General features: G+C 70.6%; 202 protein-coding genes, 5 tRNA genes and 3 pseudogenes (2 of these 210 cut by a window edge). 125 read left to right on the top strand and 85 right to left on the bottom strand.

What is annotated here, in order from left to right; translation table 11 throughout:
• Positions 1-799, top strand: the 3' end of a protein-coding gene (locus tag OV090_RS19690) for a hypothetical protein (RefSeq protein WP_267705368.1). The gene continues 1,823 nt to the left of window position 1, outside the view; the window shows 799 of its 2,622 coding nt (coding positions 1,824-2,622); its start codon lies beyond the left edge, outside the window; it ends in the stop codon at positions 797-799.
• Between the two features lie 435 nt (positions 800-1,234).
• Positions 1,235-3,634: an EF-hand domain-containing protein gene (locus OV090_RS19685; protein WP_267705367.1), complete on the top strand. Its 2,400-nt coding sequence runs from the start codon at positions 1,235-1,237 to the stop codon at positions 3,632-3,634.
• A gap of 62 nt (positions 3,635-3,696) precedes the next feature.
• Here OV090_RS19685 and OV090_RS19680 read toward each other — a convergent pair whose 3' ends face one another.
• The 6 genes from OV090_RS19680 to OV090_RS19655 form a co-directional block, all read right to left on the bottom strand.
• Positions 3,697-4,125, bottom strand: a complete 429-nt coding sequence (locus OV090_RS19680; RefSeq protein WP_267705366.1) for a GNAT family N-acetyltransferase — start codon at positions 4,123-4,125, stop codon at positions 3,697-3,699.
• An 88-nt stretch (positions 4,126-4,213) separates the two neighbouring features.
• The gene (locus OV090_RS19675) at positions 4,214-4,660 is read right to left on the bottom strand and encodes an HAD domain-containing protein (protein WP_267705365.1); all 447 of its coding nucleotides are present in this window, start codon (positions 4,658-4,660) and stop codon (positions 4,214-4,216) included.
• Between the two features lie 316 nt (positions 4,661-4,976).
• Positions 4,977-5,546 carry a DUF99 family protein gene (locus OV090_RS19670; protein ID WP_267705364.1) on the bottom strand — a complete coding sequence of 190 codons (570 nt, stop codon included), beginning with the start codon at positions 5,544-5,546 and terminating at the stop codon, positions 4,977-4,979.
• A 196-nt stretch (positions 5,547-5,742) separates the two neighbouring features.
• Positions 5,743-6,603: a class I SAM-dependent methyltransferase gene (locus tag OV090_RS19665; RefSeq protein ID WP_267705363.1), complete on the bottom strand. Its 861-nt coding sequence runs from the start codon at positions 6,601-6,603 to the stop codon at positions 5,743-5,745.
• A complete protein-coding gene (gene pcnB, locus OV090_RS19660; RefSeq protein WP_267705362.1) occupies positions 6,600-7,940 on the bottom strand; it encodes a polynucleotide adenylyltransferase PcnB in 1,341 nt (446 codons plus the stop codon). Before pcnB ends, OV090_RS19665 begins: the two co-directional genes overlap by 4 nt.
• 467 nt (positions 7,941-8,407) lie before the next feature.
• Positions 8,408-9,835 (bottom strand): DHA2 family efflux MFS transporter permease subunit, encoded by a 1,428-nt coding sequence (locus tag OV090_RS19655; RefSeq protein ID WP_267705361.1) that lies wholly within the window; start codon positions 9,833-9,835, stop codon positions 8,408-8,410.
• A 754-nt stretch (positions 9,836-10,589) separates the two neighbouring features.
• Here OV090_RS19655 and OV090_RS19650 point away from each other — a divergent pair.
• Positions 10,590-11,450 (top strand): hypothetical protein, encoded by an 861-nt coding sequence (locus OV090_RS19650; protein ID WP_267705360.1) that lies wholly within the window; start codon positions 10,590-10,592, stop codon positions 11,448-11,450.
• 264 nt (positions 11,451-11,714) lie between these two features.
• On the opposite strand, the gene OV090_RS19645 is transcribed toward OV090_RS19650, so the two are convergent.
• The 4 genes from OV090_RS19645 to OV090_RS19630 form a co-directional block, all read right to left on the bottom strand.
• The gene (locus tag OV090_RS19645) at positions 11,715-11,837 is read right to left on the bottom strand and encodes a hypothetical protein (RefSeq protein WP_267705359.1); all 123 of its coding nucleotides are present in this window, start codon (positions 11,835-11,837) and stop codon (positions 11,715-11,717) included.
• A complete protein-coding gene (locus tag OV090_RS19640; protein ID WP_267705358.1) occupies positions 11,827-13,767 on the bottom strand; it encodes a tetratricopeptide repeat protein in 1,941 nt (646 codons plus the stop codon). Before OV090_RS19640 ends, OV090_RS19645 begins: the two co-directional genes overlap by 11 nt.
• 278 nt (positions 13,768-14,045) lie before the next feature.
• Complete coding sequence (locus OV090_RS19635; RefSeq protein ID WP_267705357.1) at positions 14,046-14,771, bottom strand: hypothetical protein; 726 nt, start codon at positions 14,769-14,771, stop codon at positions 14,046-14,048.
• On the bottom strand, positions 14,768-15,709 hold the full coding sequence (locus tag OV090_RS19630; protein ID WP_267705356.1) for a hypothetical protein: 942 nt from the start codon (positions 15,707-15,709) through the stop codon (positions 14,768-14,770). The genes OV090_RS19635 and OV090_RS19630 overlap by 4 nt, the downstream gene beginning before the upstream one ends.
• A 456-nt stretch (positions 15,710-16,165) precedes the next feature.
• Between OV090_RS19630 and rpsB the strand changes: the two genes are divergently transcribed.
• The 4 genes from rpsB to frr all read left to right on the top strand — a co-directional run bounded on the left by rpsB (position 16,166) and on the right by frr (position 19,106).
• Entirely contained in the window at positions 16,166-17,029 is an 864-nt protein-coding gene (gene rpsB, locus OV090_RS19625; protein WP_267707136.1) for a 30S ribosomal protein S2, read from the top strand.
• 3 nt (positions 17,030-17,032) lie between these two features.
• Positions 17,033-17,686: a translation elongation factor Ts gene (gene tsf, locus OV090_RS19620; RefSeq protein WP_267705355.1), complete on the top strand. Its 654-nt coding sequence runs from the start codon at positions 17,033-17,035 to the stop codon at positions 17,684-17,686.
• 97 nt (positions 17,687-17,783) lie between these two features.
• Positions 17,784-18,506, top strand: a complete 723-nt coding sequence (gene pyrH, locus OV090_RS19615) for a UMP kinase (protein WP_267705354.1) — start codon at positions 17,784-17,786, stop codon at positions 18,504-18,506.
• A gap of 45 nt (positions 18,507-18,551) precedes the next feature.
• Positions 18,552-19,106: a ribosome recycling factor gene (frr, locus tag OV090_RS19610; protein ID WP_267705353.1), complete on the top strand. Its 555-nt coding sequence runs from the start codon at positions 18,552-18,554 to the stop codon at positions 19,104-19,106.
• A gap of 324 nt (positions 19,107-19,430) precedes the next feature.
• Here the strand turns inward: frr and OV090_RS19605 are convergent, their stop codons facing one another.
• Positions 19,431-20,249: a DNA methyltransferase gene (locus OV090_RS19605; protein ID WP_267707135.1), complete on the bottom strand. Its 819-nt coding sequence runs from the start codon at positions 20,247-20,249 to the stop codon at positions 19,431-19,433.
• 270 nt (positions 20,250-20,519) lie between these two features.
• On the opposite strand from OV090_RS19605, the gene OV090_RS19600 reads away from it, so the two are divergent.
• From OV090_RS19600 to OV090_RS19590, 3 genes are read left to right on the top strand one after another with little or no spacing between them, the layout of a single operon-like run.
• Positions 20,520-20,804 (top strand): polyhydroxyalkanoic acid system family protein, encoded by a 285-nt coding sequence (locus OV090_RS19600; RefSeq protein ID WP_267705352.1) that lies wholly within the window; start codon positions 20,520-20,522, stop codon positions 20,802-20,804.
• Positions 20,801-21,607, top strand: a complete 807-nt coding sequence (locus OV090_RS19595; protein ID WP_267705351.1) for a glutathione S-transferase family protein — start codon at positions 20,801-20,803, stop codon at positions 21,605-21,607. The genes OV090_RS19600 and OV090_RS19595 overlap by 4 nt, the downstream gene beginning before the upstream one ends.
• A 53-nt stretch (positions 21,608-21,660) precedes the next feature.
• Positions 21,661-22,515 (top strand): bile acid:sodium symporter, encoded by an 855-nt coding sequence (locus OV090_RS19590; protein ID WP_267705350.1) that lies wholly within the window; start codon positions 21,661-21,663, stop codon positions 22,513-22,515.
• A 3-nt stretch (positions 22,516-22,518) separates the two neighbouring features.
• On the opposite strand, the gene OV090_RS19585 is transcribed toward OV090_RS19590, so the two are convergent.
• The 6 genes from OV090_RS19585 to OV090_RS19560 all read right to left on the bottom strand — a co-directional run bounded on the left by OV090_RS19585 (position 22,519) and on the right by OV090_RS19560 (position 28,901).
• Positions 22,519-23,370 (bottom strand): hypothetical protein, encoded by an 852-nt coding sequence (locus tag OV090_RS19585; RefSeq protein WP_267705349.1) that lies wholly within the window; start codon positions 23,368-23,370, stop codon positions 22,519-22,521.
• 183 nt (positions 23,371-23,553) lie between these two features.
• On the bottom strand, positions 23,554-23,793 hold the full coding sequence (locus OV090_RS19580; protein WP_267705348.1) for a hypothetical protein: 240 nt from the start codon (positions 23,791-23,793) through the stop codon (positions 23,554-23,556).
• 168 nt (positions 23,794-23,961) lie between these two features.
• Complete coding sequence (locus OV090_RS19575; RefSeq protein ID WP_267705347.1) at positions 23,962-24,963, bottom strand: hypothetical protein; 1,002 nt, start codon at positions 24,961-24,963, stop codon at positions 23,962-23,964.
• 284 nt (positions 24,964-25,247) lie between these two features.
• Positions 25,248-25,415, bottom strand: a complete 168-nt coding sequence (locus OV090_RS19570) for a hypothetical protein (protein ID WP_267705346.1) — start codon at positions 25,413-25,415, stop codon at positions 25,248-25,250.
• Positions 25,416-25,602: 187 nt separating this feature from the next.
• Complete coding sequence (locus OV090_RS19565) at positions 25,603-26,592, bottom strand: hypothetical protein (protein WP_267705345.1); 990 nt, start codon at positions 26,590-26,592, stop codon at positions 25,603-25,605.
• 86 nt (positions 26,593-26,678) lie between these two features.
• Positions 26,679-28,901, bottom strand: coding sequence for a hypothetical protein (locus tag OV090_RS19560; protein ID WP_267705344.1), 2,223 nt, complete (start codon positions 28,899-28,901; stop codon positions 26,679-26,681).
• 436 nt (positions 28,902-29,337) lie between these two features.
• Here OV090_RS19560 and OV090_RS19555 point away from each other — a divergent pair, with 436 nt between their 5' ends.
• The 4 genes from OV090_RS19555 to OV090_RS19540 all read left to right on the top strand — a co-directional run bounded on the left by OV090_RS19555 (position 29,338) and on the right by OV090_RS19540 (position 33,689).
• Positions 29,338-30,513 (top strand): FIST N-terminal domain-containing protein, encoded by a 1,176-nt coding sequence (locus tag OV090_RS19555; protein ID WP_267705342.1) that lies wholly within the window; start codon positions 29,338-29,340, stop codon positions 30,511-30,513.
• On the top strand, positions 30,510-31,187 hold the full coding sequence (locus OV090_RS19550) for an STAS domain-containing protein (RefSeq protein WP_267705340.1): 678 nt from the start codon (positions 30,510-30,512) through the stop codon (positions 31,185-31,187). Before OV090_RS19555 ends, OV090_RS19550 begins: the two co-directional genes overlap by 4 nt.
• 197 nt (positions 31,188-31,384) lie before the next feature.
• Complete coding sequence (locus OV090_RS19545) at positions 31,385-32,191, top strand: uracil-DNA glycosylase family protein (protein ID WP_267705338.1); 807 nt, start codon at positions 31,385-31,387, stop codon at positions 32,189-32,191.
• A gap of 58 nt (positions 32,192-32,249) precedes the next feature.
• Positions 32,250-33,689, top strand: a complete 1,440-nt coding sequence (locus tag OV090_RS19540; RefSeq protein WP_267705337.1) for a dihydrolipoyl dehydrogenase — start codon at positions 32,250-32,252, stop codon at positions 33,687-33,689.
• Here OV090_RS19540 and OV090_RS19535 read toward each other — a convergent pair.
• Positions 33,661-34,851 (bottom strand): DUF4215 domain-containing protein, encoded by a 1,191-nt coding sequence (locus tag OV090_RS19535; RefSeq protein ID WP_267705336.1) that lies wholly within the window; start codon positions 34,849-34,851, stop codon positions 33,661-33,663. The two genes, OV090_RS19540 and OV090_RS19535, sit on opposite strands and share 29 nt — an antisense overlap.
• Positions 34,852-35,277: 426 nt before the next feature.
• Here OV090_RS19535 and OV090_RS19530 point away from each other — a divergent pair, with 426 nt between their 5' ends.
• On the top strand, positions 35,278-35,868 hold the full coding sequence (locus OV090_RS19530; protein ID WP_267705335.1) for a hypothetical protein: 591 nt from the start codon (positions 35,278-35,280) through the stop codon (positions 35,866-35,868).
• Between the two features lie 87 nt (positions 35,869-35,955).
• On the opposite strand, the gene OV090_RS19525 is transcribed toward OV090_RS19530, so the two are convergent.
• Both OV090_RS19525 and OV090_RS19520 read right to left on the bottom strand, forming a co-directional pair.
• A complete protein-coding gene (locus OV090_RS19525) occupies positions 35,956-37,347 on the bottom strand; it encodes a cytochrome P450 (protein ID WP_267705334.1) in 1,392 nt (463 codons plus the stop codon).
• Positions 37,348-37,402: 55 nt separating this feature from the next.
• Entirely contained in the window at positions 37,403-37,981 is a 579-nt protein-coding gene (locus OV090_RS19520) for a peptidoglycan recognition family protein (protein ID WP_267705333.1), read from the bottom strand.
• Positions 37,982-38,227: 246 nt separating this feature from the next.
• Between OV090_RS19520 and OV090_RS19515 the strand changes: the two genes are divergently transcribed.
• The 3 genes from OV090_RS19515 (at position 38,228) to OV090_RS19505 (ending at position 42,842) form a co-directional block, all read left to right on the top strand.
• Positions 38,228-39,874, top strand: a complete 1,647-nt coding sequence (locus tag OV090_RS19515; protein ID WP_267705332.1) for a pitrilysin family protein — start codon at positions 38,228-38,230, stop codon at positions 39,872-39,874.
• A 1-nt stretch (position 39,875) separates the two neighbouring features.
• Positions 39,876-41,429: a pitrilysin family protein gene (locus OV090_RS19510; RefSeq protein WP_267705331.1), complete on the top strand. Its 1,554-nt coding sequence runs from the start codon at positions 39,876-39,878 to the stop codon at positions 41,427-41,429.
• A 243-nt stretch (positions 41,430-41,672) separates the two neighbouring features.
• On the top strand, positions 41,673-42,842 hold the full coding sequence (locus tag OV090_RS19505) for an STAS domain-containing protein (RefSeq protein WP_267705330.1): 1,170 nt from the start codon (positions 41,673-41,675) through the stop codon (positions 42,840-42,842).
• Positions 42,843-42,880: 38 nt separating this feature from the next.
• On the opposite strand, the gene OV090_RS19500 is transcribed toward OV090_RS19505, so the two are convergent.
• The gene (locus OV090_RS19500; RefSeq protein ID WP_267705329.1) at positions 42,881-43,798 is read right to left on the bottom strand and encodes a LysR family transcriptional regulator; all 918 of its coding nucleotides are present in this window, start codon (positions 43,796-43,798) and stop codon (positions 42,881-42,883) included.
• A gap of 66 nt (positions 43,799-43,864) precedes the next feature.
• Between OV090_RS19500 and OV090_RS19495 the strand changes: the two genes are divergently transcribed.
• Entirely contained in the window at positions 43,865-44,299 is a 435-nt protein-coding gene (locus OV090_RS19495; protein ID WP_267705328.1) for a DoxX family protein, read from the top strand.
• Positions 44,300-44,408: 109 nt separating this feature from the next.
• On the opposite strand, the gene OV090_RS19490 is transcribed toward OV090_RS19495, so the two are convergent.
• The gene (locus OV090_RS19490) at positions 44,409-46,049 is read right to left on the bottom strand and encodes a 3-(methylthio)propionyl-CoA ligase (protein WP_267705327.1); all 1,641 of its coding nucleotides are present in this window, start codon (positions 46,047-46,049) and stop codon (positions 44,409-44,411) included.
• 54 nt (positions 46,050-46,103) lie between these two features.
• Positions 46,104-46,832, bottom strand: a complete 729-nt coding sequence (gene mddA / locus OV090_RS19485) for a methanethiol S-methyltransferase (protein WP_267705326.1) — start codon at positions 46,830-46,832, stop codon at positions 46,104-46,106.
• Positions 46,833-46,919: 87 nt separating this feature from the next.
• Between mddA and OV090_RS19480 the strand changes: the two genes are divergently transcribed.
• Positions 46,920-48,113, top strand: coding sequence for a 4-vinyl reductase (locus OV090_RS19480; protein WP_267705325.1), 1,194 nt, complete (start codon positions 46,920-46,922; stop codon positions 48,111-48,113).
• A gap of 76 nt (positions 48,114-48,189) precedes the next feature.
• Here OV090_RS19480 and OV090_RS19475 read toward each other — a convergent pair whose 3' ends face one another.
• The gene (locus OV090_RS19475; RefSeq protein ID WP_267705324.1) at positions 48,190-49,086 is read right to left on the bottom strand and encodes a hypothetical protein; all 897 of its coding nucleotides are present in this window, start codon (positions 49,084-49,086) and stop codon (positions 48,190-48,192) included.
• Between the two features lie 175 nt (positions 49,087-49,261).
• Between OV090_RS19475 and OV090_RS19470 the strand changes: the two genes are divergently transcribed.
• The 3 genes from OV090_RS19470 (at position 49,262) to OV090_RS19460 (ending at position 52,955) form a co-directional block, all read left to right on the top strand.
• Entirely contained in the window at positions 49,262-50,371 is a 1,110-nt protein-coding gene (locus OV090_RS19470; protein WP_267705323.1) for an STAS domain-containing protein, read from the top strand.
• A 99-nt stretch (positions 50,372-50,470) separates the two neighbouring features.
• The gene (locus tag OV090_RS50760) at positions 50,471-51,610 is read left to right on the top strand and encodes an STAS domain-containing protein (RefSeq protein ID WP_267705322.1); all 1,140 of its coding nucleotides are present in this window, start codon (positions 50,471-50,473) and stop codon (positions 51,608-51,610) included.
• A 349-nt stretch (positions 51,611-51,959) separates the two neighbouring features.
• The gene (locus OV090_RS19460; RefSeq protein ID WP_267705321.1) at positions 51,960-52,955 is read left to right on the top strand and encodes a hypothetical protein; all 996 of its coding nucleotides are present in this window, start codon (positions 51,960-51,962) and stop codon (positions 52,953-52,955) included.
• 78 nt (positions 52,956-53,033) lie between these two features.
• On the opposite strand, the gene OV090_RS19455 is transcribed toward OV090_RS19460, so the two are convergent.
• Complete coding sequence (locus OV090_RS19455) at positions 53,034-55,850, bottom strand: hypothetical protein (protein ID WP_267705320.1); 2,817 nt, start codon at positions 55,848-55,850, stop codon at positions 53,034-53,036.
• Between the two features lie 115 nt (positions 55,851-55,965).
• On the opposite strand from OV090_RS19455, the gene OV090_RS19450 reads away from it, so the two are divergent.
• Complete coding sequence (locus tag OV090_RS19450; protein WP_267705319.1) at positions 55,966-58,206, top strand: bifunctional salicylyl-CoA 5-hydroxylase/oxidoreductase; 2,241 nt, start codon at positions 55,966-55,968, stop codon at positions 58,204-58,206.
• A gap of 149 nt (positions 58,207-58,355) precedes the next feature.
• On the opposite strand, the gene OV090_RS19445 is transcribed toward OV090_RS19450, so the two are convergent.
• The 3 genes from OV090_RS19445 to OV090_RS19435 form a co-directional block, all read right to left on the bottom strand.
• Entirely contained in the window at positions 58,356-59,456 is a 1,101-nt protein-coding gene (locus OV090_RS19445) for a hypothetical protein (RefSeq protein WP_267705318.1), read from the bottom strand.
• A gap of 73 nt (positions 59,457-59,529) precedes the next feature.
• A complete protein-coding gene (locus tag OV090_RS19440) occupies positions 59,530-60,393 on the bottom strand; it encodes a hypothetical protein (RefSeq protein WP_267705317.1) in 864 nt (287 codons plus the stop codon).
• A gap of 98 nt (positions 60,394-60,491) precedes the next feature.
• Positions 60,492-60,752 carry a hypothetical protein gene (locus OV090_RS19435; RefSeq protein WP_267705316.1) on the bottom strand — a complete coding sequence of 87 codons (261 nt, stop codon included), beginning with the start codon at positions 60,750-60,752 and terminating at the stop codon, positions 60,492-60,494.
• A 366-nt stretch (positions 60,753-61,118) separates the two neighbouring features.
• Between OV090_RS19435 and OV090_RS19430 the strand changes: the two genes are divergently transcribed.
• Positions 61,119-61,562 (top strand): KGG domain-containing protein, encoded by a 444-nt coding sequence (locus tag OV090_RS19430; protein ID WP_267705315.1) that lies wholly within the window; start codon positions 61,119-61,121, stop codon positions 61,560-61,562.
• A 464-nt stretch (positions 61,563-62,026) separates the two neighbouring features.
• A complete protein-coding gene (locus OV090_RS19425) occupies positions 62,027-62,773 on the top strand; it encodes a hypothetical protein (RefSeq protein WP_267705314.1) in 747 nt (248 codons plus the stop codon).
• A 25-nt stretch (positions 62,774-62,798) separates the two neighbouring features.
• On the opposite strand, the gene OV090_RS19420 is transcribed toward OV090_RS19425, so the two are convergent.
• From OV090_RS19420 to OV090_RS19385, 8 genes are all read right to left on the bottom strand, one after another.
• Positions 62,799-63,008, bottom strand: a complete 210-nt coding sequence (locus tag OV090_RS19420; RefSeq protein ID WP_267705313.1) for a hypothetical protein — start codon at positions 63,006-63,008, stop codon at positions 62,799-62,801.
• 7 nt (positions 63,009-63,015) lie between these two features.
• Entirely contained in the window at positions 63,016-64,365 is a 1,350-nt protein-coding gene (locus tag OV090_RS19415; protein WP_267705312.1) for a cytochrome P450, read from the bottom strand.
• 201 nt (positions 64,366-64,566) lie between these two features.
• Positions 64,567-65,262 (bottom strand): DUF3592 domain-containing protein, encoded by a 696-nt coding sequence (locus OV090_RS19410; protein WP_267705311.1) that lies wholly within the window; start codon positions 65,260-65,262, stop codon positions 64,567-64,569.
• Between the two features lie 269 nt (positions 65,263-65,531).
• Positions 65,532-66,833, bottom strand: a complete 1,302-nt coding sequence (locus OV090_RS19405; RefSeq protein ID WP_267705310.1) for a D-arabinono-1,4-lactone oxidase — start codon at positions 66,831-66,833, stop codon at positions 65,532-65,534.
• A gap of 225 nt (positions 66,834-67,058) precedes the next feature.
• Positions 67,059-68,243, bottom strand: coding sequence for an alanine racemase (locus tag OV090_RS19400; RefSeq protein ID WP_267705309.1), 1,185 nt, complete (start codon positions 68,241-68,243; stop codon positions 67,059-67,061).
• 38 nt (positions 68,244-68,281) lie between these two features.
• On the bottom strand, positions 68,282-68,725 hold the full coding sequence (locus tag OV090_RS19395) for a hypothetical protein (RefSeq protein ID WP_267705308.1): 444 nt from the start codon (positions 68,723-68,725) through the stop codon (positions 68,282-68,284).
• Between the two features lie 232 nt (positions 68,726-68,957).
• Complete coding sequence (locus OV090_RS19390; RefSeq protein WP_267705307.1) at positions 68,958-69,386, bottom strand: hypothetical protein; 429 nt, start codon at positions 69,384-69,386, stop codon at positions 68,958-68,960.
• A 5-nt stretch (positions 69,387-69,391) separates the two neighbouring features.
• Positions 69,392-69,814, bottom strand: a complete 423-nt coding sequence (locus tag OV090_RS19385; RefSeq protein ID WP_267705306.1) for a hypothetical protein — start codon at positions 69,812-69,814, stop codon at positions 69,392-69,394.
• Positions 69,815-70,221: 407 nt separating this feature from the next.
• Here OV090_RS19385 and OV090_RS19380 point away from each other — a divergent pair, with 407 nt between their 5' ends.
• Positions 70,222-70,890: a hypothetical protein gene (locus OV090_RS19380; RefSeq protein WP_267705305.1), complete on the top strand. Its 669-nt coding sequence runs from the start codon at positions 70,222-70,224 to the stop codon at positions 70,888-70,890.
• 45 nt (positions 70,891-70,935) lie between these two features.
• Here OV090_RS19380 and OV090_RS19375 read toward each other — a convergent pair whose 3' ends face one another.
• Together OV090_RS19375 and OV090_RS19370 are read right to left on the bottom strand one after the other, a co-directional pair.
• Positions 70,936-73,608, bottom strand: coding sequence for an ATP-binding protein (locus OV090_RS19375; RefSeq protein WP_267705304.1), 2,673 nt, complete (start codon positions 73,606-73,608; stop codon positions 70,936-70,938).
• Positions 73,609-73,921: 313 nt separating this feature from the next.
• The gene (locus OV090_RS19370; RefSeq protein ID WP_267705303.1) at positions 73,922-75,436 is read right to left on the bottom strand and encodes a hypothetical protein; all 1,515 of its coding nucleotides are present in this window, start codon (positions 75,434-75,436) and stop codon (positions 73,922-73,924) included.
• A 153-nt stretch (positions 75,437-75,589) separates the two neighbouring features.
• Between OV090_RS19370 and OV090_RS19365 the strand changes: the two genes are divergently transcribed.
• The gene (locus OV090_RS19365; RefSeq protein ID WP_267705302.1) at positions 75,590-76,735 is read left to right on the top strand and encodes a hypothetical protein; all 1,146 of its coding nucleotides are present in this window, start codon (positions 75,590-75,592) and stop codon (positions 76,733-76,735) included.
• Between the two features lie 118 nt (positions 76,736-76,853).
• On the opposite strand, the gene OV090_RS19360 is transcribed toward OV090_RS19365, so the two are convergent.
• Positions 76,854-78,698 (bottom strand): vWA domain-containing protein, encoded by a 1,845-nt coding sequence (locus tag OV090_RS19360; protein WP_267705301.1) that lies wholly within the window; start codon positions 78,696-78,698, stop codon positions 76,854-76,856.
• Positions 78,699-79,282: 584 nt separating this feature from the next.
• Here OV090_RS19360 and OV090_RS19355 point away from each other — a divergent pair.
• From OV090_RS19355 to OV090_RS19335, 5 genes are all read left to right on the top strand, one after another.
• Entirely contained in the window at positions 79,283-80,404 is a 1,122-nt protein-coding gene (locus tag OV090_RS19355) for a hypothetical protein (RefSeq protein ID WP_267705300.1), read from the top strand.
• Between the two features lie 72 nt (positions 80,405-80,476).
• Complete coding sequence (locus OV090_RS19350; protein WP_267705299.1) at positions 80,477-81,316, top strand: hypothetical protein; 840 nt, start codon at positions 80,477-80,479, stop codon at positions 81,314-81,316.
• Positions 81,317-81,367: 51 nt separating this feature from the next.
• A complete protein-coding gene (locus OV090_RS19345; protein ID WP_267705298.1) occupies positions 81,368-81,589 on the top strand; it encodes a hypothetical protein in 222 nt (73 codons plus the stop codon).
• 258 nt (positions 81,590-81,847) lie between these two features.
• Positions 81,848-83,620: a monovalent cation:proton antiporter-2 (CPA2) family protein gene (locus OV090_RS19340; protein WP_267705297.1), complete on the top strand. Its 1,773-nt coding sequence runs from the start codon at positions 81,848-81,850 to the stop codon at positions 83,618-83,620.
• Positions 83,621-84,067: 447 nt separating this feature from the next.
• Positions 84,068-85,249, top strand: a complete 1,182-nt coding sequence (locus OV090_RS19335; protein ID WP_267705296.1) for a VCBS repeat-containing protein — start codon at positions 84,068-84,070, stop codon at positions 85,247-85,249.
• Positions 85,250-85,291: 42 nt separating this feature from the next.
• Here the strand turns inward: OV090_RS19335 and OV090_RS19330 are convergent, their stop codons facing one another.
• Positions 85,292-85,867, bottom strand: a complete 576-nt coding sequence (locus OV090_RS19330) for a 2OG-Fe(II) oxygenase (RefSeq protein WP_267705295.1) — start codon at positions 85,865-85,867, stop codon at positions 85,292-85,294.
• On the opposite strand from OV090_RS19330, the gene OV090_RS19325 reads away from it, so the two are divergent.
• Complete coding sequence (locus OV090_RS19325; RefSeq protein WP_267705294.1) at positions 85,862-88,510, top strand: helix-turn-helix transcriptional regulator; 2,649 nt, start codon at positions 85,862-85,864, stop codon at positions 88,508-88,510. The two genes, OV090_RS19330 and OV090_RS19325, sit on opposite strands and share 6 nt — an antisense overlap.
• Positions 88,511-88,647: 137 nt before the next feature.
• Here OV090_RS19325 and OV090_RS19320 read toward each other — a convergent pair whose 3' ends face one another.
• Entirely contained in the window at positions 88,648-88,899 is a 252-nt protein-coding gene (locus tag OV090_RS19320; RefSeq protein WP_267705293.1) for a hypothetical protein, read from the bottom strand.
• A gap of 871 nt (positions 88,900-89,770) precedes the next feature.
• Here OV090_RS19320 and OV090_RS19315 point away from each other — a divergent pair.
• Entirely contained in the window at positions 89,771-90,475 is a 705-nt protein-coding gene (locus tag OV090_RS19315) for an SUMF1/EgtB/PvdO family nonheme iron enzyme (protein ID WP_267705292.1), read from the top strand.
• A gap of 16 nt (positions 90,476-90,491) precedes the next feature.
• Here the strand turns inward: OV090_RS19315 and OV090_RS19310 are convergent, their stop codons facing one another.
• Positions 90,492-91,373 carry a CHAT domain-containing protein gene (locus OV090_RS19310; RefSeq protein WP_267705291.1) on the bottom strand — a complete coding sequence of 294 codons (882 nt, stop codon included), beginning with the start codon at positions 91,371-91,373 and terminating at the stop codon, positions 90,492-90,494.
• Positions 91,370-92,239: a hypothetical protein gene (locus OV090_RS19305; protein ID WP_267705290.1), complete on the bottom strand. Its 870-nt coding sequence runs from the start codon at positions 92,237-92,239 to the stop codon at positions 91,370-91,372. Before OV090_RS19305 ends, OV090_RS19310 begins: the two co-directional genes overlap by 4 nt.
• A 15-nt stretch (positions 92,240-92,254) precedes the next feature.
• Between OV090_RS19305 and OV090_RS19300 the strand changes: the two genes are divergently transcribed.
• From OV090_RS19300 to OV090_RS19290, 3 genes are all read left to right on the top strand, one after another.
• On the top strand, positions 92,255-95,959 hold the full coding sequence (locus OV090_RS19300; protein WP_267705289.1) for a serine/threonine-protein kinase: 3,705 nt from the start codon (positions 92,255-92,257) through the stop codon (positions 95,957-95,959).
• An 85-nt stretch (positions 95,960-96,044) separates the two neighbouring features.
• Entirely contained in the window at positions 96,045-96,401 is a 357-nt protein-coding gene (locus tag OV090_RS19295) for a hypothetical protein (protein WP_267705288.1), read from the top strand.
• Positions 96,402-96,500: 99 nt separating this feature from the next.
• Positions 96,501-97,169 carry a sigma-70 family RNA polymerase sigma factor gene (locus tag OV090_RS19290; RefSeq protein ID WP_267705286.1) on the top strand — a complete coding sequence of 223 codons (669 nt, stop codon included), beginning with the start codon at positions 96,501-96,503 and terminating at the stop codon, positions 97,167-97,169.
• A 1-nt stretch (position 97,170) separates the two neighbouring features.
• Here OV090_RS19290 and OV090_RS19285 read toward each other — a convergent pair whose 3' ends face one another.
• Positions 97,171-97,911: a head GIN domain-containing protein gene (locus tag OV090_RS19285; protein WP_267705284.1), complete on the bottom strand. Its 741-nt coding sequence runs from the start codon at positions 97,909-97,911 to the stop codon at positions 97,171-97,173.
• Between the two features lie 242 nt (positions 97,912-98,153).
• Here OV090_RS19285 and OV090_RS19280 point away from each other — a divergent pair, with 242 nt between their 5' ends.
• Entirely contained in the window at positions 98,154-99,734 is a 1,581-nt protein-coding gene (locus OV090_RS19280) for a bifunctional 3-(3-hydroxy-phenyl)propionate/3-hydroxycinnamic acid hydroxylase (protein WP_267705282.1), read from the top strand.
• Between the two features lie 86 nt (positions 99,735-99,820).
• On the opposite strand, the gene OV090_RS19275 is transcribed toward OV090_RS19280, so the two are convergent.
• A complete protein-coding gene (locus OV090_RS19275) occupies positions 99,821-100,672 on the bottom strand; it encodes a universal stress protein (RefSeq protein WP_267705280.1) in 852 nt (283 codons plus the stop codon).
• 162 nt (positions 100,673-100,834) lie between these two features.
• Between OV090_RS19275 and OV090_RS19270 the strand changes: the two genes are divergently transcribed.
• A complete protein-coding gene (locus tag OV090_RS19270) occupies positions 100,835-101,311 on the top strand; it encodes a hypothetical protein (protein WP_267705278.1) in 477 nt (158 codons plus the stop codon).
• A 6-nt stretch (positions 101,312-101,317) separates the two neighbouring features.
• On the opposite strand, the gene OV090_RS19265 is transcribed toward OV090_RS19270, so the two are convergent.
• Positions 101,318-102,985 carry a protoglobin domain-containing protein gene (locus OV090_RS19265; RefSeq protein ID WP_267705275.1) on the bottom strand — a complete coding sequence of 556 codons (1,668 nt, stop codon included), beginning with the start codon at positions 102,983-102,985 and terminating at the stop codon, positions 101,318-101,320.
• A 247-nt stretch (positions 102,986-103,232) separates the two neighbouring features.
• On the opposite strand from OV090_RS19265, the gene OV090_RS19260 reads away from it, so the two are divergent.
• The 5 genes from OV090_RS19260 to OV090_RS19240 all read left to right on the top strand — a co-directional run bounded on the left by OV090_RS19260 (position 103,233) and on the right by OV090_RS19240 (position 107,576).
• Positions 103,233-103,871 carry a DUF47 family protein gene (locus OV090_RS19260; RefSeq protein WP_267705273.1) on the top strand — a complete coding sequence of 213 codons (639 nt, stop codon included), beginning with the start codon at positions 103,233-103,235 and terminating at the stop codon, positions 103,869-103,871.
• Entirely contained in the window at positions 103,864-104,904 is a 1,041-nt protein-coding gene (locus OV090_RS19255; protein WP_346660370.1) for an inorganic phosphate transporter, read from the top strand. The genes OV090_RS19260 and OV090_RS19255 overlap by 8 nt, the downstream gene beginning before the upstream one ends.
• Positions 104,905-105,016: 112 nt before the next feature.
• Entirely contained in the window at positions 105,017-105,826 is an 810-nt protein-coding gene (locus tag OV090_RS19250) for a tRNA(His) guanylyltransferase Thg1 family protein (RefSeq protein WP_267705271.1), read from the top strand.
• 36 nt (positions 105,827-105,862) lie between these two features.
• The gene (locus tag OV090_RS19245) at positions 105,863-106,768 is read left to right on the top strand and encodes an ADP-ribosylglycohydrolase family protein (protein WP_346660369.1); all 906 of its coding nucleotides are present in this window, start codon (positions 105,863-105,865) and stop codon (positions 106,766-106,768) included.
• 415 nt (positions 106,769-107,183) lie between these two features.
• On the top strand, positions 107,184-107,576 hold the full coding sequence (locus tag OV090_RS19240) for a hypothetical protein (protein ID WP_267705269.1): 393 nt from the start codon (positions 107,184-107,186) through the stop codon (positions 107,574-107,576).
• Positions 107,577-107,777: 201 nt separating this feature from the next.
• On the opposite strand, the gene OV090_RS19235 is transcribed toward OV090_RS19240, so the two are convergent.
• The 3 genes from OV090_RS19235 to OV090_RS19225 form a co-directional block, all read right to left on the bottom strand.
• Positions 107,778-111,533, bottom strand: a complete 3,756-nt coding sequence (locus OV090_RS19235) for an RHS repeat-associated core domain-containing protein (RefSeq protein WP_267705268.1) — start codon at positions 111,531-111,533, stop codon at positions 107,778-107,780.
• A gap of 400 nt (positions 111,534-111,933) precedes the next feature.
• A complete protein-coding gene (locus OV090_RS19230) occupies positions 111,934-112,308 on the bottom strand; it encodes a hypothetical protein (RefSeq protein ID WP_267705267.1) in 375 nt (124 codons plus the stop codon).
• Positions 112,309-112,344: 36 nt separating this feature from the next.
• Positions 112,345-113,145, bottom strand: coding sequence for a hypothetical protein (locus OV090_RS19225; RefSeq protein WP_267705266.1), 801 nt, complete (start codon positions 113,143-113,145; stop codon positions 112,345-112,347).
• A 234-nt stretch (positions 113,146-113,379) separates the two neighbouring features.
• Between OV090_RS19225 and OV090_RS19220 the strand changes: the two genes are divergently transcribed.
• Positions 113,380-114,300, top strand: coding sequence for an FHA domain-containing protein (locus OV090_RS19220; protein WP_267707133.1), 921 nt, complete (start codon positions 113,380-113,382; stop codon positions 114,298-114,300).
• Between the two features lie 599 nt (positions 114,301-114,899).
• Here the strand turns inward: OV090_RS19220 and OV090_RS19215 are convergent.
• The 4 genes and pseudogenes from OV090_RS19215 to OV090_RS19200 all read right to left on the bottom strand — a co-directional run.
• On the bottom strand, positions 114,900-116,942 hold the full coding sequence (locus OV090_RS19215; protein WP_267705265.1) for an FG-GAP-like repeat-containing protein: 2,043 nt from the start codon (positions 116,940-116,942) through the stop codon (positions 114,900-114,902).
• A gap of 190 nt (positions 116,943-117,132) precedes the next feature.
• Positions 117,133-120,648 carry a serine/threonine-protein kinase gene (locus OV090_RS19210; RefSeq protein ID WP_267705264.1) on the bottom strand — a complete coding sequence of 1,172 codons (3,516 nt, stop codon included), beginning with the start codon at positions 120,646-120,648 and terminating at the stop codon, positions 117,133-117,135.
• A 176-nt stretch (positions 120,649-120,824) separates the two neighbouring features.
• Positions 120,825-121,298, bottom strand: coding sequence for an MYXO-CTERM sorting domain-containing protein (locus tag OV090_RS19205; protein WP_267707130.1), 474 nt, complete (start codon positions 121,296-121,298; stop codon positions 120,825-120,827).
• A 339-nt stretch (positions 121,299-121,637) separates the two neighbouring features.
• A pseudogene (locus tag OV090_RS19200) lies at positions 121,638-122,147 on the bottom strand (trypsin-like serine protease); the annotation flags it as partial.
• A 422-nt stretch (positions 122,148-122,569) separates the two neighbouring features.
• On the opposite strand from OV090_RS19200, the gene OV090_RS19195 reads away from it, so the two are divergent.
• Positions 122,570-123,397: a PAS domain-containing protein gene (locus OV090_RS19195; RefSeq protein ID WP_267705263.1), complete on the top strand. Its 828-nt coding sequence runs from the start codon at positions 122,570-122,572 to the stop codon at positions 123,395-123,397.
• A gap of 242 nt (positions 123,398-123,639) precedes the next feature.
• Positions 123,640-124,974 carry a carboxypeptidase-like regulatory domain-containing protein gene (locus OV090_RS19190; RefSeq protein ID WP_267705262.1) on the top strand — a complete coding sequence of 445 codons (1,335 nt, stop codon included), beginning with the start codon at positions 123,640-123,642 and terminating at the stop codon, positions 124,972-124,974.
• Between the two features lie 135 nt (positions 124,975-125,109).
• Here OV090_RS19190 and OV090_RS19185 read toward each other — a convergent pair whose 3' ends face one another.
• From OV090_RS19185 to OV090_RS50755, 3 genes are all read right to left on the bottom strand, one after another.
• Positions 125,110-125,490 (bottom strand): VOC family protein, encoded by a 381-nt coding sequence (locus OV090_RS19185; RefSeq protein ID WP_267705261.1) that lies wholly within the window; start codon positions 125,488-125,490, stop codon positions 125,110-125,112.
• Between the two features lie 147 nt (positions 125,491-125,637).
• On the bottom strand, positions 125,638-126,372 hold the full coding sequence (locus tag OV090_RS19180; RefSeq protein ID WP_267705260.1) for a helix-turn-helix transcriptional regulator: 735 nt from the start codon (positions 126,370-126,372) through the stop codon (positions 125,638-125,640).
• A 3-nt stretch (positions 126,373-126,375) separates the two neighbouring features.
• Positions 126,376-126,606 (bottom strand): SlyX family protein, encoded by a 231-nt coding sequence (locus OV090_RS50755; RefSeq protein ID WP_267705259.1) that lies wholly within the window; start codon positions 126,604-126,606, stop codon positions 126,376-126,378.
• A 147-nt stretch (positions 126,607-126,753) separates the two neighbouring features.
• On the opposite strand from OV090_RS50755, the gene OV090_RS19170 reads away from it, so the two are divergent.
• The 7 genes from OV090_RS19170 (at position 126,754) to OV090_RS19140 (ending at position 137,064) form a co-directional block, all read left to right on the top strand.
• Positions 126,754-127,602, top strand: a complete 849-nt coding sequence (locus tag OV090_RS19170; RefSeq protein ID WP_267705258.1) for an alpha/beta hydrolase — start codon at positions 126,754-126,756, stop codon at positions 127,600-127,602.
• A 36-nt stretch (positions 127,603-127,638) separates the two neighbouring features.
• Positions 127,639-128,751 carry a chorismate synthase gene (gene aroC, locus OV090_RS19165; protein ID WP_267705257.1) on the top strand — a complete coding sequence of 371 codons (1,113 nt, stop codon included), beginning with the start codon at positions 127,639-127,641 and terminating at the stop codon, positions 128,749-128,751.
• Positions 128,748-129,440: a hypothetical protein gene (locus OV090_RS19160; protein WP_267705256.1), complete on the top strand. Its 693-nt coding sequence runs from the start codon at positions 128,748-128,750 to the stop codon at positions 129,438-129,440. Before aroC ends, OV090_RS19160 begins: the two co-directional genes overlap by 4 nt.
• Before the next feature lie 97 nt (positions 129,441-129,537).
• A complete protein-coding gene (locus tag OV090_RS19155; protein ID WP_267705255.1) occupies positions 129,538-130,302 on the top strand; it encodes a hypothetical protein in 765 nt (254 codons plus the stop codon).
• 338 nt (positions 130,303-130,640) lie between these two features.
• A complete protein-coding gene (locus tag OV090_RS19150) occupies positions 130,641-132,011 on the top strand; it encodes a hypothetical protein (RefSeq protein WP_267705254.1) in 1,371 nt (456 codons plus the stop codon).
• A 674-nt stretch (positions 132,012-132,685) separates the two neighbouring features.
• Positions 132,686-133,822: a hypothetical protein gene (locus OV090_RS19145; RefSeq protein ID WP_267705253.1), complete on the top strand. Its 1,137-nt coding sequence runs from the start codon at positions 132,686-132,688 to the stop codon at positions 133,820-133,822.
• Positions 133,819-137,064, top strand: a complete 3,246-nt coding sequence (locus OV090_RS19140) for a VCBS repeat-containing protein (protein WP_267705252.1) — start codon at positions 133,819-133,821, stop codon at positions 137,062-137,064. Before OV090_RS19145 ends, OV090_RS19140 begins: the two co-directional genes overlap by 4 nt.
• A 79-nt stretch (positions 137,065-137,143) precedes the next feature.
• Here the strand turns inward: OV090_RS19140 and OV090_RS19135 are convergent, their stop codons facing one another.
• Both OV090_RS19135 and OV090_RS19130 read right to left on the bottom strand, forming a co-directional pair.
• Entirely contained in the window at positions 137,144-137,911 is a 768-nt protein-coding gene (locus OV090_RS19135; RefSeq protein ID WP_267705251.1) for a DUF1963 domain-containing protein, read from the bottom strand.
• Positions 137,912-138,024: 113 nt separating this feature from the next.
• Positions 138,025-139,173 carry a CoA transferase gene (locus tag OV090_RS19130; protein WP_267705250.1) on the bottom strand — a complete coding sequence of 383 codons (1,149 nt, stop codon included), beginning with the start codon at positions 139,171-139,173 and terminating at the stop codon, positions 138,025-138,027.
• Between the two features lie 107 nt (positions 139,174-139,280).
• Here OV090_RS19130 and OV090_RS19125 point away from each other — a divergent pair, with 107 nt between their 5' ends.
• The 3 genes from OV090_RS19125 to OV090_RS19115 all read left to right on the top strand — a co-directional run bounded on the left by OV090_RS19125 (position 139,281) and on the right by OV090_RS19115 (position 141,484).
• Positions 139,281-140,261, top strand: a complete 981-nt coding sequence (locus tag OV090_RS19125) for a hypothetical protein (protein WP_267705248.1) — start codon at positions 139,281-139,283, stop codon at positions 140,259-140,261.
• A 115-nt stretch (positions 140,262-140,376) separates the two neighbouring features.
• A complete protein-coding gene (locus OV090_RS19120; RefSeq protein ID WP_267705246.1) occupies positions 140,377-141,036 on the top strand; it encodes a YceI family protein in 660 nt (219 codons plus the stop codon).
• Positions 141,037-141,112: 76 nt separating this feature from the next.
• Positions 141,113-141,484 (top strand): hypothetical protein, encoded by a 372-nt coding sequence (locus OV090_RS19115; RefSeq protein ID WP_267705245.1) that lies wholly within the window; start codon positions 141,113-141,115, stop codon positions 141,482-141,484.
• Between the two features lie 108 nt (positions 141,485-141,592).
• Here the strand turns inward: OV090_RS19115 and OV090_RS19110 are convergent, their stop codons facing one another.
• Entirely contained in the window at positions 141,593-142,495 is a 903-nt protein-coding gene (locus OV090_RS19110) for a nuclear transport factor 2 family protein (protein ID WP_267705244.1), read from the bottom strand.
• A 71-nt stretch (positions 142,496-142,566) separates the two neighbouring features.
• Between OV090_RS19110 and OV090_RS19105 the strand changes: the two genes are divergently transcribed.
• Positions 142,567-142,848 (top strand): hypothetical protein, encoded by a 282-nt coding sequence (locus OV090_RS19105; protein WP_267705243.1) that lies wholly within the window; start codon positions 142,567-142,569, stop codon positions 142,846-142,848.
• Between the two features lie 81 nt (positions 142,849-142,929).
• Here the strand turns inward: OV090_RS19105 and OV090_RS19100 are convergent, their stop codons facing one another.
• A complete protein-coding gene (locus OV090_RS19100; RefSeq protein WP_267705242.1) occupies positions 142,930-143,769 on the bottom strand; it encodes a transglutaminase-like domain-containing protein in 840 nt (279 codons plus the stop codon).
• A 173-nt stretch (positions 143,770-143,942) separates the two neighbouring features.
• Here OV090_RS19100 and OV090_RS19095 point away from each other — a divergent pair, with 173 nt between their 5' ends.
• From OV090_RS19095 to OV090_RS19085, 3 genes are all read left to right on the top strand, one after another.
• A complete protein-coding gene (locus OV090_RS19095) occupies positions 143,943-144,383 on the top strand; it encodes a thioesterase family protein (RefSeq protein ID WP_267705241.1) in 441 nt (146 codons plus the stop codon).
• 17 nt (positions 144,384-144,400) lie between these two features.
• Entirely contained in the window at positions 144,401-145,297 is an 897-nt protein-coding gene (locus OV090_RS19090; protein ID WP_267705240.1) for an alpha/beta hydrolase, read from the top strand.
• A gap of 561 nt (positions 145,298-145,858) precedes the next feature.
• Positions 145,859-146,443, top strand: a complete 585-nt coding sequence (locus tag OV090_RS19085; RefSeq protein WP_267705239.1) for a hypothetical protein — start codon at positions 145,859-145,861, stop codon at positions 146,441-146,443.
• Between the two features lie 15 nt (positions 146,444-146,458).
• Here OV090_RS19085 and OV090_RS19080 read toward each other — a convergent pair whose 3' ends face one another.
• The 3 genes from OV090_RS19080 to OV090_RS19070 form a co-directional block, all read right to left on the bottom strand.
• Positions 146,459-147,532, bottom strand: a complete 1,074-nt coding sequence (locus OV090_RS19080) for a hypothetical protein (protein WP_267705238.1) — start codon at positions 147,530-147,532, stop codon at positions 146,459-146,461.
• A 309-nt stretch (positions 147,533-147,841) separates the two neighbouring features.
• Entirely contained in the window at positions 147,842-148,279 is a 438-nt protein-coding gene (locus tag OV090_RS19075) for an HNH endonuclease (protein WP_267705237.1), read from the bottom strand.
• A complete protein-coding gene (locus tag OV090_RS19070) occupies positions 148,276-149,112 on the bottom strand; it encodes an inositol monophosphatase family protein (protein WP_267705236.1) in 837 nt (278 codons plus the stop codon). The genes OV090_RS19075 and OV090_RS19070 overlap by 4 nt, the downstream gene beginning before the upstream one ends.
• Before the next feature lie 284 nt (positions 149,113-149,396).
• Between OV090_RS19070 and OV090_RS19065 the strand changes: the two genes are divergently transcribed.
• The gene (locus tag OV090_RS19065) at positions 149,397-151,994 is read left to right on the top strand and encodes a serine/threonine-protein kinase (RefSeq protein WP_267705235.1); all 2,598 of its coding nucleotides are present in this window, start codon (positions 149,397-149,399) and stop codon (positions 151,992-151,994) included.
• Between the two features lie 552 nt (positions 151,995-152,546).
• Here the strand turns inward: OV090_RS19065 and OV090_RS19060 are convergent.
• From OV090_RS19060 to OV090_RS18995, 14 genes and pseudogenes are all read right to left on the bottom strand, one after another.
• Positions 152,547-153,269, bottom strand: coding sequence for a hypothetical protein (locus OV090_RS19060; protein ID WP_267705234.1), 723 nt, complete (start codon positions 153,267-153,269; stop codon positions 152,547-152,549).
• Positions 153,270-153,784: 515 nt separating this feature from the next.
• Entirely contained in the window at positions 153,785-153,979 is a 195-nt protein-coding gene (locus OV090_RS19055) for a DUF3309 family protein (protein WP_267705233.1), read from the bottom strand.
• A gap of 78 nt (positions 153,980-154,057) precedes the next feature.
• Positions 154,058-154,888: an OmpA family protein gene (locus tag OV090_RS50750; protein WP_267705232.1), complete on the bottom strand. Its 831-nt coding sequence runs from the start codon at positions 154,886-154,888 to the stop codon at positions 154,058-154,060.
• 24 nt (positions 154,889-154,912) lie between these two features.
• On the bottom strand, positions 154,913-155,221 hold the full coding sequence (locus OV090_RS19045; RefSeq protein WP_267705231.1) for a DUF4398 domain-containing protein: 309 nt from the start codon (positions 155,219-155,221) through the stop codon (positions 154,913-154,915).
• A 1,111-nt stretch (positions 155,222-156,332) separates the two neighbouring features.
• Positions 156,333-157,199, bottom strand: a complete 867-nt coding sequence (locus tag OV090_RS19040; RefSeq protein ID WP_267705230.1) for a lysophospholipid acyltransferase family protein — start codon at positions 157,197-157,199, stop codon at positions 156,333-156,335.
• An 80-nt stretch (positions 157,200-157,279) separates the two neighbouring features.
• Positions 157,280-158,511 (bottom strand): annotated as a pseudogene (locus tag OV090_RS19035) (beta-ketoacyl-ACP synthase).
• Positions 158,508-159,071 carry a hypothetical protein gene (locus OV090_RS19030; RefSeq protein WP_267705228.1) on the bottom strand — a complete coding sequence of 188 codons (564 nt, stop codon included), beginning with the start codon at positions 159,069-159,071 and terminating at the stop codon, positions 158,508-158,510. The pseudogene OV090_RS19035 and the gene OV090_RS19030 overlap by 4 nt, the downstream one beginning before the upstream one ends.
• Before the next feature lie 7 nt (positions 159,072-159,078).
• Positions 159,079-159,348: an acyl carrier protein gene (locus OV090_RS19025; RefSeq protein ID WP_267705227.1), complete on the bottom strand. Its 270-nt coding sequence runs from the start codon at positions 159,346-159,348 to the stop codon at positions 159,079-159,081.
• A gap of 96 nt (positions 159,349-159,444) precedes the next feature.
• Positions 159,445-161,043: a tryptophan 7-halogenase gene (locus OV090_RS19020; protein WP_267705226.1), complete on the bottom strand. Its 1,599-nt coding sequence runs from the start codon at positions 161,041-161,043 to the stop codon at positions 159,445-159,447.
• A 46-nt stretch (positions 161,044-161,089) separates the two neighbouring features.
• Positions 161,090-161,473 carry a hypothetical protein gene (locus OV090_RS19015; RefSeq protein WP_267705225.1) on the bottom strand — a complete coding sequence of 128 codons (384 nt, stop codon included), beginning with the start codon at positions 161,471-161,473 and terminating at the stop codon, positions 161,090-161,092.
• The gene (gene dapB, locus OV090_RS19010; RefSeq protein WP_267705224.1) at positions 161,473-162,297 is read right to left on the bottom strand and encodes a 4-hydroxy-tetrahydrodipicolinate reductase; all 825 of its coding nucleotides are present in this window, start codon (positions 162,295-162,297) and stop codon (positions 161,473-161,475) included. The genes OV090_RS19015 and dapB overlap by 1 nt, the downstream gene beginning before the upstream one ends.
• A gap of 32 nt (positions 162,298-162,329) precedes the next feature.
• Positions 162,330-163,226: a 4-hydroxy-tetrahydrodipicolinate synthase gene (gene dapA, locus OV090_RS19005; RefSeq protein ID WP_267705223.1), complete on the bottom strand. Its 897-nt coding sequence runs from the start codon at positions 163,224-163,226 to the stop codon at positions 162,330-162,332.
• 132 nt (positions 163,227-163,358) lie between these two features.
• The gene (locus OV090_RS19000) at positions 163,359-163,832 is read right to left on the bottom strand and encodes a hypothetical protein (protein ID WP_267705222.1); all 474 of its coding nucleotides are present in this window, start codon (positions 163,830-163,832) and stop codon (positions 163,359-163,361) included.
• Positions 163,825-164,823: a bifunctional riboflavin kinase/FAD synthetase gene (locus tag OV090_RS18995; protein WP_267705221.1), complete on the bottom strand. Its 999-nt coding sequence runs from the start codon at positions 164,821-164,823 to the stop codon at positions 163,825-163,827. The genes OV090_RS19000 and OV090_RS18995 overlap by 8 nt, the downstream gene beginning before the upstream one ends.
• Before the next feature lie 244 nt (positions 164,824-165,067).
• On the opposite strand from OV090_RS18995, the gene OV090_RS18990 reads away from it, so the two are divergent.
• Positions 165,068-165,427, top strand: a complete 360-nt coding sequence (locus OV090_RS18990; RefSeq protein WP_267705220.1) for a hypothetical protein — start codon at positions 165,068-165,070, stop codon at positions 165,425-165,427.
• 57 nt (positions 165,428-165,484) lie between these two features.
• On the opposite strand, the gene OV090_RS18985 is transcribed toward OV090_RS18990, so the two are convergent.
• The gene (locus tag OV090_RS18985; RefSeq protein ID WP_267705219.1) at positions 165,485-166,402 is read right to left on the bottom strand and encodes a hypothetical protein; all 918 of its coding nucleotides are present in this window, start codon (positions 166,400-166,402) and stop codon (positions 165,485-165,487) included.
• Positions 166,403-166,780: 378 nt separating this feature from the next.
• On the opposite strand from OV090_RS18985, the gene OV090_RS18980 reads away from it, so the two are divergent.
• From OV090_RS18980 to OV090_RS18970, 3 genes are all read left to right on the top strand, one after another.
• On the top strand, positions 166,781-167,269 hold the full coding sequence (locus tag OV090_RS18980; protein WP_267705217.1) for a DUF4398 domain-containing protein: 489 nt from the start codon (positions 166,781-166,783) through the stop codon (positions 167,267-167,269).
• The gene (locus OV090_RS18975) at positions 167,266-168,525 is read left to right on the top strand and encodes an OmpA family protein (protein WP_267705215.1); all 1,260 of its coding nucleotides are present in this window, start codon (positions 167,266-167,268) and stop codon (positions 168,523-168,525) included. Before OV090_RS18980 ends, OV090_RS18975 begins: the two co-directional genes overlap by 4 nt.
• A gap of 79 nt (positions 168,526-168,604) precedes the next feature.
• On the top strand, positions 168,605-170,356 hold the full coding sequence (locus OV090_RS18970; RefSeq protein WP_267705213.1) for a hypothetical protein: 1,752 nt from the start codon (positions 168,605-168,607) through the stop codon (positions 170,354-170,356).
• Between the two features lie 92 nt (positions 170,357-170,448).
• Here the strand turns inward: OV090_RS18970 and OV090_RS18965 are convergent, their stop codons facing one another.
• Entirely contained in the window at positions 170,449-171,609 is a 1,161-nt protein-coding gene (locus OV090_RS18965; protein ID WP_267705211.1) for a type II secretion system F family protein, read from the bottom strand.
• A 14-nt stretch (positions 171,610-171,623) separates the two neighbouring features.
• Positions 171,624-173,312: an ATPase, T2SS/T4P/T4SS family gene (locus OV090_RS18960; protein WP_267705209.1), complete on the bottom strand. Its 1,689-nt coding sequence runs from the start codon at positions 173,310-173,312 to the stop codon at positions 171,624-171,626.
• Positions 173,313-173,540: 228 nt separating this feature from the next.
• Between OV090_RS18960 and OV090_RS18955 the strand changes: the two genes are divergently transcribed.
• Entirely contained in the window at positions 173,541-174,872 is a 1,332-nt protein-coding gene (locus OV090_RS18955; protein WP_267705208.1) for a class I SAM-dependent rRNA methyltransferase, read from the top strand.
• A gap of 174 nt (positions 174,873-175,046) precedes the next feature.
• On the opposite strand, the gene OV090_RS18950 is transcribed toward OV090_RS18955, so the two are convergent.
• Both OV090_RS18950 and OV090_RS18945 read right to left on the bottom strand, forming a co-directional pair.
• A complete protein-coding gene (locus OV090_RS18950) occupies positions 175,047-175,568 on the bottom strand; it encodes a hypothetical protein (RefSeq protein ID WP_267705207.1) in 522 nt (173 codons plus the stop codon).
• Positions 175,569-175,616: 48 nt separating this feature from the next.
• The gene (locus tag OV090_RS18945; protein WP_267705205.1) at positions 175,617-175,823 is read right to left on the bottom strand and encodes a hypothetical protein; all 207 of its coding nucleotides are present in this window, start codon (positions 175,821-175,823) and stop codon (positions 175,617-175,619) included.
• 164 nt (positions 175,824-175,987) lie between these two features.
• Here OV090_RS18945 and alaS point away from each other — a divergent pair, with 164 nt between their 5' ends.
• Entirely contained in the window at positions 175,988-178,666 is a 2,679-nt protein-coding gene (gene alaS, locus OV090_RS18940) for an alanine--tRNA ligase (protein WP_267705203.1), read from the top strand.
• Positions 178,667-178,705: 39 nt separating this feature from the next.
• Positions 178,706-180,673: a hypothetical protein gene (locus OV090_RS18935; protein WP_267705201.1), complete on the top strand. Its 1,968-nt coding sequence runs from the start codon at positions 178,706-178,708 to the stop codon at positions 180,671-180,673.
• Positions 180,674-180,756: 83 nt separating this feature from the next.
• Here the strand turns inward: OV090_RS18935 and OV090_RS18930 are convergent, their stop codons facing one another.
• Positions 180,757-182,163, bottom strand: coding sequence for a glutamate-cysteine ligase family protein (locus OV090_RS18930; protein ID WP_267705199.1), 1,407 nt, complete (start codon positions 182,161-182,163; stop codon positions 180,757-180,759).
• Positions 182,164-182,351: 188 nt separating this feature from the next.
• On the opposite strand from OV090_RS18930, the gene OV090_RS18925 reads away from it, so the two are divergent.
• The 55 genes and pseudogenes from OV090_RS18925 (at position 182,352) to OV090_RS18655 (ending at position 224,015) form a co-directional block, all read left to right on the top strand.
• Positions 182,352-182,726, top strand: a complete 375-nt coding sequence (locus OV090_RS18925; protein ID WP_267705197.1) for a polymer-forming cytoskeletal protein — start codon at positions 182,352-182,354, stop codon at positions 182,724-182,726.
• 26 nt (positions 182,727-182,752) lie between these two features.
• On the top strand, positions 182,753-183,067 hold the full coding sequence (locus OV090_RS18920) for a polymer-forming cytoskeletal protein (protein WP_267705195.1): 315 nt from the start codon (positions 182,753-182,755) through the stop codon (positions 183,065-183,067).
• 2 nt (positions 183,068-183,069) lie between these two features.
• The gene (locus OV090_RS18915) at positions 183,070-183,759 is read left to right on the top strand and encodes a polymer-forming cytoskeletal protein (protein ID WP_267705193.1); all 690 of its coding nucleotides are present in this window, start codon (positions 183,070-183,072) and stop codon (positions 183,757-183,759) included.
• 267 nt (positions 183,760-184,026) lie between these two features.
• Positions 184,027-185,757 (top strand): HEAT repeat domain-containing protein, encoded by a 1,731-nt coding sequence (locus tag OV090_RS18910; RefSeq protein WP_267705191.1) that lies wholly within the window; start codon positions 184,027-184,029, stop codon positions 185,755-185,757.
• A gap of 178 nt (positions 185,758-185,935) precedes the next feature.
• On the top strand, positions 185,936-187,126 hold the full coding sequence (locus OV090_RS18905; protein WP_267705190.1) for a hypothetical protein: 1,191 nt from the start codon (positions 185,936-185,938) through the stop codon (positions 187,124-187,126).
• 234 nt (positions 187,127-187,360) lie between these two features.
• A tRNA-Thr gene (locus tag OV090_RS18900) sits at positions 187,361-187,433 on the top strand.
• A gap of 54 nt (positions 187,434-187,487) precedes the next feature.
• Positions 187,488-187,572 (top strand) — tRNA-Tyr (locus OV090_RS18895).
• Positions 187,573-187,581: 9 nt separating this feature from the next.
• A tRNA-Gly gene (locus tag OV090_RS18890) sits at positions 187,582-187,654 on the top strand.
• Between the two features lie 62 nt (positions 187,655-187,716).
• Positions 187,717-187,792: transfer RNA gene (locus tag OV090_RS18885), tRNA-Thr, on the top strand.
• 49 nt (positions 187,793-187,841) lie between these two features.
• Complete coding sequence (gene tuf, locus OV090_RS18880; protein ID WP_267705169.1) at positions 187,842-189,041, top strand: elongation factor Tu; 1,200 nt, start codon at positions 187,842-187,844, stop codon at positions 189,039-189,041.
• Between the two features lie 151 nt (positions 189,042-189,192).
• Positions 189,193-189,354, top strand: a complete 162-nt coding sequence (gene rpmG / locus OV090_RS18875; RefSeq protein WP_267705188.1) for a 50S ribosomal protein L33 — start codon at positions 189,193-189,195, stop codon at positions 189,352-189,354.
• A 16-nt stretch (positions 189,355-189,370) separates the two neighbouring features.
• Positions 189,371-189,443, top strand: a tRNA-Trp gene (locus tag OV090_RS18870).
• Positions 189,444-189,489: 46 nt separating this feature from the next.
• Complete coding sequence (gene secE / locus OV090_RS18865; protein WP_267705186.1) at positions 189,490-189,918, top strand: preprotein translocase subunit SecE; 429 nt, start codon at positions 189,490-189,492, stop codon at positions 189,916-189,918.
• Between the two features lie 21 nt (positions 189,919-189,939).
• Positions 189,940-190,476, top strand: a complete 537-nt coding sequence (gene nusG, locus OV090_RS18860) for a transcription termination/antitermination protein NusG (RefSeq protein ID WP_224192981.1) — start codon at positions 189,940-189,942, stop codon at positions 190,474-190,476.
• 130 nt (positions 190,477-190,606) lie between these two features.
• Positions 190,607-191,047 (top strand): 50S ribosomal protein L11, encoded by a 441-nt coding sequence (gene rplK / locus OV090_RS18855; RefSeq protein WP_267705184.1) that lies wholly within the window; start codon positions 190,607-190,609, stop codon positions 191,045-191,047.
• 122 nt (positions 191,048-191,169) lie between these two features.
• Positions 191,170-191,871, top strand: a complete 702-nt coding sequence (rplA, locus tag OV090_RS18850; protein ID WP_267705182.1) for a 50S ribosomal protein L1 — start codon at positions 191,170-191,172, stop codon at positions 191,869-191,871.
• A gap of 168 nt (positions 191,872-192,039) precedes the next feature.
• On the top strand, positions 192,040-192,627 hold the full coding sequence (gene rplJ / locus OV090_RS18845; RefSeq protein WP_346660368.1) for a 50S ribosomal protein L10: 588 nt from the start codon (positions 192,040-192,042) through the stop codon (positions 192,625-192,627).
• A 63-nt stretch (positions 192,628-192,690) separates the two neighbouring features.
• Positions 192,691-193,080: a 50S ribosomal protein L7/L12 gene (gene rplL, locus OV090_RS18840; protein ID WP_267705176.1), complete on the top strand. Its 390-nt coding sequence runs from the start codon at positions 192,691-192,693 to the stop codon at positions 193,078-193,080.
• Positions 193,081-193,358: 278 nt separating this feature from the next.
• Positions 193,359-197,471, top strand: a pseudogene (gene rpoB / locus OV090_RS18835) (DNA-directed RNA polymerase subunit beta); the annotation flags it as partial.
• Between the two features lie 96 nt (positions 197,472-197,567).
• A complete protein-coding gene (rpoC, locus tag OV090_RS18830) occupies positions 197,568-201,770 on the top strand; it encodes a DNA-directed RNA polymerase subunit beta' (RefSeq protein WP_267705173.1) in 4,203 nt (1,400 codons plus the stop codon).
• A gap of 364 nt (positions 201,771-202,134) precedes the next feature.
• A complete protein-coding gene (gene rpsL / locus OV090_RS18825) occupies positions 202,135-202,506 on the top strand; it encodes a 30S ribosomal protein S12 (RefSeq protein WP_096328192.1) in 372 nt (123 codons plus the stop codon).
• An 18-nt stretch (positions 202,507-202,524) separates the two neighbouring features.
• Positions 202,525-203,013: a 30S ribosomal protein S7 gene (gene rpsG / locus OV090_RS18820; RefSeq protein ID WP_267682461.1), complete on the top strand. Its 489-nt coding sequence runs from the start codon at positions 202,525-202,527 to the stop codon at positions 203,011-203,013.
• 289 nt (positions 203,014-203,302) lie between these two features.
• Entirely contained in the window at positions 203,303-205,432 is a 2,130-nt protein-coding gene (gene fusA, locus OV090_RS18815; RefSeq protein WP_267705171.1) for an elongation factor G, read from the top strand.
• 105 nt (positions 205,433-205,537) lie between these two features.
• Positions 205,538-206,737 (top strand): elongation factor Tu, encoded by a 1,200-nt coding sequence (gene tuf, locus OV090_RS18810; protein ID WP_267705169.1) that lies wholly within the window; start codon positions 205,538-205,540, stop codon positions 206,735-206,737.
• Positions 206,738-206,778: 41 nt separating this feature from the next.
• Positions 206,779-207,087 carry a 30S ribosomal protein S10 gene (gene rpsJ, locus OV090_RS18805; protein WP_096328188.1) on the top strand — a complete coding sequence of 103 codons (309 nt, stop codon included), beginning with the start codon at positions 206,779-206,781 and terminating at the stop codon, positions 207,085-207,087.
• Between the two features lie 6 nt (positions 207,088-207,093).
• On the top strand, positions 207,094-207,747 hold the full coding sequence (rplD, locus tag OV090_RS18800; RefSeq protein ID WP_267705168.1) for a 50S ribosomal protein L4: 654 nt from the start codon (positions 207,094-207,096) through the stop codon (positions 207,745-207,747).
• Entirely contained in the window at positions 207,744-208,043 is a 300-nt protein-coding gene (gene rplW, locus OV090_RS18795) for a 50S ribosomal protein L23 (protein ID WP_267705167.1), read from the top strand. The genes rplD and rplW overlap by 4 nt, the downstream gene beginning before the upstream one ends.
• An 11-nt stretch (positions 208,044-208,054) precedes the next feature.
• Complete coding sequence (gene rplB / locus OV090_RS18790; RefSeq protein ID WP_267705166.1) at positions 208,055-208,879, top strand: 50S ribosomal protein L2; 825 nt, start codon at positions 208,055-208,057, stop codon at positions 208,877-208,879.
• Between the two features lie 3 nt (positions 208,880-208,882).
• Positions 208,883-209,161, top strand: a complete 279-nt coding sequence (rpsS, locus tag OV090_RS18785) for a 30S ribosomal protein S19 (protein ID WP_267705164.1) — start codon at positions 208,883-208,885, stop codon at positions 209,159-209,161.
• A 14-nt stretch (positions 209,162-209,175) separates the two neighbouring features.
• Positions 209,176-209,511, top strand: coding sequence for a 50S ribosomal protein L22 (rplV, locus tag OV090_RS18780; protein WP_096328183.1), 336 nt, complete (start codon positions 209,176-209,178; stop codon positions 209,509-209,511).
• Positions 209,511-210,185, top strand: coding sequence for a 30S ribosomal protein S3 (gene rpsC, locus OV090_RS18775; protein ID WP_267705161.1), 675 nt, complete (start codon positions 209,511-209,513; stop codon positions 210,183-210,185). Before rplV ends, rpsC begins: the two co-directional genes overlap by 1 nt.
• A gap of 15 nt (positions 210,186-210,200) precedes the next feature.
• Complete coding sequence (rplP, locus tag OV090_RS18770; RefSeq protein WP_267705160.1) at positions 210,201-210,617, top strand: 50S ribosomal protein L16; 417 nt, start codon at positions 210,201-210,203, stop codon at positions 210,615-210,617.
• Positions 210,614-210,820, top strand: coding sequence for a 50S ribosomal protein L29 (gene rpmC, locus OV090_RS18765; protein WP_267705159.1), 207 nt, complete (start codon positions 210,614-210,616; stop codon positions 210,818-210,820). Before rplP ends, rpmC begins: the two co-directional genes overlap by 4 nt.
• 3 nt (positions 210,821-210,823) lie before the next feature.
• A complete protein-coding gene (rpsQ, locus tag OV090_RS18760; RefSeq protein WP_096328179.1) occupies positions 210,824-211,111 on the top strand; it encodes a 30S ribosomal protein S17 in 288 nt (95 codons plus the stop codon).
• Complete coding sequence (rplN, locus tag OV090_RS18755) at positions 211,108-211,476, top strand: 50S ribosomal protein L14 (protein WP_224192998.1); 369 nt, start codon at positions 211,108-211,110, stop codon at positions 211,474-211,476. The genes rpsQ and rplN overlap by 4 nt, the downstream gene beginning before the upstream one ends.
• Positions 211,476-211,793 (top strand): 50S ribosomal protein L24, encoded by a 318-nt coding sequence (gene rplX, locus OV090_RS18750; RefSeq protein ID WP_267705158.1) that lies wholly within the window; start codon positions 211,476-211,478, stop codon positions 211,791-211,793. The genes rplN and rplX overlap by 1 nt, the downstream gene beginning before the upstream one ends.
• Positions 211,794-211,808: 15 nt before the next feature.
• Entirely contained in the window at positions 211,809-212,468 is a 660-nt protein-coding gene (gene rplE / locus OV090_RS18745) for a 50S ribosomal protein L5 (protein WP_267705157.1), read from the top strand.
• Positions 212,469-212,489: 21 nt separating this feature from the next.
• Positions 212,490-212,879: a 30S ribosomal protein S8 gene (gene rpsH / locus OV090_RS18740; RefSeq protein WP_346660367.1), complete on the top strand. Its 390-nt coding sequence runs from the start codon at positions 212,490-212,492 to the stop codon at positions 212,877-212,879.
• Between the two features lie 30 nt (positions 212,880-212,909).
• Positions 212,910-213,455, top strand: a complete 546-nt coding sequence (rplF, locus tag OV090_RS18735; protein WP_267705155.1) for a 50S ribosomal protein L6 — start codon at positions 212,910-212,912, stop codon at positions 213,453-213,455.
• A gap of 21 nt (positions 213,456-213,476) precedes the next feature.
• Complete coding sequence (gene rplR, locus OV090_RS18730) at positions 213,477-213,836, top strand: 50S ribosomal protein L18 (RefSeq protein WP_267705154.1); 360 nt, start codon at positions 213,477-213,479, stop codon at positions 213,834-213,836.
• Positions 213,837-213,845: 9 nt separating this feature from the next.
• Positions 213,846-214,343, top strand: coding sequence for a 30S ribosomal protein S5 (gene rpsE, locus OV090_RS18725; protein WP_096328172.1), 498 nt, complete (start codon positions 213,846-213,848; stop codon positions 214,341-214,343).
• Between the two features lie 11 nt (positions 214,344-214,354).
• Positions 214,355-214,543, top strand: coding sequence for a 50S ribosomal protein L30 (rpmD, locus tag OV090_RS18720; protein WP_267705152.1), 189 nt, complete (start codon positions 214,355-214,357; stop codon positions 214,541-214,543).
• A gap of 28 nt (positions 214,544-214,571) precedes the next feature.
• Entirely contained in the window at positions 214,572-215,036 is a 465-nt protein-coding gene (gene rplO / locus OV090_RS18715) for a 50S ribosomal protein L15 (RefSeq protein WP_267705150.1), read from the top strand.
• A gap of 236 nt (positions 215,037-215,272) precedes the next feature.
• Positions 215,273-216,589, top strand: coding sequence for a preprotein translocase subunit SecY (gene secY, locus OV090_RS18710; protein ID WP_267705148.1), 1,317 nt, complete (start codon positions 215,273-215,275; stop codon positions 216,587-216,589).
• A gap of 445 nt (positions 216,590-217,034) precedes the next feature.
• Entirely contained in the window at positions 217,035-217,148 is a 114-nt protein-coding gene (rpmJ, locus tag OV090_RS18705) for a 50S ribosomal protein L36 (RefSeq protein ID WP_096328167.1), read from the top strand.
• A gap of 10 nt (positions 217,149-217,158) precedes the next feature.
• Positions 217,159-217,533, top strand: a complete 375-nt coding sequence (rpsM, locus tag OV090_RS18700; protein ID WP_267705147.1) for a 30S ribosomal protein S13 — start codon at positions 217,159-217,161, stop codon at positions 217,531-217,533.
• A gap of 3 nt (positions 217,534-217,536) precedes the next feature.
• A complete protein-coding gene (gene rpsK, locus OV090_RS18695) occupies positions 217,537-217,941 on the top strand; it encodes a 30S ribosomal protein S11 (protein ID WP_267705144.1) in 405 nt (134 codons plus the stop codon).
• A 3-nt stretch (positions 217,942-217,944) separates the two neighbouring features.
• A complete protein-coding gene (gene rpsD / locus OV090_RS18690; RefSeq protein ID WP_267705142.1) occupies positions 217,945-218,574 on the top strand; it encodes a 30S ribosomal protein S4 in 630 nt (209 codons plus the stop codon).
• A gap of 16 nt (positions 218,575-218,590) precedes the next feature.
• Complete coding sequence (locus OV090_RS18685; protein WP_267705140.1) at positions 218,591-219,604, top strand: DNA-directed RNA polymerase subunit alpha; 1,014 nt, start codon at positions 218,591-218,593, stop codon at positions 219,602-219,604.
• Positions 219,605-219,610: 6 nt separating this feature from the next.
• Positions 219,611-220,090 carry a 50S ribosomal protein L17 gene (gene rplQ, locus OV090_RS18680; RefSeq protein ID WP_267705138.1) on the top strand — a complete coding sequence of 160 codons (480 nt, stop codon included), beginning with the start codon at positions 219,611-219,613 and terminating at the stop codon, positions 220,088-220,090.
• Between the two features lie 363 nt (positions 220,091-220,453).
• The gene (locus OV090_RS18675) at positions 220,454-220,864 is read left to right on the top strand and encodes a hypothetical protein (protein WP_267705136.1); all 411 of its coding nucleotides are present in this window, start codon (positions 220,454-220,456) and stop codon (positions 220,862-220,864) included.
• On the top strand, positions 220,854-221,441 hold the full coding sequence (locus tag OV090_RS18670; protein WP_267705134.1) for an EscR/YscR/HrcR family type III secretion system export apparatus protein: 588 nt from the start codon (positions 220,854-220,856) through the stop codon (positions 221,439-221,441). Before OV090_RS18675 ends, OV090_RS18670 begins: the two co-directional genes overlap by 11 nt.
• Entirely contained in the window at positions 221,438-221,707 is a 270-nt protein-coding gene (locus tag OV090_RS18665) for a hypothetical protein (protein ID WP_267705132.1), read from the top strand. Before OV090_RS18670 ends, OV090_RS18665 begins: the two co-directional genes overlap by 4 nt.
• A 157-nt stretch (positions 221,708-221,864) precedes the next feature.
• Positions 221,865-222,569, top strand: coding sequence for a hypothetical protein (locus OV090_RS18660; RefSeq protein ID WP_267705131.1), 705 nt, complete (start codon positions 221,865-221,867; stop codon positions 222,567-222,569).
• A gap of 24 nt (positions 222,570-222,593) precedes the next feature.
• On the top strand, positions 222,594-224,015 hold the full coding sequence (locus OV090_RS18655) for a hypothetical protein (protein ID WP_267705129.1): 1,422 nt from the start codon (positions 222,594-222,596) through the stop codon (positions 224,013-224,015).
• 1 nt (position 224,016) lies between these two features.
• Here OV090_RS18655 and OV090_RS18650 read toward each other — a convergent pair whose 3' ends face one another.
• A complete protein-coding gene (locus OV090_RS18650; protein WP_267705127.1) occupies positions 224,017-224,946 on the bottom strand; it encodes a serine/threonine-protein kinase in 930 nt (309 codons plus the stop codon).
• A 244-nt stretch (positions 224,947-225,190) separates the two neighbouring features.
• Positions 225,191-226,968 carry the 3' portion of an endopeptidase La gene (gene lon / locus OV090_RS18645; protein WP_267705125.1) on the bottom strand. The gene runs 607 nt beyond the window's last position, so 1,778 of the gene's 2,385 nt are visible here — the last part of the coding sequence; its start codon lies off the right edge, out of view; the stop codon is at positions 225,191-225,193.

Here is a 226,968-nt window from a genome sequence, read left to right as displayed (position 1 = left end):
CGGGGCCGGGGTTCCTGGGGCGCGGGCGACTGGGGCGGCGCCCTCGGTCGGGTCGTTGTTCGGGCACCTGGGAGCCCCGTCGACGTCGCAGGCTGGGTCGCTTTCCGGGGCAGGGCGCACGTCCGGGCCGTCGCCCGCAGCAGCAGGGGGGAAGCCGCCGGCGTTCTCGGTGCCGCTGCCGAAGCCGGCCGGAGCGGGCGGCTTGCCGGTAGGCGGGGCGTTGCGTCCGCCGCCGGGGCTCCCGTCGCTGGCGGCGAAGAGCCCGGCTCCTGCCGTGCCGGGGACCAGCGCTGCTGCCGATATTCTGAGACCGACAGGGCCGTCGCTGTCCGGGTCGCACGTGGGCGCGCCCGCAGCGGGGCTGGCCGGGACGGCTGGAGGAGCTCCCACGGCGCCCCTGCTGCCGTCGAATCCCGCAGTGGGGGGAGCACCGGTGCCGCCGGTGCTGACGGCGAGTCCCGCTGCCGCTGGGAGCGCTCCGGTCGCGCCGGCGGTGTCGAGGCCGAGCGGGCCGGTCGCGGCTCCGGTCGCGCCCACGATGCCGAGGCCGAGCGGGCCGTTGGCGGCTCCGGTCGTCCCGGTGGTGCCCTTGGTGGCGCCGCCGCGGGTGGGTCAGGGCGCGGGGCTGCTGCCGCCGGTGGCACAGGCGCCGAGCGTCGCTCCACCCGTGATTTCGTCGGCGCCGCCTCCGGTAGCGCCGGTGCCCGGCGGCGAGGCGCCTGCGGCCGCGGCGGACGACGCGGAGTGGGATTCGCTGCTCGACGCGCTCGACGACGCGCCCGGGCCGAAGCCGATGTGAGAGTGATGGCGGACATGTCTTGAGGGACATGTCCGTTGGAGCAGCTGGGGAGACGGACGCGTCGCCGCCAACCCGCGCGATGTTGTCACCGGCCGCTCGGCGGCCCGGCGTGAGCGTGGCCAGTCTCGCATCATGGGTCGCGGGGCCTGCCGGCCGCTCCCGTGTCGTACGCGGCGCCGCGGGCCGTCGGGCCAGGCGCCCCGCCCCCGATCGCATCGAGCTCCCGACCGCGGCCCGCCCCGACGTCGTCGGCCGCGCCCTGGTCTCGCACCCCTAATTCGCGCGGGGCCTGCCCGCCCGCTCCCGTGCCGTAGGTGGCACCGCAGGGCCGACGCCGAGGCGGGCGTGCGGCCCGATCTCGAAGCGTCGTGCGCGTCCCCTCGCGTCCGTTTTTGCTTCAGGGGGAATGGTCGGCGTTCTATAGTCGCGGGCGAGATGACGATGTCAGCCAGCGGTTCATCGGCAGCAGAGCTCACCCTCGACAAGAGCGACGTCGACAGGCTCTGGGAGTCCTTCCGTATCTTCGACACCGACGGCAGCGGCGCGATCTCCCCCGCCGAGCTGGCGGTCGTGATGCGATCGCTGGGGCAGAGTCCCACGGAGGCGCAGGTGCGCGGCCTCATCGAGGAGGTCGACACCGACGGCTCGGGCCACATCGACTTCGGCGAGTTCAAGACGCTGATGCTCGCGCGTTACGGCGACCGTCGGAGCCGGCTCGAGCTCGCGTTCGCGGTGTTCGACCGCGACGGCAGCGGCCGGATCACCGCCGAGGAGATGGGCGGCGTCATGAGCCAGGTCGGGCTGAGCGCGCGCGAGCTCGACGAGATGATCAAGGAGGTCGACGTCGACGGGGACGGCTCGATCGGCTTCGACGAGTTCTGCCAGCTCGCGCAGGCCGTGCCGACGCGGCCCTCGGGCGCGCTCGAGACCGCGGCGCCGCTCGCCAGCGCCGGCGCGACCGCGGCGGCGATCGCCGGCGAGGTCGACGCCCGCGAGCGGACCGAGGCCGAGCCCGCGCCCGCGGCCGACGAACCGCAGGCCACGGTGGAGGTCGAGATCGCCCGCTTGCGCGAGCAGAACGCGCGCAGCTCGGAGGCGGGCAAGGTCCGCGGGACCTCCGTCCTGCAGCTCCAGATCGGTCTGTTTCGCCTGATCCAGGGCGCCGCGTACCGCTGCTTCCGCGAGAGCTTCTCGGCCAACCACGAGACGCACCTGCGCGTGCGCAACCTGCCGTACCGGATCTCCGAGTTCGTGCCGTTCGTGCGCACCGCGATGAGCCTGTACAAGGCGCTCGGCGTGGTCGAGGAGGTGTGCCACCCGACGCTCGACGCGGTGGTCGAGTCGCTCGAGGCCGAGTACGCGCGGCTGCAGCGGCGCATCGCCGACTGGCAGACCGTGCCGAAGACCGCGGAGATGCTGGCCGAGCACGAGGCGATGGTCGCGGCGCGCAGCCGGTCGGAGAACACGCGCGAGAAGTTCGCGGCGGGCGTCGAGTTCGCCATCAGCATGCGCAAGCAGCGGCTCGGTCTGGGGGACGTGGTCGAGGGCGTGCTGGCCCTCAACGAGCTGAGGCGACTGCGCACGGAGGAGTTGGCGCAGGAGCTCGCGCCCGGGCAGGCGCAGGCGGCGGGCGATGCGAAGGCCTACCTCGACCGGTGGCACCGGGTCATCCTCGACAACGCGCTGGAGACGGTCGACGGCGCGATGATGCCGGTCCGGTACTGGTACGAGGACTTCATGCCGAAGCTCCTCAGCGCGTTCTCGGTCAGCAACGCCAGCCACGTCGCCACCTGCGAGGCGCCGACCGACCCGGTGATGGACGGGTGGTTCCAATGGATGCACGACGCGGGCGAGTTCGCGGTTTACGGCAAGGAGCTGATCGCGGCGTTCCCGGGCTGCAGTCCGCCGGAGAAGCTGCGCCTCCTGCAGAGCTGGTGGCTGTCGCGCCATTACTTGAACGGGGTGCAGAAGCGGCGCGAGCGGGCGGAGTTCGGGCGGGACTCGGGCAGCATCTCGCAGTACGTCAGCTTCGTCGACGTGTACGTCGGCCGCAACGACGTGCGCGACGCGCAGATGCGGGTCAGCTTCCCGTACTTCATCGGTCCGGCGGTGTGGCGCTTCCTCCACACGGTGGCGGAGCTCGCGTGTGACAAGCCCGCGGCCGAGCAGCAGCGGCTGGTCCCGGTGTTCAAGCAGTTCTTCAAGCTGTTCGCCACGATGTACCCGTGCCCGTACTGCCGGCACCACCTCAACGCCTACGTGGTGCAGAACCGCGAGGTCGACATGTACCCGGTGGAGTACCTGCTCCTCGGCCACGACCTCGAGGCGACCAGCTTCAACATGTCCATCGACGACAAGCTGAGCTCGGTGAGCGACGGGCCGTCGCTGCGGCTGTTCCTGTGGAAGCTCCACAACACCGTGTCGTCGTCGATCGCCCGCTCCGAGGAGTGGTACCACCGCGACGACGGCGCCTTCTACACGACGCGCTACTGGCCGAGCCTGGCGGCCGAGCTCGCCCGCGCCCGCGCGTTCAATCAGCCGAGCATCCCGGTCGAGCGGGTGGAGAGCAACTTCCGCTTGATGGGCCCCGTCGGCCGGCTCGCGGGCGTGCGCCTGGAGCTGCACCGGCTGCTGGCGCGAGGCGACGCCGCGAGCGCCCTGCAGGCCAAGAAGATCGCCCAGGACTACATCCGCCAGCTGGAATCGCGCGTGATCGAGGAGCGCTTCCTGCAGGACAACTATCACTTCGATGCGAACCTGAGCGACCCGCTGACCGTCAGCTTCTCCGAGGCGGAGGAGAAGCTCGGGCGGAGCGGGCTCTACACCGAGGATTGACGGCGCCGCTGTCTGAATGGACATGTCTTCGAGGACATGTCTATTCGGTCACCTCGATCGGTTCAGGCGCGCGGGAGGCGGAAGATCACCTCGCCGCTGCGCGAGCGGCCGACATCGGCCCAGCCGGCGGCGCGGTAGAACGCGTCGGCGCGGGTGCCGACGGCGGTGGTGAGCTGGATGGCGTCGAGCCCGGGGTGCGACCACAGCCAGGCGACTGCGCGGTCCAGGAGGGCGCGGCCGAGACCGCGGCGCTCGTGGGCGGGGTCGATGAAGAGCGCCCAGATCGAGCCGGGCTGCGGGTGCGCGGAGGAGAAGCCGAGGACGAGGCCGTCCTCCTCGCCGACCCACGACCTGCCGGGGCCGCGGATGTGCTCCTCGTAGTCGGGGACGGTCACGAGGCCGGGGTTCGACAGGACGTTCTCGCGGACGGCGGCGCGGATCACCTGCAGGCGCGGGATGTCGGCCAGCACGGCCTCGCGGTAATTCAACATGCGGCGGAGGATACCGCACGACGCGGACGACGACCAGGCGGGCTGCGTCGACTCGCGGGGCGCGGAGTTCTTCGCCCTGCGCCGCGGCTCAGTCGGCCAGCTGGGCGAGCACTTGCGGGAGCTCGCGGGTGGTGAGGCCGTGGACGCGACAGGTCTTGACCAGGTGTCCCGGCAGCTCGGGCATGTCGAATTGGTCGTCGATGGCGACGTAGCGGGTCGGGGGTTCGGGCTGCGCGTCGAGCCACGCGCGGATCTCCCGGCCGCGCCGCGGACCGTCGACGTCCGGCGTGATGCCGACGACCTGGGCCTCACAGCCGGCCGCAGCGAAGCTGGCCCGCAGCTCGGCGAGCGGCAGCGACAGGCGCCACGACGACGACAGCACCACCACCGCGCCGGTGGCTCGCACGATCTGGTTGAGCACCGCGACGTTGTCGGGATCGAGGCACGCGAGCATGCCAGGACGCTCCGGCTCCGCTCGCGTGCCGATGTTGTTCATGACGCCGTCGATGTCGAGGAAGATGACCTTGGGCGGCACGATTCGAGGCTAGCACCGTGACAGGGCCGATTCGAGCGCCGTGGATCCGCGCGGTCCGACTCGTCGGACATGTCGTCAAGGTCAGGCCGCACGCTCGACTCGGGCACTCGCCGAGCCGCGTCTGGACCACGCATCGGTGTTCGTGGAACATGGGAGCTGCAACGACTCGGGCGGCCTCCGACCTGCGATCGCAACGCCGACAAAAAGCGGCGAATGAAATGCGCGTCCCTTGGAATTTTGCGGCCACGAACTGTCGCCGCGCGCCGCTGGAGTGAATGGTTGCACCTGTCCTTTCAGGCAGGTCCGCAAGGGGTGTTCAGGCCCGGCCCTTGCTGTACCCGCGCCCGAAAGCGCCAGCGATCAGGTGGGCCAGCCGCAGCGGCTCGGGCAAAGCCCCGTGAACCCGCGAGCGCTCGAGCAAGAGGGCGGCCTCGGCGACTGCGAGCCCCTTGCGCTGGACCCATACGCCGCCCAGCGGCTCCATCGCGCCGGCGCGCTGGATCAGCTTCCACTTGCGGGATCCACCGGGGAGGCGCTCCAGGGCGGCGCGGATCTTCACGAGGTCGGGCGGGCGGCGAGCGACGACGAGGACCGGGCGAGCGATCGCCTCGTGCAGCGCGTCGAGGTCGACGACGTTGAAGCCGGCGAGGGCGATGCCCTGCAGGACGACCGCCTGGACCGCCTCTGCGAACGGCGAGCCCAGCAGCATGGCGGCGATCCTGCGGGCCGCGTCGGCGCCGTCGCGGCGGACCTTGCCGCGCAGGACGCCGTCGAGCCGGCCCGAGGTGCAGACAGTGCCGATGATCGCCACGTCCCCCCGGTGCTCGCGCGCGAACGGGGCGTCGTCGACGCCGAGCAAATTCGAGAGGCGACGGATCGCGGGCATCAGCGGCTCACGCCAGGGGCGGGTCGCCCGAGCGGGTCGGGCGGGTCATATGAACATTGTTCTGCGAGGATTTGCGCGGGGTGTGCCCGGCCGCGTTGCGACGGCTGGCCCAAAAGACAGGCGCGACGGATAGCGCGGGCGGCGCCAGGCGGATCGACGAAGCCGAGGACGTGGATGCCCGCAAGGACATGTCGCTTCAGACATGTCCTTGGGGCTTGGTGCAGAGGCCGCACTGCGAGTCGACGCCGGGGGCGAGGCGGGTGCCGCGGAAGTTGCCGCCGAGGCTGTCGAGGGTGAGGCCGGCGGCGGCGACGAGGTGGCGCAGCTCTTCGGGGAAGATCTGGCGGTGGGCGAGGTGGACGACCTGCGCCGGCTCGGGCGGCGGCTTGAAGGCGCGGGGGCGCTTGGGGGCGTCGTCGTAGAAGATCCGCACGTGGCACACCTGCGTGTGCGGGTCGTAGGTGTGATTGGTCGAGTAGACCATGGCCGCGCCGGTGCGCGGGTGGGTGAAGTGGGTGACGCTGTGGCGCTCCTCGGGGTCCCAGGTCAGCCACTCGAGGTCGGGCAGGAGGACGTCGAAGGCGAACCGCCCGCCGGGCACGAGCACGCGCGCGGCCTCGCGGAAGCAGCGCAGCAGGTCCTCCCACGAGTACAGGTGCATGAGGACGTTGAAGGGGGCGAACACGAGGTCGGCGCCGGCGTCGGGCAGCGGCAGCGCGGTGATGTCCCCGAGGACAGGTTCGAGGCGGGCGGCGACGTCGCTGGCGACGCCCTGGGCCTTGCGCCGCAGGTGGTCGAGCATGGTCGGCATGCGGTCGACGGCGACGACGCCGTGGCCGTCGTGGCACAGAGGCAGGCTGATCCGCCCGGTGCCGGCGCCGAGCTCGACGACGCGCTGGCGCGGGCCGCGGTCGCGCGCGAGGCCGCGGTACCAGGCGACGTCGTGGCGGTGGTCGCGGTACTCGAAGTCGTACAGCTCGGGGTCTTCGTAGTGCTCGCTGGTGCCCAGTCGCAGCAGGGCCTCGGGGTCGAGGGGGCCCTTGCCGCGCCGCGTCACGGCGAACCCGACTCGGCGGAGTGACGCCGGCCGTCCGGGCGCGTCCGGCGACGCCGTTTGCGTCGCGGGCCGCTGTCGAAGTCGCCCTCCGACTCGATGCGCATCGGCTGGGTGACGGCGGCGAGGCGCTGCCAGTGCCCGAGCTCGCTGCCGTCGCCGCCGCGGGCTTTGACGGTGAGGCCGAGGAAGACCAGCGCTTCGTGGAAGTACTGGCGCTGGACCAGCGAGGGCCGCCGCTTCTTGCGGGTGAGCGACTCGACCATGCGCCGGTGGGCCATGAGGATCTGCCGCGCCAGCTCGCGGTCGCGGCGGGCGACGCCGAGGCTGACGCAGACCGGGCCCATGAGGTCGTCGATCAGGCGATCGAGGCCCTGGCGGCTGGCGGTGTGCCACTGCTCGTCGAGCAGCGGCGCGAACAGCACCGCGAGGAGGACGCCGTTGCTGGCGACCTGGCTGGTGGCGCTGGTGTACTCGTCGAGCGCCTCCAGCAGGTTCCACATCACCCGCGAGGGCTCGCCGGGCTTCGTCTTGCTGGCCGGACCCGCGAGGCCGCTCGCGCTCAGCTTGCGGTAGAGGTCGACGTAGCTCGGCATGAGCTCCGTCATCAGCCGCGACTCGAGCAACAGCTCGAAGCTGCGCCGCGCCGCGCCGCCGCGCAGGAGCTTGTAGATCTCCTCGAGCACGCGGGCGCGCGAGCACTTGCCGATGTGGCCCACGGTGTCGAGCAGGGCCCGCCAGGTGGCCTCCTCGATCGTGAAGTCGAGCCGCGCGGCGAACTTGACCGCCCGCAGCATGCGCACAGGATCCTCCTGGAAGCGCAGCAGCGGGTCGCCGATCGTACGGATGACGCCGCGCTCGAGGTCGGCCAGGCCGTCGACGAAGTCGACGATGGCGTCGGCGTCGGTGTCGTAGAAGAGGCCGTTGATGGTGAAGTCGCGCCGCCGCGCGTCGTCCTCGACCGAGCCCCACTCGTTGTCGTGGGTGATCAGCGGGTCGTCCTCGGCGGTGATCGGCGTGGTCCGAAAGGTGCTCGTCTCGATGATCTTCGGGCCGAAGAACACGTGCGCGAGCTTGAAGCGGCGGCCGATGATGCGGCAGTTGCGGAACGCCTTGCGGATGGTCTCCGGGGTGGCACTGGTCGCCACGTCGAAGTCCTTCGGCCTCCGCTTGAGGAACAGGTCGCGTACGCAACCGCCCACCAGGTAGGCCTCGTGGCCTCCGGCCACCAGCTTGCGGACGACCTTGAGCGCGTCCGGGTCGACATCCCGGATGGAGATGGCCCCCTGAAGGCGCGGCGGCGTCGGAACAGAGGGGCTGCTTGCCTTCACTTCGGGCATCGCGTGCTGCTGCGCCCCTCTACCACACGGGGGGCCCGAGATGGTGGAAAGCCGATGATGCGCGCTTTTGCGCAAGGTCGCGGACGGGGGCAGGGAGATCGGGCGCCGGGTCGGGGGCGGGGGGCGGTGGGGGGATGGGAAGTGATTGATTTTGTTTTGTTTTGCGGGGTGTCTGGGCCGCAGAGTGGCGGCGAGTGCCCACGGAGGCGACAGCGCAGCCTCTTGCGGGGGTTTTTTGGCGCGCACGCCGCCAGTGGGACCCTCATGCGCGAGGGCGGGTGCGACGCGCCGCATCTCGCTCGTGGGGAGGATTGCGCCAAATGCGCGGAGCTGAGTGAACCCCACGCGAAGGGGCTCGACGCTGTTGGCGGAGGTCGCGCCGGCCGGTCGCGTGGGGTCCTCGAACCGTCGGTAGCTCACCCTCGCGTCCGAGATCGCCGGTGCCGATCTTCGATGGCCTCCAGCTCTCAGGGTCGGAGCTTGCGGACGCCCAGGCTGAGCGGCACGGCGACGAGGGCGACGAGCGTGGCGACCAGGTAGACGTCGTTGATGCCCGCGACCAGCGAGAGCTTTTCGATGGTCGCGCGCTCCGTCACTCCCTGGCGCACGAGCGCCTCCGCCTCGTGGCTCGAGAAGACGGACAGGAGCGCCGTGAAGATGGCAATTGAAAAGGCCCCGAACACGTTGCGCAGCCAGTTGCTGATCGAGGACGCGTGGCCCATCTGCTCGCGTGGGATCTCCTCCATCCCCGCGTTGCTGGCCGGCATGATCGCCAGCGAGATGCCTACGTTGCGCACCAGCATCCACGCCAGCACGTAGGTCTGGGAGATCTCCGGCGTCAAGCGGCTCAGGGCGTAGGTGCCGCCGGCGATCATCAGGACGCCGGCAGTCATGAGCCCGCGCGGCCCGAGCGGGCCGTACAGGCGCCCGACCACGGGCATCAGGAGGGCCATCGCCAGAGACGCGGGGAGCAGGACGAGGCCGGTCTCGAGCGGCGTGACGCCCTGGATCGTCTGCAGGAACACGGGCACGAGGAAGGCGCCGGAGTACAGGCTGATGGTGATGATGATCGCTACGATCAGAGTGACCAGATAGCGGCGATTGACGAGGACGCGCAGGTCGAGCAGCGGATGACGCGTCCTCAGCTCGCGGACGACGAAGGCGAGCAGCGACAGGGTGCCGAGCAAGAGCAGGGAGACGGTGCTGGCGTGCGTCCAGCCCCAGTCCCTGCCCTGGCTCAGGGCGATGAGCAGCGACAGGGTGCCGACGATGACCGTGAGCAGCCCGGGCAGGTCGAACGCCTGCGGGACCTGCAGGCGGTAGTAGGGGATGGTCCGCCCGGCCAGCGCGACTGCGAGGACGCCGAGCGGGACGTTGATGAAGAACAACCACCGCCAGTCGCCGAGAGTGATGAGCCAGCCGGCGAAGGTGGGGCCGAAGGCGGGCGCCAAGCTGGCCGCCAAACTCCAGAGGCTGGCCGCCAGCGCCTGCCGCTCGCGGGGCAGGAGCTGGTAGATGAGGGTCATGGTCACCGGCATGATGGCGCCGCTGAACGCACCCTGAAGGAAGCGAAACGCGACGAGGGAGCGCGCGTCCCAGGCCATGCCGCACAGCACGGAGGCGAGGGTGAAGCCGACGAGGCTGGCGACGTACAGCGACTTGAAGCTGAAGCGGCCGCCGAGATAACCGGTGAGCGGGGCGGTCGTGCCCATGGCGAGCATGAAGCCGGTCAGGGTCCACTGCAGCAGCGAGAGCTCGGCGCCGAAGTACCGCTGCAGCTCGGGGATGGCGAGGGTGATGGTGCTCGAGCTCAGCACCGACATGAACGACCCGACGAAGAGGGCGAACATGAACGGCCAGAAGCGAGTGACTCGCGGCTCTTCGAGCGGATCCATCAGGCGGGCCGTCCCCATACCAGCGGAGCGCCGCGACGTCATCACGCGGGGTGGCGCGCTGCTCGGCTTCGTCGACTACGCGCGGCGCACGGCCGCGCTGCGTGATCACCGGAATGGGTCGAACCAGATGTCGAGGACTCGCGGTCGCGGCGGTCGCCGCACGCCGATGCATCACCGCCGCGAGTGACGGGATCGGCAGGACAAACTCGACGCCCTGAAAGATCGTGGCGAAGACGAGGCCGGCGAGGTCGAGGGGCAGCCATGCGACTCGCTGGCGTGGGCATCGGCCCTGACACAGGGAGTCACTTTCGGTGGTCGCCTGACCGCATGGAGTGCGCCAGCATGTGCGCGGCTGCCTGCTGGACAGTCACGGCGTGATGCAATGCCGCGGTCGGGCTCGCGGATCCTGCCAGTGCGCCGGTGACGGGCTCGTGCGGTCCTCGCGGCGCGCGGATCGGCCCGTTGCCGTGACCGGCGAATCTCGTCGCCTGCGCGAACACGCCCGGGGCGAGCCCGGGCGCCCCTTCCAAGGCGACGCCCCAAGTGCCGCCGACCAGGACGAAGGCGGTCGCCACGGACAGCGAGGTTCAAAATCGCGCCTTGAACGGAAGTGTTTGAAAAGACTGCATAAAATTATCGGTAAAACATGGGCATAGGGCTCGGTGGCGGGGCACTTGATCTGAACCAGATCACGCGCTGCATTGACCCCACTGCTTGCCAGGCGCACTTTACTGAACAGGCGAGCAAGCTGACCATGAGTTCCGGATTCACCACCCTGCAAGTCCTGTCGTCCTGCACCGGCCTGCACGTGATCCTCGGCAGCCGCGCCGGCGCCCCGGTGCCCTCGGCCTCGCCGGAGCTGGCTCTGGCCGGCCTGCTCGGCGAGTTCGAGGCGCGGGGCGAGCGCGTCACGGTGGTGACCCTGCGCCTGGCGCGGCGCGAGGACGCGAGCTGGGCCGAGCCGGCGCTGCGCTGGCTGACTGCCCACGGCCGCCGCGTGATCCTCCGCAGCCCGGCCACCCTGGCCCGCTCCCTGGTCCTGCGGGCCAAGGACTGCCAGGCGTCGGTGGCGTACGAGATCGCGCACCAGAAGGTGGAGATCCAGCGGGCCCTCCTGGGCGCCGAGGCGGAAGCCGCGCCGGCGCTGTTGCTCCAGGCCCAGTACCTGCGCCGCCTCGGAGTGCCGGTCTCGGTCCACCTGGGACCGCTGCTCGCGGGCCTGCACGACCGCCCGTTCGGCCCCGACTTCGAGCCGCTGCTCCGCCACATCGCCGCGGCCGAGCTGCGCGACCTCCACTTCGTGCCCGGCCGCCTCACCCCGGCCCGGATCGGGGCGCTGTCGACGGTGCTCGACGCCGACACGATGACCTCGGTGCTGCGCCGCTACGGCGTGCCCCCGGCCGCCCAGAGCCGCGACGCGGCCCCCACCAGCACCGGCTGGCGCCTGACGGCCCAGGCGACCGGCGCGCTGGTCGAGGGCCTCAAGGGCCTGGCGGAGCGCCACGGGATGCGCCTCGACGCCTGCGGCTGCGCCGCCCACTGCCACCGCGACGAGCAGCGCCGCGAGGTGGTCTCGGTCCAGGGCCCGGGGCTGTTCGCCGCCCACGGGTGGTGAGCCGCGATAGCGCCGTCGCCTAGCAGGCCGGGGAGCTCCGCCAAAACAGGCGGGCCCCGGCCTTCGTCGTTCGCGCCCGCGAAGGAGCATCGCTCGCCACGCGCGTGAGTCTCGTCCTCCGCCGCTCGCGGAGCTTCGGTCGCGTGTGCCGGCCCGTGGTTCGACCGCGCAAGTCGCGGTCCTCGGAGCATTTAAAAACTCGACGCCCGGGAGGTCGCGGAGGCGACCTGTCCCGAGCGCCAGGTGTCGTGACAGTCGGAGCGGCTAGGTCGCGCCGGCGGTCTCGTCTTGCTTGTCGAACTCTTCGACGGTTTGCAGACAGGCCATGCTGCCGGCGGCGATCATGAGGGCCGTGAGGAGCAGGAAGGAGAAGAACTTACGGCTCATGGGCGAAGACTCCGACGGGGTCGGCTGAGAGTATCGTGGAAGGATCGAACAGCCGCAAGGCGTCGCGGTGCCGCGCGACAAGCGCGGTCCGATCGTCAGGATCGGCGGCGAGCCAGGCGGTTTTTTCACGGAGCAGGAGTTCGGTGGCGTCGGCCGGACGTCCGAGGTCGAGGAGGAGCTCGACGTTCGCGAGCAGGGCTTCGGGCCGCTCGGGGGCGAGGTCGAGGGAGCGGCGGTAGTGGACCGCGGCCTGCTCCGGGTCGCCGAGGCGATGGAAGATCCGCCCGGCCGTCGCGTGCAGTTCGGGGCTGTACGGGTAGCTCGCCAGGCCCTCGGCGAGGTGACGGCGGGCCAGGTCCGTGCGCGTCGTCTCGGACGTCGCGGGCAGGTCGAGGCTCACTTCGGCGAGGCCGGCGAAGATCCCCGCGTTGCGGTCGGGGCTCACTGCGAGGGCCGCCTGATAGCGGCGATAGGCCTCGGGCCAGTCCTCGCGGGCCGCGGCCAGGCGAGCGAAGCACAGCTGCGGCAGTTCGTAGCGGGGGTCGTGGCGCTCGGCGTTGCGGCAGTGAGCCTCGGCGCGGGCGAACGCGAGGGCCTTGTCCTCGCGCGGGGCGTCGGCCGGGACGTTGCGGACGATAAGCTCGCCGAGCACCGCGTGGGCGCGGGCCGAGTCGGGGGCGCGCTCGCGGGCCACGCCCCACAGGTGCGAGTTGTCGCGGTAGACCGCGGCCGTGGCCACGCGCACCGAGCCCTGGACGACCACGACGGCGGCCAGCGGGGCGACGCGGGCGATCAGCTTGATGTCCTCGGGGACATGTCCGGAGAGCCAGCGACCGGCGGCCAGCAGGAGCGCGACCAGGCCGAGGCACACCGGGACGCTCGGCAGGTACATGAAGCGGTCGGCCCGCATGTTGGGCATCGGGAACAGGTTGCTGGTCGGCAGGGCGAGGGCGAAGGCGCCGAGGATCGCCAGGGCGATCAGCGGGCGGCGGCGGACGCAGGCGAGGCCGTAGCCGACGAGCGCGAGCAGGGCGGCGCCGGCGAGCACGACGGCGGGATCGCGGAGGCCGGCGCCGTGGTCGGGGTACTCGGGCGAGAGGCCGAACGGGACCAGCATCTGCTGCAGGTAGCCGAGGTGGATCGGCAGGGAGGCGGCGAGCACGGGGCCGAGGCCGACGCGGTGGCTGTAGACGCGCAGGTTGTCGGCGCCGTATGGATCGAGGGCGCCGTAGAGGGCGAAGGTGTAGGCGAGGACCGCGGCGACGCCGAGGCCGAGCGCGAGGACGCCGCGGACCAGGTGCGCGGCAGAGGGGCGCGGGCGCCACGGCGAGAGGCCCTCGGCGAGCAGCCACAGCGCCGGGATCGCGCCGGCGCTGAGCTTCATCGAACATGCCCCGAGGGACAGGAGCGCCGCGCCGACGAGGCGGCCGCGCGAGGCGGCGAGGGCGGCGGCGAGGCCGAGCAGGGCGGCCAGCAGATCTTCGCGGTAGGAGACGACTGCGACGGCCTCGGCGTGGATCGCCAGCAGGCCGAACAGCGCGGCTGTCCCGAGGGCCAGATCGAACGGCGCCCCGAGGGCGCGCAGCCAGCGGACGAGCACGGCGCAGACGCCGAGGTGGAGGCCGATCGACAGGGCGTGGTGCAGGCCGGACGACAGGCCCAGCAGCTGGTAGCCGAGCAGGTCGAACACCACGAGGCCGGGGCGGAACGCGTCGGGGACATGGCGCGCGACGGCCTCGGGCGAGAACAGCAGGCCGAGGTCGGTCGGTACGCGCAGAAAGCCGTTGGCGACCAGAGTCCAGCCGTCGTCGTAGACGAACTGGTAGCCGAGCAGCGGCAGATGGACGAGGGCGATCAGCGCCAGCACTCCGCCCAGCGCGAGCCGCGGCGAGAGGTTCTTTTCAAAAGACTCGAATGTCCCGGAGGACATGTCCGCGGCGACATGGATGCGCGCCTCCGATGCTGGGGGTTCGGGGGGCGGAGGCGAATCATATGTCCCCGAGGACATGTCCGCGGCGGGGCTGCGCGGGTCCGGGGGCGCGGAGCCGGGCGCCTGGGCAGATGTCTCGGAGGACATGTCCGAAGCAGCCGGCCGCGGCGCATCGGGCGCTGTCCCGGAGGACATGTCCGAACGCGCAGCCGGGTCGGCCGCTGGCGGTTCAGACATGTCCTTGGGGCCAGATGGCTCGGGGGACATGGCCGCGGGGGCTAGTTCCCGGGCGCCGCGGGGGCGGGGCCCTCGGCCGCGGGGGACGCCGGGGCGGGGCTCTGGGGGGCGTCGGTGGGCCTCGGGGCGAGGCCGGGGCCGGCGGGCGCGGGCTGGGCGGCCGGGGCGAGCAGCGGCCCGTCGGGGCTCTTGTGATCGGGGTGGAACTCCTCGCAGCGGCCGCGCGGGGCGGTGTCGCGGCGGCGCTTGGGCGCGAGCGGGCCGCAGCGGGACCAGTCGACGCTGTAGGAGATCAGGGCCATCGCCGCGAAGGCGACCGCGGTGAGGCCGAGGCCCCAACTGGCCTTGCTGAGGCGGTTGCCGGTCGCGACCGTGCGGTCGTAGTCGTCGTAGTCGAAGCCGTTCTCGAAGTAGTTGTCGTCGAGCTTGCGGCGCAGACCGTAGGAGGCGAAGCTGGTGGCGATCGTGCCGACGCCGGCGACCACGGCCATCGAGATGCCGAGGTAGAACAGGATCGGCGTGACCGGGCGGCGGCGCTTGCTCGAGCGGTCGTCGGCCGGCGGCGGGGCTGGGTCCTGCGCGGCGTAGAGCGTGCGGATCTCGAAGTTCGAGCGCGTGCCGACGTTGCCGATCGAGGCCAGCCGGTGGTCGGGCTGGGGCAGGTCGGCCGTGGTCGTGGCGCAGGCGGTGCTGAGCGCCAGGGCGGCGACCCAGAGCCGGCGGGGGACGTCGTGGCCCGCGGGGCGGTGGAGCGGTGGGTGAGTCATCCGCTGGTCTCGGTTTCGCTGGTGGGCGCTTCCGTGTCGCTGACGTCGGTGTCGACGCCGTCGGTGGTCGGGAGATCCTCGGGGACGCAGATCGCCAGGTCCTCGTTGCACGTGAAGCCGTCGCGGCAGGTGGTCAGGTCCTCGCCCAGGCAGGTCGGCAGGCACAGGCCCAGGCCCTTGACGCAGACCTCGCCCTTCTCGCAGGTGTTCTCGCCGAGCGGGTCGCACTTGGCGATGCAGGTCGAGAAGCCGCCGAAGGCGTAGCACTCGGCCGTGTCGGCGCACGGGGTGGCGCCGTCGTGGGCGCAGTCGGGCAGGCACATGGCGCCGCTGCAGTACTGTCCCGGAGGACAGGCGCGCGCGTCCTCGGCGTCGCAGCGGATCCCGCACACGCCGGTGCCGATGAGGTCCTCGACGCTGCTGCTGCCACCGCCGCCGCCGCCCGGGAAGCCGCTGCCGCTACCGCTGCCGCTGCCGCCGAGCAGATCCTCGATCAGCGCCAGCTCGATGTCGTCGCCGTACAGCACGCACCGCTGCGGGCTCGAGCAGGTCGCGTCAGGGTCGGGGAAGCGCTCGTCGTCGAAGCCGCAGGCGGTCGCGCAGGTGCCGTTGAAGCAGAGATTATAGCCCTTCTCGGCCGGGCAGACGTCGGTGCTGAGCTCGCACGGGTACTCGCACAGGCCGTCGAGGCAGGCCTGGCGGGCCTCGTAGTACTTGCTCTTGTCGGCCTCGGGCACCTCGTCGCAGTCCTCCGCCAGCACCATGCCGGCGGCCTCAGCGTCGGGGATCAACACCAGGTCGCCGCGGCAGGACAGCACCCGGCAGTCGCTGTCGGCCGAGCAGTTGTAGCGGAACGACGGCGGCGGGTTCGGGGTGAGGAAGCAACCGCCGAGGGCGCCGAGAGCGAACGCGAGGGCGAGGAGCGGGCGACGAGACATCGACAAGGCGCTCATATCACAGGGGTGGCTGCGCGATCAGCGCTGTTGGCCTGGAGAGCAGGGACAGGGCCGTCCGATCGCGTGAGACGCGGACCGCCACGCCTCGCGGGTTGGACCAGGACGGCGACGGCTGCGGAGTCGCGGGGCGAAACGAGCAGGCTCACGCGTCCGGGCGCCAGGCCCGGGGCTGCCCGAGGGCTTTCGTGGACGAAAGCGAGTGCGTTTACGGGTGTGAGACCGCCGGGTAGGCGGGGCCGGCGGCGCCTTGCCCGGTGGCCAGGGTGCGTGCTACACGGCCCGCCGCACCCATCACACATGCCTCGGGAGGGCCCCGTGGCGTCACCGCGGTCGCGGTGTTCGGGGTCCGACGAGCGGGGCAGCGGCCTAACGCCAGGAAAGAACAAGAAGATGAGCAATCAAGATGTCTCCCAGAGCGACCTGCAGCAGTCGCTCGAAATGTCGGACGGCCAGCGGATCATCACCGTGCGCCAGCTCCTCGAGGCGGGCGTCCACTTCGGTCACCGGACCGAGCGCTGGAACCCGCGCATGAAGCCCTACATCTACGGGGCCCGCAACGGCATCCACATCATCGACCTGCAGCAGACCGCGGTCATGTTCCGGCGGGCGTACGCGTTCATCCGCAGCATCGCCGCCGAGGGCAAGCCGGTCCTGTTCGTCGGCACCAAGAAGCAGGCCTCGGACGTGATGAGCCAGGAGGCCGATCGCGCCAACCAGTTCTTCGTGTGCAGCCGCTGGCTCGGCGGCACCCTGACCAACTGGACGACGGTCCGCCAGTCGGTCGACAAGCTGCGCAACATCGAGCGTATGAGCCAGGACGGCACGTACGAGGCGATCACGAAGAAGGAAGCGCTGATGTTCGAGCGCAAGCGCGGCAAGCTCGAGCGCAACCTCGGCGGCATCAAGGACATGCCGAAGCTGCCCGGCGCCGTGTTCGTGATCGACCCGGTCAAGGAGCACATCGCCGTGGTCGAGGCCAACCGCCTCGGCATCCCGGTGGTCGCGGTCGCCGACACCAACGCCGACCCGCGGCTCATCCAGCACGTCATCCCCGGCAACGACGACGCCATCCGCGCGATCAAGCTGTTCTGCAGCAAGATCGCCGACGCCTGCCTCGAGGGCGCGCGCCTCGGCAAGTCGCGCGCGGTCAACGAGCCCGAGGGTCACAACGTCCCCGAGACGATCCGGGTGACCACCGGCGGCGACGGCCCGCGCGTCGAGGTCGTCTCGCGTCGCACCCAGCTGCCGGCCCCCGAGGCCGCTGCCACGCCCGACGAAGAGACCAGCACCAAAGAGGACTGAGCCATGGCCACGATCACCTCCGACATGATCAAAGACCTCCGCGAGCGGACCGGCGCGGGGCTGATGGACTGCAAGAGGGCGCTGACCGAGGTCGACGCCGACATCGAGAAGGCGGTCGAGTACCTGCGCAAGAAGGGCATCGCGGGCGCGGCCAAGAAGGCCGGCCGGATCGCCACCGAGGGCGCGGTCACCTCGTACATCCACATGAACCATCGCGTGGGCGTGCTGCTCGAGGTCAACTGCGAGACCGACTTCGTCGCCAAGACGGCCGACTTCCAGGCCTTCTGCGCCGACGTGGCGATGCAGATCGCCGCCATGAACCCGGTCTGCGTCCGTCGTGAAGAGATGGACACCTCCAAGGTCGAGTCCGAGCGCGCGCTGCTGCGCGAGAAGGCGCTGGCCGAGGGCAAGCCGGAGAAGATCGTCGACAAGATCGTCGACGGCCAGGTCGGCAAGTTCTACTCGGAGCACGTGCTGCTCGAGCAGAAGTTCGTCAAGGACGACAAGAAGACGATCGAGCTGCTGCAGCAGGAGCTGGTGGCGAAGCTCGGCGAGAACATCAAGATCCGCCGCTTCACCCGCTACGAGCTGGGCGAAGGCCTCGAGAAGAAGACCGAAGACTTCGCCGCCGAGGTCGCGGCGCAGATCAAGGCGTAAAGACGCGAGCGAGAGAGCGGGCGACCCCCGCTCTCTCGCTATGTGCGTGGTGACGAATCTTTTGCCGCCGGCCCCGCGGGCCGGAGAGACGGACCGCATGGCAGCCGCCCCCCGCTACAAGAGGATCCTGCTCAAGCTGTCCGGCGAGGCCCTGCAGGGCACGCAGGGCTACGGCGTCGATGCCGAGGTGCTGCGCACGATCTCCGAGGAGGTCAAGGAAGTCGTCGGCCTCGGGGTCGAGGTCGCGCTCGTCATCGGCGGCGGCAACATCTTCCGCGGCCTGTCCGCCGCGGCCTCCGGCATGGACCGCGCCAGCGCCGACTACATGGGCATGCTGGCGACGGTGATGAACTCGCTGGCGCTGCAGGACGCGCTCGAGCAGCGCGGGGTCTACACCCGGGTGATGTCGGCGATCGAGATGAAGGAGGTCGCCGAGCCGTACATCCGTCGGCGCGCGACCCGGCACCTCGAGAAGGGCCGCGTGGTCATCTTCGCGGCGGGGACCGGCAACCCCTACTTCACCACCGACACGGCGGCGGCCCTGCGGGCCATGGAGGTCCACGCCGACGTGCTGCTGAAGGCGACCAAGGTCGACGGGGTCTACGACAAGGACCCGCACAAGCACAGCGACGCGGTCCGCTACTCCCGCCTCACCTACCTCGACGTGCTGGCCCGCGGCCTCAACGTCATGGACAGCACGGCGATCTCCTTGTGCAAGGAGAACAGCCTGCCCATCCTTGTCTTCAACATGCTCGGGCGGGACAATATCCGCCGCGTGGTCTGCGGCGAGGAGCTCGGCACGCTGGTCTGCGCGGAGTAGCCCGCGCCCACTCGAACCACACCATCCAAGCGACGGAGCACGACGATGAACGACGCACTCGAACTGGCCCAAGACGGCATGGACAAGGCGCTCGACCACCTGCGCAAGGCGGTCTCCAAGGTCCGCGCCGGCCGGGCCAACCCCGCCATGCTCGACGAGATCCGCGTCGAGAACTACGGCACCCTGATGCCGCTCAACCAGGTCGCGACGGTCTCCATCGGCGACGCCCGCCTGCTCGTCGTCAAGCCGTGGGACCGCAACATGGTCGGCCCGATCGAGCGCGCCATCAACGCCGCCAACCTCGGGATCAACCCCCAGAGCGACGGCGTCGTGATCCGCCTCGCCATCCCGCCGCTCACCGGCGACCGCCGCAAGGCCCTGGTCAAGCAGGTCAAGGACCTCGGCGAGGAGGCCAAGGTCGCCATCCGCCAGTCGCGCCGCGAGGCCAACGAGTTCCTCAAGGAGGCCGAGAAGGGCCGTGAGATCACCGAGGACGAGCTCAAGAAGGCGCTCGAGAAGGTGCAGGAGATGCACGACAAGTTCGTCAAGCAGGCCGAGGAGATCTTGAGCAAGAAGGAAGCCGAGATCACCGAGGTGTGACGCCTGTCCCCGAGGGGCAGGTCGCGCGTCGCGAGGGCGGCGAGCGGTGGGGCGGCGAGCGATCGTCGCCCCTTTGTTTTTGGTCCGGCGGGCGACCGGAGCGCCGCTCACGGGAAGGGGCAGGCGTACGTCAGGTCGAAGCTCCAGTAGCAACAAGCGTCCCGGCCGCGGGTCCGGACCGCACATCGCGTCCCCGAAGACGCCGACGCACAGCGAGCAGCTCTTGAGCAGGTGCAGGACCGTCTCGGCCGCGGCGTCGGGGCAGTTCTCGGGGTCGACGCATCGTCCTCGAGCGAGACGAGGCTCCCGCGAAGGTCACATGTTTCAGCGCACCACTTGTAGGGCCGGGCGCTCGCGCAGCGACGGGACGGCGTCGAGCAGGCGGGCCTGGGTCAGGTCGATGTATTCCTGCTCGAGGTCGATGCCCATGTAGCTGTGGCCGAGGGTGACCGCGGCGACGCCGGTGGTGCCGGAGCCGTTGAATGGATCGAGCACCTGGGCATTGTCGGGACAGGAGGCGAGGAGCAGGCGCTCGAGCAGGGCCAGCGGCTTCTGCGTCGGGTGGCGGCCGAGCAGCTTCTCTTTCTGGCCGGGCGCGGTGAGGCGCCACACCGTCTTCATCTGCTTGCCGTCGTTCATCTCGCGCATGCGGTCGTAGTTGAAGACGTGGCGGCTCTTGCGGCTCTTGGCCGCCCACAGCAGCGTCTCGGTCGCGTGCGTGAAGTAGCGGCACGACAGGTTCGGCGGCGGGTTCGGCTTCTCCCACACGATCTCGTTGAGCATCTTGAAGCCGAGCTGCTGCATCGCGTAGCCGACCGAGTAGATCACGTGGCCGGTGCCCGAGACCCACATCGTGCCGTTGGGCTTCAGCGCCCGCTGGCACGCGCTCAGCCACCGATGATTGAAGGCGTGGTTCTCCTCGACGCCGTTCGACTTGTCCCACGCGCCCTTGTCGACGCTGGTCCGCTTGCCCGCGCGACAGGTCGAGCCGCCGTTCGACAGGAAGTACGGGGGATCGGCGAAGATCACGTCGACCGACTCCGCCGGGACGCGCTCCAAGATCTCGAGGGAGTCGCCCTTGTAAAGCCGCGCCCGGTTGTCGGCCGAGCGCCAGGTCGGCTCGGGCAGAGGCTTCTGCACCACCGCCGGCGTGGTCGCGCGCGCGCTGGTGGCCCGGGCCGGGCCCGATTGCGGCGTCTGCACGCCCGGGGCCGGGGCCTTCGGGCTCGCGGGGGCCCTCAGGTCCGAAGGAGGCAGTGCGGTCTCGGTGGCGCTGACGCTTTGGAGCACGGCCGCAGCTTCCACGGGGGCGCCCTGCGGGCCAAATTTGTGACGAAAGCCTGCGGCCCCCGTGGCGCCCGCGCCGCCCCCGGTTTGCAGGACCCGCGAGCTTTTTGGTACTAAGACTGGCCGATGCCGAAGATCAACCTGTCCCGCAACCACTCCCTCGAGCCCGCCGTGATCAAGGAACGGATCAGCACCCTGGGCGCGAAGCTCCAGGAGAAGTACCAGGCCAAGACCTCGTGGGCCGACGATCGCACCCTCAACGTCAAGGGGACCGGCGTCGAGGGCAAGCTGGTGATCAGTGACAACAAGGTCGACGTCAACCTCGACCTCGGCTTCATGCTCACCCCGCTCAAGGGCAAGATCGAGGAGACGCTGGGCAAGGAGCTCGAGAAGCTCACCGCCTCGTCGTGAGCCGCTCGCCCGCGCCGCTGCGCCTGATCACGATCGGGTTCAGCCACTTCTGCGAGAAGGCCCGCTGGGCCCTCGACCACGCCGGCCTCGATTACGTCGAGGCCGACCACGTCCCGCTGTTCCACTTCGCTGCCACCCGCGCCGCCGGTGCCAGGCGCACCGTGCCGGCCCTGGTGACGCCCCGGGGCGTGCTGTGCGAGTCGACGGACATCGTCCGCTTCGCCGACGAGTCGCTGCCCGCGGCGCGCAAGCTGTTCCCGGAGGAGCCGGAGCTGCGCGCCGAGGTCGAGCGGCTGATCGCTCGCTTCGACGAGGTCGTCGGGCCCGCAGTGCGTCGCGTCGCTTACGCGTGCATGTTCCGCGACCGCGGCGGGTCGCGAGATCTGCTGACCTGCTCCGGACCCGCCTGGGAGCGCCGGATCGGCCGCCTGCTGACCGTGCCGATGCAGGCGCTGATGGCCCGCGCCCTGAAGCTCTACCCCGGGCCGACGGCCCGTTCGCAGGCCCGGCTCGACGCGATCTTCGACGAGGTCGCGCGGGCCCTGGAGGGCGGCCGGCGCTACCTCGTCGGTGACCGCTTCACCGCCGCCGACCTGACCTTCGCGGCCCTCTGCGGCCCGGCGCTGATGGCCCCGCAGTACGGCTATCCGATGCCGGCGCACGCGCTGACGCCGGCGTTCGTGGAGTGGTCGGCGCGCGTGCGGGCGGCCCCGGCCGGGGCGTTCGCGCTGCGGCTGTTCGCCGAGGAGCGGCCGCCGGTGCGCGCGCAGGGCCGTTCGGACATGTCCTCCGGGACAGGTTAGAACCGCGTTCCGCCAGGTTGTCGCGCGCGGGTTCGCGTGCGAGCATCGGGGGGATGCTGTCCGGCCTCGAACAGGCGCTCCTGGCCCTGCTCCTCGTCGTCTTGATGATGGGGATGGGCGCGTCGCTGACCGTGGCCGACTTCCGCGCGGTGCTGAAGACCCCGCGCGGGCCGCTGATCGGGCTCGCCTCGCAGTACGGGTGGATGCCGCTGATCGCGTTCGCCCTGGCCAGGGCGCTCGGCCTGCCGAACGACCAGGCGATCAGCCTGATCATCGTCGGCTGCACCCCGGGCGGCACGACCTCCAACCTGTTCACCTACTACGCCCGCGCCGACGTGGCGCTCAGCATCAGCATGACCGCGCTGTCGACGATCGTGGCGGTGGTGGTGATGCCGCTGCTCTTGCTGGTGTACGCCAGCTCGTTCACCGACGCGGCGCTCAAGGTCCCGTACGGCAACATCACGACCACTCTGGCGGTGATGCTGGTGCCGCTGGCGCTGGGGATGGTGATCCGGGCCCGCTGGGCCCGCGCTGCGGCGGTGCTCGAGAAGGTCGGCAGCCTGTCCGGGATCGGCGTGCTGGCGCTGCTGATCGTCACCGGGCTCTATCACAACGGGGCGCTGCTGGCCCAGACGACGCCGGCGATGTACGCAGCGGCGATCGGCCTGGGCGCGATCGGCTTCGGGCTCGGCTATCTGCTGGCCGCGCTGCTCAGGGTGCCGCAGGCGGGGCGGCGGGCGATCGCGTTCGAGACGGGCATCCAGAACAGCCCGCTGGCGCTCGGCATCATCCTCGCCAGCTTCCCCGCCGCGCTGCACGAGCGGATGCTGTGGCTGCCGCTGCTGTACGCGCTGTTCGTGCTGCTGTCGGCGTCGCTGCTGACGCTGTGGTGGCGCTTCCGCGGGTGATCGTCACTGGCAGCGCGGGACGTAGTCCGGGTTCTTCTGGGCGCACACGTCCTCGACGCACGGGCACTCGCCGGTGAAGCAATAGCCGCGCCGGTCGGCGACGCCGAGCTTGCGGACGCAGTCGATCATGGCGTTCTCGTCGCCGGCGGCGAGCTGCTTGCAGCTCTCGAGCTGCGGGTCCTGGTTGGTGGCGTGGGTGTCGCCCCACTCGCTGCGCTTCAGCAGGACGTCGGAGCCGTTCACCGTGCGCCAGCGGCCGGTGTCCGGGTCGAGGATGCAGTCCTTGGCGATGTCGACGGCCGTGAACGGGCAGCACTGCGAGCCGCCGCAGATGAGGACGCGATCCTCGAGCGTCCAGTGCGGGTCGCACGGGACCGGGCAGCCGTTGCTCAGCGGGCTGGGGAAGCCGCCGGTCTCGATGCAAAAGCCCCAGTGACTGAGGTCGTTGTTGCCGTCGGAGAACAGCGGAGGGCCGAACTGGTCGTCGATCACGTCGGGATTGAAGTAGTTGGGCAGGTTGCCCAACGCCGCCGGATCGTCCGAACAGCAGGTATGTCCCATCGGACAGGTGTTTCCATCGACCGGCTTGCACGCGCCGGCGTGGACGCCGGGCACGCCGTCGCCGGTGGTCGAGTCGCCGGTGGTCGAGTCGCCGGTGGTCGAATCGCCGGTGGTCGAATCGCCGGTGGTCGGTTGGGCGGTGGTCGGGCCGGCGGTGCTCGGGCCGTCGGGCGCGACTGTGGTGCCGGGGGTCGGCGCGGTCGAGCTGCCGCTGTCGCTGTCGTCCTCGGGCGTCTTGGGGTCGATGCACCCGGTCAGGGCGAGACAGGCGACGAGGCGGAGCAGGCCATGCATCCATGGATCGTCGGCGAGCCGGCGGGATGTAGTCAACTTCGCGGTCGACGGAAGTTTTTGCGGGCCCGCCGGGCGCGACGTCGCGCGCGGGAGGGTCGCTCACTGGCGGGGTGGTGGTGGTGATCTCGACGAAGTCGCCGGCCTTGACCAGGAACTTGTTGACCGGCTAGCCCGGCGTGAAGGTCAGGTCGTGTTGTCCTCGCTGGCGATCGCGGGCACGACCTGAGCCTTGTCGAACCGGTCGTTGGGGACCTGCACCGGCGGCACGACCACGCACTCCTCGGCGAGGGTCTCGATCGGGAACATCGACTCCTCGAGTTGATCGCAGGCCGGGACGTTGGTGCACTCTTGGTCGCCGTATACCTGCACCGGCTTGTCCGCGCTGACGAGCGTGCCGGTGAGGTCGCCGCCGAACATCGACATGACCTGAAGGACAACGTCGGCATTGCCGTCGTTACAGGCCCCGGCTTGGTCGACCTTACGGCCAGAGCAGCGGGTGCGCTGGTGGCTATCGTCGTGGATCGCTCGGTGAAAGTCGTCGAGCTTGCCGGTGTGGCGGTGGCCGAGTAAGCAATCGCGCGCAGTTCCCTATCACGGCTTCGGCGGCGCGACCCACTGCAGTCGAAGATGAAGCTCACCTCGCGGCGCCGACGATTGTGGGAAGAACACGCGCATGGCATGCCGCCCCGATGTAAGGAATCCGAACCCCGTCTGGCCATCGCTCGAAGATATGGTGCTCGAACCGTCAAAGCACCCATCGATCGAGGCGTGGAGTTGGCTCGATTCGGCACCAGGACCGGTGACAGTCATTTCGTAGTATCCAGACTCGCCGACCTCCACCGCGAAGTCCTTCATGAATCCCGGCCAATCACCGACAAAACCACCGCCGAAGAACCCTCCGTCACCACACTCGCCGTACAGCATCGTGTCGACGAGCCCTGGGCTCGCCCACGGCACGACCTCCGGTCCCTCTTTACAGCCCGACAATAGCGGTATTCTGCCCTGCACCGGAGTGGAGCTCATTTTCACGAGTGCAGCCTCAAAATCCTCGCCATACACGACCTTGTACGCCTCAGCGAACTCTTCGAGGCTCGCCCTCCGTGATACCCTGGTGCGAAGTTCCTTGAACTTGCTCACCCCGTCACGTTCGAGGATCGAGCCGACGAAGTGCATGGCCGGGAGGTAGTCGTCTGGAAACTGCTCCGCGGTGATCATGTCCTTCAAACTGGCTGGGAACCCATCGAGTATTCCCTCGCTCGAGTACCAGGACCCTAGATACGTCGCCAGTCCCTCCTCCAGCACTCGATGGCCGTATCCGAGCGCCGGGATGTCAACCGCATGCACCAACTCGTGTAGATGCTCCAGTGTCTTGGTGTGCACAACCCCGCGGCCGTCGTCATTTTGATAATGGTAGCATCCCCGCAGGTCCTTTCGGCAACCCCACTCGCTCCAATCGACGTCGGTCGCTGACTCGACCTGATAGACCGGCAACGCAACCCACACATACTGGATCCTGCCAGTGGGAGGGCTCGTCTGCAGGAATGTTGCAGTCTCTTCAATGACGAGGTCCCACTCCGCAAGCTTGTCGTCCATGCAGATAACGGACGCATCTTCCCAGGTACTATAATCGATATATTTGCTGGAAGCTACAAACGTGGGCAACTGCACAGAAGCCCCTTCCCTTTCGCAGGCCAGTGAAACCATGCAGGCGACAAGGAACGAGCGGACGTTGCTCATGGGCACCCGTGGGCTGGGAGGATACACCCGCAAGCGCCTGAAGGTGGTTACATGCGCCGGCGAGTGAATTTCGGCAAGCTCTGCCGGGCGAAACCGCCATCCGCGCGCAATCGCGCGCGGAAGCGGCCGCGGTTTTCACATCACTCGGGCACGAACTGCGCCTCCACGCTCCAGCCGCCTAGAATGTCCTGGCCCGCATGCTCCAGCGACAGGATCTGACTATCGAGCGTTCCGTACACGTACTCGTTGATGCGGAACACCTTCTCGTGGGTCCCGTTCTCTCCCAACGTGTTCGTGCTTCCGGACACGGTCGCACTAACCGCAGCTCGCCCAAGGTGCTGTGGTCGAATACGGCTCTGATACTTCGGTGAGCGCGCTTCAGTCACGGTGATGTCGTTTGGGGCAGGGAGGGGTCGCAGGCTGCGGCGTTGGAGTCGTCCTGGGTGAACCCGCAGGCGGTACCAGGCACACCGGGTCGCCGGAGCGCGCTTCGCGTCACTGCAGGCCGCAGCGGCCGACGTCTTCGAGGCCGGTGGGGGCCTGGCCCATTTCATAGTAGGGCAGGCAGACCTGGCCGGCGCCGGGGCAGTCGGGGGCGCCTGTGTCGCACAGCGGGGTGCAGCAATTGGTGTCGGGGGCGCACTCGACTGCGGCCTTCTCCGGCTCGCTGCACAGCAGGCCGGCGGCGCAGTCGGTCTTGCCGCACGCCTCGAAGGCGGCGCCGAGCGAGGCGTCGGGGGTGCAGGCGAACAGCTCGGGGGTGAGGGCGCTCGGGTGGCAGTGATGTCCTTCGGGACAGGTCGGCTCGAACGGGTCGCAGGTCGGCAGGCACAGCGGGGCGACATAGGGGTCGTTGTCGTGGGCGAGCACGCAGGCGGTGCCGGGCACGTGCGAGCAATCGTGGGTCTCGGGGGAGCCGTGGCACAGGCTGACGCAGGTGCCGATCAAGGTCTCGGGATCGATGAACCAGCAGGTGGCGCCGAGCTCACAATCATTGCGGCCGCTCAGCGGGCGGCCCTGGGATTTGCAGGCGCCGCCGATCGGCACCGGCTGGCTCGGGAGATCGTCGCAGACGGTCACGGTGAAGACGTCGCAGCCGCCGTCCGTAGGAGCGCACTTCTCGTCGGGGGCGCAATCTTGCGCCCATGGGTCGCAGGGGCTGAAGGCGGCCCTGGGGCAGCCGCCGCCGCCGCCGTCGGGAACTAAGATGAAGTCTCCTCCGGTGTTGCCGGTCGAATCACCGGTGTCGCCGGTGGTCGTAGGATTCGCGGTGGTGGGATTCGGAGCGGTGGAGCCGGCGGTCGAGGGATTGCCGCTGGTCGTCGAGGTGGTCTCGCTCAGGGTGGTGTCGCTGGTCGTGCCGGGGCCGCTGGTGGTGCCCGGCGAATCGGTGGTGTCGGTGGTGTCGGCGGGCGACTTCGGGCCGCAGGCGAGGGCGAGGGCGAGGGCGAACCAGACGACTCGGCGGCAGGACAGGGGAGCCATGCCGCCGAGAATATCACAAAACTTTTGCTTGAAAATATAAAAACTAACGCTCTGCCGCCGTTGGGGCCTCGATCGCGCGAAAGCGCTCATTTCACTGTCGGGACCGGGCCCGTCAGGGCGCTCTCGAAGAAGTCGGCGATGCGGGTCATCTCGGCCGGCTCGAAGGCGACGTAATGGCCGTCCTTGCCGGCGGGCGCGGGCAGCATGCGGGTGACGACGGTGAGCTGGCCGCCGCCGGCGTTGCCGGTGACCGGGAGCGCGACCTCGGGCAACCATTGGCCGGAGGTCCAGCCGCAGGCGACGCGCTCGTTCTCGTCGGTGTAATCATCACAGGGCGGCTGGAACAGATTCTTGCCGGCGATCGGCGCGCCGAGGCCGATGGCGAGGTTGCCGGCGGCGCGCAGCGGGCTGTAGCTGTCGACGTGGCCGATGTAATTCAATACGTGCTTGGCTCCGATGCCGTCGAGCGGGCGGCGGCGAATGAGCTGGGCGGTGTTGTCGGCGTCGGAGCGATTGACGAACGTGTTGAGCAGGACGAGCATCGGGTGCGGCGTGTCGAGCGGGCGGTCGGGGCGCTCCTGGAACGCCAGCTGCAACAACTCGCGCGGGGCCAGGAGGTCGCCGTTGACTGGGTTCTCGACCTTGGGCTCCTCCTTGCCGAGCAGGGTGCGCGGCAGCTTGGCCCCGCCGCCGCTCAGCACCGCGGCGCGCACCAGCGGCTCGAACGGCAGGAACAGCGCGCCCGAATTGGCGCCCTGGCTGTGGCCCATGAAGAACAGCGCGTCGGCGTCGAATCGCAGCACCTGGCCCGCGAGCAAGGTCGAGTCTTGCCACTCCTCCGCCAGGCGGACCGCGGTGAATTGATCGATCGCCCCCTGCACGATCGTGTCGCGCGCCGACTCGGGGTTGTAGACGTTGAACACCAATTGATCGACGTCGAGGCCGCCGACCTCGCCGTCGTCGTCGCTGTCGTTGCGGCGCTCGCCGTGCATCACGCCCTCGAGGGCGATCGTCGCCAGGCCGCGCCCGGCCAGCGCGCGGGCGGTGCCGTCGATCAGCGGGCTGCGGAAGCCGCCGCCGGTGCCGTGGGCGTAGACGACCGCCGGCCAGCCCTCCGCGGGCGGCGTGCCGGCCGGCAGGGTGAGGCTGAAGCAGGCGTCGAAGCTGCTGCGCTGGACCGGCGTGCCGCCCTCGAGGTCGATGCGGCCGCCGATGTCGGTGTACGGCGGGATGCCCTCCTGGAAGATCGGCAGGCGCACGCGGCCCTGCACCTCGAGGTGGTCCGGCGAGGGCGCGCCGCACTCGCGTTCGGCCCGCTCGTCGGCGGTGAGGCCGGCGAACTCGGAGCACGGGCCGGGCCCGGCCGCCTGGCACAGGTGCAGGTCGGAGACGTAGAGCGGGGCGGCCCGCACCGCCGCGCGCGCGCCGACGAGGACGTCGGTGTTGGCGGCGGTGGTGAAGACGCTGCCGCCGATCAGCTCGCCGGCGGCGACGTCGACGTCGGCGCCGTTCTCGGGGCTGGCGAGGAACTGCCGCAGCGGCGCGAAGGTGTCCCACGCGGCCTTGCGCCGGGCGTCGGACGGGGCTGTCCCTTGGAGCATGGCCGAAAAGTCAGCGTCCGGGCTGAACCGGTCGCCGTCGACGGTGCGCAGCTCGTCGGTGATCAGCACCGCGTAGGTGGTGCCGGGCTCGAGCGGGACGCCGTCGATCGTCTCGACGGCGAGCCAGTTGCGGCAGATGTAATTGTTGCCGCTGGTGTCGCCGTTCTTGGCGCTGTACGACAGGCCCTCGAGCTTCTTGCCGTAGCTCGGGTGGCCGGGGTCGATGTTGACGATGAAGATGCCCTGCGGGCTGCCGATGCCGTGGGTGCTGCGAAAGAGGACGGCGCCGTTGACCGCGAAGCCCGGGGCGTCGGACCGCAGATGCGACAACCATCGGCCGACGACGTTGCCGAATGCGGGGTCGAGGTCGGGGGGCGGGCTCGGGAAACCGGTGAGGTCGATGCCGTCGCCGCGCCGGCGGGCGTCGAGCGGGAACGGCAGGCGGAAAAAATCGCGGCCGGTGACCCGGCCGGCGTCGAGGTCGAAATAGATCTTCGGCCCGGACTCCTGCTCCTCGGCGGGCGGCGCGCAGGCGACGCCGGGCCAAAAACCAGGCGGTAGTTCGGCGCCGGTGGTCGGCTCGCCGGTGGTGGTGGTGGTGGTGGTGCCGTCGCCGTTTCCGCCGCCCTGGGAGGCGGTCGAGCCGTCTTCTTCAAAACCACACGCGAACGGAAACAGGAGCACGACGAGGCGGGGGGACCATCGCATGCCAAGAAATATATCAGCGACGTGCGGGACCGCGCAACGCGCTGCAGCCGGTCGATGCACGTACATGGGCTGCTCTCGCTGACTACAGACATGGAGTGCCCCCAATCGCCGTCATTGCTGGTAGTACGGCCGCCCATGATTCGTCGGCTTCGTCGCACGGTCCGTCAGGCGGGCCGCAGCGGGGCAGCAGGAGGCAAGGGGAAATTCTTGCGGGTATCGCCCTGCCGCGAAAAGACTGCGATCGCGCGCGATTACGCGCGAAACGGCATTCCGCGGACATCGCTCCAAACGGCCGCCAGGGGCCCTCTGGGGGCCTCGTAGCCCCGTTACGGTCCACGTTTGCGGGGTATTCCGGTCCGCAACGAAAGCACATAACTTGAGAGGCTGTGCTTCCATCGCTGCGGCCGCGATTTCGAAGGTCCGCGCGGAGGTGTTCATGGCATCGATCGTGATGACGACCGCGCGGAGCCAGGCCACGGACCCTCGGGCGGCCGCCGAAGCGCTGGTCCGTGGGCTCGGGGCGCCGCCCCGCCTGGCGGTGATGTTCGCGTCGAGCGACCGCGACCAGCGGGCGCTCAATGCGGCGGTGCGGGCCCGCTTGCCGGCGACGACGCGGCTCATCGGGGCGACGACGGCGGGGGAGATCGATCACGAGGGGCTGCACACCGGCAGCGTGGTCCTCGCCGGGCTGGCGGGCGACTTCGAGGTCGGCCTCGGGCTCGGCCAGCACCTGAGCGAGGCGCCGGTCGAGGCAGGGGCGGCGGCGATGGCCCAGGCCTGCGCCGAGCTCGGCACGCCGCCGGAAGACCTCGACACCGAGCGCTGCGTCGGCCTCGTGATCGACGACGGCTTTCGCTACAAGAAGGAAGAGCTGCTGATCGGAATGCTGGATCGCAACCCGGACCTGGTCCTGGTCGGCGGCGGTGCCAGCAATACGATCTTCGACCCGTCGGCCGCCCAGACGCACGTCCACGTCGACGGCGAGGTCGCCACCGACGCGGCGCTGGTCGCACTGTTCCGCACCGACGCGCCGTGGGCGGCCCTCCGCTCGCATTGGTACGAGCCGACGGGGCAGACGCTGACAATCACGAAGGTCGACGATTCGTGCACCCGCGCGCTCGAGATCGACGGCCAGCCGGCGGCCCGGCGCTACGCGGAGCTGCTCGGGGTGAGCGTCGACGAGCTCGAATTCGGCCGGCCCCGCGGCTTCTCCGAGCGCCCCACCGGCGTCCGCGTGGGCCGGGAGATCTTCCTCCGCTCGCCGTGGAAGCCGCTGCCCGACGGCTCGATCCTGTTCGCCAACATGCTCGACGAGGGCGCCGAGCTCGAGCTGATGCGCCGCGTCGACATGGTCCAGTCGACCCACGAGTTCTTCACCGTCGAGCTGCCCCGCCGCGTCCGCTCGCCGACGGCGACGCTGCTGTTCCACTGCGGCGGCCGCATGTGGACCGCGCACAGCCACGGGATCGTCGACCGCCTGTCGCAGGCGTTCACCGCGGCGCCGACGCCCGCGGGCATGAACGTCTGCTTCGAGCTGTTCCGCGGCTTCGCCATCAACACGACGCTCACGGCGCTGGCCTTCGGCGACTCCGACCCGCGCGCCTCGTCATGAGCGCGGAACTCCCATACGAGCTCGAGGCCCTGCGCGCCGAGGTCGCGGCGCTGCGGCGAGAGAAGGAGGCGGCCGCGCGCAAGGCGACGCGGGCGCTGGCCAGCTTCCAGCAGCACGCGCTGGCGATGGAGGTCATCCGCCAGAAGAACGAGGAGCTCGACCGCCTCACCGCCGAGCTCGAGCAGGCCCGCGCGGCCGAGGCCGAACGCGCGCGCGCGCTCGAGCTCGGCAACGAGAAGCTGCGCCGCAGCGAGGCGGACAACCACCAGCTGATCGTCCGCCTGCGCGAGCTGGTGACGCAATTGTCGACGCCGATCCTGCGCGTGTGGCCGGGCGTGCTGGCGCTGCCGATCGTCGGCGTGGTCGACGAGGCGCGCGCCGCGGCGATCTCCTCGCGCACCCTCGAGGAGGTCACTGCCACCCGCGCCCGCTTCGTGATCCTCGACGTCACCGGCGTGGCCACCGGTGACGCCCGCACCGCCGCGCACGTGGTCGCGCTGGCCCGTGCGACCCGGCTGCTCGGGGCGCGCTGCATCGTCTGCGGCCTGCAACCTGCGGTGGCGGGGGCGATGGTGACTCTGGGGCTCGAGTCGACGGCGCTGGCGGCGACGCGCGACATGGCGGGGGCGCTGGCGGAGATCTTGCGCGCCCGGGCGGCCTCTCGCGCGCAGTAGAAGCGGCCGAGCGCGTCGGCCGCGAAGCGGCGAGGCATGGCCCGCCGGCGCCGTTTTCGTTGCCTCTGCAAGGAGCGACGCACGCGGACGATTCGCGCGACGTTCGCAGCAGTGAAACTCTTGCGAGCGAGCATACAAAAACGGCGAATGCCCGGGCCTTGCTGCGGCGCGCCGTTTCGGCGTATGGCGGCCCTGTCATGACGACGATCGCCGCCGAGCTGCAGGCTGCAGCCAGACGTCTCGCGGACGAGGTCCGGAGCCTCGCGTTCTCCGAGCCGATCACGCACGTGTATCACCCGCTCGACTACGCGTGGGCGCCCCACGCCGCGTACATCGCCGCTTACGGGCGCGGGCGCAAGGACGTGGTGTTCCTCGGCATGAACCCCGGGCCGTTCGGGATGACGCAGACGGGGGTGCCGTTCGGCGAGGTCAAGGCGGTGCGCGACTTCCTGAAGCTCGAGGCGCCGGTGTCGCGACCGGCGCGCGAGCACCCGGAGCGGCCGGTGCAAGGGTTCGCGTGCACGCGCGCCGAGGTCAGCGGCTCGCGCCTGTGGGGCGCGGTGGCCCAGCGCTGGGGCGCCGCCGAGCGGTTCTTCAACCGCCACTACGTCGCCAACTACTGCCCGCTCACCTTCATCGAGGCCAGCGGCAAGAACTTCACCCCCGACAAGCTGCCCGCCGACCAGCGCGCCCCGCTCGAGGCCGCCTGCGACCGCCACCTGCTGCGCCTGGTCGAGCTGCTCGAGCCTGCGTGGGTGATCGGTATCGGCGCGTGGGCCGAGAAGCGGGCGCAGAAGGTCGTCGGCGCGCGGGCCAAGATCGGCAAGATCCTCCACCCGAGCCCGGCGTCGCCGATCGCCAACAGCGGCTGGGCCGACGCCGCCGCGGCCGACCTGGCGGCGCTCGGGGTCTGCCCGCTCGCGGACCTGCTGCAAGAGACAGGTCCGAAGACGCAGGTCGAAAAGGTCAGGCGCGCCGCCGGCCGCAGGGCGTCCGCGGGCTGACGGCGGGCGCGGATCCGCACAGGCGCGCCGCGCCGCCAGTCTTGGCTATAGTTCCCGCATGCGCGAGCAGACGGTCGATGTCGCGGTGATCGGCGCGGGGACGGCGGGGCTCAACGCCCGGCGGGCGGCCGAGAAGGCCGGGGCGCACGCGGTGGCGATCGATCCGGGGCCGCTCGGGACCACCTGCGCGCGCGTCGGCTGCATGCCCTCGAAGCTGCTGATCGCGGCCGCGGAGGCGGCGCACGCGGTCCGCGAGGCCAGGCACTTCGGCGTCCACGCCGGCGAGCCGCGCGTGGTCCCCGGCGAGGTGATGGGCCGCGTCCGCCGCGAGCGCGACCGCTTCGTCGGCTTCCAGCTGAAGGACGCGAAGGCGCTCAGCGAGCGCGGGCTGCTCATCGACGGTCGAGCTCGCTTCGTCGCGCCGAACGTGCTCGCGGTCGGCGACGACCTGCGGGTGACTGCGCGCCGGGCCGTGGTGGTCGCGGTCGGCTCGGCCGTGCGATTGCCGCCGATCCTGGCGCGGCTCGAGTCGTCGCGGGTGATCGACTCCGACAAGGTGTTCGAGCTCGAGGCGATCCCCGAGCGCCTGCTGGTGGTCGGCGCGGGGCCGATCGGGGTCGAGCTCGGGCAGGCGCTGGCGCGCCTGGGATCGCGCGTGACGCTGCTGTGCGCCGACGGCAAGGTCGCGGCGATCCGCGACCCCGCGGTGCTGGCGGCGGCCAAGTCGGCGCTGGCGCGCGAGATGACGCTGCACACGCGCTCGAACCTCGAGGCGGCCGAGGAGCGCGGGGACGAGGTGTGGGTCAGGTTCCGCGGCGAGGACGGCGAGGTGTCCGAAGGGACATGGCCTTTGGTGCTGGCGGCGACCGGCCGCGCGCCGCGGCTCTCCGGCCTCGAGCTGGAGCGCGCGGGGGTCGAGCTCGACGACAAGGGCCGGCCGCGCGAGTTCGACAAGACCACGCTGCAGTGCGGCGAGGCGCCGGTGTTCATCGCCGGCGACGCCGCGGGGCTGCGGCCGCTGCTGCACGAGGCGATCGACGACGGCCAGATCGCCGGGCGCAACGCGGCGACGTTCCCGGAGGTGCTGCCGGGCGAGCGCCGCGCGCCGCTGTCGATCGTGTTCACGGACCCCCAGGTGGCGTTTGTCGGCCGCCGGTTCGACTCGCTCGACCTGTCGACCTGCTCGATCGGCCAGGTCGACTTCGGCGACCAGGGCCGGGCGCGGGTGATGGCCAAGAACCACGGGCTGCTGCGCGTGTACGGGGCGGACGCCACCGGCGCGCTGCTCGGCGCCGAGCTGGTGGCGCCGGCGGGCGAGCACCTGGCGCACCTCCTGGCGTGGGCGATCCAGAGCGAGCTGACGGTCGACCAGGTGCTGCGCCTGCCGTTCTACCACCCGGTGGTGGAGGAGGGCCTGCGCTCGGCGCTGATCGACCTGCGCAGCAAGATGTCCGCGAAGACAGGTGGCGCTACTTCACGCAAGTCCAGTGGACCGTGACGCAGAGCAGGGGCCCGAGGCCGTCCTGGCCGCAGGCGCCGCCGCCGTCGAACACCTGCTGGCCGTTGGATTGACAGCTGGTGCCGCCCTCGCAGTAGCCGCACACGTTGCCGCAGGTGCCGCCGATCTGGCCGACGCCGGCGTAGCCGAGGTTCTGGCAGATCAGCTCGTGGTGGTAGCTGCCCATGTTGTTGGCGGAGACCCAGGCCCAGTTGGCGTTGGCGTCGCACACGACCCACGGGGCGCCGGTGCCGGGGTCGTTGCCCTGCTGGCACTTCTGCGCGAGCACCTCGATCTTGCACGCGGGTGAGCAGCCGTCGTTGGCGTTGACGTTGCCGTCGTCACAGTCCTCGCCGGCGGCGGGGTTGATCTTGCCGTCGCCGCAGGCCGCGGTGGTGCAGTCGTCGTCGCACTGCGCGGTCTGGCCGCCGGCGTCGCACTGCTCGCCGGCGGTCGGATTGACCTTGCCGTCGCCGCAAGCGGCCGCGGTGCAGTCACCGTTGCACTGCGGGGTCTCGCCGCCGCCGTCGCACACCTCGACGCCGGCTTGCACGACGCTGTCGCCGCACTTGGCGACCGCGCAGGTGTTGAGGCACGCGTCCTCGTTGACGACGTTGCCGTCGTCGCAGGCCTCGCCCATCTGGACCACGCCGTCGCCGCAGGCGCCCGCCTTGCACGTGTTGCTGCAGGCGTCGTCGTCGACCTGGTTGCCGTCGTCGCAGGCCTCTGCGCCCATCTGGACCACGCCGTCGCCGCAGGCCGCGGCGACGCAGCTGTTGCGACAGGCGTCGGTGTCGATCTGGTTGCCGTCGTCGCAGGCCTCGCCCGTCTCGATGACGCCGTTGCCGCACACCGGGTCCGGCTCGCCGGTCGTACCCATCGTCGCGGTGGCAGTGGCGGTGGCGGTCGCGGTGGCAGTGGCGTCAGTGGTGGCGTCGGTCGTGCTCGTGGTCGCTTCGCTGTCGCTGCCGCTCTCACCGGTCGAGGTCGGCAGGCTCTCGGTCGTCGGCGCGCCGGTGCTGGTGTTCCCGTCCGTGCTCGCCATCGACATGGTCGGCGGGGCGGTCGTGAACGCGTTGGTGTTGCCAGTGTCGAGCGCCTCGCCGCCGCTGCATCCCCCGAGCCAGAGCACCGCCAAACCCCCGATGATCGCGCGTATCATGCGCCGATCTTCCCGGCGGCTCCGTGGCCGGTCAAGCCGGCGCACAGGTCCCCGAGTGCCGAGGCGTACGCGGCGCGCCGTTCTTGCGCGCGCGGATGGATCCGCGCGCCCGGTCCAGGTCGCCTCGCTGCCAATGATGACATGGTGTAAAGGTCAGGTGCTGTGATCGATGTACGAGCAACTGCGCCATCGCGGCGCCGCGGCGGGCTCGGCCGCGGGCGGCGAGGCGCACGATCTGCTGTGATTCGCGGGATCGTGGGATAATCGCCGAAAGCGCAATTTGCGCGGTGGCTCTGGTGTGATCATTCAGAGACGCGCGATTCCTCGCCGGCCGCGGGGCTGCAGGCTGCCACGGGTCGACGGCCGCCGCCTCGCACAGGGTTTCAGCACCCCCGTCGATGGACGGCTTGGAAAGGAACAGTCGTCATGAATCACGCCTTCAAAGTCCTCTTCGTCCTCGCGCTCGCCGTCGGCTGCGACCAGCAAGACATGCTCAAGAAGGAGATCGCCGTCGCCTCGGCGGCTCCCAAGGAGCGCTCCGCCACCGGGCCGACCGTGGTCGCGCCGAAGACCGCGCCGGCGGTCGCGTCTGCCAGCGGCGTCGGCACCTTCGCCACCCTGTCGGAGTGTCTGACCTCGTGTGACGACATCCACGCGGCGACCGACCGCAAGACCTGCCGGCTCAACTGTGACACCGCGTACGGCGCCGAGGCCCGCGGCACCGCCGAGCCGACCGAGAACGACGCGATCGCCCGCATCACCTCGTGCCTCGGCAGCTGCAACGGCAGCCAGGACGGCGAGTCCTGCGCCAACTCGTGCAACACCATGGCGGACCAGGCGGACTTCTCGCCGCCGCCCGAGGTGCTCACCAAGCTGTCGTCGTGCGTCAAGCTCTGCCACACCGGCAAGGGCGTGCGCGCGACCGACCAGGCGACCTGCGAGCTCAACTGCGCCCAGGTCGCCCGCGTCGAGGCCACCCCGCCGCCCAAGGCCGTGGCCGCTGCGCCGGCCTCGTGAGCCGCGAATCGATGGACATGGCCTTCGGACCATGTCCATTCGTTGTTCGTGCAAATACGAGATGTCTGAAAGGCCAGCTCGGTGATTTCAAGCCCGCGGCTTGCGGCGGATCCGGCAGCGCAATTCGCGGGTCGGGGACAGGACGCCGAGGCCGGCGCGGGTCTTGTCGAGCGGCGGCAGGCTCGGCTCCAGCAGCTCGATGTCGAGTCGGGTGAGGGCGAGGCCGGCGAACAGCATGACCTCGTTGTTGGCGAGGAAGCGGCCGGGGCACATGCTGACGCCGCCGCCGTAGGGCATCAGCGGGATCGGCACGCGCTGGCCGCCCTTGCTGAACTGCCGCGGGCCGCCGCCCTCGGACAGGAAGCGGTCGAAGCGGAAGCGCTCCGGGTCGGGGAAGATCTCCGGATCGCGGTGCATCAACTGGGGGCACAGCGCGACCCGGTCGCCGGCCCGCAGCGCGACCGTGCGGCCATCGGCCAGGGCGAGCTCGCAGTCGCGGTGGACCAGGCGGATCGTCAGCGATTCGCTGCACAGCCGCAGCGACTCGCAGATGCTGCTGAACAGCCGGGGCAGGCGCTTGAAGTCGCCGAAGCCGCGCTCCTCGACCTCCGCGACGATCGCGGCCCGACCCGGCGGGTCGCACAACAGGTGCGCCAGCGACCAGAAGGCCGCCGGCAGGGTGTTGGCCTGCGAGGCCCACACGATCGCGGCCTGCAGGTGCTGGCGATTGCGCGGGGTGGTCATCTTCGCCAGCAGGAGGTCGCGCGCGCGGATGAAGGCGCTGGCGTCGGGGCGCATGCGGTCGACGCGGGCGAGCAGCCGCTCGCGCGCGCGGAGCAGCCCGGGGAACGCGCCCGCAGGGACGCCCGCGGCGAGCAGCGGGAACCATCGATCGGTGCGCTGGAAGTCGCGCACCGCGGCGTCGTCGGCGATGCCCTCGCCGTACAGGGTCTCCATGCCGGCGGCGAAGATCACCCGGGCGCTGAAGTCGAACAGCCCTTCGTCCTGCCAGTCGTCGCCGGTGAAGCGGTCGAAGGCGACGCGCAGGCGCTCCTCCATGCGCGCCGTCAGCGGCGCGAGCGCGGCGTTCTTGAGGTGGTCGTGATAATAGCGCTCGAGCTCGTCGAGCTCGGGGCCGGCCGGCGGCGAGAAGTAGCCGAACGCGCGCGTGCCGATCTCCTGGCCGATCTCGTGGAAGGTCAGGTTGTCCTGGGCCTTGAGCACCTGCGGGTAGCTGAGCGGGTCGCACACGAAGTGCATGCGCTGGCCGGCCACCAGCAGGGTGAAGACGTCGCCGTGCTCGCGCTGGCACTCGCGCAGCAGGGCGGTCAGGTCGCGCCCCATCTCGAGCGCGTGGCCGAGGAAGGGCAGGCGCGGGCGGACGATCGGCGGCTCCCCGGGCCGCCGCGCCCCGCCGGTCATACGAATGGCGGCGCGATCGGTGGTGCGGGCGATGGTGGTGCGGAGCGACGCGAGCATCGCCGCGGATTGTATCACGCGGCGATCGACGAATGGTCGATACCTGTCCGAAGAGTCATGTCCCCGCGCCGATCCGGCGGAGGTACTCGGCCCGCGGGAAGTGCTTGCCGGGGCACTGCGTGAGCTTGTCGTCGACGACGCGGTGGGTGCTGACGCGCTCTCCGGGGATCGAGCACTCGCGCATGAGGGCGGCCGTGAGGTCGACGAGGGCGTCGAGCATCGCCGCGGGCAGCGGCCGCTCCTCGAAGTCGCCGATCAGGCAGATGGCGATCGAGGCCGGGGCGTTCTCGGGCTTGAAGAGGTGGGCGGCGAGCTCCTGATAGCGCCAGCGCGCGGCCTCGACGAGCCCCGCCGCGCGCTTCTTGCCGTTGTTGATCACGAAGTGATACTCGGCCCCGAGCGGGTCGCCGAAGCGCTTGCGGTGGTAGCGGTCGATGCCCTCGAGCGTGGCCCACTCGGCCGCGGTGTGATGCACGACGATCCACTGCCAGTCCCGCAGCGGCGCGCCGGGAGCGCGAAGGCGCGCGAACAACTCCGCGTTGCTGGCCGCGACGTCGATCTCGGGCGGCCGCGCATGCGAGCGCGCGGGCAGGAGGGCGGTGCAGGCGGCGGCGAGCAGGGAACGACGGCGCATGGCTGGCCGCCACTACGCACGGACCCGCCGCCCGAGTCCGACCCGCCGGCGTAACAACGTACGAATGGCGAACAGGCCGCCCCGGCCGCGAAGCGTGGCCGCGGACTCGGGCCCGCGCCGACGCGGCCTCGCGGTGGTTTCGCAGCCGCGGCGCGAGGGAAGTCGCCGCGGGCGCGCCGCCCATGGGCCGCGTTTGCTCTTGCGGACGGCCGGGCAATGCGCGAAAAGGCTTATCGAGGAGAAACAATGGCCACACGGCACCTGCTCTTGCCACTCGCGCTGCTTCTGAGCGCGGCGGCTCCCGTCCAGGCGGCGCCTGCGAAGCCCGCCGCGGACTCGCCAGGGGTCGACATCCCCTACGAACGCTACGTCCTGCCCAACGGCCTCGAGGTGATCTTGCACCGCGACTCGGCCGCGCCGCTGGTCGTCACGAACCTCTGGTATCACGTCGGCAGCGGCGACGAGACGCCCGGCAAGAGCGGCTTTGCTCACCTGTTCGAACACATGATGTTCCAGGGCGCGAAGCACATCGGCAACGACGTCCACTTCAAGATCCTGCAAGAGATCGGCGGCACCGGAATCAACGGTACCACCAATTCGGATCGCACCAATTACTTCGAGGTGGTGCCCACCCACCAGCTCGAGACGGCGCTGTGGCTCGAGTCGGATCGCATGGGCTACATGCTCGACCTGCTCGACGAGAAGAGCCTCGCCAACCAGCGCGACGTGGTCCGCAACGAGCGGCGCCAGCGCTACGACAACGTGCCCTACGGCCGCGAGCGCTTCGCCGTCGCCGAGGCGCTGTACCCCGAAGGCCACCCGTATCGTTATCTGACGATCGGCCGCCACGAGGACCTCGAGGTCGCCAGCGTCGCCGACGTGCAGGGCTTCTTCCGCAAGTGGTACGTGCCGAGCAACGCGACCCTGACGATCGCCGGCGACTTCGAGCCGGAGCAGGCCAAGGCGCTGGTCCAGAAGTGGTTCGGCAGCTTCCCGACGCTGCCGCAGCCGAGCCACCAGCAGATCGGCGCGCCGGCGCTGACGCAGACGGTCCGCCGCGAGCTCGACGACCCGTTCGCCCGCCTCTACCGCATCCACTACGCCTGGCACAGCCCGCCCCGCCTCGGCGGCGGTGACATCGAGCTCGAGGTGCTGGCCGACGTGCTCGGCTCGACGGGCTGGGGTCGCCTCTACAAGGCGCTGGTGCTCGAGGACAAGAGCGCGCAGTCGGTCTCGGCCTACCAGGGCGGCGCCGGCCACTCGGGCACGTTCCACGTGATCGTCGACCTCAAGCCCGGTCAGGACCCGGTCAAGGCCGAGCTGACGATCCGCCGCGAGCTCGAGAAGATCCTCCGCGAGCCGGTCACTGACGCCGAGCTGCGCCGCGTGGTCGTCGGCACCGAGTCGTCGTTCGTGTGGGGCCTCGAGGACGTGATGGGCCGCGTCGAGCGCCTGCAGTACTTCAACCACTACGCCCGCGACCCCGGCTACGCCAACACGTACCTCCAGCGCCTGCGCGCGGTCACGCCGCAGCGCGTGCGCGAGGTCGCCAACCAGTGGCTGGTCAAGCCGCACGCCGAGATCCTCACCAAGCCGGCGGCCCCCGCCGGCCCGCCCGAAGGGACAGGTCCCAAGGGACCTGGCGCTTCGGCCAAGCCCGAAGGGACAGGCGCGAAGAAGCCCGCCCCCGAGGCCAGCGACGCCGCTGCGGCCAAGAAGAAGCCCGCCGGCGACAAGCCGGCCGACGCCGCCGGGACCGACGCCGCGGCGAAGAAGAAGCCCGCCGGCGACAAGCCGGCCGACGCCGCCGGGACCGAGAAGCCGGCGCCGAAGCCGAAGAAGCCCGCAGCCACGGAAAAGCCGGCGGAAGCCGCCGCCGCGAAGGAGGGCTGACATGAAGACCACGATTACGCTGAGCCTCCTCGCACTGTCGGCCGCAGTCGCCGCGTGCAAGCCCAAGACCGCCACCCAGCAGCCCGTCGAGCAGCCGTCCACGGCGCCGGTCGCGACCGCGCCGAGCGACACCGAGGCCGCGCCGCCGCCGGCCAATTGGCCCGACGAGCCGTTCCGCGCCACCCGCCCGACGCCGGGCCAGGTCGCCGAGCTCAAGCTGCCGCAGGTCGAGACGTTCAAGCTCGACAACGGCCTCGAGGTCTACCTCGTCCGCAACGACAAGCTGCCGACGGTGTACATGAACTTCGAGTTCGACTTCGGCGGCGTCAGCGACCCGAAGAACCAGATCGGCCTCCACTCGATCTGCCTCGACCTGCTCGACGAGGGCACCAAGAACCTCGACAAGGTCGCGTGGGAGGAGAAGCAGGCCGACCACGCCGTCAGCGTCACCGCCGGCGCCGGCTCCGACACGTCGAACCTCAACGTCCGCTCGCTCAAGCGCGAGCTGCCGGCCGCGCTCGACCTGCTGGCCGAGATGCTGCGCGAGCCGGGCCTGCGCGAGATCGACTTCGAGCGCCTCAAGGACCGCCGCAAGGCCTCGATCGCGCAGTCCAAGGGCAACCCCGGCGCGATCGCCGGCCGCGTGATCGGGCCGCTCCTGTGGGGCGCCGACCACCCGTACGGCCGCATCGAGACCGACAAGACGATCGACGCCATCCAGCTCAAGGACTGCACCAAGGTCGTCGGCAAGCTGAAGCCCGGCGGCGCGCGCCTGTGGGTGGTCGGCCAGATCTCCCAGGACGAGATCAAGCAAGAGCTGGCGTCGCGCCTGCCCGAGTGGAAGGGCAAGGCGCCGGCCAAGGTCAACGTCGCGGCCGCCAAGCCGCGGCTCGGCTCGGTGTTCTTCGTCCACGTCAAGGACGCGCCGCAGTCGTCGGTGTACGTCGGCCACGCGGGGCCCAAGCGCAACGCGACCGACTACGAGGCGACCGACCTGATGGCGGAGATCCTCGGCGGCTCGTTCTCCAGCCGGATCAACATGAACCTGCGCGAGGACAAGGGCTACACCTACGGCGGCCGCGCCGGCTTCGGCTACCGCCGCCCCGGCAGCACGTTCGTCGCCAGCAGCCAGGTCCGCACCGACGCGACCGGCCCGTCGCTGCGCGAGATCTCGAAGGAGATCGCGACCATGCGCACCACGGACGCCAAGCCCGACGAGCTGTTCCGCGTGCAGGAAGGCGCCCTCCTGGCCCTGCCCGCGGAGTTCGACACGCCGTCGGCGACCCTGATGGCGTTCCGAGGCCTCAAGTTCTACGGCCTGCCGCTCGACTGGTACGACGGCTATCAGAAGCGCCTGCGCGCGGTCGACATCGCCGCCGTGCGCAAGGCCGCCGAGAAGCACCTGCGCGCCAAGGACTTCGTCGTCCTCGTCGTCGGTGACGCGAGCAAGGTGCTCGGCGACCTCGACGCGATCGCCACCGAGAAGCTGTTCGGCGCCGGCGGGGTCGTCGTCCTCGACGCCGACGCCCAGCCCACCAAGCGCCCGACCGAGTAGGCGAAGCCGACTTCGGTGATGTAGCGAGCGCGCGGTCCCGGACCGCGCGCTCTTTACATTTGGCCGTCAGGCGGCGGGAGATGGGAGAATGTACATAGTCGCGGGCGGGTACGCGCCGGTCCACGCATTCCAGGTCGTATGATTGACCTGACCCCGCGCGCGAGCGCGCCAGGCGGGCGGGACGGCGTCCGCACAGGGTTTTCCGCGTGGACAGCTGGCGCGCGCGCGTGTTTGACTCATGAAATGGCAAGCCCCTCCGATCCCGCCGCCGAGGCGCGGGAGGCCCGACTTCTGCGTGGTGCGCCGTTCATCGCCGTCGAGCTCGACGCCCAGCGGCGAATCACCGTGTGGAACGACGCCGCCGCCCGCGTGTTCGCGGTGCCGGCCGCCGAGGCGCTCGGGGCCGCGATCGAGCAGCTGCTGCCGACCGAGGGCGAGTTCTGGGCCGGCCTGGCCGAGGAAGGCCCGCGGATGGCCGTGCACGCGCGCCAGGACGGGGTCCAGGTCACCTGCGAATGGACCTGCCAGGTCGAGCGCGACGCGGCCGGCGAGGTGGTCTCCGTCGCCTGCTACGGCCAGGACATCAGCGACAGGGTCGACCGCGACACGACGCTCCGCCTCGAGGGCGCGATGCTGCGGGCGATCATCGAGAACATGAACATCATCGTGTGGACGATGCAGCACGACGGCCTATGTACATACCACCGGGGCAAGGGGCTCGGGAGCATCGGCATGCCGCAGCACGCGCTGGTCGGCCAGAACATCCGGGAGCTCTACAAAAACCTCGGGCCGGAGCCGCTCGACGCCGCCCTGGCCGGGACGCTGCAACACACCTCGACCGAGGTGCACGGGGCGAGCTTTGAAAACTGGATGATCCCGGTGCGCGACGACGACGGGGCGATCGAGATGATCGTGGCGCTGTCGCTCAACGTGACGGAGCAGCGCGAGGGCGAGAAGGCGCTGCGCGAGAAGCTGCTGCAGATCGAGCAACAACAGCAGATGATCCGTCAGCTGTCGACGCCGATCATCGAGGTGTGGGACCGGGTGCTGACCGTGCCGATCATCGGCATGATCGACAGCGGCCGCGCGGCCGAGCTGATGGACAGCCTGCTGCAGGCGGTGGCCAAGACCCGCGCCCGCTTCGCCATCCTCGACCTCACCGGCGTCGAGGAGGTCGACACCGGCACCGCCGGCCACCTCCTCGACCTGGTCGGCGCCGTCCGCCTGCTCGGCTCCGAGAGCGTGGTCACCGGCATCCACCCCAACATCGCCCGGACGATCGTGGACCTCGACCTCGAGACGAAGGGGCTGACCGTGCGCGCGAGGCTGCGCGAGGCGCTCGCGCACTGCATCCGCGCGATGGCCGACGCGCGCAAGGGAGGCGCGGCCGGACCTGTCTCGAAGACCCTGTGACAGTCTCGGCGCGGGCCGCAATCATGGCAGTCGGCGCGTCACGACTTCATGTTGCGGTGCGCGCCGAAGGTCGACTTGAGCGACTCGGCCAGGAAGTCGCGCAGCAGCGCCACGCGGGTGGGCACGTGGCGGCCGGACGGCAGGACCAGGGACAGGTCGGCGTGGGTCCAGCAGTGCTCGGGCAGGACCCGCACGAGGCGCTTGGCGGCCACCGGTCGGGCCGCGAGTACGTGCGGCAGGTAGGCCACGCCCGCCCCGGCCTCGGCGGCGTGGACGACGAACGTCAGGTCGTCGGCGTTGATCGAGCCGACCACCTCGACGTGCTCCTCGCCCTTCGGCCCGCGCAGGGTCCAGGTGCTGCGCCCGCCGCGGGCGCGGAACAGCACGCACTCGTGCTCGGCCAGTTCGGCCAGGCTCGTCGGCGTGCCGCGGCGCTTGAGGTAGGCCGGCGCGGCGTACAGGCCGTCGGCGAAGCTGCCGAGCTTCTTCGCGATCAGGCTCGAGTCCTTCAGGCGAGATGCCCGAAGGGCCAGGTCGAAGCCCTCGCGCACCATGTCGACGATCCGCGCGGTCAGCACCAGGTCGACCTGGATCTGCGGGTACTCGCGGACGAACCGCGTCAGCGGCTCGGCCAGGAACTCGCCGAGGTCGACCGGCGCGGTGATGCGCACCGTGCCGCGCGGCTCGTGCCCGTGGTCGGCGGCGGTCAGCGCGGCCTCCTCGAGCGCGGACAGGGCCCCGCGCGCCTTTTGATAGAACGCGCTGCCGGCGTCCGTGAGGTGCAGGCGCCGCGTGGTACGCTGCAGCAGCCGCACGCCGAGGTCCTCCTCGAGGCGCGAGACGCTGCGGCTGACCGAGGACTTGGGCAGGCCCAGCAGCTGGGCCGCGGCGGTGAAGCTCTCTGCCTCGACCACGCGCACGAAGGCGGCGACCTTGACCGGATCGATTGTTGTCATGGGAGCAACGATGAGTTGTGACTATCCCATCTGGTCGGCTCCGCGGCAAGCCCTAAGCTCGGCTCCATGTCCCGCCTGCTCCCCACCGTCGCTCGCTCCCTCCTCGGCCTCCTGTTCCTCGTGTTCGGGCTCAACGGCTTCCTGAACTTCCTGCCGATGCCGCCGCACCCGGGTCGCGCCGGCGAGTTCCTCGGGGCGCTGGCGGCCAGCGGCTACATGTTCCCGCTGATCAAGGGCACCGAGGTGGTCGGCGGCGCGCTGCTGCTGTCGGGCCGCCTGGTGCCGCTGGCGTTGGTCCTCCTGGCGCCGGTGATCGTCAACATCGTCGCCTTCCACCTGGCCCTCGAGCCAGGCGGCTACGGGATGCTGGCGTTTATCGTCGGCCTCGAGGTCTACCTCGCGTGGGCCTACCGCGACAGCTTCGCCGGGGTGCTGAACCCGAACGCGCGCCCGGTCGCCAGCGAGCACGCGGCGCCGCAGCTGGCCCGCGCCCGCGCGTGAGCGCGCCCGCGACCGTGCGTCGCGCGGGCCAGGGCGCGCCGCTCGGCGGGGCATGGGGCTGATGCTCCCGGCGCGGCGCGGCCCGGCCCGCGCGACGCACGATCGAAGGTCAGCGCTGCGCCGCGTCGGCGGCGAGCCGGTAGTCCTTGAACTGCTCGCGTAGCTGCAGCTTGGAGATCTTGCCGGTGGCGGTGTGCGGCAGGGCGTCGACGAATTCGACGGCGTCCGGCAGCCACCACCGCGGGACGCTCTCGGCGAGGTGCGCGAGCACGGCCGCGGGGTCGACGTCGGCGCCGGGCTGCTTGACCAGGACGAGCAGCGGCCGCTCGGCCCAGCGCGGGTGAGCGACGCCGATCACCGCCGCCTCGGCCACGCCCGGCACGCCGACCGCGAGGTTCTCGAGCGCGATCGACGAGATCCACTCGCCGCCGGACTTGATGACGTCCTTCGAGCGGTCGGTGATCTGCATGTAGCCGGCCGGGTCGATGGTGGCGACGTCGCCGGTGCTGAACCAGCCGTCCGCGTGCGCGGTCGACTCGGCCTTGTAGTAGGCGCTGCACACCCAGGGGCCGCGGATCTGCAGGTCGCCCGCGGCCACGCCGTCGTGCGCCAGCGGCCGGCCGTCGTCGCCGACGATCCGCAGCTCGACGCCGAACACCTGCCGGCCCTGCTTGCGCTGCACGGCGATCTGCTGGTCTTTGGGCCAGGTGCGGATCGCGGGGCTCAGGCCGCACGCGGTCCCGAGCGGGCTGGTCTCGGTCATGCCCCACGCGTGCAGGACCTCGACGCCGTAGTCGTCCTGGAAGCTGCGGATCATCGCCTCGGGCGCGGCCGAGCCGCCGATGACGACGCGCTTCAGGGTGGTGAAGCGCTTGCCGTGCTGCTTCATGTGCGCGAGCAGGCCCATCCACACCGTCGGCACGCCGGCGCTCATGGTCACGCCCTCGTCCTCGAACAGGGCGTAGAGGCTCTCGCCGTCGAGCCGCGGGCCGGGCATCACCAGGCGCGTGCCGGTCAGCGCGGCCGCGTAGGGCAGACCCCAGGCGTTGACGTGGAACATCGGCACCACCGGCAGCACCGTCTCGCGCTCGCTCAGGCGGAACACGTCGGGCAGGGAGATGCCGAACGAGTGCAGCACGGTCGACCGGTGGCTGTAGAGCACGCCCTTGGGCTCGCCGGTGGTGCCGCTGGTGTAGCACAGCGACGACGCCGTATCCTCCGGGAACGCGGGCCACTCCAGCGCGCCGGGCTGGGCCGCGAGGATGTCCTCATAGACATGTGCGTTCGGCAATGTCGTTTGGGGCATGTGCTCGCGGTCGGTCATGACGACCACCGCGCGCAGGTTGGGGCAGCGCGGGACCAGCTTCTCCACCAGGGGGACGAAGGTGAGGTCGGTCAGCAGGACGACGTCCTCGGCGTGGCCCAGGATGTAGACCAGCTGGTCGAAGAACAGGCGCGGGTTGAGGGTGTGGCACACCGCGCCGATGCCGGACACCGCGAAGTAGGTCTCGACGTGGCGGAAGCCGTTCCACGCCAGGGTGGCGACGCGGTCGCCGGGGCCGACGCCGAGGCCCTGCAGCGCCTCGGCGAGCCGGCGCGCCCGCTGCTCGAGCTCGCCCCAGGTGGTGCGATGAATCGGGCCCTCGACGGTGCGCGACACCATCGTCTGGTCGGCGTGGACCCGCGCGGCGTGGCGGATGAGGCCGGAGATCAGCAGGGGTGAGTGCATCATCAAGCCGGTGAGGTGCATGCGGGGCTCCAGGCCGGCGAGTTTGGGCCAACGCCGACGCGCGGCGCAAGTGGCTCAGCGGCGCGCGAACGGGTTCAGGCGCGGGATCTGGGCCCTGTAGCCCTCGTAGTGCCCGCCGTGCTGGGCGCGGAGGTCGCGCTCCTCGAGCTCGAGCGCGACGAGGATGTAGAGCGTCATCGCCAGCGCGAACACGAGGTGGCCGACGCTCATCGTCGGCGCGGCCCAGAAGGCGATCAGAAACCCCAACATGAGCGGGTGACGGACCAGGCGATAGGGACCGCGGACGCGGAACTCCGGCTCGTGCACCGGACGACCCAGCCAGTGGTCGACGACCTGGCGCAGGCCGAACAGGTGGAAGTGATCGACGGCGAAAGTGGACACCAACACGAGCCCCCAACCGCTCGCGGCCAGGCAATGCACGATGCCGGCGACGAGGCCGTCGCCGAGCTGCCAGATCGGCGTCGGCAGCGGATGCCAGGCCCACATCGTCAGCGCGAGCTGCAGCGACGCCAGCAGGACGTAGGTCGAGCGCTCGGCGGATTCAGGGACGAACACTGTCCATAGGCGCTTGAACCATGGTCTGGCCATGACGCTGTGCTGCAGGGCGAAGCCGGCGAGCAGCGCCAGGTCGATCACCAGCGCGCGGCCCCACGGACCCACCGGGCCGTCGTCGATGGCTTTCGGCACACACACGCCGGCGACGAAGCCTGCGAAGTAGGTGAACACCGCGAGGACGACGATGTAGGTGACGACGCCGTAACCAAGGATGAAGACGCGGCCCATGCCCGCAATTGTACGAGGGGTCGTGTCGGCGCGACAGCGCAGCGCCGGCGCATACGTGGCACAATGCCGGCCAGGGGACTTATGGTTATGGAGATCTCTTCCCTCGCGGAGCGGCTGGTCCTGCGCTACGACGCGGCGAGCGGTCGGCGGGCGATCGCCGGCAAGGACGTCCTGCTGCACTGCCATCACTACAACGCGCGGCTGCAGCGGACCGTGGAGTCGGCCGACCTCGTCGACGGCAAGCAGCTGATCGTCGGCGCCGCCGAGTGCGTGTTCGCCGAGCACGTCGAGCTGGCCCTGCGCGCCGAGGACAGCGTCGCGGTCCGCTGGGCCGTGGCCGAGCGCCTCTATGCGCACCTCGGGTTCGGCCGGCTCGACCTGTCGCGCGTGGCCGAGGGGGTGGTCACTGCGACCGCGTCGCACTTCGTCGAGGGCTGGTTCGCCGGGCTCGGGCGGCCGGAGCGGAGGGTCTGCAGCTTCGCCGAGGGCTACCTGCAGGGGGCCGTGCACGCGGTCACGGGCGAACAGGTGTACGTGCGCGAGGTCGAGTGCATGGCCCAGGGCGCGCCGGCGTGCCGCTTCACGGTCGAGCGCGGGCGGACGGAGCCGGTGGCGCGCAACACCAAGCAGCCGCTGGTGTTCCGCCCGCGCGAGCGCGGCGAGTGGTTGCGCTCGCCGGCGATCGACGAGCAGGCGATCGTCGACGCGCTGGTGGCGATGCCGGTGGCGGGCGGCGAGGACGGGCTCATCCCGGCGTTCGGGGTGTACCTCGCGTGCATGCCGGCCGATTTTTACAATCGCGTGTGTATCGGGTTCCTGGCGGAGATGCGGCGGGTCGGCCGCGGGGCGACCGCGGAGCGACTATTGGCGGCCGAGGCCGAGTATTGCGCGCTCAACACGTATCGCGGGGTGATGAGCTCGCCCGAGTGGGAGGGGCTGGTGACGCCGATGGTGCGCGGCCCCGACGACCCGCTGTTCGCGGCGATGACTTTCTGTAACGCGCTCGGCTTCGGTCAGTGGCACATCGCCGGGCTCGAGCCGGGTCAGTGGATGATCGTCGAGTCGGTCAACGGCTACGAGGCGCTCGGCGCCCTCGCGTACCTGGGGTCGACGAGCGCGCCGCAATGCCACGGCCACAAGGGCGCGGCCGCGGGGATCTTCGCCCTCATCTACGGCAGCGGGCCGCTGTCCGAGCGGTTCGGCACGTTCCACGCGGTCGAGGAGACGTGCATCGCCTGCGGCGACCCGGTGTGCCGCTTCCGCGTCGAGCGGCTCGGTTGAGCCGGCAGTGCTTTTGGGACATGTCCGAAAGGGAATGCTCGGAGGAGCATGTCCAATGGGACAGCTTATGAAACGCCTAGCGGCGGCGGCGCAGGGCGACGCCGGCCGCGACTGCGACCAGCAGGCACGCGCCGCCGTAGAGCAGCGGCGGCGGCGGCCATGGGGTGGCGGAGATCTCCCCGGCAGGTTTGTCGCTCGCGGGCGCCGGGGTCGGTGACGACGGGGGCGCCGAGGTCGATGTCGGGGCCGGGGGTGACGGCGGGGGTGCCGGTTCGGCCTTCGCCTCCGCCGCGGCGGCCAGGGTCGGCTCGGGCTTCGCCTCGGCCGGTGCCTCGTCGCTCGCGGGGGCCGGCGCCGCGGGGTCCTGCGGCACCAGCCGCCGGATGTCCTCCTCTCGCGGGAGCCGCGGACGACGACCTTTATAAAAGGCGCGGTCGAAGATGTGTCCATTGCCGAGGTCGAAGCGGACGCGGGTGGGGGTGAGCGTCAGGACGCCGCTTTCGATGCCGACGCGGTACACGTCCTCGATGCCCTCGATGTTGACCTCGTACGGCACCCACCATCGCTGTTCGGCCTCGATCTTCTCCACCAACACGCGTGGGTCGCTCGGCGAATCGTCACCGAGCTGGCGCAGCCCGTTCTCGGTCAGGACACCGTCGACGGCGGTGTAGGCGTCGCTCGGGAAGGCGAACAGCCGCTGCGTGTGGCAGCTGCCATAATAGTCGACGAAGTCGGTGCGGCCGTCGTCGTCGTCCGAATTCAGCACGGTGTACGTGGCAAGGTCGTCGGAGTCGACAAGGCAGGCGTCGGGCCACAGGACGAACAGATACCCCGGGTGCGCGTCGAGGTTTTCGATCGTGATCGAAACCTCGACCGCGCTCTTGTCCTCCGGTGGCCTGAACTGGTCGGCGCGGGCGAGCTGCGGCACGAGGAGCGCGAACACGAGCCCGAGCTGCGGTCGAACGCGAGGCATGCCGCACCTTAGAGGATTTGCCGGCCGCGATCGAGGTTGCGCGCGAGTGATCGCACCCGTCGCGGACGCAATGACATGGCTGAAAGGACAGCTTGCCGATCGCGCGCGGGAGCGCGCCGGGGACGGCGAACGCGGGCGCGGACAGCCGACCTCACATTGCGATAAACAGTGTGTCGTGAGCGAAGCCAGCAAGCTGCAGGGCGCACCCCTGATCGTGATCGAGGTCGACCCCCGGCTGGTCGTCACCGCCTGGAACCGCCGCGCCGAGCTGGCCTTCGGGACAGACGCGACGGCGGCCGTCGGCCGGCCGCTGGCCGAGCTGCTGCCGCTGAGCGACGGTGAGTGGAGCGCGCTGCTCGACGAGGGCGACGGCTCGCCGCGGGTGCTGACGATCCGCCGCGCCGACGCGAGCTGGTCGATCGAGGCGTGGTCGCAGGTGCTCCGCGACGGCGACGGCGAGACGCTCGGCGCGCGGCTGTTCGGCCACGACGTCGGCGCGCGCGTGGCGGCCGAGCGAGTGGCGGCGGTCGAGGCGACGATGCTGCAGGCGATCAAGGACAACCTCGACATCGCGGTGTGGGCGATCGACGAGCGCGGGGTGTTCCTGTACCAGGACGGCAAGGCGATCCGCGACATGGGCATCGCGCCGCACCAGTTCGTCGGCCTCAACATGCTCGAGCTCTACAAGGACGTCGGCAACAACCCGCTGATCGAGCGGGCGCTGGCGGGCGAGCCGGCGCGCACGCCCGCGGCGGAGAGCCACGGGAGGTTCCTCGACACGTACTACATCCCGATCGCGGGCAAGCCGGGCGAGCCGCGGCTGGTCGGGGTGACGCTCGACGTCACCGAGGCCAAGCGGATCGAGCACGAGATGCGCAGCAAGCTCGAGCTGATCGAGCGCCAGCAAGAGGTGATCCGCGTGCTCGCCACGCCGATCATCGAGGTGTGGGACGGCGTGCTGACGATGCCGATCGTCGGCCTCATCGACACCGCCCGCACCGCCGAGATCATGGACAGCCTGCTGCAGGCGGTCACGCAGACGCGGGCCCGCTACGCGATCCTCGACCTCACCGGCGTCGAGGTCGTCGACACGGGCACGGCCAGCCACCTGATCAAGGTGATCCAGGCGATCCGTCTGCTCGGGGCGGAAGGGATCTTGACCGGCATCCACCCGACGATCGCCCAGACGATCGTCGCGCTCGGAGTCGACCTGTCCCACGTCGCCGTGTACGCCAAGCTGCGCGACGCCCTCAAACACACGCTTCTCGCCGCTCACAAGGCCTGATCGCCGCGATCGCGCGGGCAGGGCGCCGGGGCGAAGCCGCACGCAAGGTCCGCACAAGTGGATACGGACAGCTGTCCGCGGACACGGTACAACGGAAGCGTGGACGAACGGACCTTGCTGCAGGACGCGCCCCTCGTCGTCATCGATGTCGACCCGGCGCTTCGCGTGTCCGGCTGGAATCGGCGGGCGGAACAGACTTTCAAGACCCCGCAGGCGGCGGCGCTCGGGCGCGGGCTCGACGAGGTGCTGCCGCTGCACGGGACCGCGGACAGGTGGACGTCGCTGTTCGAGAGCGGCGCGGATTCGCGCGTCTGGGAGCTCCGCGGCGCGGCGGATCAGCCGATGCTGTTCGAGTCGTGGTGGCAGGTCGACAGGGGCGGCGACGGCAAGCCGCGCGGCGCGACGCTCTACGGCCACGACGCGACGTCCCGCATCATCGTCGAGCGACGCTCGCTGCTCGAGTCGGCGATGCTGCAGGCGATCAAGGAGTACCTCGACATCGCTTTGTGGGCGATCGATCGCAAGGGCACGTTTCTTTATCAGGACGGCAAGGGCGTGCGCACTGCCGGGATGACGCCGCACCACTTCGTCGGCCAGAACATCTTCGACGTCTACCGCGACGGTGGCGACCTCGCCGGCGTGACGCGGGCCCTGCACGGCGAGCCGATCTCGGCGCTGCCGAGCGAGGTCCACGGGATGCACTGGCAGACCTGGTACATCCCCATGCAAGAGAACGCGGCCGACGCGGCGGTGGTCGGCATCACGCTCGACGTCACGGAGGCGCGCCGCGGGGAGATCGAGCTGCGCACCAAGCTCGAGCTGATCGAGCGCCAGCAAGAGGTGATCCGCGAGCTGTCGACGCCGATCATCGAGGTGTGGGACGGCGTGCTGACGCTGCCGATCGTCGGCCTCGTCGACAGCGTCCGCACCGCCGAGATCATGGACAACCTGCTGACGTCGGTGGCCCGCACGCGGGCCCGCTACGCGATCCTCGACCTCACCGGCGTCGAGGTCGTCGACACCGGCACCGCCGGCCACCTGATCGGCATGATCCAGGCCATCCGCCTGCTCGGCGCCGAGGGCATCCTGACCGGCATCCATCCCACGATCGCGCAGACGATCGTCGCGCTCGGCGTCGACCTCGCCCGCGTGGCGGTGTTCGCCAAGCTCCGCGACGCGCTCAAGTACTGCATCCTGCAGATGAGCCAGCGCAAGCCGTCGACCGTGACTGCCAAGTGACGCGCTCGCTACGATCCCCGATCGGCGCGTCCTCTATCCATTGCGCATGCACCGACCCATTGTGATGACCGCCGCCGCGCAGCCGGCGTCGACGCGGACCCGCCGCCGCGAGCGCGGGTTGCGAGAACTTCCTGCGCCGGGCGCGCATGGCGCGAAAGGGCCTCGGATGCGGCCAAACAAGGCCGAGATCCATTCGGGCGTCCCACGTCGCTCATGCTGCGCGCCGCCCCGCCCCCGGCCCGGCGAACCATCGCTCGCGAAGTTGCCGGTCCAGCGACCCTCGGACAACAAGACCTGAACCCCCATGACGACCCTCTCGCCCGTATCGGACGCGACGAACGAGTTTTTTGTGACCTCTCGACCCGAGCCGCTGGCGCCCGGCGTGCGCACGCAGCTGCTCGGTTTCTCCCCCGACGACTTCGTGACCCTGGCCCCCCGGCGCGAAAATCCGCGCGCGGACGAGATCGAGGCCCGCGCGCTGGCGCTGGCGCAAGGCCTGGGCCTGGTCCACGCCGACAACCGCGGCCGCTTCGACGGCTTCAACACGCTCGGGCGCCACGTCTATCCGTCGGCCAGCGTCGAGCGCGGGGTGCTGTGCGCGACGTGGTGTAACTGGCTGTTCTTCTTCGACGACATGCACGACGAGGAGCTGCGCAGCCGCGAGGACCAGAGCCGGGTGCGGCGGCAGATCGATCACGCGCTGGCGCTGCTGTCCGGCGCGCGCCAGCCGACCGGCGAGGTCGATCCGCTCGACCGCCTGCTGCTCGAGTTCCGCCGCGGCGCGCTCGAGCGGGTCGGCGGCGCGTGGCTCGATCGCCTGTGGTGCGTGACCGCCGATCACATGTCGCTCGGCGTGCTGCCGGCGGTGCGCAACTGGGGCACCTCGCGCACGCCGCCGCTGCGCGAGTACCTGAGCCAGCGCGAGCACGACAGCGGGGTGCTGACGGCGCTCGACCTGATCGAGGTGGCGGCGCAGATCTCCGTGGCCCCGGCGGTGCGCGACAGCCCGGCGGTGCTGCGAGCCCGCCGCGCGGTCAGCCGCACCGTCGGCTACTTCAACGACATCGTGTCGTTCCCCAAAGAGGTGCTGCGCCACAAGAACCCCAACAACCTGGTCCACGTGCTGATGTGCGAGCGCGGCTGCTCGCTCGAGGCGGCCCTGCGCGAGGCGACCGAGCTGGTCAACGCCGAGGCCCGCGAGCTCGAGACGAGCGTGCGCGCGGCGGCGGGGCTGTATCCGCAGGACGCGGCGGTGCAGACGTACCTGCAGGGGCTGCTCGAGTGGCAGCGCGGCAACATCGAGTGGTCGCTGGCGAGCCCGCGCTACGACGCGGCGCGCGGGTGAAGCGGCTGTCCTCGAGGACAGGCGGCGGGTGAGAGGACGTGATGCTCGGCTGTCCCTGGGGACAGCCGGGCGGCGCGCTCACGGCAGGGTGACGCCGGGGAACTTCGCGGTCGCCTCGGCGCGCAGCTGCTGGTAGGCGGCCTGGTCGCCGGCGGCGCGCAGGTGGAGCAGGTAGGCCTCGTAGACGCGCGGCTCGTCGGGCGTGCGGGCCAGCATGCGCGGGAGGAGCTTCGCGGCCAGGGCCTGATTCTTGCGCGCGATCGTGTAGAGGGCGCCGCGGGCGGGCGCGAACGCGGGGTCGGCCTCGTAGGCGCGGACGAAGTGCTCGGCTGTCTCCCAGGACATGCCCGAAAGGTCAGCCGTATCGCCGCGGGCGATCTCGCCGGCCAGGTAGTGGCGGGCCGCGGCGGTGAACGGCGCGCTGGCGGCCGCGAGGGCCTCGGCACCATTGCCGGTCAGCAGGGCGGCCGGGGCCGCGACTGCGCGCCCCAGGATGACGCCGAGGTTGTGGGCGCCGAGGGTGCGGTCGTCGCGGTAGGCCACGCGCGCGGCCTGGAACGCGATCTCGGGCGCCAGGTCGGTGTTGCGCGGGCCGTCGCCGGCCCACGCCGCCAGCTCGCCCGGGCCCATCACGTAGGACGCCAGCAGGTCGCGCGGGTCGACGATGTTCTGCAGCTTGGCGGTGTCGGCCTGCAGGCGCGCGACGTCGAGGTGGAGCTGGCCCGCGGCCGGGTCGGGGGCGCGGCCGACCAGCGCGAGCGCAGGGTTCTGGGCGTTGTAGATGCCGAGGAACGCGTACGACTCGGGGAACTCGTCGAGGAAGGTGCGGACGATCGTGCGCACGTCGGCCTCGTCGAGCTGGTAGAGCGGCAGCCACTGGCACATCAGGCCGCCGGGGCGCAGGTGGTCCCGGGCGGCGGCGAAGTGCTCGCCGGCGAACAGGCTGCTGGCGCCGGCCTGGCCGGGGTGGAACAGGTCGGCGACCACCAGGTCGTAGCTGCCCGGCGCGGCCGCGAGGTAGCGGCGGGCGTCGGCGGCGTGCAGGGTGACCTCGGGCCGCTTGGCCAGGTCGTGGTTGATGTCGGCGAAGTGCGGCAGGAGCTCGACGATCTCCGGCACCAGCTCGACGCCCTCGGCCGCCGCGTGCGGCACCGCCAGCGCGCCGCCCATGGTCGAGCCGGTACCTAGCCCGAGGTACAGGGCCTTCGGGATAGGTCCTTCGGGACCTGACGCATGGGACAGGAGAGAACAGACCTGGCCCATGCGCTGCTCGCCGAAGCCGGCGGCGCCGCCCATGCGGAAGCGCTTGCCGATCTGCAGCCGGCGCAGCGGGGCGCCGCCGGGGCCGGGGCGCTCGCTGACGGCGACGAGGCCGTGCAGGGTCTGGCGCTCCTCGCGGCGGACCCACCCGTCGCTGTCGCTGACGAGGGCGAGGGAGCGCGGGCCGGCGGCGGTCAGGGCGACGCCCACGAGCACGCCGCCGATCAGCTTGACGGGCGAGAAGCGGCGGAACCACCCGAACGCCGCGAACAGCGCCAGGTAGGCGTAGAGCACGGCGTAGAAGGCGTCGGCGTAGCCGAGCCGCGGGATGGCGACGAGGCCGAACACGAACGGGGCGGCGGCGCAGCCGACGGCGTTCCACGCATAGGTGCGGCCGACGCCGCGACCGGTGGCCGCGACCAGGCCGATGACGTGGCTGAGCAGGGCGCCGAGCAGCAGGGCCGAGGGCGCGAACACGAGGGCCGCGACCGCGAGCTCGGCCGCGCCGGCGCGCGCGAGCCCGGCGGCCTCGGGGGCCAGCGCCTGCAGCAGCGCGGGCCCCTGGGCGAGGACGATCGCCGCCGGGACGACGAGCAGGGCGAGCAACCACAGCAGCGCGACTGTGACTGTCCCGGGCCGGCCGGCGACCGCCCGCGCGGCGAAGCGCTGGTAGACGAGCGCGCCGACGCCGGTCGCCAGCAGGTAGGCGGCGAGGATGTGGGCGAAGGTGTAGATGGTGTTCTCGAGGTGCTGGCCGAGCACCCGCACGCCGACGACCTGGAGGCCGATGCCGGTCAGGCCGGCGCCGAACGCCACGAGGTCGAGCAGCCACGGCTCGCGCAGCAGGTCGGGGTCGGGGTCGCGCGAGGCGTCGACCGCGACGGCGGGGGCGGAGGTGTCCCGAGAGACAGGTGATGCGGTCGAGGCCGACAAGGCTCCGGGGACATGTCCTTCGGGACCTGTCGCATCGGGAATGTCCCTGGAGACATGTCCCGAAGTACGAGCACTCCAGGCGCGGGCGGCGAGCGCCGCACCGACGCCGGCGAGGGCGGCGAGGGCGGCGCCGAGGCCGTAACCGAGGGCGGGGAACACCAGGTGGATGCTGACGAGGGCGGCGAGGGCGGCGCCGAGGGTGTTGGCGCCGTAGATCCGCCCGAGGCCGCGGCCGTCCTGGTCGGAAGGACAGGTGCGGCGGCGGGCCTCGACCAGGGCGGCGAGCGAGGCGCCGAGCGGAGCGGCGCCGAGGGCGAGGACGGCGGCGGCGACCGCAGTCGAGGCGGCCAGCGCCGCGGCCCCGCCGGCGGCGGCGACCGGGCCGAGCCAGGCCGGCAACACGCGCGCGAGCAGCTGAAGGAGATGCGGCGAGACGACCGCGAAGCCGGCGGCGACCAGCTCGAGCACGACGAACAGGCGCGCCGGGTCGCGGGCGCGGAGGCTGCGGTCGTGCAGCAGCGCGGCCCCCAGCGCGAGCCCGGCGAAGAAGCCGGCCAGGGCCGCGAGCACGCCGACGGTCTCGCTGCCGAGCGACAGCGCCAACATGCGCGTCCACAGCATCTCGTAGGCGAGGGCCGCCGCGCCCGAGGCGAACGCGGCGACCAGCAGGAGGCCGTCGCGCGGGCCGGTCGTTGCTGACATGCCGCGTGAGCATACACGGCGGCCCCCCAATCGGCGCGGACCCGAAGACGATCGCTCGCAGCACCGCGAGGCTTCTCACTTGGGCGGGCGCCGAGCGGCGGGTTAGCATTGCGCGGTGAAGATCGCGGTCCTCGGCGGCGGCCCTGCGGGCCTGTATTTCAGCGTGCTCATGAAAAAGGCGCGGCCCGACTGCGAGGTCGTGGTCGTCGAGCGCAACCGGCGCAAGGACACGTTCGGCTGGGGCGTGGTGTTCTCCGACGGCACTCTCGGCAACTTCCGCCGCGCCGACCCCGAGACGTACGCGGCGATCACCGATTCGTTCATCCACTGGGACGATATCGACACCTGCTTCAAGGACCAGGTGATTCGTTCGGGGGGCCACGGGTTCTGCGGGATCGCGCGGGTGCGGCTGCTCGAGATCTTGCAAGACCGGGCGCTGGCGCTGGGGGTGCACATCGCGTTCGAGACGGAGCACGACGGGCTGAACTCGCCGGCCGTCGCGGGCGCCGACCTGGTGGTGGCGGCCGACGGGATCAACAGCAAGGTCCGGACGCAGCTGGCCGAGGTGTTCGCGCCGACGATCACCGAGGGCAAGGCGAAGTACATCTGGCTCGGCACGACCAAGCATTTGACGGCGTTCACGTTCTACGTCCGCGAGAACGAGCACGGGCTGTTCGTCGTGCACGCCTACCCGTTCGACCGCGACACCAGCACGTTCATCGTCGAGACCGACGCCGAGACGTGGCGCCGCGCGGGGCTCGAGGCGATGAGCACCGACGAGAGCGTGGCCTATTGCGAGCGCCTGTTCGCCGAGGAACTTGGCGGGCACCGGCTGATGAGCAACAAGTCGAGCTGGCTGTCGTTCCGCGAGGTCAAGTGCGCGCGCTGGTGGTCCGGCAACGTGGTGCTGATCGGCGACGCGGCCCACACCGCGCACTTCTCGATCGGCTCCGGGACCAAGCTGGCGATGGAGGACTCGATCGCGCTGTGCGAGGCGCTGCTGTGCGAGTCGTCGGTGCCCGCGGCGCTGGCCGCCTACCACGAGGCCCGCTGGCTCGAGGTCGCCAAGCTGCAGCGCGCCGCCAAGGTCAGCCAGACGTGGTTCGAGGAGGTCCGCCGCTACAAGGAGCTGCCGCCGCAGCAGTTCGTGCTCAGCATGATGACCCGCTCGAAGCGGGTGACGTACGAGAACCTGCGGGTCCGCGACCGCGAGTACGTCAGCGGGCTCGACCGGTGGTTCGCCGGCGCGCACGGCTGCGATTCGCACGAGCCGGCGCCGCCGCCGATGTTCACGCCGCTGCGCCTGCGCGAGCTGACGCTGCAGAACCGGGTGGTGGTGTCGCCGATGTGCCAGTATTCGGCGGAGGACGGGCTGCCGAACGAATGGCACCTGGTCCACCTCGGCGGCTGCGCCGTCGGCGGGGCCGGCCTGGTGATGACCGAGATGACGAACGTGGCCCCGGAGGGGCGGATCACCCGCGGCTGCACCGGGCTGTGGACGGAGGCGCACGCGACCGCGTGGCGCCGGGTGGTCGACTTCGTGCATTCGCACTCGACGGCCAAGATCGGGGTGCAGCTCGGGCACGCGGGCCGCAAGGGCTCGGCCGAGCACCCGTGGGAGGGCGCGGACAAGGGGCTTCCCGAGGGCTGGGAATTGCTGGGACCGTCGGCGGTGCCCTACGCGCCCGGCTTCGCGGTGCCGAAGGAGATGACGCCGGCCGACATGGCGCTGGTGATCGAGCAATTCCGGCACGCGGCGCAGCTGGCCGAACAGGCAGGTTTCGACCTGGTCGAGGTCCACATGGCCCACGGCTATCTGCTGGCCTCGTTCATCTCGCCGCTGACGAACGTGCGCACCGACGCGTACGGCGGCTCGCTTCACGATCGCATGCGCTTCCCGCTCGAGGTGCTCGACGCGGTGCGGGCGGTCGTGCCGGCGCACAAGCCGGTGTCGGTCCGGATCTCCGCGACCGACTGGATCCCCGACGGCCTCGACGAAGAGGACGCCGTCGAGATCGCCCGCCTCCTCAAGGCCCACGGCTGCGACCTGGTCGACGTGTCGGCCGGGCAGACGACGCCGGAGTCGCGGCCGGACATCTACGGCCGCATGTTCCAGACCCACCTGAGCGACCGGATCCGCCACGAAGCGGGGGTGACGACGATGGCGGTCGGGGCGATCCAGGACTGGGACCAGGTCAACACGATCATCGCCTCGGGCCGCGCCGACCTGTGCGCGCTGGCCCGCCCGCACCTGTTCGACCCGCACTTCACGCTGCGCGCGGCCGCCGAGCAGAACTACCGCGGACCCGGGGTGACCTGGCCGCCGCAGTACCTGGCGGCCCGCCCGCGCGGGTGAGCGAGGTTGCAGCTGCAACCGCCGCAGTGCGATGATTCACGGCGCGTGCTCATGACTGGGCGAGCGTCGTGGTGGCTCGCGGCGCGCCGTCGCTGCCGTGGTTTTGACAGTAGCGACGAGCGCGTCGGTCCGCGTTCACGTAAAAGAATTTACGGGGCGTCGTCGTTGCCGGCGAGGATGTCGGCGTTCTGTTGCAGCTGCGTCTCCGACAGCGCATTGGAATAAATCGCCGCGTAATAGAGGGTGCCCTGGAACGAGCGATCGCCGTCGGCTCCGCGGTTGCCCAGCGCGAAGTACAGCGGGATGTTGGGGTCGGTGGGGATAGCGATCGCTTCGTTCTGGTTGGGATGGGTGAGCCCGAAGTCCATGCCGTCGGCCACCGCAACGCCGTCGATGTAGAGGCGGACGCGGTGGATCGGGTCGGGCTGGCCGGTGTCGAGGACGAGGTGGACGACGACGCGGCCGAGCCCGGACCAGTCGAGCGACCACACGCCGGCGAGGTTGTTGCCCTTCCAGTAGAACTCGAGGCGGTCGAGGGCGCTCGAGCGGAGGGTGAGGTGGCCCATCTCGAAGCTGCGGCCGACGTGCAGCAGGCGTGAGCCGAGGAGGGAGACCGCGTCGACCTCGACGACGAGCTCGAGGGTGGCGGCGGTGCGGTTCTGCAGGGCCGTCTGAACCTTGGTGTCGGCGACGGGGAGCGTCGCCCGGCCGTGGAGGCCCGCCATCGGCCAGCGCAGGCCGCGGTGGTCGTCTTGCTCGGCGTAGACCGGGTTCATGGCGTCCTTGTCGTAGACGAGTGGCAGGTCGAGCGGCTCGGGCGCGGCGTCGAGGGCGTGCTTCGGACCCTGGCCGTCTTTCGCCTCGTCGAGGAAGTAGCGGACCAGAAGGCCCTCGTCGACGAGCGGCGGGAGCGGCTCGCCGGTGGTCTCGTCGCCGGTGGAGGTCGAGGTCGAGAGCTCGGTGGTCGCGTCGGTCGTCGACGTCGTGGTCGTGGTGGTCGCGTCGGTGGTGGTCGCGTCGTCGGTCGGATCGACGGGCGCGGTGGTGCCGGTGGTCGTGAGGTCGGGGCCGCTGGTGGTGAGCGGCGGCGCGGTGGTGTTTGTTGTCGTCGTCGTCGTCGTCTCGTCGGTGGTCGAGGCGGACGAGGTCGACGTCGGCGGGCCGGCGCTCACGAGGCCGCTGCCGTCGTAGCTGCACGCGGCGAGGAGGAGCGCGAGCACGGCGAGGCGGCGGAGTTGCGGACGCGGCATCGGTCCGAGGCTACCGCAGCGGGCTCGGCCGTGGAGGCCGCAAAGCCGCGCGGTCGGGCGGGGGCGCCAGGCGTCACGGGCTGATATAGCTGTAATCGACCTTGTAGGCGAGACAGGCGTCGACGGGGGCGTTTTGCAGGCGGACGTACATCTCCGCGCTCTCGTCGGGACCGTCATTGCAATTGACGACGTACTCCATGGACCCGGCGCCGCAGCAGCCCTTCCGGCCGTCGGGCGAGTTGTTCATCATGGTGCCGTTGGGGCAGGTGATGTTGACCGGGCCCTCGATGTCACAGTCGGCGTACATGCACACTTCGAGCGGCCCGTCGGTGGTGACGACGAGCTTGGCGATCGGGTCGGGGTCGTTGTCGTTGCACTGGTTGCCGCTGAAGTCGCCGAAGAAGTGGAACCAGTCGACGTCGCCGTCGCCGTCGAGCACGCCCTGGAAGCTCTTCGCCATGGCCTTGCAGTACTGATCGCCGAGGTCGTGCGCCTCGGCCTCGGTCTCGTTGGGCTCCATGCCGTCGTTCATGCACACGGGGCCGGTGGTGGTGTCGGGCCCGGTGGTGGTGCTCGTATCGGTGCTGGTGGTGCTGCTCGTGGTGGTGTCCGGACCGGTGGTGGAGGTCGTCGTCGTGTCCGGATCGGTGGTGGTCGTGGTGGTGGTGCCGAGCGTGGTGGTCGAGGTCGAGGTCGGTCCGTCGGTCGGGTCGATCGGCGTGGTGGTGCTCATCGTCGCGCCCTCGCTCGCGGAGCCCTCCGACTCCACGGTGGTCGGCGTAACGGTGGTTCCGGGGCCGGTCGTGGTGGTCGAGTCGCCGGTCGTGCTGCTGGTCGGAGTCGGCGGTCCCGCGCTCACCAGGCCGCTGCCATCGAAGCTGCAGCCGAGGAGCAGAGCGAAGCCGGTCCAGCGGGCGCGAACGAGATAAGGAAGCATCGTCGGAGGGTATCGCAGCCGCGCGCCGGCGAACCAGCGGCGCGGGAGCGTCGGCCGACGCAGGCGCGGCGGCCCGTTCGCGGACCGCCAGATCTCCATTACTTGGAGCCGCAGCCCCACTTGCCGCCGCCGCAGACACACGCGAAGTCGCCGCCGGTGGTGCGATAGACGCAGAACTCGGACTCGCCCCGCGGACATGCAGCGCCGCGCGAGGGCACCGACCGCGGGCACGACGAGGGACCTTCGATCGCCGTGACGGTCCCTGGCGCCTGCGAACCACCACCGCCGCTCTTGCAGGCGAATCCGACCAGGCCGGCGAGGCACGCGGTCACGGCAAACACGAGGAAATTGCGGGTCATCGTGACCCCAGAGTCCCTCCGGCAGAGTGCGGTGTCAACGCGATCGCGGCTGCGGCGCAGTTTCGCGCGCTGCGCTGAGGGAAAATTGCTGTCGTCGCACGCGCATCTGTCTCAGGGTTTCCCGGATCTGTCCAGCGGCCTCAGCGGCGCGGCGCCCGTCGTAGCGGCCCCGGCGGCGGGATCGCCTGAAGAATAGGGGGCCATAAACCCCTAGGCGCGCCGAGCTCCGCCTTGCCGAGGTGACGCAGTCGACCATGGTTCCCACGAAACGTCCCCTGGCCGCGCAACCAGCGCTCAGGCCTCGAGGACATCGATTCCAAGGACCCATCACGACGCGGACCACAGTCCGCGACAGAGGTAGCAACAATGCCGAACAGCACCGGGAATACAGGGGAGCGCCGCGGAGGCCGCGGTTTCGCGGGGATGGACGCGGAGAAGCAGCGGGAGATCGCGCGCAAGGGCGGCCGGGCGGCGCATGAGAAGGGCACGGCCCACGAGTTCGACTCGGAAGAGGCCCGCGCGGCCGGCCGCAAGGGCGGCGAGGTCGTGAGCCAGAACCGCGAGCACATGGCAGAGATCGGGGCGAAGGGCGGCCACGCGTCGCACAGCAACCGCGCCGCTCATGCCACCGTACGCGGCCGCGGCCAGCGCGGCGCGATGGGCATGACCGGGGTGTCGGACGAGCCGAACACGATGGTCGAAGACCGCGAGGCGTCGACGTCGTCGGCCGCCCCGGAGAACCGCTCCGAGATGCCCCGCAGCGAGTCGCTGTCGCCCAGCGGCCGCGACGAGGGCGAGCAGGATCACTGATAATCTCAGTCGCGGGCCCAGGCTCGTGACTCGCGGGCGGTCGTCTCGTGCGGCCGCCCGCACCATTGGTTAACTTTTTCAAAATTTTCCAATGGCGAATCGGCCGACCGACTCAGCGTGGTCGGGTCATTCGCGGTGCATCTCGGGCGATCGCTGACGGAGCGATGCGCTCTCCTCCCGAGATTGCAGCGGTGGAATCGCGGTTCGGGAGCGATCTCCGCGGTCCCTTCGCGCGCTGGCGGAGCGGAAGATTTCGCCCTCCGGTGGTTCTTTGCGCGAGGTGGCTCGAGGCGATCTCCGCGGGCAGGTGCCGGCTCTCACTCGCGCGAATGGCGAGACGAGGCGATCTCCCGGCGGCCGACTCGTGGGAGGCTGACTGCGCGATCACGGCTGCTGGTCGCACGGGCGCGTCTGGAGAAGTCTTCGCAGCTTGCGAGGTCGATGCAGGCCGGGGACGATGCGGCATGACCCAGCGCCGCAGCACGACGACCGAGCTCGAGCCGGGGCCGGGCTGGCAGCTGCTCGTCACGGGCGCGCTGGTGTTCGTCGGCTGCGACGTGCAGGCGACGTCGCCGGCGCATCCGTACGCACCCGCGAGCGTGGGCGACGAGTGGGTGTACGCCATGCCGCAGGCGCACCCGGCAGTGCAGGTGCCGACGACGCAGTCGATCGACCGCATCCTCGCGGCCGAGCAGCGCGGCGACCGACTGGTGGCCCGCGTGCGCAGCGAGTTCTTCGGCGGGACCAGCGAGCGTGACCTGGTGATCTCGCCGCTCGGGGTGACGCCGGAGCTGGGCTCGATGACGAGCGCGGTCGGCGAGGTGAAGGCGCGCGTGGCCGAGGGGGTGTACCTGCCGCGCGAGCTGTCGCCGGGGATGCGCTGGGACTGGCGGCAGGAGCTCGACACGCCGGTGTCGTCGATGTCGGTGGTCGGTCGCTGCGCGGTGGTCGGTCACGATTCGTACCGCGGACAGACCGCAGTGCACGTCCGCTGCGAGACGCACAATCGCATGATCCCTGCGGTCGCGGTGCCGCCGGTCGAGCACGTGCAGACCGAGGACAATTATTATGTCCGCGGGATCGGCCTGGTGCGCAGCGTGACGACCACGCCGCAGGGCTACCGCGCGGAGAAGCTGCTGGTGCGCTGGCAGATCGCCGGGGCGCCGGCGTGGCGGGACGAGCCGCCGGCGATCGCGGTCGGCGAGCCGTGAGCGCGGACGGCGTTCGGCGCGGAGCTCAGATCCCGCGAAACGTGAGACGCAGGCAGTTCTCGGTCTCGCAGTAGACCATGTATGCGCAGCCCTTGTCTTCCATGCCGAGTCTGCCGTTGCAGCGCAGGCACCGACGCTGGGTGAAACCATGCTGGCTCAGCTCTTCCACCGCTTCGTCGGCGTTGGCGAGTTCCGCCTCTCGCAGCTTCTTGTCGCTGTCGGGATGGTCGTTCATGGCCGACTCAGGCGGGCGGGTCGCCGGCGCGGCGCGGGCCGAGGAAGGTGACGCGGACACCGGTCGAGGGGCCGAGGACGACGTTGCGGCGGCCCGGCTTGACCTCGCGCGGCTCTGACAGTCGCAGGCGGTAGTTCCGCAGCAAGGTGGCGAGGACGAGCTTCATCTCGTAGGTGGCGAAGGCGGCGCCGAGGCAGCGGCGATGACCGCCGCCGAACGGGGCGTACTCGAAGGGGCCGTACTTGCGGTCGAGGAAGCGCTCGGGGCGGAAGGCGTGCGGCTCGGGGTAGATCTCGGGGCGGATGTGGACGAGGCCCATGGCGACCGCGACGCCGACGCCGGCGGGCAAGGTGTAGCCGGCCAGCTCGAGCGGGCGCGCGAGCATGCGGGGCGCGTCGGGGGCGATCGGATAGAGGCGCAGGGTCTCGTGCACGACCGCCTCGAGGTACGGCAAGCGGGTGAGGACCTCGGGCTCGGGGCGCTCACCGGCGGCGTCGAGTTCCGCGAGCAATTTTTCCAGGCGCGCGCGGTCGCGGTGGAGCCAGTAGATCGACCACGCGAGGGCGATGCCGGTGGTCTCGTGGCCGGCGAACAGCAGGGTGAGGAGCTCGTCGTAGATCTGCGCGTCGCTCATGCCGCTGCCGTCGTCGTGGCGGGCGGCGAGCATGCTGCTCAGGATGTCGTCGCCGAGCTCCTCGGGCCGGCTGCGGCGGGCGGCGAGCTCGGCGGAGACGAGGAAGTCGAGCCGCTGGCGCGCCCGCTGGAACCGCGCCCACGGGCCCATGCCGAAGAACTCGCGCTGCAGGAACGGGAAGAACACCAGGCTCGGGACGATGGCGGCGACGTACTCGAGGATGGCCTTGCGGACATCCTCGACGCGGGCCGGGTCGACGACGCCGAACACGGCGCGGATGATGACCTCGAGCGAGACCCACTGCGAGCTGTCCTGGAATGCGAACGGCTGGCCTTTAGGCCATGTCGCCGCAGCGGCGTGGGCGGCGGCGCGGATCGTCTCGCCGTAGGCGCGCATGCGTTCGCCGTGGAAGGCGGGCATGAGCAGCTTGCGCTCCTTGCGGTGACGCTCGCCCGAGAGCAAGAGGATCGAGTTTTCGCCCATCAGCGGGCGCGAGACCTCGGGTCCGAACGGGGCGAAGGTGTCGGGGTCGGCGGAGAACACCTGCTGCGCACCGGCAGGGCTGCCGGTGATGACGACGTCGCCGTTGACGACGTGGGCAGTGAACGGGTCGCCGTACTCCTCGACCATGTCGCTGAAGAAGCCGTACGGGTCGCGGGTGTAGCGATAGGTCTGCAGGAGGGTGCGCCGGGAACCAGGCGGGAGCGCGCTGCGGGTCGACACGCCAGGAGGGTGCGCTGGGGCCGGTCGGGCGTCAACGCGGGGCGTTCAGGATGGCCAGGGTGCGGCGTTCCGCCGCACACGAGCGCGATGGCGACGGGGCGCGAACTCAAGCGAGCGAAAGTCGCGGCACCGCGGGCGAGGAGAGCTGCGCTTGTGGTCGGCGAGGTGCGATGCGTGCCGCTCGCGGTCCATGTAAAAAATTCAGCTGGCGCGGGTGAACAGGGCGCGGCGCGGGTCGAGGTCGCCGGTGTCGACGACGTGGCGCTCCGGGGAGCGGGGGTCGTAGCAGACGCTCAAGGTGGGCCGTCGCAGGTGCGGGCCGGGGTCGTACCAGAAGCGACGGCTGACGAAGGTGCGCGCGACCGCTTCGCCCGGCAGGGTGGCCTGGCAATGGATGACCCAGGGGCTCCGGCGATTGACGCGGATCGAGGTGTCCTGGGTGATGGTGGTGACTGTGGCGTCGACGCGCTGGCCCTCGCGCAGCAGCCAGACGATCTCGCGCTTGCGTCGGGCGCGGCGCAGCAGGGCGAACGAGCCGACGCTGAGGTGGACGAAGCCGATCCCGCCGAAGATGCCGGGGAGCAGCCAGCGATTCGTGGGGCTGTCGATCGTGGCGTTTTCGGGCTCGTCGGGGTCGAAGGCGATGATGACGCGATCGCCGAGCCGGTACGACGGCCGCGAGTAGATGTTGGAGCGATGGACGTGGTCGCGGCCGAGGTGGTCGGCCCAGGCGACGTCGGGCGCGCCGCCGCCCTTGCTGGTGAAGCGCAGGTCGATGACCTCGCCCTCGGTCCGGCGCGCGTCGGCGAAGAATTGCAGGTCGACGGCGAAGAGCACGAGACCGACGGCGAAGAACAGGCCGCCGAGGCCGGCGATGAGCGACCAGACGAGCTTCACCCGACCATGGTCGCCGCGCGCGGGTGCGAGATCAAGGCCGGGCTGGCGCCGCGCTCAGGCGAGAGAGCGCGGGAGCGCGCGGGGCTCGGGCCGGACGGCGTCCGAGAATCACATAGCCTGAAGGACAGCAGGATCGATTGTCGATCGATCGGCCTTGGGGCAGGTGATGCGAGGCAGGTCGCGGGGGCGGTAAAACCAACGGAGCGAAATAGATGTCTCTCGGGACAGGTGATACGGGGCGGCGGGGGATCCTCGCCGACGCGCGCGGGTCATGTGCCGAAGATCTTCGTCAGGTGGTCGTTCATGAACACGCCGCGGGGGTCGAGGCGGCGGCGGATGGCGTGGAAGCGGTGCCACTCCGGGTACATGTCCTGAAGTTCATGTGCGGTGAGGTTGTGGATCTTGCCCCAGTGGGGGCGGCCGCGGTGGTTGCGGAAGATCGCCTCGCAGCCGGCGAAGTAGTCGGCGTACGGCATGCCGGCGTACATGTGGACGGAGATCACCGCGCTGTCGCGGCGGTAGAACGGGCTCAGCCAGATGTCGTCGCCGGCGACCACGCGGTACTCGACGGGGAAGTGGACGTGGACGCGGTCGCGCTCGATGTAGGCCTTGAGCTCGCGCAGGCAGTCGGGGCCGCGCTCGACCGGGACGGCGTACTCCATCTCGTTGAAGCGGACGTCGCGGGGGCTGGGGAATACGCGGTGGCTATGGTCGGCGTAGTCGGTCTCGGAGATGGCGCGCGAGGCGAAGCGGGCGACCGGGCGCGAGAGGCCGGGGAACATGCGCACGGCCTCGGAGGCGGCCCAGAACACGCCGGTCTCGAGCAGCTTGTCGGCGAGGACGCGCTTGACCGCGGAGCGCGGCTTCGGCGTGGCGACGATGTCGAGCGCCTTGGTGGCGGCGCGGTCGCTGTAGGGGAACCACCAGAACTCGAAGTGGCGGTGGCGCCGGCAGCTGTCCTCGAAGTCGGCGAGGCACTGATTGAGGTCGACGTTCTTGCGGACGTCGCGGAGCACGTAGCTCGGCACGCATTGCAGGCGGATCCGCGCCAGCACGCCGAGGCTGCCGAGCGCGACCTGGGCGGCCTTGAAGATGTCGGGCTCGTGCGTCGGCGAGCACGACAGCAGCTCGCCGCTGGCCAGCACGAGGGTGAGCGCGCGGACCTGGGTGCTGATGCTGCCGAAGGCGATGCCGGTGCCGTGGGTGCCGGTGCTGACCGCGCCGGCGATCGCCTGGCTGTCGATGTCGCCCTGGTTCTCGAGGGCGAGGCCGTGCTTGCCGAGCAGGCCGCCGAGGTTGCGAAGGGTGGTACCGGCCAGGACTGTGGCGGCCCCGGCCTCGCGGTCGACCTCGGCGAGGCCGGCGATCCGCGCCAGCGAGACGAGGGTGTGCTCGGTGGCGACGACCGGGGTGAACGAGTGGCCGGCGCCGACGACCCGCAGCTTGCCGTTGGCGCTGGCTGTCTCTCGGACCAGGTCGCTGAGGGCGTCGACGGTGCTCGGGACCACGAACTGTCCCGGACGACAGGTGACGCCGCCCGACCAATTGGACCAAGTCTTGCGCGCGAACATCGCCGGGATGGTACCAGGCGACCGGGCGGCGACGAAGCCGCCGACAGGCGCCGACGAAACTGAGACAGTCGCCGGCGGAGGCCGCGGGCCCGGGGCGGAAAAAATCGCGAGGCCGGCAGGCGGTCCTCCAGCGACGCGAGTACGAACGCCGTCACGCCGCTTCAGCGAGTCGGGCGCGCTCCGGTGAATCGTGAACTCCGACGCCGAGGAACGGTCGATGCGAGGTCAGACGAAGCTGCGGCCGTCGCCGCGGTAGGTGGGGACGCGGCCGACCACCGCAGCGCCGGCCAGCAGCACGAGCTCGTTGAAGTGTTCGCACAGCTCGCCGGCCTTGGCGTGGCGGAAGAAGATCGGGTCGCCGAGGGCGAGGATCTCCGGGCCCGCGTAATTGACGGGGGTCTGGACCTCGCCGCAGCCCTCGTTGGCCAGGAGGGTGGCGCCGGCCGGCAAGTACGGGGTCGGTTGCCGATCGCGGCCGGGGCTGCCGGAGGCGATGTAGCCGCCGCCGAAACAGGTGTAGATGTTGGCGATCGGCCGCCGCACGATCGGCAGGGCAAATCCGGCGGCCGGTTGCGGCCGAAAGCTGTCGTAGCCGTCGAACAGGGTCGGGCCGTAGAGGCCGGAGCCAGCCGCGAGCTCGGTGACCGAGGGATCGGTGCGGGTCTGCTCGAGGCTGCCGGTGCCGCCGCCGTTGATGAAGCGCAGCTCGTGGCCGCGAGCCTTGATGGCGGCGACGACCGCGGCCCGGCGGGCGAACACCTCCGGCTGCGAGCGGCGCTTGAGCGCCCGGACGGCGGCGCTCTTGAGCCGCTGGCCAGGCACCAGATCTTGCAAACCGGCGAGCTGCGCCTCGTAGCCCATGAGGCCGTCGAGGCGAAGGTGGGGGGTGCCGGCGATGGCGTCGGCGAGGGCGACGGCGGCCTCGACCCCGGCCACGGGCGAGCGGCGCACGCCGAAGTGGATGCCGGGCAAGGTCGAGGACATGTCGAGGTCGATCGCCACCGGCAAGGTGACGCCGGCCCGCGTCGCCGCCTCGGAAAGGAAGGGCAGCTGCTGCGGGTCATCGACCATCAGGCAGATCTCCGCGCCGCCGGCGATCGCAGTGCAGGCGAGGTCGAGGTCGTGGCGGTCGACCGTGGGGTAGGCGACGACCAGATCTTTAAAAGAATCGGCGGCCAGATGGGCGGCCTCGGCGGCGCTGTAGCAGAGGATGCCCTGAAAGAGGGGGCTCATCGCCTGCACGCGCCGGAGGATGTCGCGGCAGCGGATCGACTTGGAGGCGAGGCGGATCGGCAGACTGCCGGCACGCTCGATCAAGCTGCGGGCGTTGACGGCCAGGAGGTCGAGGTCGCAGTAGGCGAGCGGGAGATGCTCGTGGCGGAGTGCGGCGCGCAGCTCGGCGTAGGTCACAGGCGGGGGTTTTACCACCCCGACGATCGCCGCGACCATCACGAGCCGGTCGGCGCCTCCTCGGCGACGCGCGGCTTGCGACCGCGGCGGGGCGGCAAGCGCAGCGGCTCGCTGTTGCCGGAATCGGCGGCCGCGACTTCGAGCTTGCGGCGGCGCGGCTCAGGCTTGCCGCCGAGGTTGATGTCGGCCAGCCGCGCCTCGAGCTCGGGGTCGTCGGCGGCGAAGACCCGGGCGTAGGCCAGGCCCTGCTCGGCCGCCCGGAGCAGCCGCAGGCGAGCCTCGGTGAGGTGGTTCTGCAAGGCGTCGAGCTGGGCCCGCAACTGGTCGAGTTCGTGCGCGTGATCGCGCACCTGATCGACCAGGCCTCGGAGAATGCCCTGGTCGACCCCGGGGAATTGAACTTCGGCGAGCGGGCCCTCAAAGAGGGCCACGAGGTCGAGGAGCGCAGGAGAGACGGGATCGGCGTGGTCGCTGTCGTGCATGACTGATCTTCCGTTCAGTGGTGTACAATGAGCGACGCCGCGCGTCAAGCAGGACCGCGCACGCGAAGGCGAGGCACCCCCCACGGGCCACGTGCCTCCGCCGACTCCGACTCTTTACTAAAGAAAAGACAAAGAGAGGACGGGCCAGGGGCCGCGTGCCCGTTCAAGGGCATTGGCAGTACATGTCTTGAAGGACATGTGCTCGCGGACCCGCTCCTTGTGAAAAAAAATCTCAGGGGGTGAGCTCGTAGAACTCGCCGCTCTGGGTCAGGCAGGCTTCGCGGGCGGCGACGAGGTCGCGGTGGAGCGGGTTGCCGAATTCTTCGGCGCGCGGCTTGCCGTACTCGAACACGAGAAAATGCTCGGTGATGCAGGCGCTGTGCGCTCCACGGTGCGGGCAGGCGCTGGTGAGCCAGCGAGCGCCGTCGGCCTCGCAGACCTGCTGGCCGTCGGCGACCGAATGAGCGGGGTCGAGGTGCTCGACGCACTGGGCCCCGGTGTCGCAGCCGCCGTGAGCCCGGGCCGAGGCGACCCGCACCGGCTCGGGCAGCGGCTTCTCGCGCGAGTCGACCACGGGGATGCCGTTCTCCTGCGGCGCAGCCGGCGGGACGAGGTGAGCGCAGGCGAGGAGGAGCGCGAGCGGGAGCAGAGGTCGGGGCACGGCGATCACGGGGCGGGCCGGAGGCAGGGAGGGTCGGCGCAGACCTTGCCTTCGGGACAGGTCGCGTCGTTCGAGCAGTCGAGGACGCAGGCGCGGTCGTCCTCGTCAGTCGTGTCGGTAGCGAGTTGGTTTTTGAAAATGCAGAGACGGTCGAGCTCGCGGAGGGCGGCGTTCAGGCCGGCGACGTCGCCCGGGTCGTCGGGGCAATCGTCGTACTCGCTGGCTTCGGCGGGCGTGCGGGCGAGGGTCGGGGAGATCTCGCTGCTCGCGCCGCTAGAACTCGTACCAGCAGTCCCAGCCGCGCTGCTCGGCGCCATGAGACCACTGCGCCTCGGATCGTCGCTGCGGGGCGTGGCGGTCGCGAAGCCCGGCCATCCGCGGATGCTCCCGCGATCGACGGCGAACGCCTGCGGGAGCGGGACGAACATGACCCGATCCTACGCCTCCGACGCTGCGGACACAGCCCCGCGAGAGCGGGCTAAAACCGCGAGTGCGGGCCGTTTCCGGGCGCGGGGCCGCGAAGCCCCGCGAGCGAGTGCGTGTATTGCGCGGAGGCATGAATGCGCGGGCGAGGCCGCGCCGACGGCCCGCAGATCGGCGCAGGCGGCTTCGTCCGTGGGCCCATGAGCGGGCACAGCCGGGTGAGAACATCATTCAGCCACCTGTCTCTCGGGACATGAGCAGGCGGCCGGCCGTGAGGGTGCAGGTGCGACCGGAGGGCGGATTATGGACAGTGCGAAAGTGCGACGACGCCGGGGTCTCGCGCACTGCGCACGTCGATTCGCGTTTACGCCTTGCCGAGGCGGGCTTTAGGCTGCAGACAACAGGAACCCGAATGCCCCGCACTGCCCTGCCCCTCGCCGTCGTCGTCGCCGCGTCGCTCGTCTGTCCCGAGGCCGCGGCCGCGCCTGTCCGTTCGACCCTGGCCTCGTGGTCAGCCGCGACGCAGGACCCCCAGGCCGCGCCCGAGGCCGCGCCGGCCGATGCGTCCGCACCGGCTCCCCAGCCCTACGCCGACCCCAGCGCAGTGGCCCCGCCGCCCGAGGGGCCCGCGCCGGGCACCACCGTGTACGCGCCCCCGCCCCAGCCGGTGAAGCGCCGCAAGGGCCTGATGATCGCCGGCTGGACCATGTTCGGCTCGTCGTACCTGTTCACTGCGCTGATCGCCGGCATCATTCACGACACCTGCAGCATCGCCGAGGCGCCGAACTGCCGGCGCGCCGCCGGCTTCTCGCTGATCCCGCTGATCGGGCCGTTCATGACGATCCCGTATCTGCGCACCGAGGCGATCACCCCGAAGGTGTTCATGGCCCTCCCGGGCCTGGTCCAGATCGCCGGCCTCGCCATGGGCATCGCCGGCACGATCATGTTCGTCAACGACGGCAAGGCCCAGCGCGTCGCCGACGTCGACGGCTTCAAGCTCGGTCGCACGCGCCTGCGCGCCAACATGGCGCCGACGCCGTTCCTCGACGGCGGCACCTTCGTGCTCGGCGGCCGCTTCTAGTTCCAGTTCCAGGCGCTGTGATGATATGTCCTGAGGGACATGTCATCACGCGGCCGTGGTCCGCACGGAGCCGGCGCGGGCCAGCAGCGCGAGCAGGCGATCGGGGTCGGCCGGCTTGGTGAGGTGATGATCGAAGCCGGCCGCCTCGGCGCGCCGGCGGTCCTCGTCCTGCCCCCAGCCGGTCTGGGCGATGATCAGCGGCGCCTTGCCCCACGCCTGGCGGCGGATCCACCGGCACACCTCGTAGCCGTCGCGCCGCGGCATGCCGATGTCGAGGAAGACCACGTCGGGGCGGAACTCGGCGCACGCGCGCACGGCCGCGTCGCCGTCGTAGACGACGTGGACGTCGTTGCCGAGCGCCTCGAGCAGCATCGCCAGGGTGTCGGCGTTGTCGACGTTGTCGTCGGCGACGACGATCCGCCGGCCGCTCGGCGGCTCGGCGACGGCGGAGCTCGTGGGGGCCTGCAGAGCCGCGCCGGCGGCGGCGAGCGGCAGGTCGACCACGAACTCGCTGCCGCGGCCGAGGCCGGCGCTGTGGGCGGCGATCTGGCCGCCGTGCATCTCGACGAGGCCGCGGGCGAGCGCGAGGCCGATGCCGAGGCCGCCTTCGGAGCGGTTCTCGGTCGGGCCGACCTGCGAGAACATCTCGAACACCCGCGGCAGGTGCTCGGCCGCCAGGCCCACGCCGTTGTCGGTGACGCGGATCTGGACGCGGTCGTCGGCGACCGCGGCCGTCACCCGGATGGCGCCGCCGGGCTCGGTGTACTTGGCGGCGTTGGTGAAGAGGTTGGAGAACACCTGCGCGAGCCGCATCGGGTCGGCGTCGAGGACGACCGGCGCGATCGGGATGTCGACGGCGAAGTCGTGCCGTCGCCCGACGATCCACGGGTTCGCGGTCTCGGCGGCGCGGGCCATGACCGAGTCGAGGGTGATCGATTCGCGCCGCAGGGTGAGGCGGCCGCGGGTGATGCGAGACACGTCGAGCAGGTCGTCGAGGAGGTGGGCCATCTGCTCGATCTGCCGCCCGATCACGGCCAGGCTCGCGGCCCGCTCGGGCGTGTCGCGGACGACGCCGAGCAGCGCGAGGGCGTTGCGGATCGGCGCCAGCGGGTTGCGCAGCTCGTGGGCGAGCATGGCGATGAAGGTGTCCTTGCGCTGGTCGGCGTCGCGGAGCGAGGCCTCGATGCGCTTCTGCGCGGTGGTCTCGATGACGGTGACGCCGACCCCGAGCAGCTTGCCGCCGGCGCGGATCGGGTACTGGCTCAGGTTCCAGTGGCGCCGCTCCGGCTGCGCCGCGGTGCGGCCCTCGATCTCGTGGTTGACGCGGTCGCGGCCGGCGCACAGGCCCTCGCGCAGGATCGGCTCGAGCAGCGGCCACAGGTCGGGCACGATCTGAGCGACGGTGCGGCCGATGTGGTCGGCCGCCGGGACGCCGTTGAACTCGGCCAGCTTCTCGTTGACGCGGACGTAGCGGAAGCCGTGGTCGATGAAGGCCATGCCGACCGGGGCCTTGACGACCAGGGCGTCGATGAGGGCGAGCTGCTCGGCGAGCTGCTCGGCGATGACCTTGCGCTCGGTGACGTCGAGGACGATGCCGATGTTGCGCAGCGGTCGCGGCGGGTCGACGTTCGTGTCGAACACGGTGCGGCCCTGACAGCAGAGCCAGTGCACCGTGCCCTCGGGGCGGACGACGCGGAACTCGAGGTTGTCGCTGCCGTCGCCGGCGGGGTCGAGCGAGGCGTTGACGGCGGCCCGCACTGCGGAGACGTCCGCGGGATGGATGCGCGCGAGCAGCTCGGCGACCGTCAGCTCGGTGTCGTCGGGGACGCCGAAGGCGCGCCGGGCCTCGCGGGTCCACTCGAAGCGGACGTCGCGGTCCGGCCCGAACACGGTGGCGGTGACGCCGAGGCCGGTGGCCTCGACTGCGAGGCGCAGGCGCTCCTCGCTGGCCCGCACCAGCGCTTCGGCCTGGCGCTGGGCGGTGACGTCCTTCAAGAAGCCGACGACGCGGACGACGCGACCGTCGAGGTCGACGACCTTCTGGCCGACGTCGTGGAGGGTGATCCACCGGCCGCCGCGGTGACGGACGCGGTACTCGACCTCGAGGCCGTCGCCGGGCCTGCGCGAGAGGCGGTAGCGCGGCAAATCGTCGGGGTGGACGAGGACGCTCCAGTCGACGCTGCTTCCCATGTCCTCCGCGCTGTAGCCGAGGATCGCCTGGCAGGCGCCGCCGAACATGGTGCGCCCGCTGGCGCGGTCGAAGTCGTAGAGGATGTGCCCGCTGGCGCGCACCGCGGCCTCGTAGCGGTCCTTCCACGCCCGCTCGTTGGCCGACATCAGCGACAGCTGGTGGGCGCGGTCTTCCACCAGTCGCCGGGCGGCGTGCAGCGATTCACACAACCAGGCGACGGCGAGCGCGACCAGAGCGAAGATGCCGAGGTCGAGCAGGTCGGTCCAGCGATCGAGGGCGAAGGCGAGGTGCGGGTCGAAGAACCAGAAGTCGAGGACGACCGACAGGGCGATCGTGAGGAGCGCCGGGCCGAGCCCGCCGAACCACGCCGAGACGCCCGCGGCGCCGGTGAAGAGGACGAGGATCGGCGGCTGCGGCTCGAGCGTGACGGCCACGAGCCGCACCCCTGCCGCCAGGGCGGTGACTCCGACGGCGACCAGGTACCGGCGAGCCTTGCTGTAGCGAGCGTGGTCGATGAGACGGGCCATCCGGTGTCCTCGCGGTCGCCATGCCCCCGGCGCTGCCGCCACCGCTCGTCAGGAGACGCGAGCGTTCAGCGAGGTTAGAGGTCGATCTCGGGAGTTCAAGGCGCGGCGTCTGGAATTAATCAAAGCGTCGCACGACCCGGAGATCGTGCATTGAGCAGGGTCGGCGTCACCGCCAAAATGATGGAGCGTTCATTCGGCGCCCGCGGCGGCCGGCGAGGGCGCCGCTCGGGGGGCCGCCGCGGCGGGCGGCGCGTACTACGAATGTCTTTTTGGACATGACCGAAGGAGCATGTCCGAGAGCGCCGACGCGGCCTCAATCCGGATCTTCGAGCCCCACGCGCTTGCCTGCGCGGCGGCCGGCGATCGCCATGTCGAGGATCCGCTGCAGCGGGACGGCCGGATCGGCCTGGAGGTCGAGCGCGTCGCTCTGGGGCCCGTGGCAGCCGGCGATCGCGGCCGCCAGCGCCTCGGGGGCGGTCAGCGTCGTCGTCGTACCGTTGCAGCCGAGGGTCGCGTCGTCGGCGTGGACGCGGAGCTCGATGCGGGACGGGTCGTCCGGAGGGACGGGCGGCCATTCGGCGCCGAAGGGCCGATCGGCGGCCACGAGCGCTCGTGCCGCCGCGACGCGGGCCGCGGGCACGGAGGGCGCCGCGTCGACGGCTCCGCGCACGAAGCGGTACCACGGACAGGCCGTCACCTTCGCGCGGAGCTCGTCGTCGCTGGAGACGGGTATCGCCTGGCGGTCGCAGAGGACGGTGTCGCCGCCCGGGTCGAGTCGCACGCCGAAGAGCGCCGGCTTGTCGTGGTGGGCGGAGCCGAGGCGCACGACCCCGACGTGATACGGGGCTTCGGGCACCACATAGGCGACATCGATCGCCTCGAAGCCGCCGGTTCGGGCGGTGTAGACCAGGGTGAACAACGTCGACCAGCGGACGCTGCGATCGAGCCACAGGACGAGGTGGTCCTCGTTGCCGCCCCGCGGGGCAGGACGCTCGACCATCCATTGATCGTACAATATGCGGACGAACCCCTGCTCCAGCTGATCCTCGGGGATGGCGCCGTCTTGCAGGGACAGGATCTCGAGCCGAGCGAGGTGGAGTTTGTCGGGCCCGACGAACAGCTCGGGAGTGTCGAAGGTGAGAGGGTCGGCGGTCACGGGCCCGTGCGGCGGTCGCTGCTGCTCGCGCGGGCGAAACCCGCGGTTGCTGAAGGCGAGCTCGCGCAGCGCTTCACGGGCCAGCGCGGGGGAGATGCCGCCGTCGAGCAGGGCGCGGTCGAGCAGGAACAGGCCGATGGGATCGTGGTGGGTGGCGTCCAGCATCTCCTGGCGATCGAGGAACCCGCGGCGGGCGAGATCGCAGCGCTTGAACAGAGTCTCACGCCAGGCGCTCTCGGGATGTCGGGGGGTGCTGGTGGCGAGGTCGTAAAGATCGGGGCACAGCGCTCGCTCGAGCGCCCGTCGTTCGTCGAGGAACGGAGCGAGGACGAGGTCGAGGGCCGCGTGGCCAGGCAGGACGTCCGCGAGCGCGTCGGTGCGAGGCTCGCTGGCGGAGAAGTCGTGCTCGACCGAGAGGTCGAGGAGGACGCGCAGCGGGCCCGGGAGCGCCGGGCAGGCGTGCCAGATCGCGCTGGCTGCCATCTCTCCTTGGTCGGGGACCACGCCGCTCGTCGGCGACCAGGCGGCCCGGGCCTGGCGAAGCGCGGTCATCCGCTCGGCGAGGACCGCCTCGTCGCATCCGGGCTGCGAGCGAGCGCCGTCCGAGTCAGGGGGCCGCCCGCAAGCCGTGACGAGCATGAGCACGAGCGTCGGAGCGAGGCGAGGCTGCACGATACGACGATGGTATCGCTGGTCTCCTCGCGTCAACCCGAAGCGCGCTTCAGGGGGTCGGCGATACCGCAGTCTGGACCTGGCGAGGCCTCCGGCTCCAGGGACAGCCTGTTCGCGGCGGGTGACTCGCGTTAGAGTGGTGGGGTGCGGCGCTTGACTTCTTTATCTCGCGTAGTGGCGACGATCGTGGCAGGGCTGAGCTGGGCGGCGGCCCGGCCGGCGTGGGCGCACTGCGGCGACGAGTGTACGAACCCGTTGCCGCTGTTCTTGTCGCCGACGAGCTCGGTGCTGGCGGCTGACGGGGTGCTCGCGTTCAGCCCGGGTTACGAGCGGGCCGAGCGGGCGCTCGAGTTCTTGACGCTGAAGGTGCTCGACGCGATGGGGGAAGAGGTCGCCGGCGCGTTCGAGGTCCATGCGGATTTCTCCGTGTTCATCTGGCGGCCGGCGCAGCCGTGGAGCGCCGGGGCCACGTACACCGTGGTCACGTACGTCGACACCGCCGCGTGGGCGACTGCCGAGTACGGCGCGCAGCCGGGGGCCTGCGTGACGCACGAGCGGGAGATGCAGGTGACGATCGCGGCCGAGCCGTTGCCGGCCCCGGCCGCGCCGCCGCTGGTGGTGACGAGCGAGCACGTGGTCGAGACGTGGGACGCGCTCGCGGACCTGGTCTGCTGCGACGGCGCGTATCCGCGGCGGTCGGACGCCGTGGGGCACTGCCCGGGACTGGACGGGTACCAGATCGAGTACGCCGGGTTCTGCACGCGCCTGCGCGAGCACGGGCAGCTCGAGGTCGTGTACGACTTCGACCGCGAGGCGCTGGGGGCGGTGGCTGCGAGCAACTTCGCCGGCCGGTTGTTCGGGCCGGACGATCAGCCGTGGATCGGGGTGCAGGCGAACTTGCGGGCTCCCGGCTGCCTGCGCTTCGAGGCGCTCGACCTGGCGCGCGGCGAGGTGTTCGTCGACGAGCGCTGCCACGGCGACGAATTGGCCGACGCGCTCGGGCCGCTGGACATCGACCCGACGGCGACGCTGGTAGCCTCGTGCGCGGGCCAGGCGTACGTGTGCGAGGGCGAGGATTCGTGGGACCCGGAGAAATGCACGACCTGGCCCGATGGACAGGTTTATCCGGCTCCGGTCGCGCCGCCCGACGGAGAGCCGCCCGCCGGCGAGACGGCGGCGGTGGACCCGGGCGAGCAGGTGGAGTCGGGCGGCGGCGGCTGCAGCACGCACGAGCGACCGGGGTGGCTGGCGCTCGTGGTGCTCGGTGGCTTGCTGCGGCGGCGACGGGCGCGGCGCTGACGAGGTCGGCGCCGCTCTTGCCATGGAGAGTGGCATGTCCTCACGGACATGTCACTGTAGCCGCTCGGGTCGGGGTAATGACATGTCCTTGCGGACATGTCATTGCAGAAGGAGTGGTTCAGCCCGGGATGCAGTATTGCAAGATCTCTTCGGCGACCGTGCCGAGGGTCTGCGGCAGCTCGCCGTTGCCGGCCTGCAGGTACAGCGGAGCCATGCTGTCCGGGTTCTGGGCCTGGTAGCCGCTGCCCATCTGTACGCAATTGGTGGCGAAGTCCTTGGCGGTCTGGCCGGCGCAGGCGACGTCGTTGAGGAACTGGACCGCGCCGGCCTGGGCCTCGGCGCCGAAGAAGCCGACCACGTAGGTGCGGATGCCGGCGGCGGCGAGCTTCTGGGTGACGAGCAGTGGGGACGGGTCGGGGCAGCTGAGGTCCCAGTCGGCGCCGTCGGTGACGAGGACGACGTATTGCTCGCGACCGGGGACGGCGTTGTTCACCAGCCAGGTCGAGGCGGTCTCGAGCGCGGTGCCGGTGGGCGTGGTGTTGCAGATCAATGTGGTCAGTGGGTCGACTGCCTGGGCGATCGCGGCGCCGCTGGCGAGGGCGGGCGGGACGAGGATCTCGGCGTCCTGGCAGCTCGGGTTCATGGCCTGCTTGGTGTCGAGGATCCGCTCGGCCAGGGTGATGCACAGGCCGCCGCCCGGGTCGCGCGGCCACAGCTCGAGGCCGAAGCGCAGGTCGGTGTCGAGGCCGCCGCCGACGACCTGCTCGATCGCGTCGATCGCCTGCGACCACTTGCTGCTGGCGTAATTCGGGGCGTCGACCGGGGTCTGGCCGTCGGGGGTGCGGTGCATGCTGAGCGTGCGGTCGAGGGCGAACAGCACCTCGGGGGCGTCGCAGGTCTTGTCGCAGCCGCAGCACAGCTGACCGGCGACCGACTTGAGGGCAGCGCCGAGCTCGACGGCGTCGTCGGCCTGCAGGTACACGGGGATGTCGGCGCCCTCGACCGCGACGAAGCCGTCGGCAGTGGGCACGCACGGGCCCGGGAAGCCCTTGGCGGTGCGCCCGGCGCAGGCGAGGTCGTTGAGGTACTCGGTGGCGCCGAGCATCGCCTCCTCGCCGTTGAAGCCGACGATGAAGGTCTTGACGCCCTGCTCGGCGAGGTCCTGCACGGCGGTCAGCGGCGAGGGGTCGGGGCAGCTGAGGTCCCAGTCGGCGCCGTCGGTGACGAGGATCGCGTATTGCTCGCGGCCGGGCTCCTTGTTGGCGGCGAAGTGCTCGCCGGCGGTGATGAGCGCCGCGCCGGTGGGCGTGGTGTTGCACAGGAGGGTGGTGGCGGGATCGATGAGGTCGGCGATCGCTGCGCCGTTGCCGAGCGCGGGGGCGAGGACGACCTCGCCGGCCTCGCACAGGGGGTTGGTGGCGGTCTTGTTCTGCTCGATGCGCTCGGCGAGGGTGACGCAGGCGCCGCCGCCCGGATCGCGCGGCCACAGCTCGAGGCCGAAGCGGACCGTGTCGTCCTGCGGGGCGGCGGTGAGGGACTCGATGGCGGAGATCGCCAGGGACCACTTGCTGCTGGCGTAGGCGGGGGCGTCGACGGGAGTCTGGCCGTCGGGGGTGCGGTGCATCGATTGGGTGCGGTCGAGGAGGATCAGGGCGTCGGGCGGGAGACAGTCGTCGCCGCCGGTGGTGGTGCCCGGACCGTCGGTGGTGCCGACAGAGGTGGTGCCGGGGGCGTCGGTGGTGGTCGGCGCGCTGGTCGGGCCCTCGGTGGTGCTGGTGCCCGGATCGGAGGGCTGGGTGGTGCCGGGGGCGTCGGTGGTGGTGGGCCCGGTCGTGGCCTCGGTGAGCGAGGTCGGGGCCGTCGACGGCTGACTGCCGGTGGCCGCGGTGTCCCGAGTCCCGTCGTCGCCGCACGCGGCGAGGAGCGCGATGAATGCCGCAGGACGGCAATAGCGAAATGTCATGCCGCCCAGCGTAGCGAAAGGCCCCGGACACCGCATCGGGGGTCGTCCGGGCGCGATCTCGACGCCCCGGTACGCGATCGCGGGTGCGCAAGCGTGTGCCTCGCGCGCGGGCGCGCGTGGCCGGGGCGGACGTCTCACCCGTGCGCGACGTGGCCTCGAGGACAGGTAAGGGGGAGAGGTGGCGAGGTGGCGAGGATGCGCTCGCAGGTGGGGGCGAGATGTCTTGAGGGACAGGTGCGCGGAGGCTCTCGGCTGCGCGGAGGAACGAGCCGTGCTCGAGAATCACCTCGGGAAATTTCGCGGCGGGGCCCCGAGCTGGTGATTCGTCGATGCACGATCTGACATCGAAGGGGCGACTGCATTGTGATGTCGAGGCGGAGGCGTCTGTCCTGTGAGACAGATTGGGTGCGGATCCGGCGCCGCAGCGGAGGTCTGGAGACATTGTGCGCGTGAGCCAGGGCGGCGGCGGCGGCGCTGATTGAGAAAATTTTTAAGAAAGTTTCGCTGTAACTCTCGCCCGACTGCGGGCACTCGAGGTGCGAGCAATGACTCTTCGTCGTCTGGTTCGATCCTGTTCTGCGCTGTTGCTGGGCGGCGCGCTCTCCTCTGCTTGCAACCTGGTCGGGCTGCCGGGGGCCGACACCGATGGCGGGTCGACGGACACGGACCCGGGCGGCACCACCGCGGAGCCCGGACCGACCACGGGCGAGCTGCCGACCACGGGCGGGGCGCCGACCACGGGGCCGAACGATCCGTCGGGTGGGACGCCGACCGACTGCGACTTCGCGGGCGCGGTCCAGCCGATCTTCACGGGCAGCTGCAGCTGCCACGCGGGCGGTCAGCCGGCGGCCGGGCTGTCGCTGGCGGAGGGCGAGTCGTTCGCGGCGCTGGTCGGGGTCGAGAGCAGCTCGGCGCCGGGGGTGTTGCTCGTGGCGGCCGGCGATCCGGACAGCAGCTTCTTGATCGAGAAGATCTTGCCGGGGCCGTCGGTGGGGCAGCAGATGCCGATCGGCGGCAGCCTGTCGACGGAGCAGGTGGCGACGATCACTGGGTGGATCGCCGCGGGCGCGCCGGAGGCGGGGGTGTTCGCGTGCGCGCCGGGGCAGAACGGCGGCGATGTCGGCGAGGTGGAGATCGACGTCGACGGGCCGCTGCAGGTGCAGGTCGGCGAGACGCTGCCGGTGATGGCGCTGGTGAGCGATCCGAATGGCGAGCCGATCGAGGCGACGCTGACGTGGAAGAGCAGCGCGGAGCTCACTCTGTACGTCGACGGGCAAGGGGTGCTGCTCGGAGTGTCGCCGGGGGCGGTGGAGCTGACCGCGAGCGCGGGCGGGGTGACGAGCGCTGCGGTGGCGGTGGAGGTGGTCGATCACGATCCGCCGGCGGCCACGTTCACGCAGGTGCGAGCGATCACGGATCAGCGCTGCGCGACCGCGGGCTGCCACGTGGACGGGGTCGAGCCGGGTGACCTGCGCTTCGATCGCGAGCCCGACCGGCTGTGGGAAGAGCTGGTCGAGGACGAGGCGGAGCAGGTCGACATGCCGCGCGTGGACGCAGACGCGCCGACGAACAGTTATCTGATGCACAAGCTGGTGCTGACGACGCCGGCGGTGGGCGGACGCATGCCGTTCGGGGGACCGCCGATCGCGGCCGCGGAGGCGCAGGTTATTTTGCGGTGGATCCTCTCGGGGGCGCAGTTTAATTAATGGAGTGAGTCGATCGAGCGCAGGGCGGGTATTTTTATGCTGGCTGTTTGTACATGTCTTTTGGGGCTTGTGATGCAGGTGCCCGCGGAGCTGCCGGCGCACGAGTGGCGGGCGCCGAAGCCTGCTGCGAGCGTGGGGAGCAAGCAGGTTGCCGCCGAGGTGCAGGCGCCGGCGCCGGTGCAGGTGAAGAAGAAGGTGCGGCGGGTCCGGGCTTCGCGCGAGCCGTCGGTGGAGGTGCGGGGCGATGTCGCCGAGGAGGGTTCGCGCGTGGTGGTCGTCGCGGCGCCGGCCGAGAGCGCGGGCGCGGGCGCGGGCAAGGTGACCGGGTCCGGGGTGGTCCTGAGCGTGGTGATGCGTGCCGTGGCGGCGCGTGCGGAGGTCGAGGCTTCGCAAGCGGTGGCGGACGCGAGTGCGGGCGGGGCCGTAGTCGAGGCTCCGCGGGTCGTGGCGAGCGCGGGCGCCGAGGCTTCGCGGGTCGAGGTCGACGGTGTCGAGGCGGAGGGGCCGGCGGAGGACGTGGCGGGCTGTCAGCTCGACCTGAGTCCGGACGGCGATCCGGCCCGGTGGCGGCGCGGGCGGGCGCAGATGTTCGCGGGCGCGGCGTTCCTCGGGGTGGGAGTCGTGGGGCTCGGGGTAATGGTGAGCGGGTGGTACGTGCAGCGGTACTCGGCGAACGAGCTGTCCCGTGGGACAGGTTATTCGGACGAGGCGCTGGCGCCCCTGCGGGCCCAGCAAGGCCGCGGCGAGACGATGCTGGCGGCCGGCGCGGTGACTGCCGTGTTCGGGGCTGCGCTCGGGGCGACGTTGATGGTGACGGGGGCCCGCGACGTGCGAGCCGGCCGCGCGGCCCGCTGGAGCGGCGTGCGCGTGGCCCCGAGCCTGGGCGGGCTGGTGCTCAGCGGTCAGTTCTGAGGTGCGAGGTTTTTTGGTGGACCTCTGCGCGGGCGCGGCGATCCTGCGAGGATGACGGAGCACGAAGCGGAGCTGGTGGCGCTCCTGCCGGAGTACGGGTCGATCGCCATCAGCGTGGGCGAGTACGGCGAGGCGCGCTACGCACGGCTGCTGAGCGCGGCGAGCGAGCTGCACGCGCGCGGCCTGGTCGGGGTCAAGTACGGCGAGGCAGGGTTTCGCGTGGCGCTCAAGGACGAAGGTCGGCGCCAGCTGCGGGGCGCGAGCGAGGCGTGAAGGGAAGAAGGCCGTGAGTCGCGGATTCTTCCGTGGGGGGGCAGGCGGGGTGCGACGTGGTCGTGGCGTCGCGGGTGAGAGGTGTCTCGATCGCGTGCACGAAGGTCTGGTCCGCGGCGGGCCGGGAGTGATCGACCGGTGCGCCCGGTGGTGAGGATCGCCGCGTCTCGGGCGGTGTGCGCCGATGCGGGCGTCGGCGGAGATCGCGGCGAACGGCGGGCGTCATAAAGGTCGCGGCGCAGGGTATGTTCGGGGCCGGTGCAGCTCGCTCAATCCGCGATCTTCCTGGCCGCCGCGGTGGTGGTGGTCCCGCTGTTCAAGCGCCTCGGGCTCGGCTCGGTGCTCGGCTATCTGGCGGCAGGGGCGGTGATCGGGCCGTCCGGGCTGGGGCTGGTCGAGCACGTCGAGGACACGCTGCACGTCGCGGAATTCGGGGTGGTGCTGCTGCTGTTCGTGATCGGGCTCGAGCTGCAGCCGAAGCGGTTGTGGGAGATGCGTGCGGGGGTGTTCGGGCTCGGGTCGGCGCAGGTGGTAATGACGTCGCTGCTGCTGGCGGCGGGGGCGTGGCTGCTCGGGCTGCCGCCAGCCGCGGCGCTGGTGGTCGGGTTCGCGCTGTCGCTGTCGTCGACGGCGTTCGTGCTGCAGGTGCTGGGCGAGCGGCTCGAGCTGACTGCGCCGCACGGGCGCGCGTCATTCAAGATCCTGCTGTTCCAAGATCTGGCAGCGATCCCGGTGCTGGCGGCGATTCCGCTGCTGACGGGCAGCGGCGAGGGGTCGGAGGCGACGCAGGGGCCGTGGATGTCGCTGGGGATCGCCACCGGGGTGATCGCCGGGCTGGTGCTGGCTGGGCGCGTGCTGCTGCGGCCGCTGTTCCGCTGGGTGCTGTCGACCCGCGTCAACGAGCTGTCGTCGGCGTGGGCGCTGCTGGTGGTGATCGGCACTGCGCTGCTGATGGACCTGATCCACCTCGAGGCGGCGCTGGGGGCGTTCCTCGCCGGGGTTCTGCTGGCCGACAGCGAGTACCGCCATGAGCTCGAGGCCGACATCGAGCCGTTCAAGGGGCTGCTGCTCGGGCTGTTCTTCGTGGCGGTGGGGATGTCGGCGGACCTCGGGCTCATCGCCGCGAAGCCGCTGCAGGTGCTGGGGATCGTGCTCGGGCTGGTGGGGATCAAGGCGCTGGCGCTGCTGGTGATCGGGCGGCTGGCGAAGATGCCGCTCGGGTCGGCGGCGAGCCTGGCGATCGCGCTGTCGCAGGGCGGCGAGTTCGCGTTCGTGCTGTTCGGGGTGGTGAAGCCGGCGGGGCTGGTGACGGGCGAGGTGATCGACCTGCTGGTGGTGGCGGTGACGCTGTCGATGATGGTGACGCCGCTGCTGCTGATCGCGCGCGACCGCATCACTGCCCGTCGCGCGGCCGCCAATCGGCGCGAGTTCGACGCGATCGACGAGGAGAACCCGGTGATCATCGCGGGCTTCGGCCGCTTCGGCCAGATCGTCGGCCGCGTGCTGCGGATGACCCGGATCCCGTTCACCGCGCTCGAGGTCGACACGACTCAGGTCGACTTCCTGCGCCGCTTCGGCAACGAGATCTACTACGGCGACGCGGCCCGCGTCGACCTGCTGCGCGCGGCCAAGGCCGACAAGGCGCGCCTCATCGTGGTGGCGATCGACGACGTCGAGGCGTCGATGCGCACGGTCGAGGCGGTCCGCCGCAACTTCCCGCAGCTGCGGATCGTGGCCCGCGCCCGCAACCGGCCGCACGCGTTCCGCCTGATGGCCCACGGGGCGCACGTGATCGTGCGCGAGACGTTCTTGTCGAGCCTCGACGCGGCCCGCCTCTCGCTCGAGGAGCTCGGGGTGACGCCCAGCGACGCGCGCGAGTACGTGAAGATGTTCCGCGAGCACGACGAGCGGGTGCTGAACGAGCAGTACGCGATCCACGAGGACGAGGCGGCGCTCATCGCGTCGGCCAAGAAGTTCAGCGCGGACCTCGAGCGGCTGTTCGACGCCGACGCCCGCCAGCGGCCGCGGTGATCCTCTCCGAGGACAGAGCGAACATGCCGGAACGGGTATGTCCGTTCGGGCATGTTCTGAAGTTCAGATGAGATCGGGGAAGCGGCTTGGCTCCATGGATTCGGGCTCCCCGCGGCTGCGGCGGCGAGGGCAGATCGGTCCGGAGCTGCGGCGGTGCGTGGCGGAGCCGGTCGTGCCATGATCCTCGGATATGCTTCGCTTGATTCCTGGAGTGGCGGTCGCGCTGTGTTTCACGTCCTGCGGACCCGGTGCGCCCGGGAGCGCGAGCTCCGACGGGGCGATGAGCGCGTCGTCGACGGAGGAGACGTCGTCGACGGCGGCCGCGAGCGGGCCGACGGACAGCTCCTCGGCGATGGATGTGACGTCGGACGGTTCGGATCCGTACTCCGACACGGTCTCCTTTCCGGGGTGCGGTTGCCAGATCGGCGCCGAGATGGAGTGCGAGGTGTGCGGCGGGAGGGGGTGCGGATCTGCGACTGGTACGACGCGGATGCGTGCGACTACGGTCCGTGCGAGCTGGTCGAGGACGGGGATCCGTGCCCGGCCGGCTGGGAGTGTGGGGACGGGGAATGCCATTGGTTGCAGCCGTTACGGGCCTGCGAGCGGCAGGCGATGACCTCGTCGGAGCTGACGTTGGCGGGTCCGGCGTCGACGGTGGCGCTGGCCGACTTCGATGACGACGGCGTGCTCGATCTGCTGGCGGCGCTGCCGGACGACGCGGTCGTCGAGCTGCGGTTCGGCGACGGCGCGGGCGGGTTCGGCCCGGGGGCGGTGTTTCCGACCGGGATGTCCTCCGAGGCCTCGCGGATGGCGATCGCGGACCTGAACGGGGACGGGCGGCCGGATGTGGTGTCGACGGCCCCGTCCGCGGTGGGCGAGCTGAGTCTCGTCGTGAATCAGGGTGGTGTGTTCGCGGCGCCGCTGTTGTCGACGCTGGGCGTGGAGCCGCAGCAATTGTTCGCCGGCGACTTCGACGGCGACGGTTTCGTCGATGTGCTGGCGCGCAGCACGCCGGTCCTGGCCGAGCTGGCTTTCAGGACAGGTGACGGGATGGGCGGGGTCGGTCCCGAGGTCGTGCTCGACGAGTCGGCGGTCGCGGTGTTTCCGATCGGCGCCGGGAAGGTCGCGGGCGGTCAGCAGGTCGATATCGTGTCGACGGCGCACGACCCACAGGGGGCGGAGATCCTCGAGCTGGTGGATGGGGCCTTGAAGAGGGTGGCGACCATCACGGGCCACGGCGAGGTGCGCTATCAAGAGGTGTCGGTCGGCGACATCGACGGCGACGGGACCGAGGACGTCGCGCTCTACCGCGAGATCCCCAGCCTGGCGATGGTGCGGGCGTGGGCGCAGGGGGTGAACGAGGAGCTGTCGCTGCCCTGGAAGGGCCAGCTCGGGCCGATCGCGGACGTCGACGGCGACGGACGCGGCGACCTGCTCATCGCCACGGCAGGGCCGCCCGGCCTGGGGGTGGTGTACTTCGCGGCGTCGTGCGTGCAGGACTACACGCTGGCGAACGCGACGAGCGAGGTCGGGCTGGCGAGCGGCGACATCGACGGCGACGGCAAGGCCGACGTGGTCGTTGCGACGGTCGGCTCGTCGCAGGCGATCGTCCTGCGCACCGGCCCTTGACGATGTTCGTGAAGACATGTCGTCAAGGACATGTTTCACGGGTCACGCCGGGTCGCGGCGGTACATGATGTCGGTGCGCAGGACGTGCTTGACGCCGCGCTCGACGGGGGCGCCCTGGTGGCGGATCGGGTGGTCGAACACGAGCGCCATGCCGCACGCGGGGACGACGCGGACGACCTCGCCGCCGTGGTCGAAGTCGGTGCTGCCGCCGGTGAATTCGGCGTCGAGGTAGAGCATGACCGTGAGCAGGCTCTGCTCGACGGGGCCGCGGCGGAAGGCGCCGTCGTGGTGCCAGCGGAAGTACTGGCCGGGCTCGTAGCGGTAGAAGCGGAACCGCTCGTTGAGGCCGACGGCCTGCCAGTGGTGGCGGCGCGCGGGCACGAACGGGGCCAGGCGCTGCCACAGGGCGCGCGCGCGGTCCACGTCGTCGAGGATCACCCGGGTGTTGTTGCGGATCTCCGGGGCCATGACGAAGCCGCGGGCGGTGGTGATCGGGGCCGCCTCGAAGCCGATGCCCTGCGCCAGCCGCAGCCACTCGGCGCACTCGTCGGGCGCGAGGAAGTCGCGGACGGTGAAGACCTGGTCAGGGATGATGGTGGTCGAGGTCGCGGTGTGCATGCCGGGACTGTGCGGCCCGGGTGCCCGCAGGACGAGGATCGCAGCCGGGCAGGACCGGGCAAGACCGGCTACGATGGCGCTCCGGCCGTGCTCCGCTTCAACCACGAGCTGCTCGCGCGGGTCCGCACCGAGCTGAACCTGACCCAAGAGGCAGCCGCGGCGGCGGCCGGGGTCGATGTCCGCACGTACCGACGCTACGAGTCGGGGGCGGTCAACGAGGCGGCGGAGGGCTTCGTGGTCCGCAACGCGAGTCGGCGGCGGCTGCTGGGGGCGCTGAGTCGCGAGCTGGGGATCGCCGAGAGCGAGCTGGTGGTGGCGGAGGTGCCGAAGGAGGAGGAGGCGCCGGGGGGTTGGCGGCCGTGCCACGCGCACACGCTGCCGCGGGCGCGTCACTTCGTCGGTCGCGAGGAGGCTCTGGCGCTGCTGCGGGCGTCGACGCGAGGGGTGATCGCGGTGGTGGCGATCGGCGGGGCGGGCAAGACCGCGCTGGTCGAGCGCTTCGTGGCGGCGCTGGGCGAGGGGCCGCTCGCGGGCGGTCTGTTCGTGTGGAGTTTTTATGATGACACGCGGGTCGAGGCGTTCTTCGCGGCGGCGACGAAGTACTTCGCCAGCGGGGCGGAGGTGCCGGCCGGGGAGCGGCCGCAGGCGTTGCAAGAGGCGCTCGCCGCCGGGCCGCCGCACGTGGTGGTGCTCGACGGGCTCGAGGTGCTGCAGGGCAGCGGGCTCGACGACACGACGTACGGGCGGATCGGCGACGGGGCGCTGCGGCGGCTGTTGATGAGCGCGGCGCGCGGGCTCGGGGCGGCGCGCGTGGTGCTGACGACGCGGTTCGAGCCGAGCGACCTGCAGGCGTGGGACGGCGCGGGGCTGACGACGCTGCGCCTCGGCGGGCTGTCGCCGGCGGAGGGCTCGACGCTGCTCGAGCGCTGGGGGCTGGCCGCGGGGGCGTCGCTGCGGCCGCTGGTCGAGAAGGTCGGCGGGCACGCGCTGTCGGTGGCGATGCTCGGGTCGTACGCGGGCACGTTCCTCGACGGCGACGGGGCGAAGGCCCAGGCGATCGCGCTCGAGCCGGCCGCGCGCGACGATGTGCAGGCGCGCCGCTTGCTGGTGGTGCTGGCCGCGTACGCGCGCGCGCTGGCGCCGGAGGAGCGCGATCTGGTGGCTCGTCTGGCGCTGTTCCCTGCGGGGGCGGAGGTCGAACTGCTGGCTCGCCTGGCGGCGGCCGGCGGGGCGGTCGCGGGGGCGCTGGCGGGGCTCGATGCGGCGCAGATCGGGCCGATCGTGGCGCGGCTCGAGCGGCTGGGGCTGGTCGCTCGCGCGGCGCCGCGGCGCTACACGGCCCATCCGTTCGTGGCGGAGTACTTCCGCTCGCTGCTCGCGGGGCCGCCGGCGGCGATCCACGAGGTCGAGCGCGAGCACCTGATCGCGCGGCTCGATGTCCACGGGCCGGGGCCGCACGCGGACGCGCGGCTCGACACGTACGAGGCGCTGCTGATGCACACGCTGCGCGCGGGCCGGACGGGCGAGGCGGCGTCGCTCTACTTCCGCAGCCTGGGCGGGTTCTCGCACCTGGGGCTGCAGCTCGGGGCGATGAGCCGCGGGGCCCGGATCGTGCGCGCGTTCGCGGAGGGCGGCGATCCGGCTCGCATGACGGCGGGGGCAGGGCCGGGTCGGCGGGCGCGGCTGGTGTACGACTGGGGGCTCTACGCGGGGGCGCTCGGCGATCTGGCGCAGGCGAGCCGCTGCTACCGGATCCACGCGGCGCTGGTGCGCGAGGCCGGCAACCTGGAAGGATTGACGACGAGCCTGCGCGCGCTGGCCTACACGGAGCGGCTGGCGGGCGCGCTGACCGAGGCGTTGCAGCTGTGCGAGGCGGCGGCGGAGGTGGCGATCCGCGCCGATGCGCCGGGGGACGCGGCGCGAGCGCTGGCGCTGCGGGCCCGCGTGCTGCACGACCTCGGGCGCGTCGAGGCGGCGGAGGCGGGGTTCGCAGAGGCGCGGGCGCTGGGCGATCGACCGTTCGCGCGCCGCTCGTTCTGGGCGGCCGAGCACGCGCTGGCGCTGGGCCGGGTGGCGGCGGCGCAGGCGGAGATCGAGAGCAACCTCGCAGGACTGCACGAACTCGGCTGGGCGGGCCACCGCGCGCACGCGGAGACGATCCTCGGCGCGCTGGCGCTGGCCGGCGAGGAGCCAGATCCAGACCGCGCCAGCGACCACCTGGCCCGCGCGCGCACGTGGACGACCGCGACCGGCGAGGTCGAGGTGGTGCTGCGCTGCCACGCCCTGGAGGCGCAGATCTGCCTGGCCGAGCGGCGCTTCGCCGACGCGGAGCGGGCGATCCGCAGCGGCCTGGTGCTGGCCGAGACCTGCGGGTTCGGCCTGTTCGCGGTCGATTTTAATAATTTGGCGCTGACGCGGGCGCTGGCGGTGGGCAGCGTGGTGGACGAGGCGGCCGCGCAGGCGCTGGCCGCCGCGCAGGCGCGGCCGAGCTATGCGTGGGGGCTGGCCGATGCGCTGCACCTGGCGGGATCTGCCGCCACGGGGGTGCAGGCGCGAGGATTGCTGGCGCAGGCGGCGACGCTGCGCGCGGCGCTGCTGCACCCGCAGCTGGCGGCGACGCAGGCTGCGCTGGCCGGGTGCTGAAAATTATATAAAATGTCCCCGGGGACATGTCGTGCCATTCGCGCTGGCGCGGCCGGCGAGGAAGATGTCCCCGGAGACAGGTGTCGTGAATGAAGGCTCGCCGCCCGGCGGGCGGCGAGGCCGGTGGTCATCGCCGCTCAGCCGCGGAAGCCCGACGACGGGCTGCGCCGCCGGCGGACGTCCTTCGACATGGGCTGCCGGCTCGAGGCCGGCTCGCGCCGGCGCTCGGACTTGGCAGGCGCGGCGCCCGGACGCGCGGCCGGGGCGCCGCCGAGGCTCCAGGAGAGCGGGCCGGTGTGCTCGCGCGCGGGCCGCGGCGCCGGGTCGGGCTGCGGTTCGGGGTTGGTGAGGTCGGGGTTGGACTTGGGAGCGAAGGAGAGTCGGGGCATGGTCGCGATCCTACGAGCCTGTCCGAAAGGACAGGCGTGACGAGCCCGCGCGCCGGCTGCGGGAAATGGGGACATGACGACGCGGCCCGGCGCGCGCCCCTCAGCGGGCGCGACGGACGACGAGGTTCCGCGGTCGCGTGATTCACCGGAGGGTGAATCCGCGGCTCCGCGGCCTCGCGCGGCGCACAGGCGCTCGCGCGAGATCCATCGTCCTCCGAGTACCGAAAACCCCGGCGTGCCGAAGAATGGTCGCAGGCGCGACCCGTACCGCTCGTTGGCGCAATGGCCGCAGAGCGGGAGAAATCGACACTAGCCGCGGCTGGCGACCCAGTGAGGGCGCCGCGTCGGTGTGCTCGAAGACTCGCGGATCAGATACGCATGGCTGACCCCATCGCTGGGGCCGAGACGACATTACTCGCGGCCCGTGGGGCTGTCAAGGCGCGGACCGCAGCGAGCCGAACCGGAACGCGTGTCGCTCGCGGGCCCTTCCGTCACGCGCCGGCGCGTGAGTGAACACTGCCATTCTAAAGGGCGATCGCCGTGACCGATCATGGCTCGCCCGGGCACCTCGGGATCAGGACTTTGCGAGGAGGACCGAATGGCCAGCGTCAGCGATCGATTCAGGGCAGGTGAGGCGTGAGCGGCGAGTCGGGGTACGGCTTCGACGGTGACACGAACGGAGCTTCGTCTTCGGACCGAGAGGTGCGAGTGATCTCGCCGCGGCGAATGCACGTGTTCTTCGCCGGTCGCGGGACGTATTGGAGGTAGCGCTGCCCACATGAGTCACCTGCACATCGGGCCAGGTCGGCATCGTCGCTGGTCGCTCCGCTGGCGCTCGTGATAGAGTCCGGGCGCTGGTGGAGGGATGCCGATGACGATCTGGTGGATCGTACTCCGGGCGCTGACGATGGGCTGGATGCCGCCGCAAATCGACGAGTTCCGCGACGAATACAACCGACCGCTGCCGGAGCGCCGGGCGAAGCCGGTCAAGCGGAGCGTGGCGGAGCCGTGTAAGCCGGGCATGGCGCGGATCGAGGGCGGGCGATTCGCGTCGGGGCAGATCGAGGCGTTCTGCCTCGACACGCACGAGGTCACGGTGGGGGCGTTTCACGCGTACGTGCAGCGGCTCGAATCGGGGGAGGGCGACCGGCTGCAGCGGCGAGTCGGGCACGTGAGCGCTTCGGAGGCGATCGGCGAGGTGCATTGCACGTGGTCGCGGCGCGAGCGGGCGCCGCAACGGCCGATGAACTGCGTGGCGATCGACGAGGCGGCGGAGTTCTGCGAGTTCCACGGCAAGCGGCTGCCGAAGGAGATCGAGTGGAAGTGGGCGGCCCGCGGGGGGGTCGCGGCCTACAAGTATCCGGGGACGAATCACAAGCCGTCGGCGGAGTGCCTCAACATGTTGCAGGCGGCCGACGACCGCTACGGCGAGCTGCGCGACGTCGGTTCGTACGCGCCGACGCCGTCGGGCCTCTACGACCTGGCGGGCAGCGTGCGGGGTGATCGCGGTGGTCTCGGCGACTCCTGCATCGCTCGCAACAAGACCTGCCGGAAGGGGCCGAGCCGTGCCTGTTGATCGCTGCCTTCTATTATTAGAAGAGGCGGTAGCGGTGCGGGTCGACGTCGTTGCGCACCGTGAGCTGCGGGAGGTGGTCCGCGGCGAGGTTGTGGACCATGAGGGCGGCGCGGGCGGTGTCGAAGGCGGTGGCGAGGCTGTCGCGCTGCGCGAGGGCGCGGTAGAGCTGGACTGCGAATTGGCGGGCGGCCTCGTCGGGGACCTCGCCGCGCATGCCGACGACGGCGTCGACGTGGGGGCGCAGGGCGTTGGCGAGGATGGCGCTGTAGCAGCAGTTGAGGACGACGAGGCGCGGGCGCCACGGCCGGGCGGCGATCAGCTTGGCCAGGGCCGCGGGCGCGACGGGATGGGCGCCGCCGTCGGCGGTCTGCAGCAGCAGCGCGCCGCTCGTGCCGCCGTGGCCGGCGAAGTGGAGGATATCGGGCGAGGCGTCGACCAGGGTGTCGAGCAGGTCGTCGGGGCCGGCGCCCCAGGTCGACTGGAAGCGGAAGCGGGCGGCGGTCCCGCGCAGCTTGTCCTCGATGCTCTTGGCCTCCTCCGCGAGGCGCAGCGGAGGCAAGATCTGCGGGTTCGCGGCGACGAACGCGATGAGCAGCCGGGTCGAATCGGAGGCGGGAGTGCTCGCGTCGGCGGCCTGGAAGTGACGGCGGAGCTTGTCGATGTCCGGGCGGAAGCGCGGGCGCTCGCGCTCGAGCAGGGCGAACAGCTCGGCGTCGATCAGGCCCTGACGCTGCAGGGCGTTGCACAAATGCATGCACAGCTCGGCGTGCGACAGCGAGTCACCGGGCAGCTGCGGGCTGACGCCTTCCCAGTGGTAGAGGGCGAGTTGCCGCAGCTCGGAGCTGCTGAAGCGGTCGAGCAGGAATTGATGCAGCGGGTAGATCGACGGTTTGTTCATGACAGCGGGGCGGCGGCCAGGACGGTGAAGGCGAAGACCTCGACGCAGGTCCCGTCGTCACCTCGGTTCGGGGTGCCGGTGGGGCGGGGTGACTCGAAGCTCCACAGCGCCTGTCGGTGCGGGGTGGCGACGACGACGAGGCGCTCGTGGCGACGCTCGTCGGGGGCGAGCGGGCGGCGCGGGAGGACGACGCCGCGGGGGACGCGGGTGAAGGGGCGGGCGCCGAGGACGTGGGTGGTGTGCGGCGGGAGCTCGATGCCCATCGACTCGGAGCGGGACAGCAGCGCGGCCTCGCCGTCGTCGGCGAGCCAGAACACGCTGACGAAGCGGCGGGCGTCGGCGGCGTTCTCGAGGCGGACGAAGATCGCAGAGGTGTCGGGGAGCTCGGCGCCGCGGGGTGATAGAGGTTCGCACGCGCCTGCGTGCACGCGGCCCCAGCTGGCTCTTATGGTGAGGGCGCCGAGGTTGCCGGCGCCGAGGTGTTGCAGACGCGCGCTGCGGGCCAATCGTGGGAGGACGGCGAGGGCGCTGGGGAGGTCACTCGCGGGCAGGGGGGCGCAGGCGTCGGCGGGGTGGATGACGATCGCGGTGTCGCTGCACTCGAGGGTGGCGAGGGCGTTGGCGGCGGAGGGGTGGATGTCCCAGCCTGCTCGTTGCAGGGCGGGCGCGGTGGTGTGCGCGGCCGGGCCGGTGAGGACGACGCCGCCGTGGCCGCGGAGGCGCAGCGGGAGGGCGTACGTGGCTGGTTCGAGGGACAGGCGGGGATGGTCGGGGTCGAGAGGCGAGGGGGCGCGGTGCGGGGCGGAATGGGCTGTCCCGAGGGACATGTCGCTGCGGGCGGTGATACCGTCTGTCCCGAGGGACATGTCGGAGCCGCGCGGATGCAGGACGGCGTGGTCCGGGGCGAGGTCGTCGACGTGACACACTCGATTTTCATTAAGAAGGGTGTCGACGAGGAAGAGGTCGCCGCGGCGCACGCCGTGCTGCTGGCCGGCTTCGAGGATGATGCGGTCGCCGTCGCGTCGGACGGGGACGGCGCCGGGCGGCAGGGCCTCGGCGAGGCTGAAGACCCGGCGCCGGACCGGGCCGGACAGGCGCGGCTGCTGCCGCAGGCCGGCGAGGACGAGGCGGCGCTCGATGCCGGCGAACAGGGCGACCCACGAGGGGGCGTCGCCGGCCGCGAGCTCGGCGAGCAAGGCGGAGGTGAGGGCGCTGCGCTCGTCGGGCGCCCAGGCGCGGCCGTTGATGCCGGCGGCCGCGAGCCGGACGACGTCGGGGTGCGCCTCGACGTCGAGCGCGTCGATCTCCGGCTGATGGGCGGCGCGCCAGGCGAAGAAGGCGGCCAGCCGACGGTCGCCGATGGCGTCGTCGCAGCCGTCGCCGCGGACCAGAGCGCCCGAGTGGCAACAATCGAGGATCGCCGTGACGTTGCGGGTCTTGCCGGCCAGACGCGCGCACCACAGCGAGAGCTCGAGGTCGAAGAGGGCGTCATCGGTGGCGATGAAGTAAGACAGGCGGGCAGGGCCGGGGCAGGCGGCCCGAGGGTCGTGCTCGCTGTTGACGAAGGCGCTGCCGTGGCCGGTGAGGTAGAGGAGCACGGGGTCGTCGGCGGTGCAGCGATCGACCAGCGCGGCGAGAGCCCGGCGAACGGCGGGCAAGGTGGCGCGCGGAAGGACGATGGGCTCGCCGCCGCGAGCACGCACGAGGCCGGCCATCCCCGCGAGGTCGGTGTCGACGCCCGCGAGCCCCTGCGTGGGAGCGCCGATCAGGAGGGCCTGCACGAGACGAAGATAGCACGGGGGGCCGGTCCACCGGCGAGCTTTCGCGCCGACGAATCGGTGGTGATCGATCGGCCGAGTTCCGAGCACTACGATCACAGCATGTCCACCGACAGCGCCGACGGGTCCGCCAGGCCCCCGAGCCACATCGAGGCCGAGCTCGCGGGGACGCTGCGGGCGCTGGGGCTGGCGGGCAGCCGTTCAGGGGACCCGCCGGTGTCTTCGGATGCGCCGCGGGAGCTGGAGCGTGGGACGAAGATCGATCGATTCGTGGTCCTCAGGCACATCGGGGCCGGCGGGCAGGCCGATGTGTATGAGGTCGACGACGACAAGCTCGAGCGCAAGGTGGCGTTGAAGCTGATCCACCTCGGGCCTGAGCATCGCAAGGCGGTGCAGAACGCCCGGCTTTTGCGTGAGGCGAAGGCGTTGGCGAAGCTCGAGCATCCGAACGTGGTCCGCGTGCACGACGCCGGGACGTTCCAGGGCGCGGCGTACCTGGTGATGGAGATCAAGCCGGGCGAGTCGCTGCGCGAATGGCTCATGAAGCAGCGGCGGCGCTGGCCGGAGATCCTCGAGAAATTCGTGGCGGCCGGCCGCGGGCTGCACGCTGCTCACCAGCAGGGGATCGTTCACCGCGACTTCAAGCCCGACAACGTTTTCATCGACAAGCACGTCGGCGCGGTGCTCGGGGACTTCGGGCTCGCGTTCGTGGCCGACGAGCCTGTGAGCAATTCGGGGGAGACTCAGTCGGAGTCGGGCGTCGCCAGTGAGACTCGGCTGCCGCTCACGGAAGATGGGCACCGCCTGGGCACGCCAGGGTATATCGCGCCGGAGTGTGAACGCGGCGGACGTGCGACGGCCCGAAGTGATCAGTACAGCTTCTGCGTCTCGTTGTACGAGGCGCTGTTCGGCAGACTGCCGCGGCCTGGGGTCGAGCTGCGGACGCGCCGTTGGGACGGCCAGCCGTTGGCATCGCTGGTGCGGGCGCTGCGGCGCGGGCTGGCGGAAGATCCTGCGGCGCGGTTCGCCGACGTGGAGGCGCTGCTGGCGGCGTTGACCGCACGCCCGCGGCGATGGCTGACGATCGCCGCCAGTGCGGCCGCGGTCGCCGTGATCCTCGGCGGAGCCTGGGCGGCGTACGCGGCGGGCCCCGATCCCTGCGTGACCGAAGGCGAGGAGCAGGTCGCGGCCGTCTGGAATGAGTCTCGCAACGCGGCAGCCGCCGTCGCCGCCGTCGAGCTGCCGTTCGCCGAGCGGGCCAGTGATTCGCTGCAGACTTTCGCCGACAGTTACGGCGAGCGCTGGCGCGACGCCCACACGGCGATGTGTGCCGCCCCGAGCGAGGCGAAGAGGACATGTCTCGATCGCCATCTCAAGCGATTCGACGAATTATTAAAAATGTACGCCGAGCCCGATCCGGAGGGCGTCACGCGTCTGATCGAGGTCCTCGGCAGCCTCGACGAGCCGGCGGAGTGCGGGCGGCCCGACGCGCCGATGCAGGCGGACACGCCGGAGTGGTTGCGCGACTTCCTCGACCGGCTGGAGCTGCAGGTCGTCGCGGGCGACTTCGCAAGGGCGACCGCCAACGTCGCCGTGGCGCTGGACGCCAGCCATGGGTACCCGGCGGCGCATGCCCGGGCGCTCCATCTCTCGGGCTGGCTCGACGCGTCCTCCGCTTCGTCTCGGGCGGCGATCGATCAGCTGGAAGAAGCGGCCAAGCAGGCGGCAAAGGTCGGCGACTTCGACACCTTCGCACGTGCGGCGACCTACCAGCTCAAGAGTCTGGTCAACGACCTGGGTGAGCACGACGAGGCGGCCCAGAAGGCCACGTATATCCAGACGACGATGGCGCGGGTGCCAGCGGAATCGCCGATACGTCGCCGTTTCGACGCTGAGTTCGCGGAAGCCGAGGGGCTGCGGCTGGAGGCGCAGAGCGACCACGAGCGCGCGGTGGCCCATCACAGTGCAGCGCTCGCGCTGCGCGAGGCCCTGCTGGGCGAAGCGCACCCGACGACCGCGAAGTCGCAGCACAGCCTCGGCGTGAGCCGCTCCGTTCATTCTCAAAAGTCGACCGGCCGCGAGCGCGACGCGCAGTTCGACATGGCCCGCGAGCACCTCGTCGCCGCCGTGCAGATCCGCGGGTCTCAGCTCGGGGAGGCGCACCCGCAGACGATCGAGAGCGTGGCGGCCCTGGCCGAGGCCGAATGCACGTACATGCGGGACTTTCTCAAGCAAGATTCTCGCGCGCTCGACGACTGTCTCGCCGACCTCGAGCTGGCGCGCGACCTCTACCGCGACAGCGAGTGGGATCGGCGGGCGTTCCACCGTCGCAGCCTGGCATACGCCAACTTTGCGATGGACGTGGGGTGCCGTGAATGCGCCGAGCGCTCGGTCGACGAGGTGTTCGCAGGCATGGAGACTCTGTCGGAGATCGATCCGCGCGAGCGCGCCGATGCGTGGGCGCTGCGCGCCAAGATCGCGTTCGACCGCAAGGACTTCGCGGCGGCGCAGACCGCGTTCGTCGCCGGGGCGGACGTACTCGAGGCTGCCGGCGATCGTGGCGAGACCTACTCGGAGCAGCTCGGAAACGCGGCGGCGTCAGCGGTCGAACTCGAGCGCCCCGGCCTCGCAGCTCAGCTGCTCCTGGAGCGGCGCGCGAACTTCCAGGACGCGGGCTGCCGCGATCGCAAGGACTTCGCCGGTACCCTCGACTGGATCGCCGACACGCTGGACGAGGAGGTCGAGCTCCACCCACGGACCCCCGAGCTGCGGCGAGCCGCGGCCGAGCTCCGCGGCAATTGTCGATAGTTCGCAGTCTCTCCAAGCCGACTCGTTTCCGTCTATTCACAGCACCCTCGAATCATTCGTAGCCCTCTCTCAGCAAGGACGCAACATGACCACCGCACCGACCACATTCAACGTGATCTTCACCGCTCCCGGCAACCCCGACCTGAACGAGGACCAGGCCACGCTGTCGTTCGCCAGCACCGCCTCGAACCAGCTCGAGGTCGCCTGCGGGACCTTCGTCTATGTGCAGCATCCGGCGGGGCACACCCTCCGGCTCGAGTCGCCGGCATGGGAGAGCAACAGCACCAGCCAGCACCTGTCGTTCCTGCTGCCCGACCGCGAGACCGAGACGATCTTCGTCCTGGTCGCCGAGACGACGGGCACGGCGGCGACCATCCGGGTCAACACCAAGAGGGAGCCGACCAAGCCCGACCCCGTGCGGCGCGTCGCCTTCGGGGTCTAGCGGCCCCCGCGAGAAAAAATTCAGACCGGAGGTGATCGTTCGCCCCCGGCCGGCGCACCACGCTCCTGGACGGCCTCCGCGTCGTCCAGGAGCTGCGCGATGCTCGCAACGACGACACCCGAGACCCGAACCCCCGTGGCCGACGACGACCGCCCCCTCTTCGACGCCTGGTGCGCCGGCGATCTGCGCGCCGGCAACGTCCTGGCCAAGCGCCACTACGCCCGGCTGCGGCGGTTCTTCCTCAGCAAGGACGAGTCGCACTACCAGGACCTCACCAACCGGACCTTCCTCGAGTGCATCAAGTCGCGGCAGAACTTCCGCGGCGAGTGCAGCTTCCGCGGCTACCTGTTCGCGATCGCCTATCGCGTCCTCTGTCGCCACCTGCAGGAGCGCAAGCGCAAGGACTTCGAGTCGTTCGACCCGGAGGTGCACGCAGTCGTCGACACCGGCCTGCCGGCGATGTCCTCGTACGTGTTCGCCAACCAGCAGGCGCGCATGCTGTTCGAGTGTCTGCGGCGGCTCACCATCAACGCCCAGACGGTGCTCGAGCTGCGCTACTGGGCCGACCTCACGGAGCCGGAGATCCAGGAGGTGCTCAAGCTGAAGTCGCGCGAGACGGTGGCCGGGCGCCTGCGCGTGGCCAAAGAGGCGCTGCGGCGCGAGTGGGCGCGGGTGCAGCCCGGGCAGGTGCTGCAGGACGCCGACTTCGACGCGTGGATGCGGGAGATCCGCCAGCACGTCGACGACAAGAACCCGAAGAAGCTGTGAGTCAGTGGAAGACGACCCGGCCGGAGCCGGTGGTGTGGGTGTGGCGGTCGTCGGGCGAGCCCCACACGTGAATGTCGCCGGAGCCGGTCAGCTCGGCGTCGACGAGCTCGCTGGCGTGGAGCTCGACGCCGCCGGAGCCGGTGCTGCGGGCCTGGGCGGTCTCGGCCAGCAGCTCGCGGGCATGGATGCCGCCGGAGCCGGTGCTGACGAACGCGACGTCGCCGATCGTGCCGGCCAGGTGGACGCTGCCGGAGCCGGTCGAGGTCACGTCGGCGTGCGTCACCGCCAGCGCCTCGACGGTGATCGAGCCCGAGCCCTCCTGGTGGATCTCGGTCAGCTCGGTGGCGTCGCCGAGCGTGCGGATCTCGCCGGAGCCGCTGTTCTGCACCGCGCGCAGGTGCTCGACCTCGACCTCGACGCGGCAGCCGGCGCGCGGGCGGAGCCCGTACAGGCCCGCCCGGTCGATGCGCAGCACCCCATTTTTGACCACGGTCTCGACGCGATCCAGGAGGTTGGCGTCGCACACCACGCGCACCTCGTCGCCCTCGCCGAGGGTGATCTCGACGTCGAGCGCGCTGTCGTTGACGACCGCGTCGAAGCCGGCGAGCGAGCGCTCGTCGACCGCGAGCTCGCCGTCGCCGATGGCCACGAAGCAGCCCCCGGCGACCAGCGCGAACGGGAGCACCAGCAGGGCGGCGAGGCGGGAGCGGAGACACGGGCGGCAGGCGAGGCGGAGCAGCATGGCGATGCAACACCGCGCGGGCCGAGGAGTGTCACCGGCGTCGCGGCGGGCGAAACCGCGCGATTGACGGGCGGTCAATGACCATAGATCGCCCGGCGGCCGGTCGCGGCAATGCGGGGCTCGCGGCATTGGTGGCAGCCGCACGAATCATGACAGTCGGTTCGGTCGTCGGCCGTCGTGAGGAAAAACCTGCGGGCTCGACGGATGCGAGGTTCTCGGGGATGATGCGGCGCCCTCGCGCCATGACCGGAGCTCCCGCCGTCGAGTGTGATGTCGCCATCGTCGGTTGCGGGCCCGTGGGCGCGGTGGCGGCCAACTTCCTCGGCATGGCGGGGCTGTCGTGCGTGGTGCTGGAGCGCGAGGTGGGCGAGCACGGCCAGCCGCGGGCGTTCAGCTGCGACGACGAGGCGCTGCGGATCTACCAGCAGATCGGCCTGGTCGACCGCCTGCTGGCGGACATGGTCACTGCGGACCAGGTCGACTACACGGGCGTGGCCGGGCGACAGTTCGCGCAGATCCGGTTCGGCCGCGTCGACTTCGGCTCGGGCTACAGCCCGCTGCACTTCTTTCACCAGCCGACGCTCGAGGCGACCCTGCGCGCGGGCATGCGTCGCTTCCCGACGGTGTCGCTGCGCCTCGGCTGCGCGGTGACGGGGCTGCGGGCCGACGCCGAGGCGGTGACGCTGTCGCTGCGCGGGGCGACGGGGCCCGCGACTCTGACCGCCCGCTACGTGCTCGGCTGCGACGGGGCGCGCAGCACGATCCGCCGGCTGCTCGGGGTCTCGATGCACGGCGCCCGCTGCGACGAGCCGTGGCTGGCGATCTCGGGCGTCGCCGAGCCGGGGGCGCTGCGAGTGGCCAACACCCGCTTCGTGTGCGACCCGGCGCGGCCGGCCTTCGTCAGCCTTGGGCCGGCCGGCGGGGTCCGCATCGAGAGCAGGATCCTCCGCGGCGAAGATCCGGCAGCGCTCGAGCGGCCCGAGGCGGTGCGCAGGTTCGTGGCCCCGTTCGTCGACCCCGACCGCTATCGCATCACCCGCGCGGTGACCTATCGCTTCGGCAAGCACGTGGCCGAGCGCTGGCAGGTCGGCCGCGTGTTCCTGCTCGGCGACGCGGCCCACCAGATGCCGCCGTTCATGGGCCAGGGGCTGTGCTCGGGCCTGCGCGACGTCGCCAACCTGACGTGGAAGCTGGCTGCAGTGCTGACCGGGGCCGCCGACCCGAAGCTGCTGGCGACCTACGAGGTCGAGCGACGGGCGCACACGCAGGCGATGATCGACCTCAGCGCGCGCATGGGCCAGGTGTTTCTGACTGTCGCGCCGCGCCTGGCGGCCGCCCGCGACGCGGTGCTCCGCGCGCTGCAGCGGGTCGCGCGGATCCGCCGCTTCATCGGCGATCTCGAGTTCAAGCCGCCGCCGCTGCACCGCACCGGCTTCATCGCCGGCGGTCGCAGGCCGCGTAACGGGGCCCAGGGCACCTGGTTCCCGCAGATCGGCGGCGAGGCCGGCCGCTCCGACGAGCTCCTCGGGCCGGGCTTCGCGGTCGTCGGGCTCGAGGTCGACCCGCGAACAGTCGATCGAGACGGCCTTCTACAAAACTTGCGCCCGCGCTTCGTCCGCGTGCGTGCGGCCGCCGGCGCGAGCGAGCCGGGGCTCGTCGACGTGGTCGACGCGAGCGGCCGGCTGACGGCGTGGTTCCGCCGCCACCGCGCAGCGCTGGCGATCGTCCGACCCGATCGCCACGTGTTCGCCGGCGGTCCGGCGCACGCGGCGGCCAGCCTCGGCCGCGCGCTGGCCGACGCGCTGCGCGACCCGCCGGGTTGATGCGTTGCGTGTGAACTTCCGGACATGCCCTCGAGACCATGTTTCTGAGGGCATGCCTTTAAAAACATGTCCTCGGGCACATGCCGTCAGTCGCGTGGCGGGACCACTGCGACGGGGCAGGCGGCGAGGCCGGCCAGGGCGGAGGCGGTGCTGCTGAGGAAGAAGCGAGCTGGGAGGCCGAGGCGGCGCGAGCCGACGACCACGAGGGCGGCGTCGCGGGCCTCGGCGAGGTCGGCGAGCTCGAGCACCGGGTCGCCGTGGCGGATGTGTCGCGGCGCCGCCGCGAGGCCCTGCGCGGACGCCCAGCGCTCGGTGTCCTGCGCGACCTCGGCGCGGTAGGCGTCGCGCGCCCGCTGCCACACCGGGTCGCGGATCTCGTCGTCCTCTTCGTAAAAATCTTCGCCGACGTGGACGACCTCGAGGTCGCGGCCGAGGCGAGCGGCGAGGTCGCGGGCGAACCCGACTGCCTCGTCGCTGGCGGGCCCGAGGTCGGTGGCGAGGAGGATCGGGCCGGCGGCGACGCGGACGAGCGTGGGCGGGACGACGACCACCGGCGCGGGCAGCTGGCGCAGCAGTCGGCGCGCGACCGGACCGAGGCGGGACAGGGCGCGACGCGGGTGCGCGGCGACGCGGCCGACGATCAGGCCGGACGAGCCGAAAGCCATGCGTGCGAGCCCGGCCTCGGCGGTCTCGGCCTCCTCGCTGACGATCCGCTCGGGCGGTCGGCAGCCGAGCGCCTGCGCCGCGCGAGCCGCCGCGCTGCGCAGGTCGGCCTCGATGTCGCCGCGGATGTAGGGCCGACTCCACGCCTCGAGCACGTAGGCGCCGACCACCGATTCGCCGGCGGCGCCGAGCCAGCCGGCGAACGCGAGGGCGCCGCGGCTGCGGTCGCGCAGGTCGAGGGCGACGATCCATGAGCTTGCTGTCGACGATGTCATCGCTGGGCTTGCCGCTCAGCTTATCACGCGACCCGCGGCGGCGGAGCGAGGTCGTGACATTGCGGCGACGTGTGATCGATCGGGGACGCTCGGATCGGGTGACGTCGCGACGCGCAGGAGTTTCGTGGTCGCGGAACCACGAACATCTCACCATGAATGGGTATGTCGATCCTCGCCCGCTCCGCCGCTGTCCTGCTCGCTCTGGCCGCCTGCGACATGATCCACGTCCACGAGGAGTCGCCGCCGAAGCTCGAGGAGAGCAAGCACAACGCCAGCGGCGACCGCGGCGGGCTGTCCGCCTGTTATGACGATTGCGCGGCCCAGGGGCTCGACGCCGGCGACACGGCCAGCTGCCGTCGCAACTGCGAGATGGCCTTCAAGGTCGCGGCGACGGCCGTCGACGCGGCCTTCGACGCGGCCGCCAGTTGCCTGCACGAGTGCGGTGATTCGCGGCGGTGCGCCAGGCGGTGCAAGCGACGGGCGCGGGCCGCCGACCCGGCGGTGACCGACGAATCGCTCGCCCGGCTGTCGGGCTGCGTCGACGCCTGTCACGCCGATCGACAGCTCGGCGACGGCGATCGCTGGACCTGCGTCCGCAACTGCGCGCAGTCGGCCAAGCACGGCGAGCCGCCGCAGTGACGCGGCTCAGCGCCGCCGCGGGCTGTCGAGCGGGGCGAGCGGGAGGGCCACGCGGAACAGCGAGCGTCCGGGCGCGCTGTCGACGTCGATCGTGCCGCCGTGGTCGGTGACGATGCGATGGGTGATCGACAGGCCGAGGCCGGTGCCCTGCGGCTTGCTCGAGTAGAAGGCGTCGAAGATCGGCGTGTCGGGGGCGACGCCGGGGCCGTCGTCCTCGACCTCGAGGGTGACCGTGCGCGGCTGACGACGGGCACGCACGACCACGTTGCCGCCGCCGTTCGGCGCCAGCGCCTCGATCGCGTTGCAGGCGAGGTTGAGCAGCACCTGCTCGAGCTTGGCGCGGTCGGCCCGCAGCTCGATGGGGGCGATCGGCACGTCGAGGCGCACGAGGACCTGGCCCTCGCCGGCCTGCGCGGCCACCAGCTCTGCGACGCGCTCGAGCAGTGGTTGCACGCACACCGACTCGAGCCGGAGCGGACGCGGGCGGGCGAACTCGAGGAACTCGGTGACGAGCGCGCCCAGGCGCTTCATCTCGTCGCCGACGACGGTCACCGACTCGAACACGCGCGGGCTGGTGTCGCCGCGGCGGAGCGCGCGCTCGAGGCGGGTGAGGTGGAGCTGCGCGCCGTTGAGGGGGTTGCGGATCTCGTGGGCCAGGCCGGCGGCGAGGGTGCCGATCGCGGCGAGCTTCTCCTGCTGCTGGGTGCGGGCGAGCAAAGCAGTCTCGTCGGTGGAGTCGATGCCGAGGGCGAACACCGCGACCTCGTCGCCCTCCGCGGGCGCGTAGGTGAGGCGCCAGCGGACCACGCGCGTGCGGCCGCTGCGGGTCTGCACGGTCGTCTCGAGCGGGGGCTCGTCGTCGTCGCCGCCGGCGCGCGCCTCGGGGCTCGTGCGGTGGAGCTCGGCGAAGCGCGCCAACTGTTCGCGCAGGCGCAGGCCGTCGCCGCGGTCGTCGATGTGCAGCGCCGCGACGAACGAGCGCCCGAGCACCTCGTCGCGCTGGTGGCCGGTGGCGCGCTCGGCCTCGCGGTTGAACAGGCGCACGCAGCCGTCGACGTCGAGCCCGAGGATCAGCACGCGCGCCAGCTCGACCGCGTTGATGTAGCGGTGCTCGGTCCGCGCCAGCGAGCGCCCGAGCGCCTGCTTCTCGAGCCGCTCGACCTGCTGGATGCGAGCGACGAAGTCGTCGCGGTAGCTCTCGAGCATGATCGCCAGCTCGAGGTCGAGGAGCCGCGACACTGCGGCCACGGTGCGCGGGCCGTCGCTCGGCGAGGCCTCGGCGATCGCCACCAGCGAGCCGCGGATCCGCGCCATCGCGGTGAACATGTAGCGCTGCGGCAGGCCGACCTTGACGTGGACGCGGCCGATCGTGACGATGTCCTGGTAGTAGGCCTCGTCGTAGACGCCGCCGAACAGGCGCCCGAGCCAGCGGATCAGCGAGCGGTGCAGGCGGGCGATCTGGGCCTCGCCGGTGAACACCGCGTGGGCCTCCTCGTGCAGACGGATCCGCTCGTAGAACTCGCGGGCGATCCGCTCGAAGTGCGGCTCGGCCAGCTCGTGCGCGGCCCGCAGATATTCGGCGTCCTCGGCGGTGAAGCCGATGTAGCGCTTGAGCTCCTCGAACCGCGTCTCGAGGGTCTGCATCGCCAGGGCCCGGAGTCCTCGGATGTACACGCGACGATCGAGGCCGACAAGCGCGCTGCCGGTGCGTCGCGCTCGCGGCGCTGCCGGTCTCGGAGACGATCGCCGCGTGGTGGTACCTCACGCGGCGACGTCAGGGCCGCCGTGCACGAGCAGCGGCGGCCCTCTACCCGCTCGCTGTGACGGACGTGTTACAGGCGCGTCGCCGGTGCGCAAAATGCGCGAGCAAGCGATGGACTCGCCGGCAGAGGCCGGCTAGGTTCGCGCGCGGAGAAGCACCATGGCTCTGCAGGACGTCATTCGTTGGCTCCTTCCGCGGGAGGATGTGTTTTACGGGCTCATCGAGCGCCAGAGCGAGCTGCTCGAGCAGGCGGCCCGTGCGCTCGCCGACTTCGCGCGCGGCGTGCCGGCCGAGCGGGTGCGCGAGACCGTGCAGGAGCTCGAGCACCAGGCGGACGCGATCGTCTACGAGATCGAGGAGCAGCTGGCGCGAGTGTTCGTGACGCCGATCGACCGCGAGGACATCCAGCTGCTCGCGGCGTCGATCGACGACATCGTCGACCTGATCAACCTGACCGGCCGCACCTTCGAGCTGTACGCGGTGCCCGAGCCGTCGCCGCCGATGATCGAGCTGATGAACATCCTGGTGGTGATGGCCGAGCTGCTCAAGGCCGAGCTGCCGGCGCTGCGGCGCCACGAGTACGCCAAGCTGATCGCGGTCGGCCGGGTGATCAAGCAGCACGAGAAAGAGGCCGACCGGATCTTCCGCAACGCCGTCGGGCAGCTGTTCCACGACCCGGCGATCGACGCCAAGGTATTGCTGCGCGACAAGGAGGTCCTGGAGGACCTCGAGAAGGCGATCGACAAGTGCGAGACGGTGGCCGAGCGGCTCAAGAACCTGGCGGTGAAGCATGGTTAGCATGCTGACGCTGCTGATCCTGGTGATCGTGGTCGCGCTGGTGTTCGACTACATCAACGGCTTCCACGACGCCGCCAACGCGATCGCCACAGTCGTCTCGACCGGCGTGCTGCCGGTCCGCACCGCGGTCATCCTCGCCGGCATCCTCAACTTCATCGGCGCGATCACGGGCACCGCGGTGGCCAAGACGATCGCCTCCGGCTTCGCCGAGCCGATGATCGTCACCCAGGTGGTGGTGCTGGCGGCGCTGATCGGCGCCTGCATCTGGAACCTGCTGACGTGGTGGTACGGCATCCCGTCGAGCTCGTCGCACGCGCTGATCGGCGGGCTCGCCGGCGCAGTGGTGGCCCACGCCGGAATCTCGGCCTTCAACTGGGGCACGCTGACCGGCAAGGTGCTGATCCCGCTGGTGCTGTCGCCGCTGGCGGGCTTCACGATCGCGTTCCTGTTCATGATCGCGCTGCTGTGGATCGTGCGGGCGTTCAAGCCGGTGACGGTCCAGCGCAGCTCACGGCGGCTGCAGCTGATCTCGGCCTGCATGATGGCGTTCTCGCACGGCTCCAACGACGCCCAGAAGGCGATGGGCATCATCACCCTCGCGCTGGTGTCGTTCATGGCCGCCGGCTACACCGGCCTGCCGGAGTCGATGCTGCCGGTCGACAAGGGCGTGCCGACGTGGGTGGTGTTCTCGTGCGCGGCGGCGATCGGCCTCGGCACGATGGCGGGCGGCAAGCGCATCATCAAGACGATGGGCGCGAAGATCATCCGCATCACGCCGCTCCAGGGCTTCGCCGCCGAGACGGCCGGCACCGCGACGATCCTCACCGCCAGCGCGATGGGCGTGCCGGTGTCGACGACGCACTGCATCAGCGCGTGCATCATGGGCGTCGGCGCGAGCAAGCGCCTGTCCGCGGTCCGCTGGGGCGTGGCCGGCAACATCGTGCTGGCGTGGGTGCTGACGATCCCGGCGAGCGCCGGCTTCGCGTTCCTGTCGCTGCTCGGCCTGCGCGCGCTCTTCGGCGACAACGCCTGAGCTGAAGTTTTAAAGAAGTGTGGATTGAGGCGGGTCCGCGCGCAGGCGCGCGGGGCCGCCTCCTCGACTGTCTGGGTCGCCCGTGCGAGCCTCCTCTTGAGCAGGAGGCGACATGACGGACGATCTCGGGGACCGGATGAAGATGTACGAGATGGCAGAGGCGGGCAGGAAGTGCATGCCGCTGCTGCCGATCGTCGCTCGCATCGACGGTCGGTCGTTTTCAAAATTCACGCACGGGCTCGAGCGGCCGTTCGATCGCCGGCTGTCGCAGCTGATGATCGAGACCGTGAAATTCCTGTTGCGCGAGACCAACGCGGTATGCGGCTACACGCAGTCCGATGAAATTACGCTGGCCTGGTACACGCCGACGTTCGACAGCCAGATCATCTTCGACGGGCGTATTTCGAAATTGGTGTCGGTGCTGGCGAGCCTGACGACCGCGTATTTTAATAAGAGACTGCCGGAGTTCTTGCCGGGCGAGTACGGCGAGAAGCTGCCGCACTTCGACGCGCGGGTGTGGAACTTGCCGTCGCTCGAGGAGGCGGCAAATACGTTCCTGTGGCGCGAGTTCGATGCGGTCAAGAACTCGGTAGCGATGGCGGCGCGGGCGTATTATAGTCACAAGCAGCTCGACAACAAGAACGGCGCCGAGATGCAGGCGATGCTGCGCGAGAAGGGGGTCGAGTGGAACGAGTATCCGGACTTCTTCAAGCGCGGGACGTACGTGCAGCGGCGCAAGAGCGTGCGCAAGTTCGACGCGGAGGAGCTGGAAAAGCTGCCGCCGATGCACGAGGCGCGGAGGAACCCGGAGTTGATGATCGAGCGGACGGACTACGTGGCGCTGGAGCTGCCTCCGCTCGGGAAGGTTCGCAATCGCGTGGCGGTGCTGTTCGAAGGGGCGGAGCCCGAAGCCGTCGGATAGGGTGACAGCGGTGGCGGCGAGGCGTAGGATGCGGGGATGGCCTCGTTGCCCGCCGATCATGAGGTAAGGATGTCTCGCGCCCGCCTGTCCCTCGCCGGACTGTCGGTGGGAGATGCCCTCGGGGAGCGCTTCTTCGGCCGCGACTTGGTGGTCGAGCGGGCGATCGCCGAGCGCGCCGAGCCGCCAGGGCCGTGGAGCTGGACCGACGACACGGCGATGGCGCTGTCGATCGTGACGACGCTCGAGCGGTTCGGAGACATCGACGCGGATTTCCTCGCGCGAGCGTTCGCGCGGCGCTACGAGCTCGAGCCGCAGCGCGGGTACGGCGGGACGGCGCACGAGATTCTGGCGGATATCGCGTCTGGCAAGCCGTGGCGCGAGGTGTCGGGGGCCGTGTTCGGCGGGGAAGGATCGATGGGCAACGGGGCAGCGATGCGCGTGGCGCCGGTCGGGGCTTACTTCGCCGATGATCTGGAGCGAGCGATCGCGGCGGCCAGGGCCTCGGCGTTGCCGACCCACGCGAACCCGGACGCGCAGGCTGGGGCGATCGCGGTCGCGGTAGCTGCAGCGCTGGCGTGGCAGATGCGCGAGGCGCCGGACGGGGAGCGGCTGCTGGCGACGGTGGTGGAGCACACGCCCGAGGGGCTCACGCGGCACGGGCTGGTGCAGGCGATCGAGCTGCGCGCGCAAGGAGTGCCGTGTGCGGTGGCGGCGAAGCGGCTCGGGAGCGGGTACCGCGTGTTGGCGTGGGATACGGTGCCGTTCGCGTTGCTTTGCGCTTCGCGGCATTTAAAAAGTTATGAGGAGGGGTTCTGGGAGACGGTGGCGGGGCTCGGGGATCGCGATACGACGTGCGCGATGGTCGGCGGGGTGGTGGCGATGAGCGTGGGGGAGGCGGGGATTCCGGGGCGGTGGGTGGAGTCGCGCGAGGCGCTGCTTTGAGGCGGGCGTTGGCGGCGTCGACGGGGAGGCCCAGTCGCTGCAAGTCCCCCCGTCGTACTGGTTCCGGTCGCTTCGCTCGTCGCGGGTTCGGTCTCGCCGCTGCCCTCACCGGTGCTGTTGTAACTGCTGGTGGTTCCCGAACTGGGGGGTGGTCCGTGTCGCCGGTCGCGTCCGGTATCTCGGACGTACCGCAACTCAGGAGGCAAACGGCCGCGGTGATCCAGGCCGGGAGCGCGGATGGGAAGGACGGGAAGGGGTTGCCTGGGATGAGCGGGCGCATGGTGTTGCCGTTGGCGGCGACGGCCTGGCGGTTGCCGTTCGGGTCGGTGACCAACGCCTCGGTCGAAAGTGCGCCCCTCGCCCCCTGTTTGTCTAGTAAGGATGGGGCACTCAGCCAATCTCACGGAGAACTCTCATGGAGTCAAAGCCCCTTGACCATCTCGTTACCGAGTTCGCTTGGACGCGCTATCAAATCGTGGACGTAAGTGCTTACGAAGACGGTTCATTGACCATCGCCGTTTTCGACCCATCGTCCTTCGAGGTTAGCATGTTGGGTGAGATCGTTAATATTCGGCTACCGCTGTGCTTTCGAGCCGAGATCCGATTTCCACTCGGACCAGTGGGTGAGATCCTTGTCGAACGTGAGATCCCCGAGGCTTTCCTCGCGGACGTTCCGAGCGATGACTTGACCCCCGAAGAGCGAAACGAACTCCGTTTTTTGAGGATGGTCGACAGAGAGGGGCGAACCATGCTCGCCGCCGTCGCCGACGGATACACGTGGTCCGCAACGGAGGCCCGAGCCTACTAAGACTCATCCTCCGGATCCGCGGCAACAGCTCGCTGCTCGCCTTCGGCGCGTCGAATCCCGCCCAGGGCACCGGTCATGCCGGGGCCCTGAAAAGGAGACGGGGTTGATCTGCGATCACTTGCGCCTCTGGGTTTTGTGGTCGCGGTTGTAGTAGCGAGGCGGCCATGTGCCCACCGGTTACAGCGCCGATGAAACCACCGATCAGGCCACCCGCAAGCACCCCCAAGGGCCCCCCGCAGCTCCGAGTTGCGCCCCGACTTCGGCACCGGCAAGGCCACCCACCCACGCGCTCGACTCCTCCATGATTACGTCGCCGCGCTGCTCGGTCGGAGCAGAGGCAATTCTCATTACGGATGAGTAGGCCCCAAATGCGAGAAGGGGCGGGCCGAGACCACGGGCTACATGCCTGGCCGCCTCGCCTGAGCGCTCCGCGCGGAGGCTTCGGACTTCGGACAGCGCTTTCGGCGGAACGTGCTCGATCGCATGCGTCTCCTTCCATTTATCGGCGTACTCCAGCGCCTTGTCTGCTGCCGCCATAGTGCGGAGCGGACGATCTGCCTTGGTCTTCGACGGCGCCGCGTCGACCTGCGCTTGGTAATCGGCCCGGACCGTCGAGAGGTCTGCATGGATTTTTTCTGGGCCTCGGAACTCAACGCCTAGCGCCTCGGCGTGCGGCACATTGACGCGAACCACCCCTGCTGGAGCGCGTCCTACATCGACCAGAGACTGCGCGTTCGCAGGGGTTCCGGCGAGCGAAATTCTATTCGTCCCATGCCCATGCAGGATGGGCGATTTCTCTGCTTTATACCATCGCATGTGCTCGAATGTCATTGTCTTTGGCGACAGGGGCGCCGTAAGTGGACGAACTGTAGTGAGCCCCCCGGTACGCCATCCCGCATCCCGCATGGGAAGCGCTCGCCAGAGGAACTTCGGTCCCCGCATCGCTCCGAACGCTGGAGCTCCAACCTCGGCCCCAGACTTGTCGCTCGACCTGGCGCGACTCGGCCTACCAAAGCTCACTTGAAGGCCAAGTCCAGGGGCCGCTGTCGTCCCTGTCAAGCGAACCTGATTTGGCTCGCCTCGGTCGACAAGCCCTTTTGGTACCTCTTGCTCGGGATCTGGTGGCGCAGTACCGCTAGCAGGTCGCTGAAAAATGGCGACGGAGCCCGCGAAGCCGCCCCACTCATCATCGAGAAGTGCCCTGCGCGGCCGAATTCGGCCATGTTCTGTCCGAATGGACATGCCGATTTGGGCCGGCCGGGACTTTTTCAGCAACCTGCTAGGGTCCTTCAGCGTTGCAGGATTATCATGGGTGTACCAGTACCGGTTCACCCCGTCGCCGAGGCCGATGGGGTCGGCGGCCGTCCATCTCGCTAGCCAGGGCGCATAGTAGCGCGCACCGTGGTACGCGAGACCGGTCTCTTCGTCGCGCTCCTGGCCGGTGTAGCGGTAGCGCTTGGCGCTCACTTCGATGGCGCTGTTGGCGGCGCGGTAGCTGCTGGTGCCGTAGGGGTGGAACTCCTCGTAGGAAATGACCTCGGCGACGTCGTCGAGCTCGAGGTTCGCGGTGCCGAGGTGGTTGGAGTACTGGTAGCGGGCGATGTTCGCCGGGGTGACGACGGGCGCGCCGGCGTCGACGGTCTTGGTCTCGATGAGGCAGACGCGGCCGTGGTCGTCGTGGACGTGGAGGGTCTCGCGCTCGAGGTCGAGGTCGTTCGTCGTGTTGATGTTCTTGTGTTCGCGGTAGGTCTCCCAGCCGCCGAAGTAGAGGCGCTGCTTGCTGGTGGTGCCGGACAGGTTGACGGTGACCTTGCGGACCCGCTGGCCGGCGCCGTCGTAGACGTAGTACACGGTGCCCCCGCCGACGTGACTGGTGCTTTGCAGTCGATCGTCGTCGTCCCAGGTGAGGCCCCCGGGGATCTGGGCGATGGTGATCATGTTGCCGTGTTCGTCGTAGTCGTAGAAGCCCGTGTAGGACTGGGGATCGTCGACGTCGTCGCCGGGGACGTTGGTGTACTGGAGGCGGTTGCCCGCGGTAGCGTAGAGGTATCCCCGGCGCCACGCCACCTGCTCGACGTTGCCGACGATGACCCTGTGGGCCATCTCTCGGATGTTGCCGACCGAGTCGTAGGTGTAGAGCTGCTTGTAGAGGCGTTGGGCCTGGGTGTCCTGCGGGTGCGCGATCGGCGTGAAGCCCGCGGGAGTGGGCTTGGCGAGAGCGTCGTGCTCGCGGCCGGTGGCCTCGATGAGGCGGTAGGTCGGGTCGTAGCGGAACTTCTGGGTCGGATCGACGTAGGCGTTGTCGAAGAAGACACCCTGCTGAGCCTGGTCGCGGATCTGGGCGATGTTGCCCGAGGGATCGTAGTGGTAGCGCAGGTCCTGGACCGTGCGCAGGCCGGCGTAGGTGGGCGGGCGCTCGGTGTGAATGCGAGTGACGCGGAAGTTGTTCGGGTCGTACTCGTAATCGGTGGTCGAGCCGTTGCCGTACTCGATGAGGAGGCGCTGGCCGCGGGCGTTGTAGTCGATGTTGGTGACGATGTCCGTGGCCGTGAGGGCGCCGCGCACGTTGACTGCGACGGACTGCAGCATGCCGCCGAGGCCGAAGGTCTGGGTGGTGACGCTGGCGTCGGGCGTGGTCTGGGTGCGGACGCGGCTCAGGGCGTCGTAGGTCCAGGACGTCGTGAAGGTCTCGCCCTCGAGCAGGGGCGCGGCGGCGGCGTGGATGAGGGCGGGATCGGTCTCGGTGGCGAGGTCGATCCAGTCGGGCGTGGTCTTGTAGGCTTCGGCGAGGCCGCGCTCGGTGGCGAGGAGGTTGCCCTTGAAGTCGTAGGCGAGGCTGGTGAGGACGCCGGCGCTGTCGTAGACGCGGTAGACCTGGCCGAGGTGGTTGGTGTCGTCGGCGCTGACTCCGAGGCTCTCGCCGTAGACGATGCGCTGCTGTAGAACCTCGGGGTCGGCCGCGTGCTTGAGATAGGCGTGCGTCGGGCGGTTCAGGACGTCGTAGGTCCAGCGGCGGACGTTTTGCCGGTTGTCCCAGGCGCGCAGGGGGTTGCCCAGAACGTTGGGCAGGGCGAGACGGGTGCCGGCGTCGACGCTGTGGGTCTTGAGCTGGAGACCGCCGGGGGCGAAGGTGTTCGTCTCGGCGACGTTGTTGCGGGCGTCCTTGACCTCGAGGGTGTTGCCCTCGATGTCGAGCTTGGTGCGGGTCTCGAACTTCTGCGGGACGTCGTTCTCGTCGAGGCCGTTGTCGGCGATGACGAGGAAGGGGCGACCGAGGTTGTCGAGCAGCGTGGTGGTCGGTGTGCTGTCGTGGGGCTCGGCGTGGAGGGCGGCGTACTTCTCGCCGTCGTTGTGCGGCGTGCCGCCGACGAGGGCGTCGCGCTCGGCGTACCAGTCGCTGGCGAGGACGTTGTCGTTGGCGTCGTGGGTGACCTGCTGCCACGGCGTGAAGGACACTTTGAGGAAAGTCCCATCGGGCAGATCGGTGCGGATCATGCGACCGAGCGGGTCGTAGTGGATGAACGGGGTGACGCCCCATTCGACGAGCTCCTGTTCGTCGGTGTACGCAGGGCTCGAGTCGAAGAAGGGCTCGTACTGCTTGACGGGGTTGCCCTTGTTGTCGACGATGACGCGGCCGTTGCCGACCCAGCGCGGGTTCGGGGTGGTGTCCTCGAAGACGAGCTCGCCGCCGTCGAACTCGAGGTCGCCGTTGCCGTTGCGCTTGGGCGCGAGGCCGGGCTCGGCTTGCACCTTCTGCAGGACGACCTGACCGAGGCCGCCGGAGTAGGCGTAGCTGTGCTGGAAGGCCAGGTTGCCGGCGCCGTGGTTCTCGCGGACGATCGTGTGGACCACCGCCGGGATGACCGTGAGGTCGTACTCGATCTCCATGGTCGGGTCGGTCAGGGTGTCGCCGTCGCTGCCGCTGACCTTGCCCATCACGGCCGTCTTGATCACCATGCCGAGGGCGTCGAAGGCGACGGCCTGGCGGTTGCCGTTGGGGTCGGTGACGAGGTCGGGGGCGAGGAGGCGGTAGTCGTTGTGAGGACGCCGGCGCTGTCGTAGACGCGGTAGACCTGGCCGAGGTGGTTGGTGACGTCGGCGCTGACGCCGAGACTCTCGCCGTAGACGATGCGCTGCTGCAGCACCTCGGGGTCGGCCGCGTGCTTGAGATAGGCGTGCGTCGGGCGGGTCAGGACGTCGTAGGTCCAGCGGCGGACGTTTTGTCGGTTGTCCCAGGCCCGCAGGGGGTTGCCCAGAGCTCAACGCTTCCGTGCATGGCACGGCGGCCGACCGGGCGCGGCACCTCGTGGTCTTCGGCTCACGGTGAATTTCTGCCTGTAGATGTGCAGGGCGTCGCCTAGGACACGATCTCGAACCCGAGCTCGCGCGCTCCGATCAGACAACCGAATTCAGCCGGGTAATCTTCGGGGGAGAAGCGAAAGATGTGGTGGCCTTGTTCGACCTGAAATCGCATGTTGATCCGGACCGCGGCTTCGCCCGCGAGGAGCGAGAGCGGAGGGCTCGAAGTGTCCGTCTTCCATTCCATCGGCAGCGAGACGAAGGCGATGCCTTTGAACCAAATCTCGACGTTGTGGTGCACGGTCGTGTCGATGCTGCCAGCGACGACGAGTCGCCCCGGTTGATATTGCAACACCTCGAAGTCGAACCATAGTTGTTTCTGAAGGTAGCTGTTGATCTGGTCGATCGTCCGCTTGGCTTGACCCGAGTCCATCTCGTGACTCCTGTGCGATGGGATGTACGGCCGGCTTTATTGCACAGTACCACGGCCGGTGCCCTTGCCGCGCCAGGTGAACTCGTACTTGATCTTCTGGCACTTGCCGGCCAGCAGCGCGAGCACGTGGGCGGGGAGGTCGACCTGGAGGGCGTCGATGGCGTTCTTGATCCGGGCGTCGAGGACCGGGTCGCCGGTGCTCTGTTTGAGCTGCGCCGACAGGGCGCCGTCAGGGCAGACCTCGAGGCGAAATTTATAAAGAGCGACATCCTGGGCCTCGGCGGCGAAGGTGCCGACGCGCATGTCGTCGAGCGCGCGCATGACTTCGGTGGCCCACGGGTCGCTGGCCTTGTGGAGCTCGGACCAGCCATCGGCCGAGCCGAACGGGTCGCCGGGGAGCTCGTCGGCGGTGGGCGGCTCGGGGTGGGGCGTGGCGGGCGGGCGGTCGCTCGGCGGGCCGTCGAGCGGCTTGGCGGGCGGGGCGGCGGGGGCTTCGCCGGGCGGCTTGGGCGGGGTCGGAGGGGTGACCTGCTCGCTCGTGATCGGCGGATGCGAGGCCGCATCGTCGGGGGCGCGGGCGGGTGGGACGACGCGCTTGTCCGGGAGCTGCTCGGGGTCCCGCTGCGGGCCCAGGCGTACGAGCTCGCCGGGGATGAAGTCGAGGGTGAGCTCGAGGTCGTCCCCGGCAGCGACCTCGAAGGTGGGGGCGAACATCACGAGAGCGGCGACTCCGCCGCTCAGCAAGGTCGACCCGAGCAGGCTTCCGAGGAAGGCCGTCGAGTTGCTCGCCACCTCGCGGAACTGCCGCCCGAACGCGATGAATGGAGTGAGCAGCAAGGGGACGCGAGGGACCTGCGAATCGGGGCCGGGACCGGCGAGCATGCGCCGCCCACGACGCGTCGGGACTGCGAGTTATTCGCGCGGGGCGGTCGCAAGGGGACGGTGTTTTCAGCGAATAAACAGTTCAAGCGGGCGGGCGGAGCGCCCGCGCCGGAATTGCGGCGACCGGCCGAGCGCTTCAGGCTGGCAGTGGTGCATGGAAAGATCCGGGCTAAGATCGGTGATGGTCCGATGGCTGTTCTGCGCGCGCATAGTTCCGAAGAGCGCCTCATTCTACCTGACCGCTGTTTGGTAGGGCGTTCAAAATCATGTGACCTTGTGCTGGGCGCTCGGGACGTATCCGGGCGCCACGCGGAGATCCAGTGGGACGGCGACCACTGGGAATTGCATGACCTCGGCAGCCGCAACGGGACCTGCGTCGACGGGGCGCGGCTGGCGGCGGGAGAGCGCCTGGTGCTGCGCCAGGGGGCGGAGATCCGCTTCGGGCGCGAATCGGCGGTCTTCAACCTGGAGGACGCGGCCGGGCCGCAGCTGATGGCGCACCGATTGCCGGCGGCACAATGGCGAGTCGGCGAGGGCGGCTATATGGCGTTGCCGGATCTGCAGGAGCCGGAGTGCTCGATTTATCAGGATCCACAAGGCTCGTGGATCTGCGAGCGCGGCGCCGAGGTCGCGCCGATCGACGACCGGGCGGTGCTGGCGCTCCGCGACGGGCTCTGGCGCATATACCTGCCGAAGTTCTGCGCCGGTACGTGGCAAGAGAGCGACGGCGGGCTGTGCGTGGCCAACCTGCGGCTGTGCTTCGCGTTCAGCCGCGACGAGGAGCGCGTCGAGCTGGTGGCCTGCTGCGGCGACCGCCGCCTGGACCTACAGCGCCGCGCGCATCACTACGTGCTGCTGCTGCTGGCGCGCCGGCGCCTCACTGACGAGCGCGCCGGGCTGCCGGCTGCCGAGCAAGGCTGGCTCACTGCCGACGAGCTGCTCAAGATGCTGCGGATGGACGACAACCACCTGAACATCTGCATCCACCGCGCGCGCACGCAGCTCGGTCGACTCGGGGTGGCCGACGCGGCGTCGCTGGTCGAACGCCGCCCGGGGACCCGGCAGGTCCGCCTCGGCCCTGCGCGCATCGAGCTGCGGCCGCTCGATTGAGATGGTGCGGATTCAGAGCCGGTGAGGGCGAGACGGCTCGCATCGAGCTGCGGTCGCTCGTTGGACGGCGAGGCCGCGCGAAACAGCGACGTGTGTCACTTGTTGCTGGCGGAGGCGAGTGCGTCTACGCTGCGAACGACGGCCGTTTGCGGGGCAAGAATGAGCGGGGTATCGGCTTCGTACTTCGCCGCTCGACCTTGAAGAGAACGGGATGCGCAGGTTGTTCGCAGGACTCTGGCGCTGGTCATCGCGCTAATTCGCGGCGGATCCGGACCACGAACGAGTCGTCGCCGAGCTGCGGGGGCGCGTTCGTCACGACCCTGCGCTTCGGGCGATCTTGCGGACCGCGCGGAGCCGCACGGATACTACTTCGAGACGGGGAGCGGACCTGGGCGGTGGGGGCTGCTCTTCCTGGCCTCCCGAACCGCGGGGAGCTGGGCGATCGGCCGCTATCCGCAGTCGGGTGAGGCGCCGATGGATACTGCCATCGATCGGCTGTGGCGGCTCGCGCAGATCGTCATCGACGACGAATGAATGCGTGGCCGCTCGTGCCGGCGAATCTGGGCCGAGGCGCCCGATTCGCCGGCAAATGAATGCGATCATTCGAGCAGGTGCGCGCCTTCGTGGCCGGCGAAGGTGGCGAAGTCGCCGGCGGCCTTGTCGACGAGGGTGAACGAGCCGTCGCCGTTGGAATAGGCGGTGGGGATCGTGCTCCAGTCGCCGGGACCGGTCATGGCGAGGTCGCTGCGGCCGTCGCCGTCGAAGTCGCCGGCGACGGCGCGGGCGCCGACCTTGAGGCGCGCGCCGAAGGTGGTGGCAATGGGCTGGGCGAGCGCGAAGGTGCCGTCGCCGCGGGACAGTGCCAGCGGGACGCTGCCCGTACGGCCGACCAGCGCGAGGTCGGTCTTGCCGTCGCCGTCGAAGTCGCCGGGCAGGACGCGCGTGCCGGCGTCCTCGGCCCAGTCGCCGAGCTCGGCGGTGTCGGAGTCGACGAAGGTGAACGAGCCGTCGCCGGCCGAGAGCGCCACGGGGAGGGTCTTCCAGCCGGCCGAGCCGGTGACTGCGAGGTCGGTGGTGCCGTCGCCGTCGAAGTCGCCGGCGAGGACGACTGCGTCGGCGGCGGAAGCGGCGGCGGCGAAGCTGCGCGCGGGCTGTCGGACCACGGTGAACGAGCCGTCGCCGTTCGACAGGGCGACGGGGATCGCGGGCTCACGGCGGTCGCCGACGAGGGCGAGGTCGGTGGTGCCGTCGCCGTCGAAGTCGCCGGCGATCGTGCGGACGCCGGGGGCCGCGGCCGCGGCGGGGAAGTCGTCGCCGGCGTGCTCGGCGAGCTCGAAGCTGCCGTCGCCGCGCGACAGGGCGATGGCGACGCTGTCCGCCGATTCGGCGCCGAGCAGGGCGAGGTCGGTGCGGCCGTCACCGTCGAAGTCGCCAGTGAGCAGGTGCGCGTTGTCGCGGGCGGCCCATTCATGCCACTGGGCCAGGACGGGGGTGGACACCGCGAAGCCGACCTCGCCGCGGGAGCGGGCGAGGACCAGCGACTTCCAGTCGCGCGCGCCGGACAGGACGACGTCGGTGCGGCCGTCGCCGTCGAAGTCGCCGGTGGCGATCTGGACGCCCTCCCCGGCGGCGGCGGCGGCGAGGTTGGGGTCGGTGAAATCCGTCTCCTCGAAGCTGCGGCCGGCCGCGAACGCCACGGGCAACGCCCTCCAGGCCGATGCGCCGGTCAGGGCGAGGTCGCTGCGGCCGTCGTGGTCGAAGTCGACGGCGACCTTCGGCTGGTGCCGCACCACCGCGGGCGGGCCGTAGAGGGTGCGCGCGCCCTCCTGGTCGGCGATCGTCAGGGTGTAATCGGTGGTGGAGACGCCGCCGGTGCACCACTGATAATGCATGACCGAGCGATGATCGTACTCGCCGAGCTCGGCCCACGCGTCGTCCTCGAAGCAGACGCTGGACGGCAGCCGGGTGTGCTCGTGGCGCAGGCCGAGGACGTGCCCGAGCTCGTGGCGCAGGACGCCGACGGTGGTGATGTTCGGGGTCGCGGCCTTCCAGTCGGGGTTCTCGTCGAAGTCGACGTAGTCGATGTAGAGGATCCGCGTCGACTCGGGCATGGCGGGGAAGAAGGCCATCGCGCCGCCGGTGCTCCACGGCTGCACCGCGAACAGGGCGACCGAGCCGGGCCGACAGTCGGCGTCGGCCGCGGGCCGGTAGCGGAAGTCGACGTGCGCCGCCTGCTCCCACGACCGCGTGGCCTCGGCCATCTCGCGCACGACCCGGTCCTTTTTCGCGCCGAACTCGTCCGACACGCAGTAGGTGAGCTCGTGCTCCCGGCCGGCTTGCCAGCGGTCGAACGCGCCGTCGTGCAGGTTGACGATGCTGCGCGGGGCGGTGCCCTCGCGCGCGGCGACGAGGTCGGCGTAGGCGTCCGCGAGCTGGTCGAGGGTGACGGGGAGGTCGCCGTCGACGACGTAGCGCGGCTGGCCGTCGACGTGGCGGGTGGCGGCCTCGCGGAACTCCTCCCAGGTGGGCAGCGAGTCGTCGGTTTCGGCGATGTCGCAGGCCGCGAGCGGGAGGGCGAGGGCGCCGAGGGCGAGGAGCCGGCGCGGACGCGAGGGACGCGAGGAGTTCGAAGAGGGACGCATTTTCATTTGAGCGTCACGTTAGCGAATCGCAGATCGTTACGCCCGTATTACCGCCGTCGAGCACCGCCGTGCGCGGCGCCGTGGCGCAAAGCAGGCTCGTGCTGGTAGCATTCGCGGGTCTGCACATTGGCGGCGGACGGCGAGCCCAGGCGTGCATGCAATCGGCGGCCGTCCCGCCCGGTCCCCCGCGTCAACGGAGGAAGGCGCCGGAGATCCGCCTGCACACGGGAGTGACCCGCTGCGCGATGTCCGTGCGCGCGAGGGCGTGGCAGGCGGCGTCGACGAGGCCGGCGCGCGTGACCGGATAGGTGTGGATGGCCCCGCTCTCGGCGTCGAGGACGTCGATGAAGCGGTCGTCGTTGCTCAGGCGAAAGTCGTCGGCGGGCGAGCGGGTGTGGAGGAGCTGCTGCTCCTCGAGCGCCGGTACGCTCAGGATCGCCAGCTGGCCCTTCTGCGTGCGCGCGACCAGGAATTCGCCGGAGTGCGCGAACTCCAGCAGGGGCGCGTCCTCGAGCCCCGGCGGGCGCAGCATCGGGTTGTAGGCGACGCCGCTGTAGGCCGAGAAGTCGATGTCGGACAGCTTGTTCCCCGAGTCGACCTCCCACAGCCGGACCTCCTTGAGGTTGTCGCGCGAGCGGCAAGAGGTCAGGAGGAAGCGGCCGTCGCTCGAGATGTACGAGAAGCCCTTGCGCCGCTCCCGACCCAGGCAAGTGTCGATGGCGATGCAACGTTCGAGGCCGGTCTCGGGGTCGAACACGCTGGTGCGATTGTCGTCGCGGACGATGAACAGCTCGCTGCCGAGGAAGCTGATGAGGCTGTTCGGGACCTGATCGGGCATGGCGAACGGGAAGGCGCGCAGCTCCTTCTTGCACTCGGGGGTCGACCAGATCGCCAGCGCGCCGGATTCGAACAGCACGCCGACGTAGGTGCCCTCGCTGGAGATCCGCACCTCCTGCACGCGGGTGCCGTCGCCGGGGATCTTGCACAGCGGAGTCGGCTCGGGCGGCTCGATGACGTCGACGCTGCCGTCGAGGTTGGCGGCGGCGATCCGGGCCGCCCGGGTCGCGAGGGCGACGGTCTGACGCCCGCCCCCGGGCGGGTAGGCCCGCGAGTAGAGCTTGTGGCCCCATTCGTCGTAGAAGCGGATGAGGCCGCGACGAGCTTGGCCCGCCGGCTCGCGCCAGATCCCGCCGTCGACGCTCCAAACGGACGAGCTCTCGAGCGGAGCGTCGGGCTCGGCGAGCACGAGCGGCGGCCGCTCGCCGCGCCGATCGTGCAGGCGGACGACGCCGTCGGCGTCGCGCGTCGAGACCTCGCGCTCGTCGAACCGCACGATCCGCTGGCCGAGCGGGGGCGTCCAGCGCCCCACCTCGAGCGGGTCGGCCGACTCCCACAAGGTGACGCCCGACGAGATGATGGCGAAGCGAGTGCCGCCGCGCGAGGTCGACAGATGCTCGCCGTGGACGCTCGAGATCGGCGGCGTGCTCTGGCGCAGGTTCGGGGTCTCCGACAGCTGCAAGTCGGTGCCGACGAGCAAGAGCTCGTCGTCGCTGGTGGCGTCGTGAAGCTTGCCGACGATCCGGTGGGCCTGCTCCCAGCCGCCGGCGGCGAGGTCGGCGGCGGCGTGGAACACCATGGTGTCCTCATCGGGGTTGTTGGCGGTCAAGAGGCGCCGGCCGTCGGAGGAGAACAGGACGGTGCGCGCGAGGTGAGGCAGCCGCTCGACGCGCTGGCGGCGTCGGTCGAACACCAGCGCCCCCTCCGCCGCCGAAGGGTGGGCGAGGGCGATGTAGCGGCCGTCGGGCGACACGGCCAGCGAGGCGGGGTCGCGCCGGCTGGCCCACGACTCGTTCCACGCCGGCAAGTCGCGCCACACGATCGGGCGCTCGGCGACGCCGGTGTCGGCGGAGAGGAAGGTCGGCGCGAGGGCGTCGGTGGCGAGCACGAGCAGCTTGCCGTCGGGGTAGAGCGCGAGCGCGGCGCCGCGGGCCGTCAGCGGGGTCGACCAAATCAGCCGGCCGTCCTCGCTGCGGTAGGCGCCGACGGCGTCGAACAGCAAGGTGAAGGTTTGGTGATCGATCGACGCGGTGTGGGCCTTCAGGGCGAAGAACCGCGAGTCGTCCGGGGCGAACACGAGGTCGTGACAGCGGGGCACCTGGACGTTGCGCGCGCCGCCGTCGATCGAATAGATGGTGCAGCTGTCGTCGTCGCGGACGACGATGTAGCGGTTGCCGGGGCTGATCCGCACGAACGCGTGGTTGACCGCGCCGGTCGCGACCGTGGCGACCCGACGCACCGGATCGGTCGACCACAGCTCGACGTCGCTGGCGAACTGGACGGCGAGCAACTTGCCGTCGTCGGACACCTCGACGGCCCGCGGCGACTGCTCCTGCGTCGGGATCGTGGCCACCGGCAGCATGGCCTGCATGGCCCCCGTGAGGGCGTCGATGACGACCTGCGGCGCCTCCTCGAAGCTCGGGGCGAACGGCGCGAGCGCCTCGAGGGCCAGCTTGAGGGCGTCGCGCTCGTGGGCGCCGACGGTCGAGAGGCGCCAGACCTCGCGGTTGCGCGCTTCGGAGCTGGCGGCCTCGCGCTCGTCGTCGGCCCGCGCGGCGCGCTCCTCGCTCTCGATCCTCGCCGCCTCCGCCTCCGCTCGCCGCTCGTCGATCCGGCGCGCGGCGAGAGCGGCGGCGACGAGCGCGAGGATGCCGATGAACAGCACGCCGAGGCGCCGCCGCGGGGCCTGGTGGTCGCGCGTCAGCTCGGCGAGCAATGCGGTCATCGACGGCCAGCGCGCGCCAGGGTTGACCGCGAGGCCGCGCTCGAGCAGGCGCCGCAGCCACGGCGGGGCGCGGCGAGCGTCGCGCGGCGGGGTGATGTGGCCGCGGGTGATCGCCTGCAGCAGCGCCGAGGGGGTCTCGCCGCAGAACGGCCGCGAGCCGTAGAGCGCCTCCCACATGGCGACGCAGAACGCGAATTGATCGGTGCGCGCGTCGGCCTCGAGGCCCTCCCACTGCTCCGGGGCCATGTAGGCCGGCGTGCCCAGCAGGGTGCCGGTGCGGGTCAGCTCGATCGGCTGATCGCACGGGGGCGGGGCGAAGCTCTCGCGGGGCTCGCCGGTGGCGGCGCGCGCGAGGCCGAAGTCCATCACGCGCACGCGCTCGTCGACGCCGATCATGATGTTCTCGGGCTTGAGGTCGCGGTGGACGAGGCCGGCGTTGTGGGCGGCGGCCAGGCCGCGGCCGATGGCGGTAAAGACGGCGACGATGTCTCGCCAGCCGCGCCGGCGCGAGTTCAACCATTGCCGCAAGGTGACGCCGTGGACGTACTCCATGGCCACGAACACCTCCTCGTCGAAGGTGCCGACGTCGTAGACGGTGACGACGTTGGGGTGGGCCAACTTGGCCAGCGCCTGGGCCTCGCGGATCAGCCGCGCGCGGGCCTTGTGGTCGCGCGCGTGCGACTTGAGGAACTTGAGGGCGATCTTGCGATCGAGCTCGGGGTCGTAGGCGCCGTAGACGACGCCCATCGCGCCGGCGCCGACGTGCTCGAGCAGGACGTAGCGGTCGATGAGCGTGCCGCGGGCGAACTTCACCGCGCCCGGCCGCGGCACGTCGCCGTGGGCCGGCGACTCGAACGCCGGATGCTCGGTCGACTGAATCTCGAGGGTCGGCGCGGTCTCCTCACCGTGATGTTTGCGGATCATGCGGTCGCGCCAGATATGGCGCGCTTCGAGGGTGCTGCCGATCACCTCCCATCATGCCGTCGGGCCCCGACCCTGCGAGGGCGCCGGCACAGGCTGCGCGATCGGGCGGGGCCGCCGCTGCCGGCGGTGCGGGCGCCGAATCGCGGTCGGCGACCGCGGCGCCTGGAATCCGTGGGTCAGGGCCTCGGCGACTTGCGCCGGCGCCGGCCGAGCAGCGCGAGGAGCCCGAGCGCACCGGCGGCGCTGTCGTGCTGGCGGCAGCCGCAACCGCCGTCGTCGCTGTCCGCGGCCGTGGTCGTGCTGGCTTCGCTCGCGCCGGTGCTGCTCGACGAATCACTGTCGGTCGTGTCGCTCGGCTCGGCGCCGCCCGTCGTGGGTGGTTCGCCGGTGCTCGTCGGCTCGCCGGTCGTCTCGAGACCGCCGGTCGTCTCCTCCTCCGGCAGGACAGGCGCGGGCTGATTGACGCCGATGGCGATCGGCGCGGCGTAGGCCTCGTTGCCGGCGTGATCGATCGCCAGCGCGCTGACGAGATAGCCGCCGGTCGGCAGGCCGACGTTCCACGCGTACGGCCCCGCCTCGCGCGTGCCGCCCGGGACCTCCTTCGCGTCGAAGACGAGCCGCACCTCGGCGATGCCCCAGCCGTCGGGCATCCCGGGCCCGTCGCTCGCCCGCGCGACGATCTTCAGCGGCAACGGGCCCTCGGACTCGAACTGCTGACCCTGCGTCAGGCCGACGATCTCCACCTGCGGCGGAGTGTCGTCCGAACGCCCGTCGTAGGCGGCGCCGCAGGTCACGTCCGGCCCCGAGAGCGGCAGGTCGGCCTGACAGCCGGTCGCCCAGGTCCCGCTCGCCTCTCCGGGCTGCAGCGCGAAGTCGCCGCATTCGGGGCTCGGATCCCAGGTCCCGTCAGGCGTGTGGCAGGGCGTGATGTCGAGGTTCAGGTGCTTCTCGAACCATTCGATGTTGGTGTGCATCAGCGAATAGAACGACCCGCTGCCGCAATCCCCGAGGATATACGACGCGATGCCGAACACTCGCCAGCCGCCGTCGGGGAGCTGCAGCATGACGGGCCCGCCCGAGTCGCCGTAACAGACGCCGTGTCCGTCGTCGCTCTTGACCGCCACCTCGTTGCCGGGGAACGTAGCGATCTTCGAGAACGTCTCGCGCTTGATCCCGGCCGGGCCCTCCTCGGCGAGGCCGAAGCCGACCAGCGCCACGTCGGCGCCGACCTGCAGCGCGTCGAGCTCGCAGCCCATCAAGATCGGCACGATCGGGACATCGGTCACCGGCTCCGCGAGGCGACACGCGGCGACGTCGATCCCCTCGCCGAGCACGGTCGGGATCTTGAAGCACTCGTCGGTGAGCACCTGTCGCGCCGGCGCGCCCTCGCCGTCCTCGCCGAAGGTGACGGTATTCACCTCGATGCCGCAGTGCGACGCGTAGAGCACCACCTCCGGATGCACGAGGGTGCCGGTGCAGCCGGCCTCCCGCAGATAGACGACGCTCGGCCAGCCGCACTCGGCGACCTCGGTGCGGTGCTTTCATCACTTCGGACGCCTGTTCGCGGTCGATGACAGTTGGCCGCGCGAGTCGATCGACGGCCGACGGGCGTGCGCTGACCCGGCTGTCGTAGGACCCACTCGCGGAGCTCACGCCCGCAGAGCGCGGCGCTCCGCGCGGGTGCGTCGATTCTTGCATCAATGACGGGATCTCTCCGCTGACATTGATTGCAGGCAGCGGGACGGTGTGCATGTCTTGCGTGACCTGTACGAAAGGACTGGTGACCGCGGCGCGAGTTCGCGCCACTGCTGCGATTGCGCCTCAGGGCCCGACCGAAGCCGATCTGCGTTCGCGTTCGCGGTCGGCGCGCTTGCCCCCTCGCGCGCGCTCGCGTAGGACTGAAGGTCCGGGAGGGATTGCCATGGCTGACCGATCGGACGAAGGGGCGCGCGCGGCGGAGGACGGACGCAGCGAGCCAGATCCGCGGGCGACGCTCGAGCGGGTGATGGCGCTGGTGAACAGCTCGCCCAGTCTCGTGTATCTCAAGGACACCGAGTTCCGCTACACATTCATCAATCGCACCTTCGGCCGCGACAGCAACAAGACTCTGGCCGACATGTACGGCCGCGGCGACGAGGTCATCATGCCGCCGGAGTTCGTCGCCCAGGTCCGGGCCGACGAGCTCAAGGTGATGGAGAGCGGGGTCCCGCTGGCCTACGAGGAGGAGGTGGTGACGCCGAAGGGTCGGCGTCACTTCTCGACCGTCAAGCTGCCGGTCTACGGCGACGACGGGGAGCTGATCGGGATCGGCGGGTTCGTCACCGACATCACCGAGCGCAAGCTGCAGGAGCTCGAGCAGCAGCGCATGATCGCCGCGCAGCGCGAGGCGCTGCGCGAGCTGTCGACGCCGCTCCTGCCGATCGCCGAGGGCGTGCTCGCGGTGCCGCTGGTCGGGGTGGTCGACCCCGAGCGCGCCAGGCAGATCGTCGAGAACCTGCTGCGCGGGATCGCCGAACACCGCGCGCACACGGCCATCCTCGACGTCACCGGCATTCGCATGATGGACGCCGAGGTCGCGCGCGCGCTGGTGCAGGCGGCCCGCGCGTCCCGGCTGGTCGGGGCGCGCGTGGTGCTGACCGGCATCAGCCCGGAGGTCGCGCAGACTCTGGTCACCCTCGACGTCGACCTGAGCGGCATCACCACCCTGGCCACGCTCGCCAGCGGCATCGCCTTCGCCCTGCGCGAGTGAGGCGGGCGGGCCCTGGCCGCGCCGGCTCGCTGGCGCGGCCGCGCGGGCCGGAGGAGCTGCGCCGGCTCCGCGGGCGGCGTGGTAGGCTCGCGCGCGTGGTGCGAAGGAGCAGGCGAGTCGGGGGCGCGCTCGTCTCGTTGCTGATGCTCGGGTGTCGCCCGCAGGCAGCCGAGACGGCGACGCAGGTGGTCGAGGCGGGGCCGCAGGCGGCTACGCCGACGGCTCCGGTCGCGAGCGAGCCCGTGGCAGCCGAGCAGCCGCGTTGCCGGCCGCTGGCGTCCGAGCCGGCGATCGCCGCGCCCGCTTCGGGGCCTGCGTACGTGCTGGTCGATGCCGTCGGAGTGCTGCGCATCGACGACGGCGCGGTGACGACGGTGCTGCCGCTGGCCAAGGGCGTCGACGTCAGCGACCTCGAGATGACGGCAGGGCCTGACGGTTCGCTGTGGCTCAGCGGCTGGGACGGGGTCGACGTGATGGTGCCGGACGGGCGCACGCGCAAGGTCCACCGGCGCCGCGGCGACTCCGGGCCGCGCTACGAGCATTTGATCGTCCGCGCGGACAATGACGTGTGGGCGGTGACGGGCGACATCGAGTGGCAGGTCGTGCATTACGACGGGTCGCGCTGGCAGCCGCTGCGAAACCGGCGGCAGTTCGCCGGCAAATACGACGACAACAAATTCGCGGGCCTGGCGGTCGCCGCCGGCGCAGTGTGGGTGGCCTCGTGGAACGGGCTGTGGCGCGGCGTCGGGCGCGACTGGCGACCCGTCGAGCCGCCGCCCGGGACCGGCATCCTCTCGCTATGGACATACCGCGATCGCGTGATCGCCGGCGACGGCGAGCGCTGGTTCCTGCGCGAGGGCGACGGCTGGCAGGCGCTGGCGTGGCCGTACACCGAGAACATCCGCCGCGCGGTGGGCGAGGTCGGCCTGGTCGCGGCGCCCGAGCACGGAAAGGCGGCGGTGCAGCTGGCGGCCGCGACGACCGCGGGGTGCACTGCGGCCAGCGAGCCGCTGGCGGGCTCGCGGATCGCGGCGCTGGCGGTCGACGGGGCCGGGCGGGTGTGGCTGGCGACCGACGTCGGCCTGGGGGTGGTCGACGGCGACGGGCGCAAGCTGGCCGAGTGGCCGTTCGGGTCGCTACCTGGCCTTTCGGGCAGGGTGACGCAGATCGCGGTGATCGGCGCCGGGCCGTCGCGGCTGCCGTCGGGCCGGCCCGGCAAGACCTGGGAGGTCGTCGGCCGGCTCAAGACCTTCAAGCAGGCCAGGCCGCTGGCGGGCGCCGAGGTCGAGCTGTGCCCGTCGCCGGCCAGCGACGACCGCTGCCCCGCAGGCCCGTCCACGCGCTCGGCCACCGCCGCGGCCGACGGCTCGTTCCGCTTCGCCGACGTCCCCGTCGGCGACTACTCGATCGTCGTGCGACCGCCGGCCGGCCTCGAGGAATGTACCAGCCCGTTCACCGACCACGGCCACTGGCTGAAGCCCGCCGTCGATTGCCCGGCCGACGGCCCGCGCTGCGACCTCGGCGAGCTGACCGACTGCCGGCCGTTCGAGATGCCGCCGCCGCCGGCGATGCGCTGACCTGTCCCCGAGGGCAGGTCGAGAATGGTCGCGGCGGATCCGGTGATGCGAGAGCCGCGCCGTGCGGATCGAGGTCGCCTGATGAGGAACATGAACATGTCCGAGGAGACATGTTCATCTTCGTGCTGAGGATATTCAGCCGATCCGCTGGGCGAACAGGATGTCGTTGCCGGCCGGGTCGCGCACGATCGTCTCGCGCATCCCATAAAAGGTGTCGCGCTGATCGACGAGGCGCGGCCAGTCGCCGAGGGCGCGCTGGACGGCGGCGAGGTCGTCGACCTCGATGAACAGCGAGGTGCGACTCGGGCCGGGCTCGGCGCCGGGGATGTCGTCGTGCACCGAGGCGACGGTCTGCAGCATGAGCTCGGTGCGGCCGGAGGTGAGGATGACGAAGCCGAGGCGATCGCCGTGCGGGACCTCCGCGGTCCGGGTGAAGCCGAGGCGGTCGACCCAGAAGGGCAGACAGTCCTCGACCGAGTCGACGACGAGCACGGGGGTGATTCGCGTGAAGTTCACGGGCCCTGGGATGCCACGGGCGGCGGCGCGGGGATTGTAAAAATGGTGCGCCAGGTGTGAGACCGCGCGCGGGCGATCGCCGGGGACGTCGAGGGCCGCGTAGCGAGCTGGCCGAAGGGACATGTCGTGCCCCGCGGCGAGGCGGGGTCACACGTCTGTCGCCAGGGCCCGGGCGTAGGCGCCGGGGGTGAGGCCGCCGAGCGCCTGCATCTCGTGGATGAAGTGGGCCTGGTCGTGGTAGCCGAGCTCGCAGGCGAGGGCGGCCTGATCGCGCGGGGCGGCGCGCAGGGCCTGGACGGCGCGTTGCAGGCGCAGGACGCGGGCCAGCTCTTTGGGCCCGACGCCGACGGCCTGGCGCACGCGACGGGTGAGCGACTGGCGGGCCACGCCGAGACTGTTCGCCAGCTCGGCGACGCTCGGCGGACGCGTCGCGGCCAGGGCCCGCGCGGCTCGCTCGACCAGCGGATCGAGGGGGCGGCGGCGGTGCTTCGTCAGCACGCTCGCGAGGTGACGCACGCGAGTCGTCGCGTCGGGCAGCGTCGCCAGGACGTCGAGCAGCGGCGTCGCGGGCAGCCCGAGCTCGCCGGCAGGGACCCGCGCGTCGGTGAGGGCGTCGGCGGGCACGGCGAAGAACACGCGCGCGGCCCCCGGGCGGAAGCGGACCGCGACGATGTCGGACGCGCCGTCGGGCACGACGAGCGCGCGCGTCATGGCGCCGACGACCTCGACGCGCGGGTTGCCGACGAGGTGGACGATCACGTCGATGCAGCCGTCGGGCAGCACGCGGTAGCTGCGGCCGCCCTGCGGCGCGTCGACCGAGCGGGTCCAGAAGGCGTCGACGACGTCGGCGAGCTCGCGCGGGGCCGGGTGCTCGCGGTACACCGGCTACTCGACCTCGTCGTCGAGCGCGGCGAGCACGTCGGCGGTGCTGGGCGGGCCGTCCGCGAGGTCGCCGCGGACGCGCGAGAGCTCGCGCTCGAGCACCTCGACCTTGGTGGTGAAGCGGCGCAGGACGGCGTCGAGGTCGTCGATGGTGCGCTCCTGGAACGCGAGCTTGACCTCGAGCTCGGTGATTCGCTGTTCGAGCCTGGCGATGTCGGCGTCGGTGGCGGGCACGGGCCCACGGGATACGCGGGGCGCGCGGCGCGTGCAAGCGGGGACGGGTCCGCCCGCGCGCCCTGGGCGAGGGCCAGGCGCGTCGCGGCGAGCGCGGCGGCGGGCGGGTTGAATCCCCCGGCGCGGGGCCTTAGGCTCGGAGCGCGCGTGCCCGAGTTCATCGACATCCTCGATCCCGTGGCCGGTGCGGGGATGGTCGGCCAGGTGCGGGTCGACCGGCGCCCCGGGCCGGAGGGCAGCACTGCGCCGCCGCTGGTGATCCTCGGCGGCATGACGCAGACGCTGTCGAGCTGGGGCGGGCAGGTGCGGCCGCTGTCGGGCCAGCGGCCGGTGATCGTGTACGAGGCGCGCGGGCAGGGGCAGACGCGGCTCGACCTGAGCGACGTGACGCCGCCGGTCCACGTCGAGGACTTCGAGCGCCTGCTCGACGCGCTCGGCGTGGCCGGGCCGGTCGACCTGTGCGGCTTCTCGTTCGGCGGGCGGATCGCCCTGGCGATCGCGGCGGAGCGGCCCGAGCGGGTGCGCCGGCTGGTGCTCTCGGGCGTCAGCGCCGGCCGCGGCGCGCTCGGTCGCGTGATCGTCCGCGCCTGGCGCGAGGCGCTCAAGACCGGCGACCTCGAGGCGCTGGCGTGGATCAGCCTCGGCGACACTCTCGGGCCCCGCTACCTCGAGGCCAACGAGGCGGTGCTCGCGGCGTTCGTCACGGCGACGGTCCAGCGCAACACGTACGCGGGGATCTCGGCCCTGTTCACGCAGACCTTGAACGACGCCCCCGACTCGCCGTGGGCGCCGCTCCGGCTGGCGCCGCGGGTGCAGGCGCCGACGCTGCTGCTGGCCGGCGCGCTCGACCGCCTGGCCCCCGCCGGCGAGCTCGACGCGCTGGCCGCCGCCTTCCCGGCCGGGGCGCGCGCCGAGGTGCTGCCCGACGTCGGTCACACCGTCGCCATCGAGGCCGCCGAGCGCTGGCGCGCGCTCGTGCTCGAGTTCCTGGCCTGAAACACATGGCGTGAAGGACATGTTCTTCGGGGCATTATGAGCGGCAACACTTTCGGCCATGTCTTCCGGGTCACGACCTTCGGCGAGTCACACGGCGGCGGGCTCGGGGTCGTCGTCGACGGCTGTCCGGCCGGCCACCCGTTCCCGCACGCGCGGATCGCCGAGCAGATGGCGCGCCGGCGCCCGGGCCAGGGCAAGCTGACGTCGGCGCGCCAGGAGGCCGACGCGGTCCAGGTCTTCAGCGGCCTCGACCCCGAGACCGGGCGCACCCTCGGCACGCCGATCATGATGATGGTCGGCAACAGCGACGCCCGCAGCCACCACTACGACGACCTGGCGGCGCTGTACCGGCCGTCGCACGCCGACTACACCTACGACGCCCGCTACGGCCTGCGCGCGGTGGCCGGCGGCGGGCGGGCCTCGGCGCGCGAGACGGTGGGCCGCGTCGCGGCGGGGACGCTGGCGGAGGACCTGCTGCAGGCGCTGCACGGGGTCGAGATCGTGGCGTGGGTGGCGGCCGTCGGCGACGTCGAGCTGCCGGCGATCGACGAGGCGACGCTGACGCGCGCGCAGGTCGACGCCAGCGCGGTGCGCTGTCCCGAGGGACATGTCGCAGAGGCCATGACGGCGGTGATCGAGGCGGCGCGCAAGCAGGGCGACACGGTCGGCGGGGTGGTCCGCTGCGTGGTGCGCGGGGTGCCGGCGGGCTGGGGCGCGCCGGTGTTCGACAAGCTGACCGCCGACCTGGCCAAGGCGATGATGAGCCTGCCGGCCAGCCGCGGCTTCGAGGTCGGCGACGGCTTCGCGGCGACGAAGCTGCGCGGCTCGCAGCACAACGACCCCTTCGTCAAAGACGCGGAGAGCGGGCAGATCCGGACCACCACCAATCACTCCGGCGGGATCCAGGGCGGGATCAGCAACGGCGAGGCGATCCGCCTGGCCGTGGCGTTCAAGCCGGTGGCGACGATCTTCCAGCCGCAGCAGACGGTGAACCGCGCCGGCGAGGCGGTGACCTTCCAGGCCCGCGGGCGCCACGACCCGTGCGTGCTGCCGCGGGCGGTGCCGATGGTCGAGGCGATGGCGGCGCTGGTCCTGTGCGACCACATGCTGCGCGCCCGCCTGGCGACGATGGACGGGCTGCGGCGATGACGGACGAGTCACCCGAGGCGCGCCGCCGGGCGTTCCGCGTGGTCTCCGGGGGCGAGACGCGGCCGGCGCTGCCGCCGGGGCCGATGGTGATCGACGCGCCGCCGGAGGCGGTGGCGAGCGAACCTGTCTTCATGGACATGCCCGGAGGGCCACGTGTGCTGGCGCCCGGAGCCCCGCCGTCGCCCGGGACTGCGCCGCTGGAGATCGCGCGGCACCTGCGGATGGGCGAGGCGCTGGTGTGGTGGGACGCGAAGGCGGGCTACGACCTGCGGCCGCTGGCGTGGATCGGGGGCATCAGCGCGGCGGTGCTGCTGGTCGCCAGCCTGCTGGCGCCGGAGTTCTGGGACCAGCCGTTCGCCGACCTGTGGCGGCCGATCGCGGTGCTGCTGTCGCCGATGCTGCTGTGGCTGGTGCGCGAGCAGTTCAGCCAGCGGGCGATCCTCGTCACCGACACCGCGATCCTCGAGGTGCCCCGCCGCGGGGAGCCGCAGCGGCTGCAGTTCTCGGCGGTGCAGCGGGTGAGCCGCGATCTGCTGACCGGCGGGGTGGTGCTCACCGGCAAGCTCTCCAAAATTCGCGTGCCCGCGAGCCTGGTCGACCGCGCCCGCGTGGCGATCGCGTCGCAGCGCAAGGGTGCCCTGCGCAGCCAGGCGGAGCGGCCCGACGACCCGCTCCGCTTCATGGGCTAGGCCGCGGAGCGCGGTCGGGGAGCCGACCGGCGAATGATTCGCGGCAGCCCTGGGGGCACGCGCGGAGCTCGGTTCGACGGTCGTGGTATGAGGGCTCGTGGCCGAAGACGAAGCCCTGCCGGGGCGCAAGTATCTGGTGTGGATCTGGGTCGCGCCCTCGCGCTCGGTGATCGCCGACGTCGTCGGCGCGATCGCTAGCGACCCGGCTCGACTGGAGCGCTGGCTCGACGCCGAGGCTCGTACCGCGCTCGACTTTCGCGTCGGCCTGGACTTGGCAGGTCTGCAGCAGGGCCGCGACGCGCAGCTGCGGGCGCTGTTCCGCGAGGCGCTGCCGGACGTGACGGCGGCGACGCGAGGGGCGATCGAGGCCGCCCTCGCGCGACCCGGTTACTTGCCGATGCAGCCGATCGGGGCGGCGTACGTGCAGGAGGTCGCGACTGCGATCGGCGAGAACCCGCGCAATCGCAAGCCGCCGACGCAGGCCCCCGCGGCGGGCTTGCTGGCGCTGCGTGTGCTCGAGGCCGGCGGGACCGTGCGCGTCACGCCGCCATGGGTGGAGGGGCCGTCGGTCGTGTCCACTGCGACGGTCCGCGCGCTGCTTCAGGCGCTGCGCGGCGACCCGCGGCTGTGGGCCAAGTGGTGCAACCTGTGCTCGATCCACCGCGGCTGGGCCAAGGGCTTCAGCAGTTGCGCTCACGAGGCCGCAGCGGCGTTGTCCGAGAGCGAGCGACCCGCCGTGCTCGCGTGGTTGGAGGAGCGCGAGTGGTGGTCGACGCCGGGGAGCTGTGCGCTGCGCGGGAGCGTGGTGCTGCAGACGTTCACGAGCGAGGTGACGGAGCGGGCGCTGCTGCGAGGTCTGTAGGCAACTTTCGTTCTTTCGTCCGGGCAGCGGTGCGGGGTGGCTCGATGAGTCTCATGGGTGACTCTCGACCCGCGGCTCTCGCCATTCGCCGGGGCGAATCACTGAATACGACATGCGGTCGCTCGACCGGACTGAACGATGCTGGCCGCTCTCCGGTAGCCGAACGGGGCGATGTGGATCAGAGAGAGGAGCGAAGGCTTCCACGGATGTAGATGTCCAAGGTTTGTTCGCGGTGGCGCGATGGCGAGCAAATAGGCTAGAACGCGTCTCACTTTTACCTATTTTATAATGGCTTCGCGCCTTGACGCCTGGACAAACCTTTATCAAGATCGAGGACCATGCTGCTGCCTCGCCCGTCCTGGCCTCTGCCGTTGCTCGTTTTTGCGCCGCTCGTGTTGGCGGGCGGCTGCAATCGCACCGGCGATCCGCTGATTCCGGAGACGGTGTTCGGGCACTGCACTTATAAAAATCGGTTCTCCGACCGGACCGAGTGCCGTGAATACCGCGGCGACCGCTGGGACGAGGCGGGGGCGAGCGCAGACTGTGGTGAATGGGGCGCGGAGCTCGAGGGCGGGGCGTGCGAATACGAGGACATCCTCGGCGCCTGCGTGCTCGGCGATCCGGAGCGGGTGATCCGCGTCGTCGTGCCCGGGGCCGACGCCGGTGATTGTCGGCAGCAGGAGCGGGGTTGCGAGATCTTCGGCGGCGGGATCTTCGTGCCCGGGCCGGTGTGCGGCGGCGAAGATCTGCCCGACCCGGTCGAGGGCAACGTGTTCCAGTGGCCGGTGCTCGAGTGCAAGCAGCCGCTGGACGGCGAGCCGGCGGGGCAGGGCGAGGGCGGCGATGTGTGCACGTGGTCGATGATCTCCGGCTGCACCGAGCCGGGGCGCGACTTCTCGGCGTACGCGTCGTGCGACATGGTGCGGACGCAGCGGCCGTATTCGGCCCAGCCGACGCCGCAGCCGGAGGTCGAGGACCCGCGGCTGGGCGATGCGGCCTACGCGGAGGAGCTGGCGTGGGTCACGGAGCAGGTGTCGGCGTGCGCGTGCGTGTGCTGCCATCAGACGAGTTTGACGCCCGACGGGGCGGCGATCTGGGACCTCGAGGCGCCCGGCAATTGGATCAACACGTTCACGCCGTACGGGCTGGCGTTCGCCGGCGGCTTCCTCGATTCGTCGCTGCTCGGGGCCTATCCGGCGGCCGAGAACAATGGCTTCGACCGCGCGAGCACCGGGTTGCCGACGACCGATGCGGAGCGCATGCGGGCGTTCTTCGCGGCGGAGCTCGAGCACCGCGGGATGGCGCCCGAGGACTTCGCCGACGCCGACCCGACGCCGGCGCCGTTCTATCAGCAATACCTGTTCGAGCCGCAGGCGTGCGCCGAGGGCGAGGGGGTGGCCGCCGACGGGACGATCACGTGGGAAGGCGGCAGCGCCCGCTACGTGTACGTGCTGGCCGCGGACGCGCCGAACCCCGGGGTGCCGCCGAACCTCGACCTGCCCGAAGGGACACTCTGGCGCGTCGAGGTGCCGTGGGACAGCTCGACGATGCCGAGCCGCAGCGTCCGCTACGGCGAGCTGCCCGAGGGGGCGCGCCAGGGCTTTCCGAAGGATGGCTCGCCGCCGGTGCTGAAGGCGGGGAGCACGTATTATTTGTACGTGCTGGCCGACATCGGCGTGCCGATCACCCGCTGCCTGTTCAATTTTTGATCATGGGTAATCCGCGAGCGCCGGGCCCGGGACGGGGGCGGCGCTCGTTCGTGGGGCGGGGCGTGATTCGGGTGCGGATGATCGTCGGGCGCTGCTTGCGAGCGAAGCGGGATGCGTGCGTCGGCAAGCGCGCGGTGGGCTGGTCGCTTCATCGACGAGTTGCTGCGCGTTCGGGCGCTCGCGCCTCGCCCGGAGGCTCACGCGAGGCGAACTGACGCGCCTGTGCCCGGTACGGTCGGCGTGCCTTCGCGCTGGCCGCCCGCTCGCTCGCGCCGCGGGCCACCGCGTAGGGGCCGTGGGAGGTCGCGCTCGAGCGGGCGAGGCCGGCGACCGTCGCCTGTCTGCGGGGGTCGCGGCTGGAGGTGGAGCCGATCGGTGCGCTGTGAGCGGATCTCCGGCGATGCAGCGCGGCGAGCGGTGCGCCGCTCGTCGCTGAGCGGAGAGCCGCGATGTGGCGGTGGTGGCGGCGATCGGGGACTGCAAGGCGCCGGTGGCTCACGATCGGCCAATCGCTGCCTGCAATGCCGGCGAGGCGCGGCGAGCGGCGCGCTGCTCCTGCGAATGCGAATGTGAATGAGGCCGGCGGGCGGGCCGCCGTGCGATCACCATTGATGGATTTTTGACATCGTCGGTGATCGCGTCGAGGTCGCTGGCGTAGCCTGCCGAGGTCGGTGATGCCCCCCGTCCGCGCGCGCGCCTCCACTGCTCCCGCCTCTCGCGGCTGCGCGCTCGGGCATGTTTTAAAGAACATGCTTTATAGGACATGTCCCGTGCTGTTGTTCGGCTGCGTCGAGACGGCCGAGACGCGCGGGCGGCAGGTCGAGGTCGAGGCCGACGCGGGGCTGGGGATGTGCGCCGGGACGCTCGAGCACATGGACCGCTTCGTGGAGCGGTTCGCCGAGGAGATCGGTCTGCCGCTGACGGACGAGCCGTGGATCACGTTCCGCTGGATGACGCCGGAGCACTACGCGCGGCGCAACCCGTGCGGGGGGATGCCGGCGTGCGCGGTGGTCCGCACGGTCTACGCCAGCGAGATGCCGCACGAGCACGAGCTGATCCACTCGGCGGCGAGCGACCTCGGGCTGGCGCACCCGTTCTTCGTCGAGGGGCTGGCGATGGCGTTCGAGGGCGGGGCGCGCGACGCCGAGCCGACCGACGACGAGCCGCTGCCGGACGCGGAGGTCGAGCCGGCGCCGCGGGTGCTGGCGGCCCTGCGCGACCGCTCGACCTGGCTGCCGGGCGAGTACTACTTCGTGGCCGGGGCGTTCACGCGTTATTTGATCGATCGCTTCGGCCTGCGGCAGCACCTCGAGTTTTATCGTCGCACCTGGTACGCCGACCCGTACCGCGCGCTGGCCCGCGAGTTCCGCTCGGTGTTCGGGGCGACGCTCGAGGACGTGGTCGCCGACTTCGAGGCCGAGCGCGCGGACTGCCACTATTCGGCGTGGCGCTTCAAGCTGCTCGAGTGCGAGGCGCCCGAGGTGACGTGGGACGGCGACCGGCTGGCCCGCCACTTCACCCTCGACTGCGACGACGCGGCGGCGATCGGCGAGGCCGGCGTCCACGTGCGGACTGTCCACAGCTTCGAGGTCGCCGCGGCCGGGCGCTTCCGGGTCGAGCTGCGCGGCGATCCGGCGGTGCGCGCGACCTTCGGCAGCTGCGGCGGCTGCGAGCGGGCGATGCTGGCGCGCCTGCACGTCGGCGAGGTGCAGGAGCTGGAGCTCGCGGCAGGGCAGTACTTCCTGCGCGCCGAGACCGACGCGCGCGAGCCGGTGACGTTCGGGGTGGTGATGGAGCGGATCGGCGAATGAAATGGCGGATCGTGCTGCTGGCGGCGCTCGCGGCCGGGTGTGAGCTGGCCTCGGAGCAATGTTCGATCGACCAGGTGTGCGCGACGCCCGGGGAGCGCTTCGGGGTCGGCGGGGGGGGCGGCGGGCCGGCGCTGGTGCGCGACGTCGACGGCGACGGAGCGGCCGAGTGGGTGGCGGTCAGCCCGAGCCTGGGGACGCTGACTGTCGCGTGGGGCTGGTCGGGCGCGGCCCAGACCTGGTCCATCGGCCAGGCGCCGGCGGGACTGGCGATCGCCGACGTCGACGGCGACGGCCGGCTCGATGTCGCGGCGCCGCTGGCGGGCGAGGGGGCAGTGGCGCTGCTGCGCGGCGCGGGGTCCGGGCAGCTGGGGCGCCGCGAGCGGGTGGCAGTGGGGGCGCGGCCGGTCGCGCTGGTGGCGGCAGATCTCGACGGGGATGGGGCGGCGGAGCTGGTGGTCGCCGATGCATACGATGGGGACCTCCGGGTGCTGCGCGCGGGAGAAGAGGGGATGGTCGCCGGTGAGCCGATCGCGGCCGGGGACGGGCCCACTGCGCTGACGATGGGCGACTTCGACGGCGACGGTCGGGTCGACGTGGTGGTGACGCTGGCGGGCGAGGGCGCGGCGCGGCTGTTCCTCGGGACAGGTGACGGCGGGCTGCGAGTCGCGGGCGACCTGTACGCCGGGGCCGGTCCGCGGCAGGCGCTGGCGGCCGATGTCGACGGCGACGGGGCGCTCGACCTGGCGGTGATCGACGACTTGCTCGACGAGGCGGCGGTGGTCCTCGGCGACGGCGCGGGCGGGGCGCGCGAGACCCGGCGGTGGCCGGTGCCGGCGGGCCCTCGAGACATGGTGCATCGGACAGGTCCTGAAGGACATGAACTTTTAATATTGTCGGCGCTGCAGCCGGCGTTGACGCGGCTGCCGCTGGCGACGCCCGGGCTGCGGACGACGATGGACGCGGGCGCGTGGGACGGGCTGGCGGTCGGCGACCTCGACGGGGATGACATCGACGAGGTGGTGGTCCGCGACGCGGCCGCGGGCGCGACTGCGCTGCGCGAGCGGCCGGGCTTCGGGTTCTCGCCGTGGTTCGCCAGCGACTGGCCGGACCTCGCGGGGCCGCTGGTGGCCCGCGACGTCGACCGCGACGGGTGGATCGATCTGGTGATCAGCGACGGCGAGCGCGGCGAGATCGCGCTGCTGCGCGGGCAGGAGGGCGGGTTCGCGGCGCCGGTGCGCTCGCCGGGGCCGGAGGACGCGGCCGCGCTGGCCCTGGCCGACCTCGACGGCGACGGCGTCGACGACGTGGTGACGTGGCGCCGCGCGGGCTACGTGGGGGTCGACGAGGCGCGGGCGGGCTCGCTGTGGAGCGCGCGGGGGGTCGGCGAGCGCTTCGAGTCGCCGGTCGAGTTCGCGTTCGCCGGCGACCCGCGGCGAGTGGTCGGGTTCGACGGCGACGGCGACGGCCGCAGCGAGCTGCTGGCGCTGCAGGCGGCGTTCGCGGCGACGCCCTCGACGGACAGCGACGAGTCGGGGGCCGGGCTGTTGACGCTGGCGCTGACGGACGACGCGTTCGCGCTGGTCGACAAGTCGATGTCGCTCGAGTTCGCGGCCAGCGAGGACGTGATCGTCGGCGATCTTTCAAACGAGCACGTCGGCGACGAGCTGCTGCGGATCGGGAGCGGGGCGGAGGGGCCGGAGATCGTGGTCGAGAGCCGGAGCTCGGGCCGGCGGTGGGTCGCAGGGACGTTGCCCGCGGGGCGCACTCTCGGGCTGACGCGCGCCGACTTCGACGCCGACGGGATCGCCGACCTGCTGGTCTGCCGCGAGGACGGGCTGATGCTGGCGCCGGGGCGGGCGTGGAACGCGTTCGCGCCGGCGGTGCCGGTGTCGCGCGCGCGCTGCGACGAGGTGGTGGTGGCGGAGCTCGACGGCGACGGGCGGACCGACGCGATCGCGCTGACCGAGTGGCTGTTGCAGCCGGTGGCGACGGTGCAGCTGGGGCACGCGCTGCCGTGGCTGCCGCAGCTGGTGCCTGCCGGGACGACGACGGCGAGCAATCGCCCGCGCGCGCTGGCGGTGGCCGACTTCGACCGCGACGGCGCGCCCGACCTGGCGGCCTCGGGGCTCGACGGGCTGCAGGTGCTGCGCGGCGGGCCGCAGGCGGTGCTGGTGCCCGACCGAGAACGCGTGCTGCGGGCGGCCCAGGCGGGCGGGCTGCAGCTCGGCGACGTCGACGGCGACGGCCACGAGGAGGTGGTCGCGCTGGGCCGCGGCGGCGATGTCGGCCTGGGCAGATTTAACAAGATAACAGGTGCTTTGGGATATGTCCGATACGACATGTTCGATGGGGCAGATGATGGGGCGGGCGAAGAGGTGCGGGCGCGCGGGCTGCTGCTCGATGTCGACGGGGACGGGGCGGGGGAGTTGCTGTGGGCGCTCGCGGGGGACGAATTCGTGACGGAGCTGCGGCGGGCGCGAGGCGAGCGGTGGGAGCTGATGCGGGCGCTGCCGTTTGCGATCGACGCGAGCGGTCCGCTGCGCGCCGGGGACGTCGACGGCGACGGTGACGCCGATCTGGTCTACCTCCATCAGGCGGGCATGCTGGTGACGCACGCGGGCGGGCCCGAGGGGCTGGCGGAGGGGACGAGCGGGCCGTTCGTGGTCGAGGGCGCGATGGGGCCCTGGCTCGGCGACGTCGATCGCGACGGACGGCTCGACGCGATGCTGCTGTCGTGGGGCGGCGGGGCGCACGTGTATCGAGGGGACGGGCGCGGCGGGTTCGCGGAGGCGCCGCAGACGTGGCCGATCGGGTGGAGCTCGGGCCCGCTGGTCACCGGCGATCTCGACGGCGACGGGTACGGGGACCTGCTGGTCGCGGCCGGGTACGACGGCGGGGCGACGCTGCGGGTGTGCCACGGCGGGGCCGACGGGCCGCGCGGCGATTGCCGTGACCACACCCTCGGGCCGCAGGAGGCTGCGATCGGCGGGCTGGCGGTCGAGGACGTCGACGGCGACGGGGTGACCGACGTGCTGGCGGTGCTGGTCGCGGGGACATCTCGCCAGCTGGTGTTCGGCCGCGGCGGGACCGAGCTGGCGCTGCATCACAAGTCGTTGCCCGACGGCGGGTCGGAGACGACTGCCGACGGGGTGCTCCGCCGGGCGCGGCTCGACGACGACGGGGCAGAGTGGGTGTACGTCGACCGCGAGGGGCTGACGCGGCTCGGGGTGCGGGCGCGGTGAGGCGGATGTTCTTCGGGACAGGTGGCCGCGAGGCGCCGCTCTGCGCTGATTCACATGTCCTCGGGGACATGCTCTCGCGTCAGCAGCTCTGAGAAAAAATGTGGGCGCGGTCGAGGCGGCCGACGTGGAGGTCGAGGTCGGGGACGAGGATGTAGAGGCAGCCCGAGTCGCCCCACTCGAGGCCGTCGCCGGCGCTGTCGATCTGCAGGAGCAGCCGCCAGCCGCGCGCCGGGGCCGGAGGCGGGGGCAGAGAGGCGTCCTGCACCCAGTCGGGCCAGCCGAGCAGGCGATGGGTCGGCGGCCGGCGCAGGGCGCCGCGGGCCTGGAACCACGCTTCAAAGGTGACCTCGTCGTCGTCGTCGGGAAAACGGACGCCGGCGAGCGCGGGGTCGTCGGTGTCGGGCAGGGTCTGCTCGAGCTCGAGGGTCAGCGGGCGCGCGCGATGGCTGACCTTCGGGTCAGGTTCACGGCGCAGCGGCTCGTCGAGGGTGACGATCCGGAGCGACACGTCGGTGTGATCGTCGGCCTCGCCCTCGCGGTCGTGGAGGACGTGCAGCAGGCCCTGGCGCGGCAGCGGCAGCCCGGGCAGGTGCGCGTGGGCCCGCGCGAGGTCGAGCTGCAGGACGAGGCTGCGGCGGCGGTAGATCGGGTCGGCCAGAGAGCGCGGGACGTCGGCCAGGCCGCCGAGCTTGTCCGCCCCCAGGGGCGTGTCGTCGACGGCGGGCGGGAAGCCGCTCGCGTGGCGCATGCGCAGGGCGGGCAAGATCTGCTGCCGCAGCGCCGGAGCGACCGGCGTGAGGTCCGGGAGGGCGAGGAGGTCTTCGATGTCCTTCAGTCCGTCGCCCATCGGCGCGCGGACGATACGCGGAAAAACCGGGGCGTCACAGCGGCGAATTCGAGCCGGCGGGGGCTCGCCGGTGCGTGATCGATGTGTCCCAAAGGACATGTAGAAATGGTCGATCAGACAGGTTCTTCGAGCCAGGTCGCGTCGGGGTGCTCGCCGAGGCGTGGGGGGCGGCGGTAGTGATCGATCGGGGTGCGCGAGAACACGATCGGATTTTTTAGACAGGGGGTGCGGCCGTCGTCCATCGCGGTGAACAGGCCGCGGTGCGTGACTTGTGGGTCGGCGGCCACCTCGGCGAGGTCGCGGATCGGGCCGTGCGGGAACTGCGGGGTGGCGGCGGCGAAGATCTGCAGCCACTCGTCACGTGTCTTTTGGGACAGGCGTTGCTCCAACCGCGCGACCAGCTCGGCTCGGTGGGTGACGCGCGCGGGGTTGGTGACGAAGCGGGGGTCGACGGCCCAACCTGGTTCGCCGAGGGCCACGCACAGGCTGGCGAATTGCGGGTCGCTGCCGACTGCCAGCATCAGTGGGCGGTCGGCGGTGGCGAAGCTCTGGTAGGGCACGATGGTCGGGTGGGCGTTGCCGAGGGGGCGCGGGACCTCGCCGGTGCACAGGAAGTTCATGGCGATGTTGGCGAGGCCGGCGACCTGCGTGTCGAGCAACGCGAGGTCGATGTGCTGGCCGAGGCCGCTGCGGCTGCGCTCGAGCAGCGCGGCCAGGATGGCGACGACGGCGTAGAGGCCGGTGCCGAGGTCGGCCACTGCGACCCCGACCTTGGTCGGATGCTCGGCGTCCTGGCCGGTGATGCTCATGAGCCCGCCGAGGCCCTGGATGAGCGCGTCGTAGCCGACGCGGCCGGCGTCGGGGCCCGTCTGGCCGAAGCCGGTGATGCTGCAGTAGACCAGGCGCGGGAAGCGGGGCGCGAGCGCGGCGTAGTCGAGGCCGTGGCGGGCCAGGTCACCGACCTTGAAGTTCTCGAGCAGCACGTCGGCGTCCGCGAGCAGGCTGAGCAATACGTCGCGGTCGGCCGGGCGCTTGAAGTCGAGCACGCGCGAGCGCTTGTTGCGATTGCAGGCCAAGTAGTAGGCGGCGCCGCCCTCAAAGTCGGGCGGGCCCCAGCGGCGCGTGTCGTCCCCGAGAGGATGTTCGATCTTGATCACATCTGCCCCGAGATCCCCGAGCAGCTGGGCGGCGCTGGGCCCGGCGAGGATCCGCGACAGGTCGAGCACGCGCAGGCCGGCGAGCGGGAGGGCGGCTTTTTCCATGGGTCGGAGGATACTATCGGCGACCCGCACGGGAGGCGAAAGCGTATGATGGGAGCCGAGCTGTACTTCGGGACAGGTGGCGTGGAGGCGCGGCGATGACTCGCATCGTGCGGGCACTCCATCGCGCGGTGCGGCTGCCGGGGCTGCGAGCGCCGCACGACACGTTGCACGCCCGGGTGTTCTACCCGGGCAGGCTGACGGGCACGCCGGCGGAGCGCGACCTCGGGGCGGTCGAGGCCGACGCCGACGCCGGGCCCTTCCCGGTCGTGATCTTCTTGCCCGGGGTCAACGTCGGGCCGGAGAGCTACCGCTGGCTGGCGCAGGCGCTGGCGGACCGCGGTTACGTGTTCGTGACGTTCTCGTACGTCGGCGAGCTGCGGCCCGGCGAGCCGGGGGTGATCGGGCTCGGGCCCGGGCTCGACGCGTCGCGCCTCGGGCCGGACAGCTTCGGGCACGCGCCGACGTCGACGACGATCGGGCCGTTGCTCGACGAGCTGGCCAGGTTGCAGTGCGAGGGCATCCTCGCCGGCTTGCTCGATCTCGAGCACGTCGTCCTCGGCGGTCACTCCGCCGGCGGCTGCGCAGCGCTGCAGAACGCGGCCTTGCGCTATTTCAACAACCTCTCGGCGGCGTTCGCCTACGCGGGTCATGCGGGGGCCCTCACGGCGCTCGGCTGGGCGGAGCACTCGCTGCTGCCGCTGCCGGGCGAGGTGCCGCTGCTGCTCCTCGGCGGTGAGCGCGACGGGGTGATCGCGGCCAGCAGTCACCGCTACGGGTCGTCGCCCGCGGACGCGTTCGCCCTGCTCCGGCGCACCTTCCATGAGGCACTGCCCGGCGGGCGTGGGGACGCCCACATGTTCCTGCTCGCGGGGGCCAATCACTTCTCGTTCTGCCACCCCGACGATCCGACCACTGGGCGCTCGTTCCTCGATCACCGCGCGACGGCCCCGGGCGACGCGCTGCGAAACTTCTTCGTCGAGGTGATCTCGACGTTCCTCGACGCATATGTCCGCGAGGACAGCGAGGTGGTGGAGCAGCTCGATCAGCTGTCGGGGCACCCGCTGGTGCTGCAGGCGGGGCGGCGTTGAGTCCGACGTGAGGGCCCACGCAGCGGGCCTTTCGGCGGAGGATTCGTCACAGCGCGGCGGCCCGGCCGCCGTGGTTTGCCGGCCGCGGCGGGCTCGTGCTACGGTCCCGCGCACCATGGCACGTACAACGTTTTATTCGCTGCTGTCGCTCACGCTGGCGGCGTCGCTCGGCGGCGCTTGCTCCTCGGAGATCGACGGCAAGCCCAAGGCGCAGGTCGAGGACGTCAAGAAGACCGAAGCCAAGGCCGAGACGAAGACCGACGCGCCGGCCGCGGCTGCGCGCACGTTCAAGCTCGACAAGACGGGCAGCTCGGTCCAGTTCGTCGGTGCCAAGCTGACCGGCGACCACAAGGGCGGCTTCGAGGAGTTCGAGGGCGAGGCCAAGGTCGCCGGCGACAAGATCGAGTCGCTGCGCGTGACGGTGCAGACCCCCTCGGTCACCTCCGACGCGCCCGACCTCACCGGTCACCTCAAGAGCGCCGATTTCTTCGACGTCGAGAAGTTCCCCACCGCGGTGTTCTCGGCCAACGAGTTCCTGGCCAAGGCCGGCGAGAACGGGGCCACCCACGAGATCGGCGGCGAGCTCGAGCTGCACGGGCAGAAGAAGGCGATCCGCTTCCCCGCGAAGGTCACCGTCGACGCCCAGGGCGCGCAGGGCCAGGCCGAGTTCACGATCAACCGCAAGGACTTCAAGATCGAGTACCCCGGCAAGCCGGACGACCTGATCAAGGACGAGGTCCTCCTCAAGCTCGACCTCAAGTTCAAGGCCAGCTGAACGTAACAGCGTTCACTCGCGGCCTCGTAGCGATGTCACTATCGTCACCGCGCGGCCTCGTGGTATCAGGCCGCGCATGGCCAAGAAGCTCGCCCTCGCCGCGCTCCTCCTCAGCGTCGCCGCGCTGTTCCTGCCCCTCCGCTCGCTCATCGGTATCACCGAGGGCCTGTTCGCCGGCGACTTCAAGAACCAGGGTCTGGGCTTGATGCTCACCGTACCGTCGATCCTGCCGTCGTTCTTCGGCGTGGTGGTCGGTCGCAAGGGCTTCGCCCGCGGCCTCGGCGTGCTCCACCTGCTGTTCGGCCTGATCGGCGTCGGCCTGTGTTACTTCGCCACGACCCGCCCCGCGGGCGTCCAATTCGAGGTCGGCGGCTACATGGCGTTCGTCGCTGCGGCCCTGGTGCTGGTCGCCGGCTTCGTCGGCCTGGCCAAGCCCGAGCGCCGCTGAAGGATGGACATGTCCGAGAGGCCCGGTGCCTTCGGACATGTCGTAGGCGCCATGAACCAGACGCCATGAACCAGGGGGCATGTCCTGGCGGACATGCCGACCGGCGACTCATGGCTGGTGCTTGGCGTCGTGCTTCGAGTCGTGGTTGTCGAGCGCGGCCTGGGTCCGGGGCTCGGTGATCGTCAGGTCGAGCGCGAGCTGCCAGCGGCCGGCCTCGTCGCGGCGCCACAGCCGGAGGTAGCCGCCTCGCTCGGCGGGGACGTTCGGTTTGATGGTGCGCGTGGCCTCGCCGTAGACGTAGCCGAGGTCGCCGGCCGCGGACACGCCGTCGCCGCGGCGGGTGTAGGTGAGGACGTCGCTGCGGGCCAGCAGGGCGGTCTGGACCGCGTTGGCGCCGGTGACGGGGAAGCTGCCCGGAGGGAACCAGCGCAGGTCGGGGGCGGCGGCGGCCAGGAGGGCGCGGCCGCCCTCGGCGGTGACGCCGGCGATCAGCCCGTCCTCGGCGGCGCGCAGGCTCTTGAGCTCGGCGGCGCGATCGGGCGAGGTGACGGGCTCGCGCGCGGGCGCGTGGGTGAAGCGGTCCGGCAGGTTGAGCGGGGGCGGGTGCGCGCTGCCGCCGTCGACGACGAGGCGCCAGCGCTCGCCCTCCTTGCGCCACACGCTGACGTAGTGGCCGTGCTTGACCTCGCCGCTGTCGCGCTGGTGCGCCTGATAAGGACCGGTGGTAAAGCCGAGGTCGCCGGAGGCGGCGATCTCGGCGTACGCGGGCTCCCAGGTCAGGCTGAAGCCGGCGGGGCTGGCGAGCGCCTGCGTGGCCGGCTGCGGCTCGGGGCGGAGGAGCACTGCGTCGGGCGCGAGGTTGCGGGTGAAGCCGTCGACCACCCCGAGCTCGGCGACCTCGCGGCCGAAGTTACGCTCGGCGCCGACCAGCGGCATGACGTGAGCCTCGGGCAACTTCTCGGCGCAGCCCCCGAGCGCGACGGCGAAGACGACGGCGATGACGCGGCGCACGGCGATCTCATAGCACGTAGATCGACCGCCCGGGGCCGGCGTTGCTGGTCCTCACCCCACAGGAGATCGGCATGCGCTTCATCGTCTTCGCTTCGCTCTTGCTCTGTTCCACCACCGCCTGGGCCGCGCCCGCCGCCCGCACCGACGCAGAGGCCGACGAGGCAGCCCTTACCCTCAAGAGCAAGAAGGGCGCCACCCAGCTGTACGACTTCGAGAACGACACCGTCAACAGCAACGCCCTCAAGCCCGATCACGAGGGCGTGCAGAGCCGGACGGCGCGCAAGTGGGAGAGCATGATCAAGGTGCGGGTCCACTTCATCCCGCAGATGCTGCAGATGGCCCACGACGTGTGAGCCCGAGCCGCCTGGTCGATCGACCAGGCGGCTCTCTTTTTATGGGCGGCGCGCGGCGATCGGCGCGCGCGCCGAAGCTGGTCAATTGACCAGGCGGGCCTTGTTGCGGGCCTCGGCGGCGCGGGCGGCGATCAGCTGGCGGTCGTCGGCCATCGGCGCGAGGCTGAGGTAGTGGTTGAGGTCCTCGGCGGCGGCGCGGTAGGCCCGGCGCTGCAGCTGGCATAGGCCGCGGTCGCGGTACTCCTCGGCGGCGCCGGGGCTGAGCAGGAGGATCCGGTCGCTCGCCGCGAGCGCGCGCTCGAGGTCGCCGCGGCTCAGGTGGACGCTCTTCAAGTTGTTGAGCATGCGCACCAACAGCTGGCGGCCGCCGACGGGGCGCAGTTGATTGCGGTCGAACTCGATCCGGCCCTGGGTCTTCTGCCGCAGCATCACCCGGCACTCGTACTCGGTCAGCAGGCGGCCGCCGTGGAACGGGTCGATGTAGAGCTGCGGGAGGTCGAGGTCGACGGCGAGGAAGTGGGCCGGGAAGCCGACCCCGGCGACGCGCAGGCCGACCCGCCGGGCCAGCTCGATCAGCAGCAGGGCCAGCGAGATCGGCAGGCCGCAGCGACGGTCGAGCACCTGGTGGAAGTAGCTGTTGCGCGGGTCGTAGTAGTCGGACTCGTTGCCGTGGAAGCCGAGCTCGCGGAACACGAAGGCGAGCAGCTGGTCGAGCCGCTCGCGCGCGGTGTGGTCGGGCAAGAGCCGCGCGCGCAGGGTCGCCGCCAGGTCGTCGAGCCGGGTCAGGTAGTCCTCGACGTCGACCGGCCCGTCCTCCTCGGCGCCGATCCACAGCGCCGTCTCGCCGAGGTCGAGCGCGTGATCGGGCGAAGCCGCGAGGCGGCTGAATTGCTGGCGGGCGTGGTGTTGGCGAGCGTCCATCCCGAAGCGCTGCGATCACGATAACTCACAACCCCGGCGCCGGCCGCGACGGGCGGTGTGAGGGCTGCCGCATGGACCCGCGAACGAGTGTCCGGACACGTCGGCCGGCGCTTCATCGGCCGCATCGGGGTCCGCGCCGGGCCCGGCGTGCGGTATACCGCTCGCGGACGGTCATGCGTTTCCACGAGACGATCCACGGGGTCTACTTCGACGACCTCGACGCCTTCCACATCCTCCACAACGCCCGCTACCTGCTCCTCTTCGAGCACGCGATCGGCTCGTTCTGGCGCCGCCTCGGCTGGGCCGGGGTCCTCGACTTCAACACGAACCCCGACCAGTACCACCTGGTGCGGGCGAATTCCCTCGACTACCAGCGCCCGGTCATCGGCACCGGCCAGGTCAGGGTGCGCGTGTGGGTCGAGCGGCTCGGTCGTACCAGCCTGACCTTCGGTCTGCGCGTGATGCCGCTCGACGAGGACATCGAGCACGCGACCGGCCGCCGCACGGTGGTCCGCGTCGACCCGGAGACCAAGCGCCCGTGCGCCTGGACCCCGACCTTCCGCGCCGAGATCGCGCCGTACTGCGCGCACATCGAGGCCGAGGCAGGCCAATGAGACATGTTCTGAAATGCATGTCCTGGGGGACATGTGTGATGGGGCTGGTGATCGCGCTGGGCTGCACGCCGCGCGACTTCGCCCGGCGCGAGCTGCTGTGGCCCGAGGGGGCGCCGGGGGCCAAGGGGACGGCCAAGGCCGACCAGCCGGAGCTCTTCTACTATCTGCCGCCGCCGGGCAAGTCGAACGGGGCGGCGGCGATCGTGGCGCCGGGCGGGAGCTATGCGCACACCGGCGGGCTGCGGCCGGAGGCGTTCCCGACGGCCCGCTGGCTGAGCGAGCAGGGCTTCGTGGCGGTGGTGCTGCGCTACCGCGTCAGCGGCGACGGCTATCACCACCGCGACTTCCTGGCCGACGGCCGGCGCGCGGTCCAGCGGGTCCGCTCGCAGGCGGCCGAGCTCGGGGTCGACGCCGGCAAGATCGGCTTCGTCGGCTTCTCGGCCGGCGGGCACCTGGCCGGCTTCGTCGCCACCGCGTGCCCGAAGCAGGGCGATCTGACCACGAGCCTGCCGATCGAGGAGACATCGTGCCGGCCCGACTTCATCGTCATGGTCTATCCGGTGGTCACGCTCGACGACCGCTGGGCCCACCAACGCAGCAAGCGCAGCATGCTCGGCGAGGAGCCGGCGACGCCGGCGCTGGTGCAGGGGCTGTCGCTCGAGCAGCGCGTCACCGCCGACACGCCGCCGGCGATGCTGGTCCACTCGCGCCACGACAAGAAGGTGGTGTTCCACAACAGCGAGCTGTACGACGAGGCGGCCCGCGCCCGCGGCGCCTCGTCGCGCCTGCACCTTTACGACGACGGCCGCCACGGCGTCGGCCTGGCCCAGCGGGCCGGGATGCCGAAGATGGCGACCTGGCCGGCGTCGATGCTGAAGTGGCTGCACGAGCTCGGGGTGCTGACCGCGAAGTGACATGTCCTCCAGGGCATGCTCGAAGGGGCATGCTCGGAGGACCATGACCGCCCGAGCGAGCGAACGCCCGGCTCGGCGGCGACGCCGAGCGTGGCGTGTCCTTGAGAGCATGTCCCGGAGGCCATGCTCGGACCGGTCAGTCGGCGAGCGCCAGGGCGGGGGCGGCCGCTCGTCGAGCAGCTGGCGCAGCGGGACTGCGGCGCTGTAGCGGTGGCGGCGGACGTGGGCGCCGGCGCAGGTGAGCACGGCGTCCCAGCGGCGGGCCCACAGCTCGGCGTCGATGCCGTCGCGCACGCTCTGGACCAGGGCGATCTCGAGGCCGCTGAGGCCCTTGGGCAGCCATGACACTTCGGGACATGTCCCGGAGGACCGGTAGGCGCGCTCGAACTTGTCGAGCTGCTTGCGCTCGCCGGCCTGGCTGGCCTCGAGATCCGACATCACGACCACGGTGGTCCGCTCGGGCTCGCGGCGGACCGCGGGCAGGTCGGCGAGCTTGGTGAAGAAGGCCAGCAGGGAGGTGCCGGGCTTGGGGGTGTAGCCGGCGACCTGGTCGCGCCAGCCGTGGATCCGCACCGCCCGCTCCTCCTGCAGGCGGGTCCGGCGAGCGTCCTCGCCGGCGTTGAGCTCGCCGACGCGCCGGCTCTGGGCGACCTCCAATTGCTCGAGGCACTTCTGCTGGAACAGGCTGTCGGGCTTGCAGCCGTCGCACAGCACCGGCTCGGCGGTCCAGCGGGTGCCACCCTCACCTGGCTCGAAGGGCATGTCGGGGGTGGTGGAGCGGTCGCTGCGGTCGGTGATCAGCAGGACGCCGACGCCCGACTCGGGGCCGAGAGTGGCGGCGTAGGCGACCGCGGCGTCGAGCTGGGCGTCGGCCAGCTCGCGGTTGCTGCCGCTGCGGTCGACGCCGAACAGCAGGTTGCGAGCGGGGCGCTCGTCGGGGGCGCTGGTCGGGCCGAACGCGGCGTAAGTCTTGCCGAGGCGGGCGATGCACGGGGGGCGCCAGTCGTCGCGGGCGGCCGCGGGCTGCAGACCGGACTGCCACCACAGCAGGCCGCCGAGGAGGGCGCCGCCGAGCAGCAGGCCGCCGAGGGCGGCGAGGGGTTGAAGGTGGCTCATGGGACAGCTCCGATCGGGGACTCAGGGTGAATCAAGGGACATGTCTCACGGGACACTTCCGGACATCTGCAGCGGGGCGTGCGGCGGGCTCGGCGGCTCGTCGGCGGCGCGCATGACCTCGGCCGGGAGGGCGAGCGCCTGGGCGCCGTCGTCGTGGCCGAGGATCGTGGCGATGACGTCGTCGAGCGCCGACCAAACGCCGACCAGCAGGCCGACGGCGAGCACGAGGACGACCGCGGGGGCGCCGACGGCGATCGCGGCCAGCCACACGAGGGCGAGCACGCACAGCCGCGGGAGGGCGGAGATCAGGCGCAGGACGCCGAGGCGGGCCAGCCAGCCGTCCATGGCGCCGACCAGCAGGCCGCCGGTGTGGGCGGCGACCCACGGGACGGCGAGGCCGAAGCCGATGAAGATGATGTTGCTGACCATGACCGAGGAGCCGACCAGGCCCTGCTCGGCGAGCACGAGCCCGCGCGAGGCGGCCAGCGCGGCGTCGAAGGCCGAGGCGCCGCCGAGCACGAACCACCGCAGGGTGCTGCCGGCGCCGCGGATGGTGTCGAACACGCCGAACCACACCTCGAGCACTGCCTTGAAGGCGGCGACCGCGACGTAGAACGACCACTCGGCGGCCTCGGGCGAGAGCATCCCGAACAGGTCGAAGCGGTACGGCGGCTCGGGGAAGACGTCGCGCAGGAGCAGGGTGGTGAGGACGACGTCGAGGGCGGTGAGGCCGAGGCCGGCGACGAGGGCGATCCGCTCGCCCAGGCGCATCGGCGGGGCCTGGGCGTCGCTCGAGGGCTCGCGCGGCCACAGGCGCAGGCTGAGGCGCCACACTGCCTCGCCGGCTCCGACGAGCAGGCCGCGCAGGCTGCGGTGCCAGCCGAGCTGGACGCGGCGCAGCAGGGCGCCGAGCAGGAGGAAGCCGAAGGCGAGCAGGGCGAACAGGCCGGCGCCGCGGATCGCCTGGCTGCCGGCGGCGTCGGTCGGCGGCGGCAGCCACACTGCGAGGCCGAGCACACACAGGCCGGCGAGGCCGACGGCGAGGGTCAAGGCCCGCGTGCGCCGCTGAGAGGAGAGGTGGCCGGGCGGGCCGGCAGGGCTGGTTGGCATCGAGGTCATGGCGGCGAGTCCTCCGGCCGCGTGCGGCCCGCGCCCAGGCCGTCACGCGCGCGTCGTCGGCGAGCTGTCCCATCGGACATGCTCTGAAAGTCATTGGGGTGCCGCGGCTCACTGCGCGCGGCCGGAGCTGTCACGCGCGAGGCAGTGGCGGTTATTCCCGCGGGGCCGAGGCGCGGGTGTGTGGGGACGGGGAGCGACAGCGCGGACAGGTCGCTCGCAGCAGCTCAGGGCCGAGAGCGAGGGACGGGGCAGCTCGCGGCTCGCGAGCGCGGACGAAGGTGGTCGAAAGGACAGGTCGCTCGCAGCAGCTCAGGCTTCGTCGGCTTCGCCGTCGGGCACGGCGGTCATCGGCGGCAGGTCGAGCCAGTCCGGCGGCGGGCGCATGCGGGCGGCCCGGCGCTCCTGCAAGGTGGCGATGACGCGCTGCAGGGTCGGGTCGTGCCACGGGCGGTCGTCGAGGCGGTGGCCCTTGCCGAAGTTGCAGCGGGCGCAGGCGATCGCGAGGTTGGCGATCGCGTCGGTGCCGCCCTGCGAGCGCGGGACGATGTGCTCGATGGTGGCGGAGGTGAGCGGCGCGCCGTCCTCGGTGAGGGTGTGGCGGGCGTTGCAGTGGATGCACTTGCCGGTGAGCACGGCCCGGCCGTCGCCCGCGACCGCGCGCTCGAAGGTGCGGTCGGTGGCGGCGCACCACAGCAGCAGTCGCTGGGTCCGGCGCGCGCTGCCGCGGGCCTGCTGCGGTCTCTTCATGGCGCCTCGATCTTGGCCGCGCGCAGCTCCTCGAGGAGGGTCGGCAGCAGGGTCGGGCCGGAGGCGACGACGTCGGCGCAGCCGATCTGCCACGGGGCGCCGTCGAGCCGGCAGATCTGCCCGCCCGCCTCGCGCACCAGCAGGGAGCCGGCGGCGACGTCCCACGGCTGCAGGTGGTACTCCCAGTAGGCGTCGAGCCGCCCCGCGGCCACGTAGGCGAGGTCGAGCGCGGCGCTGCCGGCCCGGCGCACGCAGCACACCTGCGGCACGACGCGGCAGAACTCGGCCAGGTTGTCGTCGCGGGTGGTGGCCCGCTGGTACGAGAAGCCGGTGGCGATCAGCGCCTGCTGCAGGCGACCGGCCTGCGAGACCGCGAGGGCCCGCCCCGGCCGCGTGTTGCGGTCGAGGCGCGCGCCCTGACCGCGCACCGCGACGAAGGTCTCGCCGCGGATCGGGTCGTGGATCACGCCGAGGCGCGCGCCGTGCTGGTCGCACAGCGCGATCGAGACGCAGAAGTGGGGGAAGCCGTGGGCGAAGTTGGTGGTGCCGTCGAGCGGGTCGATCACCCAGCGCAGCTCGCCCGGGCCCGGGAGGACCGTGTACTTCGGGTCATGTCCGGAGAGACCGGACTCTTCGGCCAGGAACGAATGGTCAGGATGAACGCTGCGCAGGGCCTCGATCACGACCGCCTCGGCGGCGCGGTCGGCGGAGGTGACGAGGTCGATCGGCGACGATTTGGTCTCGACCTCGAACACGCCCTCGAAGTGGCGGAGGAGCACCGCCCCGGCGGCGTGGGCGGCGGCTATCGCGAGCGCGAGCTCCGGGTCGTGCATGCCGCCTACGTAGCACAGCCGCCGGACCCGCCCGACGCGCGCGGCCGGGGCTCGCGGCCGATCGCCGGCGAACGCGGCGGCCGAGAGCGCACGTCGCCGCGGCGGCACGAGCCCTCGTCTCGGCGTGGGGTGCGCGGCAGCGTCGCTGGCTGAAGGGACAGTCGGCGCGCGCGGCGGGATCGCGCGCGGTGCGCGAGTCCGGGCTCCAGCTCGTGGGCGTGCGCGCCGCCCGACGTCGCGCGGCCGCGCTGCCAGGCGCAACCTGGTCTGTTACGCTCGCGCCGGTGGTCAAGCAGTTCGATCCGCTCGACAAGACCTTGCTCGGCGACGTGACTGCGACGCCGACCGCGGCCTCCCCGGGGCCGGTCCCCGTGTCGGGCGAGCTCTACGCCGGGCGCTACCGGGTCGAGCGGTTGGTCGGTCGCGGTGGGATGGGGGCGGTGTACCGCGCCGTGGACGCGATGGTCGGCGACGTGGTCGCGCTCAAGGTGCTCGACATCGAGATCACGCGCGCCCCGGACCAGCTCGAGTGGTTCCGCCGCGAGGTCCGGCTGGCGCGCCGGATCACCCACCCCAACGTCGCCCGCACCCATGACATGGGCGAGGCCGGCGGGACGCACTTCATCACCATGGAGTTCATCGAGGGCACGACGCTGCAGGACGTGCTGCGCGTGCGCGAGGACGGCGAGCGGCGGCGCCTGGCCTTGGAGCCGGCCCGCACCGCGCGGGTGATGCTGGCGGTGTGCGAGGGCCTGGCGGCGGCCCACGCGGCGGGGGTGGTCCACCGCGACCTCAAGCCGGCCAACATCCTGATCGAGAACACCGGTCGCGTGGTTCTCACCGACTTCGGCATCGCCCGCGCGCTGACCGACGAGGGCGGACGCACGCAGGGGCTGGTCGGGACGCCGCTGTACATGTCGCCCGAGCAGGTCGCAGGCAAGCCGGTCGACACGCGGACCGATGTCTACGCCGTCGGCCTGATGCTGTTCGAGATGCTGACGGGCGCGCTGCCGTTCGCCGGCGACGGGCGGGCGTCAGGGCCGGTGTCGCCGCTGACGGTCGCGCTGGCCCGCCTGACCGAGCCGCCCCCCGACCCGCGGGCGACGCGGGCCGACCTGCCGCCGGCGCTGGCCGAATTGGTCCTTCAGTGCATGTCCCAAGAGCCAGGTGAGCGGCCGGCCGCGGCGGCGGTGGTGGCCGAGCGGCTGCGCGCGTGGCTGGTCAGCGTCGGCGAGTCGGCGGCGCCGCAGGCCGGGGCGCCGCTGCTGGCGGCGATGGCCGCGGCAGCCCACCGCGAGGCGACGACGATCGTCGGGACCGGGGCGGTGCTGACGCCGCACTCGACCACGCCCCCGGCCGTGTCGACGCTGGCGAGCGGCCGCTCGAACGCGACGTCGGGCGGACCGTCGGGGGTGGCGACGAACGTCGGGCGCTCGATGCTGCCGACGTCGGCGATGCGCTCGCTGGCGCCGGTGCCGTCGACCGAGCGAGCGCTGGCAGTGCTGCCGTTCCGCTACCAGGGGCCGCCGGACCAGAGCTACCTCGGCGACGCGCTCAGCGACGAGCTGATCGACGTGCTGTCGCGGACCCGCGGGCTGCGCGTGCTCGGCAGCGGGGCGACGGCGCAGTACCGCGACAACCGCGACCCACGAGCGATCGGCACGAACCTCGGGGTCGACGCGGTGGTCGACGCGACGGTGCAGTGCTCGCCGTCGCAGATCCGCGTGCTGGCCCGCCTGGTCGAGGTGGCCACCGGGACGCAGCTGTGGAGCGACCGGTTCGAGAGCCGCATCGAAGACGTGTTCGAGATGCAGGACCGCATGAGCAAGCGGATCGCGGAGGCGCTCCGCGTCGAGCTCAACACGGTGGCGGCCCGCGGCGACGCGCCGGCGGAGGCGGTGGCGCTGTACCTGCGCGCGCGGCGGAAGATCACGAGCCTGCACATCCTCGGCGAAGACGGGGCGATCGAGCTGCTCGACGCGTGCATGCAGCTGGCGCCGGAGTTCCGCCCGGCGCTGGCGAGCTACGCGATCGCGTGCATGCGCGCGTGGTTCCTGCCGGCGTTCTCGGAGGCGCCGGCCGACCGCGACTGGGCAGCCGAGGCCCGCCGCGCGCTGGCGCGAGCGCTGGCCGACGCGAGCGACCTGGCGGAGACGCACCTGGCGAAGGCGATGCTCGCGGTGCAAACCGGGGAGTGGCGCGACGCAGTGCAGGCGCTGGTGAAGGCGCTGGAGATCGCGCCGACCTACGCGCACGCGCACCAGTACCTGGCTCAGCTGCAAGTCGAAGCCGGGAACACCCGCGAGGGGGTGTCGCGCGCCCGCCTGGCAGTCGACCTGGAGCCGCGCCTGTTCGTCGGGCTGTTCGACGTGGCCCGCGTCCACGCGCTGCGCGGAGAGCTGGTCGAGTACGAGGAGATCCTCCGCCGCATCGAGGCGGACGCCCGCTACCGCAACCCGACGACGCAGATCCGCCTGCGCGTGGCGGGCTGGTACGGGGACCTCGACCGCGTCCGCGATGTGCTCGACTCGGTCCGCGACGAGGTGATGGTCGGCTTCGCGAAGTTCTCGGTCGGCTACGCCCGCGGGCTGCTCGGGGAGCTCGACAAGTCAGAGCTCGACGCGTACGTGCTCAGCATCGTGGCCGACGGGGTGAGCCCGCGCCTCTACACGCTGATCTGCCAGCTGGCAGTGGAGATCTACTGCGCCCGCGGGTTCTATGACGACGCGCTGGTGTACTTTCAGAAGGCGGCCGACTCGGTGCTCATCGATGTCGAGTGGGTCGACCGCTGCCCGTCGCTCAAGCCGATGGCCAACCTGCCGGGGTTCGGCGAGGCCCGACGCAAGGTGAAGGCGCGGGTGCAGTCGATGTGGAGCGTTTAATAAAGAATTTCGGTACATGTTCTCGGGGGCATGTTCTCGGGGGCATGTTCTGCGCGGTGAGTCGGGTGGGCTTGCTTCGCAAATTGCCGACTGCGCCTCGCGGGGGGTCCGGGGAAGGTCCGGCCGCGAGTTAACCGGCGGGATGGACGCTCGTTCCTCGCGCCCATCTCGCCTCTAATTCGCGGCCGGCCCTTCCCCGGACCCCTGGCACGGCTGCAGCCGTGAGAGGCCGACGCGCCGCTCTCGGCTCCGATGATGCATGCCTCCGGGAGGCGACAGGGGGCGGCTGTTCGACGGCCAGGGCTGGCCGCCGAACATCCGCCATCTCGCGTCCTTTCGGCGCGTCATTCTTCGCGCGGGGCTGCTTCTCGCTTCGATGCGAGGCGTCCTGTGGGACAGGTTCAGTCGAGCGTTGCTTTGCACGCTGCAGCCGTGAGGGCCGAGGCGCCGCCGCGAGAGGAGGATGATCGTGGGCGGCGCGTCACGTCGCTACGACGACTGGTTCGCGCCGATGTGAGGTGTCCTCTGAACCAGGTCCGTCGTTGGGTCGGGTCAGCCGCCGGCTTCGCACTGGTCGGGGCCGAAGCCGAAGCAGGCGCCGAAGCTGCCGCGGCTGTTGCAGTGCTTGATGCACACGGCTCCCTCGCCGCATACGTCGCCGCCCCAGCCGAGGCAGGTGCCGCCGCCGTCGCGTGAGATGCAGCGGCGGGCGCAGGCGGCCGAGGGGCCGCATACGTCCTGGCCCCACATGGTGCAGTCGCCGTGGGTCGAGCGCGTGACGCAGCGCTGGGTGCAGGCCATGCTGGGGCCGCACGCGTCGGGGCCGTAGGCCATGCAGGTGCCGTTCTGGGCCCGCTGGATGCAGTGTTTGGCGCACTTGTAGCGGGTGCCGCAGGCGTCGCGGTCGTAGGCGAGGCAGGTGCCGTCGGTGCTGCGCTCCTTGCACCGCACGGCGCACGCGTAGGCCTCGCCGCAGGCGTCGGCACCCCAGGTGTGGCAGTCGCCGTAAGTGCTGCGGACGGCGCAGTCCTTGGCGCACACGGCGTCGGCGGCGCAGAAGTCCTGGCCGTAGGTGACGCACTCGCCCTGCACGTCGCGGCCCTCGCAGGCGAACACACAGCGCAGCTGATCGGCGACGCACGAGCCCCGGGCGCACGTGAAGCCGCTGGGGCAGTCGCCAGGCTTCTGGCAGTTGCCGGCGCGCGAATCGCCGACCGGCGCGACACCGACGAACAGTCCGAGGAAGAACGCTGCCACCAGAGAGAGGCGAGGCACCACGCGTGGAGCGTAGCAGGCGGCAAGCCGGGTTCACGCGACGAGCGATGACGCGCGGGTTACACGCGGCCGTGCGCTCCGCGCGGTCTTCTCCCCGAAGGCGCGCGCGAGCATGGAGCGCGTCGTCGCGGGAATACGGCGAGCGAGGGCTTCCGCCAGAAACTCCTGAGATGGTAGCTGCGCACCCGAGGGGCCGACGTGAGGGCCGAGCGGGCCTTCAGCAGTCAGTGGACCGTCGAAGGCGCTGCGGTGTGGGGCCGGGCGGGTCCTTTTTGGCATCCAGTGGAGCGTCGCCGGCGTTGCCGTGGGGACCACGGGTCCTTCAACAGCCAGTGATTGTCGAGGGCGCTGGTGTGTGGGACCGAGCCGCCCTTCTTAGCATCAGCGGATCGTCGAGGACGCTGCCGCGAGGGCCGGTCCTTGGGGAGCCGGTGGATCGTCGACGGGCGTGCTGCCGTGGGAGCGGGTGCTTGGAGCCGCGAGTGGATTGCTGCCCGGTGTGCCGGGCGCCGCCGTCAGGGCAGGGTGACCGGGACGACCCAGGGCCACGAGAAGGCGATGAGGTCGAACCACATCAAGCAGATCACGACGAGCAACATGAGGCCGATGATTCCGCTCGGATAGTAGCCCCAGTGCCGAGTGTGTTGATACTTCGGCAACGTGCTGAGGAGCAAGATCGCCAGGATGATGACGAGCCAGAAGCCGAACATGGCAGTGTCTCCGGGTCACGCGGGGACGCGGATTCGTCGAATCATCGACGAATCCCAGGTCGGCCGACGAGGTGAGGATCACGGCGACGGCGGTTGAATGACGATCTCGACGCGGCGATTGTTGGCCCGGCCCTCCGCGGTGGTGTTGCTGGCGACCGGTTGGGTCTCGCCGAGGCCGCGAGCTTCGATGCGATCGGCGGCCACTCCGTGTTCGACCAGGAAGTCGCGGACCGCCTGCGCGCGCGCCTCCGACAATTGCTGATTGAGCTCCGCGCGGCCCTTCGAATCCGTATAACCCTCGACGATGAAGTGCGCGCCGGGATCGCCGGCCGCCAGGGCCTCGGCCACCTGAGTGAGGCGCGAGGTCGCCGAGGGCAGCAGCTCGGACTTGCCGCTGGCGAACAGGACGCTGCCCGAGAGGGTCACCACTGTCCCGCGCGGCTCGCTGCGGACCGCGGCGATCTCGGCCAGAGCGGTGATCGCCAGGGCCGCGCGCTGCTCGGCCTCGGCTCGCAGCTCCTGCTCGGTCGCCAGCTGCGACGCATTGGCGGCGTTCTCGGCCTGCTCGGCGGCGAGGGCCTCGCGCGCCTGCCACAGCTCCGCGTTCCTGGCGGCCTCGACGTGATCGGCGGTGCGGCCCATCACCAGGGCGAGCTCTGCCTTCCGCGTGGCGATGTAGGCGCGGTCACGCGTCTTCGGGGAGTCGCCCTCCACGACGTACGAGCGCTCGGCCCGCGTCAGCGAGCGACGCGCTTCGTCGAGCTCCGCCGGCGTCTCCTTCCGGGTGGCCGGATCGGCGGCGGCTTGTTTATACGACGCGCGGGCCTCACGGAGCTCCTCCGGGATCCGGTGGGCGCAAGCGGTCGGGACGATGAGCGCTGCGAGAACGATGAGCCGATGGTGTGACACGATTGACCTCCGCGAGGATGAGGATCAGTGGGTCGGCGCCGCCGCACCGGGAGGCGTCGCCTGTTTGGCCGCCCGCCGGGCCTCGTGCTCGCGGACGAGGGCGATCGCCAGAGCCGCGTCGCTCTCGGCGCGCTCCGCCATGAGCTGGGCCCGCCCGTGCTTCCTGTTGACGATCAGCGCCCGCGCCCAGGCGACCTCGTGCTTGGCAGATTCCAGGGCCTGCGCCGCCTCCGGCACCTGCGACGCGCCGAGCTTCTCCGCGGTGTTCACCGAGGCGATCGACGCGGCCAGCTCTTGCGACTCCGGTGCGGTCGCGCATCCGGCCGCGAACATGACGAATACGAGGCTGAAGAATGTCGCTCTCATATGAACTCCCCCGACAGGACTCGACGGAGTTCACTATGACATGAGCGCGATTGCAATCAACCGGACCCGACGACTGCAAATCTCGCCCACCGAATTGCTGCGAGAGCGAGCGGCCGAGCCACGGACTGCACATTCACCGCCCGCCCGCCCGCGCGCTGCGAAGTGAGCTCTGCCGGGCCCGAGGTTTTCATCCTCACCCGGCGGGCGGACAGCGAGGCGCCTGACGAAGCCGCGGCGCGTCGAGGCCGGGCATGCCGATGGACGGAGATACGGCGTCGTGCAGGCAGATCTGGAACGAGGGCGGGCAGCGGGGGCGCCGGACGAAGCAGCAGGTCATCGAGGCTCGGCGAGTCTGGCCGATGAAGAACCGGGGCTGTGCAGGCGGAGCTTCAACATGGACGATGTGTGCAGCGGAGCGCCTGACGAAGCAGCGTGTCGTCGAGGGCCGGCGATGCCGATGGACGGAGAGACGGCGCCGTACAGGCAGATCTGGAACGAGGGCGGGCAGCGGGGCGCGTGATGAAAGCCCGGCGAGTTTGGCCGATGGAGAACCGGGCTGTGCAGGCGGATCTCAACAGGGACGATGTGTGCAGCGAGGCCCCTGACGAAGCAGCGGCGCGTCGACACTCGGCGAGTCTGGCCGATGGGAAAACTGGTGCCGTGGGGGCCGCTCACGGACCTGAGCGGTGAGCGTACCGAGACGCGCGGCGAGTCTGGTTGACGGGGAGCCGGCCTCTCACGGCTGCAGCCGTGCCAGGGGTTCGGGGAAGGGCCGGCCGCGAATTAGAGGCGAGATGGGCGCGAGGAACGAGCGTCCATCGTGCCGGTTAACTCGCGGCCGGTCCTTCCCCGGACCCCCCGCGAGGCGCAGTCGGCAATTCGCGAAGCGACGATCCACGATCGCCGCGATTCGATGCCCGGACCGACGGATGCTCCAGACGCTGCAATCGCGGCCGGCCTTCCCCCGCCGCGAACGCTCCAGATGATGCAATCGCCAACTACGGTGGGGAGTGCCGTGGCGAAAGCACGGCACTCTCAGCCCGACACAGCCGGGACAAACTCCGCGAGCTCGACGGGCTCAGGTCTGCGGCAATTGAGCCACCGGCGCCGCGGCCAGGGCGGTCGCGTCGCGCTCGCGCAGCATCTCCGCGAAGCGGCCGTCGTACATCGCCCGCAGCTCGCGGTTGAGCTGGCGCGGGTCCAGGTCGCGGCCGGCCGTCTCGATGACCGGGAAGAACTCGACGCGGAACGCTCCGCGGCGGTCGGGCACCTCGTACCACGGCTGGTGCTTCATCAACATCGGCGGGTTCACCGAGATGAACGCCGGCACGATCGGCACCCCTGCGCGCACCGCAGCCTCGACCGCGCCGCGGCGGAAGCGTCGCATCTTGCGCTCCCACGAGCGCGACGCCTCCGGGAAGATCACCAGCGCGTGGCCGGCCTGCAGGTGCGCCACCATGCGGTCGACCACCGCCGGCATGTCGCCGTCTGAGCCTGCATCTTGCGACATGTCCGAAGAGCCATCCGTCAGCGCCGCCGTGCGGTCGGTCCCTGGGATGTGGCCGGCGTAGCGCATCAGCACGCGCAGCATCCACGAGCTGTACCAGCTCGGCTTGACCACCGACGACAGCCCGGGCGCCAGGCCCATGAGGATCAGGGTGTCGATCAGCGACGGGTGATTGGCGATGACGACGTAGCCGCCGCCGCGCGGGAAGTCGGGCGGGAGCTCCGGGCGGGCGAAGTCGATCAGCCGCACCATGTGCAGGATGTCGATGAAGCGGCGGTAGATCGCGCAGATGATCCGCTCGATCCGCCGTCGCTTCTCCTCCGGGCTGCCTGGCCACAGCGCGAGGATCGGCAGTCCCACCCAGCCGGCGACGCAGCCGAACGCGAAGAAGCCGACGAACGCGAGGCCGGACACGGGGATGCGCAGGAACTTGGGCACGCGAGACTGCCTGATGGGCCGGGGGATGAGGCGCGAGGGGCAAAGGCGCGCCTCGCCGGGCTGGGGGCCCGCGGCCGGTGTCAGTCGACCCGGCCGAGGATGAGGCTCGTGTTGACGCCGCCGAACGCGAAGTTGTTGCTCATGATGATGGCCGGGCGGACGTCACGGACCTCACGCACGTAGTCGAGGTCGGCGCAGCGGGGGTCGACCTCGACGAGGTTGCGCGTCGGCGCGAGGAAGCCTTCGCGCAGCATGGAGATCGAGAAGGCGGCCTCGATCGGCCCGCAGGCGCCCATGGTGTGGCCGGTGTAGCTCTTGGTCGAGGACAGGGGGACCGGGCGGCCGAACACCTCGCGGGTGGCGTTGCTCTCGGCCACGTCGCCGATGTCGGTGGCGGTGCCGTGGGCGTTGACGTAGTCGATGCGGTCGGGGCCGAGGCCGGCGTCGCGCAGCGAGCGGTGCATCGCCTCGCGCATGCCCTGCTCGGACGGGGCGGTGATGTGGAGGCCGTCGCAGTTGGTGCCGTAGCCGAGGACCTCGGCGTAGATCGTGGCTCCGCGGGCCTTGGCTCGCTCGTACGACTCGAGCACCACGGTCGCGGCGCCCTCGCCGACGACCAGGCCGTCGCGCTTGGCGTCGAACGGCCGCGGGCTGAGGTCGGGCCGCTCGTTGTAGTTCGTCGAGGTGGCGAACATCAGGTCGAAGGTGACCGCGGTCGTGTAGTGCATCTCGTCGGCGCCGCCGGCGATCATGACGTCCTGCAGGCCGTACTTGACCGCCTCGTAGGCGGTGCCGATCGCCTGGGCCCCGCTCGCGCAGGCCGAGGTCACCGGAACCACCCGGCCGCGGACGCCGAAGAACTGGGCCAGGTTGGCGGCGCAGGTGTGCGGCATGAACTTGAGGTAGCTGGTCGACTGCAGGCCCTTCATGCTCTGGGTCGTGAGCAGGGTGGTGCAGAACTCGGCCAGCGCCTCGGACGAGCCCGAGTTGGAGCCGTACGACAGGCCGGTGGCGCCCGAGCCGAGGGTCTCCTCGTCGAGCCGGGCGTCGGCCAGCGCCTGCTCGGCGCTGTAGGCGGCCAGCAGGGCCACGCGGCCCATGGTGCGGGTCTTCTTGCGGTGCCAGCGACGCTCGAGCTCGAGGCCGGTGACGACGCCGGCCAGGCGGGTCCGCATCTCTTCGACGCGGCCCCACTCCGGCTTGGCGACGATGCCGTGCCGGCCGCTGCGCAGCGAGGCGCTGGCCTCGGGAGGTTGTGGCCGATCGGGCAGACGATGCCGACGCCGGTGATGACGACGCGACGCGGGTTCATGGCGCGGGCTCCGAATTGTCACGGCCGTCGCGGCCGTCGAGGCGGGGGCTGCTGGATGTCCCGGAGGACAGGTCGCTGCCGGGTGTCCCGGAGGACAGGTCGCTGCCGGCCCCCGCGGCCGGCGAGGCGGCCGCGAACTCGGCCGGGTCGCCGCGCAGGACGGTGACTGCGCCGGTGGCCAGCCGCTCGTCGCCGCGCGAAAGGATGCACTGGAACTGCGCGACCGGGCCGCTGGCCCACTGTTCGCGGCAGTGGACGTCGAGGACGTCGCCGACGCCGAGGTGCGAGACGGCGAGCTCGAGGTCGCGGGCGCCCAGCAAGAGGCCGCGGAACGGCCCCGCGCCGCCGGCCCTGCTCTTGTAGGCGAACAGGGCGGCGACCGCCTGGGCGAAGTACTCGAGGGCGATGAGCGAGGAGACCCGCTCGCCCGCGACGAACGGCGCGCCCGCCCGCACCGTGGCGCGGCAGGTCACCGACTCGGCCTCGGCCGCCGTGAGCGCGTCGAGCAGCAGCATCGGCGGGCGATGCGGCAAGATCTCGTCGAGCGGCGGGAAGGCCACGGACCCGTCACTCCTGGGTCGGGGGTACGTTGGCGCTGGCGAGCTCGGACTCGACGAGCTTGACGATGTCCTCGACGGTGCGGATCTTCCGCGCGACCTGGACGTCGATCCGGCGTCCGGTGACCTCGTGGAGCTCGACGAACATGTCGATGGCGTCGATGCTGTCGAGGTCGAGGTCCTCGAAGAGCCGGGATTCGGGGCGGATGTCGTTCGGGTCGAGCTCGAAGCTCTTGACCAGGATCCCGACGATCCGATTGTAGATTTCCGCGCGCGTCATGCTGGGGGTCGTTCGGCGAATGGTACTTGCAGGGCCCGGGGAGGTAAAGGCGCTCCCGGGGGGCTCGGAGGGCCGTGGAGCCGCTGGCTCGGCGGCTCAGGCGAGGGGTTCTTGGAGCATGAACTCGTACAGGGGCAGGGCGGGGGCCTCACGCGTGGGGACGACCCCCAGCTCCTGCAAGATGGCGAGGCCGCGGTCGCGGGTGCCGTTGAAGATCGCCTCTGTGGTGCGCATCACCTGCCGCCGCGGCCGCGGCGCGAACATGTCGTCCATGAAGTCGACGAGGTCGAGCTGGTAGCAATACTGACCGAGGTTCTTGCGGTAGTAGCCGCCGCGGGCGTGCATCTCGCCCTCGATCTGCTTGAAGAAGCGGGCGAAGTTCTCGAGCCCCTGGAGCACGAACTCTTTGCGCCGCAGCTCGCTCTTCAGGTAGCGCAGGTCGAGGTGCTGGTCGGTGAAGAACGGCGCCGCCCACAAGTTGTAGTAGCAGGCGATGTCGAAGTCCCACTTGAGCTTCAGCAGCTCGTAGCTGCCGAGCACCGAGTAGAGGTCGCGGTACAGCAGCACTGTGGCGGCGAACCGGAACTGCATGAACTCGTCGTAGGCGTCCGACCGCTCGCGGATGTCGGCGCGGCTCTCGCCGGCGGCGTCGCGCGCGATCAGGTCGACGATGTAGTCGCTCTCGATCGAGATGAAGTCGCTGCCCGGGCTGTAGAAGGGGTCGGTGAAGGCGGCGGCCTCGCCGAGGAGGAACCACCGGTCCTCGCCGCGGAAGAACCGCTTGGTGCCGTAGGCGAGCTGCTTGTACGAGAGGATGTCGACGAGCTCGGCCTCGCCGCCGCGCAGCAGGTCCCACACGGCCTTGTGGCCCTTGAGGAACTCGAGGAAGCCCTCGGGCTTGCGCCAGGCGTCGCGGAACTGGGCCTTCTCGCCGACCCAGCCGACGCTCATCACTTCCTGGCCGAGCGGGATGAACCAGATCCAGTAGCCGGGGTAACAGAAGTGATTGGTGCTGAGGAAGCGAGCGGTGTTCTGCACGCGGCCGCGCCACTCCGGCGGGCCCATGTCGTCCATGTCGGCGTAGCCGCGGAACCGGCCCCAGACGGCGCTGACCGGCAGGTCGGTCGGGACGCGCAGGTCTTGATCGCGGGCGACCAGGCTGGCGCGGCCGCTGGCGTCGATCAGCCACTTGCAGCGCCACCGGGTCTGCTGCTCGCCCTCGGTGACGGTGAACTCGTGCTGGCCCGGGCCGGCCTCGCTGCTCGGCGAGAGGGCCAGGTCGTGGGCCTTGGCGCCGAGGTGGACCTCGACGCCGGCGTCCCGGTTCATGCGCAGGAGGTCGTTCTCGAGGCGGGCCCGGTCGAGCTGGAACGAGGGCAGGCGCAGGAGGTGGCGGCTGCCGAGCTCGGTCATGTCGTACAGCTCGGCGTTCTTCTCGGGGGTGTCGAAGAAGAAGCGGAGGCCGTTCTTGGGCAGCTGGTGCTGGTAGAGATAGGAAGTGAGGCCGAGCCGCCGGGTGAGGTAGTTGCCGGCGATCTCGACCGACGACTCACCGACCTTGAAGGAGCCCTCGGTGCTCTTCTCGAACAGCGCGACGGACAGGCCGGGGACCTGGCGGCGGAGTTGGCGGGCGATCAGATTGCCTGCGAGACCACCGCCCAGCACGGCGACGTCGACGGTTCGAACAGCTTCCACGAGTCCTCCGGGAGGTGATGACATAGCCGATGGACGGCGCCGGCGCTCAACCCTGCGATTCGGCCGCCGTGGCAAAGGTCATGACCCCGAGAGTGCAGGCCTGACCTTCGCGATCGATCTGGAAGTGCACCCGCGGCGCCGCCTCGCCGCGCTCGAGCTCGACGGTGAGCCCGAGCGCGTCGCCGGGGGCGATCGGCTGCTTGAATTTGAGCCTGCCGACCCGCGTCGGCTCGCCGAGCTCGGGCCACAGCGCGTGCACCCGGTCGAGCACGAGGGCCACCAGCTGGGCCACCCCGGGCAGCACCGGCTCGCCGGGGAAGTGGCCGGCGAAATAGAGCAGGTCGGCGGGGACGCTGACGGCGAAGGTCGCGGTCTCGCCGCCGGTGGTGCTGCTGCGCCGCACCAGCTCGAGGTCGAAGCGGTCGCGCATCAGCCGAGGTCGCCGAGGCCGATGACGTCGGCCATGGAGTAGAGGCCAGGCGCCTTGCTGGCCACCCACCGGGCGGCCCGCAGGGCGCCGCGGGCGAAGATCGCCCGGTCGAAGGCGCGGTGGGTCAGCTCGAGGCGCTCGCCGTCGGCGAGGAACATCAGGGTGTGTTCGCCGATCGAGTCGCCGCCGCGGACCGCCGCGACGCCGATCTCGCCGCGCTCGCGCGGGCGGGCCTGCTCGCCGGCCCGGTCGGTGCGCATCACGCCCTCGAGCTCGCGCCCGGTCGCCTTGGCCACGGCCTTGGCGATCCGCAGGGCCGTCCCCGAGGGGGCGTCGCGCTTGTGGCTGTGGTGGATCTCGAGCAGCTCGGCGTCCCAGCTCTCGCCGAGCGAGCCGGCGACGAGGCCGGCGATCTTGGTGAGGAGGGTGACGCCGACGCTGAAGTTGGCGGCGCTGACGATGGCGATCTCGCGCGAGGCGTTGCGCAGCAGCTCGCGGGTGGACTTTTGCAGGCCGGTGGTGCCGAGCACCAGCGGCACGCCGGCCTCGACGCAGCGGCGGATGTTGGCCTCGGTCGCGGGGGCCAGCGAGAAGTCGACGACGACGCTGTTGCGCCGCGGCCGCAGCTCGTCGACCACGGTCACGCCGATGTCGTGCAGCCCGGCGAGCCGGCCGGCGTCCTGGCCGAGCCCGGCGCCGCCCTCGCGGTCGACCGCCGCCTCGAGGATCATGGAGTCGCTGAGCACGATCTCGCGGATGAGAGTCTTGCCCATGCGCCCGCGGGCGCCGACGATGCTGATGGGGACGAGGCGTTCGGTCGTCATGGTGGTAGCGTCTGGCCTTTAGGACCTGTCTCTCAGGACAGGAGTCCGAGGGTGCGCAGGGTGTCGGCCAGCCCCTCGCGGGCGGGGCGGTCGAGCGGGACGAGCGGGAGGCGGATGTCGTCGGTGCAGCGGCCCTGGAGGGCGAGCGCGGCCTTGACCGGGATCGGGTTCGGCTGGCTGAACAGGGCCCGGGCCAGCGGGTAGTGGCGGTCGTGCAGGGCGCGGGCCTCGTCCCAGCGGCCGGCCGCCGCGGCGTCGCACAGGCCGGCGACCCACTGCGGGGCGACGTTGGAGGTGACCGAGATGACGCCGTGGCCGCCGAGCGCGAGGAACGGGAAGACGGTGAAGTCGTCGCCCGAGAGCAGGGCGAAGTCGCGGCGCCCGGCCAGCAGCTCGCGCAGGCGCGCGGCCCGGTTCAGGTCGCCGGTGGCCTCCTTGATGCCGACGATCTTCGGGTCGCCGGCCAGCTCGGCGACGGTCTCGGGCAGGAGATCGCAGCCGGTCCGCCCGGGCACGTTGTAGACCACCACCGGCAGGTCGCTGGCCTCGGCGACGGCGCGGAAGTGGGCGACGAGGCCGGCCTGGGTCGGCCTGTTGTAGTAAGGAGTGACCTGCAGCGTGCCGTCGGCCCCGGCGGCCTTGCAGGCGCGCGCGAGCTCGACGGCGTGGGCGGTGTCGTTGGCGCCCGCGCCCGCGAGCACGGGGACGCGCCGCCGCGCGGTCTTGACGGTCAGCTCGACCACCCGGAGGTGCTCGGCGGCGCTCAGGGTGGTCGCCTCGCCGGTGGTGCCGCACGGCACGAGGCCGTGGATCCCCGCGGCGATCTGCGCCTCCACGAGGGCGATCAGGGCGGGCTCGTCGAGCTCGGACGCGCCGCCGGCGGTGCGCCGCATGGGAGTGATCAGGGCGGTGAGTGCTCCGCGGAACATGAGCGGGCGGACACTAGCACAGGCTCCCAGGCGCGCGCGCGTCCGCGGGCGCGCGCGGCTCCGGAGGCGCGCGAACGTTGTGCGCGGCGCCACCCGGGGCGCGCGCGAGCGGCCCGGCGAGCGGCGGCGCGGCTACGGGCCCGGCGGGGTGGGCCAGGAGATCGCTTCGTGGACCGCGAGGTACTGCAGGCCGCCTTCGCCGAGGCGGGCCAGGCACAGGCTGGCGCTGGCGGGGCTCGGACGCGGGCCGCCGGCGATCGGGAAGGTGTGCTCGCCGGCGTCGGCGGGGCAGCGGGCCGAGGTGATCCACGTGCTGGTGCGGCCCGGCAGGGCCGGGACGGCGCGGAAGACGGCGAGGATCAGGTGCAGCGCGGGGCCCTGGGGGGCGTCGTGCCAGCGGACGACGACGCCGCGGCCGGGCTGGAAGGCGGCGTAGAGGCGCGCGCGCGAGCGCTGGGCCAGGCGATCGGCCAGCGCGAGGGCGTGGCCGTGCAGCGGATCGGCCGCGAGCACGCGGGCGACGACCCGGCGCGCCTGCTCGAGGTGGTCCTGCTGCATGTACAGCTGGGCGAGCGTGGCGCTGACGAGGGTGGGCGCTTCAGCCATGGTCGTCCTCCCAGGTGGCGGCGGCGCCGAGGACCGCGTGGGCCAGCCAGGCCGGGGTGAGGAGCGGGCGCGCGATCTCGATGTCGCGGGCGATCTGGGCCACCAGCGCGGCCGCGGAGGGGAACCGCTCCTCCGGGCGCAGGCGGGCCGCGAAGGCGACCTCGACCGGGCGGTCGTAGAGCGACTGGCCGAGGTCGACGTCGAGCGCGTGGACCTCGAGGGTCTGGGTCCCGCTCTCGCCGAAGGTCGGGTTTTGACCCAGGTTCATGACCGCGGGCCAGAGCTTGCCGGCGTCCGGGTCGGGGCTGACGAGCGCGAGCGCGCCGGCGTAGACGCCCGGCGGGGGCAGCAGCGGGTTGCGGACGGCGACGTTGGCGGTCGGGAAGCCGAGGCCGCGGCCGCGGCGGGCCCCGGAGACGACCGGACCCTCGACGCTGTAGGCGCGCCCGAGCATGGCGGCGGCGGCGGGCAGGTCGCCGCGCTCGACGGCGCGCCGGATGCCCGAGCTGCCGAGCTTGGCCTGGGTCGGGTCGGCGGGCAGGCTGACCTCGGCGACGACCTCGACGCGGACGCCGGCGGGGGCGAGGACGCGGCGCAGGTCGTCGGGACCGCCGGCGCGGCCGGAGCCGAAGCGGAAGTCGGGGCCGACGACGACGGCGGCGGGGCGCAGGCCGGCGAGCAGGAGCTGCTCGACGAAGGCGTCGGGGCTGGTGTCGGCGAGGGCGCGGGTGAACGGGAGGACGACCAGGCTGTCGACGCCGAGGGCCGCGGCGACGCGGGCGCGCTGGGCGAGGGTCTGCAGCCGCGGCGGGGCGCGCTCGGGGGCGAGGACCTGGGCCGGGTGCGGGTCGAAGGTGACGAGGGCGACCCGCGGGGCCAGGGCGGCCGCGCGGCGCAGGAGCGCCTGGTGGCCGAGGTGGAGGCCGTCGAAGGCGCCGATGCACGCTGCCGTGCCGGGAGGAAGGGGCGTGGGCTGCCGCAGGAGGCGCATGGCGACCGGCGGCGAAGCTAGCACGCGTATGAGGGCGCGGAGCGCGGGCGGCGCGGGGCTTGGCTCACGCGCGGGGGCGCGGGACGGCGTTGGCGGGCCGGTTCGCGGCAGGCGAACGGGGGTTTGTCGGGGCGCGACCGGTGACGTCACGGAGGCGAGATCGGGCAGTCGCGGGGACGGGGCTCGCGCGAGTGGGAAGCGGGGACGGGCGGCGGCTTGTGGCGAGAAGGTGTAGGGTTTCAGCATGCCGCGGCTGTCGCTCGGGCTCTGGTTGATCCTCGTATTCGGCTGCGGAGAGTCCGTCCGCGAGGTGTACACGCAAGGAATGAAGGCCGAAGGCGAGGCCGAGCGCGGGCCGTGCAAGCTGATCTTCGATCAGCAGCTCGGGCAGAACGTGATCTCCGCCGACCAGATCCAAAGCTGTCTCAAGGGCCAGGAAGAGGCGCTGGCGCTGTACGACCGGGCCTCGGCGCTCGGCCTCAAGGACCTCGACTTCGAGCGGACGCGCGAGCAGGCGCGCGAGCGGGCCAAGCGGCTGCAGGGCATGCTGTCGACGCTGCGAGAGCTCGAGCAGCCCGAGTACCCCGGCGGCAAGGCGCCCTGAGCGGCTCGGGGATCGGCCCGGGGCGCACGGTCGCGGTCGCTGGCCGTGCGGCCGGGATCAGGGCAGCGCGCCGCCCTCGATCCAGCGGACGATCGCCAGCATCTCCGGGTAGGGCAGGGGGGCGTCGGGGGGCATCGGGTCGCCGCGGACGCCGTGCAGGGCCTGGCCGTCGTCGTCGCGCAGGAGCACCTGGACGAGGAAGCTCTCTGAAGGGCGGCGCGGGACGACCATGGGGAAGCCGGTCGACTGCCGGCGGGTCGGCAGGACCAGGCCGGCGAACGCGTCCTGCGGCGACGACAGGTCGAGGCGCTCGTAGGCCAGGTCGTCGGGGTCGCGGTGGCAGCTGCAGGCGGGGTTGTTGCTGGAAAACACCTGCCCGGGGGCGAACAGGTCGGTCAGCGTCGGCGCCGGCGCGGGCGGGTCGGTCTTGCCGTCGTCGTCGGGCTCGCGGACGTAGAACTGCAGGATGTAGAGGGGGCCGCCGTCGTCGGCGACCCACCCGGGGGTGGTGACGTCGAGCTGCTCGCCGGCCCAGCCGACCGCGGAGGGGGCCAGGCGGACGCGGTGGAGCACGCCGGGGACCAGCGGCTCCTTGGCGCGCAGGGACACGACGCTGCCGGGGCACCACGGGGCGTCGGCGGTGCCGCTGCTCTCACCGGGCGGGCGCCAGGCGAACAGTTGCAGGTCGAGCTGGGTGTCGAAGGTGACGAGGCCGGAGCGCAGGGAGGCGTCGAGGTCGTCGAGGGCGCGCGGGTCGAGGGTGCCGGAGAAGCAGAAGTCGATCTGGGCCCCGGGAGGCACGTCCTCCGCCATGGGGCCGGGGATCGTCTCGAGGATCTCGAGCCGCTCGGAGATCGGCTCGAAGCGCGGCGTGTCGCTGACGCGGGTACAGGCGAGGGCCGCTGCGAGCGCGATCCCGGCGGCGAGGCGGGCGGCCGGGCGCGCGAAGAGCGGCCGCTGGCGGCGTGACTGCATCGGCTTGCAGCGTACCCGTCAGCGCCCAGGAGAGCCAGGAGCGACCGGGAGGCCCGGGAGGGCTTTTCCCCACGGCTCGCAGGGACTCGGCCGCAACCCCGAAACCGCAGATAAATCGCGGACAAATCGCGGATAAATCGCGGATCCATCGCGGACCCGTGTACAGAAGTCCCGTGCAGGGCGGCTCTGTCGGGGCCGTGGCGGTGGAGGTCGGCTTGTTGACCCTTTGCGCCGGCCCCTGGTATCGTCGCGGCGATTTCGGCAGTCGCCGCGCCCGCCCGGGCAACCCCGGCTCCATGGTCCCCTCGGGGCCGGGGCCGGATCTTACGACCCCCTCCAACCGACGCCTGCCACGATCTCGAACCAGGGAGCCTTCTGGTGCTGCGAACAACGCGATTCGTCAAGCTGATCCCCATCGTCGTCGCGGCCGCGTGTACCGCGGGCTGTGGACCCTTTGGGTACCTCAAGAAGGTGGCCAAGGAGTCGACCCGGGCGGTGGCGGACGCCGAGGCGGCCGGCGCCGAGGAGAACGCGCCCTATGAGTACTGGGGCTCGGTGACCTACCTGGAGCAGTCGAAGATCTTGATGGGCTACAGCGAATACGAGCGCTCGTTCGACTACGGCGAGCGCGCCAAGCAGCTCGCCGAAGAGGCGAAGAAGAAGGCCGAGATGCGGCGCAAGGGGCAGATGGACCAGCGCGCCGAGGGTGTGGCCACCCCCGACGAGGTGCCGGCCGGGACCACCGGCGACGGCAAGGCGGCCGGTGACGGCAAGGCGAGCGGCGACGCGAAGGCGAGCGGCTCGACGGGTGCAGGCGGCGCCAAGGGCGAGGTCAAGGCCGGCGTGTCGGTCGGAGGTGGCAAGTGAACCGCCTTACTGTTTGTGTCGTCGCCACGGTGGCGAGCTCGTTCGTCGGGCTCGGGTGTCTCGGCGAGCGCCTGCTCGGCAAGGTCCAGGGCACCGATACGGTGCTGCAGGGCGCGATCGCCGACGGCTCGAAGTCGATCGGCTGCGCGCCCAAGGAGACGGCGATCGCCGAGGCGAACATCCGCTTCTCGCGCGACGCGCTGGCGATGGGCGAGTACTACCGCGGCAAGGACCACGCCGAGAAGGCCGAGCTGTACACGCAGCTGGCCCGCAAGAAGACCGACCCGGTCCGCTGCAAGGACCCGAACGTGGTCAGCCGGCCGCCGGTCGGCGCCAACGACCGCGACTGGGACGGCTACGACGACATCGCCGACAAGTGCCCGGACGACCCGGAGGACTTCGACAGCTTCGAGGACGACGACGGCTGCCCCGACAAGGACAACGACAAGGACGGGGTCCTCGACGCCGACAAGCTGACGAAGGACGAGGCGCGCAAGAGCTACACCTGGTCGACCAACGACAAGAAGACGGAGGGCGGCCGCACGGTCGACTGCCGTAACGAGCCGGAGGACATCGACCAGTTCGAGGACGAGGACGGCTGCCCCGACCCGGACAACGACCGCGACACGATCCTCGACGTCAACGACACCTGCAAGAACGACCCCGAGGACTTCGACGGGTTCGAGGACGAGGACGGCTGCCCCGACGTCGACAACGACAAGGACAAGGTCCTCGACGCGGCCGAGCTGGTGCGCAACCCCGACGGGACGTACCAGTGGATCAACAAGGACAAGAAGACCGAGAACGGCGTCGAGGTCGACTGCCGCAACCTGCCCGAGGACTACGACGGCGTCGAGGACGAGGACGGTTGCCCGGATGTCCTGAAGATCGACAACTGCCAGATCAAGCTGTCCGACAAGATCTACTTCAAGTTCAACAAGTGGGACATCGACCCGAAGAGCTTCAAGGTGCTCGACGAGGTCAAGGACACGCTCAACGCCGCGCCGGACATCAAGATCTTCATCGAGGGCCACACCGACAGCAAGGGCTCCGACAAGTACAACAAGACCCTGTCGCAGAAGCGCGTCAACAGCGTGCGCGACTACCTGGTCAAGGCCGGCATCGACACCGCCCGCCTCGAGCCGATCGGCTGGGGCGAGGAGAAGCCGATCGACAGCAACAAGACCAATGAGGGCCGCGCCAACAACCGCCGCGTGGAGTTCAACCTCAAGGACTGCAAGAAGACCATCCAGTGATCGGCGCCGCGCGCCGAACCCCCTGGACACCCAACGCCGGCTCCGAGCCGGCGTTCGGCTAGAAGGAGCCCGAGATCCTGTGCGAACGCAGACCCTCGTCCGTCCCCGTCGACTCCGCCCTGCGGGCCTGCTGTCCGCCGCCCTGTCGCTGGCGGTGATCCTGTCCTCCGGGACAGCCTTCGCCGACTCGCGCGACGATCTCAAGGCCGCCTACAACAAGGCGCTCGGGCAGTACAACAACCTCGAGCTCGACCAGGCGCTGGCGGCCCTCGACCAGGCGCTGGCGGGCACGACGGCGGACGACCCGGCGACGGCGCCGCTGCGGATGCTGCGGGCGGCCATCATCTTCTCGAACTCGGGCAACAAGAACGAGACCACCGCGGCGTTCGTCGACGCGGTCAAGGCCGACTACAACGTCACCATCCCGACCGAGCTGCGCTCGCCCGACCTGCAGAAGCTGCTCGACAAGGCGCGCAAGGACTCCGGCGCGAGCGCCCCCAGCGAGTACGTCCGCCACACCTCGCCGTCGGCCGACGGCTGCGGCCAGGACCTCAAGTTCGAGGTCCTCACCTCCGGCATCCCCGACGGCGGCCAGGCCGGGCTCTACTGGCGCAACGTCGGCGACTCGGGCGAATTCAAGTCGGTGACGATGGACGCCTTCGGCAACATCGCCACCGCCCAGGTGCTGGCCTCGGAGCACGGCGACAAGCCGGTCGAGTACTTCGTCTACGTCTACGACGGCGCCAACAAGGCGCTCGGCAACAAGGGCGCGCAGGACAACCCGCTGGTCGCGGACGTCAAGTGCGTGAAGGAAGTGCCGAAGGAGAAGGAGCCGGAGAAGCCGCCGCCGCCGAAGCACTCGCTGCCGAAGATCTTCATCAACATCGGCCTCGGCACCGGCGTCGGCGTGGCCCGCGGCGTGGCCGACCAGAGCTACAGCCAGTACACCCCGGCCGGCAACTTCAACTACGGCCTCAAGGAGTTCGCCTGCGCCCTGGCGCGGTGGAGCAGCGGCACCGGCGACCTGCCCGGCGACCCGACCCAGTACCAGACGCAGATGGGCCCGACGGTGATGGCCTACGGCACGCCGTACTCGGTCGAGCAGCTGGCCGGGGCCTACAACGCCGGCGAGTGCGCGGCCCACCACAAGGTCAGCACCGGCATGGCCTCGGCGCCGTTCCACATCGCCCCCGAGATCGGCGGCCGGATCGGCAAGAAGCTGGTGCTGTCCGGCTTCCTCCGCATCCAGGCAGTGACCGGCTCCAAGGTCTACCGCGACGACCCCAAGGCCTCGCTGCCCGACTCGTACATGAACGACGTCACGAACCCCAACCCGGAAGGCATCCGCAGCAAGCCGGGCGTGACGATCGCAGGCGGCCTCAAGATCAAGTACTTCCTCGGCTCCGACGAGAAGAAGTTCCGCCTGTTCGTCGGCGGCTTCCTCGGCGGCGGCTTCACCCGCCTCCGCGTGCCGATGGGCTTCGCCAACGACCGCAACGGCAACAGCGTGCCCGACGACAAGGAGACCGCGTTCGAGAGCGGCGGCCCGTGCACCGCGGTGTGGCCGTACAAGTACGACTGCGGCGACCCGGGCTCGATGGCGAGCGTCGGTGCGGGCCAGCAGGCCGCCCAGGTCTCCGCCAACTCCGACAAGACCCAGCGCATCGACACCGTCCGGATCGGCGGCGGCATGCTCGGCGGCGTGTTCGGCTTCCACTGGCAGGCCGCCAAGCACTTCGGCCTGTTCGGCGAGCTCCAGGTCGGCGTGTGGTTCCCCCGGACCACGAGCCTCCTCATCGACCTCAACATCGGCCCGGTCATCACCTTCTAAAAAGAGGGCAGGTCCTCTGGGACAGGGCGCGAGGGACATGTCCGCGAGGGCATGTCCCTTCGTCGTTCCGGCGGTCGGCGGTTGGGTGCCCGTCAGGCGGCGCGCAGCAGCGGGGCGGCCAGCGCCAGGGCGGTGGTCACTGCCAGGGTGATCGACGCCGCGTGGCAGGCGCGGGCGAAGCGACCTGTCCTGCGGGACAGCCACTGCATGGCCGCGTCTTCCTCGAGCTCCGCGAGCCGGCGCAGCGTCGCGGCCAGCTCGCCGCCGCGGTCGGCCGCCCGGACCGCGCGGGCGAACCCTGCCGGTAACCCGGCCTCCGCCAGCGCCGCCCCGAGCTCGCCGCCCTGCGCCACGCCAGCGCGCGCCCGCTGGGCGGCCTCCGCCAGCTCGCGGTCGCCGGCCTCCCACGCCGCCAGCTCGAGAGTGACCTGCCGCGGCGCCTCCGCGGTGGCCAGCAGCGCGAGCGCGCGGGCGAAGCGGGCCAGGGCCAGGCGCCGCCGCGCCTCGACCAACCCGGCGGCGAGGCCGAGCGCGCCGGGCCGCAACGAGGGGAGGATCGCCAGGAGCGCCGCGGCAACCACCACTGCGGCCGCGACAAGACCTGTCCCGAGAGACAGCCACGGCGCGACCGTCAGGACGTCCGCCGCGGCGCCGGTCGGCACCAGGTCGAGGCGGCGATAGAGGCCGCCGACGGCCGGGACCAGCACCGTCGACAGCGCCGCCGCGCTGCCGAGCAGCACCGCCGCGGCGATGGTCGTGCGCATCACGGCGGCGCGCACGGCGGCTCGCGTCGCGTCGGCCCTGGCCAGCAGCTCGATCAGCGCGGCCAGAGTCGGATCGAACAATCCGCGGCCGTCGGCCTCGCCGAGCGCCCGGGCCGCGAGCGCGCCGAAGATGGTCGCGTGCTGGGCGAACGCCTCGCCGACGCCGGCCCCCGACTCGACCGCGAGCTGGGCCGCGTGCAGCGACCGCGCGACCGCGCCGCGGCTGCTGCGAGCCCCGAGCTCGAGCGCCTCGGCGGCCCCGACACCGGCTGTCCTCAAGGTCAGAAATTGCCGCAGGGCCGGCAACAGGGCCTCCGCGGGGGCCTCCGCGAGGCGCGGCGCGCCGCGGCGGCTGCTGCGGTCGACGCGGGTGACTCGCAGGCCGCGGCGGCGCAGCGCCTCGATCACCTGCACCTCGTCGACCCCCGCCAGCTCGCCGCCGCGGATCTCCCCGGCGCTGGTGCGAGCCTCCCACACGAACAGCGGCATACCTGTCCTTCGGGTCAGTCGGTGGTCACGCGCAGGACCTCGTCGATCGAGGTCGTGCCGTCGACCACGCGCAAGAGCCCTGCCTGTCGCAGCGGGCGCATGCCGAGCCGCACCGCCTCGGCCCGCAGCTCGCCGACGCCGGCGCCGTCCATGATCCGCTCGCGCAGCGACTCGCCGATCGACATGACCTCGAAGATCGCGGTGCGCCCGCGAAAGCCGCCGTGGCAGGCCTTGCAGCCGCGCGCGCGCCGGGGCGAGGCGTCGCGCGCCAGCGCCGGCGGGACCCCGGCGTCGATCAGCCGCTGCACGCTGCAGCTCGGGTCGGGCTCGGCGCACTCGGGACACAGGCGTCGCACCAGCCGCTGGGCGATCACCAGCGAGGCCGCGGCCGCGATCACGTGCGGCTCGACGCCGAGGTAGACGAGCTGGACCAGCGCCGCCGCGGCGTCGCCGGCGGACAGGGCCGCGAGCACGCGCCGACCGCCGGCGGCAGCCTTGGCGCACAGCTCGGCGGTCTCGAAGTCGCGCAGCTCGCTGACCATGACGATGTCCGGGTCCTGTCGCAGCACCGCGCGCACGGCCGCCGCGGGGCCGAGTTCGGGGTGGACCTGGACCTGCGAGACGCCCTGCAAGTGGTACTCGACCGGGTCCTCGACGGTGGCGATCCGCACGCTGTCGGCGGTGAGCTCGCCGAGCGCGGTGCACAGGGTGGTCGAGCGGCCGGCGCCCGCGAGGCCGGCGACCAGCACGAGGCCGTGCGCGCGGTGCAGGGCGGCCCGCACCTGCCGCAGTGGTTCGCCGTCGATGCCGAGCCGTGCCAGGTCGGCCGGCAACGCGGCGCGGTCGAGCAGGCGCAGGCGCAGCGCCTCGCCGAACACCGTCGGCAGGGTGACGACGTGGAACGCGACCTCGCGCTCCTTGCCGGCCTTGAAGCGCAGGCGGCCCTCGAGCGGCTGGCGGCGGTCGCCGACGTCGAGCCCGGCCTGCTGCTTGAACTTGCCGATCAGCGACGCCCCGTAGCCGAGCGGCGGGTCCATCTCGTGGTAGAGCGCGCCGTCGATGCGGTAGCGGACCCGCATGCCTTTCTCGTACGGCTCGATGTGAATGTCCGACGCGCCCTTCGCCAGCGCGTTGCGCAGGATCGCCTCGCACAGCCGCCCGGCCATCGTCTGCTCCGGCTCCGACAGCTGCGGCGGCGGCCGCTCGCGCTCCGGCAGGCTGACTGCCGGCTCGAGCCCGAGGCCGCCGAGGACCTCGCCGTACGGCGCCGCCAGATCGACCTTGTCGTAGTAGCGGGCGATCGCCGCCTCGATCGCCGGCTCGAGGCTGACCACCGCGTCGATGTTGAGGCTGGTGTGGAACTTGAGGTCGTCGACCGCCAGCATGTTGTTGGGGTCGGCCATCGCGACGATGAGCTTCGACCCGGCGCGCTGGACCGGCACCGCCAAGTGGCGCACCGCGAGTGACTTGTCGACCGTGCGGATGACCGACGGATCGATCTCGTGGGTGGCGAAGTCGAAGTAAGGGACCTTGAAGTGCTCGGCGAGGAAGCCGGCCAGCTGGCGCTCGCTGATGAAGCCGAGGCGCAGCAGGATCGTGGTCAACCGCTTGCCGAACGCGCGCTGCTCCGACTGCGCCCGCTGGAGCTGCGGCAGCGAGATCAGGTCGCGATGGACCAGGAGTTCGCCGAGTCGGTCTGCCATGCGGGCTCGGCCGGCGCCGGCGGGCGCGGCCCAGGGCGCAAAAGCCTACAGCCCTCCGCCCGGCCCGCCAAGCGAGGAAACTTTCGCGGCCCCTCGCGCCTGTCCTTTGCGCCACGGCCCAGGGCCCACGGACCGCTGTCCGGCCGCAGCGGCGCGATCGGCTCCATGGCCAGGAGACCTGATTTTTTCGCCACGTCGCGGCGCTATCGCCTATTCTCCGCGGCCGCCATGCCACCCAACGACGGCCGTCCGCTGCGCACTCGCCCCGCCACTCGCCCCGCCGAACCCTCGCGGCCGCAGCGACGCGGCGGCGGCGGCGAGGCCGGCAGCGACGCGCCGCCGCGCCGCCGCACCCAGGGCGGCCACCCGCGCCCGGCGGTCCGCGGCCCGCACGTCAAGGTGCCGCACGAGGTGGCCCGCCTGCTGCGCGCCGGTCACCCGTGGGTGTTCCGCAACGCCGTCCTGCGCCCGCTCGCGCTGCCCGAGGGCGCCGTCATCCCGGTCATGGACCTCGACGGCTACCTGATCGGCCACGGCCTGCACGAGCCCGAGGGCGCGATCGCCATCCGCATGTTGAGCCTCGCGCCCGAGTTCGAGTGGAACGAGGCCGAGATGCTCGCGCGCGTGCGGGCCGCGGCGCGCCGTCGCAGCGTCGGTGTGCCCGCCGAGGCCTGCCGCCTGATCCACAACGAGGCCGACGGCTTCCCCGGCCTCGCCGTCGACCGCCTCGGCAGCCACCTGCTCGTCTACAAGTACGCCAAGATCGCCGAGACCTACCTCGACGCGCTGGTGCCGATCCTCGAGCAGGAGTTCAAGCCCGCCGGCATCTACATGCAGGACCGCGTCCGCGGCGTCACCCCCGACGACCGCCGGCCGCCCGCGTTCCACCTGGCCGGCAAGGCCGCGCCGCCGGAGATCGAGGTCGACGAGGATGGCCTCAAGTTCCTGGTCGACGTGACAGCCCCGGTCTCGCCCGGCCTGTTCCTCGACCTCCGAGAGGGCCGGCGCCTGTTCGAGGCGTGGTCGCGCGATCGCAGCGTGTGCAACCTGTTCAGCTTCACCGGCGCGTTCGGCCTGCGGGCCCTCCGCGGCGGCGCGCGCTCGGTCACCCACGTCGACGCCGCGGCCCGCAGCCACGCGCGCTGCCGGCAGAACCTCAGCGCCTCGAAGATGGACCCCGAGGCGATCGAGGCGATCACCGGCGACGCGTTCGCGCTGCTCGAGAAGTTCCGCCAGCGCGGCCGGGTGTGGGACCTCGTGATCGTGGACCCGCCGCCGTTCAGCAACGTCAAGGGCAGCACCTTCAGCGCGCTCAAGGACTACGGCGAGCTGATGCGCGCCGTCAGCGGCGTCGTCAGCCCCGGCGGCCACGTCCTGGCGATCAGCAACGCAGTGCGCCTCGGCGAGGAGGAGTTCCTGCTGGCCGTCGGCGAGGGCGTGCACGCCGCCGGCCGCGCCGCCCGCCTGGTCGGCGAGTGCGGCCTCCCGCCCGACTTCCCGGTCCCGCCGGCCTTCATCGAGGGCCGCTACCTGAAGATCAAGCTGCTGCAGTTCGACTGAGAGTCCGCGGCGCTTCGGCACGCCGGCGCTTCGAGCGTCGGCACAGGTCGAGTCCTCGCGGCACCGCTTCCCTTTGAAGCACGAGTCGCTGCCCTGAGCCCGGCCGCTCAGGCAAGTCGGCGCTCCGAGCGTCGGCGCAGCTCGAGCTCGAGTCACTCGCCGACGAAGAACTTCTCAGTTCGACTGCGCCGCCGCCCGCGTCGGCGCGCGCAGCCGCAGGCGCCGCGAGGCTCGCGGCTGCTGCCGGCGGATGAACACGAACACGAGGCTGGACAGCCCGATCCCGCCGAGCAAGCTGGCGCTGAGCTGGCCCCATCCGCTCGTGGCCAGCAGCGCGACCGCGGCGCTGGCGGCCAGGAACAGCACGCAGATGCCGAAGCCGAGGTACTGCCCGCGGGCGATCTGCCGCCGCTGGGCGGCGCGGTCGATCGCGCGGGCCCGCAGCTTCTCGCGGCGGAGCTCGAGCCGCTCGAGCTCGACGCGGTGCAGGTGGGCCTGAGTGGCCTGTGCGAGGCGATAGATCAGCTCTCGGCCCTCGGGCGGATAAGCGGCGAGCTGCTCGGGCGCCGGCAGCGGGCTCGATCGCTGCAGCATCGCAAGGATGGAGATCGAAGAGCGCCCCGCAGTCGAGACCTCGCGGCCCTCGGCGCGGCGAGTTCCGTTTTCTTCGGGGACGACGAGCTCGTCTGAATTCACGCGCCGGAGGCTAGCGCGCCGAAATTCGCGCGCAACTTCGCGCGTGGGCTACCGCGTGGGCAGGCGATCCGAGTAGTTCTCGTAGATGCCGGCGAGGTCGCTACGGATGGCCGCGAATTCGCGGGCGATCGCCTCGGCGTCGCTGATGCGCCGCTTGGGCGGCTTGCGCTTGGCGGCGCGGCGCGGGCGGGGCGGCTCGGGCGGCTGGATCTCGAGGATCGACGCCATACCGGCCAGGTTTCCGCGGAGGGACATGTCTCCTCTTATACGCCCGCGGTACCTGGCGAGCCAGCCGGCGGGCCGGATCGAGGCGCGGGCGCGGGCCTGCCGTGTGCGCGAAGTGCGCGCGAAATCGCACGCGGCGGCCACCGTGCGCGCGGGGGCTCGTGGCCGCGCGGATCGATTATTCTCCCCCGCCCATGCAGCGGCCCATTCGCGCTCACGAGATCCGCAGCCGATTCCTCAATTACTTCGCCGCCCGCGACCACGCCGTCGTGCCGTCGTCGTCGCTGGTGCCGGCCAACGATCCGACGCTGCTGTTCACCAACGCGGGCATGGTGCAGTTCAAGGACACCTTCCTCGGGCGTGACCCGCGGCCGTACAAGCGGGCGGTCACCGTGCAGCGGTGCCTGCGGGCCGGCGGCAAGCACAACGACCTCGACAACGTCGGCTTCACCGAGCGGCACCACACGCTGTTCGAGATGCTCGGCAACTTCTCGTTCGGCGACTACTTCAAGCCGGACGCGATCCGCTGGGGTTGGGAGTTCTTGACCGAGGATCTCGGCATCCCGGCCGATCGCCTGGTCGTCAGCGTCTTCAGCGGCGAGGGCGAGTCGGCCCCGGCCGACGACGAGGCCTACGAGCTGTGGACCGCGTATGTCCCCAAGGACAGGATCTACCGCTTCCCGGCCAAGGAGAACTTCTGGGCCATGGGGCCGACCGGTCCTTGCGGCCCGTGCTCGGAGATCCACATCTTCCACGGCGACAAGGCCCCGCCGGACGCCGACATCGCCGGTCGCGGCCCGGCCTACGAGGACACTCGCTACACCGAGCTGTGGAACCTCGTGTTCATGCAGTACGAGAAGTTCGACGACGGCCGGCTGGTGCCGCTGCCCAAGCCGAGCATCGACACCGGCGCCGGCCTCGAGCGGCTGGCCTCGGTGCTCGAGGGCGTCGGCAGCAACTACCGCACCTCGCTCTTGACCCCGCTGGTCGACCTCGCCAAGCGGCTGGCCGGCGCCCCGGCGCACGACCTCGGGGCCGGCGAGGCGCCGTTCCGCGTGATCGCCGACCACGCGCGCGCGACCGCCTTCCTGATCGCCGACGGCGTGTTCCCCGACCGCGACACCCGGCCCTACGTGCTGCGCCGGATCATGCGCCGGGCGATCCGCTTCGGCGAGAAGGTCGGGCTCGAGAACCTGTTCTTCCACGAGGTGTGCAAGAAGGTCGTCGAGGAGTTCGGCGAGGCCTATCCCAACCTGGTCGAAAGGGCAGCCACGATCGAGGAGGTCGTGCGCGGCGAGGAGGAGAGCTTCCGTCGCACGCTCAAGCGCGGCCTGCGGCTGTTCGAGGGCGCAGTCACCGAGCTGCCCGCCGGCGAGACCGCGTTCCCGCTCGGCGTCGCCGCCGAGCTGTACGACACCTACGGCCTGCCGATCGACCTCACCGGCATCCTGAGCCGCGAGAAGGGCCTCACCCTCGACGAGGAGGCCGTCAAGCAGGAGGTCCAGGCGCGTCAGGCCGCCGGCGCCGCGGCTGCCAACCTCGGCGGCGGCGACAAGGCGATCGACAACCTCTACTTTCACTTCAAGGAGCGGTTCGCGGGGCAGGCGAGCTTCACCGGCTACGCCGAGCTCAGCGGCCGCGGCAACGTGCTCGCGCTCGCGGTGAACGGCGTCGAGCAGACCGCCGCGAAGGAGGGCGACGAGGTCGAGTTCATCACCGACTCGACCCCGTTCTACGGCGAGAGCGGCGGCCAGGTCGGCGACACCGGCATCGCCGAGGGCGACGGCCTGCGCGTCGAGATCACCGACACCCTCAAGCCGACCGGCGACCTGCACGTCCACCGCGGCAAGGTCACCCGCGGCACGCTCGAGGTCGGCCGCCTCGTCACCCTGACGGTCGACGGCGCGCGCCGGTCCGCGATCCGCCGCAACCACAGCGCGACGCACCTGCTGCACCACGCCCTGCGCGCGGTGCTCGGCACCCACGTGGCGCAGAAGGGCTCGCTGGTCGCGCCCGACCGCCTGCGCTTCGACTTCTCGCACCCGCGCTCGATCACCCCGGAGCAGCGGCTGCAGATCGAGCGCATCGTCAACGAGATGACGCTGGCCAACGCCGACACCGACACGCGCGAGATGAGCCCCGGCGACGCCAAGAGCGCCGGCGCGATCGGCCTGTTCGAGGCCAAGTACGGCGAGCAGGTGCGGGTGGTCCGGATCGGCGCGGACAGCGTCGAGCTGTGCGGCGGCACCCACGTCCACCGCGCCGGCGACATCGGCCTGTTCGCCATCGTCAGCGAGGTCGGCATCGCCCAGGGCGTGCGCCGGATCGAGGCGGTCACCGGCATGAACGCGCTGCAGCACCTGCAGCAGACCGTGCAGATCCTCGACAAGGCCGCCAGCGAGCTCCACGCCAGCGGCCCCGGCGACGTGCTCGACAAGCTCGGCCGTCTGCAGGCGAGCGCGCAGAAGCGCGAGCGCGAAGTCACCGAGCTGCAGCGCAAGCTCGCCGTCGGCGGGGGCGGCAGCTCCGACACCGTCGCCGACGTCGCCGGCGTCAAACTGCTCGCCAAGGTCGTCGCAGTCGCCGACCCCAAGGCCCTGCGCGAGGCCGCCGACACCCTGCGCGACCGGCTCGGCTCCGGCGTGATCGTCCTCGGCGCCGAGAAGGACGGCAAGGCCTCGCTGCTCGTCGCCGTCACCAAGGACCTGGCCGGCAAGGTGCACGCGGGCAACCTCATCGCCGCCCTGGCCGCACATGTCGGCGGGCGCGGCGGCGGCCGGCCCGACCTGGCCCAGGCCGGAGGCCCCAACGCGGCCGGCTTGCCCGCGGCCATCGAGGCCGCCGGCAGCGCCCTCGCCGCGCAGCTCGGCTGAGCCGCAACGCCCGTGCGCGCTGTGATACCGTGAAATCACATGCAGCCTGATGACCTGCTGGCGCGCGAAGGCTACGCCCCCAAGGACGTGCCGGCCCTGCTCGCGTGGGCGCGTGCGCGGGCCAACGTGCTGCTGCAGGGGCTCGACCCCGACTCGACGCTCGGCGAGCTCCTCGGTGGTACTTCGGGACATGTCTCGCGAGACAGCAGTTTCGTCACCCGCCGCGACAGCTTCGAGTTCCACGAGGAGCGCGACGAGCTCGACGAGCTCGACGGCGACATCCCGGCCGACCTGCGGCAGGCGGTCACTGCGGCGACATCTTCACAGCCGCAGCCGACGGCGCCGGTGATCGACGACGACCCCGACTCCGGGCTCGGCGGGTTCGCCCGCTTCCAGTCGATGCTCAAGCTCAGCCGCCCGTACCCGTACCGGCAGCCGGAGCCGGTCGTCGAGGAGCCGCGCCCGACGCTGATGCGGAGCTTCGCGCTCGCCGCCCAGCGCGAGTCCGACTACCCGTCGTCCACGCCGTCGCCGCCGGCCGACCTCTCGGCCACCTTGCCGCTGGCCGCCGCGCTCGGCATCAGCAGCGAGGAGTCGGCGGCGCTGGTGCTGGGGATCCCCGACGAAGACGGGAGCGAGGGCTCGGGCATCAGCGACTTCTTCAACCCGAACGCGAACCCCGACCTCCTCGGCTCGCGGCTGTCGCTGTCGTCGACGACCGTGTCCTCGCGTACGAGCTCCCACGCGTCGGGCTTCATCGACGACGACGACGACGTCCGGATGCCGATCCAGGACGACGACGACGTCCGGATGCCGATCCAGGACGACGACGACGACCTGCCGCTGCCGACGCTGCAGGACGACGATCCGCCGGGGCACGGCGAGGCCGCGCCGATGCTCGACGACGTCTCGCCGTTCGGCAGCGGCCTGCGCGCAGCGCGGCTGGACGACCACTCGCCGGGGCGGCGCACCTCGCTGGACGACGTGCGGCGCACCGAGGACCACTCGCCGGTGCGCCGCGCCTCGCTGGACGACGTGCACGGCGTCCTGGTCGACGACGACGAGTCGCCGCTGCGGCGCGCGGTGGACGACGTGCGGCGCGGCGACGATCGGCCGCTGCGTGGCCCGTCGATCGAAGATGTCCGCCGGCTCATCGCGCCGACGCGGCGCCCGTCGCTGGACGACGTGCGCAGCGCGCTGATGGACGACGACGAGGCGCCGCCGAGCCGCTCGTCGGCGCCGGTGCGTCGTTCGTCGCTGGACGACGTGCGCAGCGTGCTGATGGACGACGACGACGAGGCGCCGCCGGCACGCGGGTCGGCGCTGGTGCGGCGCTCGTCGGTGGACGACGTGCGCGGCGTGCTGGTGGACGACGACGAGGCGCCGCCGGTACGCGGGTCGGCGCCGGTGCGGCGCTCGTCGGTGGACGACGTGCGCAGCGCGCTGATGGACGACGACGACGAGGCGCCGCCGGTACGCGGGTCGGCGCCGGTGCGGCGCTCGTCGGTGGACGACGTGCGCAGCGCTCTGGTGGACGACGACGACGCGCCGATGACCCGTTCCTCGGCGCCTTCGCGGCACGAGTCGCTGGACGACGTGCGGGGCGTGCTGGTGGACGACGACGACGCGCCGGGTCTGTCGCCCACGGACGACGACGACGACGAGAGCGCCGAGCCGGCGCGCACGCGCGACACCCCGCCGATGCCCGGCCTGCCGGCGATCGACGTCGACGGCGACAGCGGCGCCCCGGTGCTGCGCCACCGCACTCCCAAGAAGAAGGTCGTCGAGCTCGGCGCCCCGCTGGCCAAGCCGCGCGCCGGCTCCGGCACGGGCGCGGTCGGCCCGCGCGGGCCCAGCCCCAAGCCGCCGTCGGCTCGCAAGCCGCCGCCGCCGCCGGCCCGCAAGCCGCCGCCGCCGCCGGCCCCGGTCGACGACGACATCCAGGAGCTGAGCCGCGTCGAGCTGATCGAGGACCTGCCGTCCTACCTGCGCGACGACGACGAGTGACCTGGCGGGAGGGACATGTCCCTCCGCGCATGTCCGCATGAGCATGCCCGTGTGAGCATGCCCCAGCGAACATGCGCGAACGGTCAGGTCTCTTCGAGCCCGGCGCCGGCGAAGTGGAACGCGCGGACGAAGGCGCGGCGGCCCTCGACGTCGCGGCCGGGGCGGGGGCCGAGCTGGGCGCGGGCGACGTCGGCGGGCGACGTGCCGGCGGCGACCAGGGCCTCCAGGGAGTCGAGGAAGAACGCCTCGGTGCGGCCGCGATGGTCGCGGATGTCGGCGCGGTCGAGCCCTTCGCGCGCGATGGCGAGCAGCCGCTGACACAGCGCGCGGACGCGCGGCGACGACAGGGCGGCCTGGCGACACTCGGCCCACAGCGCCAGGCGCTCGCCGAAGTCGAGGTCGGCGACCAGCTCCCAGGCCGCCTCGCCGGCGTCGTCGTCGTAGAGGAGCCCCTTCCACAGCGCCGGCAGCGCGCAGAGGATGTTCTGCCGCACCGAGTCGCAGCCGCGGACCTCGAGGTACGGCTTCAGGCGGATCTCCGGGAACAGCGTGCTCAGGTGCAGCTCCCAGTCGCCCAGCGTGGCGGCGTGGCGGACCCCGTCCGGGTCTACGTAGCCGGTCGCCATGTACTCGCGGAACGGCACGTGCAGCGGGATGTAGCGGCCCTGGCGCCGGATGAAGAACATCGGCACCTCGAGCGCCCAGTCGGCGTAGCGCTCGTACGAGAACTGCGCCTCGAACGCCCACGGCAGCAGCCCGCAGCGGGCGGCGTCGACGTCGGTCCAGTTGTCGCTGCGCAGCGACGCGAACCCGCGGTCCTCGCCTTCCTTATATGGGGAGTTGGCGAACAGCGCCGTCGTCAGCGCCGACACCCCCATCGCCAGGCGGAGCCGGGTCCCGGCCTGCTGCTCCGACGCGAAGTCGAAGTTGGCCTGCACGGTGCACGTGCGCAGCATCATGTCGAGCCCGCGCTGGCCGCGGGTCGGCAGATAGGCCCGCATCACCGCGTAGCGCGGCTTGGGCATCCAGTGGATCTCTTCGCGGGTGGCGAACGGGTGGAAGCCGGACGCCAGCCAGGCGATCCCCAGCTCCTGCGACACCGCGTGAAGCTCGCGCTGGTGCTGCGTGAACTCCTGGCAGGTCAGGTGGACGTCCGCCAGGGGTTTGCCGCTGAGTTCGAACTGGCCGCCGGGCTCGAGGGTGATCGAGGCGCCGTCGCGTTCGAGGCTGATGAGGGCCCCGTCGTTGCCGCGCTCGCCGCCCGGCCTCCAGCCGAACTGGGCCATGAAGCCCTGCATCACCGCCAGGACGTGGGCCTCGTAGTGGACGGGGCGGTACTCGCCGTCGGCGACGAACACGCCGAACTTCTCGTGTTCGGTGCCGATCTTGTGGGTCCGGCGGTCGGGGCGTTCGGCGCGGCGGAAGAACCCCGTGAGGTCTTCGGGCTGCAGCGGCGCGCTGGAGGCGGGGGTCTCGGGGGTGCTGCTCACAGAGGCTCCGGGTCGTCGCCAAGGCTGGCGGAGAAGCAGTGTACGTGGCGTCCTGCGAGACTTGACAGCGAATTGAAGCCTGCCGCCGCGTGACGAACGGCCTATAGGTCCTGCGGCGCCGGCCCCGACCGTCACCTGCGCTTGACCGCGGCGCAGGCCCGCCGTTACTCTTCGCCGGCGTAAAGGTCATGGCTGGATCTGCCGTCCACGAAGCTCCCTGTGTCATCGGCCCGCGGATCACCGTCCGCGGGTCCCTCGTCGGCGAGGAAGACGTCGTGGTGCAGGGCAGGGTCGAGGGGAGCATCGCCTTGACGGCGCACCTCCTCATCGCCGGCCCGGCCCTGGTCGCCGCCGACATCGAGGCCGACAGCGTCGAGATCCACGGCCAGGTCGAGGGTGACGTCGTCGCCGCCGAGGGCATCACCCTGCGGGAAGGCGCCCGCGTGGTCGGCAACCTCCGCGCGCCGCGCGTCGAGATCGCCGACGGCGCGCAGTTCAAGGGCGCCGTCGAGATGGACGTCCCGCTGCCCGGCAACGTCCTCCGGCAACCGCGCGCCCGCTGACCCTCACCTTCTCGCAGGCACCACACATGTCCAGCACCGTCATCGGCTCCAGCATCCTCATCGACGGCGAGATCACCGGCGAAGAGCACCTCGTCGTCCGAGGCACCGTCAAGGGCCGGATCCAGGTCCGGGACACCCTCGTCATCGAGGACGGCGGGGTCGTCGAGGCCACCGTCGACGCGGCCTCGATCACAGTCCAGGGCACGCTCCGCGGCGACGTCGCCGCCAGCGAGCGCGCCGAGCTGCGCCCGAGCAGCACCGTCATCGGTGACATCCGCGCCCCGCGGATCCTCATCGCCGACGGCGCCTCGTTCAAGGGCAACGTCGACATGGGGGGATGAAGGTGTCGCAGTCGGAATCCACGCAATCCTCGCCCGACGAGGCCACCACCGTCGTCGCCCCCGGCACGCACATCGTCGGTCGCCTGTCTGGCCAGGAGGACATTCGCGTCCACGGCACGATCGAGGGCCGCATCCACCTCTCCGCCACGCTCTACGTCGAGCCCGAGGGCATCATCGCCGCCGACGTGTACGCCGATGACGTGGTCGTCGCCGGCACCGTGGTCGGCAACCTGACCGCCGCCGGCAGCATCGTCCTCGCCGCCAGCGCGCGCGTGGTCGGCGATCTCCGCGCCCCTCGCCTGATCGTCGCCCCCGGCGCCGCCTTCCGCGGCCAGGTCAGCATGGAGCCGCCCGACGAGGACGAGGCCGAAGCCGAGGCCGAGTCCAGCCGCGAGCGCCGCGAAGGCCGCCAGTGGTCGCAGGCCGCGGCTCAGGCCCGCCCGGCCCAGCCGCGCCCGGCCGCCCCCTACGCCACGCAGAACGGCGTTCGTCTGCCTCCGCAGCGGACCGCCCCGCGGCGCGAGAGCGTGCTCGCCAAGCCGTCGCTCGCCCGTCCTCGCCACGAGGAGCAGGCCGGCGAGCATTACGGCGAGGCCGACGAGGCCGATTGGGGCGACGGCGCCAAGCGGGCCAAGAAGGTCGCGCGCCCGCGAGTCCTGGCCCGCGGCAAGCACAAGGTCGAGCGCATCTGAACGCTCCCCGGGCGCCTCGCCCGCGACAACGAGCATGCCGCCGCGGCCGACGCGGGCGGCAAACCGACGGGTGTGCGGCGAAACCTCGCGCGCACCCGTCGAGTTTTTGACGCCCGACGAAACTGCGGCAAACATCCTGCGCGCGGCTTTGGTAACATCGGGCGCAAGTCTGTCATGGCCCGCGCGGCCGCATTCGGCCCCATTGGCCGAATCTTCCCCATCTCCTCCCTCGGCCCGAGCGGGCCTGTTGTCTGAAAGGTCGGCCTGATGCGCAAGCTCCTTCTCTCGTCCCTGTTCGCCCTGTCGGTATTCACGACCACTGGTTGCAAGGAGCCCGACCCCTACGCCTTCGAGACGCACATCGAGAACATCCGCAATACCAGCGCCAAGGGCATCGGCTTCTCGGGCATGAAGGACCTGGTCAAGACCGTCATCACCTCGCCCGACAACGCCCCGCGGCTCGACGAGTTCGTGCAGAAGGTGATCCCGGTGTTCGAGGAGCAGTGGGACTCCTCGCCGGAGCACCAGGTCAACATGCTCGAGATGCTCCGCGACATCGGCCGGCCCGAGGCCGCCCCGCTGTGGAGCAAGGCGCTCGGCACCCTCGACGGCTCGGAGGAGGGCCGCAAGCGCGTGCTGATCGCCCTGCAGGGCATCCAGCGCGCCAAGGCCACCGGCTCGACCGACGCGGTGCTCGGCCTGTTCGAGGGCCTGACGAAGGACCCGAGCAAGGACAAGGGCAAGGCCGAGGGCGAGATCCGCCGCGAGCTCGCGCGCACGCTGGGGATCCTCAAGGACCCGAAGGCCGCGCCGGCGCTGATCGCCGCGCTGCAGCAGCCGACCGAGATGCGGCCGCCGCAGATCCACCGCATCGTCGCCGAAGCGCTCGGCAGCCTGCGCGACCCCGCGGCCATCGAGCCGCTCGTGATCGCCAACTTCTCGGTCCCCGACGATCAGACCGACAGCAAGAACCTCAGCAACCGCGTCAAGCTGGCGCTCAACAGCATCGGCGAGCCGGCCGTCCCGCGCCTCGTCGAGCTGCTGACCGGCAAGGAAGACGACATCGTCATCAAGAAGGTCGTCGAGGCCGGCAGCACCGTGCCCGTGGTCCGCTTCACCGCCGCGCTGATGCTCGGCTCGCTCGGCAGCCCCCAGGCCGTCGACGCGCTGATCAAGAACATCCCCGCCGACTCCTGCAAGCCGGTCGTCAAGGAAGACCCGAAGAAGAAGGACAAGAAGAAGAAGGCCGACGAGGAGGAGGAAGAGGATCCGGAGAAGGCGGACAACGAGAACCTGCGCAACGCGATCGTCACCTCGCTCGGCCAGATCGGCGACCCCAAGGCCGCGGCCGCGATCTGCCCGTGTACGCAGGCCTCCGTCCACTTCGAGGAGCAGTTCATGATGGTCGAGGCGCTCGGCTACGTGGGCGGCGAAGAGGCCGTGAAGTGCCTCACCAACTTCCTCAAGACCGCCGAGAGCGATCCCGAGACCCTGCCGTCGACCGACAAGACGCCGCTGTCGATCCGCATCGAGGCCGGCCGCTTCGCCGTCCTCGCCGCCGGCCCCGACCAGGTCGCCGCCGTGCGCGAGGCCTTCGCCGCCAACACCGACCCCAAGGTCGCCGAGGGCCTCAAGCAGTGGGAGCCCGCGCTCACCACCCTCGAGACCTGCAAGAACGACAAGGACTGCTACCTCAAGACCCTCAAGGACACCAACGCGAGCTGGGTCGCGCGTGAGAACGCGGCGATGGAGCTGACCCGCGTCGCGCCCGGCGACGCCGCAGTCGCCGAGGCGATCGCGCAGGCCTACAAGGTCCGCGAGGTCGACGCCCGCGTGACGATGGCGCTCATGGCCTCGCGCATCATGCAGGGCAAGCGCTGCCAGAAGTGCGTCGACACCCTCGAGGACATCATGAAGGGCGAGAAGGGCACGACGGACATCAGCTACCAGAAGGCCGTGCTGACCGCCCGCGACACGATCGCCAAGCTGTCCGAGTAACGAGGCTTGGCCTCGACGAGGACGCCGTCCGCGCGCTCCAGGGCGCCGGTCGTCGTCCTCGTTGCATTTCCGGGACCCGCGCCGGCCTCGCCGCGCGAAGCCGATCGGAGCGATCTCCGACGCGGCAACTCACAATCAGCCCGTGATGTCCACGACCCCGTGTGCCATGCTCACGCCGATGCATCGCTCGCTCGTCCGGCTCGCGCTCGTCGTCCTCGCCGGCGCGCCCATCGCCTGCGCCGGCAAGTCCGCCGGCGTCGTCACCCCGGAGGACGCGGCAGTCACTGTGCAGCCCGGCGAGGCGGCCGCGGCGGCGCCCACCGGCCCGGCGACCCTGCCGGACGCCGAGGCGGCGCTCGCCGGCGGTGACGCGGCCCGGGCCGTCGCCCTGTTCTCCGGCTACCTCGGCGGCGACCCCGACGAGACCGGGGTGCGCCAGGCTTACCTCGGCCTGGCGCGGGCCCAGGAACTCCTGCGCGACTGCGCCGCGGCGATCCGGGCCTACGACGCCTACCTGGCCCGCTTCAGCGACGGCCCCGCCGACCTGTTCGCCCGCCGCGGCGCCTGTTACGCCGAGCTCGGCGAGTGGAAGGCCTCGGCCGACAGCTACGCCGAGGCCTTCGCCCGCGCGACCCTCCCCAGCGCCAAGGTCGAGGCACTCACCCGCCAGGGCTACGCCCACTTCGAGCTCGGCCAGCTCGACCAGGCCGAGCCGCTGCTGCAGCAGGCCGACCAGGTCTACGTGGCCTCGCAGGAGCAGAACAGCGAGCGCTTCAGCAACTATTACTTCGTCGGCATGGCCCGCTTCTACCGCGCGGCCGTGTGGCACCGGCGCTTCCGCGACGTCCCGATCCGCCTGCCCGAGAAGCAGATGACCGAGGACTTCGCCCGCAAGTTCGCCCTGCTGGAGAAGGCCCAGGAGGCCTACAACGAGACCATCAAGGCCAAGCACATGTTTTGGGTCTCGGCCGCCGGCTACCAGCTGGGCAGCCTGTTCGAGGAGTTCTACGACGCCATGATGCACGCCCCCGTGCCGGACTGGCTCGACGACAAGCAGCGCCAGGTCTACTACGAGGAGCTCAAGGGTCAGCTGAGGCCGGTGGTCAACAAGGCGATCTGGGTGTTCGAGAAGAACCTAGCGACCGCCCGGCGGCTCGGCTACGAGAGCGAGTTCACGGCCCAGACCGAGGCCAAGCTGAGCGAGCTGCAGGCCGTGCTCCTCGCCGGTGATACGACTCTCGGCAAGCCGCACCCGCCGCTGGCGCCCGAAGCCCGCCCGGAAATCGGGGCAGGGGAGATCGCCTCCGCGGCCGGCGAGCCGAGCCCGGTCGATCGCAAGCTGTTCGTGCCGGAGCTGACGCCGCTCTGACGCTCGCAAAGCCGCTCAAGGGCCCGCACACGGGCAAAAACCGGCACTTGCGGGGCTACCGGCACCGGCGTGCAGCCCCGTCCCACGCGGCTTGACACTCTCCCAGATCCGCGGCTATACACCGCGTCCACTTTCGGACCCTCACCGGGTCCGACGCTTACCGTTAGCCTGTAGCCCGACACTTGACCGGCGGAACGACCGCCACGAAGACCCCCGGAGGAATTCTCACCACACGCTGGCGTAGCTCAATTGGTAGAGCACCTGATTTGTAATCAGGCGGCTGCGGGTTCGAGTCCCATCGCCAGCTCTCCACGTCGAACGGCCTCCGGGCCACGCGCGCAGCGATCGTTCCACACCACGAGGATGGGTGCCCGAGTCGGCCAAAGGGAGCAGACTGTAAATCTGCCGCGCACCGCGCTTCGAAGGTTCGAATCCTTCCCCATCCACTGCCTACCGCGGGAGTAGCTCAGTTGGTAGAGCGTCAGCCTTCCAAGCTGAATGTCGCGAGTTCGACCCTCGTCTCCCGCTCTCTGCGCGACCCGCGCATTTGTAATCAGGCCCTCCCGGCCTCTGCGTCCTGACAACTTCACGCCCATGTAGCTCAGTTGGTAGAGCACATCCTTGGTAAGGATGAGGTCAGCGGTTCGAATCCGCTCATGGGCTCCAGAGAATCCCTCTCGACGACTGAACCCGTCACCCGCAAAGAAGCACAGCCATGGCGAAGGAAACATTCGTACGGAACAAGCCCCACGTGAACATCGGCACGATCGGCCATGTCGACCACGGGAAGACGACGCTGACGGCGGCGATCACGAAGGTGCTGAGCCTGAAGGGACAGGCGGAGTTCAAGGGCTACGACATGATCGACAAGGCGCCCGAGGAGCGGGCGCGCGGCATCACGATCTCGACGGCGCACGTGGAGTACGAGTCGAACGCGCGGCACTACGCGCACGTGGACTGCCCCGGTCACGCGGACTACATCAAGAACATGATCACGGGCGCGGCGCAGATGGACGGGGCGATCCTCGTCGTGTCGGCGCCGGACGGTCCGATGCCGCAGACGCGTGAGCACATCCTGCTCGGCCGTCAGGTGGGCATCCCGGCGATCGTGGTGTTCCTGAACAAGTGCGACATGATCGGCGCGGGCGACGAGGAGATGCTGGAGCTGGTCGAGGTCGAGCTGCGCGAGCTGCTGTCGAAGTACCAGTTCGACGGCGACAACGTCCCGATCACCCGCGGGAGCGCGCTGAAGGCCCTGAACGCGCCGTCGTGGGATCACGCGGACGCGAAGTGCATCTGGGAGCTGATGGACGCGTGCGACTCGTTCATCCCGCAGCCGGTGCGCGAGCTGGACAAGCCGTTCCTGATGCCGGTCGAGGACGTGTTCACGATCTCGGGCCGCGGCACCGTGACCACTGGTCGCGTCGAGCGCGGTATCATCAAGGTCGGCGACGAGGTTCAGATCGTCGGTCTGCGCGACACGCAGAAGACGACGGTGACCGGCGTCGAGATGTTCCGCAAGCTGCTCGACCAGGGTCAGGCGGGCGACAACGTCGGCCTGCTGATCCGCGGCATCGACCGCGAGGGCGTGGAGCGTGGCCAGGTGCTTTGCAAGCCGGGCACGATCACCCCGCACAAGAAGTTCAACGCGACGGTGTACGTGCTGAAGAAGGAGGAGGGCGGCCGTCACACGCCGTTCTTCAAGGGCTACCGGCCGCAGTTCTACTTCCGCACGACGGACGTGACGGGCTCGGTGACGCTGCCCGAGGGCGTCGAGATGGTGATGCCCGGTGACAACATCGAGATCACCGTCGAGCTGCACAGCACGATCGCCTGCGAAGAGGGCCTGAAGTTCGCCATCCGTGAGGGTGGCAAGACTGTCGGCGCCGGCGTCGTCACCAAGATCCTCGAGTAGACCACTCGAGAACGGCAGGGCGGGGGGCGTGACCCCCGCCTTGTTTTGCCCTAACTCCCCGGTTTGCCGGCCCATGCCGGCCTCCGGGCTCGAACTTGTCAACCGGAACGGGTCTTGCTAGAACCGGACCCCTTCGCCTGTTGAGGCTCCTATGGCTGCCGGCAACCGCATCATCATCCAGCTCGAGTGCCAGACCTGTAAGCGGCGCAATTACTCCTCGACCAAGAACAAGCGGACGACGCCCGAGAAGGTCGTCCTCAAGAAGTTCTGCCGCCACTGCCGGAAGCACGCGGATCACAAGGAGACTAAGTAGAAGAGTGGGATCTTACAGGGGGTTAGCTCAGTTGGTAGAGCAGCGGACTCCAAATCCGCAGGCCGAGGGTTCGAGTCCCCCACCCCCTGCTTCCTGTCAGAGATGGCCGAACTTCGGACACTCTGAGCCCCTGCCATGACGACCCCGCCGCGCAATCGAAAGCTCGTTGTCGCCCGTGAGTTCGACCCCAGTCGGTGGGCCCACGCAGCGTTTTTCCTCGGCTTTCTGCTGCTCGCGTACGTCCTGAGCAACCTCACCGAGGACATGTGGGCGTTGCTGTGGTCGTACTGGCCCCGGCAGCTCGGTCGCCCGGCGCCGAACCTCGCTTCGGCGATCGGCACTGGCATCGCCCTAGTCTGCGCCCTCATCGCCTGGCGGAACAAGCGCTGGTTCACGTTCGTGAGCGAGGTCGCTGTCGAAGTCTCGCAGGTGACGTGGCCGACCAAGGCGGAGACGCGGGTCGCCACGATCGTGGTCGTCGTCCTCACGCTCGTCTGCTCCGTCATCCTGGCGATGATGGACCTGTTCTGGTCCAACGTGACGGACTGGCTCTACGCTCTCTGACGGATCGGGGCACAAATTCTCATGGAGTGGTACGTCGTCAACACCTTCTCGGGCTACGAGAACTCGGTAAAGAAGGCCCTGGAGGACCGGATCAAGAACGCCGGTCTCGAGGAGCAGTTCGGGGAGATCTTGATTCCCTCGGAGAAGGTGACCACCCGGAGCGGCAAGAAGACCGTCCAGAAGACCAACAAGCTTCTGCCCGGTTACATCTTCATCAGCATGGACCTGACCAAGGCGAGCTGGCACCTGGTCCAGAACACCCCGAAGGTGACCGGCTTCCTCGGCGGTCAGAACCCGAAGCCGGTGCGCAAGGCGGAGATGAACCGCATGCTCGGCCAGGCGCCGCCGGACGAGCAGGCGCCCGTCGAGAAGGTCGTGCCGAACATCACGTATTCGGTCGGCCAGCAGGTGCGGGTCCGCAGCGGCGCGTTCGCCAACTTCACCGGTGAGGTGGAGGAGATCAACAACGACAAGCAGAAGATCTGGCTGTCGGTGTCGTTGTTCGGCCGCCCGACGCGCGTCGAGGTCGACTTTTCCGAGGTCGAGCCGGTTGTGTAACGCCGGCGGATCTGCGACAAGCCAGCACGCCTGTCCCGCCCAGTGAGCGGCGTCAAGCTCACGGTCCCTGAAGGGCGGCGCCAGCGGCGTCGGCCCACCCGACCCACTCTTTTCGTCACGAAGCACTGCCATGAAGAAGGTAACCGCGTACGTCAAGCTCCAGATCAAGGCCGGACTGGCGAACCCCGCGCCCCCGATCGGCCCTGCGCTCGGCTCCAAGGGCGTCAACATCATGGAGTTCTGCAAGCAGTTCAACGCCCGCACGGCGAAGGACCAGGGCCTCGTGATTCCGGTGGTCATCACCGTCTACTCGGACCGTTCGTTCACCTTCATCACCAAGACCCCGCCGGCGTCGATCTTGTTGTTGAAGAAGGTGCAGGCGGCCAACCCGAAGATCGAGGGCGGCTCGGGCGTCCCGAACCGACAGAAGATCGGCAAGCTGACGACCCAGGAAGTCCGCGAGATCGCCGAGTACAAGTACAAGGACATGAACGCCGCCTCGATCGACGCCGCCGCGCGCACGATCGCCGGCACCGCGCGCTCGATGGGCATCGACGTCGTCGAGGCCTGAGCGCCGAGAATCAGTCTCCTGTCCCTGAGGACATGCGGACAGGAGCCTCGGCCCCACGCGGACCGAGACAACCCCGGGGGAGGCCGTAGAGGCCGCTGGGACCCCGGAAAGGGCAAGAGACAATGGGCAAGAAGTACGAGGCGATCCGCAAGCTGGTCGACCGCGACAAGCGCTACACCCTCGCCGAAGCGGTCGAGCTGCTGCCGAAGCTGAAGTTCACCAAGTTCGACGAGACGATCGACGTCGCCGCCCGCCTGGGCGTCAACCCGAAGCACGCCGACCAGATGATCCGCTCGTCGTGCGCCCTGCCGCACGGCACCGGCAAGTCGCTGCGCGTGGTCGTGTTCGCCAAGGGCGAGCGCGCCAACGAGGCACGCGAGGCGGGCGCCGATTTCGTCGGCGCCGAGGACCTGGTCGACCGCGTTCTCAAGGAGAACTGGCTCGAGTTCGACAGCGCGATCGCCACGCCCGACATGATGGGCCTCGTCGGTCGCCTCGGCCGTATCCTCGGCCCCCGCAACTTGATGCCCAACCCCAAGGTCGGCACCGTGACCATGGACGTGGCCCGAGCGGTCCGCGAGATCAAGGCCGGCCGCATCGAGTTCCGCACCGAGAAGACCGGCATCGTCCACGCGCCCGTGGGCAAGATGTCCTTCGGGCCGGACAAGCTGCGGGAGAACATCCTCTCGCTGCTCGACACCCTGCAGCGCCTCAAGCCGTCGACGGCCAAGGGCAAGTACTTCAAGAGCATCGCGCTCTCGTCGACGATGGGCCCGTCGGTCCGCCTCGACACCAACGAGGTCGCCGCGCTGCTCGAGCGCTAGGCCGACCCGAACTTTCATTCGAGGAGTTCACCAAGTCTGTCGCAGAAGTGACGTGTAGAAGCCGCCCGCGAGGGCGCACGCACTCGAAGACAGCAGGTGGTCGGCCTTCCGACCGTAAACGCGAGAGCGGCCTGCCGAGAGTGGAGCGAGCGACGAGAGGAAGCGGGGATGGGTCGTCCGTCCTCCATCTCGGCGGTCCTCCACCCGGAGGGCCGAGGAGACGAGCCACAGATGCCCACCCTGAGCAAACACGAACAATCGGCGAAGCTCCGCGAGGAACTGAGCGACGTGTCCGCGTTCATCCTGGTCGACTACACCGGGATCACCGTGGCCGAGGCCAGCGACGTCCGCAACAAGTTCCGCGACGCCAACTGCCGCTACCAGGTCTACAAGAACTCGGTCATCCACTACGCGGTGACCGGGACGAAGCACGAGCCGGCCGCCGCCCTGTTGAAGGGCATGACCGGGATCGCGTTCTCGCCGGAGGACCCGGGTGCAGCGGCTCGCGTGGCGCGTGACTTCGCCAAGGACGCCAAGAACTTCAAGGTCAAGGGCGGCATCATCGACGGTCAGACGCTCGACGCCTCCGGCGTCAACCGTCTCGCCGACATGCCCGGGCCGCGCGAGCTCAAGGCGCAGTTCCTGGCCCTGCTCAACACGCCGGCGACGAGCTTCGTCCGCGTGCTGAACGCCGGCCCGCAGAGCTTCCTCTACCTCCTGAATGCCCGCAAGGACCAGCTCGCCGCTGCCTCCTGAGGCCGGCGCTCGTCCCTCATCAACCCGTCACCGTTTGTACCGACAGACTTCGAGGAATTCGTCATGACCGACATCACCCGCGACCAAGTCATCAACTACCTGAGCAACCTTCCGGTCATCGAGATCGCCAACCTGGTTAAGGAGCTCGAGACCAAGTGGGGCGTTTCGGCCGCCGCGCCGGTCGCCGCCGCCGCCCCCACGGGTGGTGCTGCGCCCGCCGCCGAGAAGAAGGAAGAGCAGACCGAGTTCACGGTCGTGCTCAAGGGCTTCGGCGACAAGAAGATCAACGTCATCAAGGCGGTCCGCGTGCTCAACCCCGCCCTCGGCCTCAAGGAGGCCAAGGACCTGGTCGAGGGCGCCCCCGCCAACATCAAGGAAGGCATCTCCAAGGCCGAGGCCGAGGAGATGGCGAAGCAGCTCAAGGAGGCAGGCGCTGAGGTCGAGATCAAGTGATCTCAGGGCCCGCCGCCCAAGCTGCTCCGGCGTGTACGGCGCCAGGGGGAAAGCCCCCTGTGCGTCGTGCACATGTCGCGTTTGTAATGGGGCATTTTCGCGCCCCCGTGAGCCCTGGCTCACATCGATTCTCGAGTACTTTTTGCCGCTTCGCGATCTCGCTGGCTCACGAGCCGCAAGGCCCGAAGTCCTGAGCAATTGCCTCGCTTAGCGCTTAGACAACCTGCCGGCCCGCTCCACTGCCTCACTCGGCAGTTCGTCCCCCCTGAGGAACCGCGATGCCACCGATGATCCAGAACAACTTCCGTGTGCGCAAGAACTTCGGAAAGCTCAAGCGCATCATCGAGGTCCCCAACCTCATCGACATCCAGAAGCGGTCGTACGACAAGTTCCTGCAGCGGGACGTGCCGCTGGAGAACCGCGAGGAGATCGGGCTCCAGGCCGTCTTCAAGAGCGTGTTCCCGATCAAGGACTTCGGCGAGACCAGCTCGCTCGAGTTCGTCAGCTACAGCCTCGACCGCCCCAAGTACGACGAGGACGAGTGCCGCGCGCGCGGCATGACGTTCGCGGCGCCGATCAAGGTGGTGGTGCGACTGGTGGTGTGGGACGTCGACGACGAGACCGGCACCCAGTCGATCCGCGACGTCAAGGAGCAGGAGGTCTACTTCGGTGAGATCCCGCTGATGACGGCGCACGGCACCTTCATCATCAACGGGACCGAGCGCGTGGTCGTGTCGCAGCTGCACCGCTCCCCCGGTGTGTTCTTCGACCACGACAAGGGCAAGACCCACGCCTCGGGCAAGAAGCTGTTCTCGGCCCGCATCATCCCGTACCGCGGCAGCTGGCTCGACTTCGAGTTCGATCACAAGGACGCGATCTTCGTCCGCATCGATCGTCGGCGCAAGCTGCACGCGACCGTGCTGCTGCGCGCGCTCGGCTATAACACCCCCGATCTGCTCGACTTCTTCTACGACAAGGAGACGATCAACATCGAGGAGGGCGGCGTCCTGACCCGCGCGATCGACTTCGATCTGCTGGCCGGTCAGCGCGCCTCGCACGACATCCGCGACCCCGAGACGGGCGAGGTCATCGTCCGCAAGGGCCGCAAGTTCACCAAGGCGAACATCAAGCGCATGCGGCAGTCGGGCATCCGCACCCTGCCGATGGACGCGGAGAGCCTGGTCGGCAAGGTCTCGGCCGAGGACGTGATCGACGAGATCACCGGCGAGGTGCTCCTCAACTGCAACGAGGACCTCACCGAGGAGCACGTCCGTCGCCTCGCCGACGCCAAGATCAAGAGCTTCAAGATCCTCTTCATCGACGACTTCAACGTCGGCCCGTACCTGCGCAACACCCTGCTGCAGGACAAGCTGCACACGCCCGAAGAGGCGCTGCTCGAGATCTACCGCCGCCTCCGCCCCGGCGACCCGCCGACGGCCGAGACGGCGCGGACCCTGTTCGAGTCGCTGTTCTTCAAGCCCGAGCGCTACGACCTGTCGACCGTCGGCCGCCTCAAGCTGAACCACAAATTCGGCCTCGAGGAGAGCCTGACCTCCACCGTGCTGACGAAGCGCGACATCATGGAGACGGTCAAGTACCTGGTCGAGCTCCGCAACGGCCGCGGCCAGATCGACGACATCGACCACCTCGGCAACCGCCGCGTGCGCGCCGTCGGCGAGCTGATGGAGAACCAGTACCGCATCGGCCTCGTGCGCATGGAGCGGGCGATCAAGGAGCGCATGAGCATGTCCCAGGAGATGGACGCGCTCATGCCGGCCGACCTGATCAACGCCAAGCCGGTCTCGGCGGTCGTGAAGGAGTACTTCGCGTCCTCGCAGCTGAGCCAGTTCATGGACCAGACCAACCCGCTGTCCGAGGTCACGCACAAGCGCCGCTTGTCAGCCCTCGGCCCGGGCGGCCTGACGCGCGAGCGCGCCGGCTTCGAGGTCCGCGACGTCCACAACACCCACTACGGTCGCATCTGCCCGATCGAGACGCCGGAAGGTCCGAACATCGGCCTCATCGCGTCGCTCTCGACGTACGCGCGCATCAACGAGTTCGGCTTCATCGAGACGCCGTACCGCACCGTCGACGGCGGCGTCGCCTCGTCGGACGTCGACTACTACTCGGCGCTGCAGGAGCAGGGCCACTTCATCGCCCAGGCCAACGCCGTCACCGACGACAACGGCAAGCTGCTGGCCGACCAGGTCCAGGTCCGTCACAACGACGAGTTCGAGGCGGTCGCCCCGGCCTCGGTCACGCTGATGGACGTCTCGCCGAGCCAGCTGGTCTCGGTCGCGGCCTCGCTGATCCCGTTCCTCGAGCACGACGACGCCAACCGCGCGCTGATGGGCTCCAACATGCAGCGCCAGGCCGTCCCGTGCCTGCGCACCGCGGCCCCGCTGATCGGCACCGGCATGGAGATGCACGTCGCCCGCGACTCCGGTTCGACGGTCGTCGCCCTGCGCGACGGTGTGGTCGAGCAGGTCGACGGCGCGCGCATCGTCGTCAAGCCGGTCACCGGCAAGACCGAGGAGAACCGCGGCATCCTCGGTGCCAAGCCCGACATCTACAACCTGACCAAGTTCCAGCGCTCGAACCAGAACACCGCGCTCAACCAGAAGCCGATCGTCCGCGTCGGCGACCGCGTGAAGAAGGGCGACGTCATCGCCGACGGCGCGGCGACGGAGCGCGGCGAGCTGGCGCTCGGCCAGAACGTGGTCGTCGCGTTCATGCCGTGGCAGGGCTACAACTTCGAGGACTCGATCCTCGTGTCGGAGCGCATCGTCCGCGAGGACGTGTACACCTCGATCCACATCGAGGAGTTCGAGTGCGTCGCCCGCGACACCAAGCTGGGCAAGGAAGAGATCACGCGCGACATCCCGAACGTCGGCGAGGACGCGCTGGCGAACCTCGACGAGGCGGGCATCGCCCGCATCGGCGCCGAGGTGAAGGCCGGCGACATCCTGGTCGGCAAGATCACCCCGAAGGGCGAGACCCAGCTCAGCCCCGAGGAGAAGCTGCTGCGCGCCATCTTCGGCGAGAAGGCCGGCGACGTGCGTGACACCTCGCTGCGCCTGCCGCCGGGCGTCAGCGGCATCGTCATCGACGCGCGGGTGTTCGCCCGCAAGTCGGTCGAGAAGGACACGCGCGCCCAGCAGATCGAGGACGCCGAGCGCGAGAAGCTGATGCAGGACCGGCGCGACAACGTCGCCATCGTGTCCGACGGCTACTACAACCGGATGAAGGAGATCCTGGTCGGCAAGACCACCGCGGCCAAGCTGGTCGACGACGCCGGCCGCGAGCTCATCACCGCCGGCGTGGTGCTCACCGAGGCCAACCTGGCCGACGTGCCGCGCGGCGAGTGGGGCCGGTTCTCGCTCACCACCGCCGAGGACACCGAGGTCGTCGAGGCTCTGGCCCGCCGCCTCGAGAAGGACCTCGACGAGATCGAGACCATCTACCGCGAGAAGATCGCCAAGCTGACCAAGGGCGACGAGCTGCCGCCCGGCGTCATCAAGATGGTCAAGGTCTACGTCGCCATCAAGCGCAAGCTGCAGGTCGGCGACAAGATGGCCGGCCGCCACGGCAACAAGGGCGTGATCTCGCGGATCCTGCCGATCGAGGACCTGCCGTACCTCGAGGACGGCAGCCCGGTCGACATCGTGCTCAACCCGCTCGGCGTGCCGTCGCGCATGAACGTCGGCCAGATCCTCGAGGTCCACCTCGGGTGGGCCGCCTACGAGCTCGGGCAGCAGATCGACCGCTACATGCAGACCAAGTTCTCGCCCGAGGTCCTGCGCACCCAGCTGAAGAAGATCTACGAGACCAAGGAGGCCCAGCGCTTCATCGACGGTCTCGGCGACGACGACGTGATCCGCTTCGCCGACAAGCTGCGGCGCGGCGTCCACATGGCCACGCCGGTGTTCGACGGCGCGCTCGAGACCGAGGTCAAGGGCACGCTCAACAAGGCCGGCGTGCCCGAGAGCGGCCAGGCGATCCTGTTCGACGGCCGCACCGGCGAGGCGTTCGAGGAGAACGTCACCGTCGGCATCATGTACATGCTCAAGCTGCACCACCTCGTGGACGACAAGATCCACGCCCGCAGCATCGGCCCGTACTCGCTCGTCACCCAGCAGCCGCTCGGCGGCAAGGCCCAGTTCGGCGGCCAGCGCCTCGGCGAGATGGAGGTCTGGGCGCTCGAGGCCTACGGCGCCGCCTACGCGCTGCAGGAGCTGCTCACCGTCAAGTCGGACGACGTCGTCGGCCGCATGCGGATGTACGAGTCCATCGTCAAGGGCCAGCCGACCATGCAGCCGGGCGTGCCGGAGTCGTTCAACGTGCTCCTCAAGGAGCTGCAGGCCCTGTGCCTGAACATCGAGCTCGTCGACGTCAACGCGGAGACGGGCGTGGTCACCGGCGTCTCCCGCGAGGCGATGTCGGCGGCGGAGTAATCACCCGGAGAAAGCGAACAAGGAGACACGGCCATGAGAGACATCTTCAGTTTCTTCGAGAAGCAGAAAGAGGCCACCTACTTCAACGCGCTCCGGATCGGCGTCGCCTCGCCGAAGGTCATCCGCGACTGGTCGTACGGGGAGGTCAAGAACCCCGAGACGATCAACTACCGGACCTTCAAGCCCGAGCGCGACGGCCTGTTCTGCGCCAAGATCTTCGGGCCCATCAAGGACTACGAGTGCCTCTGCGGCAAGTACAAGCGCATGAAGCACCGCGGGGTCGTGTGCGAGAAGTGCGGCGTCGAGGTCATCCACTCCAAGGTCCGGCGTGAGCGCGCGGGTCACATCGACCTGGCGACCCCGGTCGCGCACATCTGGTTCCTCAAGAGCCTGCCGTCGCGCATCGGCAACATCCTCGACATCCCGTTGACCAAGCTCGAGAAGGTCCTCTACTGCGAGGCCTACATCGTCATCGACCCGAAGGACTCCGGGCTCGAGGAGCGCGAGCTGCTCAGCGAGGAGCGCTTCGACCAGCTGATGGAGGAGCTCGGCCCCGAAGCGTTCAACGCCGGCATGGGCGCCGAGGCGATCAAGGAGCTGCTGTCGCGCATCGACCCGGTGGTCGAGGCCCGCAACCTGCGGGCGGAGATCGCCGGCGCCACCAGCGAGGCCAAGCGCAAGAAGGCGGCCAAGCGCCTGCGCGTGGTCGAGGCCTTCCGCAACAGCGGCAACAAGCCCGAGTGGATGATGCTCGAGGTCGTGCCGGTGCTGCCGCCCGACCTGCGCCCGCTCGTCCCGCTCGACGGCGGCCGCTTCGCCAGCTCCGACCTCAACGACCTGTACCGCCGGGTGATCAACCGCAACAACCGGCTCAAGCGCCTGCAGGAGCTGGCCGCGCCGGAGATCATCATCCGCAACGAGAAGCGTATGCTGCAGGAGGCCGTCGACGCGCTGTTCGACAACGGCCGCCGCGGCAAGACGATCACAGGCCCCAACAAGCGCCCGCTGAAGTCGCTGTCCGACATGCTGCGCGGCAAGTCGGGCCGGTTCCGCCAGAACCTGCTCGGCAAGCGCGTCGACTACTCGGGCCGTAGCGTCATCGTCGTCGGTCCCGAGCTGCGCCTGCACGAGGTCGGCATCCCCAAGAAGATGGCCCTCGAGCTGTTCAAGCCGTTCATCTACAACCGGCTCGAGGCGCAGGGGCTCGTCACCACCATCAAGAGCGCCAAGCGGATGGTCGAGAAGGAGGCCCCGGAGGTCTGGGACATCCTCGACGAGGTGATCAAGGAGCACCCGCTGCTGCTCAACCGCGCGCCGACGCTCCACCGCCTCGGCATCCAGGCGTTCGAGCCGGTGCTGATCGAGGGCAAGGCGATCCAGCTGCACCCGCTGGTCTGCACCGCCTTCAACGCCGACTTCGACGGCGACCAGATGGCCGTCCACCTCCCGCTGTGCATCGAGTCGCAGATGGAGGCGCGCGTGCTGATGATGTCGACCAACAACATCCTCAGCCCCGCGCACGGCCGGCCGATCATCGTCCCGTCGCAGGACATCGTCCTCGGCCTCTACTACATGACGCGCGAGCGGGCCTTCGCCCACGGCGGCGTCAACGAGAACCCGGCCCAAGACGGCTTCTTCATCGGCCACTTCGGCTCCCCGGCCGAGGTGCGCATGGCCTACGACCACGGGGCCGCGCACCTGCAGGCCCGCGTCCGCGTGCGCATGGAGCCGGGCAAGCCGATGCTCGACAGCACCGTCGGGCGCGTCCTGCTGTACGAGGGCGGCATCCCCAAGAAGATCCCGTTCCCGATGGTCAACCGTTCGCTGGGCAAGAAGGAGCTCAACGAGCTGATCGACACCTGCTACCGCCTGTGCGGGCAGAAGGCCACCGTCCTGATGGCCGACTACCTGCGCAGCACCGGCTACAGCGAGGCGACCAAGGCCGGCATCTCGATCTGCATGGATGACATGGTCATCCCCGAGGCCAAGAAGAAGCTGCTCCAGCAGGCGACCACCGAGGTCAAGCGCATCATGGCGCAGTACGCCGACGGCCTCATCACCTCGGGCGAGCGCTACAACAAGATCATCGACATCTGGGCGAACGTCTCCGAGCAGATCGCCAACGCGATGATGGAGGGCATCTCGACCGCCGTCCTCAGCGACGAGCGGACCGGGAAGCAGGTCAAGCAGCCGTCGTTCAACTCGGTCTACATCATGGCCGACTCGGGCGCCCGCGGTTCGCGGCAGCAGATGCGCCAGCTCGCCGGCATGCGCGGCCTCATGGCTCGTCCCTCGGGCGAGATCATCGAGTTCCCGATCACGACCAACTTCCGCGAGGGCCTCACGGTTCTCCAGTACTTCATCTCGACGCACGGCGCGCGCAAGGGCCTCGCCGACACCGCGCTCAAGACCGCGAACTCCGGGTACCTCACCCGCCGCCTGGTCGACGTCGCCCAGGAGGCCGTGATCACGGAGTTCGACTGCGGCACGATCCAGGGCCTCGACATGACCGCGCTGGTCGAGTCGGGCGAGGTCATCGAGCGCCTGGCGGACCGCGTCCTCGGCCGCGTCGCGCTCGAGCCGCTGTACCGTCCGGGCACCGACGACCTGATCATCGCCGAGGGCGACCTGATCGACGAGACCCGCGCGCGTCAGGTCGACGACGCCGGCATCCAGTCGGTGAGGATCCGCAGCGTGCTCACCTGCGAGGCGCTGCGGGGCATCTGCGCCAAGTGCTACGGGCGCGACCTGGCCCGCGGCAACATGGTCGACGTCGGCGAGGCGGTCGGCATCATCGCCGCCCAGTCGATCGGCGAGCCCGGCACGCAGCTGACGATGCGCACGTTCCACATCGGCGGCGTCGGCAACATCACCGCCGAGCAGTCGCAGCTGGCGGCGCGCTTCGGCGGCACCGTCAAGCTCGAGGACATCGAGCTCACGACCGGCCGCGAGGACAAGGACGGCCCGTACTCGGTGGTCATGAACCGCCACGCGCAGCTCAACCTGCTCGACGAGAAGGGTCGCCCGCGCGAGCGCTACGACCTGGTCTACGGCGCGCGGCTGCGCGTCAAGGACGGCGAGGTGGTCAAGCCCGGCCAACTGATGGCCGAGTGGGACCCGTTCACCCTGCCGATCATCGTCGAGGTCACCGGTACCATCGAGTACGGCGACATCATCGAGGGCGTGACCATGGCGGTGCGGGTCGACGAGAGCACCCAGCACTCGAGCATGGTCGTGCAGGAGAGCCGCGACCCCGACGCGCGCCCGCGCTTCGTCATCAAGAACGACGACGGCGAGGTCATCCGCGTCTACGGCAAGCACGAGGCGCGTTACTTCCTCCCGGTCGGCGCGGCCTTCACCCTCACCGAGGGCACGAAGGTGACCGCCGGCGACGTCATCGCCAAGCTGCCGCGCGAGTCGACCAAGACCAAGGACATCACGGGCGGTCTGCCGCGCGTGGTCGAGCTGTTCGAGGCGCGCACGCCGAAGGACCACGCGATCATCTCGGAGATCGACGGCGTCGTCAGCTTCGGCAAGGACAAGGGCGGCAAGCGGCGCATCATCGTCACCGCCGAGCACGGCGAGCCGAAGGAGTACCTGGTACCCAAGGTCCGCCACCTGCTCGTGCGCGAGGGCGACCGCGTCCGCGCCGGCGAGAAGCTGATGGACGGCCCGGCCAACCCGCACGACATCCTCGCGGTGCTCGGCGAGAAGGCGCTGGCGTCCTACCTGCTCGACGAGATCCAGGAGGTCTATCGACTGCAGGGCGTGAAGATCAACGACAAGCACATCGAGACGATCGTGCGGCAGATGATGCGGCGCGTGCGGATCAAGGATCCGGGCGACACCAACTTCCTGGCCGACGATCACGTCGAGCGGCAGATCTTCCAGCAAGAGAACCAGCGCGTCGCGGCGCTCGGCGGCACGCCGGCGACCGGCCAGGCGCTGCTGCTCGGCATCACCAAGGCCTCGCTGTCGACCGAGAGCTTCATCAGCGCCTCGTCGTTCCAGGAGACCACCAAGGTGCTCACCGAGGCGGCCCTGCAGGGCAAGATCGACTTCCTGCGCGGCCTCAAGGAGAACGTGATCATGGGCCGGCTGATCCCCGCCGGCACCGGCCTCACGGTCTACGATCGCCTGCACATGGTCTCGGACGACCAGGCGCAGCACGACCCGAACGCCGAGCCGATCGCGCGTCGCTCCAACGAGCGCGACCTCATCAACGTGCAGGACTGAAGCGTCTCGACGGGGTCGGCGCAAAACGCGCCGACTCCGTTCGTGGGAGGGGCAGGGAGCAGATCTCCCGATCACACCCCTGCGGCAGCACACGAGCGACGCGTGCCCCGCCCCCACAGCCCGGGCCTGGTTCGCACTCCAGGCCGTTCTTCCTCGCTCTGAGGGGTTCGGACGGCGGTCCGGCCCCCCGCGCCACGCCGGCGGCGATGCTTGATCTGGCTGGCGCCCCCCTATATAAACAGCCCCCCAGCCGCAGGGGGCAAAAGCGAACAGGTCTGACTCTCTCGGGCTCGGACCTTGCGAAACCCACCCACGGCTCTCCGGGCCTGAGCCCGGCCCGAAATCTGGAAAGGCTTCACGGCGCATGCCGACGATCAATCAGCTTGTCCGCAAGGGACGCGAACTGCAGAAGAAGAAGACGACGGCTCCGGCGCTGCGCGGTTGCCCGCAGAAGCGCGGCGTGTGCGTCCGCGTGTACACCTGCACGCCGAAGAAGCCGAACTCCGCGCTCCGCAAGGTCGCTCGCGTCCGCCTCACCAACGGCATGGAAGTGACCACGTACATCCCGGGCGAGGGTCACAACCTGCAGGAGCACTCGATGGTGCTGATCCGCGGCGGTCGCGTGAAGGACCTCCCCGGCGTCCGCTACCACGTCGTGCGCGGCACCCTCGACACCACCGGCGTCAACGGCCGTCGCCAGCGGCGCTCCAAGTACGGCGCCAAGCGGCCCAAGTAGTGACTTAGAAGGACGACCATGTCGCGCAAAGGTATCACCACGCGGAAGCGCCCGCAGAACGACATCCGGTACACCGACCACCCCGTGGACGTGAACCGGAACATCCACAAGTTCATCTGCGGCATCATGCGCGCCGGCAAGAAGTCGATCGCCGAGAAGATCGTCTTCGGCGCCTTCGACATCATCTCCGAGCGCACCAAGGACGACCCGGTCAAGGTGTTCGAGAAGGCGATCTCCAACGTCTTCCCGCGCCTCGAGGTCCGTTCGCGTCGCGTCGGCGGCTCCAACTACCAGGTCCCGATCGAGGTCCGCCCCGAGCGCGGCCAGGCCCTGGCGTACCGCTGGCTGATCGGCTTCGCCCGCTCGCGTCCCGAGAAGACCATGCGTGAGCGTCTCGCCAACGAGATGCTCGACGCGGCCCAGAACCGCGGCGGCGCCGTCAAGAAGCGCGAAGACACGCACAAGATGGCCGAGGCCAACAAGGCCTTCGCCCACTACCGCTGGTAGTCGACTTCACGGTTCGTCCCGCGCGGGCCGTTCGATCTTTCTCTCCTCTCTCTCTCCTTCAGCTCCGGATGTCCGGCCCCTTCGCGGGCCACCCGCCGATGACCCACTGACCCGAGCCGACAAGAGCGCGACAACCCTCGATTCTGCCGGGCGATTGGACCGCTAGGTCCCTTCGCAACAGATCCCGAGCCGGGCCCCTCGCCTGCCATAACCCCTCCCGAGTTTGTGGAGACGGATGGCCGGCGGAGCGGCCCTCGTGTCGTTCCCGAAAAGGCTCCCCTCTCGTGCCATGCAGCCCTCCAACGACATCGCGGCCATCCGAGACATCGGCATCATGGCCCACATCGATGCCGGGAAGACCACGACGACGGAACGCGTGCTCTTCTACACGGGGATCTCGCACAAGATGGGTGAGGTCCACGACGGCAACACCGTCATGGACTTCATGGAGCAGGAGCAGGAGCGTGGCATCACGATCACCTCCGCGGCGACCACCTGCTTCTGGCGCGGTCACCGGATCAACCTGATCGACACCCCCGGACACGTCGACTTCACCATCGAGGTCGAGCGCTCGCTCCGCGTGCTCGACGGCGCCGTGGCCGTGTTCGACGCCGTCGCCGGCGTGCAGCCGCAGACCGAGACGGTGTGGCGGCAGGCCGAGCGCTACCACGTCCCGCGGATCGCCTTCGTCAACAAGATGGACCGCGTCGGCGCCACGCTCGACCGCACCGTCGAGATGATGAAGTCCGTCCTGCACGCCCACCCCATGGTCGTGCAGATCCCCAACGGCCTCGAGTCGGCCTTCACTGGCGTCGTCGACCTCCTCACCATGGAGGAGATCGTCTGGACCGACGACGGCGGCACCCAGCTCACCCGCAAGCCGGTGACCGAGGAGCACGAGCTGCACACCGAGGCGGTCCTGGCCCGTGAGGCGCTGGTCGAGTCGGTGGCCGAGGTCGACGACGAGACGATGAACGTGTTCCTCGAGACAGGTGCCGCGGGCGTCCCGCTCGACCTGCTCAAGGCCGGCCTGCGCCGGGCGACCATCGCCAACAAGGGCGTCGCCGTGCTGTGCGGCACTGCGCTCAAGAACAAGGGCATCCAGCCGCTGCTCGACGCCGTCATCGACTTCCTGCCGTCGCCGCTCGACATGCCGCCGGTGATCGCCCGCCGCAAGGCCGACGACGGCGAGGTCCAGCGGAACGCGGCCGCCAGCGAGCCGCTGCTCGCGCTGGCGTTCAAGGTCGTCCACGACCCGCACCGCGGCCCGCTGGTGTTCCTGCGCGTCTACTCGGGCGTCCTCAAGGTCAAGGACGCGATCCAGAACGTCACGCGCGACCGCAAGGAGCGGGTCAACAAGCTCCTGCAGGTCCACGCCAACAAGATGCAGGAGATCGACGAGGTATCGGCCGGCAACATCGCCGCCGCCGTCGGGCTCCGCTTCACGACCACCGGCGACACGGTGGTCCTGGCGACCGACCGCGAGCAGGTGATCTTGCCAGGCTTGGAGATCCCCGAGCCCGTGATTTTCCGCGCGATCGAGGCCAAGTCGACCGCCGACCAGGCGGCGCTGACCGAGGCACTCGAGCGGATGCAGCGCGAGGACCCCAGCTTCACCGTGCGGGTCGACCCCGATTCGGGCCAGACCCTGATGGGCGGGCAGGGCGAGCTGCACCTGGAGATCATCGTCGACCGCATCGCCCGCGAGGCGCGCGTCCCGAGCAACGTCGGCAAGCCGCAGGTCGCCTACCGCGAGACGGTCGGCCAGCTGTTGATCCATCCCATCGAGTACGACCGGGAGATCGGCGGCAAGCGGCAGTACGCCCGGATCGTCCTCGAGGTGGTCCCGCGCGAGCGCGGCGCCGGCAATTCCTTCGTCAACCTCATCCCCGAGCCGGTCCGCGAGCGCGGCCAGAAGCTCGAGCCGGCCAAGCTGCTGCCCGACATGATCGCGGCGGTCCGCGAGGGCGCCACCGATGCCCTGACCCGCGGCCCGCTGCTCGGCTACCCGCTGGTCGACGTTGAGGTTCGGCTGAAGGACGGGGCCTACGTCGAGGGCGACTCGACCGCCGTGAGCTTTCGGGCGGCTGCCACCATGGGCCTCATGGAGGCCTTCGAGAAGGCCAGCCCCCGCCTGCTCGAGCCGATGATGAAGGTCGAAGTCGAGGTCCCCGAGGACTTCACCGGCCACGTGGTCAACGACCTGGGCGGCCGCCGCGGCCGTGTGCAGGGCATGGAGCCCCTCCGCGGGCTTCAGGTCATCGACGCGGAAGTTCCCCTCGCCGAGATGGTCGGGTATGCTACGGCGCTTCGTTCGGCCACTCAGGGCCGGGCGAGCTACACGATGCACTTCAGCCACTACGCCGAGGTCCCGAGCGACCGGCAGGCGGAGATCGTCACCCGCGCCCGCGGATATTAGCGGTTTCTCTCACTCAGGCGACGCGATCGGGCTTTTCCAATCCTTGACTAGCTGGTAGATCCCGCCCCTCAGACTCCAACACCCCTCACTGAGCGAAGCACAGCCATGGCGAAGGAAACATTCGTACGGAACAAGCCCCACGTGAACATCGGCACGATCGGCCATGTCGACCACGGGAAGACGACGCTGACGGCGGCGATCACGAAGGTGCTGAGCCTGAAGGGACAGGCGGAGTTCAAGGGCTACGACATGATCGACAAGGCGCCCGAGGAGCGGGCGCGTGGCATCACGATCTCGACGGCGCACGTGGAGTACGAGTCGAACGCGCGGCACTACGCGCACGTGGACTGCCCCGGTCACGCGGACTACATCAAGAACATGATCACGGGCGCGGCGCAGATGGACGGGGCGATCCTCGTCGTGTCGGCGCCGGACGGTCCGATGCCGCAGACGCGTGAGCACATCCTGCTCGGCCGTCAGGTGGGCATCCCGGCGATCGTGGTGTTCCTGAACAAGTGCGACATGATCGGCGCCGGCGACGAGGAGATGCTGGAGCTGGTCGAGGTCGAGCTGCGCGAGCTGCTGTCGAAGTACCAGTTCGACGGCGACAACGTCCCGATCACCCGCGGGAGCGCGCTGAAGGCCCTGAACGCGCCGTCGTGGGATCACGCGGACGCGAAGTGCATCTGGGAGCTGATGGACGCGTGCGACTCGTTCATCCCGCAGCCGGTGCGCGAGCTGGACAAGCCGTTCCTGATGCCGGTCGAGGACGTGTTCACGATCTCGGGCCGCGGCACCGTGACCACCGGTCGCGTCGAGCGCGGTATCATCAAGGTCGGCGACGAGGTTCAGATCGTCGGTCTGCGCGACACGCAGAAGACGACGGTCACCGGCGTCGAGATGTTCCGCAAGCTGCTCGACCAGGGTCAGGCGGGCGACAACGTCGGCCTGCTGATCCGCGGCATCGACCGCGAGGGCGTGGAGCGTGGCCAGGTGCTTTGCAAGCCGGGCACGATCACCCCGCACAAGAAGTTCAACGCGACGGTGTACGTGCTGAAGAAGGAAGAGGGCGGCCGTCACACGCCGTTCTTCAAGGGCTACCGGCCGCAGTTCTACTTCCGCACGACGGACGTGACGGGCTCGGTGACGCTGCCCGAGGGCGTCGAGATGGTGATGCCCGGTGACAACATCGAGATCACCGTCGAGCTGCACAGCACGATCGCCTGCGAAGAGGGGCTGAAGTTCGCCATCCGCGAGGGTGGCAAGACCGTCGGCGCCGGCGTCGTCACCAAGATCCTCGAGTAGAGCTCGCTCGAGTACGCCGGCAAAGACCAAGGGATATCGCCGTGGACACGCTCAAGATTCGCATCCGGCTCAAAGCCTTCGACCACAAGCTGCTCGACCAGTCGGCCAGCGAGATCGCCGAGACCGCTCGCCGCACTGGCGCGACGGTCGCGGGCCCGATCCCGCTGCCCACCAAGATCAACAAGTACACGGTCCTGCGCAGCCCCTTCATCGACAAGAAGTCGCGCGAGCAGTTCGAGATCCGCACCCACAAGCGGCTGCTCGACATCCTTGAACCGAACAAGCAGACCCTCGACGCGCTGATGAAGCTCGACCTCTCGGCGGGCGTGGACGTCGAGATCAAGACCTGAGGCACCATGGCCAAGCTCATCGTCAAAGACCTCACGGGCGCTCAGGTCGGCGAGATCGACGTCGCCGACGCGGTGTTCGCCGTCCCCGTGCGTGAGCACCTCCTGTGGGAGGTCGTGCGCTACCAGCGGGCGGCTCGCCGCGCCGGTACGCACTCGACCCAGACCCGCGCCGAGGTCTCCATCACCGGCAAGAAGCTGCACAAGCAGAAGGGCACCGGCGGCGCCCGTCACGGCTCGCGCCGCGCCAACATCTTCCGCGGTGGCGGTCAGGTGTTCGGGCCCAAGCCGCGCAACTACGCCTTCCACGTCAACAAGAAGGTCATGGCGAGCGCGCTGCGCACCGCTCTGACCGTGCGGGCCTCGAAGGGCGACCTGATCGTCATCCGCGACCTGCAGCTCGAGGCCGTCAAGACCAAGACCATCGCCCAGGCGCTGACCACTCTCGGCGCGCCGAAGGCCCTGCTGGTCGACGTTGGCGACAACAAGAACCTGCGTCTCAGCACGCGCAACCTGGCAGCGGCGAGCTTCCTCGACGTCCGCGGCCTCAACGTCTACGACATCCTGCGCTTCCCCAAGCTGCTGATCTCGGAGACCTCGCTGCGCGCGGTCGAGGCCCGTCTGTCGGGCACCAAGTCCGACGCCCCGAAGGAGGTCGCATGACCCCGCAGCAGATCATCGTCCGCCCGGTCGTCACCGAGAAGTCGACCGAGGTGCAGGGCCGCCACAACCACTACGTGTTCGAGGTCGCCAAGGCCGCGAACAAGATCGAGATCCGTAAGGCCGTCGAGCTGGTGTTCGGCGTCCGCGTCCGGGACGTGCGCACCATGGTCGTGCGCGGCGACCTCCGCCGAGTCGGCAAGTTCACCGGCAAGCAGCGGTCGTGGAAGAAGGCGATCGTCACCGTTCACCCCGGTGACTCGATCGACCTCTACGGAGATCAAGCCGACAAGGGCTGAAGGAGCGCACCATGGGCATTAAAGTCTACAGGCCGACCTCCCCGGGCCGACGCGGCATGAGCGTCAACACCCGCGACCAGGTGACGGCGAGCGAGCCGCACCGGCCGCTGGTCGAGAAGATCGACCGCCACACCGGGCGCAACAACCACGGCCGCCAGACCTCGCGCTTCCGCGGCGGCGGTCACAAGCAGCTCTACCGCGTCATCGACTTCAAGCGCGACAAGTTCGGCGTGCCGGGCAAGGTCGCGACGGTCGAGTACGACCCGAACCGCACCACCTTCATCGCGCTCATCAACTACGCCGACGGCGAGAAGCGCTACATCCTCGCCCCCGAGGGTCTGAAGGTCGGCGACTCGGTGATCAGCGACCAGGCTGCCGACATCAAGCCGGGCAACAGCCTCCCGCTGCGCAACATCCCTGTCGGCACCATCATCCACAACCTCGAGATCAAGATCGGCAAGGGCGGCCAGCTGGTCCGCACCGCCGGCTCGGGCGCCCAGCTGATGGCGCGCGAGGGCGACTGGACGCAGGTCCGTCTGCCCTCCGGCGAGGTTCGTCGCGTCCACATCGACTGCCGCGCCACCGTCGGCACGCTGAGCAACGGCGACCACAGCCGCGTCAGCCTCGGCAAGGCCGGCCGCACCCGCTGGCTCGGCATTCGCCCGCACAACCGCGGCGTCACCATGAACCCGGTCGACCACCCGATGGGCGGCGGCGAGGGTCGCACCTCCGGCGGTCGGCACCCGTGCTCGCCGTGGGGCATCCTGTCGAAGGGCTACCGCACGCGGCACAACAAGCGCACCGACGTCTTCATCGTCTCCCGTAGGAAGAAGTAACGCATGGCACGCTCCATTAAGAAGGGCCCGTTCGCGGACTCCCACCTGGTCGAGAAGATCGAAGTCGCCCTCAGGGAGGGCAGCCGGCGTGTGGTCAAGACCTGGTCGCGCCGTTCCACGATCATGCCGCAGTTCGTCGGCGCGAACGTGATGGTCCACAACGGTCACAAGTGGATCCCCATCTTCATCACCGAGAACATGGTCGGGCACAAGCTCGGCGAGTTCGCCCCGACCCGTACCTTCCGTGGTCACTCCGGCGACCGCAAGGCCACGAAGAAGTAATCACCGAGGTACCCATGGCCATCGCACGTCTCAGCCACGCGCGCATCACCCCGCGAAAGGCCCGGATCATCGCCAACCTGATCCGCGGCAAGCAGGTCGCCCGCGCCATCGACGACCTTCGCTTCTTGCACAAGTCGGGCGCCAAGCAGTTCTTCAAGCTGCTCGTGTCCGCGGTCGCCAACGCCGAAGACACCGGCGACGTCAACGTCGACAACCTCGTCGTCACCAAGGTGACCGTCGATCAGGGCCCGACGCTCAAGCGCTGGCGCCCGCGGGCGATGGGCCGCGCCAATCGGATCCTCAAGAAGACCAGCCACATCCACCTCGAGGTGGCGGAGGTTCGCAGCTAATGGGACAGAAAACACATCCGATCGGCTTCCGCATCGGCATCGTCCGTACCTGGGGCTCGAAGTGGTTCGAGCACACGCGCTACCGCCAGTGGCTGCATGAGGACCTCAAGATCCGGCGCTTCCTCAAGAAGGAGCTCTACGCCGCCAGCATCGCCGACATCACGATCGAGCGGGCCGCCAACAAGCTGAAGATCAACATCTTCTCGGCGCGTCCCGGCATCATCATCGGCAAGCGCGGCGCCGGCGTCGAGGGCCTGAAGAAGAAGGTCTCGCGCCTGACCGAGTCCGAGGTGTTCCTGAACATCCAGGAGGTCCGCAAGGCCGAGACCAACGCGCAGCTGGTGGCCGAGAACATCGCCCAGCAGCTCGAGCGCCGCATCGCGTTCCGCCGCGCGCTCAAGCGGGCCATGCAGACCGCCATGAAGTTCGGCGCCAAGGGCATCCGCGTCGCCGCTTCGGGCCGCCTGGCCGGCGCCGAGATGTCGCGCCGCGAGACCTACCGCGCCGGCGGCGTGCCGCTGCACACCCTGCGCGCCGACATCGACTACGGCTTCGCCGAGGCCCACACGACCGCCGGTGCGATCGGCGTCAAGTGCTGGATCTTCAAGGGCGAGGTGTACGGCCAGCGCGCCACGCAACAGAACGACCCGCGCTTCCCGCGGCCCCAGAAGTAAGCGAGGCATCCCAACATGCTCTCCCCATCCAGAGTCAAGTACCGCAAGGTCCAAAAGGGCCACATGGCCGGCCAGGCCAAGGGCGGGTCGGAGGTCTCCTTCGGCGACTTCGGCCTGCAGACCGTCGAGTGCGGGTGGCTGACCGCGCGCCAGATCGAGGCCGCTCGTATCGCGATCAACCGCCACGTCAAGCGCGGCGGCAAGCTCTACATCCGGGTCTTCCCGGACAAGCCCGTCTCGCGCAAGCCGGCCGAGACCCGAATGGGTAAGGGCAAGGGCGCCCCGGACTTCTGGGTCGCTGTCGTCCGCCCCGGCCGCGTCCTCTACGAGATCGAGGGTGTCACCGAGGAGCTCGCCCGCGAGGCGTTCCTCCGCGCCCATCACAAGCTGCCGATCAAGACCCGCTTCATCCGAAGGGACACTGCCCTGTGAAAGCGCTCGAACTCCGCGAGAAGACCAACGAAGAGCTCACCGAGCTCGAGGGCCAGCTCCGCGACAAGCTCGTCCGCCTGAGCGTCGCCAAGGCGACCCAGCGGGCCACCAACTTCGCCCAGTTCGGCGCGCTGCGCCGCGACATCGCCCGCATCAAGACCGTCCTCCACGAGCGCGCTCGCGGCATCGCGGGAGAGGCATGAGCCATGACTGAGCAAGACACCACCACCGAGACCGAGACGCGCCAGCGCCGGGTCCTCACGGGCACCGTCGTGTCGGACAAGATGGACAAGACCATCGTCGTCCAGGTGCAGCGGCGCTTCAAGCACCCCCGCTACCGCAAGTACGTCAGCGAGCGGCTGCGCTACAAGGCGCATGACGAGACCAACCAGGCCAAGGTCGGCGATGTCGTTCGCATCGTCAGCTGCCGGCCCCTGTCCCGCGAGAAGCGCTGGGCGCTCCAGGCGATCGTGGAGAAAGCGACGCTCGTATGATTCAGGTCCAGTCCGTCCTCGACGTGGCCGACAACTCGGGCGCGCGCAAGCTGTTCTGCATCAAGGTGCTGGGCGGCTCGAAGCGCCGCTACGCGACCATCGGCGACATCATCGTCGTCTCGGTCCGCGACGCGCTGCCGAACAGCAAGGTGAAGAAGGGCTCGGTCATGAAGGCCGTCATCGTCCGCACGCGCAAGGGCGTGCGTCGCGTCGACGGCAGCGTGATCCGCTTCGACACCAACAGCGCCGTGCTCATCGACGCCCAGAAGCAGCCGATCGGCACTCGCATCTTCGGGCCCGTGGCGCGCGAGCTGCGGCAGAAGAACTACCTCAAGATCATCTCGCTGGCGCCGGAGGTGCTGTGATGCAGCGGATTCGTTCGGGCGACGAGGTCGTCGTCATCGCCGGAAAGCACAAGGGTCGTCGCGGCAAGGTGCTGCGAGTGGTGCCCGAGACCGACCGAGTGGTCGTGCAGGGTGTCAACGTCGTCACCAAGCACGTCAAGCCCGGCAAAGAGAACCCCCAGGGTGGCATCGTGAAGCGCGAGGCCCCCGTCCACCTCTCCAACGTGATGCTCGCGGATCCGCAGTCGGGCGACCCGACTCGGGTGCGCTTCCAGGTCCTCGACGACGGCCGCAAGGTCCGCGTCGCGGTCAAGTCGGGCGAGCAGATCGACAAGTAACCGGAATTCGTCGTCATGGCCAAGGCAGCACGCGCCGGCGGGGCACCCCCCGCCAAGAAGAAGGAAGCCGCCGGCTTCGGGTTCAAGTTTCAGCGGATCCAAGAGGAGCCGCTCAAGCGCGAGGAGGGGTACGTACCCCGACTCGTTCAAAAGTACAGCGAGGTCGCCAAGCCCGCGCTCGTCAGCGAGTTCGGCTACAAGAACGTCCTCAATGTGCCGCGGGTCGAGAAGATCGTGCTCAACATCGGTCTCGGCGAGGCGATTCGCCAGCCGAAGCTGCTTGAGCAGGCGTTCGAGGTGCTCGGCCACATCACCGGTCAGCGACCGGTGGTGACCCGCGCCAAGAAGTCGATCGCGACCTTCAAGCTCCGCGAGGGGATGAAGATCGGTTGCATGGTGACGCTGCGGGGCAACGTCATGTGGGAGTTCCTCGACCGTCTGTTGACGATCGCGCTCCCGCGTACGCGTGACTTCCGTGGGGTCAGCCGCAAGGCGTTTGACGGCCGCGGCAACTTCACGCTCGGCGTGAAGGAAGTCCTCATCTTCCCCGAAGTCGACATCGACAAGCTCGACAAGGTGCCGGGCATGAACATCTGCATTCACACCTCGGCGGGCACCGACGACGAGGGTCGCTCCCTGCTTGAGAAGCTGGGGATGCCGTTCCGGCGCGCCTAAGGAGGAGTCGCAACCATGTCCATGACTGATCCCATCGCCGACATGCTGGCGCGCATCCGCAACGCCCAGCACGCCCAGCACCCGAACTGCACGATGCCCGGCTCGAAGCAGAAGCTCCGCATCTGCCAGATCCTCAAGGAGGAGGGGTACATCCTCGACTTCTCGTGGGAGGACGACGACAAGCAGGGTCTGCTGTCGGTCAAGCTCAAGTACCAGGGCGAAGAGGCCGCCATCGAGGGCATGCGCCGCATCAGCCGGCCCGGCCAGCGCGCCTACTCGCGCGGCAAGGACATTCCGAAGGTCCACAACGGCCTCGGGATCCTGATCGTCTCGACCTCGCGTGGCCTGATGACCGACCGCGCCGCCCGGCGTCAGGGCATCGGCGGCGAGCTCATCTGCAGCGTGTGGTGATCCGACCCGTCGCCGCGAAGGAACAAGACCATGAGTCGTATCGGCAAAACCCCAGTGAAGATCCCGAAAGGGGTGACCGTGACCGCCAAGGGGCAGACGCTCTCGGTCAAGGGTCCCCAGGGCGACCTCAACTTCGAGGTCCCGGCCGCGATCCAGTTCAAGGTCGAGGGTGACAACATCACCTTCACCCGCACCGGCGAGACCGGTGACGTGCGCGCGCTGCACGGCACCGCGCGGGCGATGACGGCCAACATGCTGACCGGCGTCTCGGTCGGCTTCACGCGCACGCTCGACATCGTCGGCGTCGGTTATCGCGCCGCGGTCAAGGGCGACGTGGTCGACCTGACCCTCGGCTTCTCGCACCCGGTCAGCTACAAGCTGCCCGCGGGGGTCAAGGCCGAGGTCGACAAGGACGGCAAGCTGCACGTCAAGTCGGCCAGCAAGGCCCTGCTCGGCCAGGTCGCCTCGGACCTGCGCAGCTTCCGGCCGCCGGAGCCCTACAAGGGCAAGGGCGTGCGTTACCTGAACGAGAAAATCACCCTGAAGGAAGGGAAGGCTCGCGGTAAAGGCAAGTAGCCGCGCGCTGGGAGTTCGACCATGCCCTCGCCCAAAGAACAGATCCGGCTGCGCCGCAAAGCCAGCATTCGCAAGCGGGTCCACGGCACCACGGAGCGCCCGCGCCTCTCGGTGTTCCGCAGCGCCAAGCACATCTACGCGCAGGTCATCGACGACAGCACGTCGGCGACCCTCGTGGCTTCTTCCTCGCTCGTCAAGGACGTGGCCGCCGAGAGCGAGAAGACCAAGCGCGAGCTGGCCGAGCTCGTCGGCACCGCCATCGCCAAGGCCTGCCTGGCCAAAGGCATCACCAAGGTCGTGTTCGACCGCAACGGCTACATCTACCACGGCCGGGTCAAGGCCCTGGCTGACGGCGCGCGGGCCGGTGGGCTCGACTTCTAGGAACCAGCCATGATCGACATCGAATCCCTCGGAGAACTGGTCGACCGCGTCGTCTACATCAACCGCGTGGCGAAGGTCGTCAAGGGCGGCCGGCGCTTCAGCTTCAGCGCGCTGGTCGTCATCGGCAACGAGCGCGGCTGGGTGGGCATCGGCTACGGCAAGGCCAAGGAGGTCCCGGAGGCGATCCGCAAGGCCAACGACCTCGCGCGCAAGAACCTGTTCCAGGTTCCGCTCGCGGGCGCGACGATCCCCCACGAGGTCATCGGTCACCACGGCGCCGGCACGGTGCTGTTGCGGCCGGCCTCGCCGGGTACCGGCGTCATCGCCGGCGGCGCGGTGCGTGCGGTCGTCGAGTGCGCGGGCATCCACGACATCCTGAGCAAGTGCATCGGCACCAACAACCCGCAGAACGTCATCCACGCGACGCTGGACGCGCTCCAGCGGCTGCGCGCGCCCGAGTCGGTGTCGCGTCGCCGCGGCCTCGCGGTGGCCGAGCTTACGCAGTAGGAGGCACAGCCATGGCCCTCAAGCTCAAAGTGACCCTCGTCCGCAGCCCGATCCACCGCGAGCAGTCGCAGAAGGACACTGTCCGTGGCCTCGGCCTGCGCCGCCTGAATCACTCGCGGGTGCTCGAAGACTCGCCGTCGATCCGCGGCATGATCCGTAAGATCCAACACCTCGTCGCCGTCGAGCCGGCCGACGAGTAAGCCGATACGGCCGAAGGGGACATCCCAAATGGGTACTACACTTGAAACACTGCAGCCGCCGGCCGGCGCCCGCAAGCGTCGCAAGCGCGTCGGTCGCGGTATCGGTTCGCGTCGCGGCAAGACCTCGACCCGCGGCGTCAAGGGTCAGCTCGCGCGTCACAACCAGATGCCCGACCACTTCGAGGGCGGTCAGAACCCGCTCCAGCGCCGCGTGCCGAAGCGGGGCTTCATCAGCCTGAACCGCGACGAGTACCACGGCGTCAACGTCGGCCTGCTCGAGGGCAAGTTCGCCGCCGGCGAAGAGGTCTCGCTCGAGACCTTGCGGGCCAAGCGCCTCGTCCCGAAGCGCGTCAAGCAGGTCAAGCTGCTCGGCACCGGCGAGCTCAAGACCGCGCTCAAGATCAACGTCGCCAAGGTCAGCGAGTCGGCCCGTCAGAAGGTCGAGGCCGCCGGTGGCTCCATCCAGGAGCCCGCGGCGCCCGCCGAGGGTTGACAGGTCCTTCGTCTGGCCGCTCGGTCGGCAGGCCGCGCACCGTGATACCGGTCACCGGGTGCGCGGCCTTTCATGCGTCGGCCGGGTTCCGTGAGGGGCCCGGCCGAAGTTCGTTGCCGAGCCGGCTGCGGCGCCGGGCGGCATGGGGTACAAGTTGTCGCCGTAACCCCCGGGCCTGAGGGCCTACCCGTCTGGCCGTCAGATCGGGCACGAGAAGGGGCAAGCTGGGAACGCCGATGGGTGTCATCATCAACATCTTCAAGCTGCCGGAGCTGCGCAAGCGTGTGCTTTTCACGCTGGCGATGCTGGCTGTCTACCGCTTCGGCGTGTTCGTGGCCGTGCCCGGCGTCGACCGTACCGTGATGGACGACATCGTCCGCCAGGGCGCGGGCGGCTTCCTCGGCTATCTGAACATGTTCAGCGGCGGCGCGCTGAGCAACCTGTCCGTGTTCGCGCTCGGCATCATGCCGTACATCAGCGCGAGCATCATCATGCAGCTGATGACCGCGGTCATTCCGCGGCTGGAGATGCTCAGCAAGGAAGGCGAGACCGGGCGGCGGAAGATCAACCAGTACAGCCGCTACGGCACGGTGTTCCTGTCGGTGATCCAGGGCTGGTTCATGGCCACCTGGCTCGAGTCGCAGAACGCCCCCGGGCAGACGTTGGTGCTCGACCCTGGCTTGCCGTTCCGCTTGATGACGATCCTGACCCTGACCGCAGGGACATGCTTCATCATGTGGCTGGGCGAGCAGATCACCGAGAAGGGCGTCGGCAACGGGATCTCGCTCATCATCTTCGCCGGCATCGTCGCCGACCTCCCGGTCGCGCTGTACCAGCTGTGGCAGAAGACCCAGGACGATCCCGAGAACTTCGGGCCGATGTTCATCGCCATCCTCGGCGCGCTCGTCGTCGCCGTGATCGCCTTCGTCGTGATCATGGAGCGCGGCCAGCGGCGGATTCAGGTCCAGTACGCCAAACGGGTGGTCGGGCGGCAGATGTTCGGCGGCAACGCCAACTACCTGCCGCTGCGCCTCAACAGCGCCGGCGTCATCCCGCCGATCTTCGCCAGCTCGATCCTCATGTTCCCGAGCCAGATCGCGGGCATGACCGGCAGCTCGTCGATGCAGTGGTTCTCCAACGCCCTGCGCTACGACGGCTGGCTGTACCTCACCGCCTTCGTCGGACTCGTGATCTTCTTCACGTTCTTCTACACGTCGCTGCAGTTCAACCCGGTCGACGTGGCCGACAACTTGAAGAAGCAGAACGCGTCGATCCCCGGGATCCGCCCCGGCAAGCGGACGGCCGAATACATCGACTTCATCCTCACGCGCCTCACCTTCGCCGGCGCCTGGTACATCGCCGCGGTGTGCGTCCTGCCGACGCTGCTGCAGACCAAATTCAACGTCCCGTTCTACTACGGCGGCACTTCGCTGCTGATCGTGGTGGGCGTCGCCCTCGACACGGCGCAGCAGATCGAGAGTCACCTGGTGACCCGTTCGTACGAAGGGTTTGCCGGTCCTGGCGGGCCGCGGATCCGCGGACGTCGGGGCTAACTCACACGGAGCCGCGCGCGCCGGTCTGGTGCCGGCCTGGACTAACGCCGGCCTTTTTGCCACCTTTTCGCCCTTCCTTGACCCCCCCTGGGGGTCCTTGAGCTTAAGCATAGTCTTCGTCGGCCCATTCGGGCGGACAGCAGCGGACCCTCGGGTCAACGGCCCGAGGGGCCAAGGTCTCTTCTCTGTGAATCATCCGCACGCCGACACCTTCGAGGCCACAGTGGTCGCTGAGTTGCCCCAGCAGCTGTACCGCCTCGAGGCCGAGCCGCCGACGCAAGCTGTCCTCACGGCCAGCTTGTCTGCGGAGGCGCGGCGCCTCGGTGTGCACGTACGGACGGGGCAGCGTGTGCTGGTCCGCAGGGCCAGTCTCGATCCAGGTCGCGGTGTCATCACCGGGTTGGCGCTCCGCCAGCCCTGAGCCGCACCTTCGCCAAGAGGAACAATGAAAGTCAGAGCCAGCGTTCGAAAGATCTGCGACAAGTGCAAGGTCATCCGCCGCAAAGGTGTCGTGCGGGTGATCTGCGACAACCCCAAGCACAAGCAGCGTCAGGGCTAGGAGAACCACCATGGCACGCATTGCAGGGGTGGACCTGCCCCGTAACAAGCGCATCGAGATCGCGCTCACCTACATCTACGGCATCGGCCGCGGGACCGCGCTGAAGATCCTCGACAAGTCTGGCGTGGGCGCGGCGATCCGCACCGACGACCTGACCGACGATCAACTCGCGTCGATCCGCAGCGTCATCGAGAGCGACCTCAAGGTCGAGGGTGACCTCCGCCGCGACGTCCAGATGAACATCAAGCGCCTGATGGACCTCGGCTGCTACCGCGGTCTCCGTCACCGTCGCGGCCTGCCGGTCCGCGGCCAGCGCACCCACACCAACGCCCGCACGCGCAAGGGCCCCAAGCGGGGCACGGTGGCGGCCAAGAGGAAGGTCTGAGCCATGGCGAACACCAAGGCAGATGCCGACAAGGGCAAGTCCAAGCGTCGCGTCAAGAAGAACGTCTCGACCGGCGTCGTCTACATCAACTCGACCTTCAACAACACGCTCATCACCATCACCGACGTCAACGGCAACACCATCGCGTGGGCCTCGTCGGGTGTGCGTGGCTTCAAGGGCTCGCGCAAGTCGACGCCGTTCGCCGCCCAGCTGGCTGCCGACGACGCCGCGCGCAAGGCCCAGGACCACGGCATGCAGACCGTGTCGGTCCGCGTGTCGGGCCCCGGTGCCGGCCGCGAGTCGGCGCTTCGCGGCCTGCAGTCGGCCGGTTTGCGGATCTCATCGATCAAGGACGTCACGCCGATCCCGCACAACGGCTGCCGCCCGCCCAAGCGGAGGAGGGTCTGAACCATGGCTCGCTACATCGGTCCCGTGTGCCGGCTCTGCCGGCGTGAAGATGCCAAGCTGTTCCTCAAGGGCGATCGCTGCTTCACCGACAAGTGCGGCTACGAGCGGCGCCAGTACCCCCCGGGTCAGCACGGTCAGGGCCGCAAGAAGCGCCCGAGCGACTACGGCCAGCAGCTGCGCGAGAAGCAGAAGGTCAAGCGCATCTACGGCCTGCTCGAGAAGCAGTTCCGCGGCTACTACTACCGCGCCTCGCGGATGAAGGGCGTGACCGGCGAGAACCTGCTCGCCCTGCTCGAGCGCCGGCTCGACAACGTCACGCTGCGCTGCGGCTTCTCGTCGAGTCACGCCGAGGCCCGTCAGCTCGTGCGTCACGGCCACTTCCTGGTCAACGGCAAGCGGATCAACATCCCGAGCTACCAGGTGCGCGCCGGCGACATCGTCGAGGTCCGCGACAACAGCAAGAAGATCAAGCGCATCGTCGACGCCATCGGGCAAGTCGACCGGGTCCCGCGGCCGGCGTGGATCGATCTCGACAAGGAGAACATGCGCGGCAAGATCACCGCGCTGCCCTCTCGGTCGGACATCTCGGCGGATATCGACGAGCAGCTCATCGTCGAGCTGTACTCGAAGTAACCACACGGAGGGACGAATGCAGGACCAAAACACCATCGCCAGGAACTGGCGCGACCTGATTCGGCCGAAGAAGCTCGAGGTCGACACCTCTTCGCTCACCGACACCTACGGCAAGTTCACGTGCGAGCCGCTCGAACGCGGCTACGGCATCAGCCTGGGCAACAGCCTGCGGCGGGTGCTCCTGAGCTCGCTGCAGGGCGCTGCGATCACGACGGTCCGCATCGAAGGCGCGCTCCACGAGTTCACCACGGTGCCCGGCGTCGTCGAAGACGTCACGGACATCATCCTGAACGTCAAGGCGCTGCTCCTCCGTATGGACGACGCCACCCCGCGTACGCTGGTGGTCGACAAGCAGGGCGAGGGCGAGGTCACCGGTGCGGACATCCAGTGCCCGACCGGCGTCACCGCCCTTCGTCCCGAACAACACATCGCCACGCTCAGCAAGGGCGGCCGACTGCGCATGGAGATGACCTGCGCGATGGGCCGCGGCTACGCGACCGCGGATCAGAACAAGACCGAGGGCATGCCGATCGGCGTGATCCCCATCGACTCGCTGTTCTCGCCGATCCAGAAGGTCAACTACCGCGTCACCAACGCACGCGTCGGCCATCGCACCGACTACGATCGCCTCTCGCTCGAGGTGTGGACCGACGGCTCCGTCCGTCCCGAGGACGCGGTCGCCTACGCGGCCAAGATCCTCAAGGAGCAGCTCTCGATCTTCATCAACCGTGAGGAGATCGAGGAGGCCGCTGTCCCGCAGCAGAGCGAGAGCGACAAGCTCAACGAGTACCTGTGGCGCTCGGTCGACGAGCTCGAGCTCAGCGTCCGCTCGGCGAACTGCTTGCAGAACGCCAACATCCACTACATCGGCGACCTCGTGCAGCGCACCGAGGCCGAGATGCTCAAGACCAAGAACTTCGGCCGCAAGTCGCTCAAGGAGATCAAAGAGATCCTGGCGCAGATGGGCCTGTCGCTTGGCATGAAGATCGACAATTGGCAGGGCCCCCCGCCGGCCCGTGAGGAGACCTGATCCGCCATGCGCCACCAGAACGCTGGCCGCAAGTTCAGCCGCAACTCGTCGCACCGACGTGCCATGTTCCGCAACATGGTCACGTCGCTGCTCGAGCACCAGCGCATCACCACCACCGAGCCGAAGGCCAAGGAGCTCCGGCGCCTGGCTGAGCGCACCATCACCACGGCGCTCCGCCTCGGTGACCTGCTCACCAAGCCGAAGGACCAGCGCTCTCCGGCCGAGCAGGGCAAGTACGTGCACGCCCTTCGCATGGCCGGCCGCATGGTCCGCTCGCGCGACGCGCTGCACAAGCTGTTCACCGACATCGCCCCCCAGCTCCGCGGCCGCCCCGGCGGTTACACGCGGATCCTCAAGGTGGGCACCCGCCCCGGTGACGCTGCGCCGATGGCGATCCTCGAGATCGTCACCTTCAAGCTGCCCTCGGCCGCTCCCGCGGCCGCCGGCGGTGCGTCGTCCACCGGCTCCGAGTCGGCCGCCGACTGACGCTTGGCGGCCGCCCGGCCGCTGATCCCGAGCAAGAAGGCTCGCGCTCCGGCGCGGGCCTTTTGCTTTGGGTCGCGGGGAGCTCTCGCTTCGGCTGTCCTTGGGGACAGCTCGGGTCAGCGACGACCGAGCGCGCGGCAGGGCACGTTCGTCCGCGAGCGCTCCGCCGAGACTCGCTTCCGCGCCACGGTCCGGCGCCGCGTGCTCGCTTCGGCCAGCGCTCTTCTTCCTTGCGCGCGCGCCAGGACCGGTCGGACGAATTCTCGCGCCCGGCCGCGCTTCGTGCATTCGCTTCAAATGGCCGCGCAGGGCCGACGTCGCGGGTTTTTTGCCCGCGCTGACCGTCCTCTCTACGCTGAAAGCGTGCTGGAAGACATCGAACCGTACCTTCACCTCGTGGCCGTCGGGGGCGGGCTGCTCGTCGCGCTGTTGCTGCTCGTCTGGCTCGGACGCGGGGTGCGAGGCGGGCGGCACGAACGGGCGCAGACGGTCGTCGGGTTGACGCCGGCGCACGCCCTGCACGTGGTCGAGGTGGCCGGCCGTCGCCTGCTCGTCGGGACAGGTCCCGGCGGGCCGCCCAACCTGCTGCTGGAGCTGCCCGACCCGCCGCCGGCGCCATGGAACGCCGCGCCGGCCGAGCTCGACGCCCCGCCGTGGGTGGCCGACGCCGCCCGCAGCGCCGAGGGCTGGCGCGCCGACGCGACGCGCGCGACCAAGGAGTGGCGCGCCGACGCCTCCCGCAGCACGGAGGGGTGGCGCGCGCATGGTCCCTGAGCTGCCGACAGGCGCTGCCACGTGGGTGGCCCTGTCGCTGGCGCCGATCGCCGCAGTCAGTTGCACCGCGTTCGCCAAGGCGAGCGTCGTGCTGTCGGCGATCCGCGTCGGGCTCGGCGCCGAGGCCCTGCTGCCGTGGAGCGCCGTGTTCGCGCTGTCGCTGGTGGTGACGGCGGTGATCATGGGCCCGGTCGGGTTCGAGACCGCCGCGCTGTACGGCTCCGGCGCGCCGCTCGACGTCGGGGCCCTGTTCGCGCCGCTGTCGGCGTTCCTCGACCGCCACGCCGACCCGGCCGAGGTCGAGTACTTCGCGTCGCTCAACGCAGTCGACCTCGCGCACCCGCTCGCGCTCGTGCCGGCGTTCCTCGTCACCGAGCTCGCCGAGGCGCTGCAGATGGCGGCGCTGATCCTGGTCCCGTTCGTGCTCGTCGACCTGGTGCTGGCCCAGCTGGTGGCGCTGATCGGTCTCTCGGGACAGGTGCAGCCCGCGGTCGCGCTGCCGGTCAAGGTGCTGCTGTTCCTGGCCGTCGGCGGCTGGGACGCGGTGATCCGCGGCCTCGTGGAGGGCTACGCGTGACCGTGGCGCTCGAGGCGATCGGCGACGGCCTGGTCCACGCGGCGTGGATGATCGCGCCCGCGGCCGGAGCCGCCGCCGGGGCGGCGCTGGCGATCGGCTGGCTGTGCCACCGCCTCGGCGTCACCGACCCCGCGCCGGTGCTGCTCGCCCGCACGACCGCGGTGCTCGCGGTCGTGTGGTGGTTCGGCGCGCAGTGGCTGGCCGGCACCGCCGCGTACACGCGCGGGCTGTGGGCGCTGCTGCCCGCGATCGGGCGCGGCGAATGATATGTCCCGGAGGACATGTGGGTCGGGTCGCGGCGAGCGCCGGGCTCGGTGCGCGGACATGTCCTCGGGGACATGTAATGGACACGCCCGCGGGTGCGGAGTCGAGCGCTCGCCGGCTCGAGAGAAACTGTCCGCGGGGACATGTGATTCGCGGGCGGTGCCGCCGGTGATCGCTGGGCCGCTGGCGGCGTGGGCGTGGCTGACGCTGCGCCTGTTTGCGATCTTGCACGCCCAGACGCTCTGGCGCGCGGCCGCGGGCGGGGCGTGGTGGGCGATCGCCGGGGCGCTGGCGGGCGTGCTCGCGGCGGCGTGGACCCCGGGACGGGTCGCGCCGGTGGCGTGGTCGTGGTGGTTGCTGGCGGCCGGCTTCGAGCTGCTGCTCGGCGCGGTGCTCGGCGCCCTCGTCAGCCTGCCCGGTGAGGCCGCGCTCGGGGCGGCGCGCCGCTCCGGGGTGACGCTCGGGCTCGGCCGCGCGCGCGCGTTCGCGGCGCTGCAGGTGGCGCTGGTCGGCTCGCTGGCGCTGGCGGCGGGGTTGCACCGGCCGCTGCTGACCGGGCTGCGCGCGTACGCGACGCGCTGGCCCGTCGGGGAGCCGCACGGGTGGCAGCTGCAGCTCGACGTCGCGGCGGCGAGCGCGGCGGCCCACGAGGCCACGTTGCTGGCGCTCGGTCTGGCGACGCCGGTCCTGCTCACCGCGGCCGTCCTCGAGCTCGCGCTCGCGTGTGGCGCGAGATCTGGCCCGGTCGCCGCGCTGGCGGCCGCGAGCCGGTCGTGGCTGGTCGCAGTCGCGGCGCTCACCGCTCTCGCCGCGGCCTGGGCCGTCCACCCGGAGGCGTGGCTGCAGGCCCTCCCGCGCGCCTGAGGCGTGATAACGTCCCCTCGTCGGATGCTCCGCCTGTCTCACCGCTGGTGCGCCGCGATGTTGCTGCTGGCGACCTGCGGCCGCGGCGAGCCCGAGCCGGCCGACTTGCAGGCGCTGCGGCTGCCGACCGGCGCGCTGCTCTCGCCCGACGGCGCGTGGCTGTTCGTCACCAACAGCAACCTCGACCTCGGGGTCAAGACCAGCACGCTCGTGGTCCTCAACCTGCGCGCGCTCGACCAGGCGTTCGCGGAGGAGCCGGCGCCGGGCGACGCCGAGCTCAGCGCGGCGTCGCCGTGCCGTGTCTCCGAGGCCATGTCCAAAGAGACAGCTGAGAAGGCGCAGCAGGTCGTCGAGTGCGAGGAGCGCTACTTCATCCAGCGCGCGCACTCGGTCCGCTTCACCAGCGGCGCCGGCAACATCGCCCTCGACCGGCCGATCGGCGACGAGGGCCCGTGGCGATTGCTGGTGCCGTCGAGCCTCGAGGAGCGCGCGGTGACGTGGATCGACGTCGTGCGCGAGGCCGGCGGCATCGAGGTCGACTGCGGGCAGGACGGCGAGGGCGAGTGCGACGCGGCGCACTCACTGCAGCGGCTCGGCAACGATCCGGCCGGCGCGCGCCTGCCGTCCGACCCGGCGCGGATCTTCGTCGACCGCGAGGGCTATCGCTTCGCCTACCTGCCGCACCTGCTCGGCGCGAGGATGACGCTCATCGCCCTCGACGCCGAGTACGGGCCGAAGATCACCGACATCACCGACGCCACGCAGAGCTTCTTCGCCACCGAGCCGCTCGGCAAGGGCGTGCTCGCCGGCGGGTTCGCGGTCGATCAGCGGGCCTGCGACCCGCTGGACGCGCCGCCGAGCAGCGAGGGTTGCACGCGTCCGCTGCTGTACGCCTCGCACCGCTTCTGGCCCGGCGTGCGCCTGTTCAGCGTCGAGACCGGGCGCGACACGATCGTGCGCTTCGGCAATCACTGGTTGCTCGGGGTCAACCCGTACGCCGCCGGCGACCGCCCGTTCATGGGCGAGATCGAGTTCCTCGACCCGGACGTCGGCGACCGTCTGCTCGCGGTCCACACCACGCCGCCGTCGCTGTCGCTGGTCGACACCAGCCTCGGTGCGTCGGGCGAGCCGCTCAACGACCCGATCGACAGCGTGGCCCTGTGTCACAACCCGAACCTGATGGCGATCCATCGGCCCAAGCAGGGCGAAGCGATCGCGTTCATCAGCTGTTACTCCGACGACGAGGTCGCCGCGGTCGCGCTCGGCTCGTTCAGCGTGATCGCCACCATCCCGGTCGACGACGGGCCCAACGAGCTGGTCGTCGACGAGGCGCGGCGCAAGCTGTACGTCGTGCACACTCTGGCGAGCACGATCGGCGTCGTCGAGCTCGACAGCGCCTCGCCGCGGCGGCTGCAGATGATCCGCCGGATCGGCCTCGGCGGCTGACTCAGTTCTTGCGGAAGACCTGGCGCATCCACGTGCCGAGCTGGTCGCCGCGGTAGCGCAGCTGGTTCGTGAACACGAACTCGCGCAGCGCCTCGGCCAGCGACGCCGCGGACGGGTAGCGGTCGTCGAGCGAGCGGGCCAGCGAGCGCAGCAGGATCTGCTCGAGCGGCGGCGGGATCGCCGGGTTGACCTCGCTCGGCCGCGGCACCTTGCACTGGCGCACGCTCTCGAAGGTCTCGATGTCGCTGTCGCGGCGGAACAGCCGGCGGCCGGTCAGCAGCTCGAAGAACACGATGCCGAGAGCGAACACGTCGCTGCGGGCGTCGAGCGGCGCGCCGCGGACCTGCTCGGGCGACATGTACGCGAGCTTGCCCTTGATGACGCCGGCCTGCGTCTGCACCGACGAGCTGGTCGCCTTGGCGAGGCCGAAGTCGATCAACTTCACCTCGCCCTCGTAGGAGATCAGGATGTTGGGCGGGCTGATGTCGCGATGGATGATGTTGAGCGGCCTGCCGTCGTCGCTCTTCTTGTTGTGGGCGTAGTCGAGGCCCTCGGCGCAGCGCGTGATGATGTAGCAGGCCTGCGCGAGCGGTAAGGCCTTGCCGGCCTTCTGGTGCAGGTCGAGCAGCGCCCCGACGTCGCGGCCCTCGACGTACTCGAGCGCGATGTAGAAGGACTCGTCCTGGCGGCCGAGCTGGTAGATCTGGGCGATGTTGCCGTGCTGCAGCTGCACGGCCAGCTTCGCCTCCGCCTGGAACATGGCGATGAAGTTCGGGTCGCGGGCGATGTGCGGGAGGATTCGCTTGATCGCCACCAGGCGCTCGAAGCTGTCGGCGCCGGTCAACTTGGCCTTGTACACCTCGGCCATGCCGCCGGCGCTGATGCGTTCGAGCACCTCGTAGGGACCGATCTTGTCGGGGGCCGTGGTCAACGCGGTGATTCTCGGCCCACGCGTCGGAGTTCGTCAATTCGGAGCGAGGCGCGGGCTCGCCCGAATTGTCCGATGTCACGGGCAGGTCGAGGTCCGCGGCCGGCGAGCCACGGCTCCCGCGCTCAGCGTGCGCCGGTCACGCTCTCGCAAAAATAAACAGGATCCGCGCCGTATGGTGCGGATCCCCGGGTCGGGCACGTGACGGCCAGCGGCGATGCGTCGTCGGCCGTGGGCGCCCGCTCGTTCACGCCTCGGCGCGCGGGCTGTCCGCGGTGAGGCTCTCGGGCGGCAGGACGACGGGCTCAAGCGCGGCGTCGAGCACCTGCCGCATGTCCTCGGCGAAGATGAACTCGATCTGCTGGCGCACGTCCTCGGGCACATCCTCGATGTCGCGGGCGTTGCGGTGCGGGAGCACCACCCGCTTGATGCCGGCCCGGTGGGCGGCCAGGACCTTCGACTTGATTCCGCCGACCGGGAGGACCCGTCCGCGGAGGGTGCATTCACCGGTCATCGCCGTGTCGTTGCGGACCCGGCGACCCGTCAGCAGCGAGGTCAGGGCTGTGAACATGGTGACGCCTGCGGAGGGGCCGTCCTTGGGGACGGCGCCGGCGGGGACGTGGATGTGCAGGTCCTGGCGGTCGAGGAAGTTGACGTCGACCCCGAGCTGGTTGGCGTTGCTGCGGACGTAGGTGAGGGCGGCCCGGGCAGACTCCTTCATGACGTCGCCGAGCTGACCGGTGATCTCGAGGCTGCCCTTGCCGGGCATGCGTGAGGTCTCGACGAACAGGATGTCGCCGCCGACCGGGGTCCAGGCGAGGCCGGTCGCCACGCCGGGGACGGCGGTGCGCTCGGCGACTTCGCTCTGGAACTTGGGCTTGCCGAGGTACTTGTGAAGGTCGGCCGCGTCGATGTGCAGCCGCGGCGACTTGCGCTCGTCGGCCCGCGCGATCTCCAGGGTCAGCGCGCGGCACAGCTTGGTCAGCTCGCGCCCGAGCTGGCGCACCCCCGCCTCCCGCGTGTACTCGCGGATGATCGTCTTGATCGAGTCGTCGGTGACCGTCATCGTGCCGGTCGCGATCGCGTGGTCCTTGATCTGCTTGGGCAGCAGGTGGTCCTTGGCGATGTGCAGCTTCTCCTCGAGGGTGTAGCCGCTGAGCTCGATGACCTCGAGGCGGTCGCGGAGCGGCGCGGAGATCGTGTCGAGGCTGTTGGCGGTGCAGATGAAGAGCACCTCCGACAGGTCGAACGGCAGCTCGAGGTAGTGGTCGGTGAAGGTCTTGTTCTGCTCGGGGTCGAGGACCTCGAGCAGCGCCGCGTCGGGCGAGCCCATCCAGCTGTTGCCGAGCTTGTCGATCTCGTCGAGCAGCACCACCGCGTTCTTCTTGCCGGCCTTCTTCAAGGCGTGCAGGAGTCGACCGGGCAGCGCGCCGACGTAGGTGCGCCGGTGGCCGCGGATCTCCGCCTCGTCGCGCACGCCGCCGAGGGCGATCCGCACGAACGGACGGCCGGTGGCGTCGGCGATCGACTGGCCCAGCGAGGTCTTGCCGACCCCCGGAGGCCCGGCGAGGCACAGCAAGGTCGCGCGGGTGTTGCCCGAGACCTTGAGGACGGCCATGTGCTCCAAGATCCGCTTCTTGACCTCCTCGAGGCCGAAGTGGTCGGCGTCGAGCTTCTTGGCGATGGCGTCGATCTCGAGCGTGCCCGAGGCGCGCTTGTTCCACGGCAGGTCGGCGATCCACTCGAGGTAGGTGCGGATCACGCCGAACTCGGCGTGGGCGTTGTTCATCGCCTCGAGGCGGGCGAGCTCGCGGTCGGCGACCTTGCGGGCCTCCTCGGGCAGGCCGGCGCTGTCGAGCCGCTCGCGCAGGGCCTGCAAGTCGTCGGACTTGGGCTCCTCGCCGAGCTCCTTCTGGATCGCGCGCAGCTGCTGGCGCAGCAGGACCTCGCGCTGGTTGCTGTGGAGGCCGCGGCGGACCTCGGAGTCGATCTTGTGCTTGAGCTCCGCGAGGGTGATGGCCTCGT

This window comes from Nannocystis sp. RBIL2, from assembly GCF_026626745.1.
In the GTDB taxonomy this organism is placed as follows: Bacteria; Myxococcota_A; Polyangia; order Nannocystales; family Nannocystaceae; genus Nannocystis.
Note: the sequence above shows the minus strand (reverse complement) of the source record. Positions and strands in the feature narration are given on the sequence as shown.

What these genes read in the sequence shown, in the direction of transcription:
- OV090_RS19685 (WP_267705367.1), top strand. Translation starts at nt 1,235, where the DNA reads ATGACGATGTCAGCCAGCGGTTCATCGGCAGCAGAGCTCACCCTCGAC.
- OV090_RS19680 (WP_267705366.1), bottom strand. Translation starts at nt 4,125, where the DNA reads ATGTTGAATTACCGCGAGGCCGTGCTGGCCGACATCCCGCGCCTGCAG.
- OV090_RS19670 (WP_267705364.1), bottom strand. Translation starts at nt 5,546, where the DNA reads ATGCCCGCGATCCGTCGCCTCTCGAATTTGCTCGGCGTCGACGACGCC.
- pcnB (WP_267705362.1), bottom strand. Translation starts at nt 7,940, where the DNA reads ATGCCCGAAGTGAAGGCAAGCAGCCCCTCTGTTCCGACGCCGCCGCGC.
- OV090_RS19655 (WP_267705361.1), bottom strand. Translation starts at nt 9,835, where the DNA reads ATGGATCCGCTCGAAGAGCCGCGAGTCACTCGCTTCTGGCCGTTCATG.
- OV090_RS19650 (WP_267705360.1), top strand. Translation starts at nt 10,590, where the DNA reads ATGAGTTCCGGATTCACCACCCTGCAAGTCCTGTCGTCCTGCACCGGC.
- OV090_RS19645 (WP_267705359.1), bottom strand. Translation starts at nt 11,837, where the DNA reads ATGAGCCGTAAGTTCTTCTCCTTCCTGCTCCTCACGGCCCTCATGATC.
- OV090_RS19640 (WP_267705358.1), bottom strand. Translation starts at nt 13,767, where the DNA reads ATGTCCTCCGGGACATTCGAGTCTTTTGAAAAGAACCTCTCGCCGCGG.
- OV090_RS19635 (WP_267705357.1), bottom strand. Translation starts at nt 14,771, where the DNA reads ATGACTCACCCACCGCTCCACCGCCCCGCGGGCCACGACGTCCCCCGC.
- OV090_RS19630 (WP_267705356.1), bottom strand. Translation starts at nt 15,709, where the DNA reads ATGTCTCGTCGCCCGCTCCTCGCCCTCGCGTTCGCTCTCGGCGCCCTC.
- rpsB (WP_267707136.1), top strand. Translation starts at nt 16,166, where the DNA reads ATGTCGGACGGCCAGCGGATCATCACCGTGCGCCAGCTCCTCGAGGCG.
- tsf (WP_267705355.1), top strand. Translation starts at nt 17,033, where the DNA reads ATGGCCACGATCACCTCCGACATGATCAAAGACCTCCGCGAGCGGACC.
- pyrH (WP_267705354.1), top strand. Translation starts at nt 17,784, where the DNA reads ATGGCAGCCGCCCCCCGCTACAAGAGGATCCTGCTCAAGCTGTCCGGC.
- frr (WP_267705353.1), top strand. Translation starts at nt 18,552, where the DNA reads ATGAACGACGCACTCGAACTGGCCCAAGACGGCATGGACAAGGCGCTC.
- OV090_RS19600 (WP_267705352.1), top strand. Translation starts at nt 20,520, where the DNA reads ATGCCGAAGATCAACCTGTCCCGCAACCACTCCCTCGAGCCCGCCGTG.
- OV090_RS19590 (WP_267705350.1), top strand. Translation starts at nt 21,661, where the DNA reads ATGCTGTCCGGCCTCGAACAGGCGCTCCTGGCCCTGCTCCTCGTCGTC.
- OV090_RS19585 (WP_267705349.1), bottom strand. Translation starts at nt 23,370, where the DNA reads ATGCATGGCCTGCTCCGCCTCGTCGCCTGTCTCGCCCTGACCGGGTGC.
- OV090_RS19580 (WP_267705348.1), bottom strand. Translation starts at nt 23,793, where the DNA reads ATGTCGATGTTCGGCGGCGACCTCACCGGCACGCTCGTCAGCGCGGAC.
- OV090_RS19575 (WP_267705347.1), bottom strand. Translation starts at nt 24,963, where the DNA reads ATGGACGACAAGCTTGCGGAGTGGGACCTCGTCATTGAAGAGACTGCA.
- OV090_RS19565 (WP_267705345.1), bottom strand. Translation starts at nt 26,592, where the DNA reads ATGGCTCCCCTGTCCTGCCGCCGAGTCGTCTGGTTCGCCCTCGCCCTC.
- OV090_RS19560 (WP_267705344.1), bottom strand. Translation starts at nt 28,901, where the DNA reads ATGCGATGGTCCCCCCGCCTCGTCGTGCTCCTGTTTCCGTTCGCGTGT.
- OV090_RS19555 (WP_267705342.1), top strand. Translation starts at nt 29,338, where the DNA reads ATGGCATCGATCGTGATGACGACCGCGCGGAGCCAGGCCACGGACCCT.
- OV090_RS19550 (WP_267705340.1), top strand. Translation starts at nt 30,510, where the DNA reads ATGAGCGCGGAACTCCCATACGAGCTCGAGGCCCTGCGCGCCGAGGTC.
- OV090_RS19545 (WP_267705338.1), top strand. Translation starts at nt 31,385, where the DNA reads ATGACGACGATCGCCGCCGAGCTGCAGGCTGCAGCCAGACGTCTCGCG.
- OV090_RS19540 (WP_267705337.1), top strand. Translation starts at nt 32,250, where the DNA reads ATGCGCGAGCAGACGGTCGATGTCGCGGTGATCGGCGCGGGGACGGCG.
- OV090_RS19535 (WP_267705336.1), bottom strand. Translation starts at nt 34,851, where the DNA reads ATGATACGCGCGATCATCGGGGGTTTGGCGGTGCTCTGGCTCGGGGGA.
- OV090_RS19530 (WP_267705335.1), top strand. Translation starts at nt 35,278, where the DNA reads ATGAATCACGCCTTCAAAGTCCTCTTCGTCCTCGCGCTCGCCGTCGGC.
- OV090_RS19525 (WP_267705334.1), bottom strand. Translation starts at nt 37,347, where the DNA reads ATGCTCGCGTCGCTCCGCACCACCATCGCCCGCACCACCGATCGCGCC.
- OV090_RS19520 (WP_267705333.1), bottom strand. Translation starts at nt 37,981, where the DNA reads ATGCGCCGTCGTTCCCTGCTCGCCGCCGCCTGCACCGCCCTCCTGCCC.
- OV090_RS19515 (WP_267705332.1), top strand. Translation starts at nt 38,228, where the DNA reads ATGGCCACACGGCACCTGCTCTTGCCACTCGCGCTGCTTCTGAGCGCG.
- OV090_RS19510 (WP_267705331.1), top strand. Translation starts at nt 39,876, where the DNA reads ATGAAGACCACGATTACGCTGAGCCTCCTCGCACTGTCGGCCGCAGTC.
- OV090_RS19505 (WP_267705330.1), top strand. Translation starts at nt 41,673, where the DNA reads ATGGCAAGCCCCTCCGATCCCGCCGCCGAGGCGCGGGAGGCCCGACTT.
- OV090_RS19500 (WP_267705329.1), bottom strand. Translation starts at nt 43,798, where the DNA reads ATGACAACAATCGATCCGGTCAAGGTCGCCGCCTTCGTGCGCGTGGTC.
- OV090_RS19495 (WP_267705328.1), top strand. Translation starts at nt 43,865, where the DNA reads ATGTCCCGCCTGCTCCCCACCGTCGCTCGCTCCCTCCTCGGCCTCCTG.
- OV090_RS19490 (WP_267705327.1), bottom strand. Translation starts at nt 46,049, where the DNA reads ATGCACCTCACCGGCTTGATGATGCACTCACCCCTGCTGATCTCCGGC.
- mddA (WP_267705326.1), bottom strand. Translation starts at nt 46,832, where the DNA reads ATGGGCCGCGTCTTCATCCTTGGTTACGGCGTCGTCACCTACATCGTC.
- OV090_RS19480 (WP_267705325.1), top strand. Translation starts at nt 46,920, where the DNA reads ATGGAGATCTCTTCCCTCGCGGAGCGGCTGGTCCTGCGCTACGACGCG.
- OV090_RS19475 (WP_267705324.1), bottom strand. Translation starts at nt 49,086, where the DNA reads ATGCCTCGCGTTCGACCGCAGCTCGGGCTCGTGTTCGCGCTCCTCGTG.
- OV090_RS19455 (WP_267705320.1), bottom strand. Translation starts at nt 55,850, where the DNA reads ATGTCAGCAACGACCGGCCCGCGCGACGGCCTCCTGCTGGTCGCCGCG.
- OV090_RS19445 (WP_267705318.1), bottom strand. Translation starts at nt 59,456, where the DNA reads ATGCCGCGTCCGCAACTCCGCCGCCTCGCCGTGCTCGCGCTCCTCCTC.
- OV090_RS19440 (WP_267705317.1), bottom strand. Translation starts at nt 60,393, where the DNA reads ATGCTTCCTTATCTCGTTCGCGCCCGCTGGACCGGCTTCGCTCTGCTC.
- OV090_RS19435 (WP_267705316.1), bottom strand. Translation starts at nt 60,752, where the DNA reads ATGACCCGCAATTTCCTCGTGTTTGCCGTGACCGCGTGCCTCGCCGGC.
- OV090_RS19430 (WP_267705315.1), top strand. Translation starts at nt 61,119, where the DNA reads ATGCCGAACAGCACCGGGAATACAGGGGAGCGCCGCGGAGGCCGCGGT.
- OV090_RS19425 (WP_267705314.1), top strand. Translation starts at nt 62,027, where the DNA reads ATGACCCAGCGCCGCAGCACGACGACCGAGCTCGAGCCGGGGCCGGGC.
- OV090_RS19420 (WP_267705313.1), bottom strand. Translation starts at nt 63,008, where the DNA reads ATGAACGACCATCCCGACAGCGACAAGAAGCTGCGAGAGGCGGAACTC.
- OV090_RS19405 (WP_267705310.1), bottom strand. Translation starts at nt 66,833, where the DNA reads ATGTTCGCGCGCAAGACTTGGTCCAATTGGTCGGGCGGCGTCACCTGT.
- OV090_RS19395 (WP_267705308.1), bottom strand. Translation starts at nt 68,725, where the DNA reads ATGCACGACAGCGACCACGCCGATCCCGTCTCTCCTGCGCTCCTCGAC.
- OV090_RS19385 (WP_267705306.1), bottom strand. Translation starts at nt 69,814, where the DNA reads ATGTTCGTCCCGCTCCCGCAGGCGTTCGCCGTCGATCGCGGGAGCATC.
- OV090_RS19380 (WP_267705305.1), top strand. Translation starts at nt 70,222, where the DNA reads ATGCCCCGCACTGCCCTGCCCCTCGCCGTCGTCGTCGCCGCGTCGCTC.
- OV090_RS19375 (WP_267705304.1), bottom strand. Translation starts at nt 73,608, where the DNA reads ATGGCCCGTCTCATCGACCACGCTCGCTACAGCAAGGCTCGCCGGTAC.
- OV090_RS19360 (WP_267705301.1), bottom strand. Translation starts at nt 78,698, where the DNA reads ATGACATTTCGCTATTGCCGTCCTGCGGCATTCATCGCGCTCCTCGCC.
- OV090_RS19350 (WP_267705299.1), top strand. Translation starts at nt 80,477, where the DNA reads ATGCAGGTGCCCGCGGAGCTGCCGGCGCACGAGTGGCGGGCGCCGAAG.
- OV090_RS19345 (WP_267705298.1), top strand. Translation starts at nt 81,368, where the DNA reads ATGACGGAGCACGAAGCGGAGCTGGTGGCGCTCCTGCCGGAGTACGGG.
- OV090_RS19330 (WP_267705295.1), bottom strand. Translation starts at nt 85,867, where the DNA reads ATGCACACCGCGACCTCGACCACCATCATCCCTGACCAGGTCTTCACC.
- OV090_RS19320 (WP_267705293.1), bottom strand. Translation starts at nt 88,899, where the DNA reads ATGCCCCGACTCTCCTTCGCTCCCAAGTCCAACCCCGACCTCACCAAC.
- OV090_RS19315 (WP_267705292.1), top strand. Translation starts at nt 89,771, where the DNA reads ATGACGATCTGGTGGATCGTACTCCGGGCGCTGACGATGGGCTGGATG.
- OV090_RS19310 (WP_267705291.1), bottom strand. Translation starts at nt 91,373, where the DNA reads ATGAACAAACCGTCGATCTACCCGCTGCATCAATTCCTGCTCGACCGC.
- OV090_RS19305 (WP_267705290.1), bottom strand. Translation starts at nt 92,239, where the DNA reads ATGTCCCTCGGGACAGACGGTATCACCGCCCGCAGCGACATGTCCCTC.
- OV090_RS19300 (WP_267705289.1), top strand. Translation starts at nt 92,255, where the DNA reads ATGCAGGACGGCGTGGTCCGGGGCGAGGTCGTCGACGTGACACACTCG.
- OV090_RS19295 (WP_267705288.1), top strand. Translation starts at nt 96,045, where the DNA reads ATGACCACCGCACCGACCACATTCAACGTGATCTTCACCGCTCCCGGC.
- OV090_RS19290 (WP_267705286.1), top strand. Translation starts at nt 96,501, where the DNA reads ATGCTCGCAACGACGACACCCGAGACCCGAACCCCCGTGGCCGACGAC.
- OV090_RS19285 (WP_267705284.1), bottom strand. Translation starts at nt 97,911, where the DNA reads ATGCTGCTCCGCCTCGCCTGCCGCCCGTGTCTCCGCTCCCGCCTCGCC.
- OV090_RS19280 (WP_267705282.1), top strand. Translation starts at nt 98,154, where the DNA reads ATGACCGGAGCTCCCGCCGTCGAGTGTGATGTCGCCATCGTCGGTTGC.
- OV090_RS19275 (WP_267705280.1), bottom strand. Translation starts at nt 100,672, where the DNA reads ATGACATCGTCGACAGCAAGCTCATGGATCGTCGCCCTCGACCTGCGC.
- OV090_RS19270 (WP_267705278.1), top strand. Translation starts at nt 100,835, where the DNA reads ATGTCGATCCTCGCCCGCTCCGCCGCTGTCCTGCTCGCTCTGGCCGCC.
- OV090_RS19260 (WP_267705273.1), top strand. Translation starts at nt 103,233, where the DNA reads ATGGCTCTGCAGGACGTCATTCGTTGGCTCCTTCCGCGGGAGGATGTG.
- OV090_RS19255 (WP_346660370.1), top strand. Translation starts at nt 103,864, where the DNA reads ATGGTTAGCATGCTGACGCTGCTGATCCTGGTGATCGTGGTCGCGCTG.
- OV090_RS19250 (WP_267705271.1), top strand. Translation starts at nt 105,017, where the DNA reads ATGACGGACGATCTCGGGGACCGGATGAAGATGTACGAGATGGCAGAG.
- OV090_RS19245 (WP_346660369.1), top strand. Translation starts at nt 105,863, where the DNA reads ATGGCCTCGTTGCCCGCCGATCATGAGGTAAGGATGTCTCGCGCCCGC.
- OV090_RS19240 (WP_267705269.1), top strand. Translation starts at nt 107,184, where the DNA reads ATGGAGTCAAAGCCCCTTGACCATCTCGTTACCGAGTTCGCTTGGACG.
- OV090_RS19235 (WP_267705268.1), bottom strand. Translation starts at nt 111,533, where the DNA reads ATGGTGATCAAGACGGCCGTGATGGGCAAGGTCAGCGGCAGCGACGGC.
- OV090_RS19230 (WP_267705267.1), bottom strand. Translation starts at nt 112,308, where the DNA reads ATGGACTCGGGTCAAGCCAAGCGGACGATCGACCAGATCAACAGCTAC.
- OV090_RS19220 (WP_267707133.1), top strand. Translation starts at nt 113,380, where the DNA reads ATGGCTGTTCTGCGCGCGCATAGTTCCGAAGAGCGCCTCATTCTACCT.
- OV090_RS19215 (WP_267705265.1), bottom strand. Translation starts at nt 116,942, where the DNA reads ATGCGTCCCTCTTCGAACTCCTCGCGTCCCTCGCGTCCGCGCCGGCTC.
- OV090_RS19210 (WP_267705264.1), bottom strand. Translation starts at nt 120,648, where the DNA reads ATGATCCGCAAACATCACGGTGAGGAGACCGCGCCGACCCTCGAGATT.
- OV090_RS19205 (WP_267707130.1), bottom strand. Translation starts at nt 121,298, where the DNA reads ATGCCCGACGGCTGGGGCATCGCCGAGGTGCGGCTCGTCTTCGACGCG.
- OV090_RS19195 (WP_267705263.1), top strand. Translation starts at nt 122,570, where the DNA reads ATGGCTGACCGATCGGACGAAGGGGCGCGCGCGGCGGAGGACGGACGC.
- aroC (WP_267705257.1), top strand. Translation starts at nt 127,639, where the DNA reads ATGAGCGGCAACACTTTCGGCCATGTCTTCCGGGTCACGACCTTCGGC.
- OV090_RS19160 (WP_267705256.1), top strand. Translation starts at nt 128,748, where the DNA reads ATGACGGACGAGTCACCCGAGGCGCGCCGCCGGGCGTTCCGCGTGGTC.
- OV090_RS19150 (WP_267705254.1), top strand. Translation starts at nt 130,641, where the DNA reads ATGCTGCTGCCTCGCCCGTCCTGGCCTCTGCCGTTGCTCGTTTTTGCG.
- OV090_RS19145 (WP_267705253.1), top strand. Translation starts at nt 132,686, where the DNA reads ATGCCCCCCGTCCGCGCGCGCGCCTCCACTGCTCCCGCCTCTCGCGGC.
- OV090_RS19140 (WP_267705252.1), top strand. Translation starts at nt 133,819, where the DNA reads ATGAAATGGCGGATCGTGCTGCTGGCGGCGCTCGCGGCCGGGTGTGAG.
- OV090_RS19135 (WP_267705251.1), bottom strand. Translation starts at nt 137,911, where the DNA reads ATGGGCGACGGACTGAAGGACATCGAAGACCTCCTCGCCCTCCCGGAC.
- OV090_RS19130 (WP_267705250.1), bottom strand. Translation starts at nt 139,173, where the DNA reads ATGGAAAAAGCCGCCCTCCCGCTCGCCGGCCTGCGCGTGCTCGACCTG.
- OV090_RS19120 (WP_267705246.1), top strand. Translation starts at nt 140,377, where the DNA reads ATGGCACGTACAACGTTTTATTCGCTGCTGTCGCTCACGCTGGCGGCG.
- OV090_RS19115 (WP_267705245.1), top strand. Translation starts at nt 141,113, where the DNA reads ATGGCCAAGAAGCTCGCCCTCGCCGCGCTCCTCCTCAGCGTCGCCGCG.
- OV090_RS19105 (WP_267705243.1), top strand. Translation starts at nt 142,567, where the DNA reads ATGCGCTTCATCGTCTTCGCTTCGCTCTTGCTCTGTTCCACCACCGCC.
- OV090_RS19100 (WP_267705242.1), bottom strand. Translation starts at nt 143,769, where the DNA reads ATGGACGCTCGCCAACACCACGCCCGCCAGCAATTCAGCCGCCTCGCG.
- OV090_RS19095 (WP_267705241.1), top strand. Translation starts at nt 143,943, where the DNA reads ATGCGTTTCCACGAGACGATCCACGGGGTCTACTTCGACGACCTCGAC.
- OV090_RS19090 (WP_267705240.1), top strand. Translation starts at nt 144,401, where the DNA reads ATGTCCTGGGGGACATGTGTGATGGGGCTGGTGATCGCGCTGGGCTGC.
- OV090_RS19080 (WP_267705238.1), bottom strand. Translation starts at nt 147,532, where the DNA reads ATGACCTCGATGCCAACCAGCCCTGCCGGCCCGCCCGGCCACCTCTCC.
- OV090_RS19075 (WP_267705237.1), bottom strand. Translation starts at nt 148,279, where the DNA reads ATGAAGAGACCGCAGCAGGCCCGCGGCAGCGCGCGCCGGACCCAGCGA.
- OV090_RS19070 (WP_267705236.1), bottom strand. Translation starts at nt 149,112, where the DNA reads ATGCACGACCCGGAGCTCGCGCTCGCGATAGCCGCCGCCCACGCCGCC.
- OV090_RS19055 (WP_267705233.1), bottom strand. Translation starts at nt 153,979, where the DNA reads ATGTTCGGCTTCTGGCTCGTCATCATCCTGGCGATCTTGCTCCTCAGC.
- OV090_RS19045 (WP_267705231.1), bottom strand. Translation starts at nt 155,221, where the DNA reads ATGTTCGCGGCCGGATGCGCGACCGCACCGGAGTCGCAAGAGCTGGCC.
- OV090_RS19025 (WP_267705227.1), bottom strand. Translation starts at nt 159,348, where the DNA reads ATGACGCGCGCGGAAATCTACAATCGGATCGTCGGGATCCTGGTCAAG.
- OV090_RS19015 (WP_267705225.1), bottom strand. Translation starts at nt 161,473, where the DNA reads ATGCGCGACCGCTTCGACCTCGAGCTGGTGCGGCGCAGCAGCACCACC.
- dapB (WP_267705224.1), bottom strand. Translation starts at nt 162,297, where the DNA reads ATGACGACCGAACGCCTCGTCCCCATCAGCATCGTCGGCGCCCGCGGG.
- dapA (WP_267705223.1), bottom strand. Translation starts at nt 163,226, where the DNA reads ATGTTCCGCGGAGCACTCACCGCCCTGATCACTCCCATGCGGCGCACC.
- OV090_RS19000 (WP_267705222.1), bottom strand. Translation starts at nt 163,832, where the DNA reads ATGGCTGAAGCGCCCACCCTCGTCAGCGCCACGCTCGCCCAGCTGTAC.
- OV090_RS18995 (WP_267705221.1), bottom strand. Translation starts at nt 164,823, where the DNA reads ATGCGCCTCCTGCGGCAGCCCACGCCCCTTCCTCCCGGCACGGCAGCG.
- OV090_RS18990 (WP_267705220.1), top strand. Translation starts at nt 165,068, where the DNA reads ATGCCGCGGCTGTCGCTCGGGCTCTGGTTGATCCTCGTATTCGGCTGC.
- OV090_RS18985 (WP_267705219.1), bottom strand. Translation starts at nt 166,402, where the DNA reads ATGCAGTCACGCCGCCAGCGGCCGCTCTTCGCGCGCCCGGCCGCCCGC.
- OV090_RS18965 (WP_267705211.1), bottom strand. Translation starts at nt 171,609, where the DNA reads ATGCCGCTGTTCGTGTGGGAGGCTCGCACCAGCGCCGGGGAGATCCGC.
- OV090_RS18960 (WP_267705209.1), bottom strand. Translation starts at nt 173,312, where the DNA reads ATGGCAGACCGACTCGGCGAACTCCTGGTCCATCGCGACCTGATCTCG.
- OV090_RS18955 (WP_267705208.1), top strand. Translation starts at nt 173,541, where the DNA reads ATGCCACCCAACGACGGCCGTCCGCTGCGCACTCGCCCCGCCACTCGC.
- OV090_RS18945 (WP_267705205.1), bottom strand. Translation starts at nt 175,823, where the DNA reads ATGTCCCTCCGCGGAAACCTGGCCGGTATGGCGTCGATCCTCGAGATC.
- alaS (WP_267705203.1), top strand. Translation starts at nt 175,988, where the DNA reads ATGCAGCGGCCCATTCGCGCTCACGAGATCCGCAGCCGATTCCTCAAT.
- OV090_RS18935 (WP_267705201.1), top strand. Translation starts at nt 178,706, where the DNA reads ATGCAGCCTGATGACCTGCTGGCGCGCGAAGGCTACGCCCCCAAGGAC.
- OV090_RS18925 (WP_267705197.1), top strand. Translation starts at nt 182,352, where the DNA reads ATGGCTGGATCTGCCGTCCACGAAGCTCCCTGTGTCATCGGCCCGCGG.
- OV090_RS18920 (WP_267705195.1), top strand. Translation starts at nt 182,753, where the DNA reads ATGTCCAGCACCGTCATCGGCTCCAGCATCCTCATCGACGGCGAGATC.
- OV090_RS18910 (WP_267705191.1), top strand. Translation starts at nt 184,027, where the DNA reads ATGCGCAAGCTCCTTCTCTCGTCCCTGTTCGCCCTGTCGGTATTCACG.
- OV090_RS18905 (WP_267705190.1), top strand. Translation starts at nt 185,936, where the DNA reads ATGCATCGCTCGCTCGTCCGGCTCGCGCTCGTCGTCCTCGCCGGCGCG.
- tuf (WP_267705169.1), top strand. Translation starts at nt 187,842, where the DNA reads ATGGCGAAGGAAACATTCGTACGGAACAAGCCCCACGTGAACATCGGC.
- rpmG (WP_267705188.1), top strand. Translation starts at nt 189,193, where the DNA reads ATGGCTGCCGGCAACCGCATCATCATCCAGCTCGAGTGCCAGACCTGT.
- secE (WP_267705186.1), top strand. Translation starts at nt 189,490, where the DNA reads ATGACGACCCCGCCGCGCAATCGAAAGCTCGTTGTCGCCCGTGAGTTC.
- nusG (WP_224192981.1), top strand. Translation starts at nt 189,940, where the DNA reads ATGGAGTGGTACGTCGTCAACACCTTCTCGGGCTACGAGAACTCGGTA.
- rplK (WP_267705184.1), top strand. Translation starts at nt 190,607, where the DNA reads ATGAAGAAGGTAACCGCGTACGTCAAGCTCCAGATCAAGGCCGGACTG.
- rplA (WP_267705182.1), top strand. Translation starts at nt 191,170, where the DNA reads ATGGGCAAGAAGTACGAGGCGATCCGCAAGCTGGTCGACCGCGACAAG.
- rplJ (WP_346660368.1), top strand. Translation starts at nt 192,040, where the DNA reads ATGGGTCGTCCGTCCTCCATCTCGGCGGTCCTCCACCCGGAGGGCCGA.
- rplL (WP_267705176.1), top strand. Translation starts at nt 192,691, where the DNA reads ATGACCGACATCACCCGCGACCAAGTCATCAACTACCTGAGCAACCTT.
- rpoC (WP_267705173.1), top strand. Translation starts at nt 197,568, where the DNA reads ATGAGAGACATCTTCAGTTTCTTCGAGAAGCAGAAAGAGGCCACCTAC.
- rpsL (WP_096328192.1), top strand. Translation starts at nt 202,135, where the DNA reads ATGCCGACGATCAATCAGCTTGTCCGCAAGGGACGCGAACTGCAGAAG.
- rpsG (WP_267682461.1), top strand. Translation starts at nt 202,525, where the DNA reads ATGTCGCGCAAAGGTATCACCACGCGGAAGCGCCCGCAGAACGACATC.
- fusA (WP_267705171.1), top strand. Translation starts at nt 203,303, where the DNA reads ATGCAGCCCTCCAACGACATCGCGGCCATCCGAGACATCGGCATCATG.
- tuf (WP_267705169.1), top strand. Translation starts at nt 205,538, where the DNA reads ATGGCGAAGGAAACATTCGTACGGAACAAGCCCCACGTGAACATCGGC.
- rplD (WP_267705168.1), top strand. Translation starts at nt 207,094, where the DNA reads ATGGCCAAGCTCATCGTCAAAGACCTCACGGGCGCTCAGGTCGGCGAG.
- rplW (WP_267705167.1), top strand. Translation starts at nt 207,744, where the DNA reads ATGACCCCGCAGCAGATCATCGTCCGCCCGGTCGTCACCGAGAAGTCG.
- rplB (WP_267705166.1), top strand. Translation starts at nt 208,055, where the DNA reads ATGGGCATTAAAGTCTACAGGCCGACCTCCCCGGGCCGACGCGGCATG.
- rpsS (WP_267705164.1), top strand. Translation starts at nt 208,883, where the DNA reads ATGGCACGCTCCATTAAGAAGGGCCCGTTCGCGGACTCCCACCTGGTC.
- rplV (WP_096328183.1), top strand. Translation starts at nt 209,176, where the DNA reads ATGGCCATCGCACGTCTCAGCCACGCGCGCATCACCCCGCGAAAGGCC.
- rpsC (WP_267705161.1), top strand. Translation starts at nt 209,511, where the DNA reads ATGGGACAGAAAACACATCCGATCGGCTTCCGCATCGGCATCGTCCGT.
- rplP (WP_267705160.1), top strand. Translation starts at nt 210,201, where the DNA reads ATGCTCTCCCCATCCAGAGTCAAGTACCGCAAGGTCCAAAAGGGCCAC.
- rpsQ (WP_096328179.1), top strand. Translation starts at nt 210,824, where the DNA reads ATGACTGAGCAAGACACCACCACCGAGACCGAGACGCGCCAGCGCCGG.
- rplN (WP_224192998.1), top strand. Translation starts at nt 211,108, where the DNA reads ATGATTCAGGTCCAGTCCGTCCTCGACGTGGCCGACAACTCGGGCGCG.
- rplX (WP_267705158.1), top strand. Translation starts at nt 211,476, where the DNA reads ATGCAGCGGATTCGTTCGGGCGACGAGGTCGTCGTCATCGCCGGAAAG.
- rplE (WP_267705157.1), top strand. Translation starts at nt 211,809, where the DNA reads ATGGCCAAGGCAGCACGCGCCGGCGGGGCACCCCCCGCCAAGAAGAAG.
- rpsH (WP_346660367.1), top strand. Translation starts at nt 212,490, where the DNA reads ATGACTGATCCCATCGCCGACATGCTGGCGCGCATCCGCAACGCCCAG.
- rplF (WP_267705155.1), top strand. Translation starts at nt 212,910, where the DNA reads ATGAGTCGTATCGGCAAAACCCCAGTGAAGATCCCGAAAGGGGTGACC.
- rplR (WP_267705154.1), top strand. Translation starts at nt 213,477, where the DNA reads ATGCCCTCGCCCAAAGAACAGATCCGGCTGCGCCGCAAAGCCAGCATT.
- rpsE (WP_096328172.1), top strand. Translation starts at nt 213,846, where the DNA reads ATGATCGACATCGAATCCCTCGGAGAACTGGTCGACCGCGTCGTCTAC.
- rpmD (WP_267705152.1), top strand. Translation starts at nt 214,355, where the DNA reads ATGGCCCTCAAGCTCAAAGTGACCCTCGTCCGCAGCCCGATCCACCGC.
- rplO (WP_267705150.1), top strand. Translation starts at nt 214,572, where the DNA reads ATGGGTACTACACTTGAAACACTGCAGCCGCCGGCCGGCGCCCGCAAG.
- secY (WP_267705148.1), top strand. Translation starts at nt 215,273, where the DNA reads ATGGGTGTCATCATCAACATCTTCAAGCTGCCGGAGCTGCGCAAGCGT.
- rpmJ (WP_096328167.1), top strand. Translation starts at nt 217,035, where the DNA reads ATGAAAGTCAGAGCCAGCGTTCGAAAGATCTGCGACAAGTGCAAGGTC.
- rpsM (WP_267705147.1), top strand. Translation starts at nt 217,159, where the DNA reads ATGGCACGCATTGCAGGGGTGGACCTGCCCCGTAACAAGCGCATCGAG.
- rpsK (WP_267705144.1), top strand. Translation starts at nt 217,537, where the DNA reads ATGGCGAACACCAAGGCAGATGCCGACAAGGGCAAGTCCAAGCGTCGC.
- rpsD (WP_267705142.1), top strand. Translation starts at nt 217,945, where the DNA reads ATGGCTCGCTACATCGGTCCCGTGTGCCGGCTCTGCCGGCGTGAAGAT.
- OV090_RS18685 (WP_267705140.1), top strand. Translation starts at nt 218,591, where the DNA reads ATGCAGGACCAAAACACCATCGCCAGGAACTGGCGCGACCTGATTCGG.
- rplQ (WP_267705138.1), top strand. Translation starts at nt 219,611, where the DNA reads ATGCGCCACCAGAACGCTGGCCGCAAGTTCAGCCGCAACTCGTCGCAC.
- OV090_RS18670 (WP_267705134.1), top strand. Translation starts at nt 220,854, where the DNA reads ATGGTCCCTGAGCTGCCGACAGGCGCTGCCACGTGGGTGGCCCTGTCG.
- OV090_RS18655 (WP_267705129.1), top strand. Translation starts at nt 222,594, where the DNA reads ATGCTCCGCCTGTCTCACCGCTGGTGCGCCGCGATGTTGCTGCTGGCG.